The 230,686-nt window shown below is 61.0% G+C and carries 211 protein-coding genes and 18 pseudogenes (2 of these 229 running past the window's edge); 120 read left to right on the forward strand and 109 right to left on the reverse strand.

All coding sequences use genetic code 11. The annotated features are described in order from the left end of the window. Positions 1-366, reverse strand: partial view of an aldehyde dehydrogenase family protein gene (locus AOT96_RS32245; protein ID WP_058228579.1) — the 5' end (the start) only. Its footprint begins 1,188 nt before the window's first position; only the first 366 of its 1,554 coding nucleotides appear in the window; the start codon lies at positions 364-366; the stop codon falls past the left edge of the window. A gap of 134 nt (positions 367-500) precedes the next feature. Between AOT96_RS32245 and AOT96_RS32250 the strand changes: the two genes are divergently transcribed. Further along, positions 501-1,742: a PucR family transcriptional regulator gene (locus AOT96_RS32250; RefSeq protein ID WP_058228578.1), complete on the forward strand. Its 1,242-nt coding sequence runs from the start codon at positions 501-503 to the stop codon at positions 1,740-1,742. Between the two features lie 85 nt (positions 1,743-1,827). On the opposite strand, the gene AOT96_RS32255 is transcribed toward AOT96_RS32250, so the two are convergent. Beyond that, a complete protein-coding gene (locus AOT96_RS32255) occupies positions 1,828-2,448 on the reverse strand; it encodes a TetR/AcrR family transcriptional regulator (RefSeq protein WP_058228577.1) in 621 nt (206 codons plus the stop codon). 93 nt (positions 2,449-2,541) lie between these two features. Between AOT96_RS32255 and AOT96_RS32260 the strand changes: the two genes are divergently transcribed. The 10 genes and pseudogenes from AOT96_RS32260 to AOT96_RS32310 all read left to right on the forward strand — a co-directional run bounded on the left by AOT96_RS32260 (position 2,542) and on the right by AOT96_RS32310 (position 11,518). Next, complete coding sequence (locus AOT96_RS32260) at positions 2,542-3,900, forward strand: cytochrome P450 (RefSeq protein ID WP_058228576.1); 1,359 nt, start codon at positions 2,542-2,544, stop codon at positions 3,898-3,900. 162 nt (positions 3,901-4,062) lie between these two features. Continuing rightward, positions 4,063-4,188, forward strand: a pseudogene (locus AOT96_RS35565) (acyl-CoA dehydrogenase family protein); the annotation flags it as partial. A gap of 46 nt (positions 4,189-4,234) precedes the next feature. After that, the gene (locus tag AOT96_RS32270; protein WP_065352562.1) at positions 4,235-5,518 is read left to right on the forward strand and encodes an IS256 family transposase; all 1,284 of its coding nucleotides are present in this window, start codon (positions 4,235-4,237) and stop codon (positions 5,516-5,518) included. Beyond that, complete coding sequence (locus AOT96_RS32275) at positions 5,452-6,582, forward strand: acyl-CoA dehydrogenase family protein (protein WP_083197727.1); 1,131 nt, start codon at positions 5,452-5,454, stop codon at positions 6,580-6,582. The genes AOT96_RS32270 and AOT96_RS32275 overlap by 67 nt, the downstream gene beginning before the upstream one ends. Positions 6,583-7,233: 651 nt before the next feature. After that, positions 7,234-7,689, forward strand: a pseudogene (locus AOT96_RS36495) (DUF6596 domain-containing protein); the annotation flags it as partial. A 61-nt stretch (positions 7,690-7,750) separates the two neighbouring features. Further along, complete coding sequence (locus tag AOT96_RS36205; protein ID WP_058228567.1) at positions 7,751-7,972, forward strand: hypothetical protein; 222 nt, start codon at positions 7,751-7,753, stop codon at positions 7,970-7,972. 515 nt (positions 7,973-8,487) lie between these two features. Beyond that, on the forward strand, positions 8,488-8,748 hold the full coding sequence (locus AOT96_RS32290; protein WP_058228569.1) for a ribbon-helix-helix domain-containing protein: 261 nt from the start codon (positions 8,488-8,490) through the stop codon (positions 8,746-8,748). After that, complete coding sequence (locus AOT96_RS32295) at positions 8,745-8,981, forward strand: hypothetical protein (RefSeq protein ID WP_058228570.1); 237 nt, start codon at positions 8,745-8,747, stop codon at positions 8,979-8,981. Before AOT96_RS32290 ends, AOT96_RS32295 begins: the two co-directional genes overlap by 4 nt. A 617-nt stretch (positions 8,982-9,598) precedes the next feature. Next, the gene (locus tag AOT96_RS35570; protein ID WP_197523656.1) at positions 9,599-10,060 is read left to right on the forward strand and encodes a hypothetical protein; all 462 of its coding nucleotides are present in this window, start codon (positions 9,599-9,601) and stop codon (positions 10,058-10,060) included. A gap of 1,068 nt (positions 10,061-11,128) precedes the next feature. Then, the gene (locus tag AOT96_RS32310) at positions 11,129-11,518 is read left to right on the forward strand and encodes a helix-turn-helix domain-containing protein (RefSeq protein WP_058228573.1); all 390 of its coding nucleotides are present in this window, start codon (positions 11,129-11,131) and stop codon (positions 11,516-11,518) included. A gap of 193 nt (positions 11,519-11,711) precedes the next feature. Here the strand turns inward: AOT96_RS32310 and AOT96_RS32315 are convergent, their stop codons facing one another. Both AOT96_RS32315 and AOT96_RS32320 read right to left on the reverse strand, forming a co-directional pair. Next, the gene (locus tag AOT96_RS32315; protein ID WP_058228574.1) at positions 11,712-12,068 is read right to left on the reverse strand and encodes a type II toxin-antitoxin system PemK/MazF family toxin; all 357 of its coding nucleotides are present in this window, start codon (positions 12,066-12,068) and stop codon (positions 11,712-11,714) included. After that, positions 12,065-12,277 carry a ribbon-helix-helix domain-containing protein gene (locus AOT96_RS32320; RefSeq protein WP_058228575.1) on the reverse strand — a complete coding sequence of 71 codons (213 nt, stop codon included), beginning with the start codon at positions 12,275-12,277 and terminating at the stop codon, positions 12,065-12,067. The genes AOT96_RS32315 and AOT96_RS32320 overlap by 4 nt, the downstream gene beginning before the upstream one ends. A 1,375-nt stretch (positions 12,278-13,652) precedes the next feature. On the opposite strand from AOT96_RS32320, the gene AOT96_RS32330 reads away from it, so the two are divergent. Next, complete coding sequence (locus AOT96_RS32330; RefSeq protein WP_231917506.1) at positions 13,653-14,528, forward strand: AurF N-oxygenase family protein; 876 nt, start codon at positions 13,653-13,655, stop codon at positions 14,526-14,528. Positions 14,529-15,025: 497 nt separating this feature from the next. Next, positions 15,026-15,352 (forward strand): annotated as a pseudogene (locus tag AOT96_RS36210) (SRPBCC family protein); the annotation flags it as partial. Positions 15,353-15,694: 342 nt separating this feature from the next. On the opposite strand, the gene AOT96_RS32345 reads toward AOT96_RS36210, so the two are convergent. From AOT96_RS32345 to AOT96_RS32360, 4 genes are all read right to left on the reverse strand, one after another. After that, complete coding sequence (locus tag AOT96_RS32345; protein ID WP_058228228.1) at positions 15,695-15,883, reverse strand: hypothetical protein; 189 nt, start codon at positions 15,881-15,883, stop codon at positions 15,695-15,697. Between the two features lie 242 nt (positions 15,884-16,125). Further along, on the reverse strand, positions 16,126-16,317 hold the full coding sequence (locus AOT96_RS32350) for a hypothetical protein (protein WP_058228227.1): 192 nt from the start codon (positions 16,315-16,317) through the stop codon (positions 16,126-16,128). 165 nt (positions 16,318-16,482) lie between these two features. After that, the gene (locus AOT96_RS32355; protein WP_058228226.1) at positions 16,483-17,262 is read right to left on the reverse strand and encodes a SigB/SigF/SigG family RNA polymerase sigma factor; all 780 of its coding nucleotides are present in this window, start codon (positions 17,260-17,262) and stop codon (positions 16,483-16,485) included. 91 nt (positions 17,263-17,353) lie between these two features. Next, positions 17,354-17,614 carry a hypothetical protein gene (locus AOT96_RS32360; protein WP_065352996.1) on the reverse strand — a complete coding sequence of 87 codons (261 nt, stop codon included), beginning with the start codon at positions 17,612-17,614 and terminating at the stop codon, positions 17,354-17,356. Positions 17,615-17,934: 320 nt separating this feature from the next. Between AOT96_RS32360 and AOT96_RS32365 the strand changes: the two genes are divergently transcribed. Further along, positions 17,935-18,288 (forward strand): MerR family transcriptional regulator, encoded by a 354-nt coding sequence (locus AOT96_RS32365; protein ID WP_065352997.1) that lies wholly within the window; start codon positions 17,935-17,937, stop codon positions 18,286-18,288. On the opposite strand, the gene AOT96_RS32370 is transcribed toward AOT96_RS32365, so the two are convergent. Continuing rightward, a complete protein-coding gene (locus AOT96_RS32370) occupies positions 18,228-18,641 on the reverse strand; it encodes a hypothetical protein (protein ID WP_058228224.1) in 414 nt (137 codons plus the stop codon). The two genes, AOT96_RS32365 and AOT96_RS32370, sit on opposite strands and share 61 nt — an antisense overlap. A gap of 85 nt (positions 18,642-18,726) precedes the next feature. Then, positions 18,727-19,473, reverse strand: a complete 747-nt coding sequence (locus AOT96_RS32375; RefSeq protein ID WP_058228223.1) for a LysR family transcriptional regulator — start codon at positions 19,471-19,473, stop codon at positions 18,727-18,729. Between the two features lie 133 nt (positions 19,474-19,606). Here AOT96_RS32375 and AOT96_RS32380 point away from each other — a divergent pair, with 133 nt between their 5' ends. After that, the gene (locus AOT96_RS32380; protein WP_058228222.1) at positions 19,607-20,359 is read left to right on the forward strand and encodes an SDR family oxidoreductase; all 753 of its coding nucleotides are present in this window, start codon (positions 19,607-19,609) and stop codon (positions 20,357-20,359) included. Positions 20,360-20,485: 126 nt separating this feature from the next. Here AOT96_RS32380 and AOT96_RS32385 read toward each other — a convergent pair whose 3' ends face one another. The 3 genes from AOT96_RS32385 to AOT96_RS32395 form a co-directional block, all read right to left on the reverse strand. Then, positions 20,486-20,740: a hypothetical protein gene (locus AOT96_RS32385; protein WP_058228221.1), complete on the reverse strand. Its 255-nt coding sequence runs from the start codon at positions 20,738-20,740 to the stop codon at positions 20,486-20,488. Between the two features lie 2,272 nt (positions 20,741-23,012). Then, positions 23,013-23,570, reverse strand: a complete 558-nt coding sequence (locus AOT96_RS32390) for a type 1 glutamine amidotransferase domain-containing protein (protein ID WP_058228220.1) — start codon at positions 23,568-23,570, stop codon at positions 23,013-23,015. Between the two features lie 46 nt (positions 23,571-23,616). Beyond that, positions 23,617-23,805, reverse strand: coding sequence for a hypothetical protein (locus AOT96_RS32395; RefSeq protein ID WP_058228219.1), 189 nt, complete (start codon positions 23,803-23,805; stop codon positions 23,617-23,619). Between the two features lie 1,035 nt (positions 23,806-24,840). Between AOT96_RS32395 and AOT96_RS32400 the strand changes: the two genes are divergently transcribed. The 9 genes from AOT96_RS32400 (at position 24,841) to AOT96_RS32450 (ending at position 37,860) form a co-directional block, all read left to right on the forward strand. Then, positions 24,841-25,788, forward strand: coding sequence for a phospholipase D family protein (locus AOT96_RS32400; protein ID WP_058228218.1), 948 nt, complete (start codon positions 24,841-24,843; stop codon positions 25,786-25,788). A gap of 732 nt (positions 25,789-26,520) precedes the next feature. Further along, on the forward strand, positions 26,521-26,778 hold the full coding sequence (locus AOT96_RS32405; RefSeq protein WP_007733695.1) for a hypothetical protein: 258 nt from the start codon (positions 26,521-26,523) through the stop codon (positions 26,776-26,778). Between the two features lie 4,237 nt (positions 26,779-31,015). Further along, positions 31,016-31,798 carry a ParA family protein gene (locus AOT96_RS32415; RefSeq protein WP_058228217.1) on the forward strand — a complete coding sequence of 261 codons (783 nt, stop codon included), beginning with the start codon at positions 31,016-31,018 and terminating at the stop codon, positions 31,796-31,798. Between the two features lie 961 nt (positions 31,799-32,759). Beyond that, positions 32,760-33,728, forward strand: a complete 969-nt coding sequence (locus tag AOT96_RS32425) for a DUF2637 domain-containing protein (protein ID WP_058228214.1) — start codon at positions 32,760-32,762, stop codon at positions 33,726-33,728. 103 nt (positions 33,729-33,831) lie between these two features. Continuing rightward, positions 33,832-34,461 (forward strand): TetR/AcrR family transcriptional regulator, encoded by a 630-nt coding sequence (locus AOT96_RS32430; RefSeq protein WP_231917475.1) that lies wholly within the window; start codon positions 33,832-33,834, stop codon positions 34,459-34,461. A 187-nt stretch (positions 34,462-34,648) separates the two neighbouring features. Next, the gene (locus tag AOT96_RS32435; RefSeq protein ID WP_058228212.1) at positions 34,649-34,882 is read left to right on the forward strand and encodes a YlcI/YnfO family protein; all 234 of its coding nucleotides are present in this window, start codon (positions 34,649-34,651) and stop codon (positions 34,880-34,882) included. Continuing rightward, on the forward strand, positions 34,882-35,181 hold the full coding sequence (locus AOT96_RS32440) for a type II toxin-antitoxin system PemK/MazF family toxin (protein WP_058228211.1): 300 nt from the start codon (positions 34,882-34,884) through the stop codon (positions 35,179-35,181). Before AOT96_RS32435 ends, AOT96_RS32440 begins: the two co-directional genes overlap by 1 nt. 28 nt (positions 35,182-35,209) lie before the next feature. Next, the gene (locus AOT96_RS32445) at positions 35,210-37,060 is read left to right on the forward strand and encodes a hypothetical protein (RefSeq protein WP_058228210.1); all 1,851 of its coding nucleotides are present in this window, start codon (positions 35,210-35,212) and stop codon (positions 37,058-37,060) included. A 2-nt stretch (positions 37,061-37,062) separates the two neighbouring features. After that, on the forward strand, positions 37,063-37,860 hold the full coding sequence (locus AOT96_RS32450; RefSeq protein ID WP_058228209.1) for a hypothetical protein: 798 nt from the start codon (positions 37,063-37,065) through the stop codon (positions 37,858-37,860). 272 nt (positions 37,861-38,132) lie between these two features. Here the strand turns inward: AOT96_RS32450 and AOT96_RS32455 are convergent, their stop codons facing one another. Continuing rightward, the gene (locus AOT96_RS32455) at positions 38,133-39,203 is read right to left on the reverse strand and encodes a PDDEXK nuclease domain-containing protein (protein WP_058228208.1); all 1,071 of its coding nucleotides are present in this window, start codon (positions 39,201-39,203) and stop codon (positions 38,133-38,135) included. A gap of 264 nt (positions 39,204-39,467) precedes the next feature. Here AOT96_RS32455 and AOT96_RS32460 point away from each other — a divergent pair, with 264 nt between their 5' ends. The 3 genes and pseudogenes from AOT96_RS32460 to AOT96_RS35060 all read left to right on the forward strand — a co-directional run. Then, on the forward strand, positions 39,468-41,459 hold the full coding sequence (locus tag AOT96_RS32460; protein WP_058228207.1) for a cutinase family protein: 1,992 nt from the start codon (positions 39,468-39,470) through the stop codon (positions 41,457-41,459). A gap of 604 nt (positions 41,460-42,063) precedes the next feature. Further along, positions 42,064-42,312, forward strand: a complete 249-nt coding sequence (locus tag AOT96_RS32470) for a hypothetical protein (protein ID WP_058228205.1) — start codon at positions 42,064-42,066, stop codon at positions 42,310-42,312. Positions 42,313-42,458: 146 nt separating this feature from the next. Continuing rightward, positions 42,459-42,665: pseudogene (locus tag AOT96_RS35060) on the forward strand (type II toxin-antitoxin system PemK/MazF family toxin); the annotation flags it as partial. A 404-nt stretch (positions 42,666-43,069) separates the two neighbouring features. Here AOT96_RS35060 and AOT96_RS35065 read toward each other — a convergent pair. From AOT96_RS35065 to AOT96_RS32485, 3 genes are all read right to left on the reverse strand, one after another. Beyond that, positions 43,070-43,420 carry a hypothetical protein gene (locus AOT96_RS35065; RefSeq protein WP_058228204.1) on the reverse strand — a complete coding sequence of 117 codons (351 nt, stop codon included), beginning with the start codon at positions 43,418-43,420 and terminating at the stop codon, positions 43,070-43,072. Between the two features lie 163 nt (positions 43,421-43,583). Continuing rightward, positions 43,584-44,045 carry an Hsp20/alpha crystallin family protein gene (locus AOT96_RS32480; protein ID WP_058228203.1) on the reverse strand — a complete coding sequence of 154 codons (462 nt, stop codon included), beginning with the start codon at positions 44,043-44,045 and terminating at the stop codon, positions 43,584-43,586. Positions 44,046-44,182: 137 nt separating this feature from the next. Continuing rightward, a complete protein-coding gene (locus tag AOT96_RS32485; protein WP_058228202.1) occupies positions 44,183-45,643 on the reverse strand; it encodes an aminotransferase class I/II-fold pyridoxal phosphate-dependent enzyme in 1,461 nt (486 codons plus the stop codon). A 464-nt stretch (positions 45,644-46,107) separates the two neighbouring features. Here AOT96_RS32485 and AOT96_RS32490 point away from each other — a divergent pair, with 464 nt between their 5' ends. Continuing rightward, a complete protein-coding gene (locus tag AOT96_RS32490) occupies positions 46,108-46,980 on the forward strand; it encodes a hypothetical protein (RefSeq protein ID WP_058228201.1) in 873 nt (290 codons plus the stop codon). 71 nt (positions 46,981-47,051) lie between these two features. After that, positions 47,052-47,672 (forward strand): hypothetical protein, encoded by a 621-nt coding sequence (locus tag AOT96_RS32495; RefSeq protein ID WP_231917476.1) that lies wholly within the window; start codon positions 47,052-47,054, stop codon positions 47,670-47,672. A 167-nt stretch (positions 47,673-47,839) separates the two neighbouring features. Here the strand turns inward: AOT96_RS32495 and AOT96_RS35575 are convergent, their stop codons facing one another. Continuing rightward, positions 47,840-47,977 carry a hypothetical protein gene (locus tag AOT96_RS35575; RefSeq protein WP_156779018.1) on the reverse strand — a complete coding sequence of 46 codons (138 nt, stop codon included), beginning with the start codon at positions 47,975-47,977 and terminating at the stop codon, positions 47,840-47,842. 188 nt (positions 47,978-48,165) lie between these two features. Here AOT96_RS35575 and AOT96_RS32500 point away from each other — a divergent pair, with 188 nt between their 5' ends. Continuing rightward, positions 48,166-48,375 (forward strand): hypothetical protein, encoded by a 210-nt coding sequence (locus AOT96_RS32500; protein ID WP_058228199.1) that lies wholly within the window; start codon positions 48,166-48,168, stop codon positions 48,373-48,375. Between the two features lie 1,017 nt (positions 48,376-49,392). On the opposite strand, the gene AOT96_RS32505 is transcribed toward AOT96_RS32500, so the two are convergent. Next, the gene (locus AOT96_RS32505; protein ID WP_058228198.1) at positions 49,393-50,169 is read right to left on the reverse strand and encodes a SigB/SigF/SigG family RNA polymerase sigma factor; all 777 of its coding nucleotides are present in this window, start codon (positions 50,167-50,169) and stop codon (positions 49,393-49,395) included. Continuing rightward, positions 50,166-50,597 carry an ATP-binding protein gene (locus AOT96_RS32510; protein WP_058228197.1) on the reverse strand — a complete coding sequence of 144 codons (432 nt, stop codon included), beginning with the start codon at positions 50,595-50,597 and terminating at the stop codon, positions 50,166-50,168. Before AOT96_RS32510 ends, AOT96_RS32505 begins: the two co-directional genes overlap by 4 nt. 649 nt (positions 50,598-51,246) lie before the next feature. Between AOT96_RS32510 and AOT96_RS32515 the strand changes: the two genes are divergently transcribed. The 16 genes from AOT96_RS32515 (at position 51,247) to AOT96_RS32590 (ending at position 66,358) form a co-directional block, all read left to right on the forward strand. Then, entirely contained in the window at positions 51,247-51,768 is a 522-nt protein-coding gene (locus AOT96_RS32515; protein WP_058228196.1) for a 2Fe-2S iron-sulfur cluster-binding protein, read from the forward strand. Further along, complete coding sequence (locus AOT96_RS32520) at positions 51,765-52,757, forward strand: FAD binding domain-containing protein (RefSeq protein ID WP_058228195.1); 993 nt, start codon at positions 51,765-51,767, stop codon at positions 52,755-52,757. The genes AOT96_RS32515 and AOT96_RS32520 overlap by 4 nt, the downstream gene beginning before the upstream one ends. Then, positions 52,754-54,868 carry a xanthine dehydrogenase family protein molybdopterin-binding subunit gene (locus AOT96_RS32525; protein WP_058228194.1) on the forward strand — a complete coding sequence of 705 codons (2,115 nt, stop codon included), beginning with the start codon at positions 52,754-52,756 and terminating at the stop codon, positions 54,866-54,868. Before AOT96_RS32520 ends, AOT96_RS32525 begins: the two co-directional genes overlap by 4 nt. Before the next feature lie 88 nt (positions 54,869-54,956). Further along, a complete protein-coding gene (locus tag AOT96_RS32530; RefSeq protein WP_231917477.1) occupies positions 54,957-55,979 on the forward strand; it encodes an FUSC family protein in 1,023 nt (340 codons plus the stop codon). 36 nt (positions 55,980-56,015) lie between these two features. Beyond that, complete coding sequence (locus AOT96_RS32535) at positions 56,016-57,518, forward strand: YhjD/YihY/BrkB family envelope integrity protein (RefSeq protein WP_058228193.1); 1,503 nt, start codon at positions 56,016-56,018, stop codon at positions 57,516-57,518. Continuing rightward, the gene (locus tag AOT96_RS32540; RefSeq protein WP_058228192.1) at positions 57,515-57,745 is read left to right on the forward strand and encodes a DUF3618 domain-containing protein; all 231 of its coding nucleotides are present in this window, start codon (positions 57,515-57,517) and stop codon (positions 57,743-57,745) included. Before AOT96_RS32535 ends, AOT96_RS32540 begins: the two co-directional genes overlap by 4 nt. Before the next feature lie 199 nt (positions 57,746-57,944). After that, positions 57,945-58,346, forward strand: a complete 402-nt coding sequence (locus tag AOT96_RS32545) for a low affinity iron permease family protein (protein ID WP_058228191.1) — start codon at positions 57,945-57,947, stop codon at positions 58,344-58,346. A gap of 151 nt (positions 58,347-58,497) precedes the next feature. Next, a complete protein-coding gene (locus AOT96_RS32550; protein WP_231917478.1) occupies positions 58,498-59,622 on the forward strand; it encodes a glycosyltransferase family 1 protein in 1,125 nt (374 codons plus the stop codon). Then, positions 59,619-60,713, forward strand: a complete 1,095-nt coding sequence (locus tag AOT96_RS32555; protein ID WP_058228190.1) for a glycosyltransferase — start codon at positions 59,619-59,621, stop codon at positions 60,711-60,713. The genes AOT96_RS32550 and AOT96_RS32555 overlap by 4 nt, the downstream gene beginning before the upstream one ends. Beyond that, complete coding sequence (locus tag AOT96_RS32560) at positions 60,713-61,726, forward strand: glycosyltransferase (RefSeq protein ID WP_058228231.1); 1,014 nt, start codon at positions 60,713-60,715, stop codon at positions 61,724-61,726. The genes AOT96_RS32555 and AOT96_RS32560 overlap by 1 nt, the downstream gene beginning before the upstream one ends. Beyond that, positions 61,723-62,616, forward strand: coding sequence for a glycosyltransferase family 2 protein (locus tag AOT96_RS32565; protein ID WP_231917479.1), 894 nt, complete (start codon positions 61,723-61,725; stop codon positions 62,614-62,616). The genes AOT96_RS32560 and AOT96_RS32565 overlap by 4 nt, the downstream gene beginning before the upstream one ends. A 29-nt stretch (positions 62,617-62,645) precedes the next feature. Continuing rightward, positions 62,646-62,834, forward strand: a complete 189-nt coding sequence (locus AOT96_RS32570) for a hypothetical protein (RefSeq protein ID WP_058228188.1) — start codon at positions 62,646-62,648, stop codon at positions 62,832-62,834. 596 nt (positions 62,835-63,430) lie between these two features. Next, complete coding sequence (locus AOT96_RS32575; protein WP_058228187.1) at positions 63,431-63,910, forward strand: DUF6230 family protein; 480 nt, start codon at positions 63,431-63,433, stop codon at positions 63,908-63,910. Next, positions 63,904-64,389 (forward strand): DUF6114 domain-containing protein, encoded by a 486-nt coding sequence (locus AOT96_RS36215; protein ID WP_231917480.1) that lies wholly within the window; start codon positions 63,904-63,906, stop codon positions 64,387-64,389. Before AOT96_RS32575 ends, AOT96_RS36215 begins: the two co-directional genes overlap by 7 nt. Positions 64,390-64,637: 248 nt before the next feature. Then, positions 64,638-65,174 carry a hypothetical protein gene (locus tag AOT96_RS32585; protein WP_058228186.1) on the forward strand — a complete coding sequence of 179 codons (537 nt, stop codon included), beginning with the start codon at positions 64,638-64,640 and terminating at the stop codon, positions 65,172-65,174. A 14-nt stretch (positions 65,175-65,188) separates the two neighbouring features. After that, complete coding sequence (locus tag AOT96_RS32590) at positions 65,189-66,358, forward strand: zinc-dependent alcohol dehydrogenase (RefSeq protein ID WP_058228185.1); 1,170 nt, start codon at positions 65,189-65,191, stop codon at positions 66,356-66,358. An 844-nt stretch (positions 66,359-67,202) separates the two neighbouring features. On the opposite strand, the pseudogene AOT96_RS32595 reads toward AOT96_RS32590, so the two are convergent. The 5 genes and pseudogenes from AOT96_RS32595 to AOT96_RS36220 all read right to left on the reverse strand — a co-directional run. Then, positions 67,203-68,143, reverse strand: a pseudogene (locus AOT96_RS32595) (manganese catalase family protein). Between the two features lie 215 nt (positions 68,144-68,358). Further along, positions 68,359-68,877, reverse strand: coding sequence for a glutamate ligase domain-containing protein (locus AOT96_RS36500; protein ID WP_328587280.1), 519 nt, complete (start codon positions 68,875-68,877; stop codon positions 68,359-68,361). Positions 68,878-68,962: 85 nt separating this feature from the next. Continuing rightward, a pseudogene (locus tag AOT96_RS36505) lies at positions 68,963-69,847 on the reverse strand (Mur ligase family protein); the annotation flags it as partial. Positions 69,848-69,895: 48 nt separating this feature from the next. Continuing rightward, the gene (locus AOT96_RS32605; RefSeq protein WP_058228184.1) at positions 69,896-70,426 is read right to left on the reverse strand and encodes a CinA family protein; all 531 of its coding nucleotides are present in this window, start codon (positions 70,424-70,426) and stop codon (positions 69,896-69,898) included. A gap of 505 nt (positions 70,427-70,931) precedes the next feature. Then, positions 70,932-71,576: pseudogene (locus AOT96_RS36220) on the reverse strand (HemK2/MTQ2 family protein methyltransferase); the annotation flags it as partial. Positions 71,577-71,665: 89 nt separating this feature from the next. Here AOT96_RS36220 and AOT96_RS32615 point away from each other — a divergent pair. Continuing rightward, on the forward strand, positions 71,666-71,884 hold the full coding sequence (locus tag AOT96_RS32615) for a hypothetical protein (RefSeq protein ID WP_063892170.1): 219 nt from the start codon (positions 71,666-71,668) through the stop codon (positions 71,882-71,884). A 19-nt stretch (positions 71,885-71,903) separates the two neighbouring features. On the opposite strand, the gene AOT96_RS32620 is transcribed toward AOT96_RS32615, so the two are convergent. The 3 genes from AOT96_RS32620 to AOT96_RS32630 all read right to left on the reverse strand — a co-directional run bounded on the left by AOT96_RS32620 (position 71,904) and on the right by AOT96_RS32630 (position 75,088). Then, on the reverse strand, positions 71,904-73,385 hold the full coding sequence (locus AOT96_RS32620) for an FAD-dependent oxidoreductase (RefSeq protein ID WP_058228183.1): 1,482 nt from the start codon (positions 73,383-73,385) through the stop codon (positions 71,904-71,906). Positions 73,386-73,450: 65 nt separating this feature from the next. Next, entirely contained in the window at positions 73,451-73,915 is a 465-nt protein-coding gene (locus AOT96_RS32625; protein WP_058228182.1) for a DUF4383 domain-containing protein, read from the reverse strand. A 120-nt stretch (positions 73,916-74,035) separates the two neighbouring features. Further along, positions 74,036-75,088: an NAD-dependent epimerase/dehydratase family protein gene (locus AOT96_RS32630; protein ID WP_058228181.1), complete on the reverse strand. Its 1,053-nt coding sequence runs from the start codon at positions 75,086-75,088 to the stop codon at positions 74,036-74,038. 545 nt (positions 75,089-75,633) lie between these two features. Between AOT96_RS32630 and AOT96_RS32640 the strand changes: the two genes are divergently transcribed. From AOT96_RS32640 to AOT96_RS32655, 4 genes are all read left to right on the forward strand, one after another. Continuing rightward, entirely contained in the window at positions 75,634-75,861 is a 228-nt protein-coding gene (locus AOT96_RS32640) for a DUF6480 family protein (protein ID WP_058228179.1), read from the forward strand. Between the two features lie 365 nt (positions 75,862-76,226). After that, entirely contained in the window at positions 76,227-76,736 is a 510-nt protein-coding gene (locus tag AOT96_RS32645) for a TspO/MBR family protein (RefSeq protein ID WP_058228178.1), read from the forward strand. 302 nt (positions 76,737-77,038) lie between these two features. Then, the gene (gene nadE / locus AOT96_RS32650; RefSeq protein ID WP_058228177.1) at positions 77,039-77,863 is read left to right on the forward strand and encodes an ammonia-dependent NAD(+) synthetase; all 825 of its coding nucleotides are present in this window, start codon (positions 77,039-77,041) and stop codon (positions 77,861-77,863) included. Positions 77,864-78,503: 640 nt separating this feature from the next. Further along, positions 78,504-79,784, forward strand: a complete 1,281-nt coding sequence (locus AOT96_RS32655) for an IS256 family transposase (protein ID WP_064073797.1) — start codon at positions 78,504-78,506, stop codon at positions 79,782-79,784. On the opposite strand, the gene AOT96_RS32660 is transcribed toward AOT96_RS32655, so the two are convergent. After that, the gene (locus tag AOT96_RS32660) at positions 79,744-80,181 is read right to left on the reverse strand and encodes an ATP-binding protein (RefSeq protein ID WP_058228551.1); all 438 of its coding nucleotides are present in this window, start codon (positions 80,179-80,181) and stop codon (positions 79,744-79,746) included. The genes AOT96_RS32655 and AOT96_RS32660 overlap by 41 nt on opposite strands. Before the next feature lie 421 nt (positions 80,182-80,602). Between AOT96_RS32660 and AOT96_RS32665 the strand changes: the two genes are divergently transcribed. From AOT96_RS32665 to AOT96_RS32700, 7 genes are all read left to right on the forward strand, one after another. Next, on the forward strand, positions 80,603-81,067 hold the full coding sequence (locus tag AOT96_RS32665) for a hypothetical protein (protein WP_058228550.1): 465 nt from the start codon (positions 80,603-80,605) through the stop codon (positions 81,065-81,067). A 199-nt stretch (positions 81,068-81,266) separates the two neighbouring features. Continuing rightward, positions 81,267-81,422, forward strand: a complete 156-nt coding sequence (locus AOT96_RS35905; RefSeq protein WP_167349927.1) for a DUF6131 family protein — start codon at positions 81,267-81,269, stop codon at positions 81,420-81,422. Between the two features lie 130 nt (positions 81,423-81,552). After that, entirely contained in the window at positions 81,553-82,161 is a 609-nt protein-coding gene (locus AOT96_RS32670; RefSeq protein WP_063892190.1) for a hypothetical protein, read from the forward strand. Positions 82,162-83,470: 1,309 nt separating this feature from the next. Then, entirely contained in the window at positions 83,471-83,770 is a 300-nt protein-coding gene (locus tag AOT96_RS32680; RefSeq protein ID WP_074447168.1) for a hypothetical protein, read from the forward strand. 138 nt (positions 83,771-83,908) lie between these two features. Beyond that, entirely contained in the window at positions 83,909-84,049 is a 141-nt protein-coding gene (locus tag AOT96_RS35910; protein WP_167349926.1) for a hypothetical protein, read from the forward strand. A 486-nt stretch (positions 84,050-84,535) separates the two neighbouring features. Then, entirely contained in the window at positions 84,536-85,498 is a 963-nt protein-coding gene (locus tag AOT96_RS32685) for a DoxX family protein (RefSeq protein ID WP_058228548.1), read from the forward strand. Positions 85,499-88,164: 2,666 nt separating this feature from the next. Next, a complete protein-coding gene (locus tag AOT96_RS32700) occupies positions 88,165-88,596 on the forward strand; it encodes a VOC family protein (protein ID WP_058228545.1) in 432 nt (143 codons plus the stop codon). A gap of 669 nt (positions 88,597-89,265) precedes the next feature. On the opposite strand, the gene AOT96_RS32705 is transcribed toward AOT96_RS32700, so the two are convergent. The 5 genes from AOT96_RS32705 to AOT96_RS32725 all read right to left on the reverse strand — a co-directional run bounded on the left by AOT96_RS32705 (position 89,266) and on the right by AOT96_RS32725 (position 92,775). After that, entirely contained in the window at positions 89,266-89,544 is a 279-nt protein-coding gene (locus AOT96_RS32705; RefSeq protein WP_058228544.1) for a winged helix-turn-helix transcriptional regulator, read from the reverse strand. After that, the gene (locus tag AOT96_RS32710) at positions 89,541-89,945 is read right to left on the reverse strand and encodes a VOC family protein (protein ID WP_058228543.1); all 405 of its coding nucleotides are present in this window, start codon (positions 89,943-89,945) and stop codon (positions 89,541-89,543) included. Before AOT96_RS32710 ends, AOT96_RS32705 begins: the two co-directional genes overlap by 4 nt. Positions 89,946-90,588: 643 nt before the next feature. Beyond that, on the reverse strand, positions 90,589-91,869 hold the full coding sequence (locus AOT96_RS32715) for an IS256 family transposase (RefSeq protein ID WP_064073797.1): 1,281 nt from the start codon (positions 91,867-91,869) through the stop codon (positions 90,589-90,591). Between the two features lie 280 nt (positions 91,870-92,149). Continuing rightward, positions 92,150-92,407, reverse strand: a complete 258-nt coding sequence (locus AOT96_RS32720; protein ID WP_063892191.1) for a hypothetical protein — start codon at positions 92,405-92,407, stop codon at positions 92,150-92,152. Then, positions 92,404-92,775, reverse strand: a complete 372-nt coding sequence (locus AOT96_RS32725) for a MerR family transcriptional regulator (RefSeq protein ID WP_058228603.1) — start codon at positions 92,773-92,775, stop codon at positions 92,404-92,406. The genes AOT96_RS32720 and AOT96_RS32725 overlap by 4 nt, the downstream gene beginning before the upstream one ends. Before the next feature lie 178 nt (positions 92,776-92,953). Here AOT96_RS32725 and AOT96_RS32730 point away from each other — a divergent pair, with 178 nt between their 5' ends. Together AOT96_RS32730 and AOT96_RS32735 are read left to right on the forward strand one after the other, a co-directional pair. Beyond that, positions 92,954-93,412: an Hsp20/alpha crystallin family protein gene (locus AOT96_RS32730; protein WP_058228604.1), complete on the forward strand. Its 459-nt coding sequence runs from the start codon at positions 92,954-92,956 to the stop codon at positions 93,410-93,412. Positions 93,413-93,454: 42 nt separating this feature from the next. After that, the gene (locus AOT96_RS32735; RefSeq protein WP_231917481.1) at positions 93,455-93,778 is read left to right on the forward strand and encodes a hypothetical protein; all 324 of its coding nucleotides are present in this window, start codon (positions 93,455-93,457) and stop codon (positions 93,776-93,778) included. A 462-nt stretch (positions 93,779-94,240) separates the two neighbouring features. On the opposite strand, the gene AOT96_RS32740 is transcribed toward AOT96_RS32735, so the two are convergent. Further along, on the reverse strand, positions 94,241-95,137 hold the full coding sequence (locus AOT96_RS32740) for an SDR family oxidoreductase (protein ID WP_065353005.1): 897 nt from the start codon (positions 95,135-95,137) through the stop codon (positions 94,241-94,243). Positions 95,138-95,330: 193 nt separating this feature from the next. Here AOT96_RS32740 and AOT96_RS36225 point away from each other — a divergent pair. The 6 genes and pseudogenes from AOT96_RS36225 to AOT96_RS32760 all read left to right on the forward strand — a co-directional run. Next, a pseudogene (locus AOT96_RS36225) lies at positions 95,331-95,540 on the forward strand (excisionase); the annotation flags it as partial. Between the two features lie 365 nt (positions 95,541-95,905). Beyond that, entirely contained in the window at positions 95,906-96,064 is a 159-nt protein-coding gene (locus AOT96_RS32745; RefSeq protein WP_156779019.1) for a hypothetical protein, read from the forward strand. Positions 96,065-96,191: 127 nt separating this feature from the next. After that, positions 96,192-96,528, forward strand: a pseudogene (locus AOT96_RS35070) (WhiB family transcriptional regulator). A gap of 121 nt (positions 96,529-96,649) precedes the next feature. After that, positions 96,650-96,868, forward strand: a complete 219-nt coding sequence (locus AOT96_RS32750; RefSeq protein WP_058228593.1) for a hypothetical protein — start codon at positions 96,650-96,652, stop codon at positions 96,866-96,868. A gap of 235 nt (positions 96,869-97,103) precedes the next feature. After that, positions 97,104-97,481, forward strand: coding sequence for a TA system antitoxin ParD family protein (locus tag AOT96_RS32755; RefSeq protein ID WP_058228594.1), 378 nt, complete (start codon positions 97,104-97,106; stop codon positions 97,479-97,481). Continuing rightward, positions 97,478-98,053: a zeta toxin family protein gene (locus AOT96_RS32760; RefSeq protein WP_058228595.1), complete on the forward strand. Its 576-nt coding sequence runs from the start codon at positions 97,478-97,480 to the stop codon at positions 98,051-98,053. Before AOT96_RS32755 ends, AOT96_RS32760 begins: the two co-directional genes overlap by 4 nt. A 45-nt stretch (positions 98,054-98,098) precedes the next feature. On the opposite strand, the gene AOT96_RS32765 is transcribed toward AOT96_RS32760, so the two are convergent. After that, positions 98,099-98,335, reverse strand: coding sequence for a hypothetical protein (locus AOT96_RS32765; RefSeq protein ID WP_141695893.1), 237 nt, complete (start codon positions 98,333-98,335; stop codon positions 98,099-98,101). A 24-nt stretch (positions 98,336-98,359) separates the two neighbouring features. Here AOT96_RS32765 and AOT96_RS36230 point away from each other — a divergent pair, with 24 nt between their 5' ends. After that, positions 98,360-98,614: a hypothetical protein gene (locus AOT96_RS36230; RefSeq protein ID WP_231917482.1), complete on the forward strand. Its 255-nt coding sequence runs from the start codon at positions 98,360-98,362 to the stop codon at positions 98,612-98,614. Between the two features lie 455 nt (positions 98,615-99,069). Here AOT96_RS36230 and AOT96_RS32775 read toward each other — a convergent pair whose 3' ends face one another. From AOT96_RS32775 to AOT96_RS32800, 6 genes and pseudogenes are all read right to left on the reverse strand, one after another. Then, positions 99,070-100,350 carry an IS256 family transposase gene (locus AOT96_RS32775; protein WP_064073797.1) on the reverse strand — a complete coding sequence of 427 codons (1,281 nt, stop codon included), beginning with the start codon at positions 100,348-100,350 and terminating at the stop codon, positions 99,070-99,072. Positions 100,351-100,717: 367 nt separating this feature from the next. Continuing rightward, positions 100,718-100,951 carry a hypothetical protein gene (locus AOT96_RS32780; protein ID WP_058228420.1) on the reverse strand — a complete coding sequence of 78 codons (234 nt, stop codon included), beginning with the start codon at positions 100,949-100,951 and terminating at the stop codon, positions 100,718-100,720. Positions 100,952-101,252: 301 nt separating this feature from the next. Beyond that, positions 101,253-101,888, reverse strand: a complete 636-nt coding sequence (locus AOT96_RS32785; protein ID WP_058228419.1) for a hypothetical protein — start codon at positions 101,886-101,888, stop codon at positions 101,253-101,255. Between the two features lie 290 nt (positions 101,889-102,178). Continuing rightward, a pseudogene (locus tag AOT96_RS32790) lies at positions 102,179-102,570 on the reverse strand (IS6 family transposase); the annotation flags it as partial. 1,085 nt (positions 102,571-103,655) lie between these two features. Then, positions 103,656-104,693, reverse strand: a complete 1,038-nt coding sequence (locus AOT96_RS32795; RefSeq protein WP_058228423.1) for a methionine synthase — start codon at positions 104,691-104,693, stop codon at positions 103,656-103,658. A 20-nt stretch (positions 104,694-104,713) separates the two neighbouring features. Next, positions 104,714-105,706 (reverse strand): putative oxygenase MesX, encoded by a 993-nt coding sequence (locus tag AOT96_RS32800; RefSeq protein ID WP_058228418.1) that lies wholly within the window; start codon positions 105,704-105,706, stop codon positions 104,714-104,716. Between the two features lie 125 nt (positions 105,707-105,831). Here AOT96_RS32800 and AOT96_RS32805 point away from each other — a divergent pair, with 125 nt between their 5' ends. Further along, entirely contained in the window at positions 105,832-106,779 is a 948-nt protein-coding gene (locus AOT96_RS32805) for a LysR family transcriptional regulator (protein WP_058228417.1), read from the forward strand. Positions 106,780-107,231: 452 nt separating this feature from the next. Here the strand turns inward: AOT96_RS32805 and AOT96_RS32810 are convergent. Further along, a pseudogene (locus tag AOT96_RS32810) lies at positions 107,232-108,460 on the reverse strand (IS110 family transposase). 372 nt (positions 108,461-108,832) lie between these two features. Here AOT96_RS32810 and AOT96_RS36700 point away from each other — a divergent pair. The 5 genes from AOT96_RS36700 to AOT96_RS32830 all read left to right on the forward strand — a co-directional run bounded on the left by AOT96_RS36700 (position 108,833) and on the right by AOT96_RS32830 (position 111,787). Then, the gene (locus AOT96_RS36700; protein ID WP_412778667.1) at positions 108,833-109,402 is read left to right on the forward strand and encodes a DUF2637 domain-containing protein; all 570 of its coding nucleotides are present in this window, start codon (positions 108,833-108,835) and stop codon (positions 109,400-109,402) included. A gap of 333 nt (positions 109,403-109,735) precedes the next feature. After that, a complete protein-coding gene (locus AOT96_RS36705; RefSeq protein ID WP_412778666.1) occupies positions 109,736-109,948 on the forward strand; it encodes a hypothetical protein in 213 nt (70 codons plus the stop codon). A 139-nt stretch (positions 109,949-110,087) separates the two neighbouring features. Continuing rightward, positions 110,088-110,690: a TetR/AcrR family transcriptional regulator gene (locus tag AOT96_RS32820; RefSeq protein WP_058228416.1), complete on the forward strand. Its 603-nt coding sequence runs from the start codon at positions 110,088-110,090 to the stop codon at positions 110,688-110,690. Further along, entirely contained in the window at positions 110,687-111,358 is a 672-nt protein-coding gene (locus AOT96_RS32825) for a TetR/AcrR family transcriptional regulator (protein WP_058228415.1), read from the forward strand. Before AOT96_RS32820 ends, AOT96_RS32825 begins: the two co-directional genes overlap by 4 nt. 54 nt (positions 111,359-111,412) lie before the next feature. Beyond that, positions 111,413-111,787: a hypothetical protein gene (locus AOT96_RS32830; RefSeq protein ID WP_058228414.1), complete on the forward strand. Its 375-nt coding sequence runs from the start codon at positions 111,413-111,415 to the stop codon at positions 111,785-111,787. A gap of 298 nt (positions 111,788-112,085) precedes the next feature. On the opposite strand, the gene AOT96_RS32835 is transcribed toward AOT96_RS32830, so the two are convergent. The 3 genes from AOT96_RS32835 to AOT96_RS32845 form a co-directional block, all read right to left on the reverse strand. Continuing rightward, a complete protein-coding gene (locus AOT96_RS32835) occupies positions 112,086-113,177 on the reverse strand; it encodes a hypothetical protein (protein WP_058228413.1) in 1,092 nt (363 codons plus the stop codon). Between the two features lie 225 nt (positions 113,178-113,402). Next, complete coding sequence (locus tag AOT96_RS32840; RefSeq protein WP_141695855.1) at positions 113,403-114,287, reverse strand: hypothetical protein; 885 nt, start codon at positions 114,285-114,287, stop codon at positions 113,403-113,405. Positions 114,288-114,581: 294 nt separating this feature from the next. After that, a complete protein-coding gene (locus AOT96_RS32845; protein WP_231917483.1) occupies positions 114,582-114,812 on the reverse strand; it encodes a hypothetical protein in 231 nt (76 codons plus the stop codon). A gap of 614 nt (positions 114,813-115,426) precedes the next feature. Here AOT96_RS32845 and AOT96_RS32850 point away from each other — a divergent pair. Next, positions 115,427-115,855, forward strand: a complete 429-nt coding sequence (locus AOT96_RS32850; protein WP_141695854.1) for a hypothetical protein — start codon at positions 115,427-115,429, stop codon at positions 115,853-115,855. A gap of 11 nt (positions 115,856-115,866) precedes the next feature. On the opposite strand, the gene AOT96_RS32855 is transcribed toward AOT96_RS32850, so the two are convergent. The 5 genes from AOT96_RS32855 to AOT96_RS32875 all read right to left on the reverse strand — a co-directional run bounded on the left by AOT96_RS32855 (position 115,867) and on the right by AOT96_RS32875 (position 120,596). Continuing rightward, positions 115,867-117,018: a hypothetical protein gene (locus AOT96_RS32855; protein ID WP_063892181.1), complete on the reverse strand. Its 1,152-nt coding sequence runs from the start codon at positions 117,016-117,018 to the stop codon at positions 115,867-115,869. Next, positions 117,015-118,217 (reverse strand): sensor histidine kinase, encoded by a 1,203-nt coding sequence (locus tag AOT96_RS32860; protein ID WP_058228409.1) that lies wholly within the window; start codon positions 118,215-118,217, stop codon positions 117,015-117,017. Before AOT96_RS32860 ends, AOT96_RS32855 begins: the two co-directional genes overlap by 4 nt. Next, positions 118,214-118,816 carry a helix-turn-helix transcriptional regulator gene (locus AOT96_RS32865; RefSeq protein WP_231917507.1) on the reverse strand — a complete coding sequence of 201 codons (603 nt, stop codon included), beginning with the start codon at positions 118,814-118,816 and terminating at the stop codon, positions 118,214-118,216. Before AOT96_RS32865 ends, AOT96_RS32860 begins: the two co-directional genes overlap by 4 nt. 299 nt (positions 118,817-119,115) lie before the next feature. After that, a complete protein-coding gene (locus tag AOT96_RS32870; RefSeq protein WP_058228407.1) occupies positions 119,116-119,775 on the reverse strand; it encodes a hypothetical protein in 660 nt (219 codons plus the stop codon). A 302-nt stretch (positions 119,776-120,077) separates the two neighbouring features. Then, a complete protein-coding gene (locus AOT96_RS32875) occupies positions 120,078-120,596 on the reverse strand; it encodes a hypothetical protein (RefSeq protein WP_231917484.1) in 519 nt (172 codons plus the stop codon). 757 nt (positions 120,597-121,353) lie between these two features. On the opposite strand from AOT96_RS32875, the gene AOT96_RS32880 reads away from it, so the two are divergent. Beyond that, a complete protein-coding gene (locus AOT96_RS32880) occupies positions 121,354-123,222 on the forward strand; it encodes a cutinase family protein (RefSeq protein WP_058228406.1) in 1,869 nt (622 codons plus the stop codon). Positions 123,223-124,052: 830 nt separating this feature from the next. Here AOT96_RS32880 and AOT96_RS32885 read toward each other — a convergent pair. Beyond that, positions 124,053-124,295, reverse strand: coding sequence for a hypothetical protein (locus AOT96_RS32885; protein WP_141695852.1), 243 nt, complete (start codon positions 124,293-124,295; stop codon positions 124,053-124,055). A 503-nt stretch (positions 124,296-124,798) separates the two neighbouring features. Between AOT96_RS32885 and AOT96_RS32890 the strand changes: the two genes are divergently transcribed. From AOT96_RS32890 to AOT96_RS36410, 3 genes are all read left to right on the forward strand, one after another. Beyond that, positions 124,799-125,161 (forward strand): hypothetical protein, encoded by a 363-nt coding sequence (locus tag AOT96_RS32890; RefSeq protein ID WP_058228404.1) that lies wholly within the window; start codon positions 124,799-124,801, stop codon positions 125,159-125,161. A 670-nt stretch (positions 125,162-125,831) separates the two neighbouring features. Continuing rightward, positions 125,832-126,593, forward strand: coding sequence for a hypothetical protein (locus tag AOT96_RS32895; RefSeq protein ID WP_058228403.1), 762 nt, complete (start codon positions 125,832-125,834; stop codon positions 126,591-126,593). A gap of 179 nt (positions 126,594-126,772) precedes the next feature. Next, positions 126,773-126,904, forward strand: a complete 132-nt coding sequence (locus tag AOT96_RS36410) for a hypothetical protein (RefSeq protein ID WP_257784569.1) — start codon at positions 126,773-126,775, stop codon at positions 126,902-126,904. 378 nt (positions 126,905-127,282) lie between these two features. Here AOT96_RS36410 and AOT96_RS32905 read toward each other — a convergent pair whose 3' ends face one another. The 5 genes from AOT96_RS32905 to AOT96_RS32930 form a co-directional block, all read right to left on the reverse strand. Further along, positions 127,283-127,879 carry a recombinase family protein gene (locus AOT96_RS32905; RefSeq protein ID WP_058228402.1) on the reverse strand — a complete coding sequence of 199 codons (597 nt, stop codon included), beginning with the start codon at positions 127,877-127,879 and terminating at the stop codon, positions 127,283-127,285. Positions 127,880-128,753: 874 nt separating this feature from the next. Continuing rightward, a complete protein-coding gene (locus AOT96_RS32920; RefSeq protein ID WP_058228421.1) occupies positions 128,754-131,120 on the reverse strand; it encodes an arylsulfatase in 2,367 nt (788 codons plus the stop codon). Positions 131,121-131,647: 527 nt separating this feature from the next. Then, positions 131,648-131,947, reverse strand: coding sequence for a hypothetical protein (locus AOT96_RS36235; RefSeq protein ID WP_058228399.1), 300 nt, complete (start codon positions 131,945-131,947; stop codon positions 131,648-131,650). Beyond that, positions 131,935-132,336, reverse strand: a complete 402-nt coding sequence (locus AOT96_RS36240) for a hypothetical protein (RefSeq protein ID WP_058228398.1) — start codon at positions 132,334-132,336, stop codon at positions 131,935-131,937. Before AOT96_RS36240 ends, AOT96_RS36235 begins: the two co-directional genes overlap by 13 nt. Before the next feature lie 197 nt (positions 132,337-132,533). Continuing rightward, on the reverse strand, positions 132,534-133,082 hold the full coding sequence (locus AOT96_RS32930; RefSeq protein ID WP_058228397.1) for a recombinase family protein: 549 nt from the start codon (positions 133,080-133,082) through the stop codon (positions 132,534-132,536). A 310-nt stretch (positions 133,083-133,392) separates the two neighbouring features. Here AOT96_RS32930 and AOT96_RS32935 point away from each other — a divergent pair, with 310 nt between their 5' ends. Continuing rightward, positions 133,393-133,752, forward strand: a complete 360-nt coding sequence (locus tag AOT96_RS32935) for a histone-like nucleoid-structuring protein Lsr2 (RefSeq protein WP_058228396.1) — start codon at positions 133,393-133,395, stop codon at positions 133,750-133,752. A 437-nt stretch (positions 133,753-134,189) separates the two neighbouring features. On the opposite strand, the gene AOT96_RS32940 is transcribed toward AOT96_RS32935, so the two are convergent. Both AOT96_RS32940 and AOT96_RS32945 read right to left on the reverse strand, forming a co-directional pair. Further along, on the reverse strand, positions 134,190-136,769 hold the full coding sequence (locus AOT96_RS32940) for an NACHT domain-containing protein (RefSeq protein WP_197523657.1): 2,580 nt from the start codon (positions 136,767-136,769) through the stop codon (positions 134,190-134,192). A 173-nt stretch (positions 136,770-136,942) separates the two neighbouring features. Further along, positions 136,943-137,563, reverse strand: a complete 621-nt coding sequence (locus AOT96_RS32945) for a hypothetical protein (protein WP_065353009.1) — start codon at positions 137,561-137,563, stop codon at positions 136,943-136,945. 345 nt (positions 137,564-137,908) lie between these two features. On the opposite strand from AOT96_RS32945, the gene AOT96_RS32950 reads away from it, so the two are divergent. Then, positions 137,909-138,760, forward strand: coding sequence for a glycine-rich domain-containing protein (locus tag AOT96_RS32950; protein WP_058228394.1), 852 nt, complete (start codon positions 137,909-137,911; stop codon positions 138,758-138,760). A 935-nt stretch (positions 138,761-139,695) separates the two neighbouring features. Here the strand turns inward: AOT96_RS32950 and AOT96_RS32965 are convergent. Continuing rightward, positions 139,696-140,544: a hypothetical protein gene (locus AOT96_RS32965; RefSeq protein WP_058228391.1), complete on the reverse strand. Its 849-nt coding sequence runs from the start codon at positions 140,542-140,544 to the stop codon at positions 139,696-139,698. A 301-nt stretch (positions 140,545-140,845) separates the two neighbouring features. Between AOT96_RS32965 and AOT96_RS32970 the strand changes: the two genes are divergently transcribed. Together AOT96_RS32970 and AOT96_RS36510 are read left to right on the forward strand one after the other, a co-directional pair. Next, positions 140,846-142,126 carry an IS256 family transposase gene (locus AOT96_RS32970; RefSeq protein WP_064073797.1) on the forward strand — a complete coding sequence of 427 codons (1,281 nt, stop codon included), beginning with the start codon at positions 140,846-140,848 and terminating at the stop codon, positions 142,124-142,126. Between the two features lie 40 nt (positions 142,127-142,166). Continuing rightward, positions 142,167-142,325 carry a hypothetical protein gene (locus AOT96_RS36510; RefSeq protein WP_412778671.1) on the forward strand — a complete coding sequence of 53 codons (159 nt, stop codon included), beginning with the start codon at positions 142,167-142,169 and terminating at the stop codon, positions 142,323-142,325. Positions 142,326-142,844: 519 nt separating this feature from the next. On the opposite strand, the gene AOT96_RS32980 is transcribed toward AOT96_RS36510, so the two are convergent. The 6 genes and pseudogenes from AOT96_RS32980 to AOT96_RS33000 form a co-directional block, all read right to left on the reverse strand. After that, complete coding sequence (locus AOT96_RS32980) at positions 142,845-143,069, reverse strand: hypothetical protein (protein WP_003943993.1); 225 nt, start codon at positions 143,067-143,069, stop codon at positions 142,845-142,847. Positions 143,070-143,519: 450 nt separating this feature from the next. Then, positions 143,520-144,158, reverse strand: coding sequence for a hypothetical protein (locus AOT96_RS32985; RefSeq protein ID WP_065353011.1), 639 nt, complete (start codon positions 144,156-144,158; stop codon positions 143,520-143,522). Positions 144,159-144,754: 596 nt separating this feature from the next. Then, complete coding sequence (locus AOT96_RS32990) at positions 144,755-145,354, reverse strand: hypothetical protein (RefSeq protein WP_156779020.1); 600 nt, start codon at positions 145,352-145,354, stop codon at positions 144,755-144,757. 55 nt (positions 145,355-145,409) lie between these two features. After that, positions 145,410-147,218: a hypothetical protein gene (locus tag AOT96_RS36515; RefSeq protein ID WP_328587290.1), complete on the reverse strand. Its 1,809-nt coding sequence runs from the start codon at positions 147,216-147,218 to the stop codon at positions 145,410-145,412. Continuing rightward, positions 147,213-147,821, reverse strand: a pseudogene (locus AOT96_RS36245) (uracil-DNA glycosylase); the annotation flags it as partial. The gene AOT96_RS36515 and the pseudogene AOT96_RS36245, both read right to left, overlap by 6 nt. 16 nt (positions 147,822-147,837) lie before the next feature. Beyond that, positions 147,838-148,122 (reverse strand): annotated as a pseudogene (locus AOT96_RS33000) (IS30 family transposase); the annotation flags it as partial. An 83-nt stretch (positions 148,123-148,205) separates the two neighbouring features. Here AOT96_RS33000 and AOT96_RS33005 point away from each other — a divergent pair. Beyond that, positions 148,206-149,555, forward strand: coding sequence for an IS30 family transposase (locus AOT96_RS33005; protein ID WP_064074847.1), 1,350 nt, complete (start codon positions 148,206-148,208; stop codon positions 149,553-149,555). On the opposite strand, the gene AOT96_RS36710 is transcribed toward AOT96_RS33005, so the two are convergent. From AOT96_RS36710 to AOT96_RS33015, 3 genes are all read right to left on the reverse strand, one after another. Continuing rightward, complete coding sequence (locus tag AOT96_RS36710; protein WP_082654974.1) at positions 149,452-150,126, reverse strand: IS3 family transposase; 675 nt, start codon at positions 150,124-150,126, stop codon at positions 149,452-149,454. The genes AOT96_RS33005 and AOT96_RS36710 overlap by 104 nt on opposite strands. Positions 150,127-150,131: 5 nt before the next feature. After that, positions 150,132-150,428 (reverse strand): transposase, encoded by a 297-nt coding sequence (locus tag AOT96_RS33010; RefSeq protein WP_054828350.1) that lies wholly within the window; start codon positions 150,426-150,428, stop codon positions 150,132-150,134. 108 nt (positions 150,429-150,536) lie between these two features. Further along, positions 150,537-151,583, reverse strand: coding sequence for an IS110 family transposase (locus AOT96_RS33015; protein WP_058228537.1), 1,047 nt, complete (start codon positions 151,581-151,583; stop codon positions 150,537-150,539). 54 nt (positions 151,584-151,637) lie between these two features. Here AOT96_RS33015 and AOT96_RS33025 point away from each other — a divergent pair. Next, positions 151,638-152,770, forward strand: a protein-coding gene (locus AOT96_RS33025) for an IS3 family transposase (protein ID WP_412778669.1) whose coding sequence is annotated in 2 segments (ribosomal slippage) — positions 151,638-151,896 and positions 151,896-152,770 — 1,134 coding nt in all. Because the reading frame shifts where the segments join, the coding sequence is not laid out codon by codon here. 530 nt (positions 152,771-153,300) lie between these two features. Here AOT96_RS33025 and AOT96_RS33030 read toward each other — a convergent pair. Next, entirely contained in the window at positions 153,301-154,275 is a 975-nt protein-coding gene (locus AOT96_RS33030) for a LysR family transcriptional regulator (RefSeq protein ID WP_042926698.1), read from the reverse strand. A 197-nt stretch (positions 154,276-154,472) separates the two neighbouring features. Between AOT96_RS33030 and AOT96_RS33035 the strand changes: the two genes are divergently transcribed. The 3 genes from AOT96_RS33035 to AOT96_RS33045 all read left to right on the forward strand — a co-directional run bounded on the left by AOT96_RS33035 (position 154,473) and on the right by AOT96_RS33045 (position 157,336). Further along, complete coding sequence (locus tag AOT96_RS33035) at positions 154,473-154,877, forward strand: hypothetical protein (protein WP_003941837.1); 405 nt, start codon at positions 154,473-154,475, stop codon at positions 154,875-154,877. Positions 154,878-154,934: 57 nt separating this feature from the next. Then, positions 154,935-155,801, forward strand: a complete 867-nt coding sequence (locus tag AOT96_RS33040) for an alpha/beta fold hydrolase (protein WP_058228533.1) — start codon at positions 154,935-154,937, stop codon at positions 155,799-155,801. Between the two features lie 86 nt (positions 155,802-155,887). After that, a complete protein-coding gene (locus tag AOT96_RS33045) occupies positions 155,888-157,336 on the forward strand; it encodes an aldehyde dehydrogenase family protein (protein ID WP_058228534.1) in 1,449 nt (482 codons plus the stop codon). A 104-nt stretch (positions 157,337-157,440) separates the two neighbouring features. On the opposite strand, the gene AOT96_RS33050 is transcribed toward AOT96_RS33045, so the two are convergent. Both AOT96_RS33050 and AOT96_RS33055 read right to left on the reverse strand, forming a co-directional pair. Beyond that, positions 157,441-158,766 carry an ISL3-like element ISPfr2 family transposase gene (locus tag AOT96_RS33050; RefSeq protein ID WP_058228535.1) on the reverse strand — a complete coding sequence of 442 codons (1,326 nt, stop codon included), beginning with the start codon at positions 158,764-158,766 and terminating at the stop codon, positions 157,441-157,443. Positions 158,767-159,398: 632 nt separating this feature from the next. Next, positions 159,399-159,710 (reverse strand): putative quinol monooxygenase, encoded by a 312-nt coding sequence (locus AOT96_RS33055; RefSeq protein ID WP_003941073.1) that lies wholly within the window; start codon positions 159,708-159,710, stop codon positions 159,399-159,401. A 108-nt stretch (positions 159,711-159,818) separates the two neighbouring features. Here AOT96_RS33055 and AOT96_RS33060 point away from each other — a divergent pair, with 108 nt between their 5' ends. Further along, the gene (locus AOT96_RS33060; protein ID WP_058228536.1) at positions 159,819-160,760 is read left to right on the forward strand and encodes a GlxA family transcriptional regulator; all 942 of its coding nucleotides are present in this window, start codon (positions 159,819-159,821) and stop codon (positions 160,758-160,760) included. Positions 160,761-161,149: 389 nt separating this feature from the next. Beyond that, a pseudogene (locus AOT96_RS35090) lies at positions 161,150-161,548 on the forward strand (transposase); the annotation flags it as partial. Positions 161,549-161,620: 72 nt separating this feature from the next. Here the strand turns inward: AOT96_RS35090 and AOT96_RS36250 are convergent. From AOT96_RS36250 to AOT96_RS33080, 3 genes and pseudogenes are all read right to left on the reverse strand, one after another. After that, a pseudogene (locus tag AOT96_RS36250) lies at positions 161,621-161,764 on the reverse strand (SRPBCC family protein); the annotation flags it as partial. A 184-nt stretch (positions 161,765-161,948) separates the two neighbouring features. Further along, on the reverse strand, positions 161,949-162,923 hold the full coding sequence (locus tag AOT96_RS33075; RefSeq protein ID WP_003943380.1) for a helix-turn-helix domain-containing protein: 975 nt from the start codon (positions 162,921-162,923) through the stop codon (positions 161,949-161,951). 210 nt (positions 162,924-163,133) lie between these two features. Further along, on the reverse strand, positions 163,134-164,327 hold the full coding sequence (locus AOT96_RS33080) for an alcohol dehydrogenase catalytic domain-containing protein (RefSeq protein ID WP_003943355.1): 1,194 nt from the start codon (positions 164,325-164,327) through the stop codon (positions 163,134-163,136). A gap of 202 nt (positions 164,328-164,529) precedes the next feature. Here AOT96_RS33080 and AOT96_RS33085 point away from each other — a divergent pair, with 202 nt between their 5' ends. Together AOT96_RS33085 and AOT96_RS33090 are read left to right on the forward strand one after the other, a co-directional pair. Continuing rightward, positions 164,530-167,211, forward strand: a complete 2,682-nt coding sequence (locus tag AOT96_RS33085) for an excinuclease ABC subunit UvrA (protein ID WP_051649789.1) — start codon at positions 164,530-164,532, stop codon at positions 167,209-167,211. Between the two features lie 159 nt (positions 167,212-167,370). After that, a complete protein-coding gene (locus AOT96_RS33090; protein WP_065352562.1) occupies positions 167,371-168,654 on the forward strand; it encodes an IS256 family transposase in 1,284 nt (427 codons plus the stop codon). Between the two features lie 265 nt (positions 168,655-168,919). Here AOT96_RS33090 and AOT96_RS35585 read toward each other — a convergent pair whose 3' ends face one another. The 5 genes from AOT96_RS35585 to AOT96_RS33115 form a co-directional block, all read right to left on the reverse strand. Next, positions 168,920-170,194 carry a hypothetical protein gene (locus AOT96_RS35585; RefSeq protein WP_058228565.1) on the reverse strand — a complete coding sequence of 425 codons (1,275 nt, stop codon included), beginning with the start codon at positions 170,192-170,194 and terminating at the stop codon, positions 168,920-168,922. Positions 170,195-170,595: 401 nt separating this feature from the next. Next, the gene (locus AOT96_RS33100; protein WP_058228564.1) at positions 170,596-170,925 is read right to left on the reverse strand and encodes a hypothetical protein; all 330 of its coding nucleotides are present in this window, start codon (positions 170,923-170,925) and stop codon (positions 170,596-170,598) included. Beyond that, complete coding sequence (locus tag AOT96_RS33105) at positions 170,922-171,485, reverse strand: hypothetical protein (protein WP_058228563.1); 564 nt, start codon at positions 171,483-171,485, stop codon at positions 170,922-170,924. The genes AOT96_RS33100 and AOT96_RS33105 overlap by 4 nt, the downstream gene beginning before the upstream one ends. Further along, positions 171,482-171,940, reverse strand: a complete 459-nt coding sequence (locus AOT96_RS33110; protein WP_074447172.1) for a hypothetical protein — start codon at positions 171,938-171,940, stop codon at positions 171,482-171,484. Before AOT96_RS33110 ends, AOT96_RS33105 begins: the two co-directional genes overlap by 4 nt. A gap of 301 nt (positions 171,941-172,241) precedes the next feature. Further along, the gene (locus AOT96_RS33115) at positions 172,242-172,553 is read right to left on the reverse strand and encodes a hypothetical protein (protein WP_141695886.1); all 312 of its coding nucleotides are present in this window, start codon (positions 172,551-172,553) and stop codon (positions 172,242-172,244) included. Between the two features lie 644 nt (positions 172,554-173,197). On the opposite strand from AOT96_RS33115, the gene AOT96_RS33125 reads away from it, so the two are divergent. Then, positions 173,198-173,629 (forward strand): helix-turn-helix domain-containing protein, encoded by a 432-nt coding sequence (locus tag AOT96_RS33125; protein ID WP_058228566.1) that lies wholly within the window; start codon positions 173,198-173,200, stop codon positions 173,627-173,629. Positions 173,630-174,019: 390 nt separating this feature from the next. Here the strand turns inward: AOT96_RS33125 and AOT96_RS33130 are convergent, their stop codons facing one another. From AOT96_RS33130 to AOT96_RS33180, 11 genes are all read right to left on the reverse strand, one after another. Further along, on the reverse strand, positions 174,020-175,054 hold the full coding sequence (locus tag AOT96_RS33130; RefSeq protein WP_058228559.1) for a GAF domain-containing protein: 1,035 nt from the start codon (positions 175,052-175,054) through the stop codon (positions 174,020-174,022). 136 nt (positions 175,055-175,190) lie between these two features. After that, the gene (locus AOT96_RS33135) at positions 175,191-176,012 is read right to left on the reverse strand and encodes an SDR family NAD(P)-dependent oxidoreductase (RefSeq protein WP_058228558.1); all 822 of its coding nucleotides are present in this window, start codon (positions 176,010-176,012) and stop codon (positions 175,191-175,193) included. A gap of 95 nt (positions 176,013-176,107) precedes the next feature. After that, positions 176,108-177,388 (reverse strand): IS256 family transposase, encoded by a 1,281-nt coding sequence (locus AOT96_RS33140; RefSeq protein ID WP_064073797.1) that lies wholly within the window; start codon positions 177,386-177,388, stop codon positions 176,108-176,110. Between the two features lie 130 nt (positions 177,389-177,518). Next, positions 177,519-178,100 (reverse strand): hypothetical protein, encoded by a 582-nt coding sequence (locus AOT96_RS33145; protein WP_058228474.1) that lies wholly within the window; start codon positions 178,098-178,100, stop codon positions 177,519-177,521. A gap of 155 nt (positions 178,101-178,255) precedes the next feature. Then, entirely contained in the window at positions 178,256-178,843 is a 588-nt protein-coding gene (locus AOT96_RS36255) for a hypothetical protein (RefSeq protein ID WP_058228475.1), read from the reverse strand. Continuing rightward, complete coding sequence (locus AOT96_RS33155) at positions 178,840-180,411, reverse strand: peptidoglycan DD-metalloendopeptidase family protein (RefSeq protein WP_058228476.1); 1,572 nt, start codon at positions 180,409-180,411, stop codon at positions 178,840-178,842. The genes AOT96_RS36255 and AOT96_RS33155 overlap by 4 nt, the downstream gene beginning before the upstream one ends. Next, positions 180,408-181,241: a hypothetical protein gene (locus tag AOT96_RS33160; RefSeq protein WP_065353016.1), complete on the reverse strand. Its 834-nt coding sequence runs from the start codon at positions 181,239-181,241 to the stop codon at positions 180,408-180,410. Before AOT96_RS33160 ends, AOT96_RS33155 begins: the two co-directional genes overlap by 4 nt. Beyond that, the gene (locus tag AOT96_RS33165) at positions 181,241-183,307 is read right to left on the reverse strand and encodes a hypothetical protein (protein ID WP_231917485.1); all 2,067 of its coding nucleotides are present in this window, start codon (positions 183,305-183,307) and stop codon (positions 181,241-181,243) included. The genes AOT96_RS33160 and AOT96_RS33165 overlap by 1 nt, the downstream gene beginning before the upstream one ends. Before the next feature lie 35 nt (positions 183,308-183,342). Beyond that, the gene (locus tag AOT96_RS33170) at positions 183,343-186,390 is read right to left on the reverse strand and encodes an ATP-binding protein (RefSeq protein ID WP_058228477.1); all 3,048 of its coding nucleotides are present in this window, start codon (positions 186,388-186,390) and stop codon (positions 183,343-183,345) included. Beyond that, the gene (locus AOT96_RS33175) at positions 186,387-186,785 is read right to left on the reverse strand and encodes a hypothetical protein (protein ID WP_058228478.1); all 399 of its coding nucleotides are present in this window, start codon (positions 186,783-186,785) and stop codon (positions 186,387-186,389) included. The genes AOT96_RS33170 and AOT96_RS33175 overlap by 4 nt, the downstream gene beginning before the upstream one ends. 41 nt (positions 186,786-186,826) lie before the next feature. Continuing rightward, positions 186,827-187,153, reverse strand: a complete 327-nt coding sequence (locus tag AOT96_RS33180) for a hypothetical protein (protein WP_058228479.1) — start codon at positions 187,151-187,153, stop codon at positions 186,827-186,829. 1,258 nt (positions 187,154-188,411) lie between these two features. Here AOT96_RS33180 and AOT96_RS33185 point away from each other — a divergent pair. From AOT96_RS33185 to AOT96_RS36260, 7 genes are all read left to right on the forward strand, one after another. Then, entirely contained in the window at positions 188,412-190,514 is a 2,103-nt protein-coding gene (locus AOT96_RS33185) for an FtsK/SpoIIIE domain-containing protein (protein ID WP_058228480.1), read from the forward strand. A gap of 58 nt (positions 190,515-190,572) precedes the next feature. After that, positions 190,573-190,929, forward strand: a complete 357-nt coding sequence (locus AOT96_RS33190; RefSeq protein ID WP_058228481.1) for a hypothetical protein — start codon at positions 190,573-190,575, stop codon at positions 190,927-190,929. Then, positions 190,929-192,260 (forward strand): chromosome partitioning protein ParA, encoded by a 1,332-nt coding sequence (locus tag AOT96_RS33195; RefSeq protein ID WP_058228482.1) that lies wholly within the window; start codon positions 190,929-190,931, stop codon positions 192,258-192,260. The genes AOT96_RS33190 and AOT96_RS33195 overlap by 1 nt, the downstream gene beginning before the upstream one ends. 80 nt (positions 192,261-192,340) lie before the next feature. Continuing rightward, positions 192,341-193,567 carry a hypothetical protein gene (locus tag AOT96_RS33200; protein ID WP_058228483.1) on the forward strand — a complete coding sequence of 409 codons (1,227 nt, stop codon included), beginning with the start codon at positions 192,341-192,343 and terminating at the stop codon, positions 193,565-193,567. Positions 193,568-193,673: 106 nt separating this feature from the next. Beyond that, on the forward strand, positions 193,674-194,342 hold the full coding sequence (locus AOT96_RS33205) for a hypothetical protein (protein ID WP_058228484.1): 669 nt from the start codon (positions 193,674-193,676) through the stop codon (positions 194,340-194,342). A gap of 440 nt (positions 194,343-194,782) precedes the next feature. Continuing rightward, a complete protein-coding gene (locus tag AOT96_RS33210) occupies positions 194,783-195,583 on the forward strand; it encodes an N-formylglutamate amidohydrolase (RefSeq protein ID WP_058228485.1) in 801 nt (266 codons plus the stop codon). Beyond that, positions 195,576-196,724 (forward strand): hypothetical protein, encoded by a 1,149-nt coding sequence (locus AOT96_RS36260; protein ID WP_231917486.1) that lies wholly within the window; start codon positions 195,576-195,578, stop codon positions 196,722-196,724. Before AOT96_RS33210 ends, AOT96_RS36260 begins: the two co-directional genes overlap by 8 nt. A 223-nt stretch (positions 196,725-196,947) precedes the next feature. Here the strand turns inward: AOT96_RS36260 and AOT96_RS33220 are convergent, their stop codons facing one another. Both AOT96_RS33220 and AOT96_RS33225 read right to left on the reverse strand, forming a co-directional pair. Then, the gene (locus AOT96_RS33220; RefSeq protein ID WP_058228486.1) at positions 196,948-197,880 is read right to left on the reverse strand and encodes an IS481 family transposase; all 933 of its coding nucleotides are present in this window, start codon (positions 197,878-197,880) and stop codon (positions 196,948-196,950) included. Between the two features lie 128 nt (positions 197,881-198,008). Further along, positions 198,009-198,368, reverse strand: a pseudogene (locus AOT96_RS33225) (integrase core domain-containing protein); the annotation flags it as partial. Position 198,369: 1 nt separating this feature from the next. Here AOT96_RS33225 and AOT96_RS36520 point away from each other — a divergent pair. Then, positions 198,370-198,645: pseudogene (locus AOT96_RS36520) on the forward strand (tyrosine-type recombinase/integrase); the annotation flags it as partial. On the opposite strand, the gene AOT96_RS35110 reads toward AOT96_RS36520, so the two are convergent. Next, positions 198,555-198,953, reverse strand: coding sequence for a transposase (locus AOT96_RS35110; RefSeq protein WP_074447163.1), 399 nt, complete (start codon positions 198,951-198,953; stop codon positions 198,555-198,557). The pseudogene AOT96_RS36520 and the gene AOT96_RS35110 overlap by 91 nt on opposite strands. A gap of 174 nt (positions 198,954-199,127) precedes the next feature. After that, the gene (locus tag AOT96_RS33240; protein WP_064073797.1) at positions 199,128-200,408 is read right to left on the reverse strand and encodes an IS256 family transposase; all 1,281 of its coding nucleotides are present in this window, start codon (positions 200,406-200,408) and stop codon (positions 199,128-199,130) included. A 151-nt stretch (positions 200,409-200,559) separates the two neighbouring features. On the opposite strand from AOT96_RS33240, the gene AOT96_RS33245 reads away from it, so the two are divergent. Both AOT96_RS33245 and AOT96_RS33250 read left to right on the forward strand, forming a co-directional pair. After that, complete coding sequence (locus tag AOT96_RS33245) at positions 200,560-201,396, forward strand: hypothetical protein (RefSeq protein WP_156779021.1); 837 nt, start codon at positions 200,560-200,562, stop codon at positions 201,394-201,396. A gap of 150 nt (positions 201,397-201,546) precedes the next feature. Then, on the forward strand, positions 201,547-201,978 hold the full coding sequence (locus AOT96_RS33250; RefSeq protein ID WP_065353017.1) for a hypothetical protein: 432 nt from the start codon (positions 201,547-201,549) through the stop codon (positions 201,976-201,978). A gap of 322 nt (positions 201,979-202,300) precedes the next feature. Here AOT96_RS33250 and AOT96_RS33255 read toward each other — a convergent pair whose 3' ends face one another. From AOT96_RS33255 to AOT96_RS33285, 7 genes are all read right to left on the reverse strand, one after another. Continuing rightward, positions 202,301-202,915: a PIN domain-containing protein gene (locus tag AOT96_RS33255; RefSeq protein WP_065353018.1), complete on the reverse strand. Its 615-nt coding sequence runs from the start codon at positions 202,913-202,915 to the stop codon at positions 202,301-202,303. Further along, a complete protein-coding gene (locus AOT96_RS33260) occupies positions 202,912-203,739 on the reverse strand; it encodes an ImmA/IrrE family metallo-endopeptidase (protein WP_065353019.1) in 828 nt (275 codons plus the stop codon). The genes AOT96_RS33255 and AOT96_RS33260 overlap by 4 nt, the downstream gene beginning before the upstream one ends. Further along, positions 203,736-204,077 carry a helix-turn-helix domain-containing protein gene (locus AOT96_RS33265; RefSeq protein ID WP_065353020.1) on the reverse strand — a complete coding sequence of 114 codons (342 nt, stop codon included), beginning with the start codon at positions 204,075-204,077 and terminating at the stop codon, positions 203,736-203,738. Before AOT96_RS33265 ends, AOT96_RS33260 begins: the two co-directional genes overlap by 4 nt. A gap of 228 nt (positions 204,078-204,305) precedes the next feature. Further along, on the reverse strand, positions 204,306-204,620 hold the full coding sequence (locus AOT96_RS33270; protein ID WP_047269115.1) for a hypothetical protein: 315 nt from the start codon (positions 204,618-204,620) through the stop codon (positions 204,306-204,308). A 126-nt stretch (positions 204,621-204,746) separates the two neighbouring features. After that, complete coding sequence (locus tag AOT96_RS33275) at positions 204,747-205,280, reverse strand: hypothetical protein (RefSeq protein ID WP_052959773.1); 534 nt, start codon at positions 205,278-205,280, stop codon at positions 204,747-204,749. Positions 205,281-205,318: 38 nt separating this feature from the next. Further along, positions 205,319-206,299, reverse strand: a complete 981-nt coding sequence (locus tag AOT96_RS33280; RefSeq protein ID WP_335739939.1) for a nucleoside hydrolase — start codon at positions 206,297-206,299, stop codon at positions 205,319-205,321. A 156-nt stretch (positions 206,300-206,455) separates the two neighbouring features. After that, complete coding sequence (locus AOT96_RS33285) at positions 206,456-206,641, reverse strand: hypothetical protein (RefSeq protein WP_058228030.1); 186 nt, start codon at positions 206,639-206,641, stop codon at positions 206,456-206,458. Between the two features lie 104 nt (positions 206,642-206,745). Here AOT96_RS33285 and AOT96_RS33290 point away from each other — a divergent pair. Continuing rightward, positions 206,746-207,098: pseudogene (locus tag AOT96_RS33290) on the forward strand (VOC family protein). A 78-nt stretch (positions 207,099-207,176) separates the two neighbouring features. On the opposite strand, the gene AOT96_RS33295 reads toward AOT96_RS33290, so the two are convergent. Both AOT96_RS33295 and AOT96_RS33300 read right to left on the reverse strand, forming a co-directional pair. Beyond that, a complete protein-coding gene (locus tag AOT96_RS33295) occupies positions 207,177-208,325 on the reverse strand; it encodes an acyl-CoA dehydrogenase family protein (protein WP_058228031.1) in 1,149 nt (382 codons plus the stop codon). A gap of 3 nt (positions 208,326-208,328) precedes the next feature. Further along, on the reverse strand, positions 208,329-209,480 hold the full coding sequence (locus AOT96_RS33300; protein ID WP_058228032.1) for an acetyl-CoA C-acetyltransferase: 1,152 nt from the start codon (positions 209,478-209,480) through the stop codon (positions 208,329-208,331). Between the two features lie 187 nt (positions 209,481-209,667). Here AOT96_RS33300 and AOT96_RS33305 point away from each other — a divergent pair, with 187 nt between their 5' ends. The 3 genes from AOT96_RS33305 to AOT96_RS33315 are packed head-to-tail and all read left to right on the forward strand — an operon-like array spanning position 209,668 to position 212,695. After that, the gene (locus AOT96_RS33305) at positions 209,668-210,120 is read left to right on the forward strand and encodes a MaoC family dehydratase (RefSeq protein ID WP_054801134.1); all 453 of its coding nucleotides are present in this window, start codon (positions 209,668-209,670) and stop codon (positions 210,118-210,120) included. A gap of 28 nt (positions 210,121-210,148) precedes the next feature. Next, positions 210,149-211,789: a class I adenylate-forming enzyme family protein gene (locus AOT96_RS33310; protein ID WP_058228033.1), complete on the forward strand. Its 1,641-nt coding sequence runs from the start codon at positions 210,149-210,151 to the stop codon at positions 211,787-211,789. Between the two features lie 42 nt (positions 211,790-211,831). Further along, complete coding sequence (locus tag AOT96_RS33315) at positions 211,832-212,695, forward strand: SDR family oxidoreductase (protein ID WP_058228034.1); 864 nt, start codon at positions 211,832-211,834, stop codon at positions 212,693-212,695. 69 nt (positions 212,696-212,764) lie between these two features. Here AOT96_RS33315 and AOT96_RS33320 read toward each other — a convergent pair whose 3' ends face one another. The 4 genes from AOT96_RS33320 to AOT96_RS33335 are packed head-to-tail and all read right to left on the reverse strand — an operon-like array spanning position 212,765 to position 216,436. Continuing rightward, complete coding sequence (locus AOT96_RS33320; protein WP_058228035.1) at positions 212,765-213,793, reverse strand: MBL fold metallo-hydrolase; 1,029 nt, start codon at positions 213,791-213,793, stop codon at positions 212,765-212,767. Beyond that, positions 213,790-214,947, reverse strand: a complete 1,158-nt coding sequence (locus AOT96_RS33325) for a CaiB/BaiF CoA transferase family protein (RefSeq protein ID WP_058228036.1) — start codon at positions 214,945-214,947, stop codon at positions 213,790-213,792. The genes AOT96_RS33320 and AOT96_RS33325 overlap by 4 nt, the downstream gene beginning before the upstream one ends. Before the next feature lie 59 nt (positions 214,948-215,006). After that, positions 215,007-215,642 carry a TetR/AcrR family transcriptional regulator gene (locus AOT96_RS33330; RefSeq protein ID WP_058228037.1) on the reverse strand — a complete coding sequence of 212 codons (636 nt, stop codon included), beginning with the start codon at positions 215,640-215,642 and terminating at the stop codon, positions 215,007-215,009. Further along, complete coding sequence (locus tag AOT96_RS33335) at positions 215,639-216,436, reverse strand: SDR family NAD(P)-dependent oxidoreductase (protein ID WP_058228038.1); 798 nt, start codon at positions 216,434-216,436, stop codon at positions 215,639-215,641. Before AOT96_RS33335 ends, AOT96_RS33330 begins: the two co-directional genes overlap by 4 nt. A 161-nt stretch (positions 216,437-216,597) precedes the next feature. On the opposite strand from AOT96_RS33335, the gene fabG reads away from it, so the two are divergent. The 13 genes from fabG to AOT96_RS33400 all read left to right on the forward strand — a co-directional run bounded on the left by fabG (position 216,598) and on the right by AOT96_RS33400 (position 229,664). Further along, a complete protein-coding gene (gene fabG, locus AOT96_RS33340) occupies positions 216,598-217,338 on the forward strand; it encodes a 3-oxoacyl-ACP reductase FabG (RefSeq protein WP_058228093.1) in 741 nt (246 codons plus the stop codon). Continuing rightward, entirely contained in the window at positions 217,335-218,135 is an 801-nt protein-coding gene (locus AOT96_RS33345; RefSeq protein ID WP_257233028.1) for an enoyl-CoA hydratase/isomerase family protein, read from the forward strand. Before fabG ends, AOT96_RS33345 begins: the two co-directional genes overlap by 4 nt. Further along, on the forward strand, positions 218,132-218,941 hold the full coding sequence (locus AOT96_RS33350) for an enoyl-CoA hydratase/isomerase family protein (protein WP_058228039.1): 810 nt from the start codon (positions 218,132-218,134) through the stop codon (positions 218,939-218,941). The genes AOT96_RS33345 and AOT96_RS33350 overlap by 4 nt, the downstream gene beginning before the upstream one ends. A gap of 1 nt (position 218,942) precedes the next feature. After that, on the forward strand, positions 218,943-219,722 hold the full coding sequence (locus tag AOT96_RS33355) for an enoyl-CoA hydratase/isomerase family protein (protein ID WP_058228040.1): 780 nt from the start codon (positions 218,943-218,945) through the stop codon (positions 219,720-219,722). Positions 219,723-219,797: 75 nt separating this feature from the next. Then, positions 219,798-221,501 carry a class I adenylate-forming enzyme family protein gene (locus AOT96_RS33360; protein ID WP_058228041.1) on the forward strand — a complete coding sequence of 568 codons (1,704 nt, stop codon included), beginning with the start codon at positions 219,798-219,800 and terminating at the stop codon, positions 221,499-221,501. Between the two features lie 50 nt (positions 221,502-221,551). Then, positions 221,552-222,868: an aromatic ring-hydroxylating oxygenase subunit alpha gene (locus tag AOT96_RS33365; protein WP_058228095.1), complete on the forward strand. Its 1,317-nt coding sequence runs from the start codon at positions 221,552-221,554 to the stop codon at positions 222,866-222,868. Then, positions 222,865-223,392 (forward strand): aromatic-ring-hydroxylating dioxygenase subunit beta, encoded by a 528-nt coding sequence (locus AOT96_RS33370; RefSeq protein WP_058228042.1) that lies wholly within the window; start codon positions 222,865-222,867, stop codon positions 223,390-223,392. The genes AOT96_RS33365 and AOT96_RS33370 overlap by 4 nt, the downstream gene beginning before the upstream one ends. A 9-nt stretch (positions 223,393-223,401) precedes the next feature. Further along, positions 223,402-223,632, forward strand: coding sequence for a hypothetical protein (locus AOT96_RS33375; RefSeq protein ID WP_082654939.1), 231 nt, complete (start codon positions 223,402-223,404; stop codon positions 223,630-223,632). 48 nt (positions 223,633-223,680) lie between these two features. Beyond that, complete coding sequence (locus AOT96_RS33380) at positions 223,681-225,063, forward strand: OB-fold domain-containing protein (RefSeq protein WP_058228043.1); 1,383 nt, start codon at positions 223,681-223,683, stop codon at positions 225,061-225,063. Next, a complete protein-coding gene (locus AOT96_RS33385) occupies positions 225,060-226,253 on the forward strand; it encodes an acetyl-CoA acetyltransferase (RefSeq protein ID WP_058228044.1) in 1,194 nt (397 codons plus the stop codon). Before AOT96_RS33380 ends, AOT96_RS33385 begins: the two co-directional genes overlap by 4 nt. A gap of 49 nt (positions 226,254-226,302) precedes the next feature. Continuing rightward, entirely contained in the window at positions 226,303-227,103 is an 801-nt protein-coding gene (locus tag AOT96_RS33390) for an enoyl-CoA hydratase-related protein (RefSeq protein WP_082654928.1), read from the forward strand. A 5-nt stretch (positions 227,104-227,108) separates the two neighbouring features. Next, the gene (locus AOT96_RS33395) at positions 227,109-228,278 is read left to right on the forward strand and encodes an acyl-CoA dehydrogenase family protein (protein ID WP_058228096.1); all 1,170 of its coding nucleotides are present in this window, start codon (positions 227,109-227,111) and stop codon (positions 228,276-228,278) included. Positions 228,279-228,347: 69 nt separating this feature from the next. Continuing rightward, positions 228,348-229,664, forward strand: a complete 1,317-nt coding sequence (locus AOT96_RS33400; RefSeq protein WP_058228046.1) for a phytoene desaturase family protein — start codon at positions 228,348-228,350, stop codon at positions 229,662-229,664. Between the two features lie 53 nt (positions 229,665-229,717). Here the strand turns inward: AOT96_RS33400 and AOT96_RS33405 are convergent, their stop codons facing one another. Beyond that, positions 229,718-230,503 (reverse strand): TetR/AcrR family transcriptional regulator, encoded by a 786-nt coding sequence (locus AOT96_RS33405; protein WP_074447138.1) that lies wholly within the window; start codon positions 230,501-230,503, stop codon positions 229,718-229,720. 161 nt (positions 230,504-230,664) lie between these two features. On the opposite strand from AOT96_RS33405, the gene AOT96_RS33410 reads away from it, so the two are divergent. Further along, positions 230,665-230,686, forward strand: the 5' end (the start) of a protein-coding gene (locus tag AOT96_RS33410) for a ferredoxin (protein WP_058228098.1). Its footprint extends 170 nt past the window's final position; only the first 22 of its 192 coding nucleotides appear in the window; the start codon lies at positions 230,665-230,667; its stop codon lies beyond the right edge, outside the window.

Here is a 230,686-nt window from a genome sequence, read left to right on the forward strand (position 1 = left end):
TCCGTGGGGTTTCACACGCTCGTCGGCGAGAAACGTGCCGGCATTGTCAGCGAAGTAGTTGATCAGATCGCACGCGAGCGCGGGCTCGATGGCTGCTTCGGCGCGCGGTTTGCCGGTCTCGGACTGCAGTACGTCGATGAGATGGCGCTCGTTGTCGAGGAGCCAGTCCCGCAGCTTCCGTAGCCACTTGGCCCGACCTTTCGGCCCCAGCGCTTCCCACTCGACTTGGTGAGCGCGCAGAGATCGGACGGTCTCGGTCACTGTCTCGGAACTATTGTCCGGTACGCGCGCGACGAGGCGTCCGTCCGCGGGGCAGTGCACATCGTTGTCGTCATAGCCCGTCTCGGCCTTGCTTCCGGATCTCATATGAACCCCGCCTTCTATGATGTGCGCCACGTCTTATTAGAATTACACAAGCGATCTGAAGTTTGCTTGGCGAAATAGGCCAAGGAGATTGGTAACTCTTGTACTTTGAGTCCAAATGCGAAAGAGGTGCTGACGTGTCCGCTGACGACATGGTGATGGCCTGGCTCCGGGAATTCGCTGCGGAGGCGCTGGTGCCCGGCACCCTCGATGGCCTTGTCGCGCGCTTCGACGCAGCAATAGTGGCGGAGGTCCCCGAAGTTTCCGCGGACCGGGAGTTGCGACGGGACCTCGATGCCAGCACCCGCGGGCAAGGGCGTGCGCTGTTGATCTGGCTCACCGACGACTCCGCCGAGGTGGACCTACCGCTCGCAGCTCATGATCTCGCGCGCACGATCGCCCGACGAGGTCTGCATCTGAGGGTCTTGATGCAGATCTACCGAGTCGGCCAGAAGGCGCTGCTGAGGTTCGCCGCGGAAACGGCAAGTGAGCGCATCACCGACCCCGTACTGGAACCGAAGGTATTGATACGGCTCCTGGAGCGGGCGAATCACTGGCTCAACGTGTCGTTGGAGATACTCACCGATACCTACAGTGAGGAACGAGAGCGCGGATTGAGCGGCGCATTCGCACGGCAGGCGGAAACCGTGCAGGCGATCATCCGAGGTGAGATCGTCGATGCAGCGGCGGCATCGAACCGTTTGAATTACCCGTTGATCAGCCATAACACGGCACTGGTGCTGTGGTTCGACAATGCGCCGTCAGAGCAGACCGAGCACGTGATCGGCGTCCTGAATTCCGTTGTCCGCGCGGTCGCGGCCACGATCGGGGCTCGCCAGCTACTGACTCTGCCGTCGGGGTCGCGAGGGCTCTGGGCGTGGCTGTCGATGGACGTCGAGTCGGATCTCGCCGCAGTGGACATCGGTGCGGATATCCCGGCCGGGATATCGATCGCGATGGGCAACCCAGGCAAAGGAATTCGAGGATTTCGGCAAAGTCACACCGAAGCTGTTTCCGCTCAACATATTTCGGAACAACAGGAGGTTGCGGCTTGTCCGATATTGTATGCAGACGTCGAAATTATCCACCTACTCGACGGCCACCCCGACGCGGCGAGGGCACTGGTTTCGCGTGAACTACGCGGCCTCGACGGTACCGATGCAGCCTCCACCCAGTTGCGCCGCACTCTGCGCACCTACCTGAATGTGAACCGCAGCCCCGACGCGGCAGCTCGCGCTCTCGGCGTGCACAAGAACACCGTGCGGTACCGCATCCAGCGCGCCGAGGAGATGCTCGGACACCCCATCGGGGCCAACCGGCTCAAACTCGAACTTGCGCTCGAATACGCCGACACCTTCGGTCCGGCCATCCACGAGTGACATTCTTCAGCTGGCCGATGCCCTGCAGGGGTGTGGTTAGAGCCCTCGCTACCCGTTCGATCGTGAACTCCCCGCACCAGACTCCTTACCGGTGGGCGGTAGAGGTGAATTGATATGTTGCCGCATCGACGATCTCGTCAGGGGTGATGGCGATCTCGTCGTTCAACCATGCGGTGACCAACTCGGCCAAGCCGCCCACAAACAGCAATCCGTTGATTTCGCCCTGGTGTGGTGGCCATGCCCGGTCGCCGTACATTCGGGTGGCTTCGTCGGCCACCATCTGAGCAAAACCCCGCAGCGCTGCACGTCGGTGTGTGCGCAGAGGTTCGAACGCTGCGGATTCGATCATCGCAACACGTCCCTTGCGTGGATCGTCGGTCAAAATGGTGACGAATGACGCTATGGCATTTCGTACGCGCTGCTCGAGCGTCCCGCCGCTCACCCGAAGTGCATCCAGTCCGGCTTCGCGGACTTCGTCGGCGATTCCGTCCAGGACCTTCTGCAGGAGTTCGTCTCTGCTGGTGAAACTTTCGTAGAAGTACCGCTCGGTCAACTTGGCGTGCGCGCAGATGGCGGTCATGGTGGCGCCACTCTTGCCTGTAGCAGCAAAGACTTCCAATGCGGCTTCGAGCAAGGTTTCACGCCGCAGTGCTGCACGCTGGTCGCCGCTCAGGCCCGCGTATCGACGTGGCGTAGGAGAAGTCATAGGTCGATATTGACAGATCCGATCACTGTGACGCAGACTACCCATATCTGACAGGATGCACTGTCAGATCAATGCGGAAGTCGAGGTTCATCCATGTCCAAGATCCTGGCCGATCCACCAGCACAGTCGCAGTTACTCCCGATCTCGGGCCGATCGGGGCTCCCCGGTGTCGGGCACGCACTCGAATACATCCGCGATCCCCTCGCCTTGATGCAAAAGCACTGGGACCGCTACGGCGAGATCTCCTGGTTCTCGATGATCGGGCGACGTTGGGTCGCGGTCCTCGGCCCCGACGCATGCCAAGAAGTGCTGCAGAACAAAGATCGAGCATTCGTCAACGGCGACGGCTGGTCGGTCCTGATCGGCCCCTTCTTCCACGGCGGCCTCATGCTTCTCGACTCGGAAGAACATCTACGACACCGCCGGATCATGCAGCAAGCGTTCACCCGATCACGCCTGGAAAAAACAGTCGACGTTCTCAACCCGGCGATCGCCTCGGCGCTCGACGCCTGGACTCCCACCGACGGATTCCGCGCCTACACCGCACTCAAATCACTCACCCTCGATCTCGCCACCGACATCTTCATGGGAGGCGCGGAAGGATCCACCGAGAGCCAAATCGACTCGGTGAAAAAAGCTTTCGTCGATTGTGTACAGGCAGCCACCTCAGTCGTGCGCTACAACGTCCCAGGAACCAGGTGGAAGCGAGGACTCGACGGACGCCGAGTCCTGGAAGACTTCTTCCGGCAGTACCTACCGGCACGCCGATCACACGAAACCGATGACCTGTTCTCCGTGCTCTGCCACATCGAATCCGAAGCAGGACAACGCTTCAGCGACGACGAAGTCGTCGACCACATGATCTTCCTCCTGATGGCCGCGCACGACACCTCCACCATCACCATCTCCACGATGATGCAATACCTGGGCCAACACCCACAGTGGCAGGACAGATGCCGGGCAGAGTCCCTCGCGTTGGGAACAGCGTCACCGAGCTACGCCGATCTCGACGGACTCGTCAGCCTCGATCTGGTCATGAAGGAATGCCTCCGGATCGTCTCACCGGTACCGGTCATGGCGCGCCGCGCGGTCCGCGACACCCAGGTCCAGGGACATTTCGTGCCTGCAGGAACGTACGCGGCGGTGGTGCCGCATTTCACGCACCACATGTCGCAGTACTGGCCCGAACCAGAACGCTTCGATCCCGAGCGCTTCGCGGAGCATCGACGCGAAGACAAGGTGCACCGATACGCGTGGGAGCCGTTCGGTGGTGGTGTGCACAAATGCCTCGGCATGCACTTCGCCGGCGCCGAGATCAAAGCGATCATGCATCATCTCCTTCTGCGCTTCGACTGGCGCGTCGACGCCGACTACGTCGCCCCGCTCAACTTCACGTCCCTGCCGTTCCCCTCCGACGGACAACCGGTCGATCTGCGTTTCCTCGAGCAGTGAGGATGCGTCAGAAATCTTGCTCTACAGGCGGATGCAGCCACCGCTCCTGATCGCTCACATCATCGACGAATGCTCTGACGAGTTCGTACCGTCCTACGAAAGTACAAACGGACGCAACGAAATTCAGTTCTCCCACAAAACATCGACGTAGTAGGAGTTGGCGTGGAACGTACCCTGTTCGAACCGGAACATGATCTTTTCCGGGAGTCCTTCCAGAAGTTCTTGGCACAGCACGTCGCACCCTTCCACGACAAGTGGGAAGAGCAGAACATCGTCGATCGCGACGTCGGGACTGTAAGAACAACGGTGTAACTCTGAAAGGAGATACGCCACTATGACTGACGTGATTGAACGTGAGACAGAGACGAACTCGGCTCAGCCGGGTATCAGCGATGCGCGGCTCAAAGAGCTGGTCGAGCAGGCGCGAGCCGAAGGGCTGCAGTTGACCGGAGATGGTGGATTGCTGTCGAAGCTGACCAAGCTAGTCGTGGAGTCCGCGCTCGAAGGCGAGATGGACGACCACCTCGGATACGGCAAGAGCGACCCGGCAGGGAGGGGCAGCGGCAACTCCCGCAACGGCAGACGAGCCAAGAACGTGTTGACCGAGGCCGGCCCGGTCGAACTCGAGGTGCCCCGTGACCGGGATTCCTCCTTCGAGCCGAAGATCGTGGCCAAGCGGCAGCGTCGGCTGTCGGGCGTGGAGGACATGGTGATCTCATTGTCGGCCAAGGGTTTGACGACCGGTGAGATCGCTGCACACCTGGCCGAGGTGTACGGAGCTGATGTGTCCAAGCAGACGATCTCGACGATCACCGAGCGGGTGATGGAAGGCATGGCCGAGTGGCAGAACCGGCCGTTGGATCCTGTGTACCCGGTGTTGTTCATCGACTGCATCCACGTCAAGATTCGCGAGGGCAACGTCGCTAACCGGCCGATCTACGTCGCGATGGGGGTGACTGTCGACGGCACCCGCGACATCCTCGGATTGTGGGTCGGTGAGCACGGCGACGGGGAGGGAGCGAAGTACTGGCTTCGGGTGTTGTCCGAGCTGAAAAACCGTGGTGTGCAGGATGTTCTGATCGTCGTGTGCGATGGTCTCAAGCATCTACCCGACTCGATCGAGCAAGTGTGGCCACAGACCATCGTGCAGACTTGTGTGGTCCATCTTCTCCGTAACACCTACGCCTATGCCTCCCGCAAGGACTGGTCCGAGATCGCCAAGGACCTCAAACCCGTCTACACGGCTCCGTCGGAGCAGGCCGCGCTCGACCGATTCGCAGAGTTCAGTGACAAATGGGAGAAACGCTATCCCGCGATCATCAGGCTCTGGACTAACGCCTGGGCTGAGTTCGTGCCGTTCCTACAATTCGACAACGCCATCCGGCAGGTCATTTACACGACCAACCCCATCGAGAGTGTCAACGCTCGAATCCGCAGGGCTGTCAAGGCCCGTGGACACTTTCCGACCGAGGCCGCGGCCTTGAAATGCGTGTATCTGGCCATCATGAGCCTCGATCCCAAAGGCACCGCCCGCAGGCGCTGGTCCAACCGATGGAAGGCAGCACTGAATGCCTTCGAGATAACGTTCGACGGACGGCTGTCTGCCGGACGAAAGTAGTTAGAAACCAATCAATTACACCGTTTTCTGGACAGACCCGCGACGTCTGGGTGGAAGCCGGCAAGCAAGGTTTCCTGGGAATGGCCGTTCCCGAGGAATTCGGCGGCGGCGGCGTCAAAGACTTCCGATACAACGTCGTCATCACCGAGGAAGCCACCAAGGCTGGTTACAGCGGTATCGGTTTCATGCTCCACAGCGACGTCGTGGCGCCCTATCTGGTCGATCTGTGCAACAACGAGCAGAAACAGCGTTGGCTGCCGGGATTCACCTCGGGAGAACTGATCTCAGCGATCGCCATGACAGAACCCGGAACCGGCAGCGACCTGCAGGGCATCAAGACCAGAGCCGTCCGCGACGGCGATGACTGGATTCTCAACGGGTCCAAGACGTTCATCACCGACGGCATCAACGCCGACATCGTCATCGTCGTTGCGTGCACTGATCCCGACATCGGAGCGCAAGGCTTCAGCCTCTTCTTTGTCGAGCGCGGAATGCCAGGCTTCGAACGAGGGCGCAACCTCGACAAGATCGGGTTAAAGCCACAAGACACCGCAGAACTGAGCTTCACCGACGTCCGAGTCCCCGCCTCCAACATGCTCGGCGAGGAGGGAATGGGCTTCCTCTACCTGATGAAGAACCTTCCCCAGGAGAGGCTTTCCATCGCCGTGGTCGCTGCTGCAGTCATGGAATCCGTTCTGGAGAGCACGATCCAGTACTGCCGCGAGCGCAAGGCCTTCGGCAGGTCGATCGGTAGCTTCCAAAACACCCGATTCGTACTGGCGGAAGAGACCACGAAGACTACGGCCGTCCGCGTTCTCGTAGACAAGTTCATCGAGCAACTCAATGCCGAGAAATTGACCGTGCAAGAAGCCGCCATGGCTAAATGGTGGACCACCGAAGCCCAGGTCAAACTGATCGACCGATGCCTCCAACTCCACGGCGGCTACGGCTACATGAAGGAATACCCCATCGCTAAGGCATACATGGATTCTCGTATCCAGACCATCTACGGCGGCACCACCGAGATCATGAAGGAGATCATCGGGCGATCCTTGAACCTTTGATCGAGTCCGTAATCAAGACCTGAAATGGAACTGTCGGCGGGCTGGATTTTCGATGTAGCTATCTCTACTTGTGACAATTGGAGAATATCGAAGCGATAGGCCCTGGTGCATTCACGATGGCGAGGGTCACGGTGCGTCAGATCGGAAGAATAGCCCTCTGAACTGTGAAGATCGAACTCCCGAAGGCGGCAATCCGGAGCATTGAGAGGAGTCGTCATCCTCACTAAGTCCTCAGACGCTAACCGATCGTGTCGCATGTTGAAACCATGACGTTGTGTACCGTGAGGTCACCGTCTGACTGCGGCCTGCCCGAGTATCCGACTCCGTGAAGGAAACCGTTAGTGCGGTTCGCCCCCCGGCAAGCTCATGGTAGCTTTTCTCGCTCAGTGCTGACCGCCTAGCCGAAATTCAGGGAACACCGACGATTCGGCCGAGCCTGTGATTCACCGCGTCCTCCTCCTGATCACAGGCTTGGACACTGATGCATCGCCCGCGTTGAGGAAATGTGCTTCGGCGATGTTCAGTCATCAAGATTTTGTCGTTTCCAGGCATCGGGCAGCTCACTGGTGATCTATACGCGGTAAGTGACGAGAATTTCCTTTCTCGCACCCACCCCCGGCCGACCACGACGACAGCCTGAACCTTCTGCTGCTGTGCTGTCACCCCGCCCTTTCCTCCGCGTCCCGCATCGCCCTCACACTGCGCGCGGTGGGCGGGTTGACGACCGCAGACATCGCACACGCCTACGGGGTAACCGAACAGACCATGGCCGTGCGGATCAGCCGCGCAAAGCAGCAGATCCAAAAGAGCGGTGCCCGATTCGAATTCACGGTGAACGACGACTTCTCGGGCCGCCCCTCCACAGTGATGCGTATTCTGTATCTGATCTTCAACGAGGGATACACGGTGACCACCGGTTCAAAGCTGACCCGAACCGACCTGACCGGCGAGGCTATTCGCCTCACACGACTCCTCCACGCACTCGTTCCCGATGATCCCGAACCGGCAGGCCTTCTCGCGCTCATGCTGCTGATCGATTCGTGCCGCGCAACGCGCACCTCGGAGAACGGTGATCTCATTCCGCTAGCCGACCAAGACCGAACGCGGTGGGACCACAACTATCCAAGAAGGATCGGAACTGATCCTCACCGCATGGTCACAAGGGAACGTGGGAACGTACCGCCTACAGGCCGCCATCGCCGCCGTTCATGCATCCGCTCCTATCGCCGAGGAGACCGACTGGAAACAGATCGCTGCGCTCTACCTGGCGCTCGAACAAGTCGAGCCCAGCGGGCTCGTCATGCTCGCACGAGTCGTCGCCGTTGCCCACGCCTTCGGCCCTGCTCGCGCCAACGTCCTGCTCGCGCCAACGTCCTGCTTGAGCAACTAGACCGTGATCACCGACTTCTCCAGCATCCCCTGACCCGGCATCGCGCGCACGCGATCCGTGCACACCTCCGAGAAGCGGAAGGAGATGCCGTCGCGGCGAGAGAAGACTTCCTCGCGGCCGCGGATATGACGAAGAACGATCCAGAGTCTCGATACTTTCCCGAAGGCGAACGGCGAATAAAATGGCCCCAATAGTACACAAGCCTTCGATGCCGGTAGGACACCTTGATGCCCTGGTGGTACTCGCACACTCCCGATAACTCGCCTCGGCTGGCTGACGCGGTCAGCAACCAGATGATCAGAGCACGGCCGGTCGTGCAGCAGAACCCAGAACATAGGACCACGTCCCGAACTATGTCGACCATCGTGGTGCCGCCCTGCTGCGCCTCACCGACGCATCCCGATGCACTCCAGACGGGTCGGGACGCGATATTGGCTACGGACGCCTGTGATGACACACCGGATCCGGATCCGGAACGATCTTCTCCAACACAATTTCGTATTACACTAATAGCTATGACTGACGAAACGATCAACGATCAGCCCGTCACCGACAACATGATCGAAGAATGGGCAAACGAAGCCGAAACCGGCTACGACGTCGAAAAGTTACGCAAACGGGGCCGACCCGCCCTCGGCGTCGGCCCCGGCGCAGTAGTACCCGTACGGATGGACGCCGCATTGCTCGAAGCGTTGAACGCCCGCGCAGAACAAGAACACGTCTCCCGATCCGAAGCGATCCGAGAAGCAGTGCGTGCCTGGACCCAGGTCGCGTGAAAGCCCATAAATCCGCACTCAAACACGCAATCAGCGAAGACGCCAGCATCTACGCGGCAGAGCACCACGTCTATGTCGCCGACTTGGACAACGACAACCTCGCCCGCCAATTCCGGCTGGGCTTCGACCCGAACGGACGCCTCCTGGAGCTGGTTGTGCTGCGCTTCGACAGCGGAAACGAGCTACTCATACACGCTATGAAGGCCCGACCTCAGTACGTCGATCTCCTGTAATCGATCTTTGTTCACCGAGTGCGATGCAGGGAAGTCGACCTGCTTGCCAGTACGACGACGACATCGCCATCAACACTCGGTGACCACGGCTTGCACCGACACAGGTATGTTCGCGGCCACCGCCCCGTGCCGAGAACTGGCACCACCGACCGTTCTCGCCATCAGTGGGGCGACATGCAGCTCACACAACATCCCTCATCCCCATGACACTGACTATTCACACCCCGAAGTTGTTCAGTGACATGACAAATGAATACCCAGATGCCAGAGAGGTAGCGCTCGACAACAGCCACGTTCGGCGCTGACTCCGTCAGCTCTATGGCGACGGCACTGAACCCGATCCACGACTCAGTCTCGCCAACGAACCCTCCTGGCGCACGAGCACCCGATCTCAGATGCCACGTCTGCTGTTGCTGGATTTCTGTATTGCCGCGATGTACTTAGGCGGGTTAGGTTTCGCGGACGACGATCCGACAAGCGACTTCAAGGTCGCCTCACAGATGTTGCCCCACAAGGAATTATAAAAACTCCTGCCAAACAGGACACGAAGGCCGTTCCCACCTCCCGGCCAGGCACGCGACGCGGGACCAATTGCTCTCGTCGTCATCGGCGCAATCGTGGCAGCAGTGATCGTTCTGCGCCCGTCACCGGGCAACCCGAACGTGGACAATCCAGCCGCCGCTGGCAGCACGTCCTCAACGACCACGACTGCCGGACCGGTCACCGACGCCGACACCGTCAAAGGGGCCCTCCCCACAGCTTTGAGCAGTGCCTCCGAAAACTGCCGGCAATCCACCTTCACCACCGACGGTGCCCTCGTGATCAGCTGCGATATCAAAAAATCCAACCAACTCGCCGAAAGCTTCTCCGAATACGGCAATAGCTTCACAGCCAGCCTCGACCTGAAACAAGCGAGAAAACACTTCTCGGATACCGCGAATACGACTACGGGAACTACACCCTGGTCGAAAACGACGCCCGCACAGCAGGAGTCAACATCAGCGACGGCGCCACCGGACAAGTATCGGGAAGTTACGTCAACATGGAAACCGGCCTCACAATCGACGTCTACAGCATGACCGACAGCGCTGCTGTCACTAGCTTCTTCAAAAAGACAGGGCTCCTCTGATTTCCAGTCCACCAAAGCCGAGCCACACAGGACGAATGTTTGGCCGCCACGACCCCGCGATTCCCATCCCGAAAGACTCTTCACACTCGCGCCTGACCTCGCACGATCACGCTCGCCCGGCCAGTACTCCACCACGTCGAGAACAAGCCAAGCCATCACCACGGACGAAAAACCAACCGGCGCTCGAAGTAAAGAGACCGAAGACATGAGAAGCCCGCCAGCTTTCGTCTCGACTGTGCCTGCCGCACATCACGAAGCGCTTTGGCAGATGCCCTATTGGCGGTCATACCAAGTTCCTGACTCTCCGACTGGGGCCGGGTCTTGGGCCGTCGCCACGCGCCCGACGCATTCGGATCGTGTGACAATCGGGGCGAGGTAGAAGCCTGCCGCCCTAGGCGAGTGGACAGCCGGAGGGCAGGCCCTGCGCGGACGAACTGACCACTCAGAATCACCGCGGCGACCATATGCTAACCGAATTCGATCCCAAGATGCCAGTTTTCTTGCAGTGCTCAATGTTTGGGATCTTTGTCCACTGTTTCGACGACAGACGTGAAGGTCAGGGGTGCACACTGAATGAGGGGTGCATCCGCGAATCCGTCGATGGCGGTACTCAGAGGTCCGCGAGAAGCGATTACTGGACAGGCGGGCAGTATGGCGGTGGTGGTGCACCCCGATCCCGGAACGCGGCGTACGTGCCGAATCAGGAGACGATGAAATCCGAATCCGAAATGACCGTCGCTCAAGGTGGCAACCCCATCAACGAAAACCCTGGTGATTCAGCCGATACCGAGTCAGAGGTCAGCGCCGTACCCGTGGATGCGATGGCTGCTGAGGGTCCATCTCGACATCGGCGTAGGAGCAACACCCTGAGTCGGTGTCAGAACGATTCGACTAGCCACCGAGCTTTTCGCAACATCACGACAGAAGTACTGTCGTCAAAACTCACGAACCCCGGGCGAATTCAGTAAGCAGTGCCACACCGACATCGAGTCCACGGATCCATGAAAAAATACAGGTTATGCGCACAGGATTCGGAGCGTGGATTCGTGATCAGATCGATGCTCGAGGCTACGAGAGCATCGAGGACGCTGCGCGGGCGCCAGGCGTGCATCCGTCGTTGTTGCGTCATTGGGCAACGATCGTGCGATCACCGCCCCCGCAGGTACTTCGGCAAGTCGCAGCACTGTTCGATGCGCCCATACAAGACGTGCTGATCGCCGCCGGCTACATGACCGAAGACGAGAACCGCCCTCTCTCCCCGACCAGGATGTCGCTGCAACAAATGTCGAACAAGCAAATCCTCGACGAAATACGCCGCCGCACAGTAGGAGACACCGGAAGGCCCCCTATTCCAGTCCGAGTGAACGGAGTACTTCACACCCAGGACGGCTGGACCAGCACACCTTAGGCGTTCCGCCCCTCGGTTCGTTCGCTGTATCTAGACAAATCACTAGCGAGCCGCGTCGTCCTGCCGCTCGTCAGATGCACTCTCACTGTCGCCCTGGAACGGGAAACAAGCAGCGAGTGGGGCAGACTACGTGAGTTCTTCGGCAACCGCAGCCCGACGATCGAGGCGATCACCCGCTCCCAACAGCGCCCAGTTACTGCAGATCGAGGTGCAACCGCAGTGCATCCTCGAGCGCGGCGAAAGTCTCCATCCCGACCTTGCCGACAGGTTCAGGATCCAGATGCCGAATCGATACCGACCGCACTTGCTCCGCTTGCGCTTTCGACGCTCGCGCCAGACCTGATTCGTCGGACTCGACCATCACCTGAAACGGAAACACGTGCGCAGTATTGGTAGTCAACGGCACCACGGTGATCACGCCCCTGCCGTGATTTTCTGCAGTAACATTGGCCCGGTCGTTGCTCACCACCACCGCCGGTCGTCGTTTCGCCGCTTCACTGCCCTGCGCGGGATCGAGATCCACCCAGTGAATGTGCGCGCGGCGAATCATTCGGCGTCTGCAGTGACAGCGTCCCACACTTCATCTACGTCACCTTCAGCAAAGGCTGCGGCGTAGTCACGTTCGAGTCCGGACGTCGAGAGTAGGCGGAGTGCTGCTCGAATTCCTGCCGACCGGCCACGAAGTCCGTGATCACGCACATACTCATCGAGTAGGTGTGCATCCTCGTCAGGGAGACTTATGGTGAATTTCGTGGTCATACTTTAAGCGTACCAAAGTATGATCTGGTGGTAACCCGTGAAAACCGCTTTGCCGCCTCGCCAGTAAGAAAGAGCCCGTTCGGAAGAGGCAGCGACCCCGAAGCTTTTCCGAACCGCATAGTTGCCAGGTCGCTGGCGTTTCGGTGACAGCGATCCGCGACTGCGTTAGTGAGGTGGCAGAAGTTGATCGAGAAGAACTTTGGCACCGATAGGCGACAACGCTCGATTGCCCGACGCAACTCACGTAACGCGGCCAAAGGTTGCTCCGAAGCAAATTCCCGCTGCCGCCAGTACGTCTGCAGCCCAACGCGTTCCGGTTTGGACTGCTTCATGCTCGGTGCCGCCGAACACGTCGGCCAGATTCTTCCTGCCGCCCACAGGACGGCGTGCCGCGCCAGCAACACCCACCACTAAAGCCAATGCCGTACAGAGTGCGATCACACCATGAAGGCCACCGCCGATCTACCGGGAGCGCCTGACGCAAACTCCGCTCTTGCAGGCTCGGCGCTGAACAGGTCTCAGCCAACCGACGGCACTTCGGTGATGGCGTCGGCGGTCACGAGCATGTCGATCTCGACGCTGTTGGTTCCGCCGGAATCGGTGACGCGCACAGTTACCCCTGCCAGAGCCATTGGTCGTCGTGCATTTCCGCCCAGAATTTCAATTCAGATAGCGACTTCCATCGAAACTGGTTGTTACACAGTCACTTAAGAAAGAGAACTGACACAACTTGAAAGTTACCGGTGAGATATTTCCACTGTTACCGATCGCCATCCGAGCAACAAACCACGGGCTATCGGATCCCCGTCGCATGACGAAAGACGTGCGGGCCGATCCACATGATCAACTGTCTGCGCCGCCTCGGATGTCGTCGCGGTGCAGGGACGCGAGTTCGGCGAGGTGAGTTCCGACCCGATCAAGCGGGACACCGACCGTGACGAGATCGCGAGAACCTCGTCCTGCACGTATCCCACCGTATAGGTCGGCAGATGCACACAACGGCCTAACGTCGACCACGTCCAGCGCCGTCGTCTCGACAGGAGGACCCACACCACCATCAAATGCCGAGAGCTGCGTGCATGGTGCGATATTGAGCGTCCCTTTCGCCCTTCCGGACTTACCCGTGGACGTGCAGACTCATACAGTTACTGTGGACGCGTAGTCACACTTAGTTTACTGTGGGCACATCTGAGGTAGATGCCACAAAGGAGCCCGAAATGCAGTTCCTCACACTTCGTCGCATGCGGCGTACCGCGCCATCTGTCCGCTCAACTACGGGGCGCAATACCGTCAACGAACATCGCGATTACCACGACACTTTGCGCACACTGTCCGAGGCATCCTCGACAGGGCTCCACTTCGAGCGTTCAAAGACATCGCCTGGAATTCGCCCGAGTTCGCCGCCCCCGCGGACGACCCAAGATGGACACTCCCCGCGGTCGACCCCTTGTCCCACACCGACTGGTACCGCGCGCTCTCACCCCAGGAACAACGGCGGGTTGCCCGGATTCGGCTCGCATCTATAACAAAGACCGGCTCCCAGTTCGAGCAACTGCTCCTTCTCGGCGGTACCCAGTTCTTGATGGGCCTGGCGAACGAGAACCCCGAATTCCGCTACTTCATGCACGAACTCACCGAAGAGACACACCACATCCAGATGTTTCAGGAGTTCACCAACCGGGTGGCTCCGGAGGTACACGGTGCCCCAACGTGGCTTGTCAAGGCCTTCCCCCTCGTCGGTTCGCTCGGATCGCTGTGGCCCAGTTTCTTCTTTCAGATCATCCTCGCTGGAGAGGAGCCCATCGACCACATCCAGAAGAGCATCATGCGCGGCGGTGGCATTCACCCGCTCACCGACCGCATCATGCAGATCCATCTCGCCGAGGAAGCACGTCACATCGGGTTCGCCCATGCATGGCTGCGCCATCACGCTCCGCGCATGAGCCGATTCAACCGCCTCGCACTCGGCCTCACCACGCCTGTAGTCATGCGCATAGGGTTTTGGTCCATCGTCGTCCCGAGCCGGCAGGACGCGACGTTGCTGGGTATCCCCCGCAATGTTCTGCGCGAGACCTACTCGATGCGCAACCCCGATTTCCGGCGACTCCTTGCAGAGTCCTGCGCAGACGTCCGGAGCCTCGCCGACGCCAACGAAATGCGCACCCGGCTCACCCTCTGGTCCTGGCGGCTCACCGGAACCGACGGCCGGCTCTCGCGTTACCGCAACGAGCCGTCCAGGGCCGCGGCTTGACGATCTGCAACCCGCGACGCAGCTGCCCCTCTCCCACTTCGACAGACAGCTGCGTTACCCACTCACCACGGACGAGGCAATGGCGCACAGATATCAGCGCACCAACCCAATGCCCACACCCGAATCGCCCCATCGAATTAGTAGTCGAGTGCGATGAGCAGATCTACGAACACGTCGATTTGCACGCAGCAGTTGTGCTCGACGACGCTGGCGAGATATTCGGCTGTCTTTGAATGCTGGGTGTCTGAGTCCGCCCCCGGTGAACAGGTGGACGGTAAGTATCCGAACCTTGCGCTACGTTCAATCTTTGCCGTCATCGGGGCATCACCCCTGCCACCTGCTCTTACGATAAACACCGCAGATCATCGTGGCTGCAGAAATTCGCGATCGTCGTCGGACGTCTGCGGTGAACCTAGCGAAAGTCAGCCCGAGATTCGCCAAATCGCAACATGCGGAGGTCTTCCAAACCAGCTGCTCGGTTCATTGCCTCGCGATACGGAGTACAGGAAATTCGACAAACCGACGATGTTCACACCCATTGGATCCTCGAGATAGCCGGGGAAGTACGAGAATTCGATGCCACCATTACCGAACAGCATCCCCACGAACGTATCGCCTGGAAATCGGATGCAGGACCCAACCATGAATAGACATCGACCTGACGGCATCGTCGAAAACGTCGCCGACAAACCGGAGTACTCACCCACAGAGTCACAAAGGATATGGAGAACTTCGAGGGGTTTATCGAATCCCGCGACCAGGAAACAGGCGCCTGGCGAGGAAACATCGAACGTCCGGACCGGATGCGCCCCGACGAAGCCTGAACTCCCCGCAGCCAGCACCGGGGAAACTGCTGCAGCAGGAGAAGACGCCGGCTACTGGAAGGACGATCGCTCCTCGGCGACACGGTTCCACCGGAGGGTACTACGGCTGCCCCGGCTCAATACGTGCATGCCGAGCGTGCCGGCGATCTTCGCCACGTGAGGACGACCGGAGCCACTGAAAATTTAGACACATCACCACTATCAGACCGACACCCAGCATCACGAGCAACAGAACTACGTTCACCGTCAGCTCACTCGCCTTTCCGACATCGAATTACGCACTCACACAACACAGGACGCAATGCTTAGATGTATGTCGGGATATGCGCTGGGCGCCTGCGCTCAGGCCGCGGTCACACCTTGAATTGATCGGGCTGCCGATACGCGCATCCTCGATGTCGTCGAAAAACCACTTCCGGTCGGCTCTTCGGCCTCCGCGATCGCGTCACGCTCGCTGGCGGGCGCGACCCCCATGACCTCCCGCCACCACCGCTCACGTTCCTCAGATTCGGCCCACACAATTACATCCATCCCTGTCTCCTCATCGACCCTCGGGTTTGTTACCCAGATCACTATTTCTGGAAACGTGGGACGAGTGAATGGATGCCGCTGACACAGCCTCTACGCCTCATCCTCTCGCAGTCGTCCGCGAACCGGCCACGAGTTCTCACCCCTACGGGCAACGAACCGGTTTGCCGGCTCCGCGAACGAGATGCACTGCGCAGAGGTACGTTGCACGCCCGGTCCTTCCTGTTGTATTCACTTCTGCGCGTTCATCTTTCATCGCCACCTTCGCGCTTCGCAGGGAATCGGTACACCTGAATTCCACCCTCACGATCGGTGTATTGAATGCTCCAGAGCGTGCGATCGACCTGCCCCAATTCGATACTCCGGACAGCTTCCTCCAAGGTCGGGTACTCCGCTGTGCGCTCCGCCGCGCCGTCGTAGAGAAAAGTGAAATGCATTGCGTACTCGTCCTTTCTTTCAGATCTACTGTTTGCCTGCCCCATCGACGCGTCGCCGACGCCTCCGGATGCCGACCTTGGCGTCAGCGCCGGATAATGGCACGCACACGTGCTGGCGACACACTCACAGACTTGGGCAGAGTTTCTTCTCACTCACGGCTCAGCTCAGGCTGCGACCGCGATCTGCATTGACGCGAGGGATTGCGAGGTTCGCAGCTTTTCGAGTGTTTGGGTGAGGAGTCGGGAGACGTGCATCTGGGATAGCCCGACCTTCTCCGCAATTTCCGCTTGGGTCAGTTCCCCGAAGAACCGGTACAGCACGATGGTGCGTTCACGTTCAGGCAGAGCGAGGAGTGCCGGTCGGAGTGTTTCGTGGTTGTCGACGCCGTCGAGCGCAGAGTCGAAGTCTCCCAACGTATCTGCGATCGACCGCCCATCACTGACCGTGGTCGCGTCGAGGGACGCCGCGTGATAGGAATCGCCGGCGGCGACGATCTCCGCGACCTCGGTGGGCTCGACTCCGAGCTCTTTCGCTAATTCCGGCACCGTAGGCTCGCGCCCGAGATCGTGTGTGAGAGAAGAGCGGGCCTTGTTGAGCGCAAGATAGTTTTCCTGCAACGAGCGCGGAACACGTACGTCCCAGCCGCGGTCCCGGAAGTGCTTACGCACTTCCCCCATCATCGTCGGTATCGCGAAGGCAAGGAAGTCTTTGCCTTTGGCGAGATCGAAGCGGTTCACCGCACTGACCAGACCGACACTGGCCGCTTGAACGAGGTCCTCGTGCGCTTGTCCGCGGCCGCGGTACCGCAGGGCGATATGGCGAGTCAGTGGTAGACACGACTCGATGATCTGGGTGCGCAGACGCTCGCAGCGTGCGTCACCACCTGGCAGAGAGGCCAACTCTTCGAACATGACCACCACCTGCGCGTATTCGGCATCATTCATGTGCCTGCTCACGGGATTACCAGCTTCTGTCGGTTGGTCGTTGCTCGTGCGTATCGTGCTGCGGGCATCGCCTTCTCCTTCACGTTGATGTTCAGGTGTTGATCGTCTGCAGAACTAAGCGGAATGCGGCGGCTGCGGCCAGGGCGAAGGCCACTCCGGTCAGCGGGCCTGCAAGGACGGAACCGACTCCGCCCAAGATCCCGGCAATCACGATCACCAGGGCGAGGTCGACAGTCACCTGCCGCCACCACGTCCACGTGGCGCCCAGTGGTGTGCTCGGCAGACGCAGTGGCGATCGCCGCTGCGCAGAGTTGCGCCCGACGTCATATGCGGAGGTCATGGCAGTAGTCATTCACGCTCCCAGGGTCGTGCTCACACACAGCTGTTCGATCTGATGTCGTAAATCTATATCAGCGGATGCAGATAAGCGACAACCCACACGGAAGAGAATGCAGGCGTGGAGGCACTGCGATCGGGTTACGCTTGAGATGACCTGCCTATTCAGCGCGTGTTTCCGTTTTTTCCGAGCGGGTAAATCCTGCTCGTGACCATGCCCGACTGCGCGAAAATCTACAGTCACGAGTATCAGATTTGTGACATCAGTCAGCGAAAGGATGATGTCGGACCGTGTTAAAGTCGAGCGATATCCGGTTGGGCCGAAGGAGCAGTGCTGTGGCAGTAACAGATGCAGCAGACGCCCATGCAGCGCCCGCTCGCCGCGGGGTGTACGGAATTTCCGTGATGTCAGAGCTGTCGGGAGTCGGCCCGCAAACCTTGAGGCTCTACGAACGCCGCGGACTTCTGACGCCCGCGCGCACGAGCGGGGGGACCCGCCGCTACAGCGAAGCGGACCTGGCCACGTTGAGGCGTATCAGCACGTTGATCGCCGACGGAATCAACCTGTCCGGCATCGGTGTCATCCTCGCGCTGGAAACCCAGAACGCGATTTTGGCCGAGCGGATAGCTCAGCTCAGCGGCACGTCCGAGGATGGCGCATCGGAATCCGATAGCCGCGCGTCGGCCTGACGGATGGCGCCGAAATCCGCATCGGCCACGATGGCATGCCCGTCTGATTCGAGCTGGCCGACCGCGGCGTCGAAGGCGTCGATGAGCCACGGCTTCCTCGTCTCCGTGAGTACAAGATCACCGCCTGCATCATCGGCTTGGACGATGCGCACCCACCACGATCCGCTGGCATCGGGTTCGTCCCCCAGCCCTCGCGGAGAGTTGGTGGCCAGAACATGGCGGTTGTACTCGAGATCGACGCGAATGGCGTAGCGGCCGTCGATGTTGACGACGGTGGCGGGCCGCTCTGATGCCGCAGCCAAGGCAACCAACGCGTCGTCGTACAGTGCGGAGAACTTCTTCGTCAGAGGCATAACCGTCCCATCCGTTGGAGGCCGCCATGCAGCAAGCCCGGCGTCAAGACAGTCCACAGCCACAGCCATGACCAAGAACCGACAATCATCCTAACGCCGCTGTGCCCACATTCCTGGTGCGCTCCCACTCGGTGATCATCCCACCTCTGGCCGGACACCGGAATTCAAGAAAGTCGGTGTAGAAGGAATGCTGAGGTGGCGCCCAGACAATCAAACTTGATTCCGCAATGTCCGCCAGCGTCAGGTCCCGCCGCCCCACGAGCGGATGAGAGGAATCGACAGCAATCCGGAGCCTGTCGTAGCCGAGGACGGCTGCGGCGAGATCGGTCGGCGTACTCACCCCGCGACGCAGCCCGACATCGATCGTCTGATCGATCAACGCTCGTTCGATCTCATCGGGAAACAACTGCCGAACCGTGATCGAGAGCTCCGGCATCGCCCGACGGACCGGGGCAATCAGGTCGAATGCCTCTTCGGAGGTCACCGCTGGAGTGTGCCCGACCATGAACGCCGGCACCTGCTCGTGCGCCGCACGGCGGGACGCCGCGGAGAGCGATTCCGTCGCTGCCAGCAACGCGGGCGCACCTTCTCGAAGTTTGCGACCAGCCGCGGTGAGGACAACATTCCGCCCCTGCCTGGTGAAGAGTTCTGCGCCGATCTCCTTCTCCAACAACCGCATTGCAGAACTCATCGCTTGCTGAGACATGAACAACGACCGCGCAGCCTTGGTGAGGCTTCCGTGGTCCGCCGCGGCAACGAACTGCGCGAGACGACGCAGATCGAGCGGCCATTGCACCCGCCCCGTATCAGCGCCCTGCACATCCACATCCATCGAAAGATATCCTTCTGCCCCACACGTGCTAAAGCACAACCAATAGTTGTCGAATGACGCATTTTGTGTGCTTATCAATTGTGAATTCGATCCGTAGCGTGATGTTGTCACACTGTCGATAACAGGAGCAAACATGTCGAATTCACTGCACGGCAAGTCAGCGATCGTCGCAGCCGGCGCCAAGAACCTCGGCGGACTCATCAGCACCACCCTCGCTGCCCAGGGCGTGAACATCGCGGTCCATTACAACAGCGACAGCAGCGAAGCGGACGCGAACACGACAGTCGCCGCGGTCGAATCGGCCGGCGTCAAAGCAGTGAAGTTCCAGGCCGATCTGACCGTCCCCGCAAACGTCGGGCGCCTCTTCGACACCGCGATCGGCGCCTTCGGAAGCGTCGACATCGCAGTCAACACCGCCGGCAAGGTCCTACGTAAACCCATCATCGAAACCACCGAAGCCGAATACGACTCGATGCTCGACATCAACGCCAAAGCCGCCTACTTCTTCATCAAAGAAGCCGGGAAACGCCTCAACGACGACGGCAAGGTCATCACCATCGTCACAGCACTACTCGGCGCGTTCACCGACGGATACTCCACCTACGCCGGCGGAAAAAGTCCGGTCGAACACTTCACACGGGCCGCAGCCAAAGAATTCGGTGCCCGCGGAATCTCCGTCAACAGCATCGCACCCGGCCCCATGGACACACCGTTCTTCTACGGCCAGGAAACACCCGAACGCGTAGAGTTCCACAAATCGCAGGCAATGAAGAACAAGTTGACCCAGATCGAAGACATCGCCCCGATCGTCCGCTTCCTCGCCGACGACGGATGGTGGATCACCGGACAAACGATCTTCGCTAACGGCGGCTACACCACCCGCTGACCTCAAGTTCGCTCAAATCCAGCGCGCAGAGGACAAATCCGATCTGACGGATCGATACACGCGCATCAGGTACCGAACCGTTCCGCGGCACCGGCCGCGACTGGGATGTACCCGAGCTACCGATGGTTACGCTTCTAGGGCTTCGTCCAGTGCCCCTATGGGGACATGGAAGGTGACGAGCGCTCCGGCCGAGATGAGGAAGGCCCTCTCGGCGCCGTTGATCGTTGCACGAACCAGGCCGGATCCTCCCCGGTTCATGATGGTCTCAACTTCTGACATCAGTCGCTTCACCTCGGCGACAGACAGTTCGTAGCCGTCTGAACCGTATTGAAAAACAGCCTCAGTCAGCTCTGGGGTGTGATCGGGATTTCGGTGCTTCACGATTCCTAGTCTGCCAATCCCTGCTAATGGGACAAGAGGGGCCCAACCGGATCATGGCTGCCAAACCGTCCCGGTTGGGCCATTCGTGCCCCGATCTTGCCCACCTAGAGGGCAGCACGCGGTTCTCGGTGGCCGCCTCCGGGCCACACGCTGAAACGGAGCGGACGGAGCGCGCCGCTTGCGGCGCGCGGACCAGGTGCCCACCGGCGCCGGAGCGTTACCGCAGCTCGGTGGGCGGCGCGCACGAACTGTCGGGGACGCGCGCACAGTCTTGGTGGCCCGCCGACATCAGTTGTGAACATCCAGTCGGCGGACCATGCGCGTCGGGACCGATGAAAGCTCGACGCGCAGATAAGCAGTCCATCAGCGAGAACAGGTGGGGGTTCCTTTCGATGGGCCAAACCACTAATGCCCCAATCCTTCACAGTGCAAACATAAGCATGGGCGGTCCGTCCGGTCGCTCGTCAGTAACAACCGGACGGACCATGCGCGCCCCTGCCGGAATAGAGGGCACGCAGTCAGGTGGCCCTTCGGACTTCCATGGTGACGTCTGTCCGAGGGGCCGATTCCATTGCTGCCCGCAACTCCAGGGCGTCAAACATGAGGATGCCCGGAAACTTCAGTACCGACGATTGTCGACGATCCGTGCGTGCCCCAGCACGACAGCATGAACGCGCAGTTCATCGGCAGCCCGCCTGATTGCCCGTCATTGACAACCGGTGTACGACTCGAGCCACACCTTCAAGGGCGGCGCCGAACGGCGTGCCTGATGTACGCGACGGTTGTTCAGATCCGCGAGTAGTTCCTACTCGCCGAGGGTAGCCATGATAAATCCACGGAACGTCAATCGTGTCACCCCAGCGTCAGTGTTTTCGTCAACGATATGAACGCAGGGCGTAGGTCGCTTCACCTCGTCAGAGGTGGCTTCGCCGAGTCGCCCGAATACAGCGGATGCTTGACTTCCTCTCGTCACCGATTCCAACGCAATCGGAAGATTCGCCACCACCGTTGAAACCGCTGACCGCAGACACTTGCGCTGGCGCCACCACGAGGCAGACTCAGGGCATCGTTCGCCGATCAACGGGTCGATCAATCGTGTCCGACACCTACACGACAAGGAGACGCGGGACACTACTGACAGCTCCGTAACGACGATTCTTCGTCTCAACCGGTCAGCGCACTACAACTGGTAAATCGGATGCGCGCTGGGGAGGCACGGACCGGGAGCAAGCCACAGATTCCGCGTGGATCCCCGAAAACCGAACTCGGTCTTTTACCGGCCGTATTGAATCGAGACGAGATGTCGACTCTTACACCTTGACAGTCTGCACCGTTGTTGGAAGCTCCGCGACTGCGCCCGCCATCGAGCGCGGAATCGAGTTGGCGTGGAGCTGAGCCCGACCGAAAGTCGCCTACGGCACGCCGAAACCCGACGCCAAGGGCAGGTGGACAAGTCCACGCCTCGGGACTTGCTGGTGCACGTGCTGGGTGCGCGTTTGAGAAAATCACGTACCGTCGATATTCGCGAGCACCGCGCCCCTTCGTCGCGACCGAATCTGGACGTGACGGTCTCCACTGCAGCGGTCCCCTGTTGATCACCGTGCTCGAGTTCTACGCCGGCGCGCCGCCACACCCGACCAGCCCACGCTGAGGCTTAGTCGATTGCTTCAACGGACGTCTCGGCGAGATTGACGATTGCTGTGATGATTCGACTCATTTGCCCGCGGAAGACTCACGGGGTCAATGCGTTCGCTAAAAATGTTTGGCCCTCAGGCCCGATGCGTTCACGTGGCCATACCCCACCCGATCGCCTACGGGAGAACGACAACGGTGCACCGCACCCCTCACAGACCGAGCCTGTTACAAACCCACCATCCCGAAAAGCGCAACGATCGTTGACTTCTCGGCTACAAAGTAGACATTCAGGATCGTACCCATCGCGCGTGAGGGCGTGGTAGGGCAAACGGCCGAATGGAGCGATTATCGAAAGCAGGCGCCCCGCGCCAAGTCGGAGGATTCCGATATTTCCGCACGAAACACGACGGGAGACGGTCCGACAACGTCGCCGCAATACACAACTACCAACCCGGGAAGACAATTCCCGCCAAAATACCACTCTCACACAAACATCCCGACGACCGCCAGTACGTCGCATAGACGTTGGACGCCATCCGCACGAGCACCACTACTACGCCCGAATCATCCTTTGTGGAAGAGCGAAGAGTGCTCCCCTCCGACACGAGGCACCTCGCCGATGAGTCCGGTCGATGCGTCAGCTAGTCGCGACTGCGTCGGTCAGTTTCGCACAGAACGCCGGCAAATCGTCGGGCTTGCGGCTCGATATCAACGTATTCGGGCCAGAAGTGCATACTACGACTTCTTCGTCTACCCACGTGCCGCCGGCGTTCGTGATATCGGTACGCAAACTAGGCCACGACGTCAGCGTACGACCGGCCACCACGCCGGCTTCGACCAGCGTCCACGGTCCGTGGCAGATTACCGCGACGGGCTTCCCGGCATCGAAGAAACTCCGGACGAACGTCACCGCTTCTGGATTCATGCGGAGAAAATCAGGGTTGGCCACGCCCCCGGGCAGGACGAGAGCGTCGTATTCGGACGACTCCGCCGACTCGACCACCGCGTCCACGTCGAAGACGTCAGCTTTGTCGAGATGGTTGAACGCCTGGATGGTGCCGGATTCTGTCGAAACAATCGACGGCTGAGCGTGTTCGGCAACCAATGCATCCCACGGATCTGTCAACTCGACCTGTTCGACTCCCTCCGTCGCCACAAGGAATGCCACTTTCTTCCCTGTAAGTAATTGACTCATGCTTGAGCGTCCTTCCTCATCTTCGCCACTCCTGCCGAGCTACTGCTCAGCTGGATGCGCCCTCGGTGTCGTCGAAGAACGACCATTCGCCATCATGGTGGACTTCCATTCGCCATCCCAGTTCGGAGTTGTCGGCGCGAGAATCCACGAACCAGGCATGCGCATCGTCAGCGCTCTCGATGTCGCGCGCCGCGGTGACGTCGCCTGCAGGATTGATCACTCTGTAAGTAGCCATTCCGCTCACCTTCCCCAACCGACGTTTCTTCAATCATCGACCGTGACGACGACAAATCAACCCGCACCGGCACCATGTGCGTCAGGCGCTGGCCGAACGCGCCTTCACTCCGACCGCCCGGTTCGCGTCCGGGGGATCGAGGAGGTCTCTGATGGGCGACCCGAGTGGATAGAAACAGCTCTACGACTTGGTAATCCCCCTCACGCTGCCAATGGAATCACCGTCACAATCGCAGCATTGGTCGTCGGTGCCGACGCAACGTCTTGGATCTACCACAACGAAATCTTCTTCCTCGCATCGCTACCGATCGGTGTCATGTCCTACGTCGCACTGGTAACAAACACGCTGGCCACTATCGCCCTTTATGTGCTTGGGCGTCGTAGCCACGCTGACGGCCACGAGTCGCCATCTCTCCTAAGCTCGCGACAAGAGGGATCCAAAGGGAAGTAGACGAACCTCAACTGCAAGCCGGCGCGTCAGCTTCGCCGTCATGAGGCACGGGTCCACCAGACCCCCCAATCTACCTGCACTCAGATTCCGAGAAATGCTCTGCGCGTAGACTTTTCGAGCGCTGATCACGAATCGGCTGAGTCCGCCAGCGACACTACATCAGTCACCCGGTATCCAAACCCAAACGGTGGAGCGCCTCCGATCTCGAGCCGGAGGCTCCCCTTTACGCGTGGGCCTGCACGATCCACCCCACCCACCTCACCTCCGCGGGAATCGCATACCACGGTAGATTTCCCGGTGAAGTATGCGTAGCGATGTTCGAACACGCCGCAGACGCCATCCCACCCGTCCGGCGCAATCACTTACCGCTGTCCCGTATCGGACTCGCGCGTAGAATAGACAGCGCGGCAGTAGCACTGAGTATCACGCCGTCTGACTCGGCGGGGGTGATCTCCACATCGCTCTTTTACCCCCAGTTGATCACAGATATCCGGACGTTTCTTTCGCTCCGGATATCTCGCAGAACAACGCCAGCTTTTACTCAGGCGCCAGAAATCGGGTCCGATTCACGCTACCTTCTAGGCTATGGGGACCAGCTTCCACGGACCGAACCCGTGGCCACACATCACTCGCGCGATCCGGACGCGAGGGCCGCGCTATGCCGCTGTCCCTTATCTCGGACACCTTGCGCCTGAACTACTTCCACTTCGTAGTGGAGACCTTCTGATCGTCAATGCTTCTACCGCGGCGATCCGCGCCCACGCCATTTCCCCTGTCGTTCTTTCGCACTACCTCAGCAAGGGCGTTCGCATCCTCTCGTCGTCAGCACTGCACGCCAAGGTCATCGTGACGAACCAACGAGCTGTAATCGGCTCGGCGAATGCTTCCGAAAACTCTGTATTCACCCATGAGGCGGTCATCATTTCCGATGACCCTCAAGTGATCGCCGACAGTCACGCATTCATCAAGAATATCGACGAAACCACCGTGGTAGACCAGACATTCATCGACAACGCTGAACGTGAATGGGCAATCGGGCGCGCCGTACCCATCCCCGGCATCGCAGGACGAACGCAGATCCTCGCCAACGACTTCCTTCCAGCTCCGAGCAACAGAATATTCATCAGGCTAGACAGCGGCAACGAGAGCTATCCTCTCGTGCGCATCACACCTGCGAAAAAGCCTTCACCGAAGGAGCTTACGGCCGATCCGACTGTGAGATACCGACTCGAAACGCTCAGAATCGGAAAACCAGGCAGCATTGCACGTGGAGACGTAATCATCCGCATCTCCATGAATACCGAATCGCTACTGCCACCCGCTGTCGTGATATCGAATGAGGAAAGAATACCTCTCTCCCCCAGCCAATTTCACTGCTTTCTCCGCGTTCGCAACGACCTGCTACCACTTCCTGTCGCAGACGTCGAAAAGCATCTCGCCGACGTCGGGCATCCCAACGCACAGCTGAGTTCCAACCACTATGTTCGCTCACTCAGTCTTCGGACCGAACTCTTGGCATTGTGGGGCCTTTGACACCGTGAAACGAATGTTGACGTTGCAAGGCAGCCTTTCGAGCGCAGGAGCACTTCGCTCCCGATATGTCGATCCGAACATTGCGCTAGCGGAGAGCCGGCAACACGCGACTCTGGCGCCCACCTGTCGAATGAAATCCTTTGTGTAACTGCGAATGAGAAGCGCCAACCGTGACATTGCACGCAGATCAACCTCGCCCCAGCGAAGTCCCGTCACGACTCGCCCGCGGACAAAACGCAGAGCTCTCCGCGTTCGAGACGCACGTTCGACAAGAGACCAGTGTGGTGTCTTTCCGGATCTTTCCGACGTTCCTCTCACCATCCACGGTCCACAGGCCCCTCGTCGCCATCCCACTCCGCGTCACTCGGCAGTGCATTGTAGAAGCAGCACCCCGCGCGCGGGCTGCGTAGCCCCTACCCCTCGCTCAACCACATGATTGCACCCCGGCATTTCACTGCATGAGAGCCAAGCATCTCCCTCCACTCCTCGGAATTCGAAGCGGCTCCGACACGAGGACGCCGACGAACGAGCCAGCGCCAACCTAACCAGGATCCGCCTTCGGCGGAGCTTGTAGAAGCGCCCTCGTCGAGCGCGTTGCTGCACGGGCGGCGGCGAACAGTGACCGGGCCGGCGCAAAATCCCACGGAACACCATGGCAACATCAACCACACGCGACACACCGAACAAGCGCGCCTACCCGTATCAGTTACAGATTGGTTCTAGTCTTTCCTCATGGCACAGCACAACAAGGGACCTCGCGGACACATCGCGACTCGTGCTCCCCTCAAGCAGCACAAGGTGTACGAGGATCGGGCCGCCGAACTCGGAATCCCTGCTGGGGATTACTCCGTGCTCATACTGGCCATCACCCACGGACTGGACATACCGGACTACATCATCGACAAACTGCATCCGGACCAGCTGAGACTGCTTGAGGTCGAGGCTGCTGGATCATTGCGCCGCATCGAACAGCTTGCGGTCGGCGCATGAACTACCCCTAGACAGCGAACAACCCCCAGGGCTTGGCGGCATCGGGGGCTGTCCGTTTATGCGGTTGTGGGAGCTTCCCAGCTCCCTGACCACCACTAACCCAGTGAAGGAAGAGGCGGTGACCACCACTACCTCGAAAGGAAGAGGCGGTGCTTACTCGATGATATCGCAGAAACGCAATTCCGCCATACTCGCGGACGTATTCGCGGTGTCATTTTTGGCACGTCCAGATCACATTTCGGCTTTCGTGGCACCCGGATCACACTTTCGTGTCCCGAATGTCCCATCCGAGCAGGCCAGCACCGTACCGGTAGCGGTACCGATGTGCGGCCGCCGGATCGAAGAGACCTCCCGAACGACCGCGGCCGTGGCGCGTATTCAGCGGATCCGCAGACTGGGAGGCTGCCCGTAGCCAGCCAGCGAAAGAGAGACCTCGATACCTAACTACACAGCGCAGACCTCTTAAAAAGCATAAAGGCCCCCAATGGGGGTGATAGGGCGCGGACCGCATCGCGGCGAATAAGGACTGGCAGGTCCTTGACGTCGATTGAGAACTGGCAGGTTCTCCGACATCTGTTCTCGAATGTTGCTCGAGAGGTGAGCTCAGAAAGTTGGCGCTTTCTCTGCTCGTACTGCATCCCCCGGAAGGGACTTACCTATGGCAGGTACGTCTCAGGGTAGCGCATACCCTGAATACAGCCCAACACATTCCATTACATCCACCGTCGGCGTGTCGCGCAGTCGAACCCCAGCCACTGTCCCTCAGTCGGTTGAAGTCGACGAATGGCAAGTGGCAGTCGACGATGCTCTCGCCCGAGTCGCTCGTATCGAGGCTGCGGCCCGTCGTCTCAACGAGGCCACTGAGCAGCGTGGACGCTCCTGGTCACTGCCCGTTGATCCGACGATCCAGGCACGAACACCCGTGTGGACATCACGCCGGGAATGGCTCCGACAGTTCCGGCATCACACCACAACCGCAGCCGGCAAAGACCTATGCTCGCGTCACCTCATCAAGCCCGACAAGGCCTATACGGTGGCACACGCTCACGCACATTTCGCCGAGTCCCACACCGGTCGTGGAGTCTCGGCATCAAAGGCAACAATCGCTGCACGAGCCAAAGTGAGCGAATCGACTGTCAACCGCGCAAGGCGAGTGCTGATCGACCTAGGAATGGGCGTCGAACATGTCCGCGGGCGGAACCTCAAAACTCCCGAATTCCTCGCTGCTGAGGCCCACCACGGCGGACAACAACACCGCGCAGCATCAACGTGGTCACTGTCATCACCTCGGAAAGTCGTAGCGACGACCCCACCGCCCCATTCCGCGAAGAAGCGTTCAACTCCCACCATTGAACGGAAGACCCACCGTGGCGCTCGCAACTCCGCGAGGGGCGGGGACAGGTCGCTTACTCCCCCCCGGCGCAAGCGACCTGGACACATGGAAGCTGACACCCTATCTAGTGTTGGTTATTTTTCTTGTGAAGTTCTTCCGTTAGGAAGAACTCACCAACGCGCACGCGCGCGAACTCAATCGAAAACCAAGAAGCGCAGCGCAGCGCAGACTGTACCGAGGCCCCTGGCACTTCAACGAACCGCTGCAGAACTCGTCAACCACGCGCCAGCTCTCAGACCATCGGGGCATATCGGTTCGGTCTGTGACCTTCTTCGTGACGCGAAAATCGACACGACACGCTGGACAGGCCGAGACATTGCTCTGATGTTGTCCCGAGATACTGCGGAGCGGGGGTGGATTTGGCCGACTCGATCCAGCTTGGTATCGCCTCTCGGATACCTCCGACGCCGACTTCAGAGCATCGACTGGGCCGGCGAATCCCCGAGTGAACAACGGAAGCGGGCAGACCTCGCGAGAGGGAGGGAACAAGAACTGCTTGAGAAATCGTACATCCAGCGGTCAGCGATGGCGGCGAAACCCGAGCACCGTGCGAAGACCCTAGCGGCCATTCGAGCACACTTGACGTCCCGGCTTCGGCGTTGACGATCGGGTGCTCCAACCCAGCGGACGCCGATGGGAAGCCCCAGGATTACCTCCGTTGGAGTTTGGACGTCCACTGAGGAGCCTCGAAATGCATTCGTCGAGCGAAGGCAAGGGTCCTCAGTAGGGATCCGCTGTTCGTTCCGAGGTTAGGGGTGGTGCAGGATCTGCCGACGTCAGACCGATGGTGATGGCAGGAGGTAGCCCACATGTATTTGCTGCCCGGCGGTGGTCTTTCGGTTCCGTCTGGGCGAACTGGGGTCCTGCTCTCCAACACGAGGCACTGCTGTGGGGCGTTACGTGTTTCGGTTGGTAGTCCCGGGCGCATGTTGATTTGTGCTGGTAGCGATCCTTTCGCTAGATCAGCGGTGCAATGTTTGCGTGAGTTGCACACATTGCACCAGGACCTTGGCTGGCATGCAGTGCACGCAATGCGAGCGTCGCACGGCATGCAATGCACGCATTGCATGCGATTTCCTCGGAATGTGACGTCTCAACCGCCCGCTCCCCCACCGCGAAGAAGGTGATTGATTCCAAACCGGGCTTCCCGCGCGTCCGAGTTCATGACTGAAGACGCAGGGAGCTATGCCGCGGTCTGCCAAATCGGAGCATTTTTCGCGGCACTTAATCCAAGCGAGTACCCACACCAGTTTCGTCACTGTGACGATTGGTCGAAGGTTGCCCGCTGATTTGGCGACAGTTCCCAATGAACTTTGGCGACGATTCCGAATCAATTGTCGTCGTTCAAATTCTCCGAGCCATGACGGCCGTCGTTTCGCATGCGAATTGCGATGCTGTACACCTGGATTAGCAATCGAGGCGAAACTACCGTTCCCTATCCGCCTTTAAGGACTCGAACGTACGTGGTTCCTGTGTGTGTGAGGCCTGATTGTCGTCAGGTCAGCCTGTTGCGCTGTTCTGTATTTGGTGGGGAATTCCTCATTCTTCCTTGGGGGATTCGCTGACCGGGCCCACAGCGAGTTGTGCTGCTTTCGGATCGCCCCAACGCTTGTTCGAGGTCTCCCTTGTTTTGACGTGCAGTTGGATTATGGGCTGGGTGCAAAACTGCGAAGCGCTATCGCGTGGCATGTTGTCCCCCAACGCTCCATGGAACGCGCGCACGACGTGTGGGTGAGAGAAATACGTGCCGGAAATTTGCACCCAGTAGGCCCAGTGGATCAGAAATCGAAGCGTGGCATGCGTCGAATAGATGACGACACGCGCTGCGTGCTGGGCATGCACTTGTTTGTGTGCGTGCAATCCGTGCAGACCATGCGATGCGTGTTATGCATGCAATGCCAACGATCTGCGCACGACACGCGCCGTTTTCGCTCGTTCTCTGCGGACGGGTTGTCGACTGGACTCGATGGATCGGCCGTTGTTCCGAGCGCGTTTGACGACCGACGCGTGCTGTTTCAGCGCTGTTCTGTCGCTTCACGCGTAGGCCGAGTGCTGAATGGCTGAGATACTCGCGACTAGGCGTCTCCAAATGTCGTTTGCGTGGCTACGCGATCTGACAACCTGTGGTCTCGATCTTCCTTCGGGCTGGGGGGCGACTTATCTACCTGCAGTTATAGCATTGCATGCTCTACATGCAATGCAAGGGATGCACGCAGCACTGTAAGTGCGTGCACTGGTCGGAGTGCTCACCTTCCATGCACAGCGAGATGTTGCGCGCATGCAGTACATGCAGTGCACGCACAGATAGTGACACGTGCACAGAGCGTTGTGCATGCAAAGCGTGCATGAACTGCATGCAATGCACGCAGGGCCCGCTATGCATGCATAGCGCGCTAAGCACGGCACGCATGTAGTGCGATACTTGCAATGCAGGCAACCCTTGTTGTCCATGCGTGCTTCGCAAGGCGAGCATTGAATGCAATCACAGCGCGTATCGCTAGCCATGCAATGCCAGCGGTCAACGCACTCAGGGCGATGGGTGCGCGGCTTGCGAACTGAGCAACGCGTGCAGACCGTGCGCAACACGCATGTAATGCATTGCTAGAACGCAGTGCATTACATGCGTGTTATGCTACGCGCGCACGGAATGCGTACGGTGCGTGCATAGAAAGGCACGCGAGTCTCGCGTGAGTCGCACGCAGAGCGACGCTAGTACGAAACGCACGGATTGTGTGTGGCACTAGCAAGGCGTGTGTTGCAATTTCTGCATGCAACATGTGCTTTGCATGCCTCGCGCGCAATGCACGCCTTGCACGCGTGAACGCCCCCGACGAAAGGCCCGCAATGCAGCCACGCAAAATCGCACTTGGCAACCAGAAGGGGGGCGTAGGCAAGACAGCATCCACACTGGGCCTTGCCAGCGCCATCACCGCGGTCGGCGGGAAAGTGCTGATTGTCGATATGGACCAACAGGGCAATACCACAGGTGGTCTCGGCGTTACCCTCGAAGAGGGAATGCTGACGGCTTACCACCTGATGAACGAAACCAGGGAAGGTATCGCCGCGGAGGCGATCATTGCCACGCCCTGGGATGGCGTTGACCTCATACCCGCAGACGAAGAGCTTGGCAAAATTGAATCAGACGGGTCGAACGACCTGGTATTTCGGCTGGACGTGGCGTTCGAAGGTCTCGACCTTTCCCCCTACGATGCAGTACTTTTCGATTGCCCACCCAATATGGGCAAGGTTTTGTTTGCCGTCCTTATTGCGGCGGATGGCGTTGTTGCCATTACTGAACCCACGATCGACAGCGTCGGGGGCGTCCAGAAGCTGGAAGAGACAATCGACACCGTCCGTAAACGGGCAAACCCGAAGCTCGAGTTCGACAAGATCGTGATCAGTCGTAAACGCTCCACAGGCGAACATGAGTTCCGCGAAAGCGAGCTGAGGGAGACCTACGGCACCCTTGTCGCCAAGACCTCCATCCCGGAGCTCGCGGCGCGGCAGGACGCGCACTCGAATCGCACTCCGATCCACCAGTTCAAGGGCGGAAAAGCGCTTACGCTGCAACTTGCTTACAGTGATCTGCTGGCTGAGCTCCCCATCGTGATCGGAGCGCCGGCGTGAGTGTAAAACGGGAGCCTGCCATTCGAAAGACTCACCCGGCTGAACTCATCCCCGAACGACCGGTGAAGGGGGACTCGGTTGCAGAGGCGTCAGCAGTGTCGACGCCCACGCCCACGCCGCCTTCGGTCGATCTCAGTGGCCGAAAGGACGATGACGAGAAGGCGAGAGTAACCCACAACACTCGCATCAAGCCCTCCACCAAAGATCGGCTCCGCCGTGGGGTCGATAAATTGCGGTACGAGACCGGTGATCGCGAAATCAGCGAAGCCTCTATGACAGAGGCTGCGCTCGACGAATACTTGAAAGCCAGGGGACTCTAGCGTGCACTGCATGCTATGCATGCACGCATAGCATGCAGTGCACGCAGGTTTGCGGCGACGCCGAGGGTGTACGACCTCGAAACCGTCTGGCCGGGAAATCTGCACACAGTGATGACGGAAAGGTACGGAAAACGCGACATCGAATTCTCGACGGCACGGAATATTTCGCATGCTTACCCGTTCAACACAAGATCGCGCAACAGGCCGTCAGCCTCCGGCTGTACTTCAGTGTGTGCGCAAACCATGTCACAACGCCCGAAAAAATGATCCGTTCCGCACAGCGAGGTGGCGCGTTCCTTGTGCATGGAAAGCGACACGCAATTTCGTAGCGGACCCCCATCGTCGACACGCAATGCGCACGCAAAAATGCAGAACATGCGCGTGGCCCGCCCGACCCGCCATGCAATAGGGCGAAGAGTCTGAACGATCGCGCCGCACGCACCGCTCACCTGCATTGCATCTCGCTGCCGGCATCTCGCTGAAGTGCAAAGCCGTGGCCACATGTACCAGTAAGCCCCCACGTCGCAATGAGCCGACAGCAGCGATGAGGCCACCACCGTTCGAAAACAGAAGGAGCCCCGCCGGCGGCAACCGGCGAGGCTCCAGACCGAGGACAGCCCTGTAGGAAGGAAGACCCGATCATGGGTGATTTTAGTCTGCGCGCTGCGCGGATCCAGCTTGGAGCACTGATCGCCGCACTTCTCATCGCAATTTTCATCGCGATCGGGATCACTGCCGGCGCATTCGTCCTCTCTTTCGCAGTCCAGCGTGACCTTGCGCGCCAGGGAACAATCCCCGAAAATCTTGCATGGATCTTTCCTGTCATCGTCGACAGCGCAATCTTCGGATCGACCGTAGCGATAGTGATTCTCAGCAAATTGCGGATGAACCGCCGCGACAAATACTTCTACGTGGCAGTCGCTGTTGCCGTCGTCGCGATCAGCATTCTCGGCAACGCCTACCATGCATTCCACTCCGCAACAGCTGCGCAACAAGCGGTAGCGGCAGGTCGGAGTGTTGGCTACGCGCCTCTCGACCCCGCAGTTGCAGCCATGATCGCGATCATTCCGCCAGTTCTCGTCCTTGCGTTCACGCATGGACTCGGAATCCTGATCAGAGCGACAGGGATTGCATACGCCGACTACAAGATCGAGATCGACAATGCCGCCGCACCCCTGGGCAAAGCCGCTACGCAAAGCAGCAACGGAAGTGGCAAGTCCGATAGCGTAGATATTTCGTTTGTTGCCCGCGATGCGAGTACAGGGCAGGGAGGCGTAGACCCGGGTCCCATCCAAGCAACCGAATCCCCGGTGGATTCGCAGCCTTCGAAGGGGGAGTCGGCAGTAGCTCCCGAGCTCGAATGGTTCATAGTCCAGTCGGACCTGCCTGACGCCGTAAAGGACACCGCACGTCGCAAACTTGCGGACCCGACGTTGACCTGGGAGATGATCGCCCAGACGTCCGTGCCACCCGTCGCGACGTCGACCTCATGGCGGCGATACGAGAAGTTCGACATTGCTGCCCGCGCGGCCGGATTCGACAGCCCGCCCCTTATCGACATGCGCGCCCCCGACGTCCACCTGGCCGAGCACCTCGTTGCAACGGCGTGAACCACGCTGAAACCGGCCATGCGGGAAGCACCCGATGTCCACAAAACGCGTCATCATTGGAGATGCACTCCGACGGCCCCAGATCGCAGGCAAGGAACCCGCATTGACTGACCCAGACAACCGAATCGACGTGACCGTTCCATCCGACCCGCACAGGCGACCTCGTCAACAACGAGCACTCGATACGAAGGCGAAGATCCTCCAGGCCGCTGCACGCTCCTTCGCGATCAATGGTTACGCAGCTACATCGATGAATGACATCGTCGCGGAAGCTGCATCCACGAAAGGCGCGGTGTACTTCCATTTCGATTCGAAGGAAGAGATTGCACGAGAACTCGTCGACCACTGGTCGACAGCCCTCCTCCGAACTCTGCACTCAACCGACGGAGTAGGGGTGTCCCCACTTGGCCACGTCGCAATGTTCTTCAACGGCCTCGGATCGCTCGTAGCGTCCGATGCGCTCGTTCGAGCGGGGCTCCGGCTCACAACGGAAACCGGACTCGACGTTGCTCAACACGCGTTCGGCGAGTGGGTGGATCTCGCCAGTCAACTTGTCGCTGCCGCGATCGCAGAGAAACAGATTCCCGACAACGCGGCCTCCCAGCGTCTGGCGATGAATCTGTGTGCAGGATTTATCGGTTCGGTTCAAGTAATTCGGATTCTCGGTGACGCTGGAGATTTCACTTCTCGTATCGAGGACCTACTGAGCGCCTATCTGCCACTTGACTCGTAGACCTCTAATTGACCCTTGAACAGGGGAGCGGAGGGTAGCCGAACCCAAAACCCTTTGATGGGTAGCAAATACAGGGTCATTTGATGTTAAACACTGCATTAGCGACCCCGGGGATGCGGCGTCGGGGGCTAGGGACGCACATGACTAGCTGGTACCAAGATGAATCCCAACCCGGTACCCTCAGCTCATGAGCACGCAAATCGCGGTCCGCCTACCGGACGAGATCGTGGCATTTCTCGACTCCGAGGTCAGAGAGCAACGCGCCACATCACGCGCCTCGCTGGTGCTACGGGCGCTCGAACGCGAGCGCCGCCGACAGGCCGCCGCACGCGACGCCGAAATCCTCGCTCACGCAACCGCCCATGACGAACTCATTCCACTGGTCAATCACACAACGAAACAATCGACGGGTCTCGCCTGATGCGACCGATACACGAAGCTGATCTCGACAAAGTCCGCCCCGTGCTGGTGCTGACCCGAGAAATCATCCGCCCGCACCTCAAACACGTCACAGTTGCCCCCATCACCACCGTGATGCGAGGACTGTCCACCGAGGTGCCAGTCGGAATAGCAAACGGAGTAGACGCCGACTCAGTGATCAGCTGCGAAAACGTCACCACCATCCCCAGCAGTGCACTCGGGCGCAACATCGGATACCTACTTCCTGCGCAAGAAGAATCGCTGTCCGCCGCCGTCCGCGCTGCGTTCGATCTCGAATGACGGCGTCGACGGGCAAAAAAGGGGAATCATGGCGTTGAAGAAGGGAGAGCAGTTCACCCTATTCGATCTCGAAACACCGGAATCGGCAACCAGTCCGGGTGACGTGCCTGAATCCGATCAGCCGTCACTGTTCGATCTCGGCGATGAAACCGCTGTCAAGCCTGCCCACGATACTGCTACCCAACCCGCCCCTGACGACGGCGATCTATCCCCCGACGAGGGGCCCCGCCCCCCGGAAACTTTTCCCGATCGGAGCTCTGAACCCGGCGAAACCGCTCCACAAACGCTACCCCCCGCCGGCACGTCAGCAGACGGACACGCCCTCATCGTGACCGCAGCTGGTTCCTACACGCCGTCAGGTGAGAAGCTGACCGGCCCAGTGGATTCCGTGGAAAAATTGGACAAACTCATCCGTTGGGCAACCCTGACACCCCTCGGCGCCCCTGCCCAGGTCTGGGTAGTCGGAATCGACGCCTGCGAGACGCTCGGCTGGATCATCGACCCCGGCGACGAAGACGACGTCGACGACATGGAGGTACTCCGCACTCGCGCCGCCGAAGAACTCACCGCCATCCTCCACTCCACCCTGACGCCGATGCTCACCGCAGGGTGGGAACTGCGCGGAGACCCCGGCCACGTCGTACACCTCTCCCGAAAAACAGGCAACTTCACCTCGATGGTCGACATCTTCATCGAACCGTACGTATGGACATACTGGAACAAGGATTTCGGCTGGAACAACCGCGTCGGCGACATGGGAATTCTCGGATCACCTACCGTCGGAACCTATCTCCCCGACGACGACCTGCCCGCAGCCCGAGAACTCGGACGGCGACTCGCATGGTGCGCATGCCACCTCGGTGTCCTCCCCGGGCCAACACCCGCACGCACTGGCGCTGCGGTCCTCGACAAGATCAAGCGCGAACGCACCCGAAGCGGCAAAGGAATCGCGGTCACCACCGGCGGGCCCATCCCACCGCTCAACGGCGAACCCCGCGGTGACCTCGAGCCCGAGGTCGGCTGGACCCGCATCTGCGACGCCGACGACCTCACCGACGCAACGGAACTTGTCTCAATCGACCAGCGAGCTGCCTACCTCGCCTCGGCCGGCATGCTCGAATTCGGCTACGGGAAACCGCGATACCTGACCGGTGAAAAGGCAGCCAGCGCAGCAGCATCGGGCGCGAAAGGTGCACCGTTCGGGCTCTGGCGCATCACCCTCCCCGCCGGGAACATGCTCGCACTGCCTGCGAAACTTCCACTCCCACACCCCCACATGCTCGCCGATCAGCCCGTGCAGACCTGGGTCACATCCGTAAGCCTGGACGCGCTGCAAGCACCCGTTGCCGACGGAGGCATCGGCGCCGAACTCGACGATCTCGACATCGCCGAAGCCTGGGTCTACCCAGAGCAAGGACGTGCTCTCGACAAATGGGCCAAGATCCTCCGTGAAGGCCGCAAAAACGCAGTCGACACCGGCGACGTTGCGATGAAACGGTTCCTCGGCGCCTGCTACAAGGGCTACATCGGGCGAATGGTGAACCCGGACATGTGGACCGCGAAGCAGATGCAACATCACCACCAGCCCCTCTGGCGAGCATCGATCATTGCCCATTGCCGCTGGCGCGGCCGCAGAGTCGCGATGCGCATTGCGCGTGAAACCGGCCGATGGCCCGTGCGCACCGTGACAGACTCGTGGGTCTACATGCTCGCCGACGGCGAAAACATCGCCGACGACAGTGACGCGCTCGGCAAAATGTCCGTGGAGAAACGTACTCTCCTGACCGAACCGTTGATCGAGGCACTCAGAGATGCCGACGACACGCACGAGATGAATCTCGCCATCAAAAGCGCATTCGCACACGACGAGGAGAAGTAGCGATGGCCCTGCATCTCCCGAAACCTCGATCGAAGAAACCGGTACAACAGACAGTCGGTCTGGACGGGCTGAAGGTGTCCGTCTCCAAAGCCGCGACCAGCGGAGTCGAGAAGTCCAAAACCGTCAAGGCCGGGGGACTAGCAGGATTAACAAGCAAAGTCTCCGTCAAACAGATCCGCAAGGAGATCGGCAACGATGGCCTACGCCAAGCCTCGATCGACGCCGGCCGAAAACCACCCTCAGACCGCACCCTGCGCCGATGGGCACAACAAGGCCGCATCCCGCACATCGATGTCGCCGAGCGCGCGCAACGCCGCGCAGCGATCGAGCGACTCGGCGGGATCGGGGAGGTAGCCAAGAAGATCGGCCGCTCACCCTCTGCCGTTTCCCGCTACAGATCAGGGGAGACAAACGACCTGCGCGCCGACGCCAAAAAGAAACTCAAAAAGGTCAAAGCCGACGACATCATGGAACGCGCCGGGGTCCTGCGCCCCGACGGCACCCCGAAAAAAGCGACGATCCGCGTCAAAGGCGGAGTCTCGGTGCGCAACGGATCGGAAGAGGGCTACGACTACCGCGTCCGCACACTCGACTTCGCGAACTCAGATGTCCCGTTCACCGCTGAAGAGTCACGCGAACTGGCCGCAGCTCTCGCCAACGACGACCACGCACGGGTCGTCGCACTGCTCGAACGCCACGCAACATTGGATTATCCCGAGAACAAAGGATTCGATCAGTACAGCAACGATTTCGGCTTCCACTTCGACTCGATCGAATCCGTTCATATCGACTGGCATTAGCTCGCGTCGAGGTCACTCGCCTCCGTGACCTCGAATGCGCCACAACACAATGCGCCACAAACTATTGGCTACCGGCAGAACATGTTCCACCTCGTCATACTCGACACTTTCGTGGGATTGAAAGAGGATTGACGACCTCAGTGGTGATACTGCTGCCTCGCCTCGGCGTGCCGGGCAGGACGGTGAATTCAGTTCGCAGACTGTCGGACCGAACAACAAGATTGATTTCCCACTTCCACGGATACGTCGGCAGGGTCCGAAACGTGAGGCGCTCAGTCGAGGCTGTCAGGTTTACCAGGCAGTTGGGAGTCGAGTTCGGAGACGGTGGCTTCCACGGCTGCTGCGATCTCGTCGTCGGTAGGAACAAGAGCGCGAACTTGCGAGGGGAGAGTCTCATAGGTGTAGTCGGCTACGGCGAGGGGTGCAGTCGTCCCGGCAAGCGCATATCGGACGACGTTGTCGTTGCGGCCGGCACAGAGCAAGATTCCCACAGTCGATGCGTGAATGTCCTTGTTACGGAGGTTGTCGTCAATCCACGAAACATAGAAGCCGAGCTTCCCGACATACTCCGGCTCAAACCTGCCGACCTTCAACTCGACGACAACGAACCTCGCTTGCACCCAGTTGAAGAACAGCAAGTCGATATAGAAATCCTGATCACCGACCTCGAAATGGTATTGACGTCCGACAAAAGCGAACCCGTGCCCCAGTTCGAGGAGGAACTCCTCCAGGCGACGCATCAGCGCGGATTCCAACTCACGTTCAGCGACACGTTCGGTGATGTCGAGGAAATCGAAGACGTACGGGTCACGCACCAACTGTTGAGCGAGATCGGAATCCTCGGCTGGAAGATGATCCCCGAAATTCGACGGTGCCGCACCGATCCTGTGACGTAAACCGCTGTTGATCTGATTGTGCAGCACATTGCGCGACCACCCGTGCTCGGCAGCCGTTGATGCATACCAGTCGCGGTCGGACTGGTTATCCAGTTTGTCGAGCAATACCGTCACATGACCCCACGGCAATTGGCCAACAGGTTGTTGGCCAATTGCATCGCGTCCCCAGATGCTCGCCATCTGCCGCATGTACTTCAGATTGGTCCGCGATAAACCACGCATATCGGGAAAGGTTGATCGAAGATCGATAGCGAGTCTGTCAATCACCTTTGAACCCCAGCCCTCGGCCTCCTGACGCTGCACGATTGCGTGCCCGATGTCCCAGTACAGGACGAGAAGTTCCGTGTTGACGATTCGGGTGGCGCGAACTCGCGCTTGCCGAACTTGCGACTTGAGATGATCGAGAAGCTCGGCGTAGTCGGCAGGCAGTTCAGCTGGCGCTTTCACCCATCCATCTTCACCCAGCGCTCCTGGGAACGCCCACCGGACATGCCACTTGCAACCGCACCACGTAGGCGCGGCGATTTTGGCTCACGTGGGTGTTCGGTACCGGCCATCGACCGGACCTCGCCCACTCGAACCTCGGTTTCTCACAAGGCGCGTTGACCGGCGCAATCCGGCGCGGCATGATCTGGCACTCCCATAAAAGTGCGCCCTGATCGATCTCATCGCACACGAGAAGGTGCAATTCCCCAGGTAGGCGAGGTTTACATGCCGCTTTTACATTCGACCCTTTATCGTGCCGTCAGCCTGCTGGCAACAACCTCAGTCGCCGTCAGTCTATTCATAGCGACAACGCCCTTGATCGCGTCCGCCGCGCCCACCGGGTGCCCGCCCACTTTTGCCCTCTTCATTCCTGGAACCTGGGAAACGGGGGAAGGTGCCGACCCGACCGTCTCGGTCGGGATGCTCAAGCCAATCGCCGACAGCATCGCGGACAAGCGCGGTAGCGCGGCGCAGGTCTACACATTGCCATATATGGCGCGAGCTTTCGACAACGGAAAAACTTACGCAGACAGTAAATCCGATGGTTTAAGCAAGGCGAAGCGCATTCTCTCCGAAACCGCGGCGAAGTGCTCCAATACAAAGTTCACCATCACCGGCTATTCCCAGGGCGCGGACATCGCAGGCGATCTCGCATCCGAAATCGGCAATGGCTCCGGCCCCATCACGGCAGAGCAAGTCCTCGCGGTCGGGCTCCTCGCAGATCCCGGTTCCGGAACGGATGGTGAAACAGTCATCGGCCCGCACCCATCGGGAAAAGGCATTGCCGATCCGCGGCCGCAGGGGATGGGGAAACTATCGGGGCGCGTCGCATCGATCTGCGATCCGAAAGACCTCTATTGCTCGATCCAGAAGGGCTCGAGTCCGCTGCTTGGATCGCTGGGCTCAGTGCTCTCGAAAGCCCCGAGCGGTGGAGGAGACGGCGAGGTCGGCGGCAATTCACGCTTGGCCACCACTCTGGCGTCGAATTTCTCCCAAGCCGACCTTCCGGGCCTTGCCACGGCAACAGACAAGCTGACCAGCGAACTGTCGAAGACAGACGGCGCCGTTGATCTCGCGAAGATCGCCTCCAGTGCGTCAACTCTGGCGAACACCATCAGCCCGCTCGCGGAACTACTCGGCTCCGGTGCCGCCAATCCAGCCGCGAACGGGCAACTGGCTGCATCCCCCGTCGGGACAGCCGAAAACAATGCCAACCAGGTTCTGGAGAAAGCCGGTCAATCGGATCTCAGCGGTGCGCTCTCGACGGCGACCTCGATCGCCGACACCGCGAGCAAACTCGCCAGCAACGGTTCCACGATGCTGCCGGCCGCATCTCCGGACCTGAATTCGCTATCAACTGCTGCCGGCACCCTCGACAGGCAGATCGCGCCCCTTGCAACGACACCGCGCGACATTCTCGGTTCCGCCTCTGGAGTCCTTTCGGTGCTCAAGCCCACGGTCGTCGTCAACCAAGTCCTAGGGGTCGCCACCGGGCTCACCTCCCTGGACATGCCTGCGATCCTGGCGAATCTGAGTCTGCTCCCGCAGAAGGTCGCCGCACTCGATGCGCAGGGTGCCCACAAGGTTGCAGGGGATCTGAACAACCAGTTCTCTCCGTTGGTAAAGATGGCCGCTGGTGTCGATCTGAAATGGGTTTCGCAGGTTCTGTCGGTACTCCCGGATCCGTCCGGCTACTCGCAGGTCGCGGCGCTCGTCGTGTCGATCCTGGGAGGAGTCGACATCATCAAGCTTGCCAACCTCGTCGGGCAGGTACAGGAAACCGCTTGGGCCGCAGTGGAGAAGCTGTTACCACCACACGGACAGCGTCCGGACGTGCTCGGAGCCGGCGCTGCCATGACCGGCCTCGTTCCGGTGGGACTCGAACTCGCCACGGTCGCGGTCAGCATGCTTTCAGGCAAAGCGACGAAGACTGATCCGGCATTGCTCGGCAAGCAGGCCTCGACGGTCGGGGCCGCCGACACCCCTCAGGTGCAGGAGCTGGATCTTCCGGCACTGGCTAATTCGTTGACCGAGATGGTCAGTGCACCGGGCGCCAACGACCTCGCATCCTTAATAGGGGAGGGGCTCGGCGCAGCGTCCTTCTTCGCCTCCGGCGCACACCAGAACTACAACTCCCTCGTCGTGGACAACGCGGGCCGCAACGCGATCCAGTGGATCTCAGACTGGCTCAATCTGCAGATCGGACGCGCAGCATGACTCGATAGCGCCCCACAGTCCTGCTTCTCAGTGGGGAATGCGCGTGCATTGCCAACCCCGCGGGAATTTCACGCAGGGGCGGTGCCAAGCGGTCACGGAAAGGGTCCGATGGTCGTCTCGTACCCGCATCGTGGGGATTTTGCGCCTCGGCCATCGGCTCGAATCCCTGCCAGCTGGCTTCATCGATCGCGATCCGATCAGGCCTGATAGCATCAGCTCAGACGTGGCGATGGAGAGTGCCCGAATTACTGTCTTGGACAAGAACTTCAAGTGTAACACTGACGGCGTCCAGATGTTCGGCCATCGCTCTGATGGCGTGGTTGTAACTCCCGGGTGCGATTCATTCGTGTTCCTCGTCTGACCAACTCGTTGGCTGCGTAGCTGCCGAAGCCGAGGTCTCGCGACGTCAAATCGCTGACAAAGAAGCGCCAAGCCCGGATTGTCTGGGTGAGCCGAAATTACTACCTCCGCGCTGAATATGACGAGTACGCGAAGACCCGCCGTACGTGAGTCGGCGCCCATGTTGGTCTAGGCCGACCGCGTCGATGCGTGGGATGGTTGCCCGTGTGAATTACTACAAAGTTGCTCTGCCAGAATCAGACGAATGACCGATAACAATGGCGAAACTAGCGGCACGACAAGTGTCGGTTCCAGGGTTAGGGTTACAGCACCTGGATTCGATACCGAGGGAAATACGGTATGCACAGGTGTGATCATCGAAGACTACGCCGACATGGTCATCGATCCGGGATCGGTGGGGCGGGATTGGGCCCCGGTGCACCGGTGGGCGATCGCGCTCGACGATGGACGATTGATCTTTGCCAACGATGAAGATCTTGCCGCTGCAGGCTAGAGGGTTCTCTGTGCGTAGCAATGCCGGGTTCGGTAACTGGGTAGCACTGCGGGAGCAGGCTGCGACGGAAGAATGCAATTTTCCGGGTACGGGAGAGAAATATTGTGCGGCATCCTTTTCGAGAGCAATGGACATCAGGCTGCGGAAATCTCGGCCGGGGCGTGATCACGGTGGTGCCGTTGACGACCAATACTGCGCACGTATTTCCGTTTCAGATGCTTGTCGAGCCTGACGAATCAGGTTTGGCGCGAGCGTCGAAAGCGCAAGCGGAGCAAGTGCGGTCGGTATCGGCCCGGCGTCTGGATCCTGCACCTGTCGGCAAGGTCGGAATACAGACTTTTTGCCGTACTTGAGGACGCGCACACGCTCTCAAATATGCAGCTGCGCAAGCGGAGAGGTCATCAGAAGCCGTATGCGTTGCTGCCGTTGCCGTTCAGGGCGCTCCGTCTGCGCAAACTCCGCTGAGCGCAATAACAGGCGATGGTGAATGTGGGCAGCGAGGTCGAGGCATAGTGCCGCGTCCGGCCACGGGACTCATCGAAAGTATGCGTGCGTGGTCCAGAATTCCGATACATGACGCAGATCCTGCATCGTCTATTGGAGTTGAAAATGCCTGGGCGATAGAGCGATACGTCAAAGGTGCGACAGTCGGAGAACGGTGCCTGGCAATGCAGGTGACAACCCAGGGAAAAATTTCGAGAGCGCTGCGATGGAGGTTCCGAATTCGGTGTGTGTCCTTCCTTGTCGTTGCGCTTGTCTACAGGTGGGGGAGTGCTGCGGTGAGAAAGACGGCGCCGAAGGCGATTCCGGCAATGCCGGTGAGGATCCCGACCACGCCGGCGGTGTTGTCGCCCAGATCGCGTCCGGGGGTGTCGGGTCGGCGCGCTGCCAGGGCGGTTCCGATGGCGGCGGCACCGAGGAGGATGCCGAGGCCGAACATCCAGAACGTCAGTATCGAGAGTGCACCGAGCATCAACGCCATGTCGCTGTATTCGTCGCTGGTGATCGGACGGTGGTGATCCCACCAATCGGGCGAGGTGTGCGTGCGGGATTCGGTGTTGCCTGTGTTGTCGGATTGCTCGTGCGGGGGGAAGGTTGATGCAGTCATGGCAGCTGAAGGGTTCTCGCGCTGATTCTTTCGTGTGGTGGATGTGCAGTCGGCCATTCGTATGTGCGGTGGGAGATCGAAACGATGGTGGGGTGAGCCCCGAGAACCCATCGCGTGTCCTCGGGAGTCACCCCACCATCAAGCGGTGTTCGGGCCAGGTGGATCAGGCTTCGATCTGCACCTGTGTTGTCGATCCGGCGTTACCGGTTCGTGAGGGCGGTCCGGAGGAGACCTCGATCCTTCGCGGTTTCGCCTTCTCTGCGATCGGCAACGTCACCGTCAACACGCCGTTGTCGTACGAGGCCTCGATTTGTTCGGCGTCGATGTCGTCGCTGATCGACAGCTGTCGTCTGTATGTTCCCGCGAAACGTTCACTCGCCAGCCAGCTCACACCCTCTTCGGAGTGGTCGGTGCGATGCGCGGTCAACGTCAGGGTCGAGCCGTCGATGTGCACGTCCACTGATCCTGGGTCGACGCCGGGAAGATCGGCGTGCAAGACGTACTGGTCTTCGACCTTGTAGAGGTCCATCGGCATGAACCGTGGACTGCGTCCGTTGCCGGTTCCCGCGGCGAGTACGGACTTGGTGATCGCGTCGATGTCGGTGAAAGGATCGAAACGAAGCACAGCAACACACCTCCCATGTCGTGAAAAGAATGGTCACCGCCACTGTGGCGGTTGACCGAACTCACTGTGCGAGAACATGATAACCACCCGAGTTGGCACTCTGCAACCGAGAGTGCCAGATCAGTAAACAGAGCAGTTCACACCATCACCCGAAAGCAATCGAGTGAGGAGTCGGTGGCATCGGGCACGGCCATACCCGCTCGCAGACCGGACTGGAGATAGTCGACGACCTCCCCATTGAGGCGCTCTCCCGGCACCACGACCGGAATTCCGGGTGGATACGGTGTGAGCTGCTCGGCCGCGATACGCCCGGCAGCGTGCACACCTGGGACCATTTCCGTCCGGGCGAAGAATGCCTCGCGTGGCGATGAGACAGTTTCGAGTTGAAGGCTCCCGGGAGAGGGTAGTTCGATGCGCGGGGTGTCGGGGAAACTCGGTGCTGCGCCGCAGAGAGCTTGGAGACCGTCCAGCAACCTTCGGGTGGTATCGCGATCGTCTGCGGTGGAGACGGTCGCGAGAATGCGCCGATGATCGCTCATGCCGACGTCGATCGAGCGTTCGGCTCGGAGCCAATCGGCGCATTGGTAGCCGGTGGCTCCCGTGCGTGAAACGTCGATCAGCACTTGCATTCTGTCGAGGTCGTGGGATGCCTGGTGACCCAGCAATTCGGAGTCGAGAACCTCGAGGTCTGGGAGCTGTTCGATGTCGTCACGAAGTGAATTGACCAGTGTCAGAGCTGAATCCAACAACTCGTATCCGGTCTCGACCATCTGACGGCGCCATCCGTCCAGGGCTGAGTAGATCATGACGTTGGGGCTCGTGGTCATCAACAGGTCGGCGCACGCCGACAGATGAGCAGTGTCGACAAGATCTCCCTGGACGTGGAATACCGACCCCTGTTCGAAACCCATCCCCATCTTGTGCACACTGACCACGCAGACGTCCGCTCCCGCGTCCATCGCCCAGGTCGGCAACCCTTCGTGAAAAGGCAGGTGTGCACCCCACGCCTCGTCGACGATCAAGGGTTTACCCCTCCGGTGGCATTCGTCTGCGATCGCGGCTAGGTCTGCACAGGTTCCGTACGGACTAGGGCTGACGACCAGCGCGCCCGCCGCGTCCGGGTTCTTTTCCCACGCCTCTCGCACCTGAGATGGGGATGGGGGGTGCGAAATATGGTGGGCAGCATCCCATTGTGGGGTTATCCAGCGGGGGGTGATGCCGGCGAAGATCAGCCCTGCGACGATCGACTTGTGGCTGTCTCGACTGAGCAGCAGTCCTCCGGGATCGTTGCCCGCGACTGCCATCATTGCTGCTTTGACGGATAGTGAACTACCGCAGGTCGAGAAGAACGCATAGTCCGCGCCCACCGCGTCGGCCATCAATCGTTCGGCATCTGCCAGGTAGCGGTTCGATGATCGGCGGTCGTCGAGACCGGAGGTAGCGAGAACGTCGTCGTGGAACGGCTGCCGCCCGAGTACATCGAGTACCCGCCGGTCCGTGCCGCGACCTTGTCTGTGCCCCGGTGGGGTGAACCCGTATCGATCCAACCGACGGTACTGCGCGAGGGCCTCCAATAACGGTGCTCGGTTTTGATCCATGCGGCGGGACTACCCCAGGCTCGGCGGAAACAATCGAAACACACGTCACATCAGCCTCGCCAGCTCTGGTGTCAGCACGATGGGGCAACCTCCGGTGTCCACACGAAGGGGTAGCGAGAACCCGAGCGTGCCAGCTCAGTGACAAGAACTGGCCTATCGAATGGAAATCCAACGCGTCGCCACGACTTGCCCCCCGGTATTGGACTTGCGGGCCGCTCCTGCATGGTGCCGAGATCGAACTGCCTACTGACGTGGCAGTCGCACAGGGTAGAGGGTCCCCGCAGACCGCGGATGAAACGCCACCGAAAGTACGAGAGCGTCCCCGAAAGGGTTGAACTTTCTTCGGTTTGTGTGACTTCGAGTACTACCGGTCGGTAGCCTTCGCTCCGAGTACACAGATGTGACTCGCGACACGCCAAAACGAGTGAGGTTTCGGTGCGTCGATTCCATGCTTGAGGAGCCCAATGTCCAAGAATGCCTTGAGAACCCGAGTTGCCCCCACGATGGCGATCGCTGCAGCCCTTGCATTGATAGGAGGAGGCGTTGCCACAGCAGAGGAGAATTCCTCGCTCGGTTCGTCCGGTACACCTGCCGCTACCCCTTTGACATTCGACGGCTGGTCGTCATGCCCCGTCGAAGACCTCGACGTCGCCACCTGCGCAACCGTCGTGGTGCGCGGCGGCTCGATGAAAATCGGGGGACTGACCGTGCCCGTCCCCGACGGCGGGCTCAAGATCGCGGGCGGAGTCAAGTACGCCACCCAACCCGACGGCAGCTTCGTCGAAACCTTCGTCCCCAAGCCGGACGGCCGCAACGGGGTGTACTCGAACCCGATCTCCGTGCCGGGCGGGGCCATCGGAATCGACACTCCACTGAATCTGACCCAGATCACGGCAACAGTCGAAGCTGTTGGGCTACAGAACATCAAGGTGCTCGATCAAGAGCTGACGATGCCGGTACGACTGAAACTGTCGAACTCGTTGTTGGGTAACAACTGCTATCTCGGCTCCACAGCGAACCCGATCAACCTCCACCTCACCACCACCGGCAACCCGCCCTCAGAGCCCATCGGCGAATATCCGGGAGCGGTGTTCCCTGCCGTTCAGCACACCGACAATCTCTTCGCAGCTCCCGCCGCCAGCGGATGCGGGGTCTTCGGTGCACTCAACTGGGCGGTGAACCTGCGAGCAGGAACCCCCTCCGCCAGCGGAAAGAACTCTCTCACCACATCCAGCGACGTCTACACCGTCGCCGCGCGCAAGGTACGACCACCGGCAGCGGCCGCTGCACAGGCAGCCGAACCTGCAGCTGTGGCGCAGATGGGAGCCGCCGGGTAAAGATCAGACCCGCCTGAATTTCTTTCGACTCACGGTTCATCCCAAAAGTATTCGACAGAAGGGCACATCACATGTCATCACGCACAATGCTCAGTAAGGCCTCAACGCTCGTCGGGGCAGCGGCCGCATTGACCATCGCTGCATCCGGTATCGCGACAGCCTCCACCACGATCAGCCCCGCCGCGGCCACTCCGGTGACGGCTACCAGCAGTGGGCTCAGTTTCGTCACAACCGGCGGTCTCGAGCTGTACTGCACCAGCGTCAGCGGATCCGGAACGACCCCTGCTGCGCCCGGCAACGTGAACTCCGGAACGGGCGGAATCAACATCAACATTGCCAGCGTGGGACTGTCCGGATGTGACCTCGAAGGTGTGCCTGCAACAATCACCACCTCGGGTTCCTGGGCTCTGAACGTCAACGCAGACAGTGGATCGCCGATGGGAAGTATCAAGATCCCTAACGGTGGAGCCCACGTAGTTGCCGGTAGCTGCGTCATCGACGTCACCGCCAGCACTGCTGGCCCGGTGCCCTACAGCAACACGACACACACCGTCACCGCCAACAACACCGGAACGGTGAACTTCACCTCCAACGGTGGAAGTGCATCCTGCCCGGCAGCAGGGGCCGGAACGGCGAAGATGACCGGGGCACTCAAGTTCAACTCCACGCCCGGTATCACCGTCACTCCCTGACTCGGGATGTAGTTGCGCCACAGTCACACCCACCTCATCGATAACACCGCAGGTGGGTGTGACTGGCGCACCCGCGGCCTTCCCACACCGACCCGCGGCGCCGATTGATCTTGCATTCAGCCCACACTGGTAGAGCACAACTTGCGACGCCTTACCCGAATTGGGTTTCATCGATACCGCGTCGGTGGAACGTCGGCTCCCACGAACACGGAGTGCCGCCCACCCGCAAAGGCGCGCAGATCGAACTCGATGCGCATCACCTGCGAGGACGAATTCAGGAAGACGCCCGTGTCAGCCTCAGGCACCCGTTTTTGCCTCTGCAGCGACAAATCTTATGAATCCGCGCCGCCGCAAACTCGCACTCCCGTGATGAGGCGAAGTCAGCGTACGACTGATTTTGCCCCGCCCCGGTCTGCTTTCACTGGTCACGTCGAATTCGCGAGTTTCAGACAACGTGAGCTGGGTACCAGGTTGGTGGTCGACGGAAAGAGCGATGGATGCTGTGGTGAGGGCCGAATCCGACGAACGCGAGACGTGGTGGCGAGAAGTTATGGGAGTCGCAGCGAAGGGCAGCGCTGGAAAAGGACGCCGAGGAGTCAGCGCGACGCACAACCTCAGCAAGACCAAGGTCGCGCGAATCGCGAGCAAGGTCGATTCAACCAGTGAGCGCGGCCTGAACGCACAGGGTGAGCAACGCATCTGATCGACCTGTCCTGTGCTACATGAGAATACGAATTCGAAAGGACGAAGGGCGATGGTCAACGTGGTTCTTCTGTTCGCGATGTTAAGTGTCGGTCTAATCGTGGTGATGTCCCTGGACTTCAAGTGGCTCCGGATTTCGTCGCGTACCGACAGCCACTCGGCGCGTAACCATCGGAGGCGGATCGGAACGTGAATCGAAATTCCCACCTCCGGCTCTTCCGGATGCTGCGCGGCGATGGTGGCATCGAATTCCCATGTCTGTCCATCCATCTCAACTAGCCAACGTGAATGGGCGCCGTCCACATGTCGAATCTCACGCACTTCGGACTTGAAGTGCGTGAGGTGGTTCGAACCGGGCCAACTGGTAGGCAGTGCGGATCGGGACGTCGACATTGACGAATCCGTTGACCTGTTCATGTTCAGCGGCTACCTGCAGGGTTGCCCATCAGTTATGGAATACAACGATCCGCAGCCCACTGTGTCGGCTCATATAAGCGAAACTTCAAGGGAGCCTCCAAAATGCGATCTATCAGCGCTCCGAATCTCAATGTTAGCCGCATGGTAGTCGATCGTGGAAAAAATGCCTGACCGCAAGGTTGGAGCTGTTCCGTGGTGGGTGAAACCCCGGGCGCCTCTGCAGAGCACACGGCCCTCTCCGGCGATACGCACAAATACGGCGATACGCACGAATACGGAAAGAATTTCGCGGCGCGCTGGACGCAGCACGCCCGATCTCGCGGAAAAGCGCTGGTGTGAGGAGTTGTGGCATTCAAGTTCAGCGGCCAACCGAAAGACAACGCCGGTTCGGTCCGCGGCTCCGTCATTTACGTGAACGACGCGGATACCGTCCTGAAAAGGTGAGACAGGATAAGCGTGGAAAGCGAGGAGCAAAGCGAGAAACAAAGCACTGCAACACTTCTCGGGATCATCTTCGCTATCGATGCGCCGCAACTTCCCATGACGATTTGGACAAGTCGATGATCACGTGCCACCGTGTCATTCTGACGATCGCAGCTCGCTACGTGATCAACGGACCAAGCTCGGTTCGCAAAGCCTGCAACGATTGTGCCAACAAGCGAGAGACATGCATTTGCGAGAGTCCGACCTTTTCTGCGATCTCCGCTTGCGTAAGTTCACCGAAAAACCGGTAGAGCAGAATCGTGCGTTCTCGTTCGGGCAAGGCGAGTAGCGCCGGGCGAAGCGTTTCATGATTGTCCACGCCGTCCAAGGCGGCGTCGAAGTGTCCGAGCGTATCTCCCAGTGATACACCACCTTGGACGGTGGCTCCGTCCAGAGATGTCGAATGATAGGAATCGCCCGCAGCGACGATGCGCCCAACCTCGCCAGGCTCCACACCGATCTCGGCGGCGAGCTCGGGCACCGTGGGCTCCCGCCCGAAGCTTTGCGTCAGTGACGATCGTGCCTTCTCCAACGCCAGATGGTTTTCCTGCAATGAACGTGGCATCCGCAGGTCCCAGCCTTTGTCACGAAAATGCTTAGGTACTTCACCCATCATCGTCGGAACCGCGAACGAGAGAAAGTCCCGGCCCTTGTCAAGATTGAATCGGTCGGTGGCATTGACCAAACCCACCCGGGCGACTTGAACGAGATCTTCGTGAGGTTGACCACGACCTCTGTATCGTGCAGCAATGTTGTCGGCAATCGGGAGACAAGTTTCGATGATCTCGGTTCGAATCCGTTCTCGATCCGGGGCGTCGTTGGGTAGCGCAGTCATCTCTACGAACAGATCGGTCAGTTGTGCGTAGGCGTTGCTGTCTTTCCCGACTGGGCTCATGACCCCGCCGGCAAAGCCTTCGTCAGAATAATCGTCACGGTCCAGGCACCCTCTTCAGCGGCAGGAACCTGTTCGAGAACGACATCATCGACCAGTGTCTTGAGGATTATCCACCCGAAGGAAGTGGAGCTGACATTCACCGAGGAGGCAGCGTTCACCGTCACTTTCAAGTGCAGATTGGCCACGCCATCAAGGTCGAAAGTACACGTCAGTGCGCTGTGCGGCAGAGCATGGCCAATGAGGGTAGTGGCGGCTTCGTCGACCGCGAGCACCAGATCTGTGAGCGAGTCGACCGATACCGCGTAATGTGCGGTCGCCGTGCGCACAAGGGCACGCAGGGGCAGGAGTTGTTCAGTGGACGCCGCAACAGAAAGCAGGGTGGAGGGTGCGACGGTAGGCGAATGCATCGCCTGTTCGGATGAGGTCACGTGAGCGTGCTCCTGTGTAGAACCGATTCGTTGTGAAGGACGAAAGTGATTGAAAGAGTCCAACAGTATGTCCATTCTCTATCAAAACGGACCTCAAACATTCACTAGGTGCAACGGGCGTCTCTCGCGCGCGCCCAGAAGAACCACGGCCCTCGGGGGCCCCCTTTGCACGAGGGAGCCCCCTTCGCACGAGGGATGCAGCAAGGATACCTAGTTCCGATTCGTGGAACCCCGGCTACTTTCCGCGCTTTCGCGACCCCGGACATTCGTCACACCAATGCGTTCGGCGAGATTCCCTACTGGTCGATTGGTAAACACGATCGCACGAGAAGTCGTATTCGGTAGACGAGAGCAGTTCGGTCAGTGAATCGGAGGTGACGCGTCACCACGACTGGCACCTACCCGTCGTCGGGACGAAAGAGGACGGCTTCCGGTCGCAAGAACTGCGCAGCCCGACTCCGTCTCACCTCACCCGGTTCCGTCGCAGCTTCGTACACAGAACCCGTATGGCCGCGGCGTCGTGCACAGAGGCACCACTTGCAGTCGAGCTGACACAAACCAGCCCCAGATCATGCCGCAGCGCCAGCGGACTCCTACGGCCTTGACGTATTTGCGATTACCAGATGCGCGTCCGGGGTAGGTGCCCGTCATGGAGCCCTCCCGAACCGATGCCGAGATCACTCTGACCGTGGACGGCTGTCGTCGAACGGTCACCGTCGACACGCGGACGACGCTTCTCGACGCGTTGCGCGAACGCCTGGACGTGATCTCGCCGAAGAAGGGGTGCGATCACGGGCAATGTGGCTCGTGCACCGTCATCCTGGACGGGCGCCGGGTGGTGTCATGTCTGACGTTCGCCGTGGCGCACGACAACGCCGAGATCACCACGGCAAGCGGTTTGTCGGGCGAAGACAACCTGCACAGCATTCAACAAGCCTTCTTGGACCACGATGCATTCCAATGCGGATACTGCACCCCCGGACAGCTGTGCTCGGCCGTCGGAATGCTCGACGAAGTGAAGGCCGGCCATCCCAGCCACGTGACACAGGACCTCGAGACTGATCCTCAACTCGACGACAACGAGATTCGAGAACGCATGAGCGGAAATCTCTGCCGGTGCGCTGCATACGGGAACATCGTCGCCGCTATCCGACAGGCCGCACAATCATGAAGCCCTTCGAGTACGTTCGCGCCCGCGACGTCGGCAGCGCGTTGCGCCTGCTGACCGACAATCCCGACGCCACCCTCATGGGCGGAGGTACCAACCTTGTCGACCATATGAAACTCGGTGTGGCGCGGCCCCGGTTGGTGATCGACGTAAGTCGATTGCCCCTGAACGAAATACAGGTACGCCCCGACGGCGGGGTACGCATCGGAGCAACGGTTCGCAACAGTGATCTCGCAGCTCACCCCGTCATTCGCAGCCGATACGCCGTGCTGGCACGCGCCCTCCTTTCCGGAGCGTCAGGCCAGTTGCGCAATGCTGCAACCACAGCAGGCAACCTCATGCAAGCCACCAGGTGCGTCTACTTCCAGGACGTGACAACTCCGTGCAACAAGCGAGAACCCGGAACCGGCTGCTCCGCCGTCGGCGGTTACGTGCGCCACCACGCCGTGCTCGGAGCATCCGACCACTGCATTGCCGTACACCCGTCGGACATGGCAGTGGCACTCTCGGCGCTCGACGCCGCGGTCGTCGTTCTCGACGGGGACGGCGAGCACCGCATCCCCGTCAACGACTTCTACCGCTTGCCTGGGGATTCGCCCGAGCGAGACACCGTCCTGACTCACGATCAAGTGATCGTCGCAGTCGACCTGCCGGCGCCCTCGGAAATGCAGTCGACGTACGTCAAGGCACGCGATCGAGCGTCCTTCGCTTTCGCTCTCGTTTCGGTTGCCGCCGCGATCAAACTCGAAGACGGCGTGATAGCCGACGTCCGGATTGCACTCGGAGGCGTGGCCCACCGCCCCTGGCGCGCGTACAAGGCCGAAGAAGTCCTACGCGGCTCCCCGCCCTCCGACGACATGGTCGGGCGGGCAGCAGATATCGAGTTGTCCGAAGCGAAACCACAGCCGGACAACACTTTCAAGGTTCCGCTTGCCCGCAATCTCATAATTTCCGCTTTACGCTCACTCACCACCGGAGGGCCCGGACGATGAAGATGATCGAACCGGAATCCCTGGGAAATCCGCTGGAGCGCATCGACGGATACGCGAAAGTCACCGGCACCGCGCGCTACGCGTTCGAACATCCGGTGGATAATCCCACTTACCTACATGCGATCGAGGCTACAGTTGCCCGCGGACGCGTCGTCCACATGAGAACCGAACTGGCAGAGTCCCTCGAGGGGGTCGTCGCGGTCCTCACCGTGTTCGATGCTCCGCGTTTGGCAGATACGGAGGATCGTGAACTCTCCGTCCTTCAAGATCCGGAAGTGCATTTTTGCGGACAGTTCATCGGCGCGGTAATTGCCGACTCCCCCGAAACCGCCCGTCAGGGAGCCGAATCCGTCGTGGTGCAGTACGACGTAGACCCCCATGATTGCGAGTTGCGAGCCGATCGCGACGACCTGTACGCCCCGGAGGACGTCAGCGGTTTCCCCACCGACACCACCGACGGTGATGCCGAGACTGCCTTCGCCGCATCGAAAGTCACTGTCGACCAGACATACACCACTCCGCTCGAACACAACAATCCCATGGAACCGCATGCGTGCATCGCAATCTGGAGGGAAGACGCGAAGAACGGCGAGCCTTGCGTAACTCTGTACGACTCCACCCAGGGCGTTCACATGGTTCGCGAAACTCTGGCACCGATGTTCGGGCTGGAGAACGAACAAATGCGTGTCGTAGCACCGCATGTCGGCGGAGGATTCGGCTCGAAGGGGTCACCGCACGCGCACAACGTCTTGGCGATTCTCGCTGCCCGCAGAACCGCAGGGCGGCCGGTGAAGTTCGCACTCACGCGGCAACAGATGTTCTCGATCGTCGGCTACCGCACGTCGACCATCCAGCGCATCAGATTGGGTGCCGACGCCGACGGACGATTGAATGCCGTCTCCCACGACGTCATCGAACAAACGTCGAAGATCAAGGAGTACGCCGAGCAGACTGCTGTTGCCACTCGGATCATGTACTCCACAGTCAACCGCTCCACCTCGCACCGGGTTGCCGCCCTCGATGTAGCGGTCCCGTTCTGGATGCGCGCGCCAGGCGAGACTCCCGGCATGTACGCACTCGAGGTGGCGATGGACGAGCTCGCAGTGGCGTGTGGCCTCGACCCGATCGAGCTCCGCGTGCTCAACGAGCCAGAGGTAGATCCGGAGAGTGGAAAACCTTGGTCCGGGCGCCATTTGATCGAATGCATGCGGGTAGGGGCCGATAAATTCGGCTGGCAGGATCGACGTGGAGAGCAAGGACGCGCGGATGGTGAACGCCGCCTGGACGGTAATTGGCTGGTAGGAACCGGAATGGCTGCGGCCACCTATCCCGCGATGACCAATCCGGGATCGAGTGCGCGCATAGCCTTCGGAGCGGATCGAATCCACACCGTCCAGATCGGTGCGGCCGATATCGGCACGGGAACCTGGACGACTCTCACCCAGATCGCCGCTGACGCTCTCGGTTGCCCGATTGACGAGATCAAACTCGAAATCGGAGATACAGCGTTGCCTTTCGCAACCGTCGCCGGCGGGTCGGCCGGTATCTCTTCGTGGGGATCCACCATCGTTGCGGCCGCACGTCAGTTCCGTGCGGAGCACGGCAACACTCCGGCCGCGGGTGCGGAAACGACGACGGAAATGCCGGAAAATGCCGAAGAGCAGCTGTACTCCATGCACTCGTTCGGCGCCCACTTCGTCGAAGCGCGAATCCATCGCTATACGGGCGAAATCCGAATTCCCCGAATGCTGGGCGTTTTTTCCATCGGGCGTGCAATAAATGCCCAAACGCTTCGCTCACAGCTCATCGGCGGAATGACCATGGGAATGTCGATGGCGCTCCATGAGGAGAGCTTCCGGGACAACCGGTTCGGGCATGTGACGACGCAGGACCTGGCGAGTTATCACATCAGCACGCACGCCGATATTCAAGACATCGACGCGGTGTGGCTCGACGAAGTCGACCCGCACGTCAATCCGATGGGGTCACGAGGGGCCGGGGAAATCGGGATCGTCGGAGCTGCGGCCGCAGTAGTTAACGCGATCCACGATGCCACCGGCGTTCGGGTACGCGACCTGCCCGTCACCGCGGACAAGGTTATGTTCTGTTGAATCGCGGCAGGAGATCCGCAGATCGAACTGTGAGGAGCAAGGAATTCTCGAGCATCCACTGATACGGCGATGTGAACGCATCGGTCTGGTGAAAGCATTGAAAGGCGCTGTCGCCGTCGTTGCCGCATGGGTGATCGCCAGCCACGTCTTCCGCAGTCCAGAAGCATTTCTCGCGCCGTATGCAGCACTCTTCATCATCGGGAACACGGTACGAAACTCGATGTGGGTGGCGGCCCGCCAGGTGAGCGTGGTCGTCCTCGGAGTGGTAGTGGCTGCGATGGCAGCGTTCGCACTGCCCCCAGTCGCCGCGCTTGCACTCGCAACGGCGGTAGGAATACTGGTCGGCCGTGTTCGACAATTGTCCCCGGACGGGATTTGGGTGGCAGTCACTGCGGTACTGGTACTCCTATACGGAACGGCGACGAACCCCTATCTGGTCATGCACCGTATCGGCGATGTGGTGCTCGGTGTGTTCGTGGGCATCACCGTCAATGCCGTCCTCATCCCACCGGACTATCTCTCTGACGCTCGCGACTTGTTGGTGGCACGTACTCACGAGGTATCGGACATTCTCCGACAAATGGCGAAGAACGTGAAAGCTGGTGCTGGAGTCGATGATCTCTGGCGTCGCCGAGCCCTGTCGGTGAACAAGTCCGTGGCCGCGAAAGCCGCGGTGATGGACGGCGAAGCCAGCCTTGTCGGAAACTTTCGCAAGCGCGGCTGGTTGCGGATAGGTGGTTCCGAACTGTTTCGCCCTGCAGCCGAAGCTCTCGATCGCTCGGCGTTACATCTCATGGGCCTGATCCTTGCCGTCGAGGATGGTGATTTCGGCGAGAACGAGAACCTGCGAGTTGCGATCTCCGATCTGCTCGATGCCATGGCCGGAGCGTTTGCCGATGCGGGACGAAGTCCGGTACATGATCCGACCGAGGATCACCCGCTTGCGACGTTGCCGCGCGCCCGGACGTCGTTGGCGGAACTCGAAAATCTTCTGCAGAAAGGAAGCGTCGCGTCCACGGCAGCCCCCTCGATCATCCTGTCCAGCCGTGGATTGCTCGCTGCACTCGCTGTCCTCGACCGAGAGGGGTACGACGCCGCTGCTCACGACTGAGTTTCGACAGAGGGTCGATTGGGTAGCAACCCGGGCATGGCGACACACACCGTTGATGCGGACGACCCGCTCAAGCCGTCCGATCCCACGGACCTGACAGCGCAATCTTGGAAATTCGTCGCACGGCGTTCGGCGCGTGAGTTCACGCAGGACCAGTGCACTGACCTGGCTGCCGCTCTGACGTATTACGCTGTGCTGTCGCTCTTTCCAGCCCTGTTGGCACTCGTGTCCCTACTGGGCGTTGTGGGCCAGGGGCGCTCCAGTGTGGACACGGTGATGGAACTGGTCGCTGCAGTCGGGCCGGACTCCGCTGTCGACACGATGCGCGGCACTGTCGAACAACTGGTCGCGGCTCCAACGGCCGGCTTTGCTTTGATAGTCGGTCTCGCCGGCGCGCTGTGGTCAGCGTCGGGCTATGTCGGCGCATTCGGGCGTGCGATGAACCGTATGTACGAGGTGGACGAGGGCAGGCCGGTGTGGAAGCTTCGCCCTCTGCAACTGGCCGTCACACTTGCCGGTCTTCTGTTGGTCGCTGCAGTGATCTTGATGCTCGTCGTCAGCGGACCGGTCGCCAAAGCGCTGGGTGACCAGTTGGGTATCGGGGACGGCGCGGTGACGACGTGGAACATCGCGAAGTGGCCGGTGATTCTGATCTGTGTAACGCTGGCGGTTGCGGTGCTGTACTACGTAACCCCCAACGTCAAGCAACCGAAATTTCGTTGGATCAGCGTCGGGGCAGCACTCGCAATTGCGGTGTGGATCGTAGCCTCAGTCGGATTCGCCTTTTATGTAAGCCATTTCGGTAGTTACAACAAGACGTACGGCTCGTTGGCGGGGGCAGTCATCTTCCTCCTCTGGTTGTGGATCACCAACCTCGCATTGTTGTTCGGGGCGGAGGTCGATGCGGAACTCGAACGCGGTCGGCAACTACAAGCGGGAATCGAAGCAGAGGAATTTCTACGCCTGCCTCCTCGCGACACCCGCGTTTCGGACAAGAACGCCCGTCAGCATGCACAAGACATTGCCGCCGGTCGCGAGCTTCGCGAAACGCACGGCGGTGAAGACAACGAAGGGAATTCGACAATGACCGAGCAATCCGATACCCGAGCACCGGTGCCCGGCACCTCGCCGCCGAAAGCAACCGACCCAGCCGATCCTCATTCACTGTCGACGGTGCAACTCGTGGAGCGTCTCACCACGCAGATGTCCGACCTCGTGCGGGCTGAGATGTCGCACGCTGTAACCGAAGTCAAGTCCAAGAGCACCCGCTTGGGTGTGGGCGTTGGCATCTCCGGGGCGGGCGCACTCCTATTGCTGTACGGATTGGCAGTCCTCCTGGCGGCAGCAGTTCTCGGTTTGGCAACAGCTCTCGACCCGTGGCTCGCGGCGCTGATCGTCGGAGCAGTAGTGATTGTCGTCGGCGCAGTCACCACCCTGGTTGGAGCGCAGCGAGCGAAGTCGGCTGCTCCGCCTGTCCCGGAGGAGACTGTGCAGAGCGTCAAGACGGACATCGCCACAGCCAAGAAGGGACTGAAATGAGCACTCTTGCAGATGGATCCGACGAGAACGTGCAAGCACAACGTGAGGCTCTGGCCGCAACCGTCGGTGCACTGGCAGAGAAGGCCGACGTACCAGCCCGGGTCAAAAGTGAGGTCTCGCGCGATGTGGAACGCGTGAAGCAGCAACCAGGCGCCGTCGCTGCTGCCGCGATCGGTTTCGTCCTGGTGTTAGTGCTGATAGTCCGCCGCCGCAAACGAAGGTCCTGATCCCGAGCCAGGATAGGCTCGCCGTCGTACATGTTTGCAAACGCAGCCCAGTGGGCATCTGCACCGTGCATCGCGATGCAGTGAATCGGATTCGGTGGGCTCCCGATTCACGACACCGTCGTCCTGTGAGCTGGGCTGGGCTGCCGTGCATCACAGGACGACGGGTAAACGCCGCCCCACGCATGAACGAGGTCTTTCGATGAAGCCACCCGCCATCCTCCCATCCGAAGTCTCGCGGAAACTCTCCGTCTTCGATCGCTTCGCCACATATGTCAGCGCACGGACCTCTCAGGCGTGGTTCTTCGTCGCATGTGTGGTGATCGTTGTGTTGTGGGCCCCGTCCTTCTTCCTGCTGGGGACGATCGACACCTGGCAGCTGATCATCAACACGGTCACCACCATCGTCACGTTCCTCTTGGTTGCTCTGTTGCAAAACACCCAGAAGCGATCAGATGATGCGGTGCAGCACAAGCTGAATGCAATCGCCGACGGCTTGGCCGATCTGATGAAACAGCTGTCGAAGGAGCACCCCGATCTCGATACCGACCTACGCGAACTACGCCTCGCCGTCGGGCTCGAAGATCATGAGAGCGCGTCCTGAACACGAAAACTACCTACTCTCAGGAAAACCCGCATCACCGACATACGCTATGGTGAGCACGTATCACGGTTGAGGAACCAGCCGTCGAAGCGAGAGCATCACTTCTCGTCTCTTCGGCGCGAGTGCGCCCCAATCGAATACAAGGAGTGACATGAACTGGGAAGCTCCTCCCGGCGAATGGTTCTCGCCCTCGGGCGGCGCTGGATCGTTCCCCGAGACCGGCACCATCCGAGTAGCTTCTGTGCCTGCATCGCATGTCTACGTGCGACATCTGGCCACACCAACCGGGACAGACGCAGTGATGCGCCTTGCCGACCCGATCCCGCAGGACGGCCGCAAGGTACCGGGCGGCTGGTGGCCGCCGGTCATGCTCGACCCCGCATGGATTCGCGACAACCACCGTCTGTTCGATCTCTTTCACGTTCACTTCGGTTTCGATGCGATCGCGCCACGCGTGATGGAAGACATCGTTCACGAATTGCGGACGCACGCTGTCCCTCTCGTGTACACGGTGCACGACCTACGAAACCCTCATCAAACTGATCCTGAGCCCCACCGCGAATTGCTGAACGTCTTGATACCCGCGGCCGATTCTCTCATCACCTTGACCCCAGGCGCTGCGGCGACGATCTCGTCCGGCTGGGACAGGGCGTGCACAGTTCTGCCCCATCCGCATGTCGTCGAATTGGACAACTTCGATCTCGTGCGTCCTCCCACAGCAGATTTCACGGTCGGCGTCCACGTCAAAAGCCTACGCCCCAACATGGATCCCTTTCCCGTGCTCGACACGTTGTGCGCAACTATTGCGACCTTGCCGGGCGCGCAATTGGTCGTGAACGTTCACAACGAGATCTTCGACCCGGACAATCACTGGTACGCACCGCTATCCGCGAACCGACTCTTGGACTACTCACGTCGCCCAGATGTCGACGTGGTGGTGCACCGATATTTCAGCGACGACGAGTTGTGGAAATATCTGACAACTCTTTCGGTCTCGGTCCTGCCGTATCGGTTCGGTACACATTCAGGATGGTTGGAGGCCTGCTACGACCTCGGCACCGCCGTCATCGCGCCCAGTTGCGGGTTCTACTCCGAGCAGCAGGACTGCAAGGTCTACGGGTTCGACGAACATCACTTCGATGCGGAGTCGCTCGATCGGTCTGTGCGAGAGCTCTATTCGGAGACACCGACGCGTCTTTCGGTAGCGATGCGTACCAGCCAACGCCGAATGCTGGCATCAGCCCATCGAGAGATCTACGAAAAGGCACTGGCATGAGAGCGTTGCGTGTCGCGCTGATCGCGTCGAGTCGTTACCCGGTGAATCAACCATTCGCCGGCGGGCTCGAGGCTCATGTGTGGCACTTGGCCGCTGCTTTGAGGAATGCTGGACACAGCGTCACGTTGTTTGCCGGTCCCGGTTCGGACCCGGAACTCGATTGTGAATTGATCGATGTCCGTCCCGCACCGCTCAGCACCGCCGCTCGAACCGACATCTCCATGCCTGCCGAACATTTCATGCAAGAGCATCACGCCTATCTCGATCTGATGCTTCGACTGTCACGGAATTATGCAGACAGCTTCGACGTCATCCACAATCACAGCTTGCACTATCTTCCCGTGGCCATGACGTCGACGCTGAACACGCCGGTCCTCACCACATTGCACACGCCCCCGACACCGTGGCTGGAGTCGGCAATCGCGGCAGGCAGTTCGCCCGGCCGGTTTGCCGCGGTCAGCAACTTCACCGCGGAAGCCTGGAAACATGCTGCCGGGGACGTCGACGTAGTGCACAACGGCGTCGACACGAATCAGTGGCGCCAGGGACCCGGAGGGCAACGGTCGATCTGGTTCGGCCGGATAGTCCCGGAAAAGGGTGCTCACCATGCGATCGCAGCAGCGCGCGCGGCTCGAATACCGTTAGCGCTCGCCGGACCGATCAGTGACCACGCCTATTTCAGCGAGTGGATCGAACCTGAACTCGGCAATTCGGTTGACTATCTCGGCCACCTCGTCACCGACGACCTGGTCACTGCAGTAGGGAAGTCCGCAGTCGCGCTCGTCACTCCGCAGTGGGACGAGCCCTACGGGTTGGTCGTGGCCGAGTCACTCGCGTGCGGCACACCGGTCGCCGCCTACGGCCGGGGTGGGATACCGGAGATACTCACGCCCGATTGTGGACGACTGGTCCCGGCCGACGATGTGAGAGCCCTGACCGCCGCAATCGGTGAGGCACGGCAGCTGGACCGCGCGAGCGCTCGAGCCCGCGCGGTCAGCCACTGTTCGCAACGACGTATGGTGGACCGCTACATCGAGGTGTACGACGAAATGGCGTGCAGCGTAACAACTTCTCCGAGGCGAGCCAGCTGATGATCGGCTACTACATCCACCACCACGGCCGGGGGCACCTAACTCGCGCCGCATCGATCGCGGCACATCTCGGCGACGACGTCACTGCGCTGAGCAGCACAGATCCGATCGCTGCGAAAATGTTCGAGCACCACCTGGTCCTCCCACTCGACAACGGCGAAACACACAGGCGCGATCCGACCGCAAACGGCGCGCTCCATTGGGCACCGGTACACGAATCCGGCCTTCGTTCTCGAATGGCACAGGTCGCGGAATGGGTAGCGTCCACGCGTCCCGCCGCGGTGGTCGTGGACGTATCGGTGGAGATCGCGACGTTCATCCGCCTCATGGGCGTCCCGGTCATAGTATTGGCGATGCCCGGCGACAGGGGCGATACCGCCCACCAACTGGCATACCAGATCGCCGATCACATCATCGCAGCTTGGCCACAGGAGGTGTACGACCCGACCTGGCTCCATCCGTATGCGAGCAAAACAACCTATGTAGGCGGAATCAGTCGATTCGACGGCAGGGAGAGAGCATCCCGGCCCGACCACACATCCACGGCGCCACAGGTAGTGGTCCTGAGCGGTGCGGGTGGATCTGCGGTGTCGGACGCGGACGTAAAAGCTGCTGCAGCCCAGCACGATTCCTTCGCATGGAAAGGGCTCGGCCTACCCGGAGGCACGTGGATCACCGATCCGTGGCCCGACATCTGCACCGGCGACGTCATAGTCTCCCACGCAGGTCAGAATGCGATCGCCGATATCTCGGTCGCCGCTAAGACGGCCATCGTCATCGCGCAGAAACGTCCGTTCGGAGAACAGGTCGCGACGGCCGACGCACTGTCCACGCACAACCTCGCGGTGACGCTGCAGGAATGGCCGCCACTCGGCGCGTGGCCCGAATTGATCTCACAAGCGCGCGCCCTCGACAACGAACGCTGGTCCGCATGGCAGAGCACCGGCGCTGCTGCGCGCGCAGCGAAAGTCATCGAAGCGGTAGCAAATCGCTCCCCAGGAACACTGCCGTGAAGACAGCAGTGATCACGATCGTGCGTGGTCGTCATACCCACCTACGGATGCATCTGCGCGGCCTGGCCCTCGAGAGGACGACGCCCTATTTGCACGTGGTCGTCTCGATGGGAGACCCCGCTGTGAAGACCGTAGTAGCGCAAGAGGATAGCGCTGCACGTGTACTCCACATAGACGTTGCGGACAACGGCGCTCTCCCGCTCGCCCGCGCGAGAAACTTGGGCGCTGCCGAAGCGCTCCGCCTCGGCGCGACACTGCTCGTCTTCCTCGACGTCGACTGCGTCGCAGTGCCGCCCCTTCTCACCAGATACCACGAAGCAGCATGTGCGAGGGCGGCTACCTCCGCCCTGCTCTGCGGTCCGGTCACTTATCTGCCACACGCCCTCCCGACATCTACTGCTCCTGATTCGTTGCCAGCCCTGCGCAATCCGCATCCCGCCAGGCCTGCCCCTGCTGACGAGACCACCCTCGACGGGGACAACTTCGACCTCTTCTGGTCTTTGTCCTTCGCGGTCACTGCACCGACGTGGCGTGCACTGGGCGGGTTCTGCGAGGACTACGTCGGATATGGCGGTGAGGACACCGATTTCGCGTGGACGGCACGTGCGAGGGGCGTGAAACTGACCTGGGTCGGTGGGGCGGACGCTTACCACCAATTCCATCCGATATCGGATCCTCCCGTCGAACACCTCGACGACATCCTCGTCAACGCAGAGATATTTCACCGGCGCTGGGGCCGATGGCCGATGCAAGGATGGATCACGGATTTCGAGGTGATGGGCCTCGTCGAGTATCGACGAGGCAGTCAACGCTGGGTGCGAGTTCGGCGACCGCACCTTGACAGTCGCGCAGGCCGAAGATGGCTCACCACCGAATCGACACATGATTAGAAAAGCGCTACCGAGGGAAGTAGAGCCGAATGGCTACCTACAGAGTGATCAATCCTGCCGGAGATGTCACCGACACGCGCGATATCGAGAGCGCCGACGAAGCACACGCATGGTTCGTGGATGCCCGTGCGGACAATTCAGAACTCGGTTGGCGCATGGAAGTGCGGCACGACGACGAATGGTCGTTCTTCGACGACACCGAAGGTGCCTCCAGCTGAGCAACAGTCGCGACTCGAGGAAAGACTGAGATGGGACATTCAAGGTGAGTTCCTCGATGTAGAAGAGAAGACCACACAATTCTCGATGAGAGAACCCAGTCGAAGGATCGGTCTCACGATCCCCAGGGACGATACGGTCCGACCCCGAGGACAGCGGGCGTACATGAGAGACGGAGCCGACCATCGTTCAGTCCGCTCGAAGCGCACCCGAGTTTCACCGTCCCACAACGAGAATGACGAAAACGACCGCAACCAATCAGCCTCGACCACTCTCCGAAAGACGTGATCCGGGCCAGCACAACATGTGAGCTGTTCTTTAGGGCGCGAACAGCCATGCCACACCCGAGAGAGACGAAGGTCGCCCGCACGACAGAACACGACGCGTGGCGAACGCCTCGAATAGGACTCTCCGTACTCCCACGCGCCATGCGAGAAGCCTCCGCGTGTCCTGATCTGAACAACCGATTCCGAGGGCACCGATAAAAATGCACAGAGCAACGAGCTCAGTACACAAAGGACGCTTTGTCTTCATAGTCGCACTAGGCCTGCTGGCAGTCGCGACTCTGGGGACAGGCATCGCACAGGGAAAATTGCCCATGAACATTGTGGTATCCGGCCAACGATTCACAGGAACCGTCTCCGCGGTCGAGGCCCAAGGAATTCAGGTATACCCGCGCGCCGCTGAGACTGCGGGTGATGCTTCCGCGAGCATCGCCGTACAAATCCAGCAGGTACGCCTGACCGACCTGTGCTTGTCGACAGTCGCCCATGGAGTCCCTCTCCTGGGCGACGTGACCATGAGCATCCGTGCCGCCGGCGACGGGACAACCGCCACGAACATCACCTTGGACGCAGCGTCACTCGGCGGTGCCATCACCGCACACGATGCGCGACTGGGCGTCGATGTCTCTGCCCTCGGTGGGGTGTCCCCACTCGATCCGCCTGACGCATCGGCAATAACGGCCGGCGACTCACTTCTGGCGCAGTCGCGGGTCGAGATCATCTCGCTGACCGCTACACAAGTCTCCATGAACACGCTCGCGATGAGCGTCGAGAAGGGAGCTGTCGGATGCTGACGAAACGAACTGCGTTCACCGCATGGCGAAGACAACGCCCTTTCGCCGGAGCAGTTCTACTGGGGGCTTCGGCAGGACTCATGCTGCTACCCGCTGTCGTGACCGTACGCCTAGGTGACGTTCTCATTTCCATCAGCACCATCGCTGGGGTTTCCACACTAATGTTGGCCGTACTCATGGCTCTGTGTGCAGTGTCCGTACTGTTGCGTGTCGACGCCAGGGTGCCCGCCGGGGTATGCGCGATGGTTCTTTCGCTGGTGGCGCTCCCAGCAGCGAACTTCGGAGGTCTGCTCGTGGGGACCCTGGCCGGCGTCGTGGGCTCGGCTCTCGTCTTAGCTTGGATCCCGGTGCTTGCGAACGATCCGTCAAGCTCCGATGTAGAGCCGATGAAGACGCCTGCGACTCAGCTGAAACCAAGCATGGCAGCAAACCATCTGCGTCGTCAGAAGTTTTCCCGGAATGGTTGCCGTCGGCAGTGACCGGGTACGTGGCGCTCATGGAGGTCATAGCAATACTCATCCTTATCGGGGTCGTCGTCTTCGTTATCGCGCGCAAGCGAATCACGGGGCGTCGCGAACCGTAGACCGAGAAGCCGCGTCACAAAATCCCTGTGATGGCTCGTCCCACGCAGAAAGAGGGACATACACACCCTTCGACCGGGGTTGTGCCTTCTTGCGTGCCGTCCTGCTGAATCGAATCAACATGTAGCCAAGCGATAGAAGGCGTTATGGAACTTTTCGACAGAATCAAAGAAGAGGCCGCAGGGTTCGTGACCAGGGTCGCCGCTCACGGCGAGACAGGCGAGCAGGTACAAACTGTGACAATCGCGTGCGCGCAGAGCGAGGTAGAGGCACTGTGGCGTGATCCCGACAAACTGTCGTCGGTCTTCGGGGACGAGGTAGGGATCCGAGTGATCGACGGAGGGGTTTTCGAGTGGACACTGTCCACCGGCCCCGACGAGATCGAATCCTGGTGGAGCAAGCTTGTCGACACCGGCGACTCGCTACGGTTCGTTACCTACATCAAAGACGCAGAATACAAAGACTCCGATCGTGGAGCCAGATCGGCGGAGCTGGCGGTGAGATTTCGAGAAGCGCCCAACGAACGTGGTACCGAGTTGAGCTTGAGTACGACATCCCGGTTGCCGGCAATCTTCACCACGACATTCCTGTTCGGCGCTCTCTACCGCGCACGCGCTCTGTTACAGACCGGCGAAGTTCCCACTCTCGCCCACAACCCGAGCGCGCGGGACAGCGCTCACTGAACTCAGGAGACTTCATGCGTGCATTGTGCTGGAACGGTGTCAACAGTCTGGCCGTGGAATCAATTGACGATCCACGGATTGTCAATCCTCACGACGTCATTGCCCAGGTCAAGTTGACCACTACCTGTGGATCGGACCTGCACTTCATTGACGGTTATCTTCCCGGTATGAAGGAAGGAGACGTGTTCGGGCACGAGTTCATGGGCGAAATCGTCGATATTGGCTCAGAGACCACTCAGATGAAAATCGGTGACCGCGTCGTAGTGCCATCGTTCATCGGCTGCAACTCGTGTTGGTATTGCGAACACGAACTCTATTCCGTGTGCGACACCACGAACCCCAACGCCGCCCTACAGCAACCTGAGCTTGGCTATCCCACAGGCGGAATCTACGGTTACACCCACCCTTTCGGTGGATATCAAGGCTCACACGCTCAATTCATTCGCGTCCCCTTCGGCGATGTCAATTGTTTCATTGTCCCAGAGGGCATTTCGGACGAACAGGCAGTTTTCCTCTCTGATGCCGCTCCGACTGGTCTCATGGGCGCCGACTTCTGTGACATCGCTTCCGGTGACACAGTTGCCATATGGGGGAGTGGCGGAGTCGGGTTGATGGCTGCCCAGAGCGCACGTCTACTCGGCGCGGAACGAGTCATCGTCATCGACCGGTTCGACGAACGACTGCGCCTCGCCCGGGAGCGCACCGGCGCGGAGACCATCGACTATTCGACTACAAACAGCGTGCACGACCAGTTGCGTGAGATGACAGGAGGGCGCGGACCCGACGCTTGCATCGACGCGGTCGGGATGGAAGGCCACGGTACTGGGCTGCAACAACTCTACGACCGCGCTAAACAAATGCTACGGATGGAGACTGATCGCGCCAACACCCTCCGTGAGGCAATTCTTGCCTGCCGTAAGGGCGGCATTGTCTCTATTCTCGGTGTTTACGGCCTTACCGACAAATTCCCGATGGGGATGATCACGAACAAAAGTTTGACACTGCGCTCAGCTCAGCAACACGGCCAACGCTACATGCCACGACTGTTCGACTACGTCATCCAAGGAGACCTCGACCCGTCGATACTGGCCACTCACGATATGCCGCTGGAAAATGCTGTGCGTGGCTACGAACTGTTCAAAGAAAAGTCAGACGGGTGCGTTCGCGCCGTATTTCGACCATGAACTTGGAATGCACTGCTGGAAAATAAATTTCACGAACGGAACACTTGTTTCGCGCTGATCGGATACTGTCCGAATCGGGCCGTCGACGCGGTGTGCAGGCACGAAACCAGCGAGAACACTCCGAGCCTGACAATCTGGTGCCACTCCTGCAGACTCGCAAGACAATCGGGACCGCCCGGCGCCGCGTCGCTAACTACCCTGTGCCGGTGAGTATTCTGCGCGCATTCGCCGAGGAACGGTATTGCGACCGATGCGTGCGGCGGGCCTCTCGACGCTGACGGTTGGCCACTACGCATAGAGCGGTAGTATCAGCAAATCAACAAATTGTTCGCTGCGCGAGCGGACTTGTCGTCGATGAACGCCACACGGACATGCTCGTGTGCATTCTCCCGTTAATGCACGCCGATGTGCGGGACGAGGAATACGTACTCGTGCCGAGCCCGCACCAGGTGCTCGACACGAACACGTCACGGAAGTTGGGCCGCACGTGAAGGTAGCCGGGTCTCCTCAACGGCGCGCACGCATCCCGCCGTCTCATTTCGTTTGCCGGGCAATGGTTTCGCCGGGTTGCCTCTGACGATCCTCGGCCCCTGACCGTATCGACCAGCTCTTCGCAGGCGCCCACGCGGATGGCATCGGATAGCCACGAGACGAGTAGTGTTCCGGCGACTGAGACAGGTGCTATTGAGCAGATCTCATTGTTACCTCGCGGCGAAAGGCCGTCTACACGAACGGAAAGTGTAATACCGGCGCTCGCACAGCATTCATCGCGTCATTGATCGCGCACCGGAAAGGACGTGCGATCGATTCATCGTTGTCGTGCAATCCGCACCCGCCCGTCTGTTTACGGCTTGTCGGGGTCCAGCGCATCTTTGACCCTGCCGAAAACCCCCTTCTCAGTTCCGACCGACACCGACGCCGGGTCCCCCCGGGAGCCGTCGTAGGTTGCATACAGCTTCGGGTCAGGGGGTGGAGCAGAGGCCCTGTTTCCTAGAGGCTGTGGGTCGGCGAGGAAGCGGTTTGTGTGGGCGAGCAGACCCCCAAGATCGAGATCTGGACCCCGTCCGGCGCCGTGCCCGATGCCCAGCGGCCCTGATCGGATTGTGTCCCATCGGAAAGGTGCCACAGCGTTTCCGCGTGCTCTGCGTACTCCTCATCGAAGAGTGCGTTCGGGGCAATGGTCCCTTCTAGTCCGTCAGCTTTCAGCTCCTCGATCGCTGAGAGCCACATATTTTGATGGTAGGTATCGCGTGCGAGATTGAACTTGAGCATGGCCTTCACGCCAGGGTCATCGGTCATGTTGTACAGACGAGCCGTTTGTACACGCCCCTGTGCCTCGGCAGTGACGTTTGCATAGAAATCTGCCAGGAGGTTCCCACTGGCGACGATGTAGCGGCCATTCCACGGAACGCCGTTACTGTCGGCGAGAACTGGGCCGCCACCGGAAATGATCGCCTGCTGCGGGTCCATTCCGCCGAGCACTGCAGCGACAACAGGGTCGGCCGCCGCAGCTTGCGTAGACTCGGTTGCGGGTGCCCCTTCGAGGAGGCGAGCGACCATTGTTGCGATCATCTCCACGTGCCCGATCTCCTCGGTGGCGATGTCCATGATCAGATCCTTGTATTTACCCTCCATCCGGCAATTCCAGCCCTGGAAGAGGTACTGCATGGTGACGGTCATTTCGCCGTATGCGCCGCCGAGTAACTCCTGCAGCTTGCGGGCATAGACGGGGTCGGACTTTTCCGGAGCTACGTCGAATTGCAGGTAATCTGTATGCCGAAACATGGTTCTCCATCAATCGATCAGTTGAATGTGACAGCGGCAACGCGCCTTAGTGCGGGCACACGCCATGCTCATTGCGTCGCACGTCGCGGGCCTACCGGGGTACTGTGCGGCGCCCGGCCTACGCTGTGAAATTCGGCCGGTACCCAAGGCGTGCCCGACCAAGCCTCGTGTCAAACAAAATGCGAGTGTGCCAAACTCGGGAAATCGTGTTCTTGCTATGCACGCTCGATCATGGCTTGTTCGAGCGCTCGACGATCGTGGAAGGGTACTTCTACACCGTCGTAGTTCATCACGTGATCGTGTCCTCTCCCAGCGACGAGGACGGTGTCACCCTTCTGTGCCTGCGCGACGGCGATCGCGAGCGCTTCACCTCTATCCGGAACGACCAGTACTGTGGCGTGCTGCGCTTCTCGGGCGCCCGCGGCGACATCGTCTCTCAAACGTGCAGCATCATCGTCGAATGGGCCTTCATCGGTCACGATCACGATGTCGGCAAAGGACCCGGCTATGCGGCCCAACGGTTTACGTTTTCCGGGATCTCTGCCGCCGGTGGCTCCGAGGACGACGATCAGGCGATTGGAGGTCAGCGTCCGCAGATACGGAAACAGCCGGCGTTGAGCCGCGGGGTTGTGGACGTAATCGACGAATGCCAGGTAGTCCTGTCCCAAGTCCACTCGTTCCAATCGTCCGGGCACGGCATTCAGTTCTTCGATACCGTCGATTGCCGCCGCCATGTCCACCCCGCCCAGTCGCAGTGAAGCAAAAAGCGGTCAGTGCGTTGTCGACTTGGTAGCTACCCAACATACGTAGTCGGATCCGCCTAACCCACTGCTCATGGTGCAGGGTGAAGTCAGTGCCCTTCCGATCTGTTTGAATGGCGGTGGCGACGACATCAGCGGGACGTCCTCGTGACGAAACAGACAGTGTGGGAACACGAATGCGCGCGGCAAGTGCTCTTCCATAAGGGTCGTCGACCCCGACCACCGCGGCAGCGCACAACTCGTCCGTGAACAGCATTGCCTTCGCTTCGAAGTACTCCGCCATCGTTCGATGGAAGTCGAGGTGGTCACGCGCAAGGTTGGTGAAGGCGGCCACGTGAAAGTACGTACCGTCGATTCGATGTTGCGCCAGGCCGTGGCTGGAAACTTCCATTGCGACTCCCTCGACGCCATCGCGAACGAATCCCGCCAGGGTTGTTTGCAATTCACCGGCCTCCGGTGTTGTACGTCGCGCCTGCCGTGAGACCTCGGGCCCACGAACGCACACCCCGCTGACGAGACCTGTCCGCTTGCCGGCTGCCCGCAATCCAGCCTCCAGCATGAATGCAGTACTGGTCTTCCCGTTCGTGCCGGTCACTCCGTACACGTCCAACATCGAGGAGGGCCGACCGTGTATCCAGGAAGCCAATGGACCTAGCGCTTTTCGAGGGTTGTCGACGACCAACGTAGGTGCAATCTCAGTCGGGCGATCACTCATCACAGCTACGGCACCTCGCGCGACTGCCTCGGCTACGAATTCGCCGCCGTGGTGCCTGGCACCCGGTAATGCTGCATAGATATCGCCAGGCTGCACGAGACGCGAATCGTGGCAGATCCCGCTGACCACGAGATCGCCGGTTCTGTCGAGTATCTCGGAGGCCACTCCGAGGTACTCGACGACTGCAGCCAGGGGCCAACTCGGTTGATCGGTACCAGTACTCGACATCGCTCTTAACCTGTCAGAGACTATCCGCAGGAATCGGCATCCGTCGGCTCACGGCATAAGACCAGGGGAGTCGGTTGCAGTGTCCGCGCAGGCGTGCCGCACGAGGACCCTGATCGCGTGCTCGATCGTGGCAGCCACGATGTCCTCCGGTTCGCCTGAGAATACTTGCTTTTCGGTGACGACGCTTCCGTGGTCGGCGATCCCGAACCAGACGGTCCCCGGGGCGACGCTCTCCTGGGTCTGTGGTCCCGCCTCCCCGGTGACGGCGACTGCCAGTGTGGTTCCCATCAAGGTGGCGATGCTGTGCGCCATGGCTCGCGCGGATTCTTCGCTCACGACGGGGCCGACCGGAACGTGGAGGACCGATTGTTTGACCTCTCGGTTGTACGCGACGATCCCACCACTGAACCAGGAACCGGCATCCGGAGCCTTGCCGAGGTGAGCAGCGATGTTGCCTGCGGTCAGGGACTCGGCAGTCGAGACCGACAAACCGCGTGCGACTGCGGCACTCGCCAAACGCTTGCAAAGTCCATCGAGGTCGGTTTCGGTCGGCAAATCGGGCCGCGGATCGTTACTCATCTCCAGTCCTCTGCAACGGATATCGAGCACTCGTCTCGTGGGGCATCGATTTCGAGCCGGTCAACGGATCAATAGTGGTGTGTTCTGAACTGATCGGCTTCACGCTGATCTTTACCTTCCGTAAAATGTTTGTCGGTAAATGATTTCGTAGATACTCGGCGACTTCCGTACCGACATGTTCGATGTCCAGTGATATGTCAGCCACGCCCGCACCGGTCTGAATGCGAACGCATCCCTCGGGCGCCAGCGTGAGCACGACCACGATTTCGGTGTCGGTCCGTGTCTCTACCGTGTCGGTGATTCGAAATCCCATGGCGTCCAGCAGCCCTCGTAGCTGATCGAATGTGTCGCTATCATCGACCACAGAGCTGCCGAGTTTTGTTTTCGCGTGCGCCGAAGACTGCGGTTCTGATAATGCATCTTCCCCATTGCGCGGGCGTCGTTCGGCTGCGCTCGTATGGGACACCATCCTGCCGCTGCGCTTTTCATGAGCAGTCGGGAGTGGCTTGCAGGCGCGTAGCACCACCAATTCCTCGATTTCCTGCCCGTGCTCGATCAGTCCGCGGCGCTCGAGCATTGCGCGGCGCGAGCGTAGGACCGGGCCGAACGGAATTGATCTCCAGGCAACGACTTCAGCAGACATCCCCCGCTCTTCGAGCATGGCTTCGGTCTTGCCGACGTCACACAACACGGATTGCAACAACAGCAGAGATCCACCTGGCGCGAGGACGTCCGGGGCTGATGCGATGATCCGGTCGAGGAGAACTCGACCGCTGGTGCCAGCGTTCCAAGCTCTCTCGATACCTGTAGCCGGCAATTCGTCGATCTCCGATGGGACGTAGGGCGGGTTGGAGACCACAAGGTCGAACACTTCTCCGTTCAGAGCCTCGGTGAGGTCTCCGCGCCGTGCCTCGACACCCACGTTGTTGAGAAGGCGGTTAAGTCCGACGTTCACGATCGCCCGGCGTGAAATATCGATCGCGAGAACCCGGCCAGCTCCCGCCTTGGCCGCGGCAACCGATAACGCACCAGTCCCTGCGCACAGGTCGAGAACGCGAGTGGAGTCCGTCATCACCTGACGCTTCAATGCCTCGACCAACAGCGATGTATCGTCCTGCGGTCGGTACACACCTGGCAAACTAACGATCATCGTCGACTCCTAGTTCACGGGGTTCGATCCCCGACAGGCCTCCTACCCGAATGTTTCCGAAACCATGCGGGAGAGCGCATGGTAGAGGGATGGACCGCTACAGAATCACGATGCCGGACGGTTCGACCACCGAGGTTTACTTCGATTCGGACAACGAAGCGATCGCGGCAGCGACGAACGCCAACTTCGGCAATAGTCGAGGAATCACCGTCGAAAGGTATGCGGACGACGGCCGGCTTTTCGCAACCCACCTACCGCAGGGCGGGCACCGCGGGACCGCGAGGAGACACCGCCCTCAACCGACCTGAAAGCGAACACGCGGTACCCTCAGGTCAGGTCTGAGGTCGCCGGCCCTTCGAGCAACGTGCCATCCGCAGCGAAACGGGACCCGTGGAGCGGGCAATCCCAGCTGTGCTCGGCGTCGTTCCAACGCAAAATCCCGCCGAGATGAGGGCACACCGCAGAGACCCGATGTGTCACACCGTCTACAGTGCAATGTGCCGAAGGCGTGATACGGTCCCAAACCACGCGTCCCTCACCCTCTGCCGTGTCACCCAGGTTGCGGAATCGGCTGATAGCAGGACGTATCCATCCGCTTATCATTTCGACTGCCACTTCACCGTTGACGAGAGCAGCCTTGGGCAGTCCGGAAATCTGATTCCAGTCCCATGTTGTGTAGATCGAGGACCAGTCCTTCGGGGCCCCAGCCACTTCGGCCGTGAGTGCGAGTGCTGCAGCGACGGCATTCGTCAGTCCCCACTTCGCGTACCCCGTCGGGATCAGGATGGAACGATCGCCGGGGACAAGTTGTCCGACATACGGTAGTTCATTCACTGGCCGATAGTCTTGCGCTGACCACCAATGAGTCAATTCAGCGCCGGGGAAAGCACTTCCAGTCCATGTGATCAGATCTTCCACGTTTTCGGCCGGCGAAGTGGCGCGGCCGACCGGATGGCCGTTGCCTCCGATGAGGAGGAGTTCTCCCTGTTCGACGGGAACGTAACGAATGGATCGGCTCGGTTCGTCGACAGAAAGATACATCCCCCGAGGAATGTCGCCGGGAACGGCGAATGCGGCGGCATACGACCGCTGCGGCTCGAGACGAGCGAAGAACCCGCCACGATCGAGTACTGGTGTGCCAGTGGCAATCACGACGATCTCCGCTTCGACATCACCCCCGTCGGTCTGTATCGACCTCCGATGTCGATTACCACGAACCGCACGAACCCGGGTGTGCTCGTAGAGTTTGCCTCCTATGCGAACGAATTCTTCGAGCAGTGCATCGAGTACGTTCACCGAATCGAACTGCGCCTGGTCATCCAACCGGACCGCACCTGCCACCGGGAAGGGCAATTCCACTGTGTCGGACCAATGGACGTCGAGGCCGGCTATGCGCGCGGCATCGAACTCGTCGCGTAACGCGACAGTTCCCGCGCTACCGTTGGCGTAACTGAAGGCGGTTTCGCGTTGTACTGCAACGGAGTTGGCGGCGCAGTAGTCCAGAAGCCATTGCTGCCCCTCCTGGTTCGCCTCGACGTACGCACGCACCGCTGTGGGGGAGTGTTTCTTCGCGATACTCGAAAGGCGTGTTCCTTGAAGCAGGCTGATTTTGCCGGTGGTATTGCCCGTGGTCACCGCACCTGTTGTCCGAGCCTCGAGCAGGGCGACTCTGCGACCCGCCCGGGCGAACAACAGGGCCGTGACGATCCCGGTCAATCCGGCCCCGACTACGACCACATCGACCTTCGTGGAGGGCACGAACTCGGAGGAGTAGTCGGGACGGGAACGGTCCAGCCAGAGAGAGGTCATGACGTGCGGTTGCCCAGAGCATCCCACGAAGAAACGTCTCGGTGTCAGTCGGTACTCCGCAGCGATTACCTGACGGGATGCCCGCCCGTTGCGTCGTGCCGCACCATACGCGGGGTGAGTAAACCGAGCGCGACCATACCCAACCCCAGCGCAAGATGGAGCCAGTTGTCCGCGTCGTTCACCGGAACGAAATTCGCACTGCTGTCCTGGTCGATAACCAATCCGTAAATCCACAATGCCAGGTAGATGATTCCGCCTACGACTAGATACAGCTGCGCCGTGCGGGCCAGTCGAGCCAAGGCCAGACCTGCGACACCGAAGAGAAGGTGGACCACGTTATGCAGCACCGAGACTTCGAAAACGCCGAACAGTTTTGCGCCGGAATGATGCCCGGCTCCGGTCAGCATGTCGTAGTCGGTGGTCACACCAGGGATGAAGCCGAGGATGCCGACGAGCAGAAAGATCACGCCGACGGCTGCGGCAGCGATCTGCACTGCTGAGTAGGTACGCGTAGTGTTGCGCTGTGTCATGACGGGACCTCCCGTGGATGTACGCCCGCGATGATTCGGGCCGGGCGAGGCACTGTTCGTTGCCTGGTGGGGCGTTGCCCAAAGCCGGCGAGGATCAAACAACGACCAACAACGAACAGGTCAAGGTCGAACACCGATTCCCGTTGCGATCTCACGCAATCGCGATGCCGGGCGGTCGGGTTCTAGCGGCGCCGTCGGACCCCCCGTTCCCGAACGCAACCCTTCGAAGAATTCACGAAGCACGTCGCTGGGAGTGTGCTCGGGGACCCACTCCAAATCGGTGCGAGCACGTGAGCAATCCATCGTCGGAACACCCATCACGGTGTCGAACAGACCTGGGGTCGCCGGGATGGCATGTGCCTGCCACGCCACCCTGATGCCCGAGCGAATCAGCCGCTCCGGTATGTCGATTAGCCGTGCACCGAGCAATTCGGCAATCTCCTCCATCGAGATCGGCGGCTCGGCTGCCAGGTTGAACGCACCATGCTGCTCACCGAGCGCAGCGATGACGTATGCCCTCGCGACATCCGACGCGTGGAGAACCTGGATCGTCAACCCCCGCAATCGGGGAAGCACAGGGATCCACGGCTTGCCGACAAGGGACCCGGGTAGAAGCGGGCCGGCGAACAGTCGCCGCTGTGAAGACGCGGATCGCTTCTGGAAGATGAATCCCGGACGCATGCGAACGACACGGGTGTTGTTCCGTTCCTCGAATGCATCGAGACACCGTTCCAGGTAAGCCTTTTCGCGAGGGTACGCAGCACCCGGCCACCCATTCGTCGGCCATTGTTCGGAGACTGCCGGTTGATTTCTCCCCGGCGAGTACGCGCCAACCGAGGAGGCATGGATCAATGCAGGTACTCCGGTGTCCGCGACAGCCTGGAAAACGCGCAGCGAACCCACCACGTTGTTCTCCCACGTGACTTCTGGGTGGCGTGTCGGCTGAAACAACCAGGCCAGGTTGATCACTGCGTCCGCGCCTTCGACGTGGCGATGAAGGTTGTCCGTGCGCACATCGGCGGCGGCGAACTCGACCTTCGGCACACTCCAAGCAGTCTCTCGCCGAGACAATCCCAGAACGGAACCAACGGCTTCCTGCGCGCTCAACGCCTCGACGACACTGCTCCCGACGTTTCCCGTGGCTCCTGTGACTACTATTCGCAATTTGGTCATGTTTCACCCGGTACCCGCGAGACGGTTTGACGAACCGCGCCGGCTCGGTGAGGTACTCCGAAGCACTGGAACGTCTTTTGAAACTGCATAATGGTCACACTCTTCGATCCGTCTCGCTTCGCACATGTGCAATTTGGTCGTGCACAGGACCAGCGGCGTGATCACTGCGGAAACAAGCGTGTGGCGACGCCGCGGCGGCCCAGTAACCCGGAGTCGGTGGACTGGGTCGATCGAAGTGCCGAACGTGCCGCGCTCGGTCTTGGCCCTGAGATAGAGCGAGGGAGTGGCGACACCGGTCACCCGCGCCCTCCCGACTGCATGAGAGTTGGCCGATTCCTCACACGATCGAATTTGTCGCTGATACCCGATCCGTGGCGGTCGGCGAACCGATGCGGTGAGACAACCCTCTGGATCGACGGAACCGCTCGTCGCGGATCGCCCGATGAGTAAGAACCGTCGCTCCGGGTAGTTCCTCGACACACCGTGAGGCACTACCGACAGGCAAGCGTCGGCGACGACCTCCAAACCGAAAGGCGTCCACCACAATGACTGCACTGCCACCAGAGCCCGACCCGGCAAATACTCCTGACCTGGAACCTGGAGGTGGCGTCAGCCCAGGAAGCACGCCGCCTGATGCAGGACAAACTTCCGGCCTGTCAGCGCCCGAACCTGCCGCTGTCAAACACTTTCCGGCGTCCGGTGTCATCGCGATGATCGCGGTGGCAATGCTCGTCCTCGTTTTCGCCGCCGTAGCCGTGGCCCTTGTCCTCTGACCCTCTACGGACTGCATGCGTAGGTTTCGCCATGCAGGCACGCGGGACTCATTTGCGAATTCGCGTTCGACCGCCCGATTTGCTCCGTACTCATGCGGAAAACGAACAATGCGTTCTCAATTCGACTGCACAACAGTGACGAACCGGAGCTGGAGCGATTCTCCCACGGCAAGACGGTCGCAGCGATTGATAAAGCTGGCAGGGCATGCTGGGAACTGCTCGGCCTCAGACGACCACCCTGACAGGATCACGCGTGCTCGGGAACGAAATAGACACGATCGAACACCACACGCCGACGATCACTCACATAACGCGTGAGTCGGGAATCAACCCGAGAGGGTGTGTGCAGAGATTGGAACGGATCGATGAACACAGCGAAACAACGCCGGGCGCTTGTCACAATCTCACGCACCGGAGCCATGACGACAGTAGCTGCACTCGCCGGGTCGATAGCATCTGGTAGGCCAGAGAACATTTCGTGGTTCGTGGCCTTACGAAAACCAGCATTCCAACCACCGCCCGTCGTTTTTCCGGTGGTGTGGACCTCGCTCTACGTCGACATCGCGGTATGTTCAGCAATCGCGCTCAACGAATTCCAGGACAACTCAGAGAACGCTCAAGCAAGAAAGTACGCCCGTGCGCTCTCTGCCAACCTCGTGATGAACTCCGCCTGGACTTGGGTGTTCTTCCACTCCCGCCGACTCGCGGCAGCGCCGATACTCGCAGCGACTCTGGCGATCAGCAGTGCCGACCTTGCCATACGAAGCTATCGCGCCAGAAGAGCGACGGGACTTGCACTCGCCCCCTACGCGCTTTGGTGTGGGTTCGCCACCACTCTGTCGACTGCGATCTGGAGATTGAATCGAGAGCGCTGAAAATAGCGGCGCTTCTCGAACGACCTCGGAGCCCCACACGACCACAAATTCGGCACCGTATGTCGCCCAGTTCGTCACGGCCCCAATCGCGGCCCATCCGCCAAAGGCATTCGCACGCAGTGTTGCAGGATCCCGAGTCGGCTACGCATGCATCCGCCCTTCGGATCACTCACGCTACGAAGCGCCAGCGCCGATATCCGACGCTGCCGGCAATTGCGCCACTACGCAGCCACTGCCCTCCCCAAGGGCGCCGGGTCTGTCGAGGCACTGCACGCGCCTGCTCACATCGCTAGAGTCCATTCATGGCCACACTGCGTGAAAGCATCATCGAAGAACTCGGCGCAAAGCCGACAATCGACGCCGCAGCGGAGGTTCGCGCGCGAGTCCAGTTCCTGAAGGACTACGTGCGCTCGACCCCCGCCAAAGGATTCGTTCTGGGAATCAGCGGCGGTCAGGACAGCACGCTCGCCGGCGCCCTCGCCCAACGCGCGGTCACCGAACTCCGCGAAGAAGGCCACGAGGCCGAGTTCGTCGCCGTTCGACTCCCCTACGGTGCTCAGGCCGACGAGTCCGATGCTCAGATCGCACTCGGATTCATCAAGCCGGACCGCTCTCTCACGGTCAACGTCAAGCCAGGTGCCGACGCCACCGCCCGTGAGGCCTCCGAGGCGTTGGGGAACGGTGAACTGCGCGACTTCGTCCGCGGCAACATCAAGGCGCGCGAACGAATGGTCATTCAGTATGCGATTGCCGGTCAGCTCGGCTACCTGGTAATCGGTACCGACCATGCTGCGGAGGCGATCACCGGCTTCTTCACGAAATTCGGTGACGGCGGCGTCGACATCACGCCGCTCACCGGCCTGAGCAAACGTCAGGGCGCTGCGCTCCTGCAGGAATTGGGCGCACCCGAGAGCACGTGGCGCAAGGTGCCGACCGCCGACCTCGAGGACGACCGGCCCGCGCTGCCCGACGAAGTTGCCCTCGGCGTCACGTACTCACAGATAGACGACTACCTCGAAGGAAAGGACGTTTCCTCCGAGGTAGCCGAAAAGCTCGAGAAGATGTTCACCAACACTCGTCACAAGCGCACGGTGCCGGTCACACCACTCGATGACTGGTGGCATTGAAGGCAAGAGGTCGTCCGAGGCGTAGTTCGAATTCGAATCAGTGTCTAGTCGGCAAGAGTGAAACACAGTGGTGGCGAAAGCCCTTCGTCGTCGTTCCGCGGCGCGGCGGCACACCCTATGTCTCCAGCGATTCGGCGGCCATGGTCAAACACTCGAACGTCCAGGAAAATCCCTGCCATACCATCAGCTTGGAGGAGCAAACGGCAGAGAATTTGGTCGAAGGCATAGGCCAATGCGGTTGAAGGGACGAGAGTGACACCGCTTGAGGTGGTGTCATCGGACACGCTTGCAGCGACACATCTCACGCCAGGCCAAGGGCGAGCTGAACCTGAGCGGCGGTACACCCGCGCAGTCGGCGCCGTGGCATCATCGCGCAACAACAGCAGCGAAGATTCCTCCCAAGGACGGTCTCAGCGTGCTCGTAGAGGGCCAGAATCGGCGGGCCCGCGACTTCACGCTTACGCACCTCGCCGCGCGGGTGTCCGCGCTCCGCTCAGATCAGGAGAAGGTTTCACGGTGCGGTAGACATCATTTTCTTGACAACGATCACCGCAGTCCAGTCCTCGCTCTCGTGGGACTGTTTCGTAATCGGTGTTTTGGCCCGAGACGCTGAGTGAATGCTTGGCGAGGAGGTGCCGAGATGACGACACTGGAAGATGTGACGAAGAAGAGGGCCGAGCCCTCCGCGGAAGCTGCGGCGGCTGCGGAGCTGGTCAGGTTGGCGAAGGAGCAGGGTCTGTCGCTGACCGGTCCGGACGGTTTGCTCAAGCAGTTCACCAAAACCGTTCTGGAAACTGCATTGAACGAGGAGATGACCGAGCACCTCGGGCACGACAAGAACCAAGCCCCGCCGGAGCGGGAGTCGACGAATATTCGCAACGGGACTCGGTCGAAGACTGTGTTGACCGAGGCGACCGGTCATGTTCCGATCGAGGTCCCTCGTGATCGGGAAGGGACGTTCGAGCCGCAGATCGTCAAAAAGCGACAACGTCGATTGAACGGGGTCGATGAGATCGTGTTGTCGTTGTACGCCAAAGGATTAACGACCGGTGAGATCAGTGCTCACTTCGCTGAAATCTACGGCGCTTCGGTCTCGAAAGAGACCATCTCACGGATCACCGACAAAGTGCTCGAGGAAATGCAGGACTGGGCTGCCCGTCCGCTCGACGAGGTGTACGCAGCGATCTTCATCGATGCGATCGTGGTCAAAGTTCGGGATGGGCAGGTCGCGAACCGCCCGATCTACGCGGCGATCGGTGTCAGCCTCGACGGGCACCGGGACGTACTCGGTTTGTGGGCCGGGACCGGCGGTGAGGGCGCCAAATTTTGGATGTCCGTGCTGACGGATATCCGTAATCGGGGTACTCGGGATGTGTTCTTCCTGGTCTGCGACGGATTAAAAGGTCTACCGGAGGTCGTCGAGAATGTGTGGCCGGCGACCACGGTCCAAACGTGTGTGATCCATTTGATCCGCAATACGTTTCGGTTGTCGTCGCGGCAGCATTGGGATGCGCTCAAACACGATCTCAAGCCGATCTACACTGCCCCGACCGAGGCCGCCGCGAGTGCAGCGTTCGACGATCTCGCAGACCGTTGGGGCAAGACGTATCCGGCGATCATTCGATTGTGGAACAACGCCTGGCAGGAGTTCATCCCGTTCCTCGATTACGACACCGAGATACGGCGAGTGCTGTGCTCTACCAACGCTATTGAGTCCTTGAACGCCCGGTATCGGAGGGCTGTCAAGGCTCGTGGGCATTTCCCCACCGAGGCTGCTGCGCTCAAGTGCCTCTATTTGGTGACGCGTTCGCTCGACCCGACAGGCAAAGGGCAGGCACGATGGATTACACGGTGGAAGCCTGCTCTGAATGCGTTTGCGATCACGTTCGCCGATCGTTGGCCGGGATCGGAAACTTACTAATGGATACCGGCCGAAACACCCTTAACGAGATAGACCCGCTCTCGTTCGTCGGAGGAATGTGATCGAGGATGACGTCGTCGACGAGGGACTGAAGGACGAGCCATGTCCAGGACGTTGTGTGCATAACGATCGGCTTCTGCGTGGTCGTCGACAGGTGCACGCGAAGTGAACCCACGGCATCGAGATCGAAGATGCATGTGATGTGGCTGGAAGGATGCGCGTGAGCGAGCAGTGTGTTTGCCGCTTCGTCCACTGCAAGCACGATGTCCGCGAGATCGTCTGGCGTCGGATTGTGGTGAGCGATCACCAACCGAGCGGTGGCGCGCACCAGTCGGAGTTGTTCCGGTCTCGACGGTACAGAGAATGAAGGAAGGAGAATGGAATCGTTGATGATCATGAGCATTCCTACGGTGTGGCGACTCTGGCCGCCGCGGAGGATGGCAGATAAGCGGGTGATCGAGATTTCGGCGTTGCGGGTTTGCGCTCAGTAGAGGTGCCGCAGCATGGAGAGTGCATGCCGTGAGCGGTCACGAGGGACAGAACGTCCGCTTTCTCCTCCTAGCGGGACGGGTCAGGGAAGCAATGGTGTCTTTGTTTTGTATTCGGAGCGACAGCTGGTGCAGATTGGTCGCCATCCGGTTTGGACGTGTCAGTCTCGGGTAGGAACCGGTATGTGTGATCCGACTCGAACAGAGGCGTGTCCTAACTAGCGCCAATCGGCCGGTTACTGCCGCTTGATGAACCTTTTGCGCCGTGGGATGAAGATGGGTCGGGGAGGTGCCGCGTCTTCTGTAGCGGTCGAAGCGAGGGGAACGTACGTGGAGAAGACACCGAAGGTACACGTTCAGCGGAGTGCCGCCTTGATCTGTGCCTATCTCGCCGGTGACGAGGAGGGCTGCGGAATATTGCGGGATGAATCGGAGCTGTCCTATCGACAGTGGTACGAGTCGGCGATCGTGTTGGGCGCGTCGGTCATGGCCTTGCTTGCGTTGTGCCGTGAGCAGGATTCGGTCGATCTCGTCTGCAATTTCGAGCCCGATCGGCATGAGATCTTTCCCGGCGAGCGCGACCCGATGGAGGCGCTGGCGGTGCTCTTGTTTTACCACCTGCACCGGGAGGTGCTCGATTACGGTGATGTCGTGGTGGTGGACGTGGTGCCGTCTCTGTTCGACATCGCAGTCAGCGGGATCGAAGAACTAGCCCTCTGGGGGTCGAAGCCGGCGATCGAGATTGCGCGAGTATTGACCCTCGGCGCGGCGAAATACGAACGCCGGGTGTGGTGAGCATGATTTGGTCAGTGGGACCGCTACGAAGTGCCGACACCGTTCCCGCTCACGACAACGGCCGCGCCAGACGTCCGACGGCAAACGTGACAGATCGCCGACAGAGCCTCGGCCTGGCCTGGACGGCACCGCATCACACGTTTACGACCGAGGAACGGCGGGTACGACGCCGTCATCACTCTCAGCTAAGGAGCCGGGCATGATCATCCTGGGCATCGTCTTGTTGATCGTCGGTTTCTTGGCCGGGATCTCAATATTGTGGACGATCGGTATTATTCTCGTGGTTGTCGGGGTGGTGCTTTTCGCCCTCGGCGCAGCTGGACACGCGGTAGGTGGCCGGCGGCACTACTACTGAATCCCTGGCACTGTTGGCCGACTCTTTGTACATCCGAATTTGATCTGAGGCCCCGTGACGTGTCGAAGGGAAGCGCCCAGTTGCCGAGTGCCTCGTCACCACACCGCAAACTAACGGCAGGGACCGAAATATGTTTGATCATAACGTATCTCGTCAACACGATGACAACGTCCATGAAGACGGCGTTGGCGAGCGCGGACGTGCATCGGAAGCGGTTCACGATGGTGTGCGGCCCGGTCGGATGTGGGTGCCGCGCACCCGTGGCGCAGTCGGTGGTATTCTGCTGATCCTGCTCGGTCTCTGGGGAGCGCTCATTCCTTTTGTGGGGCCGTACTTTTCGTTTTCTTTCGTGCCGGACCAAGCGTGGACGTGGACCGCCGGTAGAGGGTGGCTCGAGGTGCTCCCAGGCGCCGTCACGGTGGTGGGCGGGATTTTGTTGGTATTCAGCGCGAATCGTGCGGTCGCGAGCTTCGGGGCGTGGCTGGCCGTCGCAGGCGGCGTGTGGTTCATCGTGGGTCCGACACTGGCGCCCGTGCTGCACCTCGGGGAAGCGGGGGCGCCCTCGTCAACCGAACTTGCAAGCAAAGCTGTGCGGCAGTTGACTTTCTTCGAGGGCCTGGGCGCCGTGGTCTTGTTCCTGGGAGCGACGGCACTTGGGCGACTCTCATTGCGCAGTCATCGCGACGTATTACGCGCTCAGCGACAAATAGAGCGTGAGAACGGGTATCGGGATCGTTGACAGAGGATCTCCGGCAAACCTGTGACCCGCGCATGCGATCTGCGCGAACGAATGTTCTTGTGCGCGTGGCGTCGCGCCGCGTACGCACGATCTACCCGCGGCGACGGTTGTCCCGGCGGTAGATGCGAGATCGTCAGCAGTTGGCGCTCGGCCTAAGCGACCATCTTTTCTGCGAGGAGTTGGTCGCGCGAGTGATCGATCTCCCAACCCTTTTGTCAGCAGGCGGACTATTGCCTGCGCGTGAATCGCGGATTGTGGCGTTTGAATGGATGTCGGCGGTCAGGACCAAGGAGAAGGCGAGTTGACCGAGGATTACAGGCGCGACAAGTTCGAGGCCACTCTCGATACCAGACTTTTCGACGAGTTCGTGCTGTGGGCGGACAGATTACTAGCACAGGTCGAATCAACACTGGACATCAACGCCGGTTGGCGGCAGCGGACAACCAGCGAGCGAAGGGCATGCTGCGAACAATCAGTTCACAGCGACTGCCGATGGTGCCCGGTTTGTGCTCTGGCGACCGCCCTACGCGGTGAACAACATGAGCTTGTAGCCGTGTGTGCAGCGACGGTCTCGGCAGCGTCGCGTGACCTTCTCGACAGCCTACTTGGTGGGGGGCCTGTGGGCCGCGCGCGCAGGACGCGACGTGGCGCAGACGACTCGGCGACGGAACCTGACGTCCCCGCCGCACGGCAGCCTCGCCGGTCGGCATTTGTTCCGATCAACGTGACCGTTCCCCGCTGATCGAGTACCACCCCGGACGACGAGCGAAGCGAGGGCCTTGTATTGCGCGATCAACCACTTCGGCGCGAGTTCTGCTCTGGCTGAACTTCGGAGAGGTGCGTGTCGGTTGGCAAGTGACGATTGCGTCATTCAAAGCCCGTGAGGTGCTGAGGAATTTTTGGCATCTAGGACACGTGTACTCGGAGAGGCACGCCGGAACAGTAGGGTGATCGTGTCTAGAAGTCGAGGTGATCTGTCGCCTCGAACCCGCTCTCACTGACGAGAGCGCAGTTTCGTCGGTCAGTCGGCGGCAAGTGTGGATCTGAACAAAATGAGTTGAAGGCGATAGCGAAACGATTTCGATGTACTTCCCAAGCACGCCGCTGGCCATGATGTTCGACGGCTGCGCGTTTGCCGCGCGGATCGGAGGACGTCGACAACTGATTCGGGGTCCGTGCCGGTCGGTCACTCACGTGCCCGGATTATTTGCTCGGCTGTTTCCTCACAAACGCATCGATGTTCGCCCTGTAGAACTTTCGGGTAGGCAATTTGGCGGCTAGCAAAACTTGCACAGGCCAGGAGGTAGATATGACGGTCGAGGACGGTCCGGGCGATACGCTGAACGTCAGTGAAAGCGTCGACTCGGACGAGCTGAACAAAAAGAACGGTGACGACGTAGTCGACCCGCCGGAGAACTGGAAGGGATCGGACCGGTTCGGCACTACGCTGCGAGAAGAAGGCGAAGGCGAACCTCTTGACGAGCGTTTGGCAGAGGAAAAGCCCGATGTGAATGCGGACTTCGCCGGCGACGCTGCCGGTGCTTCCGAGGCTATTGCCGACGACTTGGACCGCGATGAGTCACTTGTCGACGATACGAAGGACACATAAGTGCTCCGGCGAGGATCATGCGAGCGGAACACCAGAGCGCAGACGTTGGTTTCCTGTTCGATGGAAATCTGAGATAGCCGTCAGGAGCTCCCACAGCCGCTGTGTGCCATGGCGGTTCGCTCAACGAAAGGTAATTTTATGAGCGAGAAGAAGTTCAACGCTTCAGAACAACCCTACGATCCGTCCGACGATCCTGACTCCGATCCAGAGAATGTGCAGTCGGTGACGCATCAACCAGATCAAGCAGAGGGGGAGGACGAAGGGGAAGTTTACAGCTGACCTATCTTTCCGCCAATCCGATACGGAAAGCCTGTTGGCCGACAATGATTTTGGCCACGGCTTCCTCGAATTGCTCTGTGCGCCAGTCCCTCGCCGGCACTCGCGTGACAATGGGACACCGAATCGCGGCCCACGGTGCAGTCATGATGCTTATCGCATTCCGTCTCGACGCCGACAGCGTCGCGGTTGCTATGCGATCACAGTCGACGCGTGGCCCCACGAGCGTTGTCCGGCCAACGCGTTCACGCTCCGGAGACGAAAGTGCCGATCACCTCCCGAAAAACCCAGTCCCGAAACCTCTGAAACTTCCCAATTTGACGTTTTGGTAAACCTCGTGCCCGGGTCAGAAAGATCTCCACCCATCGAAGGAGAAAAGCAGGACAAGTAGCGGTAGTTTTCTACGCACCAACCTCGGGCGTCAGAGTCCTCTTCAGGCGAGCGCGCTCGGTACGGTGAAGACACCAAAAGACAACAGGAGACTGAAATATGCTGGTACGTCGAATTGCTCGCCCGCTGCTTTCCACGATCTTTATCGCCGGGGGAATCGATGCGTTGCGTCACCCTCTTCAGCGGGCAGCGAAAGCGGCGCCTTTGCTCGACAAAACGGTCGAAACCTTGCCAGAAGCCGTCACCGAACGCATCCCGTCGACAGTCATACAGAACATGCCCGCTGATCCTGACACGCTCGTCAAGATCAACGCCGCTGTCCAGATCGGTGGCGGTGTCCTGCTGGCCACCGGCAAGGCGCCGCGGCTCGCGTCGTTGGCGCTTGCGGGCAGTCTCCTCCCATCTACCCTCACTGAGCACGACTTCTGGAACGAGACCGATCCGTCACTGCGCGCGATGCAGCGCACCAACTTCATCAAGAACGTCAGCTTGCTCGGCGGACTGATGATCGCCTCCGTCGACACCGAGGGCAAGCCGTCGCTCGGCTGGCGTGGCCGCCGCGCCGCGAAGAAGGCCCAGGCGTCGATCGCCGCGGCGCTTCCGTTGGTCGCATCGCAGACCGATCACACCAGCGATCGCGTCGAGCATGCTTTGTCGGTGGCGTCCGAACGCGGTTCCGAACTTGCCGAAACGGCCAAGGCGCACGGCACGGATTGGCTCGAACTTGCCAAGGAGCGCAGCTCCGAGTTCGCGGAGATCGCGAGCAAGCGTGCCGCGGAATTCGGAGAGGTCGCCAAGGAACGCGGCCCGGACATCCTCGAAGTCGCGCAGAAGCGCGGCTCCGAACTGGCCGAGACCGCTCGCGAGCGCAGCGCCGAACTGGCAGAGCTGGCGAGCAAGCGCAGCTCGGAGTTCGCCGAACTCGCGCTCGAGAAGAGCAACGAGTGGGCAGAAACGGCGTCGGAGCAGACCGAGGTGCTGGGTAAGCGTGCTCGCAAGCGCGCCGAGAAGGCGCTCGAAAAGGCTCGCGCCAAGAAGGACGAATTGACACCACGAAGCTGACGAAACCTGCGTGCTACTGCTAAGCGCAGGGCAGGTCCCGAGCCGAGAGCAACACCATCGAACTCGTCGAAGGTGAAGATCCGGACGACCTCGGTGTGAAGCACTGAATTGCGCGATCGGATGACCGAATACTCAGATACGAAGTGCGAGTACCCGAGCCACGGCGCGAACTACCGGCGCGAACCGGCGATGTGAGGTCTCGGCGGCATGACTAGGCCGTCAAGACCGTACCTAAGCCAGGGTAGTGATCACTTCGCCCTCAGGTGCCGGCCTCTGCCGTCACGTCGTCGTTCAACGCTGAGAATTCGATCACCTCTGCCGTACACTGCGGTCAAGTTGATGTGTGGCTGGATCGGAGACTAGCTGTCCGCAAAAGGGATTGAACCGCGAGTCCGGCGCGGTCCACTCAAAGGCCTTGCGGCGAGATAAAGGTATGAGCCTCAACTGTCGATGTAATTCGGTAAGACTGATTAACGGGAGTTTCCTTGGAGTGGTTCGTATCGATAAGGGATGAGGAATCGGACTTTCGTCGGTATCGAGGCGGCAGCGGATCCGACCTCGCCGGAGTGATGGCGCAGGTAGTCGCCGCCGGGCGTGAAATCGCATGCCGTGAAGACGGCGCGATCGTAGCGATGGCAGGGAACGCTGTTGTCGACGGCACACCGATGGATTCAATTCCCTTTGGGGACTTCGAGATCAGCGACGAGCACCTTCTCCGCACAATAGAAGCCGCGTTCCACCGTGTCAGGCACCGCACAGACAGCCATCGCGCGAACATGTTGGCGTCCTATCTTTGCTCTGAATAACTTCGCCTGAGAGTTGTGTATGTCGACCGAGCGCTACCACCGGGACAAGCCCGATGGCAGACGTTTCACCGAGTACATCTCGCAAAGCTCACCCGGCTTGTCCGGAGATGGACCATGACGTGGATCGCAGGACTCGACGGGGCGCGGACTTCGCTTGCGGGGTCTTCGATGTACCAGCAAGGAAGGCAGACGCGTTGGGTTCGGTCGAACGCGCAATGCGCGCAGAGGTTTTCGTTGCAGTGTCAGATATCTATCTACGCGCGCGTGCATGGGATCCCTCTCCTCGCGACTACCAGCGAGTTCATCATCATTGCGGTGCCACCGGCGAGCTCGCAGCGCAGGTATGGCATCAGGATGCCGAGGCCGAGATCAACGTTTTCGGAGGTGCAATCGCAGGCCTCGCTAGGTTGGAGGTCCGGTCGTACACGACACTCCACATATACCGCGCGGCACCGGACATGTTTTGTTGGTAACGGTTCCGATGGTCCATAGACCAAACCTATCGGACTGTTTTAGAGTGTGGATGCAGGGTTGTACGAGAGCCCGGCGCGGAAAGTGGGTCCCCGTGCTGTGTGCTCAGCACGGGGACGTCTCACCTTGTGGAGCCCCCGCCGGCATCAGCTGGTGGGGGCTCCACTTTGACGCTACGCCAAATTGATGTGTCAGGAAGTTACGGAAAGTGTTCCGCCGGTCGTCGGATCGGGACGACGTTGTCATCGAATAGCGACGACGCAGAGTCCCGGGCTTTCATGTGGCCGCGGAGGAACCTTCAGCTCACGGAGTTCCTGGAACGCGCGACCTTCAGTTAGCCGGGTAACGGGGCCGCGATGTCGTTGTCATCGAGCTCGTCAAACTCGTCGACGTCGACATGGTAGCGACCGTCGATGCCGCCACTGAAGCGTCGGCCATTGGAGGCTTTGACAGGAATCCCTGCGTACTTCACCCTGGACGGTGTTGGGACAGAAGATCTTCGGTGGGCCGACGCCGGATCCGTTTCGCAGCTTCCGCTGTAGGACGGCTCGTGCAATAGGACGCAATCTTCCAGGATCGTGGGTTGGGCGGGATGGGCCTATGACTGGTTCCGCAAAAGATAAGCACGACGCATTGTGCGGCCGCGCCAATCGATACGGGTCCTCATACTCGTTCTCGCCGTATCATTGCGCAACGCGGTCCTCTCCGGGTCCTTCACGAAATCGAACCCCGCAGGGCGTCCCCCTCGGGCGACACGAGGTAATTGGCCTCAAACGTGCGAAGTGGTCCGCTGCCCTCGACGAAGCTTCGGTTCGTCGGGAAAATGGCTTGACGTGACCCTCGGCGTCGTTGCATTCGCTTCGGCGCCGATGCCACGACAGTGAGCGGACGCACCTCTCTGCCGCCCGGTGGAGCACGGCTTCGGCATACAGTGAGGACCTCAGTACAGCGTTCGGTTTCGATTTGCTGCGAAACCGCGTGTCACGGTGATATGCGTGCACGTCGAAGCGCGCTGACAGGGGGTGAGAACAGTGTCCGGTGATGAATGCTGATGCTGAGCATCGGGTGGTCGTTACGTCGGGGTGCGCGTTCACCGAGGTTGGTGCAATCGGGCTCTATTCGGTGGATGCAACCGAGTGTGCCAGTGCGGCCTGCATTGTCGAAAGTCGCAACGGAACCAACGACTTTCGGCGCAGATCGAGAGTCGAGCGGGAAGATGTAAGCAGTCAACCCCAGGCACCGTTTGCCGTTGTAGTGCCTGTGATGGCGTGCGCTCGTCGGCGACAGCGCTAACGCCTGGTTACGGGGATCGCACGAGACCACACGCAGGGACCTATCTGTAGGGTGATTTCGCGAAGTCCTGCACGGCAATGAATGAGGTGTACAACCATGGGATTCTCGGTCGAGAGGTTTGACCACATCGTGATCAATTGTCGTGATGTCGACGCCACCGCCCAGTGGTACGCCACGGTACTCGGAATGGCGATCGAGAAATTCGGCCCTATGGCGCGTACTGCGGTGAAATTTGGGAACCAGAAGATCAATTTGAGACCTCTCGGATCGGCGGTGCAAGACCCGGTCTGGACGACCGGCGCCGTCGAGGCGGCAGGTTCCGAGGATCTGTGCTTCGTCACTTCGGCGTCACCAGATGTTGTCAGAGCCCACCTGCAGAGCTGTGGGGTGGAGGTGCTCGCCGGACCCGTGACCAAGTTAGGTGCGCTCGGAGAGATGATCTCGCACTACTGCCGGGATCTGGATGGCAATCTTGTCGAGATTGCCGTCTATCCAATTGAGCACACCGAGAGTGGCTCACCGTACTGAAAATCGAGCCGTCTGCGCGTGTAATCTGACGGCGTAGGGCCTCCAGTGTGAGAAACATGGCGGAAGGATGTGTTCCGAACGGTGCGGCTGGGTGCCTCTCAGGGAGGTTGACCTACACGCCTCCCTGCCTCGAGGCAAAGCTCGGAAACTCCCCGACAAGCCTTCGAGAACTCGGATCAGTCTCCCAGATCTGGAGTCCGTGGCCGTGCAAATGACCGGAAGCTCCTACCCAGGCGGCGCCCGGGCCGGGAAATGTCGATAGCCGCTTCCGCGAGTTTGGACCGTTCGATCGCGGCGATCTGCCAGCCGTGATCGCCGTGCTCTCGGGGTGGTTTCAGGGCCGGCCCGTCAGCAGTGCGGCGCTGTTCTCCCTGAGTAGAACCGCCGCGACCCGGTCTCGGCAATTGTCGGACCGCCCTCCTCATGAACGCATGCATTGCGTGCGCCAGCGACCGGTGAGCTATTGGACGTCGAGGGTCAGAGCTTCGAGGGTGGCGGGCGGTTCGACGGTAGTCTTGTTTTCCTCTTGAAGGCTCCAGCCCGTGCTCGCTCGTCGAGGGTAGGAGGACTACAACCGTCTTCGTCGCTTGCGGTGCAATCGAAGTCGGGGAGGCGCAGAGTTGCCGCTCGATATCCAGGCCGCTGTCGCCGTCCGTTCCGTCGACGTGATTACGCTTCGGCGGCCCAGCGTCCGAGCGCGACGATTGCCCCGCGTAGGGCATGCCCACGGTCGGTGAGTGCGTACGCCCGTGTGTTGTGCCGCAGGGGCAGACGGGTCAGTACGCCGGCCGTTTCGAGCTCGCGTAGGCGGGTCGCGAGCATGTTGGTTGGCACTCCGAGATCGCGCTGCAGATCGCCATAGCGCTGCGGCCCGTCGAGCAGCCGCTCCACGATCAGCAGCGCCCACCGTGCTCCTACGACTTCGAGGGCCGCTGCGAGGTCGCTCACGCGGTCGTATCGGTGTCCGGCTTCATCCAGAACGGCGAGTAGTGGTAGCCGTCGGGGTCGTCGAACTGGCGCTGGTACATGAAGGGGTAGTCGTCTGTGTCGCCGATGCGCCCACCGGCGGCGGCGGCGCGGGCGACGAGTTCGTCGACCGCCTCGCGGCTGCCGAGGTCGAACGAGACCGTCACCTTCGACGGGGTGCGGGGTCCGCCGACCAGCTCCTCGACGCCGCCGACGCTGGCGTACATCTCGCGGCTGCCGAGCATGACGTACTGCTCGGGCGCGATCGCGAAGCACGACACATTGTGATCGGACATCTCGGTGTTGAGGGTCCAGCCCAGGGCGGTGTAAAAGGTGGTCGCGCGCTCGACGCTCTCGACCGGGCATGTGATGAACAGGCTCATGTGATCCACACTTGCAAAATGCAAGTACGCTGTCAAGGGTCAGGTTGTGCGCTCTGGCTGAGTCGGTGTCGCTGGGGAGCAGTCAGCCAACTGCGTTGTCCGTCTTTCCGGGAAGGTCTGCGGCGTGCAGTCCCGGTATTGGGGCGCGAGTTTGGTCGCTTCTCGAAAATATCAAACATCATGGTGGGCAACCGCATTACCGCACCAACCCGCCTGATCCCCTTCGGGCGGAACTATGAATATCTACGCCGTTGACACTCAGGCTGCTGCCGCAGTCGACCCCTTCGGTGTCGCTATCGCCGCCGAACTGGTTGCTGTGATCACCACTGCCGGACAAAATCGGCTACCTCCCGTTCGGCGACCTCGCCGGACCGGCCCTCACTTTCGACGGGGTCGAGTATGCGCCAGTCGAGACGTCGACCGGTCCGCAGGTGCGGAGCGCACCGGCAAGAACCGTGGCACCGCGGCAACAGAACCGCTGACGAAGTTAACCTGCTTGGTCGCCACACTGATAAAGAGTTGCAACACATTTGGTGAAGGCTGAGCTTGGCCCGACGTGCTGGCGCGGCTTACTTCACCGATCGAAGTCTCCTAGGAATGAAAATCGGGTCTATCTCGTTAAGGGTGTTTCGGCCGGTATCCATTAGTAAGTTTCCGATCCCGGCCAACGATCGGCGAACGTGATCGCAAACGCATTCAGAGCAGGCTTCCACCGTGTAATCCATCGTGCCTGCCCTTTGCCTGTCGGGTCGAGCGAACGCGTCACCAAATAGAGGCACTTGAGCGCAGCAGCCTCGGTGGGGAAATGCCCACGAGCCTTGACAGCCCTCCGATACCGGGCGTTCAAGGACTCAATAGCGTTGGTAGAGCACAGCACTCGCCGTATCTCGGTGTCGTAATCGAGGAACGGGATGAACTCCTGCCAGGCGTTGTTCCACAATCGAATGATCGCCGGATACGTCTTGCCCCAACGGTCTGCGAGATCGTCGAACGCTGCACTCGCGGCGGCCTCGGTCGGGGCAGTGTAGATCGGCTTGAGATCGTGTTTGAGCGCATCCCAATGCTGCCGCGACGACAACCGAAACGTATTGCGGATCAAATGGATCACACACGTTTGGACCGTGGTCGCCGGCCACACATTCTCGACGACCTCCGGTAGACCTTTTAATCCGTCGCAGACCAGGAAGAACACATCCCGAGTACCCCGATTACGGATATCCGTCAGCACGGACATCCAAAATTTGGCGCCCTCACCGCCGGTCCCGGCCCACAAACCGAGTACGTCCCGGTGCCCGTCGAGGCTGACACCGATCGCCGCGTAGATCGGGCGGTTCGCGACCTGCCCATCCCGAACTTTGACCACGATCGCATCGATGAAGATCGCTGCGTACACCTCGTCGAGCGGACGGGCAGCCCAGTCCTGCATTTCCTCGAGCACTTTGTCGGTGATCCGTGAGATGGTCTCTTTCGAGACCGAAGCGCCGTAGATTTCAGCGAAGTGAGCACTGATCTCACCGGTCGTTAATCCTTTGGCGTACAACGACAACACGATCTCATCGACCCCGTTCAATCGACGTTGTCGCTTTTTGACGATCTGCGGCTCGAACGTCCCTTCCCGATCACGAGGGACCTCGATCGGAACATGACCGGTCGCCTCGGTCAACACAGTCTTCGACCGAGTCCCGTTGCGAATATTCGTCGACTCCCGCTCCGGCGGGGCTTGGTTCTTGTCGTGCCCGAGGTGCTCGGTCATCTCCTCGTTCAATGCAGTTTCCAGAACGGTTTTGGTGAACTGCTTGAGCAAACCGTCCGGACCGGTCAGCGACAGACCCTGCTCCTTCGCCAACCTGACCAGCTCCGCAGCCGCCGCAGCTTCCGCGGAGGGCTCGGCCCTCTTCTTCGTCACATCTTCCAGTGTCGTCATCTCGGCACCTCCTCGCCAAGCATTCACTCAGCGTCTCGGGCCAAAACACCGATTACGAAACAGTCCCTGAAAATCGCTCGCGAAGGGCCGCATTGGTGGACGAGCCCTAGTGCAGGTCGGGAGACGGACTGTGTCGAGGCCGCAGAGAATTCGGATACCGGCGTGGCGGACCAAGAGGTTGCGAGTGAGCGGTGGCCCGGGTTGAGTGGCGAGGTAGAAACGTACGTCGTGAAGAGTTTCATGTCGATTCCGTTGCCGCCCCTCAGTCTGGCAGAGCCCGTTAGTGCCCCGAATTCCCTACCGTCGTCGCACCGTACGAAGGATGTACACCCAGACCCAAAGCGGTCGTCGTCCAGGTGGCGGGCATTGATTGTTCGATCAAGTCTCCTTCGGGAGGGAGCGATGGAGTATCGAGTTCGATTGTGGGGGAGACAATGTCGGCGGAATCCACCGCATTGGGGTCGGCGGGGATGGTGTGGTCGATGTAGTCGGCGTCGAGTGCTGCGTCGACGACTGCGCGAGTGTGGTCGTGTTTCATGGCTGTGGCCCTTTCTCTGTCGGGCGTAACTCGTTTCTACGTGGTGTGGATGTTTTCTGGCGTAGGTGGGCGTTGTCCGCGCGTAGTCGTGTGTTGTCGCGGCGTAGGGCTGCGGTGCTGTCTTCGAGTTCGAGGACCCGTTTGATGCCGACGAGGTTGATGCCGTCGGCGATCAGTTCTGTGATGCGGCCGAGGCGGGTGAGGTCCTCGTTGTTATAGCGGCGTGTGCCGCCGCGGGTGCGGGTGGGGGTGATCAGTCCGTACTGTTCGTAGAGTCGCAGGGTGCCGGGGGTGAATCCGGAGAGTTCCGATGTTACCGAGATCGCGTACAGGCCAGGGGGTTCGGCGATAGCCGGATCGCGCGCCATGATGGTCCTCCCCTCCGAGGAACGTCCGAAATCAGCGGGGGAATCAGCCGGAAATTCTCTTGATCCGATGTGCGTTTGATGATATACCAAATCTACAGCGTCTACTGTAGAAGTACGGTGGATGCGGTGGTGGTAATCAGTGAACGGTTCCAGTGATTTTTCCTGGAGGTGACCGAAAATGTTGATGCGCACCGATCCTTTCCGTGACCTCGACCGTCTGACCCGGCAGCTGTTGGGGACTGCTTCGCAGCCGGCGGTGATGCCGATGGATGCCTGGCAGGAAGGTGAGCAGTTCGTCGTCGAGTTCGATCTTCCCGGCATGGATCCGGATTCACTCGACCTCGATGTGGACCGCAACGTGGTGACGGTGCACGCCGAGCGGCCCGTTCGGAGTGGGGAGGAGGAGATGATTGCGGCCGAGCGGCCCCGCGGTGTGTTCAGTCGTCAACTGTTCCTGGGTGAGAACCTCGACACCGAGAATATCGAGGCCGGTTACGACGCTGGGGTGCTGAGGTTGACGATCCCTCTCGCGGAGCGGGCCAAGCCCCGCAAGATCGAGATCAGCAGCGCCGGGAACAGCAATGGGAGCAGTAAGGAGGTGGGGCACAAGCGGGAGAGCAAGCAAATCGATGCGTGAACAGCAGTTCGGAGCAGCACGGTTCGAGAGGATGCAGCGAAAATGGTTCGGGTCGATGACATCGAGGCCGCACGCGTCGCCGAGGACGGGCGTGAGGTAGTCGGCGTGGGTCGGTGCGGGGACTCGGGGTGGGAGAGGCAGGGTATCCGGCCCTGGCGCGATCTGGATTATGCTGCTGTGGTGGCGGATTCGGATCGGATCCTCGCCGATGCGCTCACTCCGACAGGGTGGGTGTTGCTTACCAGGCTCGCGGCGGGCGCCCTCAAACTTGCAGCGCCGGCTCCGCCGATCATGTTGTCCGTGTCCTCATGTCGGGTTCCGGTGATGCGGCCTCGGGCTACTCAACGCTCCCCTCCGCAGCGTTAAGGGAGTGAGCGGGTTTCTCGTTGCCCGGCCCCCGACGGCGTAGCGAAGAACCCTCTGACGGTGGAGCCTTCGGGCGCTGCCGCGCTTGTTCTGTGGTGGTTGCCGAGACGCTCATACACGGTGTGACGTCCCTACGAATACCCGAGCAGCTGTGGGTACAGGCCTTGGACGGCGGAAGTGCGCGAAGTGTGACCGGCCCGGCAATCACCCAATCATCGACCGGCGAGGGAGCCTTGTCGGACGGCAGTTGCGGGGCGGATGGCCGCTGCTTCAAAGTGGTCCGTGTCTACGGAAAAAGCGAAGTTGATCCAAAACTGTTCCCCCGCTGATCGCTCCGGCGTCGTCAGGGGTCGGGCGAAGGGCTCATTCTCCGAACGAGAGACCGCCGCAGCGATGGTCGCCGCGGGTCTCGACAACGGTTGACCGTGACGCCGTCGTCGTATGCCTTGTCTAGTCGCACATTCAGGTGAGCGGTTTTCCACCCGTCACGCCGATGACTTCCCCAGTGGTGTAACTGGATTCGCCGGATGCGAGAAATACATAGGCGGGGGCAAGCTCGGCCGGCTGACCTGCCCGCCCGAGCGGAACGTCGTCCCCGAACGTCTCGAACTTCTCCTTGGGCATCGTCGCCGGAATCAGTGGCGTCCAAATCGGTCCAGGTGCAACGGCATTGACCCTGATTCCCTTTCGTGCGACATCGGCGGCCAGTCCCTTGGTGAAGTCGATGATGCCCGCCTTTGTCGTGGCGTAATCGAGCAGCTCGGGCGACGGGGACGCACCTTGGATGGACGAGGTATTCACGATCGTCGATCCGGGCTCCATCTGCGCGATCGCTGCTTTGGAGAGCCAAAATAGTGCGTAGAGGTTGGTTTTCATCACACGGTCGAATTGTTCGGTGGTGATATCGGCGATGCCGCCCATCTGCACCATCTGAAACGCGGCGTTGTTCACCAGGATGTCGAGTCCGCCGAGTTCACGCACCGCGGTTTCGACCAAAGCAGAACAGTGTTCCTCGCTTCGGAGATCTCCCGGCACCGAGACGGTTTTGCGACCTGCCTCCTCGACCCAGCGAGCGGTTTCCCGAGCGTCCTGTTCTTCCTCGTCGAGATAACTCAGGACAACGTCCGCGCCTTCTCTGGCAAATGCAATCGCGACCGCACGTCCGATGCCCGAATCCGCTCCGGTGACAATCGCACGCCTTCCTTCGAGTCGACCGCTTCCTCGATAGGTGTTTTCACCGTGGTCGGGAGGAGAAATCATGTCTGCGGTGAGACCGGGGTGTGCGATCTCCGCCTGCCGCTCACGCACAGGAGCGGGGAACCGCGTGGTCGGGTCCTGCATTGCGTACTGGTCCGGCATATCGATACTCCTCGGGTGACGCAGTTTCTCGCGGGCTTCTGGATGGATGCACTGCACATGCCTCCTTCCCGCCGAATAGAAATCGAAACCTCGGGGTGGCCGGGATCTCACTCGTCCTGGCGCCGACGATCTCGGTGCGTCGAGCCCACTTGTTCGTTGTGGTTACTACGCGGTTGGTCGGGGTAACCCGCGTAGCGTCGACGCCGGAAGAACGCCCCGCTCTGACCGAACACTGCGTCGCTGGGCGCAGGAGGGACGAATCCCACACCCTGACGTCACCGAACGCACACAGCGGCGAGCCGCCATCGAACGCCTCGGCGGAATCGACGCTGTCGCGAAGAAAATCGGCCGTTCACGATTTGCGGTCTTGCGCTACCGTTCCGGTGAAACGAACGAACTGCGGTACCGGGCAGTGGCCGACTCGGGTCTCGTCCGCGGTTGCGGTGATGACGGCCTGGCATGTGATGGCGGTATGTCGTGCATTCGGAGTCTGCTTGCCCCGCGCCTGTGCGGGTGCGAGTGAACGACCGGGCTCACCTTTGAGCCACGTTGACGCCGGAGTCTCGACGACCAGCCAAGCGGAGGTGCTCGAACACGACCGACCGCGGCCCGCGGCCTGCGCTCGGGTGAATCCACCGCAGTGGCCCGATCGGGCCTTCGCGAAACAACGGGAGTGGTTCAGCTATGTATCTCCGAGGTGAAGTCGAAGTCGTTGCGCAGCAGCCTGTTTCGCGCCGTTTTTTCTCCAACGCTAGCGAGGATCACGTCATGAAGTATCTCGTTGACCATCTGCACCTGACCGCCCTGTTCCATCGAGGCGACCTGACCGAGGAGGAAGCGATCAACCTCGACAGCTACTACCGCCTCCACCCGTTGCCGCGGCCCGCGGTTTTCACGGCGTCACTGGGTGGCCACACCCACTTCTGAGTCCGGCTTGGACGTGTGCGCAGCAGCATGTGATCTTCCCGTCGAAGCTTGTGACCGAGAGACCTTCGAGAGACGCTGCCTGGCCTCGAATCTGTATCGAAGTTCGGGAGTGAGAGAGGATTTCGTAGTGATACCCGTAGCGCGCTCGGCGCATCCCGTCCCGGAGGGAGTCGCCGACTCCAAGTTGTGGCAGGGAAGCGCCGCGTGCGGCGGCGCCGAAGCGTCGGTGTTCTTTTCCCCGGAAGGGGGAGCGTGGTCACGCCCGGTCCCAGCGGGAATCGCGGGCTCGGCGGATTTGTCTGAACTGCCCCGTGCTCGCTCAGTGCCGCGAATACGCCTTGAGCGCTGGTGAGCCGTACGGAACGTGGGGTGGCATGACCGAAGCCGACCGAAAACGGCACGCCGCCGGGTGGCAAAGCCACGACGAGCACCGGCTATCTCATCACGCAGCAGTATGTCTTTGACCTCGTCGTGGACCAGCGTGTAATAGACCTACGCGCTCCCGCAGGTCCACTGTGTGGACTCTGTCGGCGGGGGAGATGCTCTGGTAGTCATGTGGGCGCTGATGAATTGAGGAGGCCATCGATGACGGATGACGAGGTGCCGCTGTCGGTTTACCGATTGACGGGAGACGATCTCGTCGAGGAGTACCACTGTCTCTATTCCCGGTTCGATCGCCTTACCCCGAATCAAAAGGCGCGGTTCTACTTTGTGAACGAGGAGATGAAGGCGCGTGGGCTCGGACATGGCCTGCCGACGCCCGCATGCCGCGATCGCAACGATGCCTGGGATGGGGAGATCTGAGATCGCGCGCTTCCTCGAGTTTGCACCGACATTCAATGGCCTGTGCGGGACGGGATAGACAGTACGGGCACTGCTCGCCGAGGGCGTGAGAGGATGCGCGCGCACTGCCGATGCTGCCCGCCCTGCTCGATCTCGGAGCGATCTCCTTTTTGTACGTCGGGTGCGGCGTCAGGCATGGATATCCCCTGTAGCAAATTGCTACAATGAACTTTGATGTTGTAGCGAAGGAGGAATCATGACGGAAGTCGTCGACAAGGTCACCAGATTCTCATCAGAGCTCGTCGATGCCGCGGCCGCGGAGGGACAGCGCGAGCATCGCTCAGCACGCCAGCAGCTCGAGCACTGGGCCCGTGTCGGTCGTGAGGTGTCGAACCAGCGCCAAGTTGCACGCCAGCGTGTCGAGGCCGCCCTCGCCGGCCGTATCCCACTAAGCGTGCTCTCCGCTGAAGAAGGCGCGGTATTCAACGCCGAGATTGCGGCCACCCTCGAAGAATCGATCGCGACAGGTAACCATGCCGCCGAACGCGCAGTTCAGGGGCGCGCAACGATTTCGCTCGACGAGCACGGCCGGGTTGTCAAGTATCTGCCTGACGGTTCGCAGACCGTCTTGTGAGACGTCTCGATCTTGTCGTCGGACCGAACGGGGCCGGCAAATCGACGTTCGTCGAGCAGAGTCTAGCGCCCCTGCTTTCCGGCAGCGTCTTCGTCAACGCGGATGTGATCGCCAAGGACCGCTGGCCTGATGCTGCCGAGGAACATTCCTATGAGGCCGCGCGGATTGCGGCGACTATGCGCGGTGCCCTGATTGAGCGGGGTGAGTCGTTCATCGCCGAGACGGTATTTTCGCATCCGTCGAAATTGGAGTTGATCGACCGTGCGCGCCAGGCCGGTTTCGTTGTCGTGCTGCACGTGGTACTGGTTCCGGTCGAGTTATCGGTCGCTCGTGTTGCCGGGCGGGTTGTCGAGGGTGGGCATTCGGTTCCTGAGGGGAAGATTCGAGAGCGATATGAGCGGTTATGGCCGCTGGTCGTCGACGCGATTGATCGGTCAGACCACGCGACCGTATACGACAACACTGCCCCGGATGTCACGCGCATCGTTGCTCGGTTCGTAGATGGCGATCCGGTCGGCGAGATTACCTGGCCAGCATGGACTCCGGTCGAGTTCCTGAGAGCGCAGAAGTAGGTTTTCGATCCCGGCCAACGCTCAGCGACAGTGACGGCGCACATTTTAGTGTGCCGTCCAGGTGCTCGCGGATCGAAGAAGCAGATCCTCGCGCCCACCGGACGCCAGCACGACGTACGAGCCGTCGGGAACATCGGCAACGACTTGAATTGTGGTGCCCGGGGCCACCGCAAAGCATGCATGGAACCCACCTCCACCGACCTCGAAACCGGCCGTCGGCACCGACGCGGAGAAAATCACCGGTGACAAAGCCGGCGAACTCGCAGTCGTGGAAGCTCTCACCGAATGCGAGGCAACATAGCCCGAGTGAGCGATCCCTACGAGATCGCCCCCGGCGCCTTCAACAACAAATACGGTATCGTCCGTGAAACTCGCCGTAGTCGAACGCGCGCCGCCCTACCCGCACATCCTGCATCAGCCCATCACAAAAATTTCGACTTCGAACACCTCAAAAAGATTCATCAATTCATCCTGCAAGACGTCCACGACTGGGCGGGAACCCTCCGCACCCGCGACACCGGCGTCGTCGGCATGAACCCCCCAAAAAAACTGCAGACCTGAAACACATCGAAACCAAGCAGCGTTAAACTTCCGCGGAATCGCCAAAGGGACAACTTCCCCCAAGAACTCCCGAAAGACCGCGCCGTCGATCGAATTTGCCAACCGCCGGGGCGAAAACCACTGTCCTGCAACCGTTCCGGGGAGGAAACTCCTGACCGCAACGAGTGTTCTTCGACGAACTCTCAAATCCTCCGGCTGGACCAGCGACTGGCAGAAAGTTCATGCCTCCGCAGTGCAAAAGCAGCCCGCTGCGCCGCAAGGGAAGCAATTCACACCCCGCTCCGCGATGGCCTCGCCGTCGGTGTACATCGCAACGGCATCGACTCTCCCACCCCTCGCCAGCACCCAAGGCAAAGTCATTCACCTCGAGCGCAATAGATCAAAGCTGCTACTACGACTCCGGTGACGAGAAGTTGTCGGGTCTATCTCGTTAAGGGTGTTTCGGCCGGTATCCATTAGTAAGTTTCCGATCCCGGCCAACGATCGGCGAACGTGATCGCAAACGCATTCAGAGCAGGCTTCCACCGTGTAATCCATCGTGCCTGCCCTTTGCCTGTCGGGTCGAGCGAACGCGTCACCAAATAGAGGCACTTGAGCGCAGCAGCCTCGGTGGGGAAATGCCCACGAGCCTTGACAGCCCTCCGATACCGGGCGTTCAAGGACTCAATAGCGTTGGTAGAGCACAGCACTCGCCGTATCTCGGTGTCGTAATCGAGGAACGGGATGAACTCCTGCCAGGCGTTGTTCCACAATCGAATGATCGCCGGATACGTCTTGCCCCAACGGTCTGCGAGATCGTCGAACGCTGCACTCGCGGCGGCCTCGGTCGGGGCAGTGTAGATCGGCTTGAGATCGTGTTTGAGCGCATCCCAATGCTGCCGCGACGACAACCGAAACGTATTGCGGATCAAATGGATCACACACGTTTGGACCGTGGTCGCCGGCCACACATTCTCGACGACCTCCGGTAGACCTTTTAATCCGTCGCAGACCAGGAAGAACACATCCCGAGTACCCCGATTACGGATATCCGTCAGCACGGACATCCAAAATTTGGCGCCCTCACCGCCGGTCCCGGCCCACAAACCGAGTACGTCCCGGTGCCCGTCGAGGCTGACACCGATCGCCGCGTAGATCGGGCGGTTCGCGACCTGCCCATCCCGAACTTTGACCACGATCGCATCGATGAAGATCGCTGCGTACACCTCGTCGAGCGGACGGGCAGCCCAGTCCTGCATTTCCTCGAGCACTTTGTCGGTGATCCGTGAGATGGTCTCTTTCGAGACCGAAGCGCCGTAGATTTCAGCGAAGTGAGCACTGATCTCACCGGTCGTTAATCCTTTGGCGTACAACGACAACACGATCTCATCGACCCCGTTCAATCGACGTTGTCGCTTTTTGACGATCTGCGGCTCGAACGTCCCTTCCCGATCACGAGGGACCTCGATCGGAACATGACCGGTCGCCTCGGTCAACACAGTCTTCGACCGAGTCCCGTTGCGAATATTCGTCGACTCCCGCTCCGGCGGGGCTTGGTTCTTGTCGTGCCCGAGGTGCTCGGTCATCTCCTCGTTCAATGCAGTTTCCAGAACGGTTTTGGTGAACTGCTTGAGCAAACCGTCCGGACCGGTCAGCGACAGACCCTGCTCCTTCGCCAACCTGACCAGCTCCGCAGCCGCCGCAGCTTCCGCGGAGGGCTCGGCCCTCTTCTTCGTCACATCTTCCAGTGTCGTCATCTCGGCACCTCCTCGCCAAGCATTCACTCAGCGTCTCGGGCCAAAACACCGATTACGAAACAGTCCCGCTCCAGCGCGTGAGAGGCCCTCGGTGGCCGAGGCGGTGATCAGTTTCAGAGAACGACTGAAGGTTCGGCGCGACATCATGACCGAGACGATCGCGCTGGCCGGAGCCGGCATGATGCCTGTGTGTGGGGCGCCGCACTCTCGATGAATTTTGCCGGACATCCGCATCAGCCGCGGAGCCGACGAACTGCGAACAGGATTACGGTTGTCTTTCAGCTAGGTCAGTGCTTCGCCCAGCGCTTCACCGCTCTGGCGGGTGCCGTCGGTGGAGGCTAATGCCGCGCCGTCGGGATCGGCTTGTTCAGGGGTGCGGGTTCCTGCGTGGTGCGGGTTGGATCGTTGCTTCGAGTCGGGTGAGCCGTTCTTCCAGGGCGCTGGTGACGGCGAGCAGTCCGAGCAGGGTGGGTTCGGTGATGTCGCGACCATGCTGGGCGTGATCGAGCAAGGTGGTGCGCAGGAGCTGGCACATGGCGGCGTCATCACTGATGGGTAGTTGTTCGAGTGCGGCGGTCAGACGCTTGGCGGGGAAGGTCACGGATAGCTCCTGCACATGTCAATCATGCAGGCACAAGAGATGAGTGACTGCCTGTCGTGGGGTGGGTGGTGCGCTGGAACCGAGGCGGAAAGCAGCGCATCACGAGCAGGAATGTTACTGCGTCAATGCTGATCGGCTGGTACCCCGGGGGTGAGGAGGGCGCTCGCCCCGCGGTCGGCGGCGACCTCGGTGCAGGGTTAGTTAAGGACGCCGGGCGCTTCGAGGGAGCGGCATCGACGGCGTTCAACGGAGTGGCAGATTTCGGTGACGGTCGTAGCAGCTCCGTCCTCTTTCTCGACTCTCAGCGTGGGTCGAGAGTGCGCCACAGTGTCGGAGAGTCGTCGTCGTTGTTGGCGAGGGCGCGGATTCCGTCGGCGTCCTGGGCGAGGAGGTCGGCGAAGTAGGAGCGGTTGGCTTCGTCGAGTCCGTCGGGGAGATTCGCGCCGCGCAGGATGGATGCCGCGGCCGCATCGAGGTACCGGGCGATGCGCAGGAGCAGTGGACGTGTGGTGGGAACGAGGGAGGTGTGAGCGTCGGCGGTGATCATGTCGAGGGTCGAGAGCAGTGACAGGCCGGTGACGGCTTCGATGTCGTCGAGGTTGATGTGGGCAACTTTCAACGCTTCGGCCAGTGCTGCGGTGGTGAGTCCGACGGCGGCAAGGGGCATGGAAATACTGCGTTCGAATGCGATGAGGTCGGCACCGGGGGCTTCGTCGGAGAGCGAGACCGCCGGTGATTGGGCGAATGCAAGGAGACGTTCATCGGTGAAGGCATTCTGCGCGGTACGGCGACTGATACCGATCAGTGTCATGTGTTCGGAGATTTTGTCGGCGAGAATTGTCTGTGCTTGGGCGTCGGTGACGGTGAGCCCGAGGTCGAGCAGAGCGGCCCGAAGTTCGGCCGATCGTGCAGCGAGCCAGATGGATCGCGGTCTCATCACTGCTCCCGTGAAGGTGAAAGTTGTGTTGTCGAGGTGAGCTTAGATCGACCGTCATCGAGCGAACACAGGGGACGCTCGAAGACGCCGAGAGATCAGTCGAACAGAAGGGTCCCGTCCTGGGGGGATTGTCACATTAACGTGAATGTTCGGTGACACGGTGTGTGCGGATGCGTGGTGATACAACTGCCTTGTCGCCGCCGCCTTTTCAGGCGGCGACGGCGCTACCGGTAGCCTCCCGCCGTACGGCGAACTGATCAGCCATCACCCACCGGCCGACAGCAGCCCTTGAGCAGGTTTCGGAAGAACTGTTTGGCCGCCTTGGTATTTCGGCGGGACTGAACTAGCACGTCCAGGACTGTGCCGTCTTGGTCGACGGCACGCCACAGGTAGCGCTGAACTCCGTTGATCCGGACGAAAACTTCGTCGAGGAACCACTTGTCGCCGGGGCGAGCACGGCGGCGACGCAGCCGATTCGCGTAGGCCTGCCCGAATTTGTCACACCATCGCCGGATCGTCTCGTAGGAGACCGCGACACCACGTTCGAGCATGAGTTCCTCCACGTCGCGGAAGCTCAGCGTGAACCGAAAATCGTGAACCGAAAATACAGCCACACACAATGGTCGATGATCTCGCTGGGGTAGCGGTGACGCTTGTACGACGACGCGGCGGTGGTGGTCACGATCAAAATCGTGCCAGCTGGCCCTCGATAGCTCGTCAACGTGACAATGCCTCGGGCCCACTCCCACCGGGCACAGATGTGATCAGACGGGCCCGCTTAGCAGCGCTGGAATACTTGACGTCGCCGATCTTGCAGGAGTGATCGTGGTGGAAGAATGAGGGGTGCGCCCGAACAGGTAACTCGACGATTATCTGCATGGGCTGGAGTTCCTGGGCGGGGTGTACCCCGATGATTCGAGGGCGATCGCCGAGCACGGGATCGTGGCCGCGCTCGATGATGATGATGCGTTCGTGCTCTTGCTTCGCTTGGTCGGTCCAGATGCCCGGCGTTCGCGGATGAACTGTGGCAGTTGATCAGTGGTTTCTGTACAGTCGCCGCGTCGAGGAGTTGTTCGGTAGCTCGGAGAATGCCGGGTTGGCGGATCTCAACACAGAGAGGTCCGAGATACCGCCCACCTCCTACTCGACCGAGGATCCCAAGGTGAGAGTGCCTGACGGCTACCATCGTGCCAAATAATTCAGTAAGAACGTGCCACATAATTCCGAGACTCACACGGTGGTGCTCGTTAATTTTCATGATGCGTTTGACTTGCGTGAAAGCCCAAACAGTGGCGTTCGGTACGCCCGAGGCGTGCCCGACCGGCCGTTGCATAATCAGACGGACCGATACTGAGCTGCAACCGGACGCGTAGCTTTCCCGTTCGAGATGAACCTACGACCACCTGATGCTGACATGCAGCGGCATATCGATCGGAGGCCTGTAATCCGCCGATTCTGTCGTCATCACTACCTTTACCCCGGGAGACGATAGCTGCGATCGGTACTTGCCCACCGTGTCACCACAGCTCCCCAACCGAACAAGGCCGCTGGCCCTTTCGGCGGCTGGCATAACCACACCACCCTCGTCACCCCCCCGGTCACTGGTTCCTGACCACTCTGCGGTGGACCGGCCCAAAACTCGCCCCCTTCGGCCCGCCAGTACGGGATCACAGCCCGCAGGTCATCGGGAATCTCGTCGGCGCGCAACACATACGCATCAAACATTGAGCAGCCCCGCTCTTAACCGGTGAGATGAGGCCCAACAGGTTAGAGCTTCGCGGTCGATAGCTCCTCACGAACGATGCGCGTACCCGCGCTGAGCGCGCTCAACTTCGCCAGTGCAATGCCTCGGGAGAAGGGCGCCATGCCGCAATTCGTGCTCGGCAGAAGATTGTCCGCGTCGACGAATTTGAGAGTGTTCCGAATGGTGGCGGCGACTTCCTCCGGAGCCTCGATCTTCTCGTTCGCCACGTCGATGGCACCGAGCATGACCTTCTTGCCCCGGATGAGTTCGACGAGGTCGATCGGGACGTGGGAGTTGTGGCATTCCAGCGAGATGATGCCGATGCTGGACTGCTGCAGGAGGGGGAACGACTCCTCGTACTGTCGCCACTCCGAGCCGAGGGTGGCCTTCCAGTCGGTGTTCGCCTTGATCCCGTAGCCGTAACAGATGTGTACTGCAGTCTCGGTGCGTAATCCCTCTGTTGCCCTTTCCAGCGTCGCCACGCCCCAGTCCTTCATCTCGTCGAAGTAGACGTTGAACGCTGGCTCGTCGAACTGGATGATGTCGACCCCCGCAGCCTCCAGGTCTCGTGCCTCCTGGTTGAGGATCGTCGCGAACTCCCACGCCAGCTTCTCGCGGCTCTGGTAGTGGCCGTCGTAAAGCGTGTCGATCATCGTCATGGGGCCGGGGAGTGCCCACTTGATCGGCTGATCGGTCTGCTGCCGGAGGAATCTCGCGTCGTCGACGAAGACCGGCTTGGAGCGGCTCACTGCGCCGACCACGGTAGGCACATTCGCGTCGTAACGATTGCGGATCCGAACCGTCTCGCGCTGCTCGAAGTCGACCCCGTCGAGATGCTCGATGAATGTCGTCACGAAGTGCTGACGGGTCTGCTCTCCGTCGCTGACGATGTCGATGCCGCGATCGCTCTGTTCCTTGGCGGCGATGCGCAGTGCATCTTGCTTGCCTTCGACCAACTCATCGCCCTGCAACTTCCAGGGCGCCCAGAGGGTTTCAGGCCGGGCGAGCCACGAGGGTTTGGGCAGGCTGCCGACGATGGACGTGGGCAAGATCTGGTTCATGGTCGACTTTCCTCCGGTGGTCATCCGACGAGAACGGGGAAGCGGGCGGCCCACTGTTCGAGTAACTCGCGGTGGGGCTTCACAAAGTGGTCTTCCGTGTACTTGCCCTGCTTGGTTGCCAGCTGATCGCGTTCGATGCGGTCGTAGACGATCGGGGTAGGCGAGTAGTCCTGCTGATCCAGGGTCGGTCGGTAGATCTCAGCGGCGGGCGAGTTCGCGTTGTAGATCTCCGGCCGATAGATCCTCTGGAAAGTCTCCATCACACTGATCGTGCCGATGAGCTGAAGGTCGGTGTAGTCGTTGAGTAGATCGCCGCGGAAGTAGAACGCGAGCGGGGCGACACCGTCGGGCGGCAGGAAGTACCTGACCTGCAGCCCCATCTTCCCGAAGTACTCGTCGGTCAACGAGTAGTCGTCCTGCTGGTACTCGACACCGAGGGTCGGATGGTGATTCCGGGTCCGGTGGTAGGTCCGGCTTGTGGACACGCTGATGCAGATCACGGGATCGACCGCGAAGCGTTCCCTGTAGGCCTGGGAGTCGAGGAAATGTTGGAACAGTTTGCCGTGCAGGTCACCGAAGTCGCCGGGCACGGTGAACTCAGAGGTGCCCTCGTTGACTGCCGGCAGTCGAACCCTGAAGTCGAAGTCGCGGACGTAGGAGGAGAAGTTGTTCCCGACGATCCCCGGGAATCGTGCGCCGGTGAGGCGATCGACGATCTGAATATCCAGTACCTCGATCAGGGGGAGCCGGTGATCCGCGCCGTCCGAGCTGAACTGCAGCTCCGCGGAGACGATCTCGAGCTCGACGGCGTAGCGGTCCAGGCCCGGGTTGCCGCGGCGTGCGAGACCATTGAACCGGTCATTGATCATCGCCAGGGTTTGGCGGAGGTTCTGCTGACGGTGTTCGCCTCGGGCCAGGTTGGCGAAGTTCGTGGTGGTCCGAGAATGCTCCGACGGCGAGTAGTCCTCGTTGAAGCGGGTGGTGGTGATGCTGAACGTGAATTCGTTCGACATGAACGTCCAATTCTGGTCTTGATCGGCCGGGCTCGGCCTTGCGGAAAGTCTCTGCCACTATCCTGCAGTTCCAGTTCAGTTATCGGGTAACAAATGTTTCCTATGGTCCTCTATAGCATTTAGCTATGGCGCGAGAATCCAGAGGCATCACACTGCAGCAACTGCATTACTTCATCGAGGTCGCGGCGGAGGGTTCGATCACCGGCGCCGCCGACCTTCTCTACGTCGCCCAGCCGACCATGTCTGCCGCGATGAAAGACTTGGAATCGCGAGTGGGGCGCACCCTCCTCACTCGATCGGCCCGGGGGGTGACGTTGACCGAGGAGGGTGCGGAGTTTCTCGGCTATGCCAGGCAGGTCGTCGAGCAGATGTCGCTGCTGGAGCAGCGCTACCTCGGTCAGCCACCGTCCCGTCGGCTGCTCGGAGTCTCGGCTCAGCACTACTCATTCGTGGTCGAGGCGTTCATCCGGATGGTGGACTCCGTTGACGCGGCACAGTACGAGTTCTCGCTTCGTGAGACCCGGACCTGGGACATCATCGAGGACGTCCGGATGCTCCGCAGTGAGGTGGGCATCCTGTACCGCAATGATTTCAACCGGAAGGTCATCGACAAACTCCTGCGAGATTCCGGCCTGGTGTTCCGCCCGCTCTTCGCCGCGGTGCCGCACATCTTCATCTCCAGACAGAACCCGTTGGCCTGCCGAGATCGCGTCGCTCTCGATGATCTGGCCGACCTGCCACGGCTCACCTTCGACCAGGGCGCGAACAACTCGTTCTATTTCGCCGAAGAGATCCTTTCCACCCTGTCGAGCAAGCGGGAAATCCGGGTCTCCGACCGCGCGACAATCTTCAATCTCATGATCGGACTCGACGGCTACACGATCTCGACCGGCATCATCAGTGACGATCTCGACCCCGAGATCGTCGCCATCCCACTCGAGGTGGACGAGAGCATCGAGATCGGCTGGATCAGCCATTCCGGGGTCCCGCTCACGGCGCAGGCACAGCGCTACCTCGCCGAGGTGCGTGCCGTCGTCACCGACTATGGAATCGAGCTGCTCGACTCTCCGTGAATCGGGCCGCGAGTGCGGATCACGGTCGGCGACAAGGCGCGGATGGAGGGAACGGACCACGTGATGGTCGACGGCAACGGTGTGAAGTCTCGCTTCAACGGCTGGCGGCCTGCGTCTACACCACTGCGGAAATATCCCGGGGGTCCCACAGGCGACCGCGTATCGCAGGTACGCGGTCTGGGGGGGGGACACTGAGGTGCTCCGACTCCACGCGAACGCACAGGGGTTCGTTGCAGCGGTTTTCGCAGACTCTTCCATCGGCTAGTTTGTCGTTAATCAGGAGCGCGAAAGATCGATGCTCGATGCTCGGTATGTCTTGTGCGCCGATGAGATTCCCGATGACTTGTGGGCTGTGATCGAGCCCGTTCTGCTCCCCCCACTGGCGGGCCGAAGGGTGCTTCCGTGGAACGACCACCGGTTGCCCCTGGAAGACATCTCACGGGGTGTAGGAGTCAAGCCGCGATCGGGAGGGGAGGTGGGAATGCGTGCAGTTCGTCGAAATACTCGCGGGTGGTGAGACAGTGGTGGAGTTGGCCGAGGAATCGGTTGAACAAGTGGCTTTGAGCTTGATGGTTCCAGTCTCCGCCCGCGCGGCGGGCATCGAAATGTCGCCTGGCGCCAGGCGATGCCTTCAGGGCACTGAACGCCCAGATCGTTCCCGCTGCAGCCAGTCGCCGGTTCTTGACGTGCCGGTGCAGGACGAAGGTTTTCTTTCCGCTGGCGCGGGTGATCGGAGCGGCACCGGCGTAGGCCTTGAGACCACGGGCAGTGGCGAACCTGTTCCGGTCGTCACCGATCTCGGCGAGCACTCGGGCACCAGCCAGTGGTCCCAGCCCGGGAAAGCTGGTGATGATTTTCGCATCGGGGTGCGCCGCGAAGAGCGTGCTCACTTGTTCGGCGAGGGTGTCGGCGGCTGCGCAGGCGGCGTCGAACTGACGCAACAGAGCGGTCAGATGAACTCCCATCGCCGCTTCGATCTGCGGTGGTTGGCGAAGCGCCGGGCGCGCATGATGGCACGCAGTCGTTCGACGTCTCAGTCGAGGAATCGGGAACGTCCAGCTCTTTTGAGTGCTGCTTTGAGTTGGGGCCGGGTCAAGGCGGCAGCTGCGGTCGGAGTGGGAGCGGCGGCGAGGACGCTTCGGGCATCAGGGCGGGTCAGCCCGTCTTCGAGGGACTGAAACGCGGTCAACGCTGCCGGGAAATATTCTTTGAGCAGAGAACGGATCTCGTTGCCGAAGCGTTGACGCGACCAGACCGCGTCCTGCTGGGCGCGGGCGAGAACCCGAATGGCCAGCGCACTATCGGTGTCGGCTGGCAACGGGCGGTGCGCCCCGGCGTCGGTGCGCACGATGTTCGCCAGCATGGCCGCGTCGGCGGAATCGGATTTCGAGCCGGACACCGAATGCCGGGACCGGTACCGCGAGGCCGCGAGTGGGTTGATCGGGTAGATCACCCGACCACTCGCGCGCAGTCCGGCAACCCACAGGCCGTGATCGGTTTCGATGCCGACCGGGATCGGATCTTGTTCGGTGTCGCCGGCGTCGGTGAACGCCTCGAGCAATCGAGCGAACCCGGCAGCGTCGTTGTCGACGCGTCCCCGGCTCACGACGTCGCCCAGGTCGTCGAGGATCGCGAAGTCGTGATGGTTTTCGGCCCAATCGATTCCGCAGTACAGTCCCACCGCGCCTCCCAATGTCGATGTGCAGGTTGCGAACCCGTGTGGTGCACGCGGCGACCTAATTGCAGGACTCGACGGTCCGTCATCTCACCAGCCGTTCGTGACACCAGCGCACCGCCGGGCACTCGATCTGCCGAAGAGCTCACGGCTCGGGAATGCAGAAGAAGAGATCACCCCTGCGGCGGGCTCGTACCACGACATCTCACCACGCCGAATGGTGCACTGCCCGGCGCCGCCTCTCTTCCAGAAGGCGTCGCATGCGCCGGGAAAACCCTGGAGTCCGCCCGGCAGTGCACCGCAGAAACAGCAGAGCGGCGTGAGCGTTGTTGCCCGTCGGTCCGTGCTTCTACACACCAATTAGGAAAGAACCCAGTCATGACCGGCTTTAGCCTTCGGGCAGCTCGTATTCAGCTAGGCGCATTGCTTGCTGCACTCGCACTCGCGATCGTCATTGCGCTCGGTATCACCACCGGCGCATTCGTACTTTCCTTCGCCGTACAACGAGACCTCGCATGGCAAGCACTGATCGCCGAACACCTGACCTGGATCTTCCCGCCGATCGTAGACAGCGCCATCCTCGGCGCCACCATCGCCATCGTCATCATCAGCAAGCTCAACATGAACAAACGCGACAGAGGCTTCTACATCGCCCTCGCCGTCAGCGTCGTCGCGATCAGCATCCTCGGAAACGCCTACCACGCCTATCACGCAGCAATCGCTGCACAGGAGTCAATCGATGGTGGGGGAGACCTCGGGTTCATTCCACTCACGCCGGCCATTGCAGCGGCCATAGCGATCATTCCGCCAGCCCTGGTCTTGGCATTCACCCACGGAATCACAATCCTGGTGAAGGCAGTCGGAATGGGTACACCGCTTACCGTTCGATCGTCGAAAGTGCCATCGACAGTGAGGATGCACAGAATACTGCGTCTGACCTCACCGTAGGCCGGGGACCAATCCGCGTCCCTCAGCCCCGCGAGAAGTTCGCCCACAATATTGCGGACCATCGGGAGTCGGATCTAGACGTAGACGCCACAACGGCGGATGCGAAGGCCTGCATTGACGACGCTATTGCAGACTATGCGGAACCTTTTTTCGTGGATGAAACGATGAACGACCTGGACGAGATCCTCGACTCCCAAGACACCGCTGCGGAGTCCCCAGCCCCCCGCGACGCCGAAGAAGCACAGGCCGACACCGATGCCGACATCGACGACCTCATGTCCTTGATCGCCCGGTCGAATCCCGGTCGAATCCCGGTCGAATCTCGCGAAGAACGTGAAAGATACAGCAGTCCGCAAGCTCACAAACCCGAACCTCACGTGGGAGACCATCGCTCTGGAATCGAAACCGCCTGTCGCGACATCGACCGCATGGCGACGACACGAGAAGTTCGATACCGCAGCCCGCGAAGCAGGATTCACGAGCCCGCCACTGCCCGACCTTCGATCCGCCGAGAATATGGCCGACCGCGAACTCACCACCGTCTGAACAAGTCTCACCAACAAAGGTGGCCCCGACAGTGCTGTAACACCGCCGGGGCCGATGACCACGGAAAGCACCTGTGACCAATGAACGATCATATCGAGCCCTCCGAAGGCATCGACCACGAAAAACCGGCCGACCACCTATGCAGCCACGAGCGAAAATCACCCGAGAAGCGATCCTCGAGGCGTCCGCAATCCTGTTCAGCAAAACGGGATACGCGGGCACCAGCATCAACGACATCCTGGCGATCTCCGAGACCACCAAAGGGGCGATGTATTTCCACTTCTCGAAGAAGGAATCCATCGCCCAAGAAATGCTGCATCGCTGGGAGAATGCCGTCTCGGAGACAGTGGGGAAGGCCGCAGCGACAGGGCAACCCGCTGACCGGCAAGTGATGATGATCTACCGGGACCTCGCCCGCCGCGTCGAAACCGAGGCGATCATCCGAGCTGGACTCATCCTGTCCGTCGACAAGTCGCTCATCGGTGCCCGCGCCACCTACGAGGCATGGACCGAAGCCATCACGCCGATCGTCATCGACGCTATTCGTTCCGGCGCCCTTGACTGCGCGGAAAGCATGTCCCGGCTCGTAGACACTCTCTGCGCCGGATTCGTAGGCGCAGTGCAGGTTGCAGCTAGCCTCGACGAGAACCACACCATCACCAAACGAGTCGACGATCTGCTGCTGATGTGGCGCGGAACGGACCCCGCCACCGTCCGCATGGTCGAAGGAGCATCCCTGTGAACAGCCCCAACGAATCGGCGAACGTCCCGGAAAACGCTGCCACCACGACAACCCACCGGAGCGGTCGCGTCCCCGGTAGTAAGAACTCGGCAATGCAGGACCGCGCAGTGCGAACACGGGAAGCGATCATCGCCGTCGCAGCGCGGCATTTCGACACTGACGGATACGGCCACACCAGCATGAACACCATCAGCGGTACCGGAAAATTCGCCAAAGGCGCGATGTACTACCACTTCCCGTCCAAAGGGGCGATCGCCGAACGCCTCATCTCGGACTGGAACCGCACCCTCGACGAAACCATCAGAGACATACTGGCGGCCGGTTCGAGCAGCACGGCAGGGGAGAAGCTGGCAGCGATCTTTATCTCGCTCGCACAGCACATCGGCGAAGACACCAACCTGCGGGCCGGAATGAAACTCACCCTCGAACCCACCATCAACAACGGTGCAGCATTCGCACACTGGGTCGAGGTCATCAGCGACATCATCGACACCGCCATCACCTCAGGCGAACTCGCCGACACCCCCACCACACACCGACTCGCATGGAACCTGTGCACCGGCACCCTCGGAGCCGTCAACGCATCAGTGGTTATGTGTGAACATGTCGACCTCGCAACCCGCATCGAGGACATTGTCTCAGCGCACCTGCACGGCACGCTTGCCTGACTGCACCTCATGTCAGAATGCGAAAACATATTGGAACGCGGGGGACCGTCAATCATGCATACGACGCGATCAGGCTCCGGCGCACCTGAACCTGAATCCTCGGCGCAAGCAATGGCCCGAGTCGACGCCTTCATCACCCACCACCAAGCCTGCGGCGATCTCGTCTTCCAGAAACGAGTCGACGCGGCCCGCATCACCGAAGACCTACTCGCAGAACTCCACAGCGAAGCAGTCTCCCTGTTCGCAGCGCTCGAAGGACACGCGGTGCGCATCACGACGACTCCCTCCTGCGTCGTCGATGAGGACAAGAAATATGTCTTCGCTGCGACGCCTACCTCGAAGCGCAGGCTCTTCCGTCCTACTCGACATCACACCGCGATCGTCGAACTCGCCGGAGCAACCGGCTTCACCCTGGGGCAAACCGGGTAGACCAGATGATGTGGGACCTGGCGGTCGTGAGGATTCCGCCGATCAGGATTCTCGGGTGGTGGCGGAGTCCGGGCCGATTGGCGGTATCGACGTCTATCGAAGACGACCGCGCGGCGTTTGACCTAGCCCTAAGCGGCTGCGACCGTCAAAAAGTTGGAGGATCACACCACTTTGAATGATGCTGAACGCGAACAGGTATCGAGCGTATCGACTGGTCAGATACGCTCGATATCTGCCATTGGTCTCAGGCTGCTCGGCACCGCTCGATAGCGGTCTTTCGTATGAACCTGAATCTGTATCAGCAGGCGATGATGATGTTGGGATCGGTCTTCATGTCCAACCATTTGCCGTAGGCGTCGTCGTTTTCCCGGTGGACGCCGGCGCATACCTCGGCCTGTGTATAGCCAGCGGGTTTGTAAACCGCGTAGATCGGGTTTCCCTCGTTGCTCTCCTGACGGAGGGATGGGCAGGAGTGGTCGGTGCGCAGGTACTTCGCGCCGGGGTGCGCGGCGAGGGCATTTCCCACTTCGGTGGCATAGTTTCCGGGCTTGGTTGCGCTGTAGACGACCACGATCCCGAGACCATCGCACGTGGGTGGGGTGATAGGCGTCGACAGCCCGAGATCTCCTGACCCACCGTCGGTATCGCCGCCGGAGTCGTCGGCGCAGTGGGTGAAGCTGCTCAGTTCGGCTTCGGGGACGCCATCTGCCCGCGCTTGGGTGGGGCACATTGTGGTCGGGAACGATGTGTAGACAACCCACTTGCCGGCGACCACCCGGACCAAAGAGGAGGAGTCGCCCAGAAGGTTCCAGACCACGTATGCCCACTGTCCGTGGCAACGGATTTGGCCACCAATATCGCGACTGAGGTCGGTCTCGATGGCGTCAGCAGTGCACGGTGGAGTCGCTGTTGCGGTGGCATTGGCCGCTCCGTCGCCCGTAACGACAACAAGCGTGAGGTCACCGTTCTCGCACTTCGATCCATAGCCGACCAACTGGGAGGCGACAGCGGTCGGGCTCACGCACGTCCAGCCATCGAACATCGCTGACATGGTGTTGCCCTGGCGGGTGATCACCGGATCGTTGTAGTAGCGGTTGATGAGCGCCACAGCATCGGTACAGGTGATCGCACCAGTCTCTACGACCACCGTGCCGGGGGTGCCAGCCGGGAAAGTGACGGTGCCGCAGGTGCTTCCGGGGGTGGCGAGCGCCTCGGTAGTTGGTTGACGGTTCGGTTGTTGCGCCGGCTGGGAGGACGCGCTTGCCGTCTCGGGCTGGGCACTGACGGCCTGGCCGGATGTTGAACAGGCGGTTGCCACGAGGGTCATACCGACGATCGCTGTAATCGTTGCGCGTCGCAAGCCGAGTAGCTGTGCTGCCTTGTGCCGCATGCATCTCCCTGATGAGTCTGGTCAGCTCGACGATCTGACCTGTAGTCGCGTGGTTCCAGGCTTTTGTTACATCAACGGCCTAATATCGGGGCGCATGCTCTGCACATCCTTACCGATAGATGAGCGCCGGCATTACTCCGGCGTGAGAGCGGATGATGTAAGGCTCCAGTGTCTCTTCTGCGATTCTGCACGGTTCAGCGTCGGTGCCGCCGGTTGATGGTTTAGCTAGCACCCGCCGAGCGGGGTGGTCACGAACTTCTTGGTGCCACCACGAACCTGAGTGACGGTGTCAGAGTCGCTGAGGGCACCAATTTTCGCATTCTCGAACTGGAAACCTAAATACATGGTGGGCTTACTGGGCTGGCTGACCACGAGGACTGGGCCGAGGTCATTCACTTGCTCGACCACATCGTCGCTGAAGGCGTTGCGTACCTGGGCAGGGGTACTGCCTGTTCCCACTCCGTGGATTGCCCGTGAGCCCACCGCGCCGACAACTGCGTCATTTTTCACGTTGATTGCAGCGGTGGTCCCGTCGTAGTAGACGGTGCAATCACCACCGACAGTCCTCATGTTAGTTTCGTCGATACCGTGGCTGACCAGTTCTGATTCCACGGTGCCGGTGACAACCTCGCCGTAGCCGCCAAAAGTTATCGCACCTGCTGAGGTAGGGGTGCTCGTGGTAGAAACTGCTGACGAGGTGGCTGGGGCGACTGAATTTCCTGCGTTCGTACACATGAGGAATGGTTCAGTGACGAATTCTTTCGTACCACTCCAAATCTCGTAATGATTGAAACCGTCTGCTCCGATGGAGAAGGCCAAATATCGGTCAGGATGGTTCGGATCGCTAACTAGCAGATCAGTGTTTTGCGGTGACCTGAAATTTGACGTCGAAGTGAAAGTAGCTTCAGGATAGGCAATTCTGATGTCCTGTTCGCTCGACGCGGATGTGATCCCGCTTGATGCCGAGGTGCTATTAGCGCCCACTATTTTTCCGTCGATAGTGAATATTTCAACGGTTGCGCCGTAGTTGCCGATCGAGTAGCGCACGCACCCGTCCACTGGTTCCCCGGCGACGGTAATTCCCTGGGCGAGAAGATCCGCTTCGCTCATCCCGGCCACCACTGGTCCAGCCCCACCGAAAGTCAGTGCCCAATCAGCTGGGGTCCTATTAGTGGATCCCGACAATGAATCGTCGAAGCCACCGCAACCGGACAATGTCAAAGCCCCAGCGATACCCACAACCGCCGCGATCTGGAACCTCGAGACCATGCGTTGATGAACCCTTCTGATTATTCGATGCACTCATCTCCACGATCGGCGCAGCGCGTGTGGCGAACTCCAACTGGTGACCTCATGATGAACCAGGCCAAGACTTCAAGGGGACCGCACGGAGCGGGCGGTCGATCAAGGGTGAGTGCTGTTCGGGTTTGCTGCGGGCGGGGCGAGTTTGAACTGCCGTAATTGCGCTTTGATGGATTCGGGCCATGCTACGCGGTTCTTTGCCAGGTACCAGGCCGCGATACCGGATGCGACTGCGAGGATTATCCATACGATACTACCGCCGAGTTGCGACCCGAAGTCGTTGCTGGACGAGGCTTTTCCTGTCGCCAGGTCGTACTCCGTGGTTGTCGTCACTCCCTCGACTGAGAAGGTCCAGAGTGCAGGGATGGCAAACAGCACTGTCAGGGCTCGCGCAACATGATAGGGGCGAAGTTCGAATATCATAGGTTCCTCCGAAAGGCATGTTCAGGTTTGGAGTTCGTGAGGTTGAGCGGGTGAGAGCGTTTTGACAGTAGTTGAACTTGGAGGGATCGCCGAGACGGCAAAAGTGGGGGCACACGCCGTCGTGAAAAAGTAAATCAACGACCAGATACTTTTTACCTTTACGTAAGAGAACGCAAAGTCGAGCAGTTGAGTGCTGAGTGAGCCCGATGGCGAGGTCGATTGTCCACCCGATTCCTCCGGGAACTTTCCCTCGAATGCCAGAAGAAATGGGTGCCTTATCCGATGCCTTGGGCAACGCCAGCACCGGTATACCTCAAAGTGAGTACGGTGGTGCGCTAGGGTTATTGGCTGTTACTTCACTGATGCAGATTCCGCGCTACAGTCAGGACCAAACCCCGTATTTGTCAATCAGGGGGTGCCACGTTTTCTCTGCGGGCGACGAGGCAGTTAATGGAGTCATACCCTTACCGCACCACTGCGGACTGGTCCAGGATGGACAATGAATTTAAGTAGAGGAGATGTTCATGACACGGAGTAGCTCGGTCGGTGCCCTTGCTGTTGGTGCTCTGATGTTTGGCGTGGTGTTGCTCACCGGATGTGGGAACGGAAACTCTACTGAGTCCAACGCCACGCGCTTCGAGCGTCTTTGCAGCCAGTTCTGCAAAGACGGCGAAGAACTTGCCGACATCACGTGCACGAAGGCACACGGCAGCAACTGCTTGGCTGTAGTGGAGGATAAAGCCGATTTTGCGCACAGGATTACTCAAGTCGGTATCGCTGCAGGTTCGGTTCAGGGCCAGGCTCTCACTGTCAGCGAATCAGCGCAGGCTTTTGAGAAAGCCGGATGTGGGATGAGTTCGATGTCAACGGGTTCCGCGAACTACTGCAAGAGCAGTTTGTCGACCTTCGAGGCTTCCTTCAACGAACTCCTCGACAGACTCAACCAGCGGTAGTCCGAATCCGATCACGACTCGTCCAGTGCGTCGTCGCCCCCGCGATTGGCCCCCTCTGCCCGATTCGGAAGGAGCGACGCGGTGGCCAGATCGATGAGCGTGTCGGGGGCAGGGAGGGCGAGTCCGTCCTGCCCGTACTCGCTGCGGGTGGTGTCGTCGCTGCGTCGGTGCAGGATGGTCAGCAGGGTATCGCGTTGTGGGGGAGAAACTCTGACGGTGAGTGTGCCGTCGGCGGCTTCGGTGAGCGCTGCGATGACTGCGGTGATGATCTGTTCGCGGACCGGGTCTGCGGTCTGGTCCATGCCGTGGTCGTCGAGCAGGATGACGTCGACTCCACGCGCCCGTGCTGCCCTGGCTGCGGCGGCGATGGCGGCGGTGTCGAGAATCGGGGCTCGGAGGGTGTCTCGTAGGTGCGCTTCGAGGAGGGTGCAGGCCCGTTGTTGCTCATCGGTGATGTCCTCGTCGGCGGCGAGATGTTCGAGGAGGGGGCGGGCCAGGTTGTCGAGTCGTCGCAGTTGTTGGTCGCGTTCGTCGAGGATCGCGGTGTCGGCGGCTTCGGCGGCGACGCGGATGACGGTTTGTTCGCGCAGTACGAAGATGTCGCGGGCAGCGGGACGAATGGTCCAGGCGAAGAACGTCGCCATCAACAGTGGGGCGAGGTTGATGGCGGAGATCCCGATACCGTAGCCGGCGCTTTGTCCGGTTCGTTGCGCCCACCAGGCGCAACTAGCCAAGGTGGCGGTCATCCCGAGCCATGCCCACACGGTCCGTCCGCGGACACACATATAGGTGTAGATCGCGGTCGCGGCGGAGAGAGGCCAGAGTTGTAGTAGACCATCGATCGGGATCGGTACCACCGCGAACACCAGATTGAGGCTGATCGGTCCCGCCAGCGTCAGCGCAAGAGTTGTCCGATACGGCAGTGGATCGCCAGCGGTTCGGATGAGGGTGACCGCAGCGACACTGACCACAATCCAAGCTGATGTTTCGGCCCACAACGACTGTGCTGTGGGGGCGGTGGTGAGCGCGAGGAGAAGGAACGTCGCGATGAACGCGCCGACGACTACAGTGGCCGCGGTGGTGCGCAGCCCGAGGAGTTCGCGGACATCGCGGGTGTCGGAGGTTTGATGTTTCGCGCGCGATGCGGTGCGGTCGTCGGTCATGGCGCCGTCCATTCGATGTGCACGGTGGTGCCACGTCCAGGTTCGGAGTCCACCCGCGCTGATCCACCGGTGATGTGTCGCATTCGTCCGAGGATGCTGACGGCGATGCCCAGGCGGTGTGGGGGGATCGAGGTGTGGTCGAATCCGACGCCGTCGTCGGCGATGGCGATGCTGATGCTGTCGGACTGTAAGGCGGCGGTGACTGTTCGGGAGGCCCGTGGTCCGGCGTGGAGGTGACTGTTGCGCAGTGCTTCGGAGAGCGCACCGCTCATGGACCGGACGGTGCTCACGGGAATCCGCAAGGTTGCTGCAGTCCCGGTGCCGGTTACGACAAACGAGGTGTTGGGATCGACGTCGACTGTGGCGGTGCGTAGTTGGGCGAGCGCCTCCCCGAGGCCTGTGTCTTGTTCGGGGTCGGCGATGGTGTGCAGTTCGTCGAGTTCACGCAAGGTCGTTGCGGCCAGTGCACGTACATTCTCTCGGCGTACTGGCCGTGACGCGGTCAAGAGGGTGGCGATCACTCCATCGTGGACGAGGGCATCGAAGCGTTCACGTTCGACGGCGCGGGCCCGTTGGGCGGCAGCGCTTGCGGCCGCGGCGTGCGTGGCGTTGGTCGTGGCGTCGAGTAGCCGACCGGTGCGTAGTGCCATCGCGGCTCCGCCGACGAACAGGGTGCAGAACATGATCGCGAAGGTGATGTCCGGTACGAGCATGGACGCGGATGCGTTTACCCTGGCGACCAGGTTGATCATTTGCACTGTGGTACAGCCGATCACGAGATGGATAAAGGCAACGCTCGTCGGCCACGCGATGACGGCGGCGAGGCTGGCCAGACCGGGGAAGGCTGCCAGCCACACGCCGTCATCGCCTGGCAGTTGGGTCCCGGTCCATGCCAGGGGCCAGGTGAACGCGGCAGCGAGGAAAGCCGCCGCGGCCGCCGCGGCCGCCGAGCGCATCGCTGCGGAGCTGCGGCGGAAGGAGAGCAGGCCGGGCAGCATGCCGGATCCGAATACGGTCAGCACAGCGAGAGGTGTCCACCATCGATGCATGTGCGGCGTCGTCGTAATGATCGAGGGGTACAGCAGGGCGAGGTAGGCGAGGTAGCCGACGCTGGTGAAGCGGGCGAACATGCGCAGGATGCGATCGGTGTTCTCCTGGCCGACGCCAGGGCCAGCAGATACGACGGCGGCGCTGGTCATCGCAGTCCGCGTTCGGGGACCGGGAGCCACCCGTCTTCGACGGCGCGTTTGTAGAGGTCGGTTTTGGTGTTCGCGGGGCGTCCGGCGTCGGCGTATTTGGCGCGGATACGGCCGAGGTAGTCGTTGACGGTGTGGGTGGTCAATCCGGTCAGGCGAGCGACGCGGTCGGCCTTTTCCCCGGAGGCATAGAGGGCGAGCACATCACGCTGGCGCGGGCTGAGATCGACCTCGGCCAGGTGGGGATCGCCGTCGACGGCAGCGGCCCACTCCGTGGTCACGACAGGTTCGCCCGATGCGGCGGCGATGATGGCGGCCACGACGACATCGGCGGTCTCGGATTTGCGCACCACACCGAGGACCCCGGCCTTGGCCGCCAGGCGCACGAGGTACGGGTTCTCGGCGCCGGTGAAGATCAGGGTTTCCAGACCCGCGGCGCGGAGCTCGTCGACGTTGGTTTTCGGGGACGATCCGTCTGCAAGGCGTAGGTCGAGGATCGCCAGATCCAACGCGACCTCCTGGGCGAGTAGTGCGGAGACGGTGGGTGCTGAGGCGCACACGGACAGGGACGGGTACGGGGCGAGCATCGCCTCGAGGCCCATGACGACCGCCTCATGGTCCTCGACTACACCGATGCGGTGGGCCGTGTCGGTGGGGGAGTAGGAGGGGGTATCGGTCACGTGGTGAACTCCGCTGCGCGTGTGAACAGGATCGACAGAACATAGCAGGGAGTTCGGAACGGGAGGTCGGTTTGCGGGTGTTCTCGGGCGCAGTGCACAGCGAGGGACCATTCGCTGATATGTCAGGCATCTGGTCCGCCACGATCGCGGATGGTCAGGTCGAGACGGGAATGGATTCAGGCACGACAGTGGGTGCGGGTGATGTGTCTCCTTCTCGTCGGTCACATCCTGATGATCGCGCCGGCGACGGGCGTGTCGGCGAGGTAGGCGTTCGGTGCGAGCGATCGAACGGCGTCGGCGATGTCGCGGCGGAGGCGCTCGATCGTTTCGCCGGCGACCAGGACGCCGTTCTGCGAGTGCGCGGAGACGAAGTCGAGGCGCCCACTTGCACGTGAGGCATTGTCTTGAAGGGAGATAACTGCAGTGAACAAGTCGGGCGCTGCGACCGAGCCGAACCGCACACTGATCCGCCGGTCGGTGTTCTCGGTCAGGTACAGGCCGAAGTGTTGGGCCGAGGGCCCAGGACCAGGCTGCAGTGTGTGAAGGAGATGCTCCCGGATCAGGGCGCTGCGGACGGTCGCCGAGAACAGCAATGCATGATCGACCGCGAATCGTCCGTACCCCGAGACAGCCTCGGCGGCAGGGCTTTCGGATCCACCGGTATGTCGGTCGGCGAATGCGCGCAACCTGTCCCAGGTGGTGTTCTTCTTGCGCATCCGATCCGAGACAAACCACACCGTGAGGCCGAGTGCGGTCAGCAGGAGCATCCACGCGATGTCGGCGTTGTAGAAACCGGTGATCCCTTTGACGCCGACGATCAGAATCGGAACAGCTCCGATGGCCCGGACGACGAGATCCGGTCTGATGTCGGTGGCGTTCATGCGGTGATCCTCACCCCGTTGTGGACAGTACAGCGATGCCGAAAACCGGATCCGGCTCGGCGTTCGCACGTCATCGTTCGACCGTAGAACGGGTAGAAGTCGGCCGCGAGACAGCAGAATTGGGGGCACAGTACGTGCATGCGCCTCTGACCGACATTGTCATCGAATGTAAACGACCGTAAGGTTCGCGCACCTGCCTCCGACGGTGACAGGCCGAGCGCATGTTGGCACGGCGGCCGTGCAATCGTGCCGCGTGCTCGGCGCCCTTTTCCAGGAATGGGGATTGAGAGCGCAGTAGTCGGTCAGGGAACGATCCACAGTCCGGCGCCAGGAAGAACGGTGATCGGGCTTCCGGCGCCGCTGGTGGTGACGGTGGCAACCAGGACACCCGAACCGGTGATTGCCGTGGCTCCGGTAGCGGGTAATCCGAACCAAAAGTTGTTCGAGGTGCCTGCAACGCCGGTGGTGAGGTTGCGCCAGTGGACCATGCACGCGCAGATGCCTTCGGTGCCACGGAATTCGGTGATTCCGGGGCGTTCGGTGTCGGTGGTGGCCGTGACATGCTGCCCGACCAGAGGCCCACCGAGCCCGGTCGGGCCGGTGGCGAGGCCGGCGACCGGGATGGGTAGCACAGTGTCGACGGGTGCCGCCGAAGCGCGGGACATGCTTGTGGCGACCGCAGTCGCAAGTGTCGCCAGAACGACGATCCCTACTCTTCGGCAGAGAGCGACCCGTCGGGTCGACCGTGTGCGTGAGAGAGGAATGCCGCGTGACGCCGACGACGGTAGAGGGGTAATTCCCACCCGGCGATGATATTTCATGCGGTCCTCCCGAGAGATGAGACGGTGGGTGCACGTGCACGCCGGGTGGTTTCACCAGTCCCAGGGCAGACACTGTTCGGACTGACCTCGAGTGCACATCGCGCAAACACAAGTTCGTCACAGTGCGTACCAGTAGTTACCCCGTTTCCGGCCCCGACAACCACGACACGAAGACGCCTGCCATCGAGCAGTCGGGCGCGCGACTCGGCGCGCGTCGAGACTTTCATCCGGTATAGGACGTACCCAGTTGCTCCCATGCACGAGATCGGGCAACAGGTGCCTCGTCGCTCGGCCGCTGACCCTTCGCGGCGCCAGCGATGAGTGGGTGGTCGACGGGTGCTGACAACGACTACGGCGCACACACATTCGGTGATACGAGCGGGTGACAGCTTCCAGGGACGCCCCTTCGGGAGGCGTCCGCACCGTCGTGCACGCCGAAAGGTATCGCACCGGGGCGTGTATGGCGAGACCACAGAATTGAGGGCATGCGCGAGGGGTGGGCTGTCGACTGAGATACATCTGATCAGGTGACGCTAACGAGGGACGAAAACACTCCGGAACCGGCACACCGCTACACCCGACCCTACCGAAACATTCGACACGTCTCGCTCGTGCACGGAAACAGAGCACAGGCACCGCACCTCAGAGCACAGGTGCACCGACGGCAGTGAAGGGATGACGAGAACACATGAGGACACGATTACAGCAGCAGCCTACCGGCCGCACTGGATCCGCCGGTGGGCATCGACGGAGTACGGTGCTTGCGCTGCTGAGCCTGCTGGTAGCGGTGGCCACGATCTCGGCGCCGATCGCCCAGGCACAAGAAACGGCATCGCAGCAATCGAGTGTGTTGTTCGTGGTCGACACCTCGGGATCGATGTCGGGATCCCCACTGACGCAAGCGAAAGAGGCACTGCGCGCCGGGATCGACGCGCTCGCTCCCGGCCAGGCCGCCGGGCTGCGTAGTTTCAGCGGCAGCTGCGGCGACGGTGGCCGGTTGTTGGTTCCTGTCGCCACCGACAACAAAGACCAACTCAATGCTGCGACAACGCAACTCTCCGCCGACGGCGGTACCCCCACACCTGACGCCCTGAGGGCAGCAGCGCGCGACCTGCCGGCCAGCGGGGACCGCACCATCGTGTTGATCAGCGACGGACAGAGCAGCTGCGGAAACCCCTGCACGGTTGCCCAAGAGATCAAGAACGATCTCGGAGTCGACTTCCGCGTCCATGCCGTCGGGTTCAACGCCCCGACCAACGCCGAGAGCGAGCTGAGCTGCATCGCCAATGCCACAGGCGGGCAGTACTTCACCGCCACCAACACCGACGAGCTCGCCGCAGCCATCTCCGCGGCAGTGGAAACGACCAACCCCGCCGAATGCGATGACGTGTACTTCGTCGGCGTCCGCGGATCCAGCGAGAAGGGTGAGGACGGTCAAGGGCCGGACACAACACTCGAAGAGTACGAGTCCGCGACCTTCGATCCTGTCTACACCAAAGATTCCGGCCCCAACGCCCGCACCACAGGGATGGGGGAACCCGTCAAAGCCGTCTTCGACGAACTGCACCATCAAGGCGAAGCCGGCACCCCGGAGATCGCATCGATGCAGGCCCGCGCAATCCGCTACCCCGCGATCCCGGTCAATCTCCTCGACCTCTCCTACATCGACCGGTACCAACGATCCGTCGCGGTCGGTGCCGACAACCTCGCCAAGGAACTGCGCCTGATCGCCTCGCACTGCCATCAGGCGTCCGTGGTACTCGCCGGCTATTCCCAGGGCGCCGACGTGATCAACAAAGCCATGGGCAACGCACACCGCAGTGCAGAGACGTCGCTGTTCACACAGGTGAAGAAGATCGTCGTCATCGGCGATCCCTCGCATCAACCCAACCGCACCGAAAACGTCGGGGGATGGAACAAGCTGGGATCGACGAACGGCTCCGGCGCCTCGGTCTCGGCGTCGATCGCTGACCCTGATGCGCTGACCTTCAAGGATGCCCACGCCGGACTTGTGTCCTCGATCTGCATGATCGGTGATCTGGTGTGCGATACCAGCTCGTTGGCGGTCCACGAAGCGATCGCGTCGAAATTTTTATCCGAGACCATGACCCACACCCTGTACTCGGCCTTGTCGATGCAATGCCCGGCAGTGGGCAACGCCTGGCAGTACGGCACCGACTGCAGTGGTCAAATACTGTTCAACTCTTTGGGGCACACCGCGGTGGCACGTTCACACGGCGGGCTCAGTGCCGATCAAGTTGTCGTGCAGTCCGGTACGCACCTGTGGGCCGGGTTCGTCGCCATTCGCGGCGCCGTGGGACAGGTGACGAAGGTGGGCAAGTTCGTCGGAACGCTGTTCTCCGACCCGGTCGAGGTCGGCACGTTCGAGGTCAACGACGACGGCGTCGCGATTATCGATTTCCTCGTTCCGAATGTTCCTGCCGGTGAACATCATCTGGAACTGCGCGGCGACGACGGCAGCGTGTACCGACTGCCGATCCTCGTCACCGAGACACCGGTCACCGATGGACCCTTAGGGTATGTCGTCGACGGCACGACGGTGCACGTTCCCGGCGGATCCGGGACGGGAAGCGTCGGAAGCTCTGGCAGCATCTTCGGGAGCTGACGCACACCCTTCGTGTCAGCGATCGTTGTTCCGGTGCCCCGCAGGTACCGGGACAACCGTCGTCTCGATCCGGCGTGGCCCCGTCCGGCGATAGCGCCGGCGAAGCACTCGGACATGAGAGTGATTCATGGTGGGGCTGATGTCAAGCGAAGAGGTGACGAGTTGCAGACGGGGCATGGAACGGGCGAGATTTATGGGGGCGTCCCGCCTCCCGTCGAGTGACCAGCCGGTCGACGGGCGCCCACAGGAAACATAACTGCGAAACCCGCTACTGCACAATAATTCCCCGATTTTCAAGGGGCAGGCCGGGCACGTCGGCAGCGCCAGAGAGTTCCGCTGAGTGATGCGATCTGTGCGCGGTGAGCGGCTGTTTTGCCTCCTGTGGGAAGCCTGCCGACAGAATTCGGGCACGCGTGTAAGCCGACGTGGAGACTCACGACCGACAGGCACGCTTGGTATGTCCTGGCCCCGATTCGAAATGGTCCTCCGCACGCTATCGGACTTGTTGTAGCAGAGTGTTTTTCGCGGGCGACCCGGATGTTCGCGGTGAGGATTCTCGATGCTCGCCGCGCAGGAGGAACAACGGGGCGGGCACGGTGGTCACCGACGTAGGAGTCGTCGTAGTCGGGGCTGTGGGCGGCGCACTGGTGCAGAGTGCGCGATGGTGCTCGTGCAGGAGGTGACGCTCTCGCGGTGGGATCCACGGCCCTTCGTAGACGAGGAGGTCGCATTCTCGGCATTGGGTTCGGAAGTAGCCTTCGCTCATCGATCGTGTTCCTTTCGTTATTTCTCGGCGACGAGTCTCCGCCGGCGCGTCGGGCTGCCGACGTTCACGATTGCGGTGGGAAACCGTAGCGTTGCCGCACCTGGGTGAGCGCCGCAATGTCTTCATCGTTGACCTGCGTCGCGGTCGCCCAGGCGAGGCTGTTCGCGTAGTCGCGTCGACGCTGGTGATGTTCCTCGGGCGTGAGCGCCGTCGCGGCAGTGTGAGGGTCCGCGCAGTTCGATTCGGTGTTCTCGAATTGCGCGAGGTACGCGGCGAGGACGGCGGCGTCACGGCGAAATCTACTCACCACTGCTGCATCGCCTCGGCCTGGCAGCAGTCGTACCGCCTCCACGACGTACCGGAGACAAGTTCTATTTCAGGCATGGGACGTGAGACTCCATTCGGTCCCGACCTGATGAAGACAGTGCAATCTTTGATCAATCGGACTTTAGCATCGCATCACCGGGGATCAGTTATCCACAAGCTATTTGGTTGGGTGATGGCAGTGCTTCCAGACCGTGGGTCGAGATTTTCGGGCGAGCGTGGTTGGGCAGATACGAGCATCGCGCGTGGACAACCATGCAGTTACCGGTGTCGAGTTCGAACAGACGGACTTTCACCGCACACCCGTATCGTTCGCCCCCTTTTTGGGGTCTCGGCAAGCTCTGACGTGCGTACTACGGTCGAGCAGTCAAGTGGACGACCCATCAGACGACCCCCCAGAGTGGCCTCGGCAGCCCCCCACTGACGCCGGTTCGGCCGTCACCGATCTGCAGAGAAAAGGGACAAACTATGCATCTTCGAAGGTTCATGACAACAACTGCAGCGATCGCCGCGACGACAGTTGCCGGAGCTGCAGTCGCGTCGGCCGACGTGGTCATCCCGCAGACCCCGACCGTCCAGACAAGCATCGCCGGTGACACGTTCAGCGCTACTGTCACCAACACCAACACGATCAATTCGCACTGCGGCCTGACTGTGCTGACCGCCGACCTTGCACCAACAACTGTTTTCCCCGCCGGTTTCGATATCGACACCTCGAACTGGGACACCCACCCTGATCCCGTGTTGCCCGGTACACCAAGACGTACACCGTCGATGACCTTGCCGCGGGCACGTATGTCTTCTACGCCGGATGCACGACGACGGAGAACGAAAACTCCGAATGGGTGAACTCGATGGTGCAGGCGGACACGTTCACCATTACCGCGACAACGGGGGAAGAGGGAGGACCGGGCGGTTCCCGCGGAAATCTCTTCGGGTCGTCCTGACCCCCACTTGCCGGGTGAAACGGAACTGCGGCGTACGTAAACGGACACCGATGGTCAGCGGGCAGTGTGTTCGGAACGCAGTAGCCTGTTCCTGGTCGTAGGGTTGATGGCGTCGCCGTGTTCTCGACCCAACCCCGAGAGGATGGCGCCAGGGCTTGCCGGTCTCACGCATGAGCGTCGACGGCCCTGTTCGGTGCGCTAGCTTCTGTCATGGTTCTCAGCGCGCCAGGGCTCCACCGGCGAAGTCTCACTCCCTTGCCGGTGGAGCCCCTTTTCGTTCGGACCGTGTCTCGGACGACGATTCCTGCCAATGGCGAAAGGTTGGAGTCGGGGCCATCGCGACGCGGGCCGGCCTGTGAACGCAGAACCGGGCTGACGAACGCCAATGGACCCCCTATCCCATTCTATGAGAATTGGAATCGCGGCTTGAAATCTGAAACACGTTACTGAGCAACGGTTTCCAGTTGTCTGTGAATTACAGTCACGCGATAGTTAAACATTCACAAACCGGACAGTCTGTGCTAGTTTTTGCTGATCTTCACTTGCATTCCTTATCGAGAGGTTCAACTCGTATGTCCACCACTGCTCGCCGCGCCGGAATTGTCGCCGCACTCGTCAGCTCCGCAGCCCTGATCGCCCCCGCTTTTGCCGGCGCCCTGCCCACGGGTTCGCTCGGCTCGGATGAGACGGCACCAGGCTTCACGTGCGATGCGACCTCGACGGAAACCACCGCCAACGGTTGGGGTATCCCGTTCGACGACGAGAAGGACCAGACCGCCTCGTACACCGTCGAGAACGTTCTCGATGTGGATGGCTCCCTCAAGCTCGAGGTCGACGGTGTCGAAGACCGTTCCGTGTCCTATCACTCGGCGGGCGCCGTGAAGCTTTCCGACATCCTGGACAAGGAAATCGGCTTCGCCGAGCGCGCGGAGACGGCGAAGGCATCGTTCCAGCTGCGTTTGAGCGGAACCACCGGCGGCAAGTTCACCGACACCGGATTCACCACCCTCGTGTGGGTTCCTGGCGTTACCGCACCGGACACCACCGACGGCGCCCTGCATGCCAACCTGCAGGACGGCGAATGGTGGAGCACCCAGAACATCGACGGCGCAAAGGACTTCGCCCGCGTGAGCCTCGACGCCATCGCCGAAGCGCAGCCAAACGCTGTCGTCGACCACTACGGCATCAGTATCGGTCGAGGCTCGGCCGCAACCTCCACCCTCGTCGACGCGGTGACGTTCAACGGCTGCACCACCAACTTCGCCAAGAAGGACGCCGAGCCCGAAACCGGCACCGGCTCACTCGGCAACCTGGGCAACATCTTCGGCAGCTAGGGAAACGGCCGGGGCACGACATTCGGTGGGTGCGGTAGCGGTCACGAACGGCCACCGCCCGGCGAACTGGCAGCCCCAGGCAAAGTAGAGGGGCAGAGCCCGGTGTATCCGGGCTTCGCCCCCTTCTTGCTCCGCTGATTGTCACTACCGTTCAATCAATAATTTCTGAGGAGTTTTTCATGGGATCGTTCGACACCGCATCGCTGAGCCCCGAATCGCTCGAGGAACTGAATCTCGGCAAGGTCAGCGAACTGCTCAAGCTCGGCATCACCGCCGTCTCGTTCATCACCGCCCTGAACTCGCTCAGCTGAGCATCATTTTCGGGCCGACACGAACGAAATGCCACTGAAGTGTGGGCTCGGCAGGAACTGCTCCCGCCGCGCTCGATCCGAACTCGACGGTCCCGCGCGCAGGGAGCACCGTTGTCGAGCAGATGGATCTCAGAGGCGCAGAAGCGGTCATTGCCGATCGGGTGCCGGCAATCGTATTGCGTGAATATCCACGGTTGGAAGATATTCCAGCTTTCAGGTACACACCTCGGCCGAGGCAGAAGCGCATGCTCTGCGGATCGGCGCACTGTCGGTGGTCGAGACCCTCGCGTAGCTCCGTGACTCTCGGAATTATTTGGCGCAGAGCGCTCGATAAACAGGTCGCGGCCGTGGAAATGCTGGATCGACTGACAGGCGAGATCAGAGTGCCCGAAGTCTTTCTGCGTCCCGTTCGGTGCGTGCCAACTCGATGTTTGCGTACAGCGCAGATCGCTTCAAACCTGTATTCCTACAAAGTGTTTCGATCTTGAACTGTCCCGTCTCGTACGTTTGCAACAGGTACGCACGCTCCTCCGGGGTCAGCTTGTGCTGACGACCTTTCATCTTGCCGGCCGCCGCAGCCGCAGCAACGGCATCCCTGGTCCTGCTCCGGATCAGGTCTGACTCGAATTCCGCCATCAGCCCGAGGACGCCGATGAACATCTTGCCCATTGGATCGGTGGGGTCGTACATCTTCCCGTCGATCGACAACGCCACACCCTTGGCGGCGAGTCGCTTCACCGTCTCGTGAAGATCCCCCGCTGACCGCGAGAGTCGGTCGAGTTTCGTCACACAGAAGACGTCACCTTCGCGGGCCGCGTTGATCGCATTATCGAGTCCGGGCCGCCGAGTCTGCCGGCCACTGATTCCGTGATCTACATACACCCGGTCGCGATCGACACCCTCCTTGGCAAGGAGTCCGACCTGAATTGACGAATCCTGAGCCGCCGTACTCACACGTGCGTAGCCGATCTTCATTCCCGCTCCCGATTTTCGCCGTTCACGACGTCTCGGACACAAACTGTCCGCTAGAAACTATGCCATACCGGATTATTTCAACGGACAGCAAAATGGACGGAACGCGCAGAAATTTTCCCAGGTGAATTGCACGTAGGAGCGCGTTTGAGATCGTCCGGTATGACGATGGTCAAAACGCACACCCAAACCCGCAGAATTGCTCTCAGCTCGTTTCGGTTGCTGCCTGTCGATTTGATTGCATCTCCCAATGAACGACGTCGGATCGGTGAGACTGACACGATGACGCTCGAAGAAGAACGAGACAACCGATCGCCCACGACGTGGGTCCGGCTTGCCGATCTTGCAGGAGTGATCATGATGGAAGAATGAGGGGATGCGCCCGAACAGGTACCTCGACGATTATCTGCATGGGCTGGAGTTCCTGAGTGGGGTGTACCCCGATGATGCGGGGGCGATCGCCGAGCACGGCATCGTGGCCGCGCTCGATGATGATGATGCGTTCGTGTTCTTGCTTCGCTTGGTCGGTCCAGACGCCCCGGCATTCGCGGATGAACTGTGGCAGTTGATCAGTGGTTTTCTGAACAGTCGCCGTGTCGAGGAGTTGTTCGGAGGCTCTGAGGATGCCGGGTTGGCGGATCTCAACACAGTGAGAAGCCCGCGATACCTCCCGCCTCCTACTCGACCGAGGATCCCAAGGTGAGAGTGTCTGACGGCTACCACCGTGCCAAAAAATTCAGGGAAGAACGTGCCAAATAATTCCGAGAGTCACAGCCTGATTATGGCGTGGTTTTCTATTCCAGGGTTGGCACGGTTTGGCGTTTTCCTTCCTTGGACCTGGGAGGCTATGCGCCTCCGCGCCGACTACTTACTCGTGCTACTGCCGTGATATTGCCACCTTCGAGATGAGTGCAGGGTCGATGAGGTGGGTGTGGTCGTCGTCGCCGACGTCGATCTGTACGACGTCGATGCGGCCGTTGAACTTGCTGGCGCCGGCGTAATCGGAGCTGACGGGCATGCCGTAGTCGTCGCCGATGTCGGTGGTTTCGTCTGCAGAGAAGATCATCGGTTGGGTTTGCTCTACGCGGCCCTTTCCTGCTTCGGTTCCATCGTAGAACAGGGTCACGTCCCCGCCTTTTGCGAGTCCACCTCCGTCGTACGCGAATTCGGCGCGGATCTGATGACTGCCGGCGGCGAGTGCCTTCGTTGCGGTGGTGGTGAATTCGGTCATTCCGAGCAGGTTGTACACGAACCTGGCATATCCGTCCTTCACGTAGAGTGCCCATCCCCCGAATCGGCCACCTTGGGCGATGATCACTCCGTTTGTGACGCCCTTTTTCGCTGTGTCGACGGCGGCGGTCACGCTGAAGGAGCGGTTCTTGATGTCCAGGACGCTGTGCTCGCTGAGTCGTTTCATTCCGGGGAAGAGGACCTGAGTGGTGCCTTTGATCAGTTGGGGCCGGCCCGCGATAGTCGCATTGAGCCGCTCGAATCTGCGATCATCGATGGGAAGGACGTTGTATTTCACCGCCTCGATCAGCCACAACCGTTGTAGTGCCGCAAGCCGCTCCGGCTGCTCTTTCGACAGGTCACGGGCCTGGGACCAGTCATTAAGGCCGTCGTAGAGTTCCCAGACGTCGTCATCGAGGGCGGGTAGTTCCTCGTTAGGGAGCCAAGGTGTGCTGTGCCGGGTGACCGCGCTCCACCCCTTGTAGTAGATGCCGCGGTTGCCGGCCATCTCGAAGTATTGAAGGTCGTGGCGTTCGGGCGCCTCGGCCGACTCGAAGGTGTAGTTCATGCTGGTGCCCTCGATGGGTGACTGTTGGACACCATTGACGAATGTGGGTTCGGGTATCCCCGCGGCTTCGAGGATGGTCGGCGATACATCGATGACGTGGGTGAATTGAGAACGAGTCTCACCCTTGCTGGTGATCCCGGCGGGCCAGTGCACGATGGTCCCGTTGCGGGTACCACCCCAGTGCGAGGCGACCTGTTTGGTCCATTGGAACGGCGTGCACATCGCCCATGCCCAGCCCACCGAGTAGTGGTTGTATGAATCGACGCCTCCGAGTTTGTCTTTGACTTCGGCCATAAATTCCGGGGTCTCGATGGCTGCCAACCCGTTGAAATTCGCCATCTCGTTGAACGCGCCGTTGACTGTGCCTTCTGCGGAGGCACCGTTGTCGCCGATGATGTAATAGATCAACGTGTTATCCAGGGCACCAATCGATTCCACAGCATCGATGACCCGGCCGACATGAAAATCGGTATGCTCGAGGAATCCTGCATAGATCTCCATCTGCCGTTCCAGGACCGGTTTGAGGTCATCGCTCATCTCTTCCCAGGACGGAATCGCTTCCGGTCGCGGCGTCAGTTCGGCGTCGGCGGGTACCACGCCGAGTTCCTTCTGCCGTGCGATGATTGCCTCGCGTTGTGCATCCCAACCGCCGGCGAACCTGCCCGCATACTTGTCGGCCCATTCCTGCGGGACATGGTGCGGTGCATGCGTGGCGCCGGGCGCAAAATAGACGAAGAACGGCTTCTGCGGGGCCAATGCTTTCTGAGTGCGAACCCAATCGATCGCCCGGTCCGCGAGATCTTCGGTCAGGTGGTAGCCCTCTTCTGGAGTCTTGTCCGGTTCGATCGGACTGACCCCGTCATAGAGAGCGGGGTAGTACTGATTGTTCTCGCCTCCGATGAATCCGTAGAAGTGCTCGAAACCTCCGCCGCCGGTCGGCCAGGCATCGAACGGGCCAACTGGTGATGTCTGCCAGGGCGGAACCTCGTGACATTTGCCGAACTGGGCCGTGGAATATCCGTTGAGTTTCAACGTCATCGGTAATGCCGCTTTAGTGTTCGGTCGCATTCCGGATGATCCGGGAGCTGCCGTCGCGGTCTCGGTAATCATGCCCATCCCGACCGAATGATGATTGCGCCCACTGAGAAGAGCGGCCCTGGTCGGTGCACACAGCGCCGTGGTGTGGAAACGGTTGTAGGTGAGGCCACCACTTTGCAGTCGCTCCGCAGTCGGGGTGTCCGCGGGCCCCCCGAACGCACTGCTGGCCCCGTAACCCACATCGTCGAGCAATATCACCAGAACGTTCGGGGCACCCTCAGGTGGCTGCAGGGGTTCGATCGGAGGGAAGGTGGTGTCGGGATCCTTGGCGTCGTAGGTCACCAACCCCAAATATTGGCGATCGGCGATGGGTAGTGAATCTCGACGTGCACCCGACTCGTCTGTCATGTCCGAATCCTCATTCTGCTCGATCAAACAGTAGGAAAGTGCTCGCGTCTACGTATGCAGGGGCGCATCGGATCCGCGCCCGTGAAGATGGCTTCACTGGGATCTGATCAGATCGAGTCGGCCGTATCGGGCCGCCACGTCGCAAACGGCCCAGATCACAGCGCCATCGAGGGCGATGATCACGATCGACCACAGAGAGATTGGCTAGGCCCGGTCATGGCATCCCCTTGTCGTCACCAAAATATCGGTGTGAACAGTATTGAAAGATTCAGGCCGAGGGACATCACCCCGAAAGGATGAGACTCACCATCCCTGCGGAACCGCCTCGGTGGCGCGGCCGAGGCCGCTGAGCTGTGAGTCAGTTGTAGAAATTTCGGGAGCCATCGCACCGCCCGCAGAAATTCAGGACGTGATGGCACCCAATTGCCCCTGGCGTGGGGTCACTCAGGGTTTGTGCGCGGTCGGTGACGATAATTTCCGTTATCGCACCGTCTCACCGAAAAGTATCTGTTGGTTCCGGAGAAGTCTCACGGCTTGTGGGTGAGGATCTTCGAAACCTGACTGTGCTCGTTGAGATGAGCGAGCGCTTGCGGTGACAAGAGTTTCGTGACGTACACGATCTGGCGGCGAGCGGATTCCGGCGCCGACAGGATCGGTTCGTGGTGAGCGACACGATTGCGGAACTCACGCAGTGCGGTGAGCGCATGGTGCAGCGCAGCGCGATCGGTTCCCGGGGGAAACGCTTTGTGCAGGTGGGGAACCCACAAAGATTTTTCGTGGAAGTCCGAGGTGAGGAAGGTCCAGAACCCGAACATCAGTTCTGCCACGACTTTTCCTGCGACCACCGTGTCGCCGTTGGCGTTTCTGGCTTGCTTGCGGGCGGAGGAGATCTGTCCCCGCGGGTGCTGTTCACGTCGACGTCGCGTTGTCCCACAGGATCCCATCGCAGGTGTTTCGGAAACAGGTGTCCAGCGGTGGTCGGCTCCGTCCAGTGGGTGTCTGCGCCCACGCGAGCATGGCTCAGTTCGCGGTCGTAGGCGTTGCGCAGGCCCACTTCCAGGTGCGCCAAATCATGGAGGAAAGCTGCGCTGAGCTGGGCATTCCACTCGTACAGGTGCAATGCTCGTTGCCGTGAACCGCCGGCCTTGCGGACATACGTCGCGAAGCGTTCCGGGCTTAGCCAACGTTGCACCCAGTCGTCGGTGTCCTTTGCCATGTAACTCCTGCTTCGCGTACGCTGTCGGTTGTAAGCCTTTGAGGACCGCTGACTTCGGTCATGTTACTTAGGCCAGGATATGGAAGCCTCGGTACTCCGTTCACGGACCCGAGGCTTTCCCTTTTCTCGGTGAGAATTTTCTGACAGCTTTTCCGGGGAGTGTCATCGCAGCTCGATGAATGCTGCTGTAGGAAAACCTATTTCAGGTGCCGATACAGCGTCGTCCTTCCGACGCCGATGATTTCGGCGATGTCGGTCAAGTGCATGCCGTTTTCCCGCATCCTTTGTGCCTGTGCGAGTTTCGTCGACGTCATCTTCGGTGGCCGGCCCCCGGTGCGACCGCGTGCTTTGGCCGCGGCGAGACCGACCTGGGTGCGTTCGCGGATCAGGTTTCGTTCGAATTCGGCGAGAGCGCCGAAGATGGAAAAGATGAGTTTGCCGCCGGAAGTGGTGGTGTCGATGGCTTCGGTCAACGATTTGAAGCCGACACCGCGGACGGCGAGATCTTCCACGGTCTGCAGTAGGTGGGGGAGTGAGCGGCCCAACCGGTCGAGCCGCCAGACCACGAGGGTGTCGCCGTCGCGAAGATGCGAAAGTAGGTCGCTCAGTTGCGGGCGGGTGGTCGTTGCACCGGACGCGGTTTCGGTCCAGACTTTAAAACAACCGGCAGCGCTGAGAGCGTCGCTCTGCGGATCGACAGTCTGATCGGTAGTCGAGACCCTCGCGTAGCCCAAAAGTTCACCCATGAGGCAGCAGTGTTCCAGAACTCACCGACAAGCCAAATAATGAACCATTAGTTTCGGACACGAGTTTCGGAACATATCCTCTTCCTGGTCGTCCAAAATCGTCCTTTGCGTTTCAAAAACGAACGTTTATGAAACATGGTTCGGTAACGCTGAAAATCGGGACAGATCGACCGCCGAGACCGCCTTGGGACGCTCCAGCTCGCGTGCGAGGTGATGATCCGCGGGCGACAGCAGGATGGCCACGATTATTTGATACTTTCGGATAACATGAACGTGATATTCATTCGGCACGCAACGAAGAGGAATCCCTGTGGCTGAAATATTCATTCGCCAACTTATCGACGATCTCGACGGGAAACCCATCGACACCGGATTAGGGCACGAGGTCACCTTCTCTTATCAGGGCGCCGATAATCGAATTGATCTTCGGCCCACCAACGCCGACAAGATTGAAGCTGCATTCGCCCCCTACATAAAGGTCGCAGAGAAAGTCTCCACTGCCGGCAAATCCCGTGTGAAAACCTCGACTGCGACTAAGCCATCAGGCTCCGGACGCTCAGTCGAACAGTTGAAAGCGATTCGGGACTGGGCTGGCAAGAACCGCTTCGACGTCTCCCCGCGCGGGCGGATCAAAGCCGACATCATCGATGCTTTCGACGCCGCACACTGAGCCTCGAGGACAGTGTCGTTTCTCGCTGACATCCGCGAGTAGCGCACCTGTAACTTGTAATTCTGGCCGGTGAGGCCTCCAGGTTTGGGCGCACTCGACCCACCTGGCTGGTACTGCCGACCAGTCGGGTGGGTCACCCGGAAGTACGTCTCACTGCAGCTTGGGGTCATGCATCTCTCGAATCACACCGTGAACGCAGACCGGTGGGGTGACACACCACATCAGAGTCATCCTGATCTCCGGGAGACAAGAATGTTCACGAGTCATTCCCACCGGCCTGCTACGACACTCTATGGGCTGCAATCCCGGTCACTTGCCGTGACACACATACAAATCGGAACGTTCCCTACAATTGCTATTGACCGCACTCAGCACGCGGAGGACGACCGCCAGGCATCGCATAAATAACGTCCGGTCCTCCTACATCTAGGGGCATATTATTGACTAGATTTTCTAGCAACGCGAAGCGCATCCCAGAATAGAGGAAGAAGATCATGGGTGTATAAATGTTCCTCAAACTCGAGAAATGCATCCAATCGCGCTTCATTAATTTTCCCGGAATCAATTATATCAAATATTTCGTTTCCGTTCCGCGTTAAGTCTTCCGCGCTGATATTTCGAATTGCGATGGGACCATTTTCTGTTCCAGTCTCCGAATTGACGATTTCTCGGAGAAATCTGACGCTTCGTTTGTAATTTGCGTATTGGCCATCTTTGATATGTGCAGTCAGCATCCAGTTCAAATTTTTACGAGTATCAACGTTTGTTTTGCAGTAGGCGGAGAAAATATCTTCTGACGAAAAGCTGAGAATAACTGCTTGCAGCCATTCGGAATTAATAAGCGGCGGAGTGTAGCAGGAAATGTCGGATATCCTTCCCACGTACCCGAGTAATTTCATTGCGGAAGGCAATATTGGGGAGTAGTTGGTTTCCCTGCACCATTCTAGCGCTGAACACAATCTACGTTCAATGCCAACCTCGAATTTATTCAGGTAACTATCTACAAGATTATTATCGATATCGACAAGTTTTATATCGTCCACCGTCATCGCTAACGCGTCGGTCAAAACTCTGACAACGAGTTCCGGGTTCCAATGTTCGGTTGGGTATCTAAAGGAATTGTTTTTTTGTTCCTTCAGTAGGAGGCCTGACCATATCCGATAGTCGTCTAGGCCCAAGGCTAGGATTCGATCAGGGTCGAGGTAGAGAGCGCACAACATGGACCACTCCCTTGGGATCGGGGCAGATAAAAGTTGATTTATCGAAGTATCATTTAATTCTTTAAAGCTGGACTGCAGTGCTCGATCCAATGCGTCTTGAGGACGGTCGTTGGGTTGACGGTAGTAGTTGTCGAATATTCCCAAATATAATTCTTTCAGAACCGGGAGCGGGTAATCCCATTTTGAAACTTCCTCCCTTGCCTTGCCAGTCACTTCATTGGACGAAGAGTGCGCTAACCAGCAAAGCGAATCGAAGGCGAGGTCGATCCAAACGATCTGCGTGAAGTATTTAGGTTCCAACACCGTCATAACTTTTGGAATCAGCGATGAGTCGATATCCTTGTATAACGTTTCATAAAAATGTGTCAACAATCCTTCGTTGAATAATTTTTCAAATTCTTGTCGTGCTGCACTCCTGTCGCGGTGCGAAATGGCCTGAATATATTGGTTTGCATTATCCTTGGAAATATTTGATTTTTCAGATAGTTGTATTTCTACTAAATCGGAAGCCAAGATCGAAAGTGTCGACAAATTATAATATTCAAAATTTTCGACACCGATTTCTTTTACCATAGTTCGAGAGATGGTGGAATCTATCCGAAAAGATGAATGAAAATCCTTTACCTCGATGAATCGTCGCGCAAGTTCGCTCCGGCGATGACTGCTGGCCGAACTGTACAAAACCATTCCGGCAGCACTCAGATACGAATTATGGAAAGAATCGCCTGTGTCGTGGATCGTGAGAAAGTAATCGATCAAATCGGATATCCACACGGAGTTTCCGAGGATGCCGCTAGCATGTTGGATGGGCTCTCTCCACGCTGGACGTAGGGCAGCAATACGCAGGAAATCATGGACACCCGGCACGTCTGTTTTGAGCCACTGAGCGATTTTGTGTCCGACGAGGTGTTCCTGGATGGTGCGGTGTAACCACCGGTATCGTTGGCCGAGTCGGTCGCCGTTGCGTAGTTTGCCGTGTGCGATGAGCAATCCATCGGTCTCGGCGAGTTCGGACGCGGCGTTTGAAATGGTGGGCTCGTTGCTCAACTCTCTCATTGATACGTGGTCGAGCCAGATCGGTGGCAGATTTCGGTCCGGTGAGGGCTGTGTAGCCATAAACCACGCAACTGTCGCCGCCACATCGAGGATTTGCTTCTGTGCCTCAGTATTTAGTCTTCGCTGGTGCGGCGGTTTCCATCGTCGTTCGAAGTACAGACCTAGATATTGTTGGTAGAGAGCGGGTTTGGTTGTTTTTACTTCTTCGTGTGCCGAGACGTAACAAACGAAGCCCGCAAGCAGCGGTACCGACGATAATTCCTCGAGGTCGGAGTCGTCGAGAGCTGCAACAATTCTATTCTCCACTACATCGTCGGCCTGGTCAGAAAACCACGCCTTGATGAACTCTCGTGTCGATTCCAGACTCATACGGTTGACGAGGATCTCGGATGAGCCGCGCATAGGGTTGAGGTATCCAGTGATTCGCGAGGCGATAACTATCTGACCTGGTATTTCCGCGAGCACTCGGAGGAGCTGTTCAACACCCATTCGGTGGTGCTCGGTCGAAATTTCATCGAGTCCGTCGAACGCGAGTAGTAGCTGTTCATCGGTGTGAACGTGTTCGATGAGGTGTTCCCTGACGTCCTGAGAGTGACAATCGATTCCGGCGTTGAGTTCAGACGCTTGGACAATGATCTCGGCAGCTTCACGTTTCGTGATCGCCGACTTACGTGCGGGATGTTCGACCAGCCGGCCGATATCGTCAAGACGAGCGAGTAGCGCAATCTTCCCGTGGTTCACGTGGTTCAGGCATTGAGCCAAAAGGACTGTGCTTTTGCCGTGCCCCGGATCTCCCAACACGATGCATCGGCGGGTGTGCCCGATGAGGCTGGTTGCTTGGGTGTCGGATGTGCGACTGAGCCCGCTGTACAGACTTGACGTGATGTCCGCGCTTCCCCATTCCCATCCAGGTTCTAGGGGCGTGCCGGTGAGGAAACTCGCCAGATCCGCAATTCGTAGGTGATTCGGGTAATAGGGAGGTAGATCCTCGTGTGCGCGCAGGCTTCGGGTGGCGTGCACGAGACATTCGGCGGCGATCCCCCGAGCACCGACTGATGGCGAGTTTGCTGCACACGGGGTTGCGGCTTATGTTTGCGCAGTACTCGGGCGATCATCTCAGGGTCGGGTTTGGTGACGCGAGGTTTGAGACGCTCGGTGGTTTCGGCGATGAGTTCTTTTTGGGCCGAGGTGGCTCCCAATCCCACCGAAAGTTGTTCGAGGAGATCGTGTGTCCAGTCAACCTTTCCGCTCATGACCTTTTTCAGGCGGGCTTCGAGCGTGGAGAGCTCCTTCGTTCCCCGCGGGTTCGAATCCTTCGTCAACTGGATAGCTGCATCTAGATCAATTCTTTTCTGGGCTGCAAAAACGAACACTGCGAGCAGTCGTGTACTCGGAATGCGGAGGCCGTCGATCGTGTCGTATCGATAGGCGTGGCGTCGGCCGAGGTCGTAGCAGTGTTGGATCTTGTCGTAGAACTGGGCGGTCACGTACCCGAGCAGAAATTCTGTTGCTGTTGGTTCGCGCGGCGCCGTCATCGGCGAATTATGTCATTCACTGAGCGGTGAGGATCGGATTCCAATCCGATCCAATCCGATCCAATCACTCGAGCGGGCCGTGACTTTCAGTATGCAGGGAAGCGAAACTTGTTGTGTCCAAGAAACATCCGGTTACAAGCTTCAGAGGAGGTGATTGAGATGGGTGACTACGACGATCATTCCGATGGATGGGATAACGACGGCGGCGCTGACGACGCGAGCGACAACTCGTAAGTCAGTGGAAAACGGGGCCCCAGTTCCCGCTGGGGCCCCGCCACCAACTTTCTTTCACCCGCAGCATTCGACGAAGCGGGTGTTACTCCCCGAACAGAGAGTAGAACCATCATGCAACACGACAACGTACGCCCCTTCACAACTGCAGTGGACAACGCACTCACTTCAGCGCAGCATTCAGAATGCGGCGGTTGCGCCTCCGACAGTCACACCGCCCACGGTAAGGCGACAACCTCGACCACTGTGCTCGCCGCAGAGTCGTACACTTCGCTACTCGATGAAGCGTTCTGGAATCGTCTGGCCCTGCGCATTACGAAGGACGCCGAGTTCGTCAACAAGGTTGGCCCGGATACGGAGCCGGAAGTCGCTGTCGAGTTCGCCGGTCGCATCCTCAACCAGGCTGTCGGCTTTCTGAAGTTGATCGCCGACAACCCTGGCATCGGGTTCTCGCCTAGTCCACTGGTCGACATCGGGTGGCATAACTTCATCCTCTACACCAACGAATACGGCAAGTTCTGCCGCCGCATCGCCGGGCGTTTCATCCATCACTCTCCGTTCGACGAAGTCGGCGTGGACTACGGCAGCGGCCATTCGGCCCGCACCGTAGATGTCTTGCGTTCGAGTGGGTGGCCAGTCGACGACCTGCTGTGGATGTCTTCGACACTGACATGCGACATGCGACTCGCCACCAGTAAGGCGTGCGGAGCATGCGAAGCGTCTCGTGGCTATGACTGCGGCAGTTGCTCGACAGGCATCCACAGTGTTCCCGGTGTCGAGGGTGAACTCGTCGCGAACAACGGTAACTGTGGTGGGCAGGCGTGCAGTGACGCGTGTGGCGGGCCGGACGGTCTCGTGAGTACGGCGACTTCGGCACCGATCGTGGCGAACGACGGCAACTGCGGCGGACAGGATTCCGGCGACGCATGCGGTGGCGGCCAATCCGGCGGTTCCGACGGCAACTGATTCACCGACCACGCTGCCCTCGTCCGAGATTTTTCTCGGACGAGGGCAGCGTTCTCTCATTTCAGGGTGTCGCCGCGAGCCACGATGATCGCTGTTCGCGCGCACCAACGAGCGGCACACTCATCGCGTGTGGCAATGAGACCTCGTTACGGCTGATCACAGGCCGGCATTGAGTCCGCCGCATTCGCCTGTTCGCCCTAATCTGTCGACGCAGTGCCCGCGTAGCTGGGTGGAATCGTTCCGAGACGTCGCCAATCGGCGCTAGCACTACATCGACGACGAACTCGGCATTTCCCCGCCAACGCCATGGACGCCGCCCCCAGGCTCATCGACAAAGTCGACGGCAAGATCACGACAATGGAGGCCTTCCAGGCACAGTGTCGCAGAACTCGACGACACGAAGTATGGGAGACAGTTGGTTTTCGGACGGGTTTCGAGACACTCAACGATTCGATAACGAAAGGTCGACCGAACCTCCCGATGTGAGTCCGGCAGTGTCCGAGAAACGATCGATTGATGGACATACCAATTCGGGGCACGGTCGCGCCCGATCCGAGTCGAGCGAGACAAACTGGATCTCAAGAATCGAGCGTGCGTTCGCGTCGTACGAGGTTCCAGCCAATCACTGAAACGAGGGCCCCGACCGCTGCCCCGAACAGGGGTCCCCCGATGATCATGCCAATGATGAAGCGGGACACCGGGACCGTCTCAATATGGAAGGTTTGGAGATTGTGCGGCTGGTAGCTGGCTGTGTAGATCGTGAAGGGTTGGGAGACATACCACCACAACACGGCAGCACCAACGAGACCACACACCAAGCCGAATCCAGCGAAAACCAGCACAGTAACGGTCGTCGAGCGGCGTTGCGCCTTCAAAATATCTCTCCCAGGGCCACACACGCACGCTACCCAATGAGATGGAAGGACCGACTGAAGCTATGCGAAGAGGAACCTGCGGGCGCTCTCCAACGTCGGCTCGACGACATCCATCGCATACAAATTCCGGTGCGAACTGCCCCAGTTGAGAGGGGAGTGGGCTGCAGGGTGGCTGAAGCTGGCGATCACGGTGCTCACGCCCGCGAACTCGGCATACTCAAGGCGCTCGTTTGCCTCATCGATTCGTTCGACGTGCTCGAGGTGAGGCTTGATCAGAGATCGAAGGTTCTTGCTTTGCAGGATCACCAACGTGGGTTCGAGGATCCGGACTGTCGCGGCGAGGTGTGGCAGGCACGCTCGATCCATCGCGGGGACCTTCTCTGCCTGGAACTTTCGACCGTTGTCTGATTGGACTGGTCGTACTGCCGAGCACAACCTCTTATTGACCAACGCGTAGCACTGCATGACGTGCTGAGGCAGAGGATCATTCGCTATCGGCAGTAGCTCTCCTGCTCGGTCATCGCCCAGACCTCGGCCGAACGCACCGCGGAGCGCGCTCGTGGTGCCGAGCATGTGGGCGTGCCGCTTCATGAAGCGCTCGCCGATTGCCTCATCTTGCTGCAAACGGCGCTCTTCCAACGAGATGTGCCTGTCCGGCCGACCCATCTCCATACCCAGAACCAGCACCCGCAGAGGCTTGCCGTCCTCGAACATGTCGTAGTGCAACCCCACATGTGAGAGCTGTCCCTCGTACACATCGGCGGCCCGCTTCGCCGCAGCATTGCCGCACCCAACAGCGGATCGACAAACGAAACCGGCGGCGGCGCCGTACACCGATCGAGTCATGTACTCGTCGAGCTCAGCGATTCGCTGCTGAGTCCGCACCGGGTCACTCGTGAACTGAACCATCAGCCGAAGATAGTAGAAAACACCGACAGCCAGTACGAATACCGCCGTATCGCTTGAAACACCTCAGGCAGAACCTCCTTACCGTGCTCATCACACCCCCGCCCATATCGAAGTCGCACCCCGCGAACTCGCCCACATCATCGACGCAGTAATTAACGGACGGCATGGCGGACAATGTCCCCGACTCCGAGCGCACCAATCTTGCTCGCCTCGTCACACTGCAGCCGACACGGTGGGACTGTTTCGTAATCGGTGTTTTGGCCCGAGACGCTGAGTGAATGCTTGGCGAGGAGGTGCCGAGATGACGACACTGGAAGATGTGACGAAGAAGAGGGCCGAGCCCTCCGCGGAAGCTGCGGCGGCTGCGGAGCTGGTCAGGTTGGCGAAGGAGCAGGGTCTGTCGCTGACCGGTCCGGACGGTTTGCTCAAGCAGTTCACCAAAACCGTTCTGGAAACTGCATTGAACGAGGAGATGACCGAGCACCTCGGGCACGACAAGAACCAAGCCCCGCCGGAGCGGGAGTCGACGAATATTCGCAACGGGACTCGGTCGAAGACTGTGTTGACCGAGGCGACCGGTCATGTTCCGATCGAGGTCCCTCGTGATCGGGAAGGGACGTTCGAGCCGCAGATCGTCAAAAAGCGACAACGTCGATTGAACGGGGTCGATGAGATCGTGTTGTCGTTGTACGCCAAAGGATTAACGACCGGTGAGATCAGTGCTCACTTCGCTGAAATCTACGGCGCTTCGGTCTCGAAAGAGACCATCTCACGGATCACCGACAAAGTGCTCGAGGAAATGCAGGACTGGGCTGCCCGTCCGCTCGACGAGGTGTACGCAGCGATCTTCATCGATGCGATCGTGGTCAAAGTTCGGGATGGGCAGGTCGCGAACCGCCCGATCTACGCGGCGATCGGTGTCAGCCTCGACGGGCACCGGGACGTACTCGGTTTGTGGGCCGGGACCGGCGGTGAGGGCGCCAAATTTTGGATGTCCGTGCTGACGGATATCCGTAATCGGGGTACTCGGGATGTGTTCTTCCTGGTCTGCGACGGATTAAAAGGTCTACCGGAGGTCGTCGAGAATGTGTGGCCGGCGACCACGGTCCAAACGTGTGTGATCCATTTGATCCGCAATACGTTTCGGTTGTCGTCGCGGCAGCATTGGGATGCGCTCAAACACGATCTCAAGCCGATCTACACTGCCCCGACCGAGGCCGCCGCGAGTGCAGCGTTCGACGATCTCGCAGACCGTTGGGGCAAGACGTATCCGGCGATCATTCGATTGTGGAACAACGCCTGGCAGGAGTTCATCCCGTTCCTCGATTACGACACCGAGATACGGCGAGTGCTGTGCTCTACCAACGCTATTGAGTCCTTGAACGCCCGGTATCGGAGGGCTGTCAAGGCTCGTGGGCATTTCCCCACCGAGGCTGCTGCGCTCAAGTGCCTCTATTTGGTGACGCGTTCGCTCGACCCGACAGGCAAAGGGCAGGCACGATGGATTACACGGTGGAAGCCTGCTCTGAATGCGTTTGCGATCACGTTCGCCGATCGTTGGCCGGGATCGGAAACTTACTAATGGATACCGGCCGAAACACCCTTAACGAGATAGACCCCAGCTGTACGGTGGCTCGTCTATGTCAACGCAACTCCGTGATGCCCATACGGAGCTTGACTTAATCGTTGACCGCGCTTTCGGTGCAAAGCACCTCTGTGTCAATTCTGAAGAGCGCAAGGAAATTCTTTTCGCCAAATATGTGGCTCTGAGTAGCAGATAGAGAGCACCTGCCCGCCAGTGATACCAACCCCCGTCAAGGTGCTTCCTCATAATGGATGCCATCTCATGTGGCTGTCGTTGACCCTGCGAGTCAGCAACCATGCCAGCTTTTGGTCAAACGACGCTGCGTTTGACGGTGGCGATTCGGTGTGGCCAAGGAATGCTTCCACCGGACTTCCGAACACGATGTCGACCGGATCGTGGAGTATTGCGCCAGCAAAGAGCCCGAAAATGGCACTGACGAGTCATTGGTTAACGTCGGGAATCGATCGGTATTCGACGCTTCTGTGAAGCACTTATATCCCCAGTTCGTACTGAGGGTGAGGTGTCGAGATCTCGTGTCGAAAATCTATGTCGAATAAACCGTTGGCTTTGCGTTTTCGACAGACGAGTTTCTTTCAGGCTGCCCACCAGGCGATGACGATGGCGGAGAGGATGCAGCCGAGTATGAGCGCAGGTTCGACTGGCACGCCGAGTCGTTCGTGCAGCCGTGGTCGGTGGGTGCGAGGCGACGCCGGGGTCATGTAGTGGTGCTGACGGGTTGGATCATGGCTTCGAGCCTGGTGAGTCGTTCTTCGAGGACACCGGTGATAGCGAGCAGTCCGAGCACGGTCGGTTCGGTGATGTCGCTGCCCTGTTGTGCGTGTGCGAGCAGCGTCGTGCGCAGGAGCGAACACATGGGGGCGTCGTCGCTGATGGGGAGTTGCTCGAGTTTGGCGGTTAGACGCTCGCCGGGGGAGGCCATGGGTAGCTCCTGCACGTGTGGATCATGCAGGCCGATCGAAAGGGCGACTGCCTGCGCGGTGGTAACGGGTGGTGCGTGGTGCGCTGGAACCGAGGCAGAAGCAGCGCACCACCAGTGTGTGATGTTACTGCGTCATTGCTGGGTGATCGGTGCGCGGGAGGTAAGTGACGGCGCACCCATGGACGCGATGGACTAACTCGGTACCGGTTCACCTGAAGGCGGCGAGGTACTCCTCGGTAGTTCAATGCTCAAGTAGCTGTAACTGTGCGAAGACTGGTAACCGGGGTGGGTGCCACGTAAATTTTCGGGGGCGGCATCACCCGGTCCCCAACGGGTATGGCGAACGCTCCGCCGGTAGCCACCTCTGGTCTATCGGCGGGCGAGCCGCCCGCAGGTTTTGGCGCGAGGACTGCGTTTTCCGCGAGGACTGCGTTTTCGCTACGCCGGTGGTCAGCGTGGGTTGGGGGTGCGCCACAGGCTCGGGGGGTCGCCGTCTTCGGTGTTGGCGAGGGCCCGGATTCCGTCGGCGTCCTGGGCGAGGATGTCCGCGAATTGCTGTCTGTGGGTGTCGTCGAGTCCGTCGGGCAGGTTCGCACCGTCGGTGATGGATGCCGCGGCGCCGTCGAGGTAGCGGGCGATCCGCAAGAGCAGCGGGCGTGGGGTCGGGACGACGGAGTCGTTCGCATCGGCGGTGATCATGCCGAGAGTCGAGAGCAAGGACAGCCCGGCGACAGCTTCTTTGTCGTCGAGGTTGATGTGCGCGACTTTCAAGGCTTCGGCCAGCGCCGCGGTGGTCAGGCCGACTGCAGCGACGGGCATGGAGATGCTGCGCTCGAATTCGATCAGGTCGGCGCCGGGGGCTTCGTCGGAGAGGGACACAGCGAGGGACTGTGCGAACGCGAGGAGACGTTCGTCGGTGAAGTCTCGCTGTGCGGTCTGGCGGGTGACTCTCATCAGCGTCGCGTATTCGGTGACTTTGTCGTCGAGGATTTTCCGGGCTTCGGTGTCGGTGATCGTGAGCCCGAGATCGAGCAGAGCGGCCCGGAATTCGGCGGATCGGGTGTGGAGCCAGGTGGACCGAGGACTCATCGCTGCTCCCTTGAGGTGAGGCCGTGGTTGTTCAGGTGAGCTTAGATCCGCCGCACATCATGGGAAGGAAGTGGCCGCCGAAACACGCCGGGTGGTCGCAGGTCAGCGGAATCGGGTGCGCTACATTTCCCTCCGCGCCATCTCCGCCCGAGGCGGCGACGGAATGGGGTTCGCCGAGATGTGACCGCACACTTCCCGGTGGGCTGTCCCCTCGAATCGTGTGCCCGGCCCTTCAGAGGGCGCACTCGACCCACTCAGCTGGTACTGACGCCCAGCTGGGTGGGTCACCTAGAGGTGTGCGGCGTGTTTTCCTTTTTGCCGAGTGGGTCCAGGTGACCGTGGCCGAGTACGCAGTGTGTATCCGAATTCGGTCTCCGCAGCGGGTTTCTCGTCGTTCCGTCGAAAATCTGTCTGTATGAAGTACCTACGTCGAATATCGTGTCCATCAGTTTTCGGACGGTACTCGAGTGCGGATGCCCGGACATTCACACCATGGAACTTACCCAGTGAATGAGTGGATGAAAGTCGGGCGAGAGTGTCGAGACCGCCCCCGGAATGGCAGCTCCGACCTGCTTAGGACTGCCGGACTTTCTAAATCAATTGTCGAGTATTTCGCGGCATTGTTCCGGGGTGTTGCCTTGCCGCAGGCAATCCGACCACAGGACCTGGGGATGGTTCGGCGGATTCGTTACTGTCGGCGTGCTTGTCGTGGTCCGAGGAGTGCCGGCTGTTGGCGGTGCATCGGTCATTCCGGCGTCGGCCCGAGGATCGGGGAAGGTCATTCCGAGTGAGTTGGTGCACGTGGTTCCGTCGCAGGATCCTCCGTTGGCGGTGATCTCGCTGACCCGGCTGATCGCTGCGGGGCTGGCGCATTCGTCCGTCCAACCGTATGTTCCGTCCGTGAACGCGGTGTTCGGACCGGGCGAGGTGCAGTAGTCGATGTGCTTGGTCACCACCGGCGTTGGCGTGTCGATGAATGTTGCCTCAGCGGTGGGCGGTTCGACGATGGTTTCCGTCGTGGGTTCCACAATCGTGGCACTGGAAACCGGTGTGAGCGTCCCTGACGAGCTCGGCGCCGTGGCGGTCGCAGTTGCTCTCTCATACGAGGCAGGTTCGGTGGACGAGCCCTGGTCGCTGCACGCACTGAGCGCGAGAAGGAGGATCGGCGCTGCTAGCCAGGCCTTTTTCATTTTCATTGCGATCGCTTCATTCTGTGGACGGGTCGGCGTGTGGTGGCGGAGAGGACGGGTGTCAGCGGCGCATTTCTGCGTACGCTTGTCGCCGCAGCTGTCGAAGTTGCCGCCCATCGGCCAGTTGCCAGTCCCTCCAACCGTGCCGTTGCCGGCCCATGATGTCCGTCAACGGCGCCGAGGGTGGCCCGTAGCGTTTCCCGTCGACGTCGAGGGCCCCGTCCCGCGTGATCGTTGCGACGTAGGTGAGCCCGCGGCCGGTATCGTGATACGTCAGCTGGTCGCCGACCTGTAGATGGCCGAAGAGCATGAGCTGCAAGATGTCATCGTCGTAAGCGATCGGGGCGGAAGACGGCATGATTCGATCGGGTTGGTTTGTGAGCATTGAGGATTCGGATGTCGAAACGTCGCCGTCGTACGAGATCGGATTCGGCTCGTCAGGTTGTGCAGTTGCGGTGGCTGCACCCGCGAGACGATGTTCCGTTGTAGGTGTCGGTATCTCGGCTTTGTCTGCTTGTTGGTTTCCCGAGCCCACGAGGTTTCCGATCCCGCGGCCCAATCGACCGAGTCCGGATCCGACTCCTGAGGCACCGGCACCGATCGCTTTGCCGGCCGCGCCGGCGACAGCGCTGCCTGCGGACGCTGCCCGACTTCCGACTTCCGCCAGGGCGTCGACGACGCTGGGACTCTCGTGGTCGGTCCATCCCATGACCTGACTGCCACGTGCCTGCGCGAAGTCGTCGAGGTCGTCCTTGAGTTTGACGATGTCGTGTTTGAGATTGTGGGCGGCGCCCCACCGGAACCCGTCGAGTCGGTGCATTTTTGCAAAGTTCGACAGTTCCGACCGCGCGTGCAGCAACAGTTCGCCGTCGCGTTCGAAATGCTCTGCCAGCACTGTGCGTGCGTCGTCGAGCACCACCTGCAGATGCTGCGGCTCGGTGGCCTGCACGCGCGCGATCCGCAACCGCTGCCACAGATAGAGCGACTGCTCACCGACCACCAACAGGTGCAGGGATTCGCCGAGCCGGTTCTCTTCGATTGCTCGGCGGAGATAGTCGGCGCGGTCCTGGACCGGGCGAGTGGCATCGAACCCGGCCAAGGTGCGTTTGACGTGTCCTCGGAGTCGCTCGATGGTCACATTCAGGGTGGGCCGGAGTCCGGCTACAGATTCCCAGTCTGCGGTCGGCAGTGTTCCGTGTTCGTCGAGGGTGGTGACGAGCCGATCCAGGGTTGTGAAATGACCGACCACGTCACCGACTCGGGAAGCTTGGGCGAGGGCGAGGAGTTGTTCGACTTTACCGTCGACGCGGGCGATCGATTCGTTCACCGATGCGATGGCCGCCGAGAGGGCGACCTGCACCGCGATGAGTTGGAAGGACAGTGCTTGGGTGGGGCCGAGGGACACTTTCTGCCATTGCAGTTGCTGACGGAACTTCCCTGCTTGGTCGACGACGGTCATTCGGAAGAACCCGCTGTCACCCGGCAACGCTTTGTACGTCTTCAATGCCTGGACGCTGTCCGGTGACAGTCGCACGAACTGACCGGCCTGGGCGGCAATAGATTTCGCTCCGACGGCAGCGGCGGCGACATTGGCCATCGAGGTTGTGCTGACGCCGGAAACATCGAGTGCCTCGCCGGCGAGATCGGTCAGGCGCGCGAGGTATCCGGCTACGACCTCCGGGTCCCCGGCAACGAGAATGCCTTCCGGCTCGACAGATACGGCGAGTTCGCTGCCAGGGCCGGCGCCCTCGAACAGGTCCATTGCAGCAGTGCCTGGTCGAGTGGGCTCTGACGGTGAACTGTTCGACGAGGGTGTCTCGTTCATCGATGTCCGCTTTCTGCTGGTGTGGTGGTTTCCGGTGGAAAGCATCCTGGCGATGTCGGTGATGGCGGCGTCGAATCGTTCCCGTCCGCCGGCCGAGTTCAAGCCACGATCGGAGCAATGAGGAATGTTTCCCGGAACGACATACACGTCGCGTTCGATGCCGGCGCGCTCCCACCCGTCCCGTGCGGCGACACCCAACAACAGCACTATCTCCAAATTCGGGCACAACGCGACGAACTCTCGGGTCCACTGAGCCGCGCGGGCACGTTCGGCCGGGGTCGAACCACCGTTCTTGACCCCCGAGACAGGGAACGGGACGACATTCCAATGCACCACGTCCGACCACGAAATACCGGCGCGGGCATACGCTTCGCGACAGTTGCGTGCAGTGCGGTCGTTGTTGTCGAGACTGAGCAGACCCGACCCGGTCCCGGCCTCAGCCTTCGTGGAGGGGTTGTCCAGCAGGACAAGAACTCGCGCATCGATTCCACCGAGATCCGGATCCACGTACGGCACGTGTCCGTGGGGGAGCCCGACAGAGTCGGCGATACGGTCCGCAAGCGAATTCAACGCCGCCACATGAGTGTCGCGAATACGGTTCTTCTTCTCGACAACTACCGTGGGGTCGGCGTTGCGTCCGTTACTCATGATGGTGAGGGCGTATTCAACTGGTCGAAGCAACACGTTGCTGTTGAATTGATCGTAGGTGTTCGTCCCAGGCTTCAGCGGGGGTTCGCCATTGGAGTCGTTTCCGTGGTCGCGTGTTGAGAGCGTGTGCGACTGCCGCGAGATCGTCTGGGCTCCATCGCAAGAGATCAGTTCCCTTCGGAAAGTATTGGCGCAGTAGTCCATTCGCGTTCTCGTTGGTACCTCGTTGCCATGGGCTGTGTGGGTCGGCGAAGTAGACCTTCAGCCCGGTGTCGATGGTGAACTGGGCGTGTGCGGACATTCGGTGGACGCAACATTCGAGGTCAGGAGGGTGTTGTGGGTCGTCCATCGGATTGGGTGCGGGAAGTAACGGGCAGGGCTCCGATGAGGTCACCGGGAGCGCCGGGCCATCCTCGGTCGAAGGAACGGCAGTTTTGGGACCAGATCGCCACAGGCAAGCTTCCTCGTGAGGCAGCTGACGCTGTCGGCGTGGGACAGCCTGTGGGCCAGCGGTGGTTCCGGCACGCTGGCGGGATGACGCCGTATTCGTGGCCCGCGCCGGCAGGCAGGTACCTCTCTTTGGCAGAGCGTGAGGAAATCGCGATCCTGCACGCCACAGGCCATGGGGTGCGCGCGATAGCGGGTGCCATCGGGAGGAGCCCGTCGACGATCTCGCGGGAGCTGCGGCGTAACGCTGCCACGCGTGGCGGCAAGCTCGAGTACCGCGCCAGCGTGGCGCACTGGAAAGCCGAGTTGTTTGCTCGTCGCCCGAAGACCGCCAAGCTCGCGGCCAACGATCGGTTACGGCACTACGTCGAGGACCGACTCTCAGGCCAGATCACCAAGCCGGGCGGCGATGCGGTCGCCGGACCGTTCGAACGGCAATGGAAGGGCTTGAACAAGCCGCATCGTCAGGACCGCCGATGGGTGAAAGCGTGGAGCCCTGAGCAGATTTCGCACCGGCTACCGATCGATTTCCCGGATGATGAGTCCATGCGGATCAGCCACGAAGCCATCTACCAGTCCCTATTCATCGAGGGTCGCGGTGCGCTGCGCCGCGAACTCATCTTGTGCCTGCGCACCGGCCGCGCTCTTCGGATGCCACGCGCGAGAGCGAAACGCGTTGCCTGGGCCCATGTGACACCGGACGTACTCATCAGCGAGCGTCCCGAAGAAGCCGACGACCGTGCGATCCCCGGGCACCACGAAGGTGATCTCATCATCGGCACGGACAGGTCCGCGATCGGCACCGTCGTCGAGCGCACAACCGGATACACCACCCTCGTGCACCTGCCTCGGGAACAAGGGTGGCGACAGCAACCGATCACCAAGAACGGGCCGGCACTGTCGGGATACGGAGCGGTGTCGATGAACAGAGCGTTGGCACAGGCACTGGCGTCGATGCCCACCGAACTCAAACGCTCGCTGACCTGGGACCGAGGAAAGGAAATGTCCGCACACGCCCAGTTCACCATCGACACCGGGCTGAAGGTCTACTTCGCCGACCCACACAGCCCATGGCAACGAGGTACCAACGAGAACGCGAATGGACTACTGCGCCAATACTTTCCGAAGGGAACTGATCTCTCGCGATGGAGCCCAGACGATCTCGCGGCAGTCGCACACGCTCTCAACACGCGACCACGGAAACGACTCCAATGGCGAACCCCCGCTGAAGCCTGGGACGAACACCTACGATCAATTCAACAGCAACGTGTTGCTTCGACCAGTTGAATACGCCCTGCACCCCGTGATCGGAGTGAATCACGGTTCCTTCGAGCGGTGCACGGTTGGAGATGGCCATCGAGAGCGCGTTGGTCACCAGCGCGGAGGTTTGACTGGAATCGATCGACCACCCCACGACCCGTCTTGAAAACGCATCCAGGACAACCGCGCAGAAAACCTTACCTTCACGAGTGCGATGTTCGGTGATATCAGTGACCCACAACCGATTTGGCTGTTCACGGGTGAACATCCGGTTGACCAGGTCGCCGGCTGTCGGTGTCTGATGTCGAGATTTCGGCCGTCTGGTCCCGGGTAGGCCTTTGATGCCGGCGCGCGACATCACGGCCTCGATTTGGTTGTGTCCGACGGACAGACCGAGTCCAAGGGTGAGCTCGGCGTGAATGCGCCTGGCGCCGTATGTACCGCGAGATGCGGCATGCACTGCGGTGATCTGTTCAAGTAGCCAGGTGTGCCGCAGAGCGCGTAGTGACGGTGGTCGGTTGCGCCATTCGTAGTACCCCGCTTCGGACACCTTCAGTAGGCGACAGGACGCCTGCACAGGTAGTCCTTCCGCGGCCATTGTCGCTATGGCCGCGAATCGCCTTTTGGGTCGTGTGGCTCTTTCAGCAGCTCACGGGACCGTTTCAGTATTGCGACTTCGTTCTCGAGTTCACGGATACGTCTTTTCGCCGAGGTGAGCTCGGATTGTTCGAGGCGTGAGAGTCCTGGTACCTGCCCCGTGTCGATCAGGTCCTGTTTGCGCCAACCGTAGATCGTCTGGTCGCTGACCTGGAGATCGTGGGCGATTTCCGCGATCGGCCGTCCTGCGGCGACCAGATCGAGGACCTTACGGCGAAATTCCTCGGGATATCTCTTCGGCATGGTCCTGCCTCCTTGGACAAGATCGTAGCCAGAAAACAAAGTTCACCGACTCGGCCAAACCGAGGGCACATCAAAGTCTCCGGACTCGCCGGGATGCTTCTATATCTGTCAAGACACCAAGATTGGGTGTGCAGCGGCGAGTGTCCGGAACAGCTGCCGGGTGACATAACGCTTGAGGGATCGCATGATCTCCTTGGTTGTGCGGCCTTCGCCTCGTCGACGTTCGACATAGGCGCGAGTTTGGGGATCAACCCGCATCCTCACGATGACGATGGTGGTCAGTGCTCTGTTCAGGCGGCGGTCACCGCCGTGATTGAGCCTGTAGCGCACCGTGTTACCTGATGAAGCCGGGACCGGGCAGGTCCCGGCGAGTGAGGCGAATGCGGCCTCGGAACGTACCCGACCTGCATGTGACCACGCGATCAGGACAGTCGCTGCAACCACTGCGCCCACTCCAACCGCGGCAGTCAGTTCCGGTGCATTGGTCTTTACCAACGCGTCGAGAGACTTTCGATTGTCAACCAGCTCCGCATCGAGCGCACGAATCCTCTTGGCTGGTCGCACGGCCTCTGCTCGGTACGTCGCAGTGGTGGCGTCCTCGGGCCGAGCCCGCCAGGTTGCGATCTCCTTTATCTGACTGTATGCCAACGATTTTCGTGCATCCACACCAAGTTCGACGGTGCGAACCAAAGCTGTCAACGCATTGACCGCGCGCGTCCGTTCGCACGTCATCTGCTCGCGCGCGACCACGAGAACGCGCATCGCCACTCGCGATCCGTCCGCACGTGGTCGGCGCAGTCGATCGATGTCGACGGACAGAACTGACCGGGCGATACGAGCGGCGTCGAGATCGTCGGTCTTACCGACTCCTCTCCGATCCGCCGAACCCATCACGGAGGGTTCGGCTACCGGGAATCCCGCCGCAAGAACGCGGTCGGAGAGTCCGGCGCCGTAGGAGCCGATGCCTTCGATGACGACGAGGGCGGCTTGTTGACCTGCCCTGTGTGCAATCCACGTGCGGGCCCGATCAAGACCCGCCGGGCTTGCCGGAAAACTTGCTTTGTCCTGTACCGCACCGGTTGCGGCGGCCACGACACACAGCGCATGGGCCGCGGCGTGGGTATCTACTGACTGGATCCCCGTGAACAGGTCCAGTGGTTGTGAGGGTTCTGATGCACCAAAATGGGTGCAGGAGGACGAAAACACAACATGGCACGTCGACACACACCCGAACAGATCATCCGCAAGCTCCGAGAAGGCGAAAAGCTCCTCGGCGAGAAGTTCACGATCGAGGACGTCTGCAAACACCTCGAAGTGTCCGAAGCGACCTGGCATCGCTGGCAGAGCCAGTACGGCGGCATGAAATCCGACGACGCCAAACGCCTCAAGGAACTCGAAAAAGAGAATGCGCGACTGAAGAAGATGGTGGCCGATCAGGCTTTGGACCTTGACATGCTCAAGGAGTTGAACCGGGGAAACTGGTAAGCCCGGACCGCCGCCGCAGGGCCGTGGAAGTACTGCGGGAACGGTTCGGGGTATCCGAACGCAGAGCATGTGCTGTGGTGGGTCAATCTCGGTCGGTCCAACGCCGTCGACGAAGCGTCGACGAGACCGAGAAGGTCCTTCGGGAGAAGCTGCGAGAGATCTCTCGTAAGCACCCGCGTTGGGGATGGCGCAAAGCGCACGCCCTCTGCTACGCCGACGGTTTGGGGACCAACCGTAAACGCACGCAACGATTGTGGCGTGAGGAAGGGTTGAAGCGGCCGCTGCGGGTGCGGAAGAAGCGCCGCATCGGCGAGGGCCGCAATCAGCGGCTGGCAGCCGCGCATCCGGACCATATGTGGGCGCTGGATTTCCAGGTTGATGTCACGGTGGACGGCCGGCAGGTGCGGTTTCTCAAGATTGTCGACGAGTTCACGAGGGAAGCTCTTGCCACACAGGCATTTCGGTCGTGCACCTCGGACCGGATGACTCAGGAGTTGGATCGGATCATTGCCCGTACTGGGCGAAGGCCCGCCCATATTCGGATGGACAACGGTACCGAAATGACGGCGCACGCGATGCGCGATTGGTGTCGGTTCACCGGAGTGGATGCCTCGTTCATCGACCCGGGGTCGCCGTGGCAGAACGGGATCTGTGAGTCGTTCAACGGCCGCTTCCGGGACGAGTTCCTCAATTGCGAAGTGTTCCATTCGCTGACCGAGGTTCAGGTTCTTGCCGACGATTGGAGAATCGAGTACAACAGTTATCGACCACACGGATCGCTCGGATTCAGAACACCTGAAGCATTCCGTGCGCAATGGTTAGAGGCCGAGTTCGATCAGGAATTGCAACCCGCATAATCAGTGGACCCGCAATCGGGGCCCAGTCACTACCCCGATGACGATCTCGTAGTTATCTGCGACGATAGGCATAGCGACGGATGTCCTTTCCGATGGGCGACGTCGTTGTCGGCGTCGGCCCGGAAAGAGCACTTCGAGGCAGGCCTGTAACGGGCCACGACCTCGCGGCAACGAGGTCGGGCAGGCTTCTGATTAAGCCACCGAAGCAAGACCGGACCGGCGTCGCCGCCACAATAGAGTGGACAAACCCCGGCCAGTGCATCCGAAAGGAGCAAAGCGATTCATGAGTCACACGGCGTTGTAGCGACGACACCTATCCTGTCAGCCAGCCCCGGGCCGGCCACTACAAACACTTACATGCGATTCACTGTGGGCCTGGGTGTGCGTTTTGACCATCGACAAAACGGATGATTCATCCTGCCGTCGCCAATATTTAGTAGTAGCGGAAGTCGCTGCCAGGTGCGCACGGCGATCAGACTGCGCTCACTGCCAGGACCGGCTAGCCTGATCCTCAAGTGCGCGGCGAGACGTTACGAAGTGAGCTTGGCCGGAAAACGGTCGAGCAAGGAGGTCACACCTTCGACCGCGGGCATCCATGAATTCGGCACAGGGCGGGCTGTAGCAACGCTGCGAGCAGCCTCTACGAAGTCGCGAGTCAATAGAGAATCGACGTCTGATCGCCAACCGATAGATAACGGCGTTGGTGGTATGCCGGTGACAGGAACGAACGCTAGTCCTGGCCGAGAATAGAACCGCTGCGTCGATGCTTGCGAGAACGCGACGCCCTTCTTCGACAAGATCGCTTCGAAACACTCGTCGACCGTTGAAACCTCGGCTCCGAGCCGAACGTCATGCCCATCGCGAGAGCTCAGTGCGAGCCAGAAGTCACGCCACTCGTCGGTACTGCGACGAGCAACGAATGGCTGACCTGTGAGATCCTCGACACTGATCGAATCATGTTGCGCAAGAGGGGAGTCCGAGCTAACGACCAGCACTCGCGGTTCGATGAAAAGGGTGTCGAGCGCGAGCCAGTCCGCAACGACGACGGGCGGCCTGATGAACGCTACGTCCACCGTGCCGTCGCCTAGTCCGACGTAGGGGTCGGAGAAGTCGAACGATTGCATTTCCACCTCGACATCCGGGTGCATCGAGCGAAATGCCGACAGGATGTCCGGGGTCAGCTCAGCGGCAGCATTCGCCTGGAATCCGATCACGAGATTGCTGCGCGCACTGCGGCCGACTTGCCGGGTGAGCGACGCAATGCGCTCGGCATCCGAGAGTAGCTGACGGCTTCCTTCCAAGAGCCTCACCCCTGCCGGCGTCAGGGCCACATGACGGCTGTCACGAATGAACAGCGCTGTCCCCAGAGAGTGCTCAAGCTTTCGAATCTGAACACTCAGAGATGGTTGGGCGATATGGAGCCGTGCAGCCGCACGGCCGAAGTGCAGTTCCTCCGCCACCGCCACGAAGTACGACAGCGGCCTCAACTCCAGGGGTAAGCGCACATCGCCGATGCTATTCGGCCAGGTAGATGCACACCAATAGTTGTTTCCTATCGATCGGAAGGGTCATTGGTATTGGACGTACCCGTCGATTGTCGGTGTGATGGGTGTCATGTTCGCGACGGTGAAGCACTAGCAATCACCCTTCGATCATCCCCGTTCCAGAAATAATCCGGCACACAAGTCGACGAAGGAAAACAATGACTGCCACCATCACTCAGACCCCCCAGCAGTGGGCCGATGCGTTCGAGCAGGCCTCGGATCAGGATCCCGAAATCCAGGCGCACGGCAAGTACTTCACTTGTTCGTACCTCTTGGACATGGGCACACATACCTTCGTCGTCGAGATGACGACCGGCAAAGTACACGCCATCACGGTCGATCCCGGCCCCCTCGACCGCCCGTACCAGTTCGCCATCCGGGCCAGTGCCAAGACCTGGCAGGGGTTCGGCGTGCCCGTACCCGCGCCGATGTACCACGGGATCTGGGCTGCCTCATTCCAACGGGACATGAAGCTCGAAGGCGACGTGCTGGTTCTCATGCAGAACTTGCGGTGCGTGACACGCCAGATCGAACTGCTCCGCACTGTCGGTGTGCCGGTCTGATTCACCAGCGCCACCCAAACCAGTTCAAAATCTCCCCCCAACGAAGGAACCCTCGAGATGAGCAAGATTTCCCCGGTGACGGGACACTACGTCGACGTCGACGTCGACGGCCTGCTGTACAAGGTCTTCTACCTGGAGAACGGCACCGGTCAGCCCTTGGTGTGCCAGCACACCGCCGGGGCTCACAACCATCAGTGGCGCGGGCTGCTGGAAGACGAAGAGATCACCGCGAATTATCGCGTCATCGCCTACGACCTACCTCGACATGGAAAGTCCGATCCGCCGGAGAACACCGAGTGGTGGACCGAGGAATACAAACTCTCGGCTGACCACTACGCCAATTTCATCGTTGCACTCGTTGATGCGCTCGAACTCGAGAATCCGATCTTCATGGGATCCTCGTTCGGCGGCAACATCGCCCTGCAGCTTGCGCTGCGCAATCCGGATCGCTTCGCCGGCGTCATCCCTGTCGAAGGTGCCGACTACTCGCCTGGCTTCTACCTCGACTGGTGGCAGCACCCGCACGCGAACGCAGCGCAGGTGTGCGCCAGCGGCACGTGGGATCTCATGGCTCCCCAGTCACCGGAGGCAGATCGCTGGAAGACCTGGTTCTATTACACCCAGGGATCCGAAGCGTTCAAGGGCGACCTGCACTTCTACTCGGTCGATCACGATCTGCGCGACAAGCTCGCTCAGATCGACGGCGATCGCTGCCCCGTCGTGATGTTGACCGGCGACTACGACTACCTGACCACGCCGGAAGACAGCGCCCGAACGGCCGCGCAAATCAAGAACGCGCAGTTCATCGAGATGAAAGACATCGGTCACTTCCCGATGAGCGAGAACCACGCAGTCTTCCGCACCTACCTCATCCAAGCGCTCGAGATTCTCCAGAAGAACGCAGCCACCGCTGCATCCGTCTGACCTGTCCAGTACATCAACGCGCTCGCCGGCCACCGCAACAAGGGGGTCGGCGAGCAGTTGTTTGTACACTTCGAAGAGGAATACCGATGAGCATTAAACACTTTCCATTCCTGATCGCCGGCGAGGCGACGACGACCGATAGCCGTATCGAGATCCGCAATCCATTCGACGGTCGGATTGTCGCAACTGTGTCCGAGGCGGATCCGGTGCACATCGAGTCCGCGATCGCAGCTGCCTCGGCGGTGGCCACCGAATTCGCGAGTACACCCGTGCATATCCGCGCAGACGCTCTTATACACATATCAACGCGTCTGAACGACCGCCACGAGGAGATTGCCCAGCTCATCTCAGCCGAATCCGGCAAGCCAATCAAGTGGGCGCGTGTCGAGGTTACCCGCGCCGCTACCACCTTCCGGTGGGCAGCCGAGGAGGCCAGGCGCTGGAGTGGACACATGCAACGACTCGATACCGATGCAGGCTCGGACGGTCGTTTGGCTCTGGTTCACCGGGTCCCGCGCGGCCCCATCCTCGGGATCGCCCCGTTCAACTTTCCGCTCAACTTGGTCGCCCACAAAGTTGCGCCGGCGCTCGCCGTCGGTGCGCCGATCATCGTCAAGCCTGCGCCAGCGACACCGCTGTCGAGTCTGGTGCTCGGTGAGCTGCTGGCGGAAACGTCACTGCCAGAAGGCGCGTGGTCCGTGTTGACCCTCTCGAACGAAAAGGCTTCGGAGATGGTCCAGGATCCGCGTCTGCCGGTGGTCTCATTCACCGGTTCGGTTCCTGTGGGGTGGGCCATCCGCGATCGGGTGCCGCGAAAACACGTCACGCTCGAATTGGGAGGAAACGCCGCCGTCGTGGTGTGTGAAGACTGGTCCGATGAAGCCGGACAGGACTTCGCGGCCGAACGAATTGCGCGGTTCTCGATGTACCAAGCTGGTCAGTCCTGCATCGCGGTGCAGCGAGTATTCTTGCACGACAAGCACTACGAGAGCATGCGGCAACGGATACTGTCCTGGATCGGCATGTTGTCCACCGGTGCACCCGACGACGACGCTACCGATGTCGGTCCACTGATCGACGAGCGTGCTGCCGTGCGTGTGGAGCAGTGGATCGACGAGGCGGTGGCAGGCGGTGCGACCGTTCTCACCGGTGGCGGACGAGTGGGGGCCGTTGTCGAGCCCACCGTGATCGAGGACGCGCCCCGCGGCGCGCGGGTACTCGACGACGAAGTCTTCGGACCTGTCGTGGCGCTCTGCAAGGTCTCCTCGGACGAGGATGCGTTCGAGAAGGTCAATGAGTCTCGGTTCGGTTTGCAGGCAGGGGTTTTCACCTCAAACCTGCAGACCGCTTTTCGCGCCTCACGTGTTCTGAACGTCGGTGGAGTCATCGTCGGTGATGTCCCGAGCTACCGCGCCGATCAGATGCCGTACGGGGGCGTGAAGGACTCTGGGACAGGCAAAGAGGGAGTCCTTTCGGCAATGGAAGATCTCACTGAGGAGAAGGTGCTCGTTCTGACCGGCATCGACGTTCTGTAGAGCGGTGGTTGCCGTTGATCCACGCACGTGGTTCGTTCGTCCACGACATCAGCCGACGGCGTCTTCGCATGAACGCCTCAGATCATTTCTGCCGGTTTGGAGGCTCATCCCAATCGGGGGTGTAGGAGTTGGGGTCTGAAGCCGCCGATCTCGAGCAGGCTTCGGGCGATGTAGTTGGTCAGGTTGCGGAACCCGAGTGCGGAGCCGCGCAGGTGTTCGAGCCGTCCGTTGAGCGCCTCGGTCGGCCCGTTGCTGGTGCCGGGTCGTTCGAAGTAGGCGAGCACGTCAGCGGCTCGCTTCTTCAGGGTCCGGCCCAGGGCGGTGAGCTCGGTGAGCACCTTGGGGACGCCGGCGCTGAGGTCGGTGATCAGCTTCTCCATGAGCTCGCGGCCACGTTGCCGGTCCTCGTGGCGATAGGCGGCGATCATGCGCTGGTAGACACCCCAGGTCGCCTCGACCTCGACGTGAGCGTCATCAACGAACAGCGCGCGTAGCCTGTCGCTCTGCTTGTCGGTGAGCAGGTCCGCGCCGGTGTGCAGCGTGCGCCGCGACTTGTAGAGCGGGTCGTCCCTGAACCCACGGTGCCCGTGGATCGCGAGTTGGACCCGGCGCCGGCACCTGTCGAGGGCGTCACCGGCCAGGCGCACGACGTGGAAGGGATCCATCACCGTGACCGCGTCCGGGATCTCCTCTGCAGCGGCGGTCTTGAACCCGGTGAAGCCGTCCATCGCGACCACCTCGACCGCGTCACGGAAGGCGTCGTCGCGGTCGGCGAGCCAGGTCTTGAACGCCGCCTTCGACCGGCCCTCGACCATGTCCAGCAGCCTTGCTGGGCCGGCGCCATCGCGGACCGGGGTGAGGTCGATGATCACGGTGACGTACTTGTCGCCACGCCTGGTGTGGCGCCAGACGTGCTCATCGACGCCAATGACCTTCACGCCCTCAAACCGCGTGGGGTCGTTGATCAGCAGCCGCTTGCCTTCAGCCAGGACCGCGTTGTTGGCGGTGTCCCACGCGACCCCGAGTCCCTCGGCGACACGGGCGACGGTGAGGTGTGCGACCACGATCCCTTCCCGCGCCCACCGCAGCCCGGTGCGCGAGAGCTTCGCGCGTGGCTCCGCCGCGGCGCTGGTGTCTTGGCGCCACACGTGTCCGCAGTCGGCACAGCGGTAGCGGCGCACTACAACTTCCAGCACGGTCGGTCGCCAGCCCAGCGGCTCGTGGGCCAACCGCCGGATCACGGTGTCACGAGCAGCGCCTTCGCTGCCGCACCGTCGGCACCACTGATCTGGTTCCACCACGCGGCACGCGAGGACCGCACGATCCGGTTCAAGTCGTTGTCCGGTCACGCTCAGACCGAGGCCGTCGAGTCGAGCGAAGGCGGTCAGGTCAGGGCGGCCGAAGCCGGCCGGCGGGGTAGCGTCGGACACGTCGAGGTCTTTCGGATGGATGGCGTAGGAACCTCCGTCGTCGGGAGACCTCGACGTCTATCTGCGGACCGACGCGCCCGGCCGACCTACACCGTCATCTGAGAAGACCCCTGAAACGTCTTCGACGACGACGGGACCGGCGAGGAGGAGGGCGCGGTGAGCTAAAGGAATGGAGCTTGCTCGGCTTCGACGCCGCCGCAAGCTCCGGTGAAACGGTCGGTACTGGTCGGTCGTCGTCGGTCACCACCGGATGACGGCGTCCCCCACGCTCGGCGTTTGCGCAGTTCAGCGGCTCGTTCGCCCAGTGGGCGCATCAAGCGATAGACGCAAAGCCGACGTGATTAGGTCGTCGGTTCGATTCCGACAGGCGGCTCCGGCGAACAGCCCCTGACCTGCGGAAACGCAGGGCAGGGGCTGTTCGGTTCTGGTGGTCGCGCGATGCGCTGGCCTCACGGCTCTGCCCGACACCGACGTCGCTCTCCTCTGCGACGGACCCCTCGCCGGCTGAGCGCTCGCGGCCGGCATCCTGTCCGTGTGCCGATAGGCCTCGTACCGCTCGGCAACGCAGCGTGGCGTTGCGTCGCGACCTGGCGACGGCTCGGCGGGGCGCGATCGTCTCGTGCGTTGGCGGACTACGGGAGCTTGGACGCGAGGACGTCGGCCGCCAGGATCTCGGGTGCTGCGCCGAGGAGGTGCTGGTTGGCCATCAGGGCTGCGACGATGGCGCCGTTGGCGTGGGCGTCGCGAGCGGCCTCGTCGGGGAATGCATCGAAGATCCAGAAGGTGTCGGCGTGGGTCCTGACCGCGAACCAGACAATCGTTCCTACTTCTTCGTTGGCGAGCGCGACAGCGCCGGCGAGCAGATCGGCGAGCGCGTCGTGCTGTCCATCGGCCGCGACGATCTTGGCGACGAAGGCATACGGAAGTGATGCGGGTGTGGACATGAGGGGTTCTCCTAGGTGTCGAGGTTTCTTGGTGAAGCGAGTTCAGCGTATGACGAGCAAGGGCATGTGAGAAGTGGCGTATACGGCAGTATTGCTATTGTTCGCGCCATGCGTATCGGACTGATCGCGATCGACGGCTGCTTCGGTTCGGCTGTCGCGTCGGTCATCGACATCGTGCGGGTGGCCGACGGAGCCCGCGGTGATGTCGACCCGCGGATCGACCCGATCGAACTCGCCATCCTCGGACCGAAACGGAGAGTGACCACGACGGCATCGATGACCCTGTCGGTGGACCACCCGCTGTCGGAGTCCGCAGAGTTCGACGTGGTCGTCGTCCCTGCGCTTGGAACCCTCACGGCCGTCGCTACCAACGACGCCCTCCAGAGCCGAGATGCTCGTTCGGTCATCGCCTCGCTCGGGCGCCTCGACGACGCGACCACCCGGATCGCCGCGGCGTGCACCGGCGTGTTCGCTGTCGCCGAGACCGGACGGCTGCATCATCGGCGGGCGACGACCAGCTGGTTCCTGGGGCCGGAGTTCCTGAAGCGCTATCCGACCGTCGCCCTCGATCTCGACACCATGGTCGTGGTCGACGGGAACCTCGTCACCGCCGGCGCCGCGTTCGCCCACATCGACCTCGCGCTCTCACTCGTGCGATCGATCAGCCCCGACCTGGCCCAACATGTCGCCAAGCTCCTCATCATCGACGAGCGTCCGTCGCAGGCGGCCTTCGTCGCCTACGAACATCTCCGGCACGAGGACCCGATCGTCGTCGAGTTCGAACGCTTCGTGCGCGCCCGCCTGGACGAACCGTTCAACGTCGCCTTCGTCGCGCAGTCGCTCGGCACCAGCCGGCGCACCCTCGAACGACGAGTCCGTGCGGCGCTCAACCTCACTCCGCTCGGCTTCGTCCAACGGCTTCGCATCGAACGAGCTCGGCACCTCTCAGCAACCACGGACCTCACCTCCGCCGAGATCGCGCTACGGGTCGGCTACGCGAACGCCGAGACTCTGCGCTCCCTCCTGCGTAGGGAGCGACGCCGTTCCTGACCTATCGCCATGCCTGTAGCCGGTGTCCTAGTGCTCGACTGGAACCACCTCTCAGCACGTCGCGTCGACGCTCCTGCGTCGCCCCTGGACGACCCACTCGACACGCCCGCAGCACAGGCCATGTGACGTGTCCCGGCTTCCCGGACGGTCGGGGTTGGGTGGCTGTGATGTCGCTGCGTTCTCGTAGAGGGGGGTCAGCAGACTCGATCAGGGTCGATTGGGATGAGACGCGAAGGCGGTCAGGTCAGGGCGGCCGAAGCCGGCCGGCGGGGTAGCGTCGGTCACGTCGAGGTCTTTCGGATGGATGGCGTAGGAACCTCCATCGTCGGGAGACCTCGACGTCTACCTGCGGACCGACGCGCCCGGCCGACCTACACCCTCATCTGGGAAGAGCCCTCAAACCCGTCTACACGGCTCCGTCGGAGCAGGCCGCGCTCGACCGATTCGCAGAGTTCAGTGACAAATGGGAGAAACGCTATCCCGCGATCATCAGGCTCTGGACTAACGCCTGGGCTGAGTTCGTGCCGTTCCTACAATTCGACAACGCCATCCGGCAGGTCATTTACACGACCAACGCCGTCGAGAGTGTCAACGCTCGAATCCGCAGGGCTGTCAAGGCCCGTGGACACTTTCCGACCGAGGCCGCGGCCTTGAAATGCGTGTATCTGGCCATCATGAGCCTCGATCCCAAAGGCACCGCCCGCAGGCGCTGGTCCAACCGATGGAAGGCAGCACTGAATGCCTTCGAGATAACGTTCGACGGACGGCTGTCTGCCGGACGAAAGTAGTTAGAAACCAATCAATTACACCGTTTTCTGGACAGACCCGCGAGAAGTGCGACAGCCCACCAGGACTGCGAGGCCTGCGTCCGATTTCCACGCGATGCGTTCGTCCGGGTGCTGTTCGGTGATGGTGGCGTCGAATTCTCGTGTTTGTCCGGCTATTTCGAGGATCCACTGTGTGTGCACATCGTCGGTTTGTCGAATTTCCCGTACTCCGGACATGAAGTGCAGGTCGGGACGGTCCGTGTTCAGATGATGAGGTTCGAAGCGTTTCGTTTTCAGACTCGCAATTGGGGTCAGGTTTCTGGCCACATGTCGTATGCGGGCCATGATTCGCCCGAGCCGGTCGTTGTTGACCCGTCCGGCGGCCTCGTTGAGCTGTAGAGCGGATATGTGCAGTGCGTTGTCAATCGAGGCGTTCTCGGTGTTCGTTGGGTGTCATGCCGGTGGTGTCGCGGAACGCTCGGTAGAAGGTGCGGGGGTCGGAGAATCCTGTTTGTCGAGCGATGAGGGAGACGGGCCGGGAAGGGTATTTTCGTAGTAGGTGCTGGGCGGACTGGATGCGCGCTGCGCGGAGATATCCCATGACTGTGTGGTCGGTTCCCTGGAACAGGCGGTAGAGGCTGCGGCGGGAGAGTCGCATCGCGGTGGCGATGCGTTCGGCGTCGAGGTCGGGGTCTGCAAGGTGGGCATGGATGTAGGCCAGAACCTGATCTCGTCGTAGGAAGGCGGGTATTTCGGCGGCAGAGCGAACCGGTGTGACGAGACTCAGTAGTGATGTGGCCAGTGAGGAGGCGTGAGTCTCGAGCTGTGCGGCGCCGTGGGGATCGCTGTCTTGGTGTTGGGCCAGTTGGGTGAAAAAGGCTGCGACGGCGGACATCGCTCCTGCACAGCTCATGGTCGTGGCCAGGATGTCTGTGGTCCGGTCGATGCCGGCGAGCGCGAAGGCTCGATCGGCGGGCACCTTGACGATGACCTGTTCGTAGGGTGCATCGGCGCGGAAAGCGAAGGGCAGGGAACTGTCGTAGATGACCATTGATCCTGGCGGGACTACTGCAGTGTGTCCGGCCTGTTCGATGACGCAACTTCCGCGCGTCTGGAATGTGGCGAACAGATACTCGTCCTGTTCCCGCCCTTGGGCGATTCGGCTGCGATTGCGGTGTGTCTGCTCGGCGGTGGCTCGTTTCGTGGACAGAGTGAAGTTCGTGTATCGGCCGAGACGGACATCGCCGTAGAAGTCGGGGTCGGCGGGGTCGGTGCTGACGTCGACGTAGGCATGGCGCCGGGCCTCTCGCCAGTAGTCGATGACACCGTCGTCCGGCGCCCGCGAGGTCGACAACGTTTCGAAGTGTGGCAATGAGGGCTCGTCTGCATCAGCCATGGCCGGATCACCTGCCTTACGGATACCACTGAGTTTACTGAGCCGCGCGGGAAAGTCCTGCGGGTCGGGGAGAGAGCGAGCCGGCCCTGTGTCCGCCAGTCGGGGGGCGATCACAGGGCCGGAAATCTACGCGTGCTGCAAAACGCTCAGGCCGTGAGCATTCCGTGCTGTATTGTGCTCAGACCGTGAGCTTTCCGTGCTGGATCGTGCTCAGGCTGGAATCATTCCGTGTGGGTCGATGATGAACTTGCTCGATGACCCCTGATCGAAGGTCTCGTAGGCGGCGGGTGCTTCGTCGAGGCCGATGACCTTGGTGTTGAGCATTGCGCTCAGATACGGCATGCGGTCCCACAGGATCGACATCATCAACTCGCGGTTGTAATGCATGATCGGTGCCTGCCCCGCGGACAGGCGCGGTGACTTGATCCAGGCCTTGCCGAATTCGAGCGGGAAGATGCCTTCCTGTTCGGCCTTTGTCGGTGCCAGAGGGTCGGGGCCGTAGACGCCGATGACGCCGGTGGCGCCGCCGGCACGGGTGGCTTCGAGGACGTCGTTGATGGCACCTGCCGGCTGAGGCTGATTGGACTCCGAGCCGATGCCGTGTGCTTCGGAGCCGACATAGTCGACGCCACAATCGACTTCGCGCTCACCGAGGATGGCCTCGATCTGGTCGGGCAAGGGGATGTCCTGGCTCAGGTCGATGGTCTCGCAGCCGTTGTTCTTGACCAGGTCGAGTCGGTCCTGATAGTAGTCGCCGACGATGATGCAGGATGCGCCGAGAAGGCGTGCTGCTGCTGCGCCGCAGCGTCCGACCGGCCCGGCGCCGGCGATGTACACCGTTGAACCTGGTTTGGCCCCTGCCTCGATGAGTCCGTGAAAGGCGGTGGGAAGGATGTCCGAGAGCAGGGCAAGATCGAGGATCTTGTCCATGGCCTGGTCCTTGTCCGGGAAACGGAGGAGTTGGAAGTCCGCGTACGGGACGAACAGGTATTCGGCTTGTCCGCCCACCCAGTCGCCGAGATTGAAACCGTATGCGCCGCAGGAGACTGCAGGATTGACGGTTTCACAGACATCTGTGCGGCGAGCTTTACAGTTGCGGCATCGTCCACAGGCGACGTTGAAGGGGACCGAGACGAGATCGCCTTCTTTGAGGAACTCCACGTCGGAGCCGACCTCGATGATCTCTCCGGTCATCTCGTGGCCCATGACCATACCCTGGGGGACGGGGAAGGACCCTCGGTAAATGTGCAGGTCGCTGCCGCAAATGTTGGTAGCGACGATTTTCAGGATGACGCCGTGGGGCGCTTTTCGTCCGTTCGGCATCTCCAGCTTGGGGAAGTCGAGTTTCTCGACCTTCATGGTGCCGGGGCTCTCGAACACCACTGCGCGGTTGCTGTCTGCCATGCTGTCGCTCCTAACCTGGGGGATCCCTGCACGCTGCGATTCGGGACCCGGTTGTGGTGGCGTGGCCACCGGGGGACCTTTCGAACGTATGCGCACGTGGCGATACGTGTCAGTGACCTTGCGTGTCAACTGAGTGACGATGTGTGCCAGGAGTGCTGTGGGGTCTGCCGCAAGGCTCCCTTCCTTCGTTATGGTCACCGGCATGACAAACCGTTCCGAACATCTCGCCGAGGCCGATGATCGCTGGAGGCAGGGTGTCGTGGTGCGGGGAGCTCGGCAGAACAATCTCGCCGACGTCGATCTCGATGTTCCTCGAGACCGTCTGGTGGTGTTCACCGGTGTGTCCGGCTCGGGGAAATCCTCGCTGGCGTTCGGGACACTGTTCGCGGAATCGCAGCGGCGCTATCTGGAGTCGGTGGCACCGTATGCCCGTCGGCTGATCGACCAGGTCGGTGTACCCGATGTCGACGTCGTCGAGGGACTGCCACCGGCGGTTGCACTGCAGCAGCACCGAGGCATCGGTAATGCTCGATCGAATGTCGCCAGCGTGACGACATTGGGCAGTCTCGTGCGGATGCTCTATTCCCGTGCCGGGTCTTACCCAGATGACCAACCGATGCTCTACGCGGAGGACTTCTCGCCGAACACCGTGCAGGGCGCATGTCCGACCTGCCATGGCATCGGGCGCGTCTACGAGGTCGATGTCGACAAGATGGTCCCCGATCCCACACTCAGCATCCGGGAGCGCGCGATCGCTTCGTGGCCGCCGGGCTGGCCGGGTGGCAACCTTCGCGACATCCTGGTGTCACTGGGATACGACGTCGACTCTCCGTGGAAGAAGCTGCCGAAGAAACATCGCGACTGGATCCTGTTCACCGAGGACCGCCCCACCGTTCCTGTGTACTCGGGATTTACCCCGGCACAGACTCGGCGAGCGATCAAAGCCGGAACCGAACCCAGTTACGAGGGCAATTTCGTCGGCGCCCGGCGGTTCGTGCTCGATACCTTCGCGAACACCAAGAGCTCGATCGTCAAGAAGCGGGTCTCTGAGTTCGTCACCAGCGAGGTATGCCCGATGTGCCAGGGCAAGCGGGTCAAGGCGGAGGCGCTCTCGGTCACCTTCGAGGGCCTGGATATCGCCGAGTTCGCGTCCTTGCCCCTGGCACGACTGGCAGAGATCGCGCGCACTGTTGTGTCCAGCGACTGGCTACCCGAGGCGGCAGGAGAAGCTCTCGACGAAACCCGACGAGCCGAGGCCACGCGACGACGTGTCGCATCGGGAGGATCGGCGCACACCGCCGCTCCCGACGTGCGACGCACCCCGAACGTGTCAGCGGAAAAACAGGTGGCGGCGCGGCGCCTGCTCGACGACCTCCTCGAAAGAATCCAACCCATCATCGACCTCGGGCTGGGATATCTGTCACTGGACCGGACGACGCCCACACTCTCCGGCGGAGAGCTGCAACGACTGCGCCTGGCGACGCAGCTGTCCTCGAAGCTGTTCGGCGTCGCCTACATCCTCGACGAACCTTCGGCGGGACTGCACCCCGGCGACTTGACGGCGCTGCTGAGAATTCTGCACGGACTTCGTGAGCGAGGAAACAGCGTCCTCGTCGTCGAGCACTCCCTACCCGTCATCCGAGAAGCGGACTGGCTGGTCGATATCGGTCCCGGTGCCGGCGAGAACGGTGGACGCGTGCTCTACAGTGGAACACCCGCCGGGCTGGCCGACGTACCGGACTCGGTCACCGCACGCTATCTCTTCGACACGTCGGAGCAGGTGCGCCGCCAGCGGCGTACCCCCCGCGGGTGGCTTCGCGTCGAAGGCGTCGAGCGCAACAGTCTCCGCGACCTCACCGTGTCTTTCCCTCTCGGGGTCTTGACCGCGGTCACCGGAGTCTCCGGTTCGGGGAAATCGAGCCTCGTCAGCCAGGCTCTACCAGCGTTGATCAACGCTGAACTGGGCCGGCCCGCCGCGCCCGATGCCAACGTCGAACCGCGCGACGACACCGATCTGCTGCTCACCGGAGATCAGGGCGCGGTCCGCGGCCGCATCGAGGGCACCTTGGGAGGGCTCCGTCGGGTGGTCGCCATCGATCAGCGCCCTATCGGGCGCACACCCCGATCCAATGTTGCAACCTACACCGGCATGTTCGACCACATCCGCAAGCTGTTCGCCGCAACACCTGCGGCCAAGAAACGGAACTACAAACCGGGGCGGTTCTCCTTCAATGTCGCCGGTGGCCGCTGTCCGACCTGCGAAGGCGAAGGCTTCGTGATGGTCGAGCTGCTTTTCCTGCCCAGCGTCTACAGTCCGTGCCCGGACTGCAATGGCACTCGTTACACGCAGAGCACACTCGAAATCACCTGGCGGGACCGCAACATCGCCGACGTTCTCGCGATGAGCATCGACGAAGCCCACGCCTTCTTCACCAGTGAGAACGACGTTCTTCGCTCGCTCACCGTCCTACGCGAGGTCGGGTTGGGTTACCTGCGACTCGGACAACCCGCCACCGAGCTGTCCGGCGGCGAAGCTCAGCGTGTCAAGCTGGCATCCGAACTCCAGCGTGCTCAACGCGGCGACACGCTCTACATCCTCGACGAGCCCACTGCTGGGCTCCACCCGTCCGACAGCGACAGACTGCTCGCTCACGCGCAGGGGCTCGTCGACGCCGACAACACCGTCGTCATGGTCGAACTCGACATGCGCGTCGTCGCCCAGGCCGACCACGTCATCGACCTCGGACCGGGAGCGGGCGCCGACGGCGGACGTATCGTCGCCACCGGTTCCCCCGAGCAGGTAGCTGCCACTGCCGACAGTGCGACTGCCCCCTATCTACGAGCGGCGCTGGAAAACACAGGCGCCGGCACCACACAACACTGACCTGACCGCGCACCACCGCCTGGACTGAACGGCGATAAGGATCAACTAGCGATGGCACGACAGGCACCGAAACCCCAAGGCCTGCGTAATCAGCTCTCCAACTCTCTCCGGCCGGGACTGTAAGAACAACGGTGTAACTCTGAAAGGAGATACGCCACTATGACTGACGTGATTGAACGTGAGACAGAGACGAACTCGGCTCAGCCGGGTATCAGCGATGCGCGGCTCAAAGAGCTGGTCGAGCAGGCGCGAGCCGAAGGGCTGCAGTTGACCGGAGATGGTGGATTGCTGTCGAAGCTGACCAAGCTAGTCGTGGAGTCCGCGCTCGAAGGCGAGATGGACGACCACCTCGGATACGGCAAGAGCGACCCGGCAGGGAGGGGCAGCGGCAACTCCCGCAACGGCAGACGAGCCAAGAACGTGTTGACCGAGGCCGGCCCGGTCGAACTCGAGGTGCCCCGTGACCGGGATTCCTCCTTCGAGCCGAAGATCGTGGCCAAGCGGCAGCGTCGGCTGTCGGGCGTGGAGGACATGGTGATCTCATTGTCGGCCAAGGGTTTGACGACCGGTGAGATCGCTGCACACCTGGCCGAGGTGTACGGAGCTGATGTGTCCAAGCAGACGATCTCGACGATCACCGAGCGGGTGATGGAAGGCATGGCCGAGTGGCAGAACCGGCCGTTGGATCCTGTGTACCCGGTGTTGTTCATCGACTGCATCCACGTCAAGATTCGCGAGGGCAACGTCGCTAACCGGCCGATCTACGTCGCGATGGGGGTGACTGTCGACGGCACCCGCGACATCCTCGGATTGTGGGTCGGTGAGCACGGCGACGGGGAGGGAGCGAAGTACTGGCTTCGGGTGTTGTCCGAGCTGAAAAACCGTGGTGTGCAGGATGTTCTGATCGTCGTGTGCGATGGTCTCAAGCATCTACCCGACTCGATCGAGCAAGTGTGGCCACAGACCATCGTGCAGACTTGTGTGGTCCATCTTCTCCGTAACACCTACGCCTATGCCTCCCGCAAGGACTGGTCCGAGATCGCCAAGGACCTCAAACCCGTCTACACGGCTCCGTCGGAGCAGGCCGCGCTCGACCGATTCGCAGAGTTCAGTGACAAATGGGAGAAACGCTATCCCGCGATCATCAGGCTCTGGACTAACGCCTGGGCTGAGTTCGTGCCGTTCCTACAATTCGACAACGCCATCCGGCAGGTCATTTACACGACCAACCCCATCGAGAGTGTCAACGCTCGAATCCGCAGGGCTGTCAAGGCCCGTGGACACTTTCCGACCGAGGCCGCGGCCTTGAAATGCGTGTATCTGGCCATCATGAGCCTCGATCCCAAAGGCACCGCCCGCAGGCGCTGGTCCAACCGATGGAAGGCAGCACTGAATGCCTTCGAGATAACGTTCGACGGACGGCTGTCTGCCGGACGAAAGTAGTTAGAAACCAATCAATTACACCGTTTTCTGGACAGACCCGACCATGGAGATCTACTCTAAGAATGCCCATTTCGCCTCCGTTCCAACGGAATCGGCGGACCAACTTGTTGTCCGGGACTTCCAGATAGACGGTTGATTCGGGCTTGGTTCGACACGCCGAGCCGAGCGTTGTACGCAAGAGTGAGACCATCGGTGCGTTGTCACTGATGGGTGACGGTGACCTTCCGTTTGGGAGGCGTTACGGGGCTTCGATGGTGGCGCGGCGTCATGCCGGCAGCAGATCGGCCGTAGGGGTAGAAGCGCTCCGAAATGCCCGGAGTGCTTCTGTTCGGGTTTCTTCCGAGGCGGCGCGTTCGTCGCGTGCGCGTACTTCCGCGTGTCGGGCGAGCTGGTCAGCGCGTCGAGTGCGATTGTGTTCGTCGTTTCGCTCGGTGGGGGTGGGTGCGGCCCAGTCGATGTGGGTCAGTCGCCAGCGTAGGAATGCGCTTGGTCGTGGGATGTGGTTGGGCCAGGTCCAGCCGCGTTGTTGGGTGTCTGTGGTGAGTTGGCGTGCGAGGTCCCGTCCGGTCCATCGGGTGGTGTCGATTCCGGTTTGTTGGATGGTGTCGCAGATTTTTCCGATGTGGCCGTCTGGTTTCAGTGCTGGTGCGTGGGCGAGGAGTTCGGCTGCTGCGCGTTGGAGGTGGATGGGTCGGGGTGTGGTTGTTGGTTGGTGTGTTGTCTTGCCCGCGTGTGCTTGTGTGCGCGTTGGTGAGATCTTGAAAGCAAGAGCTTTAAGTGCAAATCCCCCGGAGGGGGATAGGGGGTCACGGGTGCCGGATTGTGGATGGTTCCGTGTGGTGGTTCTGGATCTGTATGCGTTGGTACGCAGTGTGGCTCGGGAGGGTTTTCTGGGTTTTGTGAAGGGCGGGGTGACGGTTATGGCTACCGGGCGGGGTGTGGTGAGCGCCCAGGTGGATGCTGCACGGAATTGGCGGTGCCCGTGGTGTGATTCTGCGGCCATAGCTTCCAGGCGACTGAGGTAGCGGCCGCGGACGAGTTCTACCGCGACTCCGAGGGCTATGAGGACTCGTCGGGCGCGTTTGACGGTGGAGGTGCTCACTCCTGCACGGCGGGCGATGGTCTCGCGTGAGGCGGTCACTGAGCGTCCGGTTGCGCTTTCGGCGAGGGCGGCGTGGATCACGGCGACGGCGAAGACGGCTTCGGTGCTGATGGTGTGGGTTGTGCAGAGTTTCGTGCCGGTGGGGGAGTTGAGGAGGGTGCGGACTTGGTGTTGCCAGTGTGTACGGCTGGTCCAGGTGGGGGTACGGCTGTAGGTGCCGTCGGGGATGGGGAGGGACCAGGAGTTTCCGCGTTGGTTGCTCGTCCGGTTGAGTGTTTCGATACGGGCGATGTTTTCGGTGGCTTGTTGTACGGCGTGGGCCCACTCGGTGTCGGAGACCGGGGCATGGCGCGTTGATGGTGAGCGGTCGAGGATTGTGTTGTGTGGAAGTGTTGAAGCTGGTTCAGGGTGTGCGCTACCCTGAGATGTACCTGTCACAGGTAAATCCCTTCAGTGAGTGAAGAAGTGCAGTACAGAAGGCGGAGCGGCTACTTTGGCTTCATCAGTGACAGCGAGCCCGGCATGGCTTCGCTGTTGATTTGGCTCAGTGTGTGACGAACCCCCGCAAGGGGGTTTCGTCGTTTCTGGACTGCGTCTATGGAGTTGTGTGTCAAGGTCTTTCGGATGTCAGACTGGGTGGTGGCGGTCTCCCTTTTCGGCGGTGTTCGGGTCAGGCCGGATGTTTATCGAGGTCAGTTGCCGCTGGCGGTCTGCGCCGGACGCCGACCCCCGATATGCGGATCTGTCGCGTTTCGAAGGTCAGGAACGTGTGGGGCGAAGCGAAAACACCGCTCCCACAACACCTGCACACCCCAACACGGCAGCGAGAACGAGCGCAATCATGAATGATTCGCGCGAACGGGGATGTGCAGATCCAGAAGCCCGCGCAGTGCAACCGCGACTTCGTGAATCTGATCGACCGACGCAGTTTCCGGATCGGAGGCAACGAGATCTGCTACGTCGATGAGGTTGTCGCGTAACCCGACTGACAGATCGCGAGGGCCGGCGAGGGCGTCGACGGTGTCCCGGACGATCGTTTCGGCGAGTTGGCGTACCTCGGCCATCTCGGCGTCGGTGGGGAAGGTGATGCCTACTTCTTTCAGGAGCGCTGTGGAGGCGGTGCTGATCATGGATTCGATCAGCGGCGAGCGATGCGGTGTTGTTGTCATGATGCTGCCCCCAACCGTGTGGAAACAGATGATGCGCCGGTGGTGTGGGTGGGATGAATCCAGTGTTCGACGGCCGCGGTGATAGTTGCGCGGGCGGTGGCAGCGTCCTGTGCGGTGATGACGGCGGTGAATGCTGAGGTGACTGCTTCGACCCCGGAGGTCTCGAGTCCGTTGCAGTGGTCGAGTCCGTCGGTGATCAGCTCCAGGGCAGTGTTGAGGACTTCCCACTGACCGTCCTCGTGCGGTGTATGCGCTGCGATGAGTTCGGTGGTGGGGAGTTGTTTTGCGGCCCACAGTTCTCGCACGTTGAGGGGGTGGATGGGGTGGGCGGTGAGCTGGCACAGTCGGGCGACGGGGGCGCAGACGTGGTCGAGTCCGTCGACGATCGCGGTCATTCCCCACTGTGGGTGGGTGAGGAGGTGTGCGAGCCATTGCCATCGTTCGGCGGGAAGGCCGGTCGAGGCAGGGGAGGGGAGGGCCCCGGTACTGATCCCGTAGATGATGTCAGGGAGGGGGCGGTGGGGGTTGTTCAGTTCGTCGAGCAAGCGGTGTGTTGTCATGTGGGGCAGTCCAATCGGGTGACGTCGAACGAGGCTTGTGACGTGCAGGTGGGAAGGTGCGCGGAATCCATCGCACCGGTACGGAGTGGTGTGAGGACCGCGGCAGGGGAGGGGTCTACCCTCAACGGGCCGTGGGCTTCGATCAGATCGCGGGCATGAAGAATGGCGCGGGAGTCCACGTCGATCAACCCGTACACGTCCGGTGAGTCACCGATGTCCGGGTGATCGTGAATGAAGGTGCGGCGACTACGCAGGCGGCCGGCGACTTCGACGAGGATCCACAACCGGTCGTAGCGGTCCCGTACCGGCACATGGCCGTGCGTGTCGGAGAGGATTCCGTACACAGACCACGCTGATTCGAACGTCCTCAAGATCAGCACCGGGGACCCATCTGATGCCGGTGTGTCGACCGGCGGTGTGAAGACCGGATCGAACGACCCCACTATCGGAGTCACGCAGCGCTCCCACGAGAAGTACCGCGATGCCCGTCGACCCGCCGATAGTACGAACGCAACACCACATCCGAGGTAATCGGCCGGCCACGATGACTGAACGGCACACCCGCCCAAATCATCGACCGAGGCGGAGTATCCGCCGCCACCATCGACGACAACTCCTTCCGGCAATCCGCCAAACGCGGGCACCGGAAACACTCAGCCTGCGCATCCACACCCGCGCGATACGAACCCTCATCCAGATCCCACGATTGAGGATCGACCGCGCACGCCAACACAGTCGGCGGCGGCACCGCGGCCCTCACGCTGCCACCTCCGAATCCCGGCGCCGACGCGTTGCTGTCGTCAACGACTCGTACAGGCCCAAGCGTTCACCGTCGACGATATTGCCGTGACTGTCATACGCATTGCCCGCCATGATCATTCGCTGCGGACCATCCCCACGTTCCTCCGCCGCGGCCGCATCTATACGGCACTGCGCCAACAACGGGCACACCTCACACGAGGAGATCGCGCGGCGCCACTCCACCACCGTGCGGCCATCCATCTCCCACGAACGTGACTTCCCCGCGCACAAACCCTTACCCGGATCGGCACCAACAATCGGCACCACACCCCGAACCTCCAACTCCACACGAACAGCTCGCACAGTCGGGCACACATCGCACTCCGACGAGAAAACGAACCCGCACCGCGCGCACCGACCAACCCGATCAGGATGATGCGAAGCAGCAACCCGAAGAAGATCGTCAGTACTGAACTGCGGCAACACGACCGCAGATGTTCCCCGGTCCTCACGGTGCGTCAACTCACGCAACGCGGCCACAGCCTCCGGGCACAACGGAACAAGCTCCGAAACACTGAAACCGCAACCATCGCAACGCCCGCCGATCGACGAATGCCGCGCAACAAGCCGACGAAGGGCAAGTGTGGAGAGAGCTGCATACCGATCGTGGAACACGTCATCCGGACCTGATGGGTCCACTAAGATAGACATCGCAGAATCCTTTCTGCAACTGAAGAAAACTCTGGACGGGCGCCAACCCGTTTGGACATCGTTCCCCTGGTCGTTGGTAGCGGCCGGGGGAACTTCTTTCGATGTGTCAGATCACCCCTTTGCCTGTGAGATGCGGACTTGCTGCCGTGTGCCTATTACAACAATTGCATCGATTAAAGTCATGCACGTTTAGACCCTAGAGGAGGTGCGGCATGGTGTCTAGCAATGACGAACGGAATGCCCACATGAGTCGCCGTGTTATGCGCGGGTTCGAACCCGCGCGACTTAGTCGTGCGCGTGAGAGCAAAGGCCTCAGTCGAGCAGATCTTGCTCGTCGCGCTGGGGTGGGCGGCGCGACTGTGCAGCAATGGGAGTCCGGCAACCGGAGTCCTCAGGTTGATACGTTGGCCTTGGTTGCCCGCACGCTTGATGTCCCTATGAGTGAACTGGTAATAGTTCCGGAGGATGAACGGTTCCCGGGAGACTGGCGCATCCTCCTCGGGCTTACGCAACCTCAGCTTGGAAAGCTCACGGGCATCAGCACCTCGATGATCGCGCGAATAGAGCGAGGTGAAGTGCTCTTGACGCCTGCGAGTGCTCAAAAGTTGGCGGATGCCCTGGGAATCAGTGCAATTGAATTGCATGCAAGCTACGAGCGTGCCAGGACTCGACCTGCTGGGGTACCTGCATAGGTAATCAAGGGCATCGACATGGCAACTGAGGTAGTCGACGTGTGTGCGGCACAAACGGGCCTCCGGTTGAGTCTCAGGTGCGGGATCGAGCGGTAACTAGTACCGTCCGCGCTACCTGGCGGAGTCACCTGTAACCACTCGCTGCCGGAGCCCGTGAAGGGCGCGCAGTTGCACGTTACTAATGCCTAGTGTTCTACCGCAATAGGCCGTAAGCATCTTGGGTACTAGGTCCCAAAACGCTTGAACATTCGGTGATCATTGCGCGCGACGCCGCTGAAGTCGATGTTCATCGGCATCACGCGCTGATGGCCGGGACTGGTCCAAGTCTTCGAATCAATTGCGGCAGAGGTGAAATCGTAAATGATCTTTAGGCCAGTGAGGATGAAGGCGCTATGTCAGATGCATGGGCCTCTCCGATTCCGGAGAACTTGCCTCGCGAATCATGACCAGGCCCGCCGTCGTATGCTGGTCCAGCATCATCAGAGTTGCCTCCACCGCATAGGTTTTCCAGGCTCCGCTCAATTGGCGGAAACGAATGACTCCGTGGGTCTTGCCCCGTGCGAGACCTTCTGACATCGCAAGTGCAATGTGGAAGTCGTCCGGATGAATGCTGGGTTCGACCTGATCGTCAACCGATTCCCATGCAAGTCCCGGCATGGCGTCGCCGACCCATCGAATCAACTGCAGGGTCTTGAGATTGACGATGGCTCGATACTCTCCGTCATTGGTTGCCGCCTCTAGCACTCTGTATTCGAGAACCACCGGAGGAGGTGCGGAGGTTACTTCTACTGCTGGTCCGATATCTTGAGTAATCCCGCGCAAGATCACTTGGGGTTGACCTGTTTCCGGATCGTTCTCTTTGAGCATTCGGCAGGAGAAGTGAGCTGCTCGCAGTTCTCCATCATCCCTCTCCACCGTCCAGACGGCTTGGTGAACCGTTCCGGGTTGCGACTGGACGATCTTTGACAGTGCGTCGCTCTCGTCATGATTTGTCCGCAATCGTGTGAACGCGCCCGCCATCGCCTTCTCTGTGTGGCGTTCGTCCTCAGGGACGCCGTACAAATCCAGTAGGGCGACGCTCCCGCTTGCTTTGCCTGCAGTAAGATTGAATAGCCATGCGCCAGCCGGATCATGTTCGGGTACTGTTTCGTTCGATCTTCCGAACCACAGATGTATTCCATGCAAGCGACCGCTGAACGTGATCAGGGGCTCAACGATGAGGCGACGTTGCCCGTCTGCTGATCTCCGATCAATTTGTCCAGGTGAAGCACTGACTTCCTCGATGATCCGCTTCACAAGTTCGAGTGAGTCCCTACTTTTCAGTACTCTCTCGATTGGCACGAATCGCCTTGGTGCGCTACCCAACCCAACAATGGATGGTGCAGCGTCGCCGAATGTTTCGATCATCAACCATTTTGTTGTCACAGTGGTCGTTCCTCTCCCCGCGGATTGTGAACAGACGAACACTACGCAAATTCTTCTGTACATGTAACCGCCGATAACGGAAAAAGGTCCCAGGCTGGTGGGCGCAATGTCCTCATACGGACTTCGTTGGGTCAGGCTAGGAGCGATTTGCCCTATTCGTGGCCGGTATCAGGCGTTGGTATCCAGATCCGGAGATTCTGGTCAGTGCGTCGATGATACGAGCGTCTGCGCCGACAAGTATCCGGGGACGTCCTTGTTTTGCGCCACGTAAGATAACCTGCGCGGCCTTCTCCGGTTCGGTTCTCGCGATGCTGTGTTCGAAGGACTCGATGACTGCTTGTCTGTCTATCGGCGCAGCCATACGGGCAGTCCGTGCAATCGAGGTCTTGATTCCACCAGGGACGACGCAAGACACCTTGATTTGCGGATGCAGAATCAACATCTCCTGCCGTAGCGATTCGGTGAAACCTCGGACGGCAAATTTGGCTGCGTTGTATGCCGAGTATCCGGGCGCGGACATCAAACCGAATGCCGAGGAAACATTGACGATGTTTCCCTCATTCGATCGAAATATGAAGGGCAGAAATGCTTTTGATCCGTTGACTACACCCCAGAAGTTCACCCGCATTACATGTGCGAAGTCATCGAACTCAGCATCGAGCACGTCCCCGGTGTAGAGGACGCCAGCGTTGTTGAATACTGCGTCGACGCTCCCAAAAGCGTCGAATGTCTCAGCGGCGCAGGCATGCATAGCGTCACGGTCGGAAACATCTACAACCGACATGCGGTTTACACCTGATTGCGTGCCTATCAAGCTGATCGTTTGATTGAGTGCATGTTGGTCGCGGTCGATCAGAGAAAGTGACGCGCCTTGTCTTGCCAACTGAATGGCCAGCTGGCGGCCCACCCCCGCACCTGCACCTGTCACTGCGACAACCCGACCATCAAAATAGCTCACCTACACACACTATCCGGCAACGAAACGGGACACAGATGCTGGCGTATCAGAGTGAATCGGGTCTATCTCGTTAAGGGTGTTTCGGCCGGTATCCATTAGTAAGTTTCCGATCCCGGCCAACGATCGGCGAACGTGATCGCAAACGCATTCAGAGCAGGCTTCCACCGTGTAATCCATCGTGCCTGCCCTTTGCCTGTCGGGTCGAGCGAACGCGTCACCAAATAGAGGCACTTGAGCGCAGCAGCCTCGGTGGGGAAATGCCCACGAGCCTTGACAGCCCTCCGATACCGGGCGTTCAAGGACTCAATAGCGTTGGTAGAGCACAGCACTCGCCGTATCTCGGTGTCGTAATCGAGGAACGGGATGAACTCCTGCCAGGCGTTGTTCCACAATCGAATGATCGCCGGATACGTCTTGCCCCAACGGTCTGCGAGATCGTCGAACGCTGCACTCGCGGCGGCCTCGGTCGGGGCAGTGTAGATCGGCTTGAGATCGTGTTTGAGCGCATCCCAATGCTGCCGCGACGACAACCGAAACGTATTGCGGATCAAATGGATCACACACGTTTGGACCGTGGTCGCCGGCCACACATTCTCGACGACCTCCGGTAGACCTTTTAATCCGTCGCAGACCAGGAAGAACACATCCCGAGTACCCCGATTACGGATATCCGTCAGCACGGACATCCAAAATTTGGCGCCCTCACCGCCGGTCCCGGCCCACAAACCGAGTACGTCCCGGTGCCCGTCGAGGCTGACACCGATCGCCGCGTAGATCGGGCGGTTCGCGACCTGCCCATCCCGAACTTTGACCACGATCGCATCGATGAAGATCGCTGCGTACACCTCGTCGAGCGGACGGGCAGCCCAGTCCTGCATTTCCTCGAGCACTTTGTCGGTGATCCGTGAGATGGTCTCTTTCGAGACCGAAGCGCCGTAGATTTCAGCGAAGTGAGCACTGATCTCACCGGTCGTTAATCCTTTGGCGTACAACGACAACACGATCTCATCGACCCCGTTCAATCGACGTTGTCGCTTTTTGACGATCTGCGGCTCGAACGTCCCTTCCCGATCACGAGGGACCTCGATCGGAACATGACCGGTCGCCTCGGTCAACACAGTCTTCGACCGAGTCCCGTTGCGAATATTCGTCGACTCCCGCTCCGGCGGGGCTTGGTTCTTGTCGTGCCCGAGGTGCTCGGTCATCTCCTCGTTCAATGCAGTTTCCAGAACGGTTTTGGTGAACTGCTTGAGCAAACCGTCCGGACCGGTCAGCGACAGACCCTGCTCCTTCGCCAACCTGACCAGCTCCGCAGCCGCCGCAGCTTCCGCGGAGGGCTCGGCCCTCTTCTTCGTCACATCTTCCAGTGTCGTCATCTCGGCACCTCCTCGCCAAGCATTCACTCAGCGTCTCGGGCCAAAACACCGATTACGAAACAGTCCCAGTGAATCGGCTATTGCCGGTTATATGGCCCTTGGCGGTATCGTTCCTGGCTTAGGCGTGCGGCTACGTCCCTTCGCATCGTACGTGCATGTCGATGGTGACTCTCTCCCTTGCTCGGATTTGCCAGTGGGGCGGTGTCTTCTGGCTTAACTGAATCTCGACGTCGCCGAGCTGCGGGAGATCCCACGTCACGCCAGGCGGGAAGAGATCGGTCGTTCCGAACTTGTTATTCGATTCGCTCTCGCTGTCGAGTGCGCTTTGCGGAGTGGTGAATTCCTGTAAGGGGTAGTCGAGTTCCTTGTTTTCGATGGCGATGGTTTGGGATCCATGCGTAAGTAGGGCGTTCCAGCCGTTAGGTGCGGTGATGCCGATTGTGAGATTGTCTCCTGCTCCGATGCACCTAGCTTGGACCTGGTCGGGGGCCGGTGTGGTGATGAATTGATTGCTTTGGATGTCTCCCACGCCGATCGCTAAGTTTCCTGGCCAGAGGGAGGATTCGGCCGGCGTGACGACCCCGATTCGGTTGCCGTCTGTACTGGCGGATTGGTTGGGGGTGGCGACCCTCTGTGTCGCTGGTGTCGAGCATGCAGGCAGGAGCGGCAGTAACGTAAGGAGTGCCGTGACTACAGTAATACGTCTTTTCATGAGTCTCCTCGTCGATACAGGTCTGACGTGATGGGTGTAGCGCAGGACATGAAAAGTATTGTGTACAAGTAATATTCGATTATATTCTTGAAGTCGTCTATCGACTGGATTTCGAAGGACGATCCCCCACTTCTTTGTGTCGGTGGATGGGCTATTCAGTACTGAATGGTGTCGATGCGCCACTGATCAACCTCCTTGGCGAGCGTGACCCACACGGTCGTTTCCGGTACAACAAGATTGGTCGCATCTCCGGTAATTACGGTCTGGCGGATGGTGGCGACTCGGCGGACGAGTGCATCGGTATCTGGTGGGCAGCCGGAGCAACCCACAGTCACATCGGCGACCACTTTGGCGTTGTCGGAGGCCCATTGGTTCCACTGTGCTCCTGGTCCTCGTTCGGTGTGCGTGTCGACGAGCAGGGTCTGTGCCAGGGTGTCGGTGAACCATTCCCGGGCGCGTGCGTATCCATTGGTGGGGCTACGGTCCGTTGCCGGGTACCAGGTGAACGCCACGGAAAGTGCCTGGCGAGCGATGTTTTCGGCTCGCTCCGTATTCGGATCATCGGTGACGTCGATTGTTGTCGGAGCCGGCGAAGTCGAAATGGTCAGCGGCGCCTGTGCTGGGGCGATCTGTTCAGCTGTCTCGGTTTCCGTCTCGTTGCCCCAACCGAAGAGGAAGTACACCAGTCCACCGACGAGGAGGACAGCGACGGCAAGCAGAACCAGCTTGCGTGCGTTGCTCACAGAACCCTCCTGGCTTTCATATCGCTCTGCAGTGGAGCTTGTTTGACGACGTCCCCCGTAGTGGGAGCATGGATCATCTGGCCTCCGCCGATCGCGACGCCGACGTGCCCCGGACCTGTTCCGGCCCACGAACCGAACACCAGATCCCCGGCTTGTGCTTGGTCAATAGGGATCTCGACTCCGACGTTCCACTGCTGTTCGGATGTCCTGGGCAGGGTGATCTTGTTTCCACTTCCCTGGTAGATGGCGTAACTGGTCAGTCCGGAGCAGTCGAATCCACCGCCGGTGGTGCCGTTGATGTTGCCGCCGCCCCAGACGTACGGGGTGCCGAGGAATTGGCGGGCAGCGTCGACGACCTGCGATCCGGACGCCGAACCGGGCGAGACGATCAGTTCCCCGCTACCTCCGGGGGACGCGAACTCTGCTTCGTATGCAAGGACTTTCGCGACGTAGGGCTGTGTCTGGGTGGTGTAGTCACCGCCGCTGGGCATTCCGCCGGCATTCTTCACCGCGCCTTCGCCCGCGTTGTAGGAAGCGATGTAGAGCGATTTCGGATCGCCCTTGACCGATCCGTCGGCAATCCATCCGTCGATCTGCGCCGCGATGGAGCAGAAGTATCGGCCTTGAGCCATGATCGCGTCCCCGTCGTCCCAGATCGAGATCTTGCCGTTTCTGTCGTCGTCCTGGCCGTAAGAAGCAAATGTTCGCGGCATGAACTGCGTGACACCTTGCGCTCCACTGCCGGAGGTCAGGCCACGGGTCAAGCCGGATTCGGCCTTTGCATCTGCGGCCAACAGGGAGGGCTTGATCTGGGGGCACAGCGATCCGGCCTTGCGGAACCACGGTTCCATCTCCGGAGGAACGGAACCGGCTTTGAGATCGCCGCCACCCGCCACGCCGAAGCCGGCGCAGTCGATCGACGATGATGACGCGGCCAGCTCGATGGCAGGGGAATCACTGCCCGCTTCGCCGGCGGGGGAGGGCGCTCCGCCGAGCTTGGTCATCGGATCGACGGCGGTTCCGCCCTGCAGTCGTCCCCCGTCCCAGTATTCGAAATGCAAGTGTGCGCCGGTGGATTGGCCGTTGTTTCCGATGTTCGCAATATGGTCGCCGGCCTTGACCTGCTGGCCTTCCGTGACAAGGACACCGTCGTCGAACATGTGGCCGTAGACGGTGCTCACGGGTTTTCCGTCGACGAGCGAGTCGAGCACGATCCAGTTCCCGAACCCGGATGCGGGCCCGGCCTTCACCGCGACGCCGTCGAGCGCCGCGTAGATCGGTGTCCCGACGGGGCCGGCGAAGTCGACGCCTTTATGTTCGGTTCCCCAGCGAGGCCCGAACGGGGACGTGAACGTCGTCGTTCCGTCCTCTGTCGGCTGGGTGATCGGCCCCGATGCTTTCAGTTCGGTGTTTCCCGTAGAGGATCCCTTGTCGTCTCGTTCGTTCGACGAGGTTCCGCCGCAACGGTTGTGGGGGATCACCGGCTGCTGGGTGCATCCGGACAGCCCCAGGATCGCGGCGGTGGCCGCGGTGACGATCAGGGCTACCGCTGCACGGCGGCGACTCACAGTGTTCCCGGGAGCGGTGTGTCGAGGTCGGGAATCGGGATGGGGCCAGGGACAGGAACAGGCGCCGGTCCGAGGTCTACCGAGGGAACAGCGACTGAGGCGGTCGATGTCGGCGACGTGGTCAAGATAGTGCTCGGTGAGGTGGGCGATGTAGGAGTCGTGGTGGTTGTGGCAGCTTCCGAGGTCGGTGGGTTCGCGAGGGAAGGTGCGCCGAGCTTGTCGATCTCGCTGCGGTCCAGGGTGGGCAGCGGCATCTGGACCTGCCATGTCGAACCCTTGGCAGTGTCCGAGGCTTTCAGGGTGACCCGCAGATTCCCCGCCTGCGTCGGGACGATGACCTGCACGGCGCTCTCACCGCCGGTGCCGGCCACGATCTCACTGCGCGTCGGGCCGGTGATCGCGACCGGTACGAGCGGGCGGGCATTGACCACAGTCACGCCGGGCGCTTCAGCGGTGTGCACGCCCAGCTTGGTCTTCCATTCGCTGTTCGAGAGTGACTGATCGACGTAGACGTGCGCGTAGGCCATCGCTGTCGCCGGTGCACTCTCGGCCACCGACGCGATCGACTTGCCGGCAATCGAGGATTCGGTCACCTCGGTCAACTCGTAGCTCAGATCCGGCGCCGCAGATTCTGCGTCCGTCGCAGTCGTCGCGGCGGAGGCCTGGATCTTCGAGGCAGTGTTCGACGGGGTCGGGGATTGGCCGAACACCGCTCCCGCCACGAACAGCACACCGAACGCAGAGACGATCGTGATCGTCAGATTGGTGCGCGAGTACAGCACCCACCGCCGGATCGGTGCTAGGACGGGATTGGCTGCGCTGGAGGACATCAGCTGACCCTGTCGGTCGAATCGGACGAAGTACCTGCTGAGGTCAACGACGGCGTCCACAGTCGTGCCGTCGACCGCGGAGGAGTCGACGAGTTCGAGCGCGTCGCACCCGATCGAGGCATCGGAGTTCCGGTGGGGGCATCCCGCGAGGACGGAGTGAACAAATTCATCGGCGCGATACTCGACCGCGGGCCTCCGTCCCATGTCTCACTCACCGACGAAGAGCTGCGCGGCGAACCGGCTTCGGTTCCGACCAACTGGCGAGCGAGTGCCTGGCCTCGATTGGCGGCGGTACCTGCGGTTTGCGGCCGATCGGCGACGGGCCTCTTGAGGCCCGTAGAACTCTTCGCGGAACCGGCGAGGCTTTGGCGGCGCACATCGTTCTTGCGTGAATCTGTCAGACGCTGTTGACGATCCATCGTCTTACGCGCATCGACGCGCGACTTGTCGACCTCGTGGCGACGTCGCTGATTCAACTCACGTCCTTCCGGACGCACTGGTGTCACTGAATCCTTGTCGAGGTCACCACCGCGTTTGGTCGCCTTCCGAAGTGCGCCGACACCTTCCTCGACCATCGACGCCGCGGGACCACCCACAACGGCGCTGCCGGCCTTGAAGAACTTTTGCTTCATCGACGTCTGAGCGTGACGAGCCTTGCGATTGAGTGCGCCCGCTTGGTTCTGGGTGAAGGTCTGAGTCATCCGCTTGAACGGCCGCATGATGAACCAGCACACCGCCGTCAAGATGACCATGAACCACAGCCGCCAGGTGCCGTCGACGAGACCGTTGTCGGTGTCGTACAGCTTGACCAGCGCCATCAGATACAGCGCGATGATGACTGCGCCGGCCACGCCCCACATGTAGGCGGTGGCGATCATGCGGCACACGCGCGAAAGGGTGCCGCCGTGTGCGGCGGCGATCGGAACCCAGATCGGTGCGAAGAGAATTGCGAGTCGAATAGCCAGTAACGCAGTGAGTTTGAGGATGGATGCACCTATCCAAAGGATGGAGGGCATGGCGAGTTTGATCATCGCCATGAACCCTGTGCCGGTGCGTCCGGAGTCCTTGCCCTGGAACTGATTGTAGGAAAGGTTCAAATCTTTCAGCTTCTCAACCAGATTATTCTCGAAATCCTCTCCCTTTTTGCTCGCAAGCTCACTTGCAGCCTCGTTGTCGCCGGCCACGTTCTGCTGCTCCGCGTACGAAAATGCCAGGGTGTCGCGGAGCTTCGGTCCAAGTTGCAGTTCCTGGTCGTTGAAATTCGCGCCGAACCATCCCTTGCGCCAGTCGTCGAGGAAGATCTTGTCGATCAGCACATTGCGGGGGTCTCCGGTGTTTCCGGACACGGACAGCATCTGACCTTGTGTGTCGGTGATGACCGATCCGAAGGTGTCGTCGGCGACCTGGATGGCCTTTTGCGGTGCGCCGACGAACAGTGCTCCGATGGCCATTGCAGCGCCGGCGATCGCGACGGTGCGGGTCACGGCCGCGGCGTTTGATTTGAGGGCGTTCCAGATGATGATCGTGGCGACCACGATCAATGCCACACCCAGCCACGTTCCGTAGACGCCGAGCATTCCGTTGGAGATCGAGGCGACGATCTGGTCGAACTGCACCATCGCTGGGGCGATCCCGGCCTCTTCGGCAGCTGCTCCGGTCTTCGTCTGGTCGTCGAGCCAGAACGCTGCAGCAGCGAATCCCTTGCCGATTGCGAGGAATGTGTTGCCCAGGGTGGTGTCCGCGACTGCGTCCGGTGCGCGGACCAGGTCGTTGCCGCAGCCGAGGTCGTAGGTGTACCAGCGCAATCCGGCCCACCCGTAGGTTTCGTAGCCTGTGCCGCCCTGTTTCGGTTCGCGGTTTTTGCTCGAGGAATCGAACTCGGCAGCCATGACCGAGGTCGGGAACTCGGGGGAGGGGACGTCTTTGCAGTCGAATCCGCCGGCAGATGCGATCGGCCCGCCCGGGGCGACGAGGGGCACCAGCGCCAACGCTAGAACGGTGAGAACCCGCGCCAGATTGACGGTCAGCGCCCGAACGCGCGATCGGTGAGGGATTACTTCATTCATCTCTGTAGAGGGTGGTTTGAGCCGCCTGATGGTGTTCATGCGGCTCCGCCGAGCGCGTTCTTCGCCGACGAGGAATTCAGCGCCGCGAACACATGCGCGAGATGCACGTAGTGAATCCAGCTCGAACGCACCAGCTCCACGTCGTCGGCCATCCGGATCATCCAGCGCCGCGCTTCGTCCTGATAGGAGGTGTCGGTGTCCTCGTCGAGAGTGTCCTCGCCGCCGCTGCCCAGTTCCGCGAGGAACTGCTCGAACCCTTGCCCGGTGGGAAGTTTGAGCAATTTCAGGGCGCCTTCGATTGCATGCGGATCACCGCCGACGTCACCGACGAACACCTCGTAGGTCAGGGCGGTCTTGTCGTCGCTGCCGTCCAATCCGAGGAAATCATCCGGAAGTTGCGAGCAGACCAGGGCGCGGACCTTGAATTTGCGTGAGTCGCGCGCGATTCGGAGGTTGAGGGTGCGGCCGGCACCTGTGGATTCGAGGTATTTGTTTTCGTCGAGGAAGAGCACCTTGCGCACGTGGCGAGGCTTTTCGTAGACGAGTCTGTTCGCCAGCCACGCGGCCATGTGCATCAACGGCGCCGTCATCCGTTGCTGCGGTGTCCACTGCGAGGACGGTGTGCCTTCGGGCGGTAGCTGCAGGCCCGGCATCGTCAGGATCGTCAGTCGGATGTCGGCGTCGAATGCATCCGCTCCACTGCCGATCGTGCCCGCTTCCGGGAACAGCACACGCGCTTCGGTCAGTTCCGACATCAAACTGAGCTGCTGGTACAACCCGTTCGCGCAGGTTTTGACGGCGTGGTCCGGATCGCTCACTCCGATGGACTGGATCGCGGCCAACACTTCTCGGAGGTTGTGGTTGCTGTCGCCGCCGACCATGTTCGCGGCCATGTGCAGCACGGGTTCGGTGTGCTCGAGATGCAGATGCCGTTCGGTGAGCATCATCTTGAGCACTGAGACGGCGACCTCGACACGCTCGGCGGCAGCTGCACGCGTATCCGCATCGAACTTCGACTGCGCCGCCGCGAACGGATCTGCATCCCGGGCGAACTCGACGTTGCGGGCGTCGTACTCGGGATCGTCACGACGTGGATCGGTGATCACGCGGTACGGGTTCAAGGCGCCAGCGCGTGAATCGCGTCCGGTGAGGGCGTAGACGCGGGCGATGTCGCGAAACTCCGGTAGTCCGGCCAACGCTGCGAGCGGACCGGAGGGGTCGAGGACGACGCCGTACGCGCCGGCTCTGACGGCTTGGTAGACGATCATGCCTGCCAGGAACGTCTTACCCGAACCGGGTACGGCGACGATCGGTGTCAGCCCGGACTTGTGCTTGATCTCGTGCGCGGCGAACAGGTCCCAGATCACCGGGCGCGGCGAGATGGATCCGGTCTCGCCCAGGACGACACCCCGGCGGTCACCGATCCGGTCACTGACGGTCGCCATCCCGGCGGCGACTGCTTCGACATCCATGTGCCGTTTGTTGGCGATGTTGGCTTGCGGCTCACCGGGTATGAACTCGCGCAGCAACTGGTATTGGCCGTGCTCTTGTTCGAGCGAGATGTGCGGTGAGTACATCTCCTGCAGATCGGAGACTTTCTGCCGCGCATCGTCGGGGTCGGTGCCGACCACCGCGAGGCGGTACCACCCGGTGGTTCGAGTCGAGAGTCCGGAATGGTCTTCTTCGACGTCGGAGATCACGTCCTGTGCGCGGGCGTGCTGCTCCGCCAACTCTTTCGGCGGGACCTGATCGTGTTCGACGGTGTAGTGGTCGAACTGCGATTCGATCTTGCCGGTCAGGGAACGCATGGTGCGGATCGTTTTCGCTTTGTCGTGCAGCTCGATGCGATCGGACCATTCGAGGGGTTCACCGGACGGGTCCCCGATGATCTGCCACGGCAACATCCGTTCCGGAATCGGTAGGGGAGCCATGCGGCCGATCGTCAGCACGATCACCACGCCGGTGTACTTGCGGCCGTCGACGACGCCGGAGACGGTCGTGTACCCGTCGCCTGGGGTGAGGGAGAGGTCGGTGAGATCTTCCAGGGCGGCGACGTCGGTTTCTTCCCAGTCCCCGGCGCCGGCGATCGCACCGCCAGCTTCCAGCGGTAGACCGATGGTCGCTGATCGGCGCAGCAAGTAGTCGATCGCGGCCGGTGTGGCCGGGGTTGCTTTCACTCCGCGGCCGGACATGATGCGTTCGAGTGTGGCGAGGTGATCGGCAAGGGCCTTCTGCTCACGTTCGAAGGCGTCGTCGGCCCAGCTGTTCACCCCGGTGCACACTCTGCCCAGCAGTGGCCAGTGAGCGAGGTGACGCAGCATCCGGGCGGTCCAGTCCAACCCCTGGCCGAGTGAGGAGCGTTGCGGCAGTTCGATACCCCAGTAGCGGCCTTTGATCGTCGCGTTGGACCACAACATCGCATGCTGCTGCCCGCGCAGGTAGTCCGCCCATGACAGTGCGCCGGGAACATCGGGAATCGGGGTGGCCCACGTGTCGTGATCGACTGCCCACTGTGCGACGGGGAACGGGGTGCGCACCAGGCGGCGATGCAGCGTGCTGACGCCTGCCTTCTGCAGGTTGGTCAGGATGATCGCTTCGTCCTGGATGAAGCGGCGCTGCTTTCCGGTGGTGCGGAAATTCCACGGCCCCTGGCGTTGGACGAACCATGCAGTGGACGTGGTCGCGGTGCGGGTGATGTTCGCTGAGGTGCCGGTCAGTTTCAGGCGTACCGCTTTTCGTTCGCGGTCTGCACGTTTCTTCGCTGCGGCCTTGTCGCGACCTGTTGCCGACTTTGCACGTTTCTTGCCTGTGCGGCGACGCTGACGGCCGAGCACTTCGTCTGCGACGTGCTCCGGATCGGTTGCAGGGGAGGTGTGGCCGTCGGTGTCGTCCTCGCCGTGCTCGTATTCAGAACCATCCGGACCGTGTGCGGGTTCGGCTTCGGACCACGCACGCACCGGTTGCGGAGCATGCGACTGCACTGCTGCCCACGACGGAGGGAGGGCACCGGGAGGAATGACCGGAACCGGGTCGTCGAGCTTCGGATCGAACAGAGCCGCAATATCGTTCTCGGGAACGGTCATCGGTGATCCTCACCGTCGAGGCGAACAGCTACGACGGCACGTTCTCCTGTAGTCAACCGCTGAGGTAGCGAGATGAACACGAGTGCGCCGCGCTTCGGTGGGCGCGGCGCAACGAGGTCGTTGAGGGCGGCCTTGAGAACCGACCGCAGTGGGCGGTCCGGGGTGACGAACTTCGCGATCCGGGTCGTAAGCCACACCGTGATCACGGCCATCACCATCAGAGATTTGAATCCGAGCGGGACGTGCAGAATTCCGCGACCGATCACGAACACCACCACGAAAGCAACCACGCCGACGATGCCGGCCGTGTAGCGGATCCGCACGGGCAGTGGATAACCCGTCGGACCGAGGTAGTGCCGGTCCACGCGGTACATCAGGTCGTCGTTGTCGATCACCGAGCATCCCCTTCGAACGTTCTCTGCACAGGCACCAGCGGTTAGGTCGAGATACCGACGAGCCCGAGAATCCAATTGCCGATCCCCGTGGCCGCCGATTCCGATGTCGCGATACCGAGGTAGGCAAGCCCGAACAACCCGAGTCCACCGACGGTGAAGACCCGCGACAAATTGCCCTTGAGCCCACCGACCAGAACCACACACGCGAGGGCGATGAGGATGGTGAAGACGATGTTGTCCTTGATCCACGCGCGCAGACCACCGGTATTGACGTCCGTCGACTGCGCGAGAGTCACCGCATCTGCGGCGAGCGGTGGATGCGTCGGCGGGATCGACACGTCGATCACGGTGGAAGCAAGAGAAAACATGAGCACTCTCCAACACAGTGGTGAAACCAGACCCCACGAATGTGGTTGCGCGGAAACGTAGAAGAGTGGTGGCAGGAATTTCAATGCGACCTGTGGATAACTTTTCGGCTCCGCGGTTGGCGCGTTTGTCGATCAGCGCTGCGCGTGGGGGTGTGTGTTCAGGTGTCGCGATTCACCCCGTCGGGGATCTTTCGGCGCTCGCGGGAAGGACGTTGAATGCAGGGGGTGCGGCCACGGAACGGTCTTCGCTGCGGGTGTCCGCGGGAGACTTCCCAGACCTCGACGGGAGGGTTTCTTCAGAGGAGCGGCAGAGAGCTGTGAACGGGCATCGTCGAAGGACCCGCCGCAGACCATAGAGATCGACACATGTCTCCCTCGCTGTGCTTCGTGGCCTTCGTCCGCCTGAACAATCTGGCACAGAACCATTTTCGGAACGTGTCCGCCAGCTGTGCGAGTCACCCCTGCTGGAGCTTGCTCAATGCACCCGCGCCGTGGCCATGATCAGAAGTTCGAAGAACAGTTCGTCGCCACTGCCTGCGTGGTGTGCATGCGCTGCATGCATAGCGTGTTCAGCACGCACACGTAGCAGGCTGCGCACCGCGTGCTCGAACAACCCCGCATTGAGGGTGCCTGTAGGGGCCGCGGACAGAGGTGGAATTCAAGGGCCCGATTCACCCTTCCCCTTCGGGGGCACTCCCCCGGCCCTTCGGGCCTAGGGGGAGTGTACCGGTCAAAATTGCTTCGCGCCAACATATTTCAATCAACTGCTGGTCAGGGTTCTGAACGGAGTATCGTCGGATCATTCTGGCGCGGCGCCTGCCGCGGTGGCGTCCAAACCGTACTCGGGCGTTCGTGCACCGGGTTCTGTACCTCACGAAGCGAGTCGTTCGAGAGCCCTGCAGGGGTCCGCGAACAGTGGCGCAGGAAGACAAAAACAACCCGAGATGTACATCGTCATCGGGCCCGTCGAATAGGTGGTTGAACAAGTCCCCAAACGGTGTAACAGCGATGCCCTCGCGGGTCCTGAGATCGGTAATGCGCAGCATCACAACCAGAATCAGCAGCGGGTAGAGGGGTGAGGGGTTTTATCGCTCCCTGGTATCGCACTTCGGGGTATGTGACGCACGCTCCAGCCACGCACCCGCGAAAGAAGTTATCCACAGGCGGGTTGAGATCGCTTCCCGCGCTCTGTGACAGTGCACCCCACACACCCCGGCGCCGACCGTCGTGGACTGGATTCGAGCGAGAGGAGTAGACGGTGAGCAGAAACCAGCAGGACTCGCTCAAAGACTTTCTCGTCGACCTCTTCGGATCCGACAAACCCCACGCGCGAACAAGTGGTGCGGGGGAGTCCGCCATCCACCCGTACAGGGCGTGGGCGCCTTTCGCCGTCATCGCAACAACACTCGCGTTTCTCGCGCCGCAACTCCTCGAACTCACCGAACAATTCTCGACCCCTCAGTTCGACGGCGCAGTCTCCGCAGTCCACCAATATCGGTGGCCGCTCGCCGCCCTCACTCTCGGCCTGCTCGCCTGCGATATCGCACGGTTCCTCACCCACCGTCACCGCGCCGGACTCGACGCCCAAATCCGGCAAAGCACCCGCCACACCCCGGTCAAAATCATTGTCGGATACCCGCCCGGCATCACCACCCTGCGCAACGCCACCATCACCCTTACTCGCGGCGCCATCATCCGTCCGAAAGAGCTAGACGAATTCACCACCGCAGTCCGGGCTTCCGCGAGCAGACGCACCAGCAAATGGACCTACACCGTCGCCCACGACGCCCACCGCGACCGAATCCGCATCACCCGCACGCTGACTCAACCCGATCTCCGATCACCGCGGCACAAGGCCCTGGCGAACTCCCTCAAAGACGGACCGCTGAAAGAGCCTGCCGTGAGCGTCGCCTCGCTCGACGGCGGCGTCGAAACCGCCTTCAAGATCACCTTCACACCCACCCTCTCCAGCGGTGCACGCGGATTCCAGAAGAAGGTCGACGAAGCCCTCGCGGCCCTCGCCGGCGAGCACGAATCCGGCCGCACCTGGGCCACCGACTGGTTTCCCTCCGAGGGCTATCTCCTGATGAGCCTGCGCGCCCCACTGCCCACCCGCGTCAATCACCCTCTCGAATTGGTCGACGAGAACTTGCGCCACCTGCCCTACGCGACGGCCGCATCGGAGGTGAACATGTTCTGGGACATCTCCACCAAGTCGAACAAACCTCACTGCCTGATCGTCGGACCCACTGGCGGCGGCAAGACATCGGTGATCCGCACCCTGCTCACCGAAGCTGCGCGACGAGGAATCCCGTTCCTGGGCGTCGACCCGAAAATGATCGAACTCGACGGACTCGAGGGCTACCCCGGGTGCGCCGCCATCGTCTACGACGCCGTCCGCTCCGCGATGCTCGTGCGTGCCCTGCACAGCGAAATGATGGCCCGCAACCACTACGTCCACGTGAAGAAGATCGAGCCGTCCCAACTTCCGCTGCTGATCGCCGTCCTCGACGAGTTCTTCATCCTCTCTGGTAAATGGCAGCGCCTCGCCAAAGCCGGTGACGACGAAACCCGCGAACTCCTCAAAGAACTCGACCCACTCGGTGCGTGGGCAGATCTAGCCGTCCTCGCACGCTCGGCCGGTATCCGGCTCCTGCTCGGTGTGCAACGACCTGACGCGTCCCTCTTCGGCGGCGCCTCGGGCAACGCGCGCGACAACTTCGGCACCCGCATCTCCCTCGGCAACCTCTCGCAGGACGGCGCGATGATGCTGTGGGGCGACTCGCAGATCGGCCGCGAGATCGACACCTCCGTCCCCGGCCGCGGAGTCGCCCTCGGCAACGACGGCGTGCCCGTCGACGCGCAGATGTGGTGGACACCGAACGTCGACCCGCACCCCAATAAGTGGAACCAACTCTCGACCTCGGAGAAGAAGATCATCAATGGGCTACGGCCTCAGCAGGAACCGCACATCGCGTTCTACTCGACCGAACTGCGCCACTTCATCGAATCCGAACGCTCCGTCGCCGTCGCGGCCCGTGCCTACGGCCGAGCTCCCGAGCCCACCGTCCTCGGCCACCACGACGACACGCCCACCGCCGATGTAGGGGATGACTTCGCCGACGCGATACCCGCCTCCGCGGTCACCGAAGGAATGACCGTCCTCGTCGACGACGGACGCGGCAACGAACACCCGGCCACCGTCGCCGCGGTCACCGTCATCCGAGACAAAGACAGCGGCGACGTCACCGAAACCACCTTGACCTTCAACGGCACCGGACGGGTCAAGAACCACATCACGTACGGACCACACGAAGTCGTCCTGCTTCCCGAACCTGACACCACCGCACCCGAGACCTGACCCCGCGGCCCCGACTTCGCTGACACGCCTGCACAACCCTCACCCGAAAGGTCCACCCATGAGCCGCCGCATCTCCCAATCGATCACCCCCACCGCCGACGACATCACCGTGCTGCGCAACCCCTTCGCAGCCCCCAAAGGCGGCGGCGACCCCGTCATCACCGAACTACGCCGCGTCCTCAAAAACGCCATTCCCAGCTGGTTACCGAAACTCAGCGAAGACCAGGAACTGACCGCTCCGCGACTCGACGAAATCAAGAAAGCCGTCGCCACCCGCCGCCAGATCATCGAAGTACTCCCCGACGGCAAAGCCCGCGACGACGCCCTGGCCGCCCTCGACAAGGCCGACACCATCGTCCTCGAAATGGACACCGAGCTCTCCGGCGTCGGAGCCTTCACCGGAACCACCGCGTGATGTCGGCCCTTGCCATCGAAATCACCTCCGAGCGAACCGCACTCGTGAGCGGGGCAGGGGACGAAAAGGTGGAACTGTCCGCCGAGAACGGGCAGTCGATCCACGCGGTGATCGCACAGTTCAGCCGACAGCACTCCGCCGACGCAGGTTCACCCGTCGAGGTCACCGTGCAGGAAGCGGGCCGCTCCCGCCAACTCACCGTCGCACCGGACGGGAAGGTGGCGCAATCGCTGCCCACCGGACCCATCCCCGCACCTGCCGACACACCACAGACACGGCCGGATCATCATGTGGACGAACCGGTCACGATGGCGGTGACACCCCTCGTTGACTCATCGCCAGCCGGGGGAGTAGACACTCATGCCTGGCCAGTCCCCGCGGTGCGCATACCGACCTCGACATCAGTGCTCGCAGCACCCGAGATCGCGGCAGGCTCGCACGAACCCGCCCGCACAGGACTACGCGGCCGACTCAACACCATCCTCAACCTCCGGGTCGCCCCGAAACCCGAGTCCGCCGAAATGCGCCACCGCGCCGCCATCGCATCCATCACCGGCCCCCTCCCGGGGTTCTCGATCGTGACCATCGCCAACCCGAAAGGCGGCGTCGGCAAAACCCCACTCGCAGTAGGGCTCAGCGCGATCATCGCCGAACACCGCGGCGCCGCAACCACGGTCTGCGTCGACGTCGCCGACGTCGGCGGCAGCCTCGCCGACCGCGTCAGCATCCCACCCCGCGACGGACACGACGTGCGCTCACTGATCGCCGCCGAGACAGCCGAGCCCGGCAGCATCCGCCCCTCGGCGCTCTCGCAGTACCTCACCCGCCAACCAGGCGGGGACGACATCGTCGCCGGCAACAACGGCGACCACGGATCCAGTCTCGGCTACGACGACGCCCACGCCGCAGCACAGCTTTTGTCTCAGCACCGCGAGATCCTCATCGCCGACACCGGCAACAACCGCCTCGCCGGCAGCTGGCACTGGGCAACCACCCACGCGGACGTCCTCCTCGTACCGGTCCCGCTCCGCCGCGACGCCGCCGCAGCCGCGCACCGCATGCTCCTCGACCTCACCGCCACCGCCGGCCCGGCGATGATGGCTCGCACCATCGTCGTCATCACCGACGGACCCGGAGACTCACCGATGGTCGAAATCGACGCTGTCGACGCCTTTCTCGACGCCGGAGTCCACTCGGTCGCCCGGATGCCGTTCGAACCCCTCTTCGCCTCCGGCGAGCGCATCGCGACCTCGAAGCTCCGGCGCAGCACCACCGAAGCCCTGACCGTCGTCGCCGCGACCTTCGTCGATCTCATCACCCACGCCGCTTGACTGACCCATCATCAGCTGGCGCCGCACACCAGACCTCCCTCCCGGCACCCATCCGCACCCTCCTCAACGAAAGGCACCACATGAGCACCGACACCACCGCAGGAAACCGAGCCGCCCGCCGCGCACACCAACATGGCCGACACCGCCGCCACACCCTCGCCCGCCAAAGCACCATTGCCGTCGTCGCGGCCGCAGCAGTGGCCGCCGGAATCACCCTCGCACCACCGGCACTCGCAGCGCCCGGGCAAGCCGGCATCACCGACGGAGGAGGACAAGCCGGCATCACCGACGGCGGCGGACAGTCCGGAGTGACCACCGAACCCACCCCACCGCCGGCCACAGAAGCTCCAGCCCCGACCGAGCCCATCTACTGGATCGACCCACCCGCGCACTACCAGAACATCGACTACCAGCCGCTGCCGAACTGGGACTACGACACCAACACCTACACACCACCCACCTACACCGACACCACCCCGACCGACTACACCCAGCTTCATCTCCCCGGCCCCGTCGACGTCGTCGCACCGATCATCGCCCCCCGCGACACCCTCCGCATCGGAACATTCCACATCGCACAACCGAACTGGGTCTCCGACGTCGACCTCGAACGGACCAACAACACCACCGCCATCATCGAATCCGGAGTCGCCACCGGCTGGAACTCCTTCGGTGTCCCCGTCGACAAAGCCAGCCGCGACGCCGCCACCCAAGTCGGCGGCGCCGCCGCCGGAGCACTCGCCGGAGGAATCGGCCTCGCGACCCCGTTCGCCATCGGAGGAGCACTGATCGGCGGCACCGTCGGAGGAAACATCGGCCTCGGACTGGGCAACGTCTTTGTCCCCGGAATTGGCTGGGTAGCAGGCGGTCTCGCCGGAACCGCCGTCGGCGCCGGTACAGGCGCACTCCTCGCCGGCGCCCCCGCATTCGTTCTCGGCGGATTGGGCGGAGGAATCGCAGGATTCACCGCCGCCGTCGCGTACGGCGCAGGTGAACTCGGCGAACCCGTCGAAATCGAGGTCCCCGACGTCGACCAACCCGCCGTCACCAGCCAGACCCAGGACACGCTCGCCGACTGGGAGAACTCCGGCCCCATCGGTGAGGCCGTAGCCACCACTGTCCGCGACACCGTCGCCGCTGCCCCTGCGATCGACCAGCAGGCCCGCGACTTCGTCGCCGGACAGCCCGGAGGCGAGCAGATCATCGAACACGTCGACACCGCACTCACGGAATTCCTCACCAACGCCACCCCGGGCCTGGCGTCCTCACTGATCAGCGACGCAGTCGGCGCGGGTATTCCGGCCTAGCCCGCATGATCGGAGCCGTGCAGGGCGGGTGGCAACGCGCCGCCCGCCCTGAACTTGTCCATGCGCCACTGCAGAACCAGACACGAGCACCGAAAGGACGGCAGCGATGGCGAACATGAAAAGGCACCCCGCGGTAGTCGACCTACTCGGTGGCACACCCCACGGCGCAACCGCCGACACGACTGCAACAGTCTCCGCACCTAAGTCTCTGACGCCGCCGAAGCGGCCGCGCAAGAGGGTTTCTCGATCACCTCGCCTGCACTACATCGCTGCTCTGATTGTCGTGGTCGCGCTGCTCGGTTGGTTCGTGCTGCGTCTCCTCTCCGGCAATGACGAGCGCGCACAGGAAAGAATCGCCGACGAGACTGACACCTCGGAAACGGCAACTACCCTCGACGCCACCCCACCCGTTCTCGCCACTGCACCCACGACTGAAACCGATCCCACCGCATGCCGCACCGACCCCGGTGACCAGAAGAGCGACTCCGGAGTCATCGCAGCGTTCGAGCACGCCTACTACGTGACCCGCTCCGGAACAGCCGTCCGTGCACTCACCACCCCCGGCACGTCCCTGCCAGCGCAGGAGAAGATCCAAGCCGGAATCGACACCGTCCCAACAGGAACCACCCATTGCGTGCGCATCACACCGATCGCGGCCGGTATCTACTCCGTCGCTCTCACCGAAATGCGACCTGGCCAAGCGCCAGGTCAGTTCTCGCAGACGATAACAACCAAAGACATCGACGGCCGCTGGTTCGTTGACAGCATCAGCTAACCCACGACGGCGACGACATTCTTCGAGAGAGATGAACCCCCAATGAAAGGCTCTGCCAACCGAGCCCGCCGCGCTGTAACTGTCGCGGTCGCCACCGTCGGTGCTACTGCCGCACCACATGGCGGAGCGACGACACGAGTGCAGTCGCCGGGGTGCCCGCCTCTACCAAGCGGAACGGTCGTAACCGACTCCACCGACGATCGCCCGACCAGGTCGACATCAATACCGCCGCCGACGCGCCCGTCGACTGGAAACTCCCTATCCCGTAGTAGGGCGCTTCTACTTGTCCTTCCACATCGACTGCACCTGACCAGAAAGGAGACTACGGAATGCGCTCCGTAGATACCGAACAACCTGCAAGCGTGAATAATTCACGTACCCAAAAGCATGTCGTGGCCTGCTGACAGGATGAACACGCAGAGATCAACAGGGGGAATTCAGTGTCCAATAACTTGACCGTCATACCGGGCGACGAGGGCTCGCCGGTCATCATCCATGTTCCGCATTCCTCACATCTGATCCCACCTGCAATCCGCGCCGACCTAATGCTCACCGACAAAGAGTTGGCCGACGAGTTGGACGAAGCCACCGACACCGCCACCGACCAGATCGCGCTCGCCACCCTCACCTACGTCCGCGTGCGGCCCACGATCGTGATCAACGAGCTTTCACGTCTGGTCATCGACCCCGAACGGTTCCCCGACGGCGATCCGGCAGAGGCGAACGGCCGCGGCGCCGTCTACACCCGGGCCTGCTCTGGGGTGCAGTTGCGCGCCGAACCGTATCGACGTCGGGCGGAACTGATCGAGGCCTACTTCCGTCACTACGCCGATGCCGTCACCGATGCCGTGGAGAACCGGTTGAACGCTTGCGGGCGGGCGATCGTCCTCGATCTGCACTCGTATTCGGAGAAGCCGTCCGCGTTTGAGGACCCTGCCGCGCCGCGGCCACCGTTGTGTATCGGCACCGACCGCCGGCACACACCGGGATGGTTGACAGCTGCTGCCCGTGACGCTTTCGCGTCCCTCGGCGAGATCGTCGAGAACACGCCCTACAGCGGAACGTACGTCCCGCTGAGGTACTACGGCACCGATGTCCGGGTGGCGTCGGTTATGATCGAATTGCGCCGCGACACCTACTTGACCGACCCGCGCACACCGAACGCTGAACGCATCGCGCAGCTCGGCCGCAATCTCGCCGCCGTGATCGACGCAGTCAGCGATCGAGTCGCCAATGTGTAAACCCAAACCCGGCCCACGCTGCACCCCACACATCCGCGTACGTCTCGACAGCGCCACCGCTCGAATCGATTCTGCCCGAGCCGCTCTCAACGAACACCCCAGCCATGCGCGGCTGCAACGGCGCGTTGCGGCCGCCGAAGCCGCCTACCGGGACACCCGCGAGATTTACGATTCCACCCCCGGCGGCCAGAATGAACTCCGCATGGCGATCGCCGCCGAACCTGACTCCGACAGCCGGGCCGAACTGGCCCGCAGGCTGGCCGCTGGAGAGCAGCTGCGCGCCGAACAAACCGACGCACTGCGCCGCGCACAAGGCGGCGTGGACAATAACAACGAGAGAAACGAGAGAGGGGAACATGATGGACGAGCCGATGACGCAGGAACGCCGCGAGAAGTTTTGGAGGCAGTACGGCTGGAGCCCGGAACTGCCGGAGGATCAGCGCAAGGCGATCGAAGCGCGCTTTCCGGACTGGGGGATCGAGGAAGCCGAAGCTCTCGGCTTCTGATAGGCGCCCGCCAGATCCATCCGGTCACCGACCACACCCTTTCTGCTGACGAACGCGAAAGTTTCGCCGCGCGCGGGCTGTCCGCTCCCACGCTTTACGAACTGGCACCCACTGACGCTGGCGTCTACCGCGAACAGATGCTCGAGCTCACCCGCAAGAATCCTCATGCCGCGTCGGTTCACGTGTACGACGACGACGAATACCGGCAGATGCGACTGTTGGTCACCGACGACGGAAAAGCGGGCGTCGCAATCAAATACGACGAAATCGTCTCCGCATTCGGGCACAAGGACTGCGCGCACCCGAAGGCGGTGCAGTCGATGATCCGCCAGGCCGCCGCCCTCGGAGGCCATCGTCTGGACTGCTTCGACACCGTCCTGCCGACGCTCTACGCGGACGCCGGATTCGTTCCCGTCGCGCGGCTGGCGTGGAACGACGACTACGCGCCCGAGGGCTGGGACTATCAACAGTTCAGCCGATTCAACGGCGGACGACCCGACGTGGTGTTCATGGCCTACGACCCGGACCAGGTCGGCGACATCTACACGCCCGGGACTGGGGAGTACGTCGACGATTACGACGCGGGCATCGTCCGCGCCCAGGCATACCGGCATGCCGAAAACAGACGGGCATAGGCAGTGAACAACGTGCTGAAGTTTAGGATCATTTCTCGAACTGGACGGCGACGGGGGTAGCTCGGTGGCACCGGAATGCGCCGCTGGGAGGACTGTTCTCAGGGTCAGGAACTGTATTCGCGGCGCGAGAGGCGTACCGGTACTTCATGACCGATCGCGTGCGGTAGTGGTGGATCGGCGGCACACTCGTCGCATGGGTGCTAGCTGTGCAACTGAAAGAGGCTTATGACAGCGGGTCTCGTGCTTTTTGCTTGAGGCGTTCGTAGGGCGTTTGGCCCGAGAGGGCGCCGTGGGGTCGATCGTAGTTGTAGTGGTCTTCCCATTGTTGGAGTCGCTCGGCGAAGAGGTTCGCATCGTCGATGACTTCACCTTCGAGAAGTTTGTAGAACTCGTCGGAATCGATGCGATGCGAGCGCTCGACTTTGCCGTTCAGGCGCGGGGTTCGAGGTCGGATCTTGACGTGTCCGATACCCATGTCGAGCAGGTGCCAGTGGAATGCCGAGCCGAATTCCTGACCGTTGTCCGTTTGGACCTTCTCGACCTGGAACGGCAGCTTCGAGAGGACGTGGTCGATGAACTGAATCGCGATCTTCTGGTCGTTGCGCGGGTACGCCCGCAAAACCCGCAATCGAGTGCAGTCATCGATTGCGGTGTACTGGTAGTAACGCTTCTTCTTCCCGGTTTGACCAAGTGGCTCAATGAATTTCACGTCCACTTGCAGTTGGTGGCCGGGGCGTTGTTTCTCGTAGCGCTTCCACCGGGTCTGCGTGCGTTTGTAGCGCTGCGAGGCCGGTAGCCGGTTGAGGCCGAGCTTGTGAAGGATGCGCCAGACACCGGACGGGCTGATAGTCACGTCGAGGTAGCGGGCGAGGTACATCGAGATTCTTTGTGGTCCGAAGTGGTATTGCTGTCGGAGCCAGAGGATCTTCTCGATCACCTGCGGGTCGGTTTTGGTCGGCTGATGATGCGGCACGCTCGACCGATCGTTCAGCCCCTCGACTCCTTCTTCGTCGAACCGTCGCCGCCACACGTAATAGCACTGCCGGCTGATGCCGTAGTAGCGACAGGTGGCGGCGACGCTGCCACTGACCTCCTCGACGTGACGCAGCACTGCGAGTTTGTGTTTTGCTCGCCGTTCGAGCTCTCGTGGTGACATGGAAGTCTTCCTCTCATCGGAAGACCCAACTGTCAACAACCTCCATCAGTTTTAGACCTAGTGTCGGCGCACGCAAGGTATCCGGTGCGGTGACGGAGTGTTGCGCCCCGTGTCCGGCGGAGGCTCGGTTATCTGGTTCCAGCTTCAGCGAGGACCGGTGTCTGACGGTAGTCGACCGCTCTATGATTCGACCAGTAGATAGCCTCGTACTCGGCAGGCGGGACATGGTCGATCTCGCCGTGCAGACGGCGGTGATTGAACCAGTCGATGTACTCCGCGACTGCCCATTCGAGGTCTCCCACACCCCGCCAACCCCCGCGTGGGCGCATCACGGGATTGCGAATGCACTCGGCCTTGAACAACGAGTTGAACGCCTCCGCCATCGCATTGTCATACGAATCGCCTTTGGAGCCAACAGAAGCCACGGCATCGCACTCGTCGAGGCGGTCGGTGTAGCGCACCGCTCGATACTGGACGCCACGGTCGCTACCCGCCGTGTTGCCTGCCGAGGACGAGCCCGCCGCGATGCGCAAACTTCGCAGCGAAGCCCACCGCCGGATGCTCGGTAACGGCTACTGCGCGCGCCCGGTTGAACTCGACTGCCACTTCGAGTCGATCTGCGAGTCGTGCACGTTCTTCGTCACCACCGTCGAGTTTCTCCCCACCCTCACTCGTCAGCGAGACGACGCCGCGGACAAGGGCCAGGTCGGGCGGCAGAAGGTCTTCGACGGACTCATCCAACGACTCGGCGACACGGGCACTTGACACCGATCACCCACATAAGCCGAAGCCTGCTTGAGGATCGTGTTCGCCCGCCGCAGCTCGCGGTTCTCCCGTTCCAACTGTGCGATCCGCTCGGCATCGTCGGTCGTGGTACCCGGACGTACGCCGCAATCGACCTCGGCGCGTTTGACCCAGGTCCGGAGCGCTTCGGGGTGCACACCGAGCTGATCGGCGATCCGCTTGAGCGCACCCGGCCGCGTCGCCGGATCCTGGCGGGCTTCGACCGCCATCCTCGTTGCTCGTGCCCTCAACTCAACGCTGTACTTCCGTGGTGCTGCGATGCTCTCCATCGTTCACAGGTTCGAGAGCCTCCGACATACCCGGGGCGCAACACTCAAATATGGCCCGATGTGGCCGGAGCGCTTCGCCTCGATTCACCATGCACGCGATCATGCCCGCCGGATCCTTGACGCTCACGCTGACGATGGGGTCTATCTCGTTAAGGGTGTTTCGGCCGGTATCCATTAGTAAGTTTCCGATCCCGGCCAACGATCGGCGAACGTGATCGCAAACGCATTCAGAGCAGGCTTCCACCGTGTAATCCATCGTGCCTGCCCTTTGCCTGTCGGGTCGAGCGAACGCGTCACCAAATAGAGGCACTTGAGCGCAGCAGCCTCGGTGGGGAAATGCCCACGAGCCTTGACAGCCCTCCGATACCGGGCGTTCAAGGACTCAATAGCGTTGGTAGAGCACAGCACTCGCCGTATCTCGGTGTCGTAATCGAGGAACGGGATGAACTCCTGCCAGGCGTTGTTCCACAATCGAATGATCGCCGGATACGTCTTGCCCCAACGGTCTGCGAGATCGTCGAACGCTGCACTCGCGGCGGCCTCGGTCGGGGCAGTGTAGATCGGCTTGAGATCGTGTTTGAGCGCATCCCAATGCTGCCGCGACGACAACCGAAACGTATTGCGGATCAAATGGATCACACACGTTTGGACCGTGGTCGCCGGCCACACATTCTCGACGACCTCCGGTAGACCTTTTAATCCGTCGCAGACCAGGAAGAACACATCCCGAGTACCCCGATTACGGATATCCGTCAGCACGGACATCCAAAATTTGGCGCCCTCACCGCCGGTCCCGGCCCACAAACCGAGTACGTCCCGGTGCCCGTCGAGGCTGACACCGATCGCCGCGTAGATCGGGCGGTTCGCGACCTGCCCATCCCGAACTTTGACCACGATCGCATCGATGAAGATCGCTGCGTACACCTCGTCGAGCGGACGGGCAGCCCAGTCCTGCATTTCCTCGAGCACTTTGTCGGTGATCCGTGAGATGGTCTCTTTCGAGACCGAAGCGCCGTAGATTTCAGCGAAGTGAGCACTGATCTCACCGGTCGTTAATCCTTTGGCGTACAACGACAACACGATCTCATCGACCCCGTTCAATCGACGTTGTCGCTTTTTGACGATCTGCGGCTCGAACGTCCCTTCCCGATCACGAGGGACCTCGATCGGAACATGACCGGTCGCCTCGGTCAACACAGTCTTCGACCGAGTCCCGTTGCGAATATTCGTCGACTCCCGCTCCGGCGGGGCTTGGTTCTTGTCGTGCCCGAGGTGCTCGGTCATCTCCTCGTTCAATGCAGTTTCCAGAACGGTTTTGGTGAACTGCTTGAGCAAACCGTCCGGACCGGTCAGCGACAGACCCTGCTCCTTCGCCAACCTGACCAGCTCCGCAGCCGCCGCAGCTTCCGCGGAGGGCTCGGCCCTCTTCTTCGTCACATCTTCCAGTGTCGTCATCTCGGCACCTCCTCGCCAAGCATTCACTCAGCGTCTCGGGCCAAAACACCGATTACGAAACAGTCCCTGACGATGTGCCGACTGCGATTGGTGTTCTCAAGAACAGCGCGTTGTACTCGTTGTTCTGTAGCCGGGGCTCCGAGGTCGTTGAATGGTGGGAGCACATTTTCCGCCGCTGGTAGAAGGGTATTTCGTTCAGATGCTCTGTTTGTACGTCGCGATCGACAAGGTGCAGTTCCGACAGCAGCGAAAGTGGACGGAATCAGCGGTGCTCGGTGCGTGCATGCTCCGAATCATCAAGGTGCTACCGCAGAGTTGTCAGAAGGCGATGTATTCGGCCGTACCGGTGGATGCTGGGCACTTCCGTCAGAACTATATGCCTGACGTCTATCCGCTCGAGATCAAGTGGGCGTTGAAGAAAGCTGGGTTCGATATCCTGGACGCGCCATTGGGTAGCGATATCAAGGATCGGGTGCAATTCCTTGAGCAACAGGGCTTTTCCGTGAACGGTGAGATGCCGCCTGTGCATCTCAAGGACAGGCACTACCCCACGTTCGACCACGTTTCCTTCGACCGAGAAAAGGGCGCGTCCGCGACGCTGCAACATTTCCGGCCGATGGAGTTTTCGGCGCGAATTACGGCGGTGCGACTGACGCTGGGCGAATCCACACCTGCCGCCATGGACGATCCTCTCGGACGGAGCTACATCGGGTATGCGCCGGACCTCGCACCGGAAGAGCTGTGGGAGCGGGCGCGCGGGCTGTGGAAGCTGCGCGCTGACTACGTCGCGGCGTCATCGACCGCCTTGGTTGTCTTCGACCGAAAGGTCGTATTGGTCGCGTCGATCTCCGGTGCGTCTTTTCATCGTGACGCTCTGGCCATTGTCGGTGCCCCGATATCGGATCACCCGCTGATCGGGCGTCCGGATCCGCTACACACGCCGAACCCTTTGGCTCACGGCACGTTCGATCAAGGCCAGGTGTCGTGACGAGAAGTAGTCATACTCGACGTCTCGATGGCGGCGCGTTTTCGGATGTTCGCCGAACAGGTGACGTTGGGTCTTTGTTGCAGTTTCTGCTCGCGACCCAACCTATCGGTGAGGTGCAGGTCGTTGACGGATGTAGGGAGATGCGTCGATATGTGCGATCGCATGTTGCCGGCGAGCCGTGGCGGTGATGCGGTGTGGGCGCAGTCGGCGGCAGCTGCGATGGAGAAGCCGCAGCGTGCGAGATCAGGCTTGAAGTCGTCACCGCGTGGACCGAAGTCGCCGGTGCAGTCGTGGACGGCTGTTCTCAATGTCTCGGCGGACGCTTTTGTGGGAGCGGGCGGTGACGTGTCGGTGCTATCGACTGCCGTGATGAGCCGGCTCGGTATCGCCTCTGATGATGGTTCGTGGAGGTGGATCGCGTTGTCTTTCCCTGTTGTCGGAAGGTTTGTGCGGCGGGTTCAGCTGGCAGCGACACCGCTGGATAGTCGTGATCCGACGTGGAGCTTGCTCGGCCACGAGAGATGGGCGCCGCGTGTAGCTGCGTCCGTCGTGGCGGATGCTCAGCGAGGGTTTCTGCTCTGATGTTCCTGCACAACGGATCCGGGCGGTCGAGCGTGTAGTGCTTGCAGGGTTCAACGAGCGGTAACGGATATCGAACGATGGTCCGCCGTGCGCTTGTGGCGTGGGCGGAGCATCATTTTGCCGTATCCATCCTTCCCACCGACTACCGCTCGGTGCGCCGAAGGTACTTGGGCCGTACGTAATTCAGGAATTCGCGGACAGCTTGCAGTGGCGGGGGAACGAGCGTGAATCACGGGCGGAATTCCTCTCCGCCTGGGCTTCTGCTTCGAGGCTTCTACTGCGACCTCGGCCAACTTTCAGCTCGGAGCAACTCTCTCCGGCGCTATTTCCAGATGGTTGACGACAGCAATTGCGTTCGGTCGATCGGGAGTAGACCGTCGTCGTTCTTACGAAGCTTGGTGTAGACCTCTCGCATACTTCCCCTGTCAGGAAGATGGATGCCTCCAGCAGCTTTCTCGAGGATGGTGACCGTATTCACTAGTGCGATCCCTCCGACAGGCTTGTCCATTTTACGAAGTCGGCTCAAACGCCGGATCTCCGTTGTTGCCAAAGCGGCGCCGCCTTGATCGTCGATGATCACTGTGACTTGGTGCCCGGCTTCGGCGTGGACCACCGCGTGCGCGATGACCATGGTTTCGCCGAGATCCTTTGCTGTCGCCAGCCGTTGTTTCCACGGTTGCTTGCTGATGCGGCCCAGGGCGGCGATCAGCTCGGGCGTCGGATCATCGGGAAGCACGTCTAGCAGTCGTGAGGGGATCTTGTTCCAGACTCTCTCCACCTGGGCGAAGCGTCGGTCCTTCGCTGACTTGCTGAGCACCTCGTTGCGGACCGTTTCCGGAGTGCTGATCGGGCCAGTCGTCGCGAGCAGCAGTCGTTCTTTGTTGATGGCGAGAAAGTTCAGTGCCGGTCCGGCGTCGATGATCGGCCGTACTGTCATCCGGCAGGATCCTGGTCGCTGTCGTCGTCCTCCCAGTCGGTGAAGTCGACATCGACTGTGGGGAGCGCAGCGGCGGAGGCCCACTCCGTCTGATGTTCGATGGGAGTGATTCCGTCTTCGTTGAGGCTCTCGACGACATCGCCGACCGGGATTCCACGGAGTGTGGCCAAAGTTTGTGCGGGCACGACGTTCTCGATGTATCCATCGATCGCCCGAGCCAAAAGTTTTTGCGGCGCTCGACGTGTGTCGGACTGTGCTTGAAGTGATTCGTACTGGTCAGCCCACCCAAACCGTGCTGCTATCTGCGGTGTGGTCATCGCCATCCATTGGTCTTTGGTGGGTGAGTCGATGCAGCCTGCGTGGTGCATCGCGATGGCTGCCACCTTGGGAGACACGCCGAAAAGCTGAACGCAGGTCGAGAGTGTCCTGAGGTCAGCTGATGCGCCACCGACAATTTGCTTCACGCCGGCGACCGGGATCAGCAGGTGTCGGGCGAAGGCATCCGCCCGGATCTCATGGGGTGGGCGGGTGTCGCCGGTGTCCTCGATGGCCCAGTCGCCGAACACGACGTGTGCTAGCTCGTGAGCCAATGTGGTGCGTTGGCGCATAGGGTTTTTGGTTCGAGCTACGGCAATGAAGACTGAGTCGCGCGTGCTGTCACGCATTGTGAGTCCGTGTTCGTCCCGGCCGCCGTCGAGTACTGCGACGTCGTTGCCTGTCGTCTGCTCGATGAGCGCGACGAGGTCGGCGAGTGGCTGGTTGCCGAGCCCATGCTCGCGGCGAAACTCCGCCGCTGCATTGCGGCCTTCGATTTCTGGATTCACAGGCAAACGCCGATGCCCTGGTCTTCGAGGTAGGCGTCGAGTTCGAGGAAATGGATCAGCTGCTCGCGCATCTGTTCCATGTTCGCGCCGTTGGTGGCCCTGGCCGCGTACTGGACACGGTCGGCAACCGTAGAAGTGCCTGTCAGCTCCGCCAAGGTGCAGCCGGTGGCCATGGAGATGGCGAGTAGTTCGTTCGCTTTTGCCGGCCGGGCGTCAGTGATGATGCGCGAGAGGGTCGACTGCGAGATGCCAGCATTCTCGGCTAGCTTGCGCTGGCTCGGGATGTTGGCGGCGAGCCTCGCCTTCTCGATCCGTGCGCCGGTCGAGGGTGTGGTCATGACAGATACCCTCCTGAATCAGTTTGTCGATGTTTGATTCAGTGTAGATGTGGCGAGGTCATCCGGGCAATAGTGACCTTCGACAACTTGTGGGTGAATCCCTAATGCCGAGAGGCGCTCAGCACCCGTTCGGCCGTTCACAAGCCGCCGGACAGGGCCCACAGAAACTCCGAAATTGAACGCCTCGGAAGTTGGACCAGCCACTCGCCCGGCGTTGAACGGCAGGAGTCAGCGTTCGATCAACTCGATCGGATGGTCGAGATCGTATTCACCGATGTAGGCAAATACGCGATCATCTTCGGGGCCGCTGCCTTCGACGTCGATGAAACCGATGTCGGCGTCAATGCCCTCGGCATCTGCCCTACGAATGATGACGTGGAGACCTGCGTCATTGGCATCCAATCCGATCTGTCGAACTTCGACCTCCATTTCCCGCTTGTCCCCCATCGTCGACCGGAGTCGGATGAGGGAACCAATCATTCGGCCACTGAGGTCAGCGATCTGCAAGGCCTTCACAGATTGTTCGATCTTCTTACGTGCCATGCCTTTGGCCTCCTTCGCTTGGACTGCGGTCTCAGTTGTTGAACCTCAGCAGTGTTGACCGCGCTGCCAGCACCGACCACACGAATAGAAGGATGAGCGCGTGTAGGGGGGCGGGGATTGTGTTGGTCATCCGTCTTCACCTCGGACGAATGTGTTGAGCATTCGTGTGTGGCGGGTGTCTTGGATATCCCCGACTGCGCGATCGATGAGCAGTGTCGCGAGGTATTCAGCTTCGTATTCACTGCGAGCGGAGAAGCCGCTGCGCCCGAGTATCCCGCGGACCGCGTCGGGATCCAGGCCTGGTAGCCATGCGGACAGCCCTTCGATGTCGATCGACGTGGTTGGTGGGCCTGACTTGGCGGGAACTGGTATCTCGAGGTCGTGGTCGAGCAGCATGTGGCCGAGTTCGTGGCAGATGACGATATCGATGTGCCAGGACGGGGAGTCCTCTGGGTAAAGCAGGTAATCGGTTTCGTCAGAGCTGACCCACAGGCCGCATACTTTGCCTTCCATCACGTGTTGTGGCACTGGGGAGAGCACTATCGGGTGTCCACGATCGTGTGCGATCTGTTCGACCAGTTTCCGGCTGTCCCAGGGATCGGGCAAGGTCAGATTGTCGAGCGCTTTCCGCACTTTGCGTTTGGATGCCGTTCGAAACATGCTGCCACCATCGCCTTTCGAAGAACTGTGCGTTCCGTTCAGTGCTTTCCCGAACCTGCGAGGGTGCGGTCGACTCGGTTTCGGATCGCGGAGTAGTCGAGGTCGGTTGCCATCTGGTGCGCTGCGGACCGATCGTCAGGGTAGTGCCCCCACGACGCAGACCGGCCGTCGGCACTGTGTACTTGTGCGGTAGCCGAGACGCTGGACAGGATCACCGTGGGGTCGAGCATGACGGACGTGGCGACGCTGTCGTGGGAGGTGTAGATCGGCTGCTCAGCGCCGTATGTGTTCGTGCAGTAAACGTGGTAGTCCTCGGTGATGGTCTGAATGAAACGCGCAATATTCGATGTCGACGTGAGGGTTTGCAGATCTGCCCACCTCAGTCGTAGTCGGCCTGTGACGTCCATGCCTACCCAGGTCACTGGACCGGGTGTCGCCGCCACTGTCGCGGCGGCGGCTGGGTCGTGGTTGGTGTTGGTATCGCCTTTGGCGAGGAATTTCGGTTGCGCGGCGGCGACGATTTCGCGGCGATCGGCCGTGCCCATTCCGCCCATGATGGTCACTGATCTGAACTGCTGAAGGATCGTCGGATCGCGGGTGATCGCGGCTGCAATGTTGGTAAGCGGTGCAAGACACAGCAGGTCGACTTGGCCGGGTCGTTCGCGTCCGGTCCGGAGGATCTGGTCGACGGCGGTTTCGTTGCTCAGTTGAGCTGAGGCTGGCGGGTGGAGTCCGCGACCTCCGAGCCCGTCGCTTCCGTGTGGGAATGGTGTCGTCGGTGCAGGCCCGGGGCGGGCGCTCCCTACGCATACCGGGATGTCGGTGCGGTTGACCGCAGCGAGGACTGTCAGCACGTTCTGAGCGGCCTGGTGTTCGGTGCAATTGCCGAAGACGGTGCCGATGCCTATGACGGACGTGTCTGGTGCGTTGAGGGCTGTCAGTATTGCGAGCGCGTCGTCGACTCCGGTGTCGGTATCGACGAGTACATGCCGTTCCGGGGTGTTCATTTCGGCGGTCACGCGGCCCCTCCCATGTCTGTGCGTTGGCGTCACGAATAGTAGTGACTTCGCTGATCAGATCATCGGTGACCGTCGGGTAGTCGTCGGACAGCGTCGTCGCGGCGAAAGCGTCCACCGATCTGACACCCGCCGTAGGTGCCAGATCAGTGGAGGTGTCTAGCTGATCAAGAAGCAGTCCGGCACGATCCGGTCGGCCTCCGCCCACTCGTCTCGGACGTACATCCGTGCGCTTCGCAGGGCGCTCACGACTTCCTCGAAACCGTCGCTGTCTGCGAGTGCCAGCAGGATGTTCGCCACCGCGTCCGAAGCGGCCTCCGTGCTCTCGTACCATCGCTCCGTCATTATTCGATCGTCGCATGTGGCAGATGCTCGACACGTCGGAACGCGAGGACGATGATCAAGCACATTCGCAGTAGCTCTGGAGGACCTGTAGACACGAGGATTGCATGGGAGCAACACGCATAACGACCAATCTCAGAGTGGATGACGTCGATGCGGCAAAAGGTTTCTATACCGACTATCTCGGTTTGAGTACCGAGGAGTTCAACTTGGGATGGGTGGCTCGTACACGTCTCCAAGCAACGGGGAACACGTCCAGCTCGTAACGCATGATGCAACCGCACCCGAAGACTCGGTTATCTCAGTCCACACGGATGACCTCGACGGTGCGTACGAAGAAGCGCGCAAACTCGGCTTCGAGATCGTGCACCCGATAACTACCGAACCGTGGGGCGTTCGACGGTTCTTCGTTCGAGCACCGGACGGCAACGTCATCAACATCGTGAGCCATCGGGACTGATGCTGACGGAAAAAAATATTGCCGTGCAGCCTGGATTGACTGCACGGCAACAGTATTACGACGTACCCTGATTGGTTGTCATCGAACTATGTCGCGTCCGATGATCTCCTTCATTATCTCGGTGGTTCCGCCGTAGATGGTCTGGATTCTGGTGTCGACGTACGCCTTGCCCACGGCGTATTCCGTCATGTATCCGTACCCGCCGTGGAGTTGCAGGCATCGGTCGATCACACGTTTCTGCAGTTCGCTGATGTACCACTTGCCCTTTGCCGCGTCGACAGGAGTCAGTTTACCGGCGTTGTACGCGAGCACGCTTTGGTCGACGTATGACGTGGCGATATCAATTTCGGTCGCCATCTCGGCAAGTTCGAAACGTGTGTTCTGAAAATCGGCGATAGCCTGCCCGAACGCTCGACGTTCCTTGCAGTAGTTCACGGTGATGTCGAAGATCGCGCGTGTAGTCGCCATTGCCTTCGCTGTGACGCCGAGACGCTCGCGGGGGAGGTGGCTCATCAAGTACTGCAGCCCTCGGCCTTCTTCGCCGAGAAGGTGCGTCGCCGGAACTCGCGCGTTCTCGAAGAACAGTTCAGCAGTATCTTGTGAAGGTAGCCCGATCTTGTCGAGCTGCCGTCCGCGCACAAATCCGGGTGTGTCGCGTTCGACGACAAACAGACTGAAGCCGCGTGAACCGGCATTCGGATCAGTACGTGCAGCGACTACGACGATGTCGGCCATGATTCCGCTGGAGATGAACGTCTTCTGCCCGTTGATGATCCAGTCGTCACCATCGCGAACGGCGCTCGTTCGAATTCCCTGTAGATCACTTCCCGTGCCGGGTTCGGTCATGGCAAGCGCGCCGATCGTCTCACCTGCCGCGAAGCCTGGCAGCCAACGCTGCTTCTGCTCGTCGTTGGTGAGGTCGAGCAGATAGTGCAACACCAGATCGTCCTGCAGGCTGATGGTCAGACCGAAGGACAACGCGTTGATCTTCGCGATCTCTTCGCAGACGATCATCCGGTAGCGGTAGTCGCTCTCGTTCGATCCGCCGTACTCCTCGGGGATCTGCAATCCGTACACCCCGGCACTTGCAGCGCGGGTGAAGACCGTCTGGTCGATCCAGCGTTCTGTGTCCCACCTGTCCTTGTGTGGTTCTACTTCTCGCACAAGGAATTCGCGAACTGTCTCACGGTAGAGCTCGTGATCCTTTTCGTAGAGTACGCGTTCCATGGCTCAGAGCCTTTCGATGATGGTGACGTTTGCTTGTCCGCCGCCCTCGCACATGGTCTGCAGGCCGTACCGTCCGCCGGTTCGCTCGAGTTCGTGTAGCAGCGACGTCATCAGACGTGCACCCGTGCAGCCGATGGGATGGCCGAGTGCGATGGCACCGCCGTTGATGTTCACCTTGGCCGGATCGGCGCCGATGTCTGCGAGCCAGGCCAACACAACAGGCGCGAAGGCTTCGTTGATCTCCACGGCGTCGATGTCGTCGATCGAGAGTCCGGCCTTCTTCAGCGCGTGCTGGGTGGCGGGAATCGGGGCTGCGAGCATCATCACGGGATCCGCACCGCGGACGGAGATGTGATGAATGCGCGCGCGGGGAGTGAAGCCGTAGCGCTCGACCGCGGCCTCGGAGGCGACAAGAAGTGCGGCGGATCCGTCCGAGATCTGGCTGGCGACAGCGGCAGTCAGTTTTCCACCCTCGGTGAGGGTCTTCAGACCGGACATCTTCTCGAGGCTGGTGTCGGCTCGCGGGCCCTCGTCGGTGGAGATGCCCTCGAACTCGGTGATCTCACGCTCGAATCGGCCTTCGGCGATGGCCTTCAGGGCTCGTTGGTGGCTTTCGTACGCGAACTTCTCGTTGTCCTCCCGGCTCAGGTTCCACTGGTCCGCGATCATTTCGGCCCCGCGGAACTGCGAGATCTCCTCGTTGCCGTAGCGCGCTGCCCAACCCTTCGAACCCGTCCACGGATCGGTGGATCCGAAGGGCTCGCCGGCGCCGAACGCGCTGAGGATGGGAAACTGGCTCATTTTCTGGACGCCACCGGCGACGATGAGGTCTGCCGTGCCGCTCATGACGCCCTGGGCGGCGAAATGTACGGCCTGCTGCGCCGAACCGCACTGACGGTCGATCGTGACACCGGGAACGTTCTCCGGAAGTCCGGCCGCGAGTGCCGCGGTGCGGGCGATGTCGCCGGCCTGGGATCCGATGTTGTCGAGGCAACCGAGGATGACGTCATCGATGTCGGCGGGATCGAAATCGTGACGACCGACAACCGTCTTGATGACGTGCGCGGCCATGTCTGCCGGGTGAGACTGCGCGAATCCGCCGCCGCGCTTGCCGACCGCAGTACGGACGGCGTCGACGATATAGGCCTCGGCCATGTGAGTTCCTCCTGATGGAAGTCATTGTGATTGAGTGGATTTGGATATCCGGAACCGTCGGGACCGCAGTGGTCCAGTCCGGTCTCCGGGCGAGTGCCCGGTCGGTTCGATCGAAAGCCGGATATTGACTACCTCACACTAACTAATTTATGTTCAATTCAAAAGTACACCAACTGAGGGAGTCTGGATGAAGGTATTCAACGGGATCGAAGACGTGATCGCGGCGGAAGGATCCGACCTGGGAACCACCGACTGGATGGAGATCGAGCAGCAGCGCGTCAATCAGTTCGCAGACGCGACCGGAGATCACCAGTGGATCCACGTAGACACCGAACGGGCGAAGGACGGCCCGTTCGGCGCAACGATCGCCCACGGATTCCTCACTCTGTCGATGTTGCCGGTATTGCAGCAGCAGCTCTACCGAGTCGACGGCATCACGATGGCCGTCAATTACGGGCTGAACAAGGTCCGATTTGCGGCACCAGTGCTGGTTGGAGCGAAGGTCCGCGCCTCCGTCGCCATCACCAAAGTGACACCTCTCGACGGTGCGATCCAGGCGGAGTTCACCACCACGATCGAGGTCGAGGGAAGTGCCAAGCCAGCGTGCATCGTCGAATCTATTGCCCGGTACGTAGCCTGACCATGATCACCTACGGAGGAAAATTCTCGTGACTTCAGGACTCGAAGACCGGCTTCTGACCGAGTCGTACTGGCCCATCGACGACAGCGTTCCGCTGTCTGAGCACACGTTGGGATCGCTCTTGCAGGAACGGGCCCAGCAGTTTCCGGACACCGTGGCCGTGATCGCCAACGCGCACGGCACCGGTCAAGAGCGTCGGCTCACCTACCAGGAGCTGTACGACGAGGCGCAGCGGGTAGCTGCTGCAATCCTCGAGCTGGTCGAGCCCGGCGACTATGTCGCGTTGTGGGCGCCCAATATCGTCGAGTGGCCGATCATTCTTTTCGGGGCGGCGATCGCCGGCGTCACACTCGTGGCACTCAACCCGGTTCTCCGTCGTGACGAACTGATGTATGCGCTGGGGCACAGCCGAGCAACACTGTTGATTCACGCGGATGTGAGCCGTGCGTACGACATGGCCTCCGTTGCAGCAGAAGCGAAGTCGCAGTGTTCTGGTCTGCGTCACGTAGTCAGTCTTTCCGAGATCGACCGGTGGCGGGCCGCGGCGCCACTGGCCGAGGGCGCAGCGGGTCCGAATGCGTCCGACTCCTCCGCGCCCGTGATGCTGCAGTACACCTCAGGAACCACCGGTCTACCCAAGGGCGTCTTGCTGCGGCATCGCTCGCTGGTCAATTGCGCTCGATTCACGCTCGAAGCCATCGAGCCTCCGACACCACTCATCGGTGTCAACCCTCTTCCGATGTTCCATACGGCCTCTTGCGTGATCGGCACGGTCGGGACGATCTGGATGGGCGGCACCATGGTGCTGATCGAACAGTTCACACCCGACGGCGTACTCGAGGCCATCCGGTCCGAGAACGCGAACCTGTTTTTCTACGTGCCCACTGTGCTCGGTGCGGTATTGGAAGCGGCGCGCAAGGATGACAAACCCGCGCCCAGTCTCGTTCGAGTCCTCGGCGGCGGTGCCAACGTGCCCGGCCCCATGATCGAAGCTACGGAGAAGCTCTTCGGGGCCACCACACATAACCTGTTCGGGCAGACGGAACTCTCGCCGGTCATCTCCCTCACCCGTACGACGGACTCACGCGAGGACCAGATCAATTCGAGCGGTCATCCGCTCCCTCAGGTTGCGGTGAAGATCGTCGACCCGTTCGACGGCTCGGTGGTACCGATCGGCGAATCCGGCGAGGTGTGCGCTCGGGGATATCAGCAGATGGTCGAATATATCCACAATCCCGAGGCCACTGCTGCCGCGGTTGACGCCGAGGGATGGTTGCACACCGGCGACCTCGGAAAGCTTGATCAGCGTGGCACTTTGACAATCACCGGCCGACTCAAGGATCTCATCATTCGGGGTGGCGAGAACGTTTCCCCCGCGGAGATCGAGTCGTTCCTGACGGCACACGAGGATGTCCTCGACGTGACGGTGATCGGCGTTCAGGACGAGAAGTGGGGCGAGGCGATCGCGGCCGTCGTCGTTCCGCGCGGCGAGGCCGGTGAGGGCATGCGGCAAAGGCTGATCGACTACGCCGCACAGGGTTTGTCTCCGTACAAGGTGCCCCGCGATTGGTATCTGGCGGCAGAGCTACCCACCACTGCCTCAGGCAAGATCCAAAAGTTCAAGCTCCGTGCGGCGATCGTCGACGGCACATGCACGCCGTTGGCCTGACCCGGTCGCGGATAACACATTCATCGAGTTCAAGGGGTAGATATGCCAGGAGTAAATGACCGGGTCATCGTGGTGACCGGAGCCGGTGGCGGTCTCGGACGCGAGTACGCGTTGCTGCTCGCCCGAGAAGGCGCCCGCGTTGTGGTCAACGACCTCGGCGGCGCCCGCGACGGTTCGGGTTCCGGATCGACGATGGCCGACGACGTGGTGGCGGAGATCCGCAAGGCCGGCGGTCTCGCGGTAGCCAACTACGACAGCGTGGCTACCGAGGAGGGCGCGCAGTCCCTGATTCAGACGGCACTCGACGAATTCGGTGCGGTGCACGGCGTGGTCAACAACGCCGGCATCCTCCGCGACGGTGCGTTCCACAAGATGACGAGCGACAACTGGGACGCAGTGATGAAGGTGCATCTCTACGGCGGATACAACGTCTCGCGGGCGGCGTGGCCACACTTCCGCGAGCAGAAGTTCGGCCGCATCGTCGTCGCAACCTCTACTAGTGGTCTTTTCGGCAACTTCGGTCAATCCAACTACGGTGCAGCAAAACTCGGACTCGTCGGCCTGATCAACACGCTGGCAATCGAGGGCGCCAAGTACGGGGTCAATGCCAATGCGGTTGCGCCGCTGGCGGCAACCCGGATGACAGAGGACATCGCACCGCCGGAGTTTCTCGAGAAGCTGCCGCCGGCACACGTCGCTCCGGTCGTCGGCTACCTCCTCACCGAGGAATCCACAGATACCGGTTCGGTGTTCGTGGTCGGTGGCGGCCAGGTTCAGCGCGTGGCGCAGTTCCAGAACAAGGGCGTGACCTTCGCCGAGCCTCCCACCGTCGACCAGCTTGCAGAGCGTTGGGCGGAGATCTCCGACATGGCCGGTGCAGTTCGGGGTGTGAACCCGCTCGGATAACGCTCGGTTGCTCCTGGGTGGGGTGTCGAACAGTTACTGTTCGACACCCCACCCAAGTGTTTGGGGGAGTCAGAGAGTGAAGTGGTGGACGCCTTCGACGTCAGTGCGTGTCAGGCGTCCCCGCACCGCGAGCACGTCCAGGTGTGCGCCGATCTCCAGGATCGCCAGCATGCGATGGACGTCGCCCAGGTCGGCAAGCGCATGCTCATGCCGCGTCCAGGTCAGTGCATCGGCGACGTCGGCTGCGGTGTGACGGCCCGAGATTACCTGTGACAGAACGGCACCGAACCGCGCGTCGTGATGCGCGAGCAGGGCATCGACTCGTTCGTGGACGAATGGAGTGACCTGTCCGTGGGCCGGGAGCATGGAAGTGTTTGGCAGAGACTTCACCAGTGTCAGAGACTCGAGGAACGAGGCGAGCGGCAGTTCCTCCGGAGCGCGCTCGAATCCGATGGATGGCGTGATCCGCGGGAGGATGTGATCGCCGGTGATCATGACGTTCCGCTCGGGATCGATCACGATCATGTGGCCGCGAGTGTGTCCGGGCGTGTGATGAACGTGGAGCGTCCGGTCGCCGACCGAAAGTTGTTGTCCGTCTTTCAACCACTCATCAGGCTCCCCGAAAGGGACGTCTCTCTCGTGTTCTTCGAATTCGAGTGCCTTGATCGAATCAGCCAGTTCGGGGGCACCACAGGTTCTCAGTAACTCCACCTGTCGCGGGTGCATCCCGGCGATGGTGTCGAACGCATCGATGGTGTGCTGTTCCTGCTCGCCCACGAGCACTGGTGTTCCGTAGGAATCGCGAAGCGCGATGGCCTGGGTGTAGTGATCCCAATGTGTGTGCGTCACAACGATCTGCTCGACGTCTGCCAGTGCGAATCCGAGATTCGAAAGAGCCTCGCTCAGGGCGCGTTCCGTAGCCGGCGAGGCCCATCCCGGGTCTACGAGGGTGATCGACGACCCCGACGTGACGGCGTAACAGTTGACAGTCGTGAGGTCTGCCATGGGAAGAGCGAGCGGAATTCGGTAGATCCCCTCGGCTACTCGGTGTACGCCGGGGGTGCTCGAGCTGACGGACTGCTCGGGGAGTGCGGTCATGGGGCTGTCACCTCGAGCGCTTCGATGGCAACTCCGCGGGCGATGAGATCGTCAATATGGGTTGCGCCCCAACGGGTAAGAACTTCTCGGGAGTGCTCACCGGGCATGGGAGGCGGCCAGTTCACCGTCGACTGCTCCTTGGAGAATCGCGGCGCCGGTGCGGACTGCAGCACGCCGCCGACCTCGACGAGGGAACCGCGGGCGCGAACGTGAGAATTTTCGGCAGCGCCCGTCAGAGTCGCGATGGGTGCCACGCAGGCGTCAGTGTTCGCGAAGTGATCCGTCCACTCTGATTGCGTGCGGGTTTTGAACGTAGCAGCGATACTTCTGCGAAGCCCCGGCCAGCGGCTCTGGTCGTGCTGCCGGTGCGCCGGCTCGTCCAGCCCGAGGCCGGAGAGAAGTTCGGCATAGAACTTGGGCTCGAGGGCGCCCACGGCCATATGACGGCCGTCAGCAGTCTCGTAGATCGAGTAGTAGGGAGTGCCGCCGTCGAGCATGTTGCTCTGGCGGCGGTCCGCCCAGGCTCCGGCAGCGATCATCATGTGCGTCGAGGACAGTAGGTGGCTGACGCCGTCGACGATTGCGGCGTCCACCACTTGGCCGGTGCCGGTCGCCTTGGCGTCGATGAGTGCTGCGAGCACGCCGATCACGAGATAGGCACCGCCACCGCCGAAGTCGCCGAGAAGGTTCAGCGGGATTTGTGGGGCTCCGTCCGCGGGGCCGATGGCGTGCAATGCGCCGGTGAGTGCGATGTAGTCGATGTCGTGGCCGGCTGATTGGGCGAGCGGGCCGTCTTGGCCCCAGCCGGTGATCCGGCCGTAGACGAGCTTGGGGTTGCGGGCCAGGCAGGCTTCGGGACCGACCCCCAGCTTTTCGGCTACGCCGGGTCGGTATCCCTCGATCAGCACGTCCGCGTGCTCCACCATGCGGAGAAGTACGTCTACCGCTTCGGGCTTCTTGAGATCCAGTAGCAGTGACTGCTTCCCGCGGTTCATGATGTCGACGTGTTCCGAACCGGCGAAAAACCCGCTACCGCCGGGGCGGTCCACCCGCACAACCTCGGCGCCGAGATCCGCCAGGAACATTCCGGCAAAAGGTCCTGGACCGATCCCCGCAAGTTCGAGGACCCGGCATCCTGCGAGTGGTTTTGTCATAGCGGTTTTCCCTTCATCGGGCCGAATCTGAGGAAGTTCCTTGTAGTTTCGGCATTCTTCTAAGTGGCGACGGGGCTCAGTCCGTGCCGGACCAGGCTCTGTGTGGTTGCCACGAGGTCGGCCAGGGAACCGTCCGATCCTCGCCACCACTCAGGGGCCCAATTGAGCGCGCCGATCACCAACTTGCGGGCAGTTCTGAGATCGAGATCTGCCCTGATCTGCCCCGCCACGGCGGCTGCATCCATCAGTTCGCGCCACAAGGTGGAGTAGGCATGCGAATCTTCGCGCAGTCGCTCGCGGATGCCGTCGGGCAGCTGGCCGGTGTTGCGGGTGACTGCTGTCGCGAAGTCGGATAGTTCGAGCTCGACTTCGAGGTGCGCCGCAACTGCGGCGCAGATTCGGTCCATCGGGCTAGTCTGTGCGGGTAGGGAGTCGAGGGCGGCGGCGACGTGCTCACGCAGACGGGTCTGGCCGACCGACATGACTTCGGAAATCAAATCGTGCCGGGACGCAAAATAGTAGTAGACGGCAGGTGCGCGCAGGTCTGCCATCTCGGCGATGTCGGTGAGGCGAGTCTCGGAAATGCCCCTGCGCGAGAGTACTTTTGCGGCCGCGAACAGAAGGCGCTCCTGTGTCGCTTCGGACTTGCTGCCGGAGGTGGACGGCTTGTTCGCCCTCGTTTCGCGAACGTTCACGGCATTGAATACCCGCCGCTGACAGACAAGACCTGGCCGGTGATCTGGCGGGCAGCACCTGCGGAGCAGAAGAAGACGACGGCGTCAGCGACGTCGTGGGCGGTGGTGAGTCGGCGAAGGGGGATGCCTTTTTCGAGGTTTTCGATCTGGCCGGCGTTGAACACCGTGTCTGCGCCGCCCGCCCACAGACTGCTTGCGCCCACGGCGTCCGGGCTCTCGGGGAGTACCAGTCCCGGGCACACGACATTGGAGCGAATGCCGTGGCGTCCATGCTCTTTCGCTACGGTGCGAGCCATGGAAATCAGTCCGGCTTTGGTCGCTCCGTAGATGCCTTGCCGGATTTCGCCGAAGGCCGCGTCGGAGGAAATGAAGACGATGGAGCCGGCTTGGGCCTCTCGCATGGGGCCGAGTGCGGCCTGGGTGCAGGCGATCGCGGTGTAGAGGTTGATCTCGATGGTCTTCTGCCAGCGCGCTCGGTCGGTGTCCTTGGCAAAAAATTCGGCCTCGCTGAATCCGGCGTTGTTCACCAATGCGTCTATGCCGCGCCACTTTTCCAGGAGTGCGCCCACCGATCGTTCCGCGCCGCCTTCCTTGGTGAGGTCTTCGGCAAGCACGATGGCTTCGGCGGCGCCGAGTTCGAGGGCCTCGATGCGCACCTTCTCGGCCTGATCTCCGTCGATGTCACAGATTGCTACTCGGGCGCCCTCGCGGGCGAAGCCGTGCACGATACCGCGGCCCACGTTCGATCCGCCTCCGGTGACCAGCACCCGTGCATTCTTCAGACCTAGGTCCATCTGCTTGTCTCGCTTCCGTGTCTTGGCGCTCCGGCATTGACTCCGGCAGCTTAACTAATTTATGTTAAATTCAAAAGTATTGATCCAGGAGGTTGCATGAGGATTCTTCGCAGGGTCTGCCACGTCGTGTTCGGTGCCGAGTCGGACCAGGGGTGCGCATCGTGAGGGCAGGATTGGTAGAGGGAAAGAGTGCGGCCATTACGGGCGCTGCTCAGGGAATTGGACTGGAAATCGCACGCCTCCTACATGAAGAGGGCGCAAAGGTGATGATCCTCGACGTCAATGAGGATCAGGCTGCGTCGGCTGCCGCGTCGTTGGGTGAGGGCGCCGTGGGCCGGGGTTGCGACGTCACCGACGAGGACTCCGTGCGTGATGCAGTGGAAGCGACTGTCGCAGAGTTCGGTTGCCTGGACATATTCGTCAACAACGCCGGCATCACCCGAGACTCGTCGCTGGGCAAGATGACGCTGGCCGACTTCGAAGCGGTCCTCAACGTGCATCTCAAGGGCAGTTGGCTCGGTGTGCGAGCAGCATCGGCCGTGATGCGCGAAGCCGGTAGCGGATCCATCATCAACATGTCGTCTCTGTCGGGGAAGTCCGGCAACTTCGGCCAGTCCAACTACAGCTCCGCAAAAGCCGGCATTGTCGGTCTGACGAAGTCTGCCGCGAAGGAACTGGCGCACAAAGGTGTTCGAGTCAATGCCGTGCAGCCGGGCCTGATTCGCACCCCGATGACCGAGGCCATGCCGCCCGATATCTTCGCTGCTCGTGAGGCGGATATTCCCATGAAGCGGGCCGGCGAACCCCGTGAGGTGGCGGGGGCAGTGCTGTTCCTGGCGTCGGAGCATTCGAGTTACATGACCGGTGCCGTGCTCGAAGTCGGCGGCGGGCGGCTGATGTGACTGCCGCGGATGTGAAGCGTACCGAGTCCGTCGTCGAGGCCGTTGTGGACGGGGCCATCGGCCGCATCACGCTCAACAGGCCCGAGGCGATGAACGCGATCACCGTCGCACTCGGTGAGCAGTTGGAGACGGCGCTTCGGACGTTGGCGCCGCAGGTACGCGTGATAGTTCTGCGCGGCGCCAGCGGCAACTTCTCTGTGGGCGGGGATTTCCACGAGCTGCAGCAATTGCGCGAGCAAGGCCGTGATGCGATGTCAGAGCTGTTCGGTAACTTCGGCCGGGCGTGCTCGGCGATCGCCGAGCTGGATGTGCCCGTGATCGCGGCAGTCGAGGGTTACGCCATGGCCGGCGGTTTCGAATTGATGCAGTCCGCTGATATTGCGCTGGTACACGCGAAAGCCAAACTGGCCGATACTCATTCCAATCACGGCATGGTGCCGGGTGGTGGTAGCACGCAGCGACTTCCCCGCCTGGTTGGCCGGCAACGGGCGCTCGCACACATTCTCACCGGCGACAGGCTCTCCGCGGATCAGGCAGTGGCCTGGGGGCTCGCTTATCGCGCTCTGCCGGCGGACACGTTCGATGCGGATGTGGACGCGTTTGCCGAAGCTCTGGCGGCCAAGGACCCCGTTGCACTAGGGCGCAGCAAGCGACTCGTCTACGCGGGGCTTCGTTTGCCGCTGGCGGACGGACTGTCTCTGGAGCATCGCACCGTTCTCGATCATCTCAGTGAGGATTCGAGCGGCACAGGCATTGACGAATTCACCAACAAGGATCAACGAAGGAGCACGCCATGACTGAAAATTTGATCCCCGATGGGCCTGTGCTGCTGGACCTCGAGTCCAATGGTGTTGCCAGGCTGCGTCTTAACCGACCTGAAGCATCCAACGGAATGGACGTCGGATTCCTCCAGGCCCTGCATGCTGCGGTGCTGCGGTGTCATGGCGAGCCGCGGGTGAGGGTTGTCGTCATCACCGGGGAAGGCAAGCACTTCTGTGCCGGCGGTGACGTCCGCACCTTCGCCTCCAAGGGCGAGGCGCTGCCGGATTACCTCCGCGAGGCCACAGCGTGGCTGCAAATCGCGACCTCGGCTCTGATGCAACTTCAGGTCCCGGTCATCGCCTCGGTGCATGGTTTCGCTGCAGGTGGCGGCGGGTTGGGCCTGGTGTGCGCTGCAGATTTCGTGATCGCCGAGGAAACTGCCAAGTTCATGTCCGGCGCCGTCCGCGTGGGTATGGCTCCCGATGGTGGTGTGTCGGTGACCCTCACTCAGCTCGTGGGTCTGCGCAAGGCCGCCGAAATCCTGTTGACCAACCCGACTCTCGACGCGCAGACCGCGCTGGAGATCGGTCTCATCACATCCGTCGTTCCCGCTGGAGAGCTCGCGAAGCGCACCGACGAGTACGCCGCACAATTCACCGAGCTCGCCCCACTTGCGGTCGGAGCGACCAAGCGACTGCTCTGGGGAGGCGTGGGCGCCACCGTAGCCGACCGGCTTGCAGAAGAGGCGCGCACGGTTTCCGAACTGTCGGGGACTGCAGACTCCCGCGAGGGACTCGCCGCGGTTCTCGAGCGTCGCGCGCCGAAATTCGTGGGCCGCTGAGATGGAGCCGGAATCGACGGTCCTCGTCGAAGATCGTGGCACCACTCGTCTGATCACCCTCAATCGCCCGGACAAACGAAACGCCATCGACCTGATATTGCGGGTGGAGCTGGCCGAGGCTCTGGAAGCAGCAATGTCCGTGGAGTCCGTTCGGGTAGTCGTGCTGACCGGCGCCGGCAAAGCCTTCTGTTCAGGTGGGGACATCTCCACCATGGACCGCCAGATCGCGGAGAAGACCGTCATTCGCGCTCAGGCTGCCCAGCGTGTGATCCGGGCGATCTGGGGCGGTTCCAAGCCTGTCATCGCGGCCGTCGAAGGCTTTGCGTTCGGTGCGGGCGTCTCGCTCGCGATGGCCTGCGACCGAGTGGTTGTCAGTGAAGATGCGGTCCTGAGCACGGCGTTCACCGGCGTCGGACTGGCGGGGGACATGGGAATCTTCTACTCGTTGCCGTCTCGGGTGGGGACTGCGGTGGCGCGGCAGTTGATGATGCTGCCGAAACGACTGTCTGCCGTGGAGGGCCTGGGCCTGGGCATGGTCGACGAGACGGTGCCGGCAGGCACCGCACTCGAGCGCGCGTTGTCCGATGCCGAACTGATTGCTGCCGCGCCTCCGCTGGCGCTGCGGGAAATGAAATGGATCTGGAGCCGCGGAGCTGTGGCGCCGATGGATCTACTCGACCTCGAGGTCGAAGCTCAGGCCAGGCTCTTCGACACCGAGGACTTCGCCGAAGGAGTCGAAGCATTCACGGCGAAGCGCCCGGCTGTGTTCCGGGGCCGATAGAGACGAATGCCTGAACTTGCCATTCCCCTAAGTCGCATTTAATCTAATTACGATTTAAAAAAGGAGGAAATAGTCGTGGTGAACTCGATCGCGGAACGGCGCGACGCGCTGGAGCGTCAGTTCCCCGAGTGGACACAGCGTTCGCTGGGGGACTGGCTGGATCACAGGGCAGAACTCTTCGGTGACCGACCCTTGGTCATTACCGATGAAAAGACCACTACCTACGGTGAGATTGCGAGTTGGTCGCGTCGTCTGGCAGACGGCCTTGTGACTCTCGGCGTCCAGCCCGGCGATCACGTCGGGATCGTGATGGCCAACTACACCGAATTCGTTCCGGTGAAGTTCGCGGTGGCCCAGGCCGGTGCAGTGGCGATTCCGCTCAACTTTCTCTACAAGGCAGAAGAGTTGGCCTACGTCCTGGAGCAGTCCCACTGCACAGTGCTGATCACTATGACAGGACACGCCGGTCTGGACTACCCGGAGATGCTCGATTCCGTTGCACCAGGCTGGGACACCACGGAAGGGCAGACGGCTCTGCCGTTGTTGCGACATGTCGTACAGGTCAGTGTCGACGGTCAGGCCAGGGCCGGCGTGCGCACACTTCAAGACCTGGAGGAGCTTGGTCGGGAAAACGCGGGCGCCAGCGCAGGCATTGTCGTCGACCCGGGTTCGGTAGGAGACATTCTCTACACCTCGGGAACCACCGGCTCGCCCAAGGGCGTGCAGGTAACCCATGACGCGGTCCAGCGCACCGGTTACGCGTCGGCACTGACTCGGGCCTTCGACGACGGTTGGCGCGTGCTCTTCTCGCTGCCGTGCTACCACATGTTCGGCTACATCGAGGGCCTGCTGGCCGCGATGACGGTGGGCGGCGCCGTTATTCTGCAACCCACGTTCGATCCCGCTGCCTACCTTGCCGGCATCGAACGGCATCAGGTCAACGATATTTTGTGTGTGCCGACTATGACAGTGGGCATTCTGGAACGCCCGGACATCGCAGACTACGATCTCTCCAGCCTGCGCGCATTGCTTTCGGGTGCGGCTCCCGGTCCGGTGTGGTTGTGGGAGAAGGCTGCTGGTCTTCTCGGCATCACCGAGATCGTTACCGGCTACGGTATGACCGAGTGCGGCGGAGCCATGACTCTGAATGATCCGGACGATAATTTCGAACTGACGGCTACCACGGTCGGCAAGCCCAAATTGGCCGGCGTCGCGGGAATCCCTGAGCGGTCAGGCGACTTGTGTGAGTACCGCACTGCCGACCCCGTGACGGGTGAGTTTCTTCCGAACGGCGAAGAAGGTGAACTGATTTCGAGGGGTCCCACCGCGATGCTCGGATTCTGGGACAAGCCCGAGGAGACCGCTAAAGGCCTACGTGACGGTTGGGTCTACACCGGAGACTTGGGAATCGTCCGCAAGGACGGCTACGTGCAGGTCACCGGCCGCTCCAAGGAGCTCTACAAGAGCGGCGGAGAACTGGTGATGCCCAAGGAAATCGAAGAACTGCTCACAGCCCACCCGGAAGTAAGTCAGGTGTACGCAATCGGTGTACCTGACGACAGATGGGGCGAAGTCGGCTGTGCCTGCGTAGTGCGCGCACCGAAATCGACGATCACCGAGGATGAGGTTCTGGCGCTGTGCCGGGAGCACCTGGCTCGCTTCAAGGTACCCAAGCACGTCTGGTTCCTCGACGCTTCGGAGCTGCCCACCACTACCACCGGGAAGATCCAGAAATTTCGCCTCGCCACCGAGGCAGCCAAACATATTCGTCAACAGTAATATTGAAGGATCGGAGCAGAACAGTGACTCTTGCAACGGACCGCGACCCCGTGGTCGACAGAGCGCCTCGAGTCGACTACTCGGCCCTCATCGAGCCCGAGCGAATCCACGGATCGCTCTACACCAACGACGATGTCTTCGCCGACGAACTCGAGCGAATCTGGTACAAGACTTGGGTTTTTGTCGGTCATACCTCTGAGGTGCCCGAACCCAACGACTACGTCCGCAAGAAGCTAGGCCTACAAGACATCATCATGACCCGGGACAAGTCCGGTGACGTACACCTGCTGCTCAACCGTTGCGCCCACCGCGCCAACCTCGTGTGCGACGACGCCGCCGGGAATTCGAGTTCGTTCCGGTGCCCGTACCACGGGTGGACGTACCGCAATACCGGTGAGCTGCTTGGCTACCCGTACAACAAGGGGTACGGCGGAAAGAACAAGCTCGAACTCGGCATGGGCCGAGTGCCCCGCGTCGCCGTCTATCAAGGCTTCGTGTTCGGCAGTTTCGCCGAGGCCGGACCCACTCTCCTCGAGCACCTCGGCGATGCTGCGGGCGAACTCGACCGACTGGCACGGCTTTCGCCGGAGGGGGAGGTGGAGTTGACCGCGGGTTGGCTCAAGCACAAGACCCGTGCCAATTGGAAACTGCTGGCCGAGAACGAGACTGACGGATACCATCCCCAGTTTGTCCACGGCTCCATTTTCTCGGTGACGGGCAGCCCCATCGGTGCGCTCTACAGTGACAACTCCACAGCAGTTACCAGGGCATTCGGCAACGGGCACAGTGAGAACGATCTCCGACCGGAGTTTCGCACCTTCGCCGAGCCGATGCGCTGGTTCGGCACCACCGAGGATCGGGTTCCCGATTATGTGGCAGCGATGCGCGCCAAGCACGGCGCCGGCGCCGAAGAGATCATGATCGAGGGTGCTCCCCATGTCATGATTTTTCCCAACCTGTTCATCGCCGAGATTCAGGTATTCAACATTCAGCCGCTCTCCGCGCACGAGTGCGTGCAGTACTCGACCGCAGTGCAGCTCAAGGGTGCTCCGGAACTTAACACCCGGATGGTGTCGCAGTCGATCGGTTCGGTGGGCCCGGCCGGCATGTTGCTTGCCGACGACACCGAGATGTACGAGCGAAATCAAGTGGGTGTGACTATGCGCGAACCGCATTGGGTGGACATCCGCCGTGGCGTTGACCGCGAACAGACCGACGAGCGTGGTTATCAGATCGGAACCGCCACCGACGAGACCGCGATGCGCGCCTTCTGGCGTCACTACAAGCAGATCATGCAGGCGCCGGCGGATGTAGTCGCTGATGCTGATGCCGATGTTGTTGCCGTTGTCGGGGAGGAAACAAAGTGAGCGTCGCATTCGAAGATCGCAGCCAAGGGACGCCGGATCTCACCGACATCCGTCAGGTGGAAGCATTCCTCTACCGGGAAGCGCGCTATGCCGACGAGCACGACTTCGATTCCTGGGAAGCGCTGTGGACCGACGATGCCCTGTACTGGGTGCCCATCGACGGTACCGACAAGGACCCGAAGACCCACATGTCGGTGATCTACGACAATCGGAATCGTATTTCCACCCGATTGAAGCAATTGCGCACGGGTAAGCGCTATGCGCAATCACCGCCGTCCAACATGCGCCGTGTGGTCTCCAACGTCGAGTTGCTCGGTACGGAGCAGGCCGCGTCCGGTGTCGAGAACACCGTCGTGGGTGCCAATTTCATGTTGTTCTCGGCTAAGGAGCGGGGGACCGACACCTTCGCGGGCCGGGTCACCTACCGACTACGCGTGATTGACGGCGCGATTCGGCTGGCGGGCAAGACCGTGGTCTTGGTGGACAACGAGTATGCACTGCCCAATATGGGCTTCTTGATCTAGGAGATGGTCATGTCCGGCAAAGCGGTCGTGTACAGCGAGTTCGCCCAGGTTTCGGTGGAGATCGACGAGAATGCCAAGAGCCCCCGGTTGCGTCTCGAGGATCTCCGCACGGGACAGACACGCTATCTCGACGCCCTTGTTCTCGAGGCGCTCGTGTGGCTGAGCGACGAGGCGATGGAACGCCTGCTCGACCCCTCTGCCGACCGTTGGCGGGAGGACCGTGATCTCGATGAGCTGTGATCTCGGGCGGCGCCGTTTCGCCACGATTCTTGAAAGGTTCTGTAGTTCATGACAACTCAACGCCTTGGTATCACGTCATACGGCACGTACCTTCCGCGACACCGGGTGTCCCTGGCCGAGATCGCGAGCGCCGGTGGCGCGAGTGGGGGACGGGGTGAACGTGTTGCCGCGTCGTTCGACGAGGACAGCACCACGATGGCTGTCGAGGCCGCACGTGCGGCGCTCGCGGGCGGGACGGACCAGGATCCGCGTTCGCTGTATCTGGCCACTACCTCGCCGGCGTATGCAGACAAGACCAATGCCGTTGCGGTGCATGCGGCATTGGGTCTGGATCGCGATGTTTTTGCTGCTGATATCGCCGGCAGCGCGCGCGGCACGGTGGCAGCCTTGCTCACGGCTGGAGAGTCGGGCGGCTTGGCAGTGTTGTCCGATGTGATCACCGGGCGGCCGGGTTCGGCCGATGAACGGAGCGGTGGTGACGGGGCGGCGGCTTTCGTCTTCGGTTCCGCTGAGACAGCACTTGCCACAGTGCTCGCTCGGGCCAGCCTCAGTGAAGAGTTCCTGGACCGTTGGCGTGTTCCCGGCGCTGCAGCCGGCAGCCAATGGGAGGAGCGGTTCGGGCTGGAGCGGTACCTCCCGCTGATCGCTGAAGTCGCGAAAGAGGCACTGGCAAAAGCAGATATCGGCCAGGTCGATCACGTCGTGGTGGTCTCGCCCAACAGCGGTGTCACCAAACGAGCAGCGAAACTGCTGCCCGCGGTGATCGGAACTACCGGATCTCCGATCGGGTACGCCGGTGCCGCGGGCCTCGGGCTCGCTCTTGCCGACGTACTGGACCGCGCCGAGCCCGGGCAGTCGATCCTGCTGATCTCGGCGGCCGACGGAGCCGATGCTCTTGTTCTGCGAACTACCGACCGGATCCTCCAGGCTCGCCAGAGTGTCAGCGTGGCAAACCAACTGGACTCTGGCCGTGCGCTCCCGTATTTCACCTATCTCAATTGGCGTGGACTCCTTGATCGTGAGCCGCCGCGCCGTCCTGAACCCGATTGGGCGGCTGCTCCGCCCTCCGCGCGGGCCCTGGGCTGGAAATTCAACTTCGCTGGAACACGTTGTTCTGCTTGCAGTTTCCTGCACCTTCCGCCCGCTCGGGTCTGCAAGGGTTGCGGGGCGGTCGACAAGATGATCGCAGAGTCGCTGGCGCCGCGTGAGGGCAGCGTGGCCACGTACACCGTAGACCGACTGGCGTTCTCGCCGTCTCCGCCGGTCGTGGATGCCGTGGTGAACTTCGACGGCGGTGGCCGTTACACCCTCGAGGTTGCAGATTCCGACGCGGAGACACTGAGGGTCGGCGCCCGAGTAGGCCTGACGTTCCGCCGTTTGGGCACCACAAGCGGAGTGCACAACTACTTCTGGAAGGCCAAGGCGCTATGAGTAGCAATGGAATTGCCGATAAGGTGGCCATCGTCGCTATGGGTTGTACTTCCTTCGGTGAGCATTGGGACCGCAGCGCGGACGATCTGCTCGTCGATGCCATGGCCGATTGCTTCGATGGCAATGATCGCATCTCACTGGCGGACGTCGATGCGTTCTGGCTCGGAACCCTCGGCAGTGGTCAGAGTGGGCTCACGCTGAGCAAGCCGTTGGCCCTGGACTACAAGCCCGTCACTCGCGTCGAGAACTACTGTGCCAGCGGTTCGGAATCATTCCGGAATGCCTGCTATGCAGTGGCTTCCGGTGCGTACGACAAGGTGATGGCCGTTGGTGTGGAGAAGCTCAAAGACTCCGGCTTCTCGGGTTTGCTACGCGGGGATCCTCCCGGGGACGGCACTGCTGCTGAGTTGTCGATGACAGCGCCCGCGGCGTTCTCGCTGCTGGACCCGGCGTACTGCGCACGCTACGGCGTCGACCCCGAGCAAATGCGTTCGGCAATGACGCACATAGCGTGGAAGAACCACGTGAACGGTGCGCTGAATCCCAAGGCGCAGTTCAGATCCGAAGTTTCCCGCGAGCGGATCGAGAGCGCCCCGCTGGTCGCGGGAAGGCTCGGTGTTTTCGACTGCTCCGGCGTGTCCGACGGTGCCGCCTGCGCATTGATCGTCCGCGCGGAGGACGCACATCTCTACACCGACACCCCGATGTATGTGAGGGGACTTTCGCTCGTTGCGGGTCCCGCGTTGGGTGCGACCGACCCAGGCTACGACTTCACGACTTTCCCCGAGGTTGTCCGCAGTGCCCAGGACGCGTACGCACAGGCGGGGATCATCGACCCGCGCACACAGATTTCCCTGGCTGAGGTGCACGACTGCTTCACGCCCACTGAACTTGTCCTGATGGAGGATCTCGGTTTCGCAGACCGTGGACAGGGTTGGAAGGACGTGCTGGCCGGTGAATTCGATCGGACCGGCCGACTTCCCGTGAACCCGGACGGCGGGTTGAAATCGTTCGGTCATCCAGTGGGGGCCAGTGGACTTCGGATGCTGTATGAATGCTGGCTGCAGTTTCGCGGGCTTGCAGGAGCGCGGCAACTGGACGATCCACGGACTGCGTTGACCCACAACTTGGGTGGCCGCCCGGGTAGTTGCGTTTCCTTCGTCTCTGTTGTCGGGCGTGAACGGGGTTGACATCGTTACATTTTCTAATCGATAGTAGATTCAATAAGGCGGAAGCTGTATGAGCTTGCAGGAGCAGCGGGCGGTGGAGATGGCTGTAGTGGACGGACTGGCCACCGTCACTCTCAATCGTCCCGATGCCAAGAATGCGATGAACCAGGACGTCGCGGACGATCTCTATGACATCGCGCAGCGTATCGCCCATGACAGCACCGTGCGCGCTGTATTGATCACCGGAAACGGGAAAGTCTTCTCCGTGGGCGGTGACATCACCGTCTTTGCCTCAACCCCCTCGGAGGAGGTGCCCGAAGTTCTCGGACGGATGGCCGGGCGCTATCACGACGCGCTGCGGCAATTCTCCCGGCTGCAGGTACCAGTGGTCGCCGCGGTGCATGGCGCCGTCGCGGGCGGGGCGCTCGGCCTCATCTACGTCTCGGACATCGTGCTCGCTGCCGAGGGAACGAAGTTCGCCACAGGGTTCGGCCAGATCGGACTCGCCGGTGACGGTGGCAATTCTTGGTTCCTGCCACGGCTTGTGGGCGCCCGACGCGCAGCGGAACTCTATTTCGAGGACCGTGTGCTGAACGCGCACGAGGCTGAGGACTGGGGTCTGATCACCCGGGTGGTGCCGGCTTCCGAACTTGGAGAACAGGGCGCTGCCGTGGCACGGAAACTGGCCACCGGTCCTACCGTCGCCTACGGCGCCATGCGGGCGTTGTTCCAGCAGTCGTCCACCACCACGCTGTCGCAGCAACTGGCAGACGAGGCGGCCGCGGTGGGCCTCATCGGTTCGTCCCGAGACGCGCAGCGAGCTTTCACGAGTTTCATTGCCAGACAACACCCCACCTTCGAAGGGAAGTGACCGCCGTGACCGGATTGGTCGTAGATACCGATGAGCATCGCCTGATTCGCGAGAGCGTCGCGAAGATCGCCGAGAAGTTCGGCCCCGAATACTATTTGGAGCGTTCCCGTTCCGGTGGCAACGTCGACGAGCTCTGGAATGAGCTGGGCGAGGCGGGCCTCGTCGGTGTCCACCTACCCGAGGAATACGGCGGCGGCGGGGCCGGTCTGTCCGAGTTCGTCATCGTGCTCGAAGAACTTGCCGCACACGGGATGCCACTGTTGATCGGCGTCATCTCGCCCGCCATCTGCGGTTGCATCATCGCCGAGCACGGCTCCGAGGAAATGAAGGACGAGTGGCTGCCCGGACTGGCCTCCGGCAAGCGACGAATGGCTTTCGCGCTCACCGAACCGGAGGCGGGCTCCAACAGTCACAATGTGACCACCACGGCCCGTCGCAGTGGCGAGGGCTGGAGCATTACCGGCGGCAAGTACTTCATCTCCGCGATCGAGGAAGCCGAGGCTCTTCTCGTGGTGACGCGAGATGCGAGCATCGAGCAGGCTCCGGGCTCGAAGCGCAGTCCGCTGTCTCTCTTCGTGGTCCCCAAGAACACTCCCGGTCTGGTGTTCCAGCCGCTCGAAACGGCGCTGGTCAATCCGGACCGTCAGTTCACCGTCTTCTTCGACGACGTCAAGGTCGGCCCGGAAGCGCTGATCGGCGCGCAAGGACGGGGTCTGAGGCAGGTGTTCGCCGGACTGAATCCCGAGCGCATCCTGGCGTCCTCGCTGAGCAACGGTATCGGCCGATACGCCATCGCGAAGGCCACCGTATACGCCAAGGACCGCAAGGTGTGGGATGTCGCGATCGGATCGCACCAGGGCGTCTCACATCCGTTGGCGGAAGCACATGTCGCCGTGCAGATGGCGCGTCTCGCCACGCAGCGCAGTGCCGCACTTCACGACGCCGGACTCGATGCTGCCGAAGCTGCGAACATGGCGAAGTTCGTCGCGGCGGATGCGTCGCTCAAAGCTCTCGATCAGGCCATCCAGGTGCACGGAGGCAACGGGATGAGCAAGGAATACGGCCTGGCGGAGTTGTGGTTCATCACGAGGATGCTGCGCACCGCGCCGGTCAGTCGGGAGATGGTGCTCAACTACATCGCTCAGACCACCCTCGGGTTACCGGCTTCGTACTGACCGATTTCGCGTGCCGCTACTTCTCGGCCCGCGCCGTTCTTACCGAGAATTTCACTGAGGAGCATCGCTATGAGTAGTCCCGAGAACAACTTCGACGCCCTGGTAGCCGGCGCCGGCGCCGGCGGTCTGTTCGCTGCGGCCCGGCTACAACATCTGGGCTACCGCACTCTGCTGGTGGAGCGTCTGGATCAGGTTGGTGGCCGCGCCTCCACACACGACATTGACGGCTTCAAGGTCAACAACGGTGCCATAGTCATCGAGACCGGCGGCATCACCGAGGAGACCTTCGCCGAACTCGGTGCAGAATTCGACGTGCGTTCGCCGAAGCCCCCGATTCTCTATCGTCTGGGTGGTAAGGATGTGGATGTCAGTGGCGGCGGTTGGGGCTTCCTTCTCGGCAAGCTCACCCGTCAGGGTGCCAAGCTGGTCAAGGGAATCGGCGCGGCCCGCAACGATTCCGGTCTGCCGGAGGACGAGTTGTCCACTGACGAGTGGGTGTGCAAGTACACCAAGAACGAGGGCGTGCGCGGCATCTTCCGCAACATGTGCGGTTCGGTGTTCGCGGTGAGTTCGGAGGAACTCCCGGCCCGGGTTTTCCTCACGTACTTCACTCGCAAGAGTGCGTTCAAGACCTTCGGTTTCGCTCCCGAGGGCACCATCGGAATCTGGCGTTCGCTGGCAAGCGCCTTCGAACGTGACGGCGGACAGCTCTGGCTGAACGCTGAAGTCGAGAGCATCATCACCGCCGACGGTCAGGTGACCGGAGCTGTGATCGAGCGCGACGGTCAGTCCGTGGAGGTTTCCTGCAGGTTTGCAGTCAGCGACACCGGCCCCGCGGCCACGGTGAGTCTCGTCGGCAGCGAGAATCTGCCGGCGGATTACCTCGAGACCGTGAAGCGTGGTGACCGGCCCTGCTCGATGATCGCGGTCAACTTCGCCAGCCAGGACAGACTGATCGACGTACCCGGCATGCTGAGCTTCGCGAACACCAAGCGTCTTTGCTATGTCGCGAACTTCACCGATGTGTGCCCCGAGATGGCTCCGGAAGGGTGGAACCTCTACGTCGGTGCAGCAGTCCCGAAACCTGCGGTGGGTGACTTCGACGAGGAAGCGGAAACCAAGATTCTCCTCGACGAGCTGCAGGCGGAGATCAAGGGTTTCGACAAGGCTCGAATCCTCTCCGTCGTCACCACCCGCGACGGGTGGCCGCCGCAGCGCGCGGTGTCGGGCTTCGATCTGCCAAACACCACTCCGATCGCCAACTTGTGGAACGTCGGCGACGGGGTGAAGGAATACGCCAACGGCGGCACCACTGCTTGCGCTGAGACCGCCAAGATTGTTGTCGACGCGGTCCGGGAGCGATTCGCTGTGGAAGCGACTGCGTAGCGGAAGTGAGGATCTGAGAGCGGCGGCCACCGGAAGATTCAGTGGCCACCGCTTCAGCCCTTTGCCGCGACCTTCTTGGCGCTTGCCGTCTTGGTGCCGGACCTGCGACCGACTGCCTTCGCAGTGTTGGACTTCGCGGCCACGCGCTTAGTGCTCGACTTCTCGGGGGCGGGTGCCGAGGATGTGTCGGCTACCGTTCCGGCAAGTGCGGCAGGACTCGCAATACCGTGCAGCACGATGGACTGCGCGGTCCGGACGAGGCTGGTCAGTGAGCCGCCTCGTTTCGGATTCCACCACTCTGCCGCCCAGTTCAGCGCCCCCATTACCAGCATGCGGGTAGCCCGAACGTCGAGATCCTCGCGTAGTTCCCCGGCGTCCTTGGCCGCCTGGTACAGCGCCTGCCACTCGTTGCCGTATTTGTTGCGTACGCTCTCGTGCCGCTCACGAAGGTGCTCCGGCATTTGTCCACCGTTGCGGATGGCGGCTGTGGTGTAGTCCGAGATGGAAAGTTCATAGCGCAGATGCGCCTCGACGGCTGCCGCGATGCGGTCGATAGGACGCGTATTGGGGTCGAGCGCCTCGAGTACCTCGCTCACATGGGCGCGGATATTGGAGATGCCGACGAACATGACCTCTTCGATCAGCTCTTCGCGGGATTTGAAGTAGTAGTAGATGGCGGGCGCCTGAAGTTCGGCGTGAGCGGCTACATCTACCAGCCGGGTACCGGCGAAGCCCTTCCGGCTAAGCACGTATGCAGCGGAATCGAGGATGCGTTCACGCGTGAGGGCGCTCTTCGTCCGGTCCTCGGCCGCTGATCCGGCCGTATCGTTTTTAAGCACGGATCGATTATATCGGCACACCGGCCACCCCAGTTACCTCCTGAACATGGCCCACCGATGCGCACTGGAAAGTGGACCTGCCGGAAGAGATACTTTAATCTATATTAAAGTAAATAATGATCCCTGTAGGAACTGCGCAATCGCGTCGAAAGGACACCGTCATGAAGGTTGAAGTTGACAGGA

The sequence above is a fragment of the Rhodococcus sp. 008 genome (assembly GCF_001682295.1).
GTDB lineage: Bacteria > Actinomycetota > Actinomycetes > Mycobacteriales > Mycobacteriaceae > Rhodococcus_F > Rhodococcus_F qingshengii.

What these genes read in the sequence shown, in the direction of transcription:
- AOT96_RS33270 (WP_047269115.1), bottom strand. Translation starts at nt 204,620, where the DNA reads ATGGCACGTAAGAAGATCGAACAATCTGTGAAGGCCTTGCAGATCGCT.
- AOT96_RS33140 (WP_064073797.1), bottom strand. Translation starts at nt 177,388, where the DNA reads ATGACGACACTGGAAGATGTGACGAAGAAGAGGGCCGAGCCCTCCGCG.
- AOT96_RS32425 (WP_058228214.1), top strand. Translation starts at nt 32,760, where the DNA reads ATGGGTGATTTTAGTCTGCGCGCTGCGCGGATCCAGCTTGGAGCACTG.
- AOT96_RS32965 (WP_058228391.1), bottom strand. Translation starts at nt 140,544, where the DNA reads ATGGTTCAGTTCACGAGTGACCCGGTGCGGACTCAGCAGCGAATCGCT.
- AOT96_RS32875 (WP_231917484.1), bottom strand. Translation starts at nt 120,596, where the DNA reads ATGAAATATCATCGCCGGGTGGGAATTACCCCTCTACCGTCGTCGGCG.
- AOT96_RS32320 (WP_058228575.1), bottom strand. Translation starts at nt 12,277, where the DNA reads ATGACCACGAAATTCACCATAAGTCTCCCTGACGAGGATGCACACCTA.
- AOT96_RS32400 (WP_058228218.1), top strand. Translation starts at nt 24,841, where the DNA reads ATGGGGACCAGCTTCCACGGACCGAACCCGTGGCCACACATCACTCGC.
- AOT96_RS32535 (WP_058228193.1), top strand. Translation starts at nt 56,016, where the DNA reads ATGGCGACACACACCGTTGATGCGGACGACCCGCTCAAGCCGTCCGAT.
- AOT96_RS33100 (WP_058228564.1), bottom strand. Translation starts at nt 170,925, where the DNA reads ATGACAACAACACCGCATCGCTCGCCGCTGATCGAATCCATGATCAGC.
- AOT96_RS32660 (WP_058228551.1), bottom strand. Translation starts at nt 80,181, where the DNA reads ATGATCATCAACGATTCCATTCTCCTTCCTTCATTCTCTGTACCGTCG.
- AOT96_RS35065 (WP_058228204.1), bottom strand. Translation starts at nt 43,420, where the DNA reads ATGACTGCATCAACCTTCCCCCCGCACGAGCAATCCGACAACACAGGC.
- AOT96_RS32440 (WP_058228211.1), top strand. Translation starts at nt 34,882, where the DNA reads ATGCGACCGATACACGAAGCTGATCTCGACAAAGTCCGCCCCGTGCTG.
- AOT96_RS33300 (WP_058228032.1), bottom strand. Translation starts at nt 209,480, where the DNA reads ATGGCCGAGGCCTATATCGTCGACGCCGTCCGTACTGCGGTCGGCAAG.
- AOT96_RS32345 (WP_058228228.1), bottom strand. Translation starts at nt 15,883, where the DNA reads ATGGATGTAATTGTGTGGGCCGAATCTGAGGAACGTGAGCGGTGGTGG.
- AOT96_RS33315 (WP_058228034.1), top strand. Translation starts at nt 211,832, where the DNA reads ATGCCAGGAGTAAATGACCGGGTCATCGTGGTGACCGGAGCCGGTGGC.
- AOT96_RS33160 (WP_065353016.1), bottom strand. Translation starts at nt 181,241, where the DNA reads ATGTCCTCCAGCGCAGCCAATCCCGTCCTAGCACCGATCCGGCGGTGG.
- AOT96_RS33075 (WP_003943380.1), bottom strand. Translation starts at nt 162,923, where the DNA reads ATGGCTGATGCAGACGAGCCCTCATTGCCACACTTCGAAACGTTGTCG.
- AOT96_RS33320 (WP_058228035.1), bottom strand. Translation starts at nt 213,793, where the DNA reads ATGACCGCACTCCCCGAGCAGTCCGTCAGCTCGAGCACCCCCGGCGTA.
- AOT96_RS32850 (WP_141695854.1), top strand. Translation starts at nt 115,427, where the DNA reads ATGACACGGAGTAGCTCGGTCGGTGCCCTTGCTGTTGGTGCTCTGATG.
- AOT96_RS32735 (WP_231917481.1), top strand. Translation starts at nt 93,455, where the DNA reads ATGGTTCGGGTCGATGACATCGAGGCCGCACGCGTCGCCGAGGACGGG.
- AOT96_RS32485 (WP_058228202.1), bottom strand. Translation starts at nt 45,643, where the DNA reads ATGGATCAAAACCGAGCACCGTTATTGGAGGCCCTCGCGCAGTACCGT.
- AOT96_RS32805 (WP_058228417.1), top strand. Translation starts at nt 105,832, where the DNA reads ATGGCGCGAGAATCCAGAGGCATCACACTGCAGCAACTGCATTACTTC.
- AOT96_RS32890 (WP_058228404.1), top strand. Translation starts at nt 124,799, where the DNA reads ATGACAACAACTGCAGCGATCGCCGCGACGACAGTTGCCGGAGCTGCA.
- AOT96_RS32435 (WP_058228212.1), top strand. Translation starts at nt 34,649, where the DNA reads ATGAGCACGCAAATCGCGGTCCGCCTACCGGACGAGATCGTGGCATTT.
- AOT96_RS32855 (WP_063892181.1), bottom strand. Translation starts at nt 117,018, where the DNA reads ATGACCGACGACCGCACCGCATCGCGCGCGAAACATCAAACCTCCGAC.
- AOT96_RS33350 (WP_058228039.1), top strand. Translation starts at nt 218,132, where the DNA reads ATGACTGAAAATTTGATCCCCGATGGGCCTGTGCTGCTGGACCTCGAG.
- AOT96_RS32395 (WP_058228219.1), bottom strand. Translation starts at nt 23,805, where the DNA reads ATGGCTACTTACAGAGTGATCAATCCTGCAGGCGACGTCACCGCGGCG.
- AOT96_RS35910 (WP_167349926.1), top strand. Translation starts at nt 83,909, where the DNA reads ATGAGCGAGAAGAAGTTCAACGCTTCAGAACAACCCTACGATCCGTCC.
- AOT96_RS33040 (WP_058228533.1), top strand. Translation starts at nt 154,935, where the DNA reads ATGAGCAAGATTTCCCCGGTGACGGGACACTACGTCGACGTCGACGTC.
- AOT96_RS33205 (WP_058228484.1), top strand. Translation starts at nt 193,674, where the DNA reads ATGGCGAACATGAAAAGGCACCCCGCGGTAGTCGACCTACTCGGTGGC.
- AOT96_RS32865 (WP_231917507.1), bottom strand. Translation starts at nt 118,816, where the DNA reads ATGGGCCTCGAGGCGATGCTCGCCCCGTACCCGTCCCTGTCCGTGTGC.
- AOT96_RS36260 (WP_231917486.1), top strand. Translation starts at nt 195,576, where the DNA reads ATGTGTAAACCCAAACCCGGCCCACGCTGCACCCCACACATCCGCGTA.
- AOT96_RS32445 (WP_058228210.1), top strand. Translation starts at nt 35,210, where the DNA reads ATGGCGTTGAAGAAGGGAGAGCAGTTCACCCTATTCGATCTCGAAACA.
- AOT96_RS32490 (WP_058228201.1), top strand. Translation starts at nt 46,108, where the DNA reads ATGTCCAAGAATGCCTTGAGAACCCGAGTTGCCCCCACGATGGCGATC.
- nadE (WP_058228177.1), top strand. Translation starts at nt 77,039, where the DNA reads ATGGCCACACTGCGTGAAAGCATCATCGAAGAACTCGGCGCAAAGCCG.
- AOT96_RS32315 (WP_058228574.1), bottom strand. Translation starts at nt 12,068, where the DNA reads ATGATTCGCCGCGCGCACATTCACTGGGTGGATCTCGATCCCGCGCAG.
- AOT96_RS33005 (WP_064074847.1), top strand. Translation starts at nt 148,206, where the DNA reads ATGAGGTCACCGGGAGCGCCGGGCCATCCTCGGTCGAAGGAACGGCAG.
- AOT96_RS32640 (WP_058228179.1), top strand. Translation starts at nt 75,634, where the DNA reads ATGACTGCACTGCCACCAGAGCCCGACCCGGCAAATACTCCTGACCTG.
- AOT96_RS35110 (WP_074447163.1), bottom strand. Translation starts at nt 198,953, where the DNA reads ATGGAGAGCATCGCAGCACCACGGAAGTACAGCGTTGAGTTGAGGGCA.
- AOT96_RS32980 (WP_003943993.1), bottom strand. Translation starts at nt 143,069, where the DNA reads ATGGCCTCCCCCGGCGAGCGTCTAACCGCCAAACTCGAGCAACTCCCC.
- AOT96_RS36240 (WP_058228398.1), bottom strand. Translation starts at nt 132,336, where the DNA reads ATGGCAAAGGACACCGACGACTGGGTGCAACGTTGGCTAAGCCCGGAA.
- AOT96_RS33085 (WP_051649789.1), top strand. Translation starts at nt 164,530, where the DNA reads ATGACAAACCGTTCCGAACATCTCGCCGAGGCCGATGATCGCTGGAGG.
- AOT96_RS32525 (WP_058228194.1), top strand. Translation starts at nt 52,754, where the DNA reads ATGAAGATGATCGAACCGGAATCCCTGGGAAATCCGCTGGAGCGCATC.
- AOT96_RS33400 (WP_058228046.1), top strand. Translation starts at nt 228,348, where the DNA reads ATGAGTAGTCCCGAGAACAACTTCGACGCCCTGGTAGCCGGCGCCGGC.
- AOT96_RS32860 (WP_058228409.1), bottom strand. Translation starts at nt 118,217, where the DNA reads ATGACCAGCGCCGCCGTCGTATCTGCTGGCCCTGGCGTCGGCCAGGAG.
- AOT96_RS32390 (WP_058228220.1), bottom strand. Translation starts at nt 23,570, where the DNA reads ATGAGTCAATTACTTACAGGGAAGAAAGTGGCATTCCTTGTGGCGACG.
- AOT96_RS32560 (WP_058228231.1), top strand. Translation starts at nt 60,713, where the DNA reads ATGATCGGCTACTACATCCACCACCACGGCCGGGGGCACCTAACTCGC.
- AOT96_RS32720 (WP_063892191.1), bottom strand. Translation starts at nt 92,407, where the DNA reads ATGAAACACGACCACACTCGCGCAGTCGTCGACGCAGCACTCGACGCC.
- AOT96_RS32905 (WP_058228402.1), bottom strand. Translation starts at nt 127,879, where the DNA reads ATGAAGATCGGCTACGCACGTGTGAGTACGGCGGCTCAGGATTCGTCA.
- AOT96_RS36515 (WP_328587290.1), bottom strand. Translation starts at nt 147,218, where the DNA reads ATGCTTTCCACCGGAAACCACCACACCAGCAGAAAGCGGACATCGATG.
- AOT96_RS33090 (WP_065352562.1), top strand. Translation starts at nt 167,371, where the DNA reads ATGACTGACGTGATTGAACGTGAGACAGAGACGAACTCGGCTCAGCCG.
- AOT96_RS33200 (WP_058228483.1), top strand. Translation starts at nt 192,341, where the DNA reads ATGAGCACCGACACCACCGCAGGAAACCGAGCCGCCCGCCGCGCACAC.
- AOT96_RS32550 (WP_231917478.1), top strand. Translation starts at nt 58,498, where the DNA reads ATGAACTGGGAAGCTCCTCCCGGCGAATGGTTCTCGCCCTCGGGCGGC.
- AOT96_RS32990 (WP_156779020.1), bottom strand. Translation starts at nt 145,354, where the DNA reads ATGAAAATGAAAAAGGCCTGGCTAGCAGCGCCGATCCTCCTTCTCGCG.
- AOT96_RS32450 (WP_058228209.1), top strand. Translation starts at nt 37,063, where the DNA reads ATGGCCCTGCATCTCCCGAAACCTCGATCGAAGAAACCGGTACAACAG.
- AOT96_RS32970 (WP_064073797.1), top strand. Translation starts at nt 140,846, where the DNA reads ATGACGACACTGGAAGATGTGACGAAGAAGAGGGCCGAGCCCTCCGCG.
- AOT96_RS33190 (WP_058228481.1), top strand. Translation starts at nt 190,573, where the DNA reads ATGAGCCGCCGCATCTCCCAATCGATCACCCCCACCGCCGACGACATC.
- AOT96_RS36710 (WP_082654974.1), bottom strand. Translation starts at nt 150,126, where the DNA reads ATGGCCGCGGAAGGACTACCTGTGCAGGCGTCCTGTCGCCTACTGAAG.
- AOT96_RS32495 (WP_231917476.1), top strand. Translation starts at nt 47,052, where the DNA reads ATGTCATCACGCACAATGCTCAGTAAGGCCTCAACGCTCGTCGGGGCA.
- AOT96_RS32835 (WP_058228413.1), bottom strand. Translation starts at nt 113,177, where the DNA reads ATGCGGCACAAGGCAGCACAGCTACTCGGCTTGCGACGCGCAACGATT.
- AOT96_RS32255 (WP_058228577.1), bottom strand. Translation starts at nt 2,448, where the DNA reads ATGACTTCTCCTACGCCACGTCGATACGCGGGCCTGAGCGGCGACCAG.
- AOT96_RS32645 (WP_058228178.1), top strand. Translation starts at nt 76,227, where the DNA reads ATGAACACAGCGAAACAACGCCGGGCGCTTGTCACAATCTCACGCACC.
- AOT96_RS32775 (WP_064073797.1), bottom strand. Translation starts at nt 100,350, where the DNA reads ATGACGACACTGGAAGATGTGACGAAGAAGAGGGCCGAGCCCTCCGCG.
- AOT96_RS32615 (WP_063892170.1), top strand. Translation starts at nt 71,666, where the DNA reads ATGGACCGCTACAGAATCACGATGCCGGACGGTTCGACCACCGAGGTT.
- AOT96_RS32750 (WP_058228593.1), top strand. Translation starts at nt 96,650, where the DNA reads ATGACGGATGACGAGGTGCCGCTGTCGGTTTACCGATTGACGGGAGAC.
- AOT96_RS32575 (WP_058228187.1), top strand. Translation starts at nt 63,431, where the DNA reads ATGAACATTGTGGTATCCGGCCAACGATTCACAGGAACCGTCTCCGCG.
- AOT96_RS33060 (WP_058228536.1), top strand. Translation starts at nt 159,819, where the DNA reads ATGCGTATCGGACTGATCGCGATCGACGGCTGCTTCGGTTCGGCTGTC.
- AOT96_RS33375 (WP_082654939.1), top strand. Translation starts at nt 223,402, where the DNA reads ATGTCCGGCAAAGCGGTCGTGTACAGCGAGTTCGCCCAGGTTTCGGTG.
- AOT96_RS36215 (WP_231917480.1), top strand. Translation starts at nt 63,904, where the DNA reads ATGCTGACGAAACGAACTGCGTTCACCGCATGGCGAAGACAACGCCCT.
- AOT96_RS33245 (WP_156779021.1), top strand. Translation starts at nt 200,560, where the DNA reads ATGGTGGGAGCACATTTTCCGCCGCTGGTAGAAGGGTATTTCGTTCAG.
- AOT96_RS32460 (WP_058228207.1), top strand. Translation starts at nt 39,468, where the DNA reads ATGCCGCTTTTACATTCGACCCTTTATCGTGCCGTCAGCCTGCTGGCA.
- AOT96_RS32605 (WP_058228184.1), bottom strand. Translation starts at nt 70,426, where the DNA reads ATGAGTAACGATCCGCGGCCCGATTTGCCGACCGAAACCGACCTCGAT.
- AOT96_RS32620 (WP_058228183.1), bottom strand. Translation starts at nt 73,385, where the DNA reads ATGACCTCTCTCTGGCTGGACCGTTCCCGTCCCGACTACTCCTCCGAG.
- AOT96_RS33265 (WP_065353020.1), bottom strand. Translation starts at nt 204,077, where the DNA reads ATGACCACACCCTCGACCGGCGCACGGATCGAGAAGGCGAGGCTCGCC.
- AOT96_RS33285 (WP_058228030.1), bottom strand. Translation starts at nt 206,641, where the DNA reads ATGACGGAGCGATGGTACGAGAGCACGGAGGCCGCTTCGGACGCGGTG.
- AOT96_RS36410 (WP_257784569.1), top strand. Translation starts at nt 126,773, where the DNA reads ATGGGATCGTTCGACACCGCATCGCTGAGCCCCGAATCGCTCGAGGAA.
- AOT96_RS33390 (WP_082654928.1), top strand. Translation starts at nt 226,303, where the DNA reads ATGAGCTTGCAGGAGCAGCGGGCGGTGGAGATGGCTGTAGTGGACGGA.
- AOT96_RS33165 (WP_231917485.1), bottom strand. Translation starts at nt 183,307, where the DNA reads ATGAATGAAGTAATCCCTCACCGATCGCGCGTTCGGGCGCTGACCGTC.
- AOT96_RS32470 (WP_058228205.1), top strand. Translation starts at nt 42,064, where the DNA reads ATGACCGATAACAATGGCGAAACTAGCGGCACGACAAGTGTCGGTTCC.
- AOT96_RS32520 (WP_058228195.1), top strand. Translation starts at nt 51,765, where the DNA reads ATGAAGCCCTTCGAGTACGTTCGCGCCCGCGACGTCGGCAGCGCGTTG.
- AOT96_RS32745 (WP_156779019.1), top strand. Translation starts at nt 95,906, where the DNA reads ATGAAGTATCTCGTTGACCATCTGCACCTGACCGCCCTGTTCCATCGA.
- AOT96_RS32785 (WP_058228419.1), bottom strand. Translation starts at nt 101,888, where the DNA reads ATGAGACCGCGATCCATCTGGCTCGCTGCACGATCGGCCGAACTTCGG.
- AOT96_RS32625 (WP_058228182.1), bottom strand. Translation starts at nt 73,915, where the DNA reads ATGACACAGCGCAACACTACGCGTACCTACTCAGCAGTGCAGATCGCT.
- AOT96_RS32840 (WP_141695855.1), bottom strand. Translation starts at nt 114,287, where the DNA reads ATGAGCGAAGCGGATCTTCTCGCCCAGGGAATTACCGTCGCCGGGGAA.
- AOT96_RS32590 (WP_058228185.1), top strand. Translation starts at nt 65,189, where the DNA reads ATGCGTGCATTGTGCTGGAACGGTGTCAACAGTCTGGCCGTGGAATCA.
- AOT96_RS32715 (WP_064073797.1), bottom strand. Translation starts at nt 91,869, where the DNA reads ATGACGACACTGGAAGATGTGACGAAGAAGAGGGCCGAGCCCTCCGCG.
- AOT96_RS32680 (WP_074447168.1), top strand. Translation starts at nt 83,471, where the DNA reads ATGACGGTCGAGGACGGTCCGGGCGATACGCTGAACGTCAGTGAAAGC.
- AOT96_RS32350 (WP_058228227.1), bottom strand. Translation starts at nt 16,317, where the DNA reads ATGCATTTCACTTTTCTCTACGACGGCGCGGCGGAGCGCACAGCGGAG.
- AOT96_RS33010 (WP_054828350.1), bottom strand. Translation starts at nt 150,428, where the DNA reads ATGCCGAAGAGATATCCCGAGGAATTTCGCCGTAAGGTCCTCGATCTG.
- AOT96_RS33325 (WP_058228036.1), bottom strand. Translation starts at nt 214,947, where the DNA reads ATGACAAAACCACTCGCAGGATGCCGGGTCCTCGAACTTGCGGGGATC.
- AOT96_RS32375 (WP_058228223.1), bottom strand. Translation starts at nt 19,473, where the DNA reads ATGGATGTGGATGTGCAGGGCGCTGATACGGGGCGGGTGCAATGGCCG.
- AOT96_RS33105 (WP_058228563.1), bottom strand. Translation starts at nt 171,485, where the DNA reads ATGACAACACACCGCTTGCTCGACGAACTGAACAACCCCCACCGCCCC.
- AOT96_RS33180 (WP_058228479.1), bottom strand. Translation starts at nt 187,153, where the DNA reads ATGTTTTCTCTTGCTTCCACCGTGATCGACGTGTCGATCCCGCCGACG.
- AOT96_RS32700 (WP_058228545.1), top strand. Translation starts at nt 88,165, where the DNA reads ATGGGATTCTCGGTCGAGAGGTTTGACCACATCGTGATCAATTGTCGT.
- AOT96_RS32555 (WP_058228190.1), top strand. Translation starts at nt 59,619, where the DNA reads ATGAGAGCGTTGCGTGTCGCGCTGATCGCGTCGAGTCGTTACCCGGTG.
- AOT96_RS32685 (WP_058228548.1), top strand. Translation starts at nt 84,536, where the DNA reads ATGCTGGTACGTCGAATTGCTCGCCCGCTGCTTTCCACGATCTTTATC.
- AOT96_RS33045 (WP_058228534.1), top strand. Translation starts at nt 155,888, where the DNA reads ATGAGCATTAAACACTTTCCATTCCTGATCGCCGGCGAGGCGACGACG.
- AOT96_RS32740 (WP_065353005.1), bottom strand. Translation starts at nt 95,137, where the DNA reads ATGCCGGACCAGTACGCAATGCAGGACCCGACCACGCGGTTCCCCGCT.
- AOT96_RS32945 (WP_065353009.1), bottom strand. Translation starts at nt 137,563, where the DNA reads ATGACGGCGCCGCGCGAACCAACAGCAACAGAATTTCTGCTCGGGTAC.
- AOT96_RS32290 (WP_058228569.1), top strand. Translation starts at nt 8,488, where the DNA reads ATGACTGACGAAACGATCAACGATCAGCCCGTCACCGACAACATGATC.
- AOT96_RS33170 (WP_058228477.1), bottom strand. Translation starts at nt 186,390, where the DNA reads ATGACCGTTCCCGAGAACGATATTGCGGCTCTGTTCGATCCGAAGCTC.
- AOT96_RS32355 (WP_058228226.1), bottom strand. Translation starts at nt 17,262, where the DNA reads ATGAATGATGCCGAATACGCGCAGGTGGTGGTCATGTTCGAAGAGTTG.
- AOT96_RS32380 (WP_058228222.1), top strand. Translation starts at nt 19,607, where the DNA reads ATGTCGAATTCACTGCACGGCAAGTCAGCGATCGTCGCAGCCGGCGCC.
- AOT96_RS32755 (WP_058228594.1), top strand. Translation starts at nt 97,104, where the DNA reads ATGACGGAAGTCGTCGACAAGGTCACCAGATTCTCATCAGAGCTCGTC.
- AOT96_RS32870 (WP_058228407.1), bottom strand. Translation starts at nt 119,775, where the DNA reads ATGAACGCCACCGACATCAGACCGGATCTCGTCGTCCGGGCCATCGGA.
- AOT96_RS32950 (WP_058228394.1), top strand. Translation starts at nt 137,909, where the DNA reads ATGCAACACGACAACGTACGCCCCTTCACAACTGCAGTGGACAACGCA.
- AOT96_RS32730 (WP_058228604.1), top strand. Translation starts at nt 92,954, where the DNA reads ATGTTGATGCGCACCGATCCTTTCCGTGACCTCGACCGTCTGACCCGG.
- AOT96_RS33195 (WP_058228482.1), top strand. Translation starts at nt 190,929, where the DNA reads ATGTCGGCCCTTGCCATCGAAATCACCTCCGAGCGAACCGCACTCGTG.
- AOT96_RS33355 (WP_058228040.1), top strand. Translation starts at nt 218,943, where the DNA reads ATGGAGCCGGAATCGACGGTCCTCGTCGAAGATCGTGGCACCACTCGT.
- AOT96_RS33125 (WP_058228566.1), top strand. Translation starts at nt 173,198, where the DNA reads ATGCGCGGGTTCGAACCCGCGCGACTTAGTCGTGCGCGTGAGAGCAAA.
- AOT96_RS32405 (WP_007733695.1), top strand. Translation starts at nt 26,521, where the DNA reads ATGGCACAGCACAACAAGGGACCTCGCGGACACATCGCGACTCGTGCT.
- AOT96_RS32310 (WP_058228573.1), top strand. Translation starts at nt 11,129, where the DNA reads ATGCGCACAGGATTCGGAGCGTGGATTCGTGATCAGATCGATGCTCGA.
- AOT96_RS32630 (WP_058228181.1), bottom strand. Translation starts at nt 75,088, where the DNA reads ATGACCAAATTGCGAATAGTAGTCACAGGAGCCACGGGAAACGTCGGG.
- AOT96_RS32800 (WP_058228418.1), bottom strand. Translation starts at nt 105,706, where the DNA reads ATGTCGAACGAATTCACGTTCAGCATCACCACCACCCGCTTCAACGAG.
- AOT96_RS32725 (WP_058228603.1), bottom strand. Translation starts at nt 92,775, where the DNA reads ATGGCGCGCGATCCGGCTATCGCCGAACCCCCTGGCCTGTACGCGATC.
- AOT96_RS32585 (WP_058228186.1), top strand. Translation starts at nt 64,638, where the DNA reads ATGGAACTTTTCGACAGAATCAAAGAAGAGGCCGCAGGGTTCGTGACC.
- AOT96_RS32540 (WP_058228192.1), top strand. Translation starts at nt 57,515, where the DNA reads ATGAGCACTCTTGCAGATGGATCCGACGAGAACGTGCAAGCACAACGT.
- AOT96_RS32260 (WP_058228576.1), top strand. Translation starts at nt 2,542, where the DNA reads ATGTCCAAGATCCTGGCCGATCCACCAGCACAGTCGCAGTTACTCCCG.
- AOT96_RS32830 (WP_058228414.1), top strand. Translation starts at nt 111,413, where the DNA reads ATGCATACGACGCGATCAGGCTCCGGCGCACCTGAACCTGAATCCTCG.
- AOT96_RS32570 (WP_058228188.1), top strand. Translation starts at nt 62,646, where the DNA reads ATGGCTACCTACAGAGTGATCAATCCTGCCGGAGATGTCACCGACACG.
- AOT96_RS33335 (WP_058228038.1), bottom strand. Translation starts at nt 216,436, where the DNA reads ATGGACCTAGGTCTGAAGAATGCACGGGTGCTGGTCACCGGAGGCGGA.
- AOT96_RS33295 (WP_058228031.1), bottom strand. Translation starts at nt 208,325, where the DNA reads ATGGAACGCGTACTCTACGAAAAGGATCACGAGCTCTACCGTGAGACA.
- AOT96_RS33080 (WP_003943355.1), bottom strand. Translation starts at nt 164,327, where the DNA reads ATGGCAGACAGCAACCGCGCAGTGGTGTTCGAGAGCCCCGGCACCATG.
- AOT96_RS32505 (WP_058228198.1), bottom strand. Translation starts at nt 50,169, where the DNA reads ATGAGCCCAGTCGGGAAAGACAGCAACGCCTACGCACAACTGACCGAT.
- AOT96_RS32670 (WP_063892190.1), top strand. Translation starts at nt 81,553, where the DNA reads ATGTTTGATCATAACGTATCTCGTCAACACGATGACAACGTCCATGAA.
- AOT96_RS32515 (WP_058228196.1), top strand. Translation starts at nt 51,247, where the DNA reads ATGGAGCCCTCCCGAACCGATGCCGAGATCACTCTGACCGTGGACGGC.
- AOT96_RS36700 (WP_412778667.1), top strand. Translation starts at nt 108,833, where the DNA reads ATGACCGGCTTTAGCCTTCGGGCAGCTCGTATTCAGCTAGGCGCATTG.
- AOT96_RS33385 (WP_058228044.1), top strand. Translation starts at nt 225,060, where the DNA reads ATGAGTAGCAATGGAATTGCCGATAAGGTGGCCATCGTCGCTATGGGT.
- AOT96_RS32795 (WP_058228423.1), bottom strand. Translation starts at nt 104,693, where the DNA reads ATGAACCAGATCTTGCCCACGTCCATCGTCGGCAGCCTGCCCAAACCC.
- AOT96_RS33275 (WP_052959773.1), bottom strand. Translation starts at nt 205,280, where the DNA reads ATGTTTCGAACGGCATCCAAACGCAAAGTGCGGAAAGCGCTCGACAAT.
- AOT96_RS32545 (WP_058228191.1), top strand. Translation starts at nt 57,945, where the DNA reads ATGAAGCCACCCGCCATCCTCCCATCCGAAGTCTCGCGGAAACTCTCC.
- AOT96_RS33220 (WP_058228486.1), bottom strand. Translation starts at nt 197,880, where the DNA reads ATGTCACCACGAGAGCTCGAACGGCGAGCAAAACACAAACTCGCAGTG.
- AOT96_RS32655 (WP_064073797.1), top strand. Translation starts at nt 78,504, where the DNA reads ATGACGACACTGGAAGATGTGACGAAGAAGAGGGCCGAGCCCTCCGCG.
- AOT96_RS33035 (WP_003941837.1), top strand. Translation starts at nt 154,473, where the DNA reads ATGACTGCCACCATCACTCAGACCCCCCAGCAGTGGGCCGATGCGTTC.
- AOT96_RS33055 (WP_003941073.1), bottom strand. Translation starts at nt 159,710, where the DNA reads ATGTCCACACCCGCATCACTTCCGTATGCCTTCGTCGCCAAGATCGTC.
- AOT96_RS32270 (WP_065352562.1), top strand. Translation starts at nt 4,235, where the DNA reads ATGACTGACGTGATTGAACGTGAGACAGAGACGAACTCGGCTCAGCCG.
- AOT96_RS32275 (WP_083197727.1), top strand. Translation starts at nt 5,452, where the DNA reads ATGGAAGGCAGCACTGAATGCCTTCGAGATAACGTTCGACGGACGGCT.
- AOT96_RS32920 (WP_058228421.1), bottom strand. Translation starts at nt 131,120, where the DNA reads ATGACAGACGAGTCGGGTGCACGTCGAGATTCACTACCCATCGCCGAT.
- AOT96_RS33380 (WP_058228043.1), top strand. Translation starts at nt 223,681, where the DNA reads ATGACAACTCAACGCCTTGGTATCACGTCATACGGCACGTACCTTCCG.
- AOT96_RS32415 (WP_058228217.1), top strand. Translation starts at nt 31,016, where the DNA reads ATGCAGCCACGCAAAATCGCACTTGGCAACCAGAAGGGGGGCGTAGGC.
- AOT96_RS35905 (WP_167349927.1), top strand. Translation starts at nt 81,267, where the DNA reads ATGATCATCCTGGGCATCGTCTTGTTGATCGTCGGTTTCTTGGCCGGG.
- AOT96_RS33250 (WP_065353017.1), top strand. Translation starts at nt 201,547, where the DNA reads ATGTGCGATCGCATGTTGCCGGCGAGCCGTGGCGGTGATGCGGTGTGG.
- AOT96_RS33240 (WP_064073797.1), bottom strand. Translation starts at nt 200,408, where the DNA reads ATGACGACACTGGAAGATGTGACGAAGAAGAGGGCCGAGCCCTCCGCG.
- AOT96_RS32895 (WP_058228403.1), top strand. Translation starts at nt 125,832, where the DNA reads ATGTCCACCACTGCTCGCCGCGCCGGAATTGTCGCCGCACTCGTCAGC.
- AOT96_RS32370 (WP_058228224.1), bottom strand. Translation starts at nt 18,641, where the DNA reads ATGCCTCTGACGAAGAAGTTCTCCGCACTGTACGACGACGCGTTGGTT.
- AOT96_RS32820 (WP_058228416.1), top strand. Translation starts at nt 110,088, where the DNA reads ATGCAGCCACGAGCGAAAATCACCCGAGAAGCGATCCTCGAGGCGTCC.
- AOT96_RS33145 (WP_058228474.1), bottom strand. Translation starts at nt 178,100, where the DNA reads ATGAAAAGACGTATTACTGTAGTCACGGCACTCCTTACGTTACTGCCG.
- AOT96_RS33305 (WP_054801134.1), top strand. Translation starts at nt 209,668, where the DNA reads ATGAAGGTATTCAACGGGATCGAAGACGTGATCGCGGCGGAAGGATCC.
- AOT96_RS33255 (WP_065353018.1), bottom strand. Translation starts at nt 202,915, where the DNA reads ATGACAGTACGGCCGATCATCGACGCCGGACCGGCACTGAACTTTCTC.
- AOT96_RS36500 (WP_328587280.1), bottom strand. Translation starts at nt 68,877, where the DNA reads ATGGCGGCGGCAATCGACGGTATCGAAGAACTGAATGCCGTGCCCGGA.
- AOT96_RS32710 (WP_058228543.1), bottom strand. Translation starts at nt 89,945, where the DNA reads ATGAGCCTGTTCATCACATGCCCGGTCGAGAGCGTCGAGCGCGCGACC.
- AOT96_RS32930 (WP_058228397.1), bottom strand. Translation starts at nt 133,082, where the DNA reads ATGGGTGAACTTTTGGGCTACGCGAGGGTCTCGACTACCGATCAGACT.
- AOT96_RS32360 (WP_065352996.1), bottom strand. Translation starts at nt 17,614, where the DNA reads ATGACTACTGCCATGACCTCCGCATATGACGTCGGGCGCAACTCTGCG.
- AOT96_RS32500 (WP_058228199.1), top strand. Translation starts at nt 48,166, where the DNA reads ATGGATGCTGTGGTGAGGGCCGAATCCGACGAACGCGAGACGTGGTGG.
- AOT96_RS32985 (WP_065353011.1), bottom strand. Translation starts at nt 144,158, where the DNA reads ATGAGTCCTCGGTCCACCTGGCTCCACACCCGATCCGCCGAATTCCGG.